This is a genomic window from Novosphingobium sp. ES2-1, assembly GCF_015169775.1.
GTDB lineage: Bacteria > Pseudomonadota > Alphaproteobacteria > Sphingomonadales > Sphingomonadaceae > Novosphingobium > Novosphingobium subterraneum.
Map to the genome: position 1 here is coordinate 171,810 of NZ_CP063446.1, position 230,686 is coordinate 402,495.

191 protein-coding genes and 2 pseudogenes (2 of these 193 only partly in view) are annotated in these 230,686 nt (G+C 63.8%); 79 read left to right on the forward strand and 114 right to left on the reverse strand.

Annotation, left to right across the window (positions count from 1 at the left end):
- From IM701_RS16185 to IM701_RS16250, 14 genes and pseudogenes are all read right to left on the reverse strand, one after another.
- Positions 1–1,004 carry the 5' portion of an AI-2E family transporter gene (locus IM701_RS16185; protein ID WP_193828846.1) on the reverse strand. 82 nt of this gene lie to the left of the window's left edge, so only the first 1,004 of its 1,086 coding nucleotides appear in the window; it begins with the start codon at positions 1,002–1,004; the stop codon falls past the left edge of the window.
- A 71-nt stretch (positions 1,005–1,075) separates the two neighbouring features.
- Complete coding sequence (locus tag IM701_RS16190) at positions 1,076–3,385, reverse strand: glycoside hydrolase N-terminal domain-containing protein (protein WP_193828762.1); 2,310 nt, start codon at positions 3,383–3,385, stop codon at positions 1,076–1,078.
- Between the two features lie 152 nt (positions 3,386–3,537).
- On the reverse strand, positions 3,538–4,278 hold the full coding sequence (locus IM701_RS16195; RefSeq protein ID WP_052242544.1) for a FadR/GntR family transcriptional regulator: 741 nt from the start codon (positions 4,276–4,278) through the stop codon (positions 3,538–3,540).
- A 104-nt stretch (positions 4,279–4,382) separates the two neighbouring features.
- On the reverse strand, positions 4,383–5,831 hold the full coding sequence (locus IM701_RS16200) for a family 43 glycosylhydrolase (protein WP_193828763.1): 1,449 nt from the start codon (positions 5,829–5,831) through the stop codon (positions 4,383–4,385).
- 10 nt (positions 5,832–5,841) lie between these two features.
- Positions 5,842–6,531, reverse strand: a complete 690-nt coding sequence (locus IM701_RS16205; RefSeq protein ID WP_193828764.1) for an acetylxylan esterase — start codon at positions 6,529–6,531, stop codon at positions 5,842–5,844.
- Positions 6,532–6,670: 139 nt separating this feature from the next.
- Positions 6,671–7,978 (reverse strand): xylose isomerase, encoded by a 1,308-nt coding sequence (xylA, locus tag IM701_RS16210; RefSeq protein WP_193828765.1) that lies wholly within the window; start codon positions 7,976–7,978, stop codon positions 6,671–6,673.
- Positions 7,979–7,983: 5 nt separating this feature from the next.
- Positions 7,984–9,432 (reverse strand): xylulokinase, encoded by a 1,449-nt coding sequence (gene xylB / locus IM701_RS16215; RefSeq protein WP_193828766.1) that lies wholly within the window; start codon positions 9,430–9,432, stop codon positions 7,984–7,986.
- Positions 9,433–9,438: 6 nt separating this feature from the next.
- On the reverse strand, positions 9,439–10,551 hold the full coding sequence (locus tag IM701_RS16220) for a glycoside hydrolase family 43 protein (protein WP_193828847.1): 1,113 nt from the start codon (positions 10,549–10,551) through the stop codon (positions 9,439–9,441).
- A gap of 147 nt (positions 10,552–10,698) precedes the next feature.
- Positions 10,699–11,328, reverse strand: a complete 630-nt coding sequence (locus IM701_RS16225) for a 2-dehydro-3-deoxy-6-phosphogalactonate aldolase (RefSeq protein ID WP_193828767.1) — start codon at positions 11,326–11,328, stop codon at positions 10,699–10,701.
- The gene (locus IM701_RS16230) at positions 11,325–12,233 is read right to left on the reverse strand and encodes a 2-dehydro-3-deoxygalactonokinase (protein ID WP_193828768.1); all 909 of its coding nucleotides are present in this window, start codon (positions 12,231–12,233) and stop codon (positions 11,325–11,327) included. The genes IM701_RS16225 and IM701_RS16230 overlap by 4 nt, the downstream gene beginning before the upstream one ends.
- A 2-nt stretch (positions 12,234–12,235) precedes the next feature.
- Positions 12,236–13,162, reverse strand: a complete 927-nt coding sequence (locus IM701_RS16235; protein ID WP_193828769.1) for a Gfo/Idh/MocA family protein — start codon at positions 13,160–13,162, stop codon at positions 12,236–12,238.
- Positions 13,163–13,166: 4 nt separating this feature from the next.
- A complete protein-coding gene (gene araD1 / locus IM701_RS16240) occupies positions 13,167–14,168 on the reverse strand; it encodes an AraD1 family protein (RefSeq protein ID WP_193828770.1) in 1,002 nt (333 codons plus the stop codon).
- Between the two features lie 22 nt (positions 14,169–14,190).
- Positions 14,191–15,716: pseudogene (locus IM701_RS16245) on the reverse strand (aldehyde dehydrogenase (NADP(+))).
- Between the two features lie 90 nt (positions 15,717–15,806).
- Complete coding sequence (locus IM701_RS16250; RefSeq protein WP_193828771.1) at positions 15,807–17,096, reverse strand: sugar MFS transporter; 1,290 nt, start codon at positions 17,094–17,096, stop codon at positions 15,807–15,809.
- Between the two features lie 181 nt (positions 17,097–17,277).
- On the opposite strand from IM701_RS16250, the gene IM701_RS16255 reads away from it, so the two are divergent.
- Both IM701_RS16255 and IM701_RS16260 read left to right on the forward strand, forming a co-directional pair.
- Positions 17,278–18,408, forward strand: a complete 1,131-nt coding sequence (locus IM701_RS16255; RefSeq protein ID WP_039336024.1) for an aldose epimerase family protein — start codon at positions 17,278–17,280, stop codon at positions 18,406–18,408.
- A 27-nt stretch (positions 18,409–18,435) separates the two neighbouring features.
- Positions 18,436–20,238, forward strand: a complete 1,803-nt coding sequence (locus IM701_RS16260; protein ID WP_193828772.1) for an IlvD/Edd family dehydratase — start codon at positions 18,436–18,438, stop codon at positions 20,236–20,238.
- A gap of 39 nt (positions 20,239–20,277) precedes the next feature.
- On the opposite strand, the gene IM701_RS16265 is transcribed toward IM701_RS16260, so the two are convergent.
- From IM701_RS16265 to IM701_RS16275, 3 genes are all read right to left on the reverse strand, one after another.
- Positions 20,278–21,393 carry an endo-1,4-beta-xylanase gene (locus IM701_RS16265; protein WP_193828773.1) on the reverse strand — a complete coding sequence of 372 codons (1,116 nt, stop codon included), beginning with the start codon at positions 21,391–21,393 and terminating at the stop codon, positions 20,278–20,280.
- Between the two features lie 157 nt (positions 21,394–21,550).
- On the reverse strand, positions 21,551–22,303 hold the full coding sequence (locus tag IM701_RS16270; RefSeq protein WP_039335915.1) for an SDR family oxidoreductase: 753 nt from the start codon (positions 22,301–22,303) through the stop codon (positions 21,551–21,553).
- A gap of 81 nt (positions 22,304–22,384) precedes the next feature.
- Entirely contained in the window at positions 22,385–24,721 is a 2,337-nt protein-coding gene (locus IM701_RS16275; RefSeq protein ID WP_230487924.1) for a TonB-dependent receptor, read from the reverse strand.
- Between the two features lie 197 nt (positions 24,722–24,918).
- Here IM701_RS16275 and IM701_RS16280 point away from each other — a divergent pair, with 197 nt between their 5' ends.
- From IM701_RS16280 to IM701_RS16295, 4 genes are read left to right on the forward strand one after another with little or no spacing between them, the layout of a single operon-like run.
- Positions 24,919–25,593, forward strand: coding sequence for a TetR/AcrR family transcriptional regulator (locus tag IM701_RS16280; protein WP_039336028.1), 675 nt, complete (start codon positions 24,919–24,921; stop codon positions 25,591–25,593).
- A gap of 13 nt (positions 25,594–25,606) precedes the next feature.
- Positions 25,607–26,341 (forward strand): SDR family oxidoreductase, encoded by a 735-nt coding sequence (locus IM701_RS16285; RefSeq protein ID WP_230487925.1) that lies wholly within the window; start codon positions 25,607–25,609, stop codon positions 26,339–26,341.
- 11 nt (positions 26,342–26,352) lie between these two features.
- Positions 26,353–26,787 carry a nuclear transport factor 2 family protein gene (locus IM701_RS16290; protein ID WP_193828775.1) on the forward strand — a complete coding sequence of 145 codons (435 nt, stop codon included), beginning with the start codon at positions 26,353–26,355 and terminating at the stop codon, positions 26,785–26,787.
- A gap of 45 nt (positions 26,788–26,832) precedes the next feature.
- A complete protein-coding gene (locus IM701_RS16295) occupies positions 26,833–27,750 on the forward strand; it encodes an NAD(P)/FAD-dependent oxidoreductase (RefSeq protein WP_193828776.1) in 918 nt (305 codons plus the stop codon).
- Here IM701_RS16295 and IM701_RS16300 read toward each other — a convergent pair whose 3' ends face one another.
- Genes IM701_RS16300 through IM701_RS16310 form a run of 3 tightly spaced genes read right to left on the reverse strand, consistent with a single transcriptional unit; the run spans position 27,751 to position 30,079 of the window.
- Complete coding sequence (locus tag IM701_RS16300) at positions 27,751–28,098, reverse strand: EthD domain-containing protein (RefSeq protein ID WP_062345179.1); 348 nt, start codon at positions 28,096–28,098, stop codon at positions 27,751–27,753.
- Positions 28,095–28,886, reverse strand: a complete 792-nt coding sequence (locus IM701_RS16305; RefSeq protein WP_193828777.1) for a sugar phosphate isomerase/epimerase — start codon at positions 28,884–28,886, stop codon at positions 28,095–28,097. The genes IM701_RS16300 and IM701_RS16305 overlap by 4 nt, the downstream gene beginning before the upstream one ends.
- A gap of 14 nt (positions 28,887–28,900) precedes the next feature.
- Positions 28,901–30,079, reverse strand: a complete 1,179-nt coding sequence (locus tag IM701_RS16310; RefSeq protein WP_193828778.1) for an aromatic ring-hydroxylating dioxygenase subunit alpha — start codon at positions 30,077–30,079, stop codon at positions 28,901–28,903.
- A gap of 146 nt (positions 30,080–30,225) precedes the next feature.
- Here IM701_RS16310 and IM701_RS16315 point away from each other — a divergent pair, with 146 nt between their 5' ends.
- Positions 30,226–31,851, forward strand: coding sequence for an AMP-binding protein (locus IM701_RS16315; RefSeq protein ID WP_193828779.1), 1,626 nt, complete (start codon positions 30,226–30,228; stop codon positions 31,849–31,851).
- 98 nt (positions 31,852–31,949) lie between these two features.
- Here the strand turns inward: IM701_RS16315 and IM701_RS16320 are convergent, their stop codons facing one another.
- The 6 genes from IM701_RS16320 to IM701_RS16345 all read right to left on the reverse strand — a co-directional run bounded on the left by IM701_RS16320 (position 31,950) and on the right by IM701_RS16345 (position 39,052).
- The gene (locus tag IM701_RS16320) at positions 31,950–32,438 is read right to left on the reverse strand and encodes an Lrp/AsnC family transcriptional regulator (protein WP_039335926.1); all 489 of its coding nucleotides are present in this window, start codon (positions 32,436–32,438) and stop codon (positions 31,950–31,952) included.
- Complete coding sequence (locus IM701_RS16325; protein WP_052242549.1) at positions 32,438–32,941, reverse strand: Lrp/AsnC family transcriptional regulator; 504 nt, start codon at positions 32,939–32,941, stop codon at positions 32,438–32,440. Before IM701_RS16325 ends, IM701_RS16320 begins: the two co-directional genes overlap by 1 nt.
- A gap of 185 nt (positions 32,942–33,126) precedes the next feature.
- Positions 33,127–34,389: a TolC family protein gene (locus IM701_RS16330; RefSeq protein WP_230487926.1), complete on the reverse strand. Its 1,263-nt coding sequence runs from the start codon at positions 34,387–34,389 to the stop codon at positions 33,127–33,129.
- The gene (locus tag IM701_RS16335) at positions 34,386–37,493 is read right to left on the reverse strand and encodes an efflux RND transporter permease subunit (RefSeq protein ID WP_193828780.1); all 3,108 of its coding nucleotides are present in this window, start codon (positions 37,491–37,493) and stop codon (positions 34,386–34,388) included. Before IM701_RS16335 ends, IM701_RS16330 begins: the two co-directional genes overlap by 4 nt.
- The gene (locus tag IM701_RS16340; RefSeq protein ID WP_193828781.1) at positions 37,493–38,602 is read right to left on the reverse strand and encodes an efflux RND transporter periplasmic adaptor subunit; all 1,110 of its coding nucleotides are present in this window, start codon (positions 38,600–38,602) and stop codon (positions 37,493–37,495) included. The genes IM701_RS16335 and IM701_RS16340 overlap by 1 nt, the downstream gene beginning before the upstream one ends.
- 63 nt (positions 38,603–38,665) lie before the next feature.
- Complete coding sequence (locus tag IM701_RS16345; protein WP_193828782.1) at positions 38,666–39,052, reverse strand: hypothetical protein; 387 nt, start codon at positions 39,050–39,052, stop codon at positions 38,666–38,668.
- A 396-nt stretch (positions 39,053–39,448) separates the two neighbouring features.
- On the opposite strand from IM701_RS16345, the gene IM701_RS16350 reads away from it, so the two are divergent.
- The 26 genes from IM701_RS16350 to IM701_RS16475 all read left to right on the forward strand — a co-directional run bounded on the left by IM701_RS16350 (position 39,449) and on the right by IM701_RS16475 (position 68,347).
- Complete coding sequence (locus IM701_RS16350; RefSeq protein ID WP_193828783.1) at positions 39,449–41,626, forward strand: TonB-dependent siderophore receptor; 2,178 nt, start codon at positions 39,449–39,451, stop codon at positions 41,624–41,626.
- 57 nt (positions 41,627–41,683) lie between these two features.
- Positions 41,684–42,691, forward strand: a complete 1,008-nt coding sequence (locus IM701_RS16355) for a PepSY domain-containing protein (protein WP_255527847.1) — start codon at positions 41,684–41,686, stop codon at positions 42,689–42,691.
- Positions 42,688–43,617, forward strand: coding sequence for a glyoxylate/hydroxypyruvate reductase A (locus IM701_RS16360; RefSeq protein WP_230487927.1), 930 nt, complete (start codon positions 42,688–42,690; stop codon positions 43,615–43,617). The genes IM701_RS16355 and IM701_RS16360 overlap by 4 nt, the downstream gene beginning before the upstream one ends.
- A 168-nt stretch (positions 43,618–43,785) precedes the next feature.
- Positions 43,786–44,460 (forward strand): haloacid dehalogenase type II, encoded by a 675-nt coding sequence (locus tag IM701_RS16365; RefSeq protein WP_039335937.1) that lies wholly within the window; start codon positions 43,786–43,788, stop codon positions 44,458–44,460.
- Positions 44,460–45,977 carry an ABC transporter substrate-binding protein gene (locus IM701_RS16370; protein ID WP_193828785.1) on the forward strand — a complete coding sequence of 506 codons (1,518 nt, stop codon included), beginning with the start codon at positions 44,460–44,462 and terminating at the stop codon, positions 45,975–45,977. Before IM701_RS16365 ends, IM701_RS16370 begins: the two co-directional genes overlap by 1 nt.
- Positions 45,974–46,954: an ABC transporter permease gene (locus tag IM701_RS16375; RefSeq protein WP_052242552.1), complete on the forward strand. Its 981-nt coding sequence runs from the start codon at positions 45,974–45,976 to the stop codon at positions 46,952–46,954. Before IM701_RS16370 ends, IM701_RS16375 begins: the two co-directional genes overlap by 4 nt.
- 2 nt (positions 46,955–46,956) lie before the next feature.
- A complete protein-coding gene (locus IM701_RS16380; protein WP_193828786.1) occupies positions 46,957–47,778 on the forward strand; it encodes an ABC transporter permease in 822 nt (273 codons plus the stop codon).
- Positions 47,775–49,601, forward strand: a complete 1,827-nt coding sequence (locus IM701_RS16385) for an ABC transporter ATP-binding protein (RefSeq protein WP_193828787.1) — start codon at positions 47,775–47,777, stop codon at positions 49,599–49,601. Before IM701_RS16380 ends, IM701_RS16385 begins: the two co-directional genes overlap by 4 nt.
- Positions 49,598–50,524, forward strand: coding sequence for an ornithine cyclodeaminase family protein (locus IM701_RS16390; RefSeq protein ID WP_193828788.1), 927 nt, complete (start codon positions 49,598–49,600; stop codon positions 50,522–50,524). The genes IM701_RS16385 and IM701_RS16390 overlap by 4 nt, the downstream gene beginning before the upstream one ends.
- A complete protein-coding gene (locus IM701_RS16395; protein ID WP_156135823.1) occupies positions 50,521–51,237 on the forward strand; it encodes a cupin domain-containing protein in 717 nt (238 codons plus the stop codon). The genes IM701_RS16390 and IM701_RS16395 overlap by 4 nt, the downstream gene beginning before the upstream one ends.
- Before the next feature lie 175 nt (positions 51,238–51,412).
- Positions 51,413–52,270, forward strand: coding sequence for a GNAT family N-acetyltransferase (locus IM701_RS16400; protein ID WP_039335945.1), 858 nt, complete (start codon positions 51,413–51,415; stop codon positions 52,268–52,270).
- A 19-nt stretch (positions 52,271–52,289) separates the two neighbouring features.
- Positions 52,290–53,471 carry an alanine racemase gene (locus tag IM701_RS16405; RefSeq protein WP_370584378.1) on the forward strand — a complete coding sequence of 394 codons (1,182 nt, stop codon included), beginning with the start codon at positions 52,290–52,292 and terminating at the stop codon, positions 53,469–53,471.
- Positions 53,472–53,512: 41 nt separating this feature from the next.
- Complete coding sequence (locus tag IM701_RS16410) at positions 53,513–54,793, forward strand: FAD-binding oxidoreductase (RefSeq protein ID WP_193828790.1); 1,281 nt, start codon at positions 53,513–53,515, stop codon at positions 54,791–54,793.
- Positions 54,790–56,250 (forward strand): aldehyde dehydrogenase family protein, encoded by a 1,461-nt coding sequence (locus tag IM701_RS16415; protein ID WP_230487928.1) that lies wholly within the window; start codon positions 54,790–54,792, stop codon positions 56,248–56,250. The genes IM701_RS16410 and IM701_RS16415 overlap by 4 nt, the downstream gene beginning before the upstream one ends.
- A 27-nt stretch (positions 56,251–56,277) precedes the next feature.
- Positions 56,278–57,603, forward strand: a complete 1,326-nt coding sequence (locus tag IM701_RS16420) for an FAD-binding oxidoreductase (protein WP_193828792.1) — start codon at positions 56,278–56,280, stop codon at positions 57,601–57,603.
- Positions 57,604–57,745: 142 nt separating this feature from the next.
- On the forward strand, positions 57,746–58,603 hold the full coding sequence (locus tag IM701_RS16425) for a GNAT family N-acetyltransferase (protein WP_193828793.1): 858 nt from the start codon (positions 57,746–57,748) through the stop codon (positions 58,601–58,603).
- Positions 58,604–58,605: 2 nt separating this feature from the next.
- Positions 58,606–60,060 (forward strand): NAD-dependent succinate-semialdehyde dehydrogenase, encoded by a 1,455-nt coding sequence (locus IM701_RS16430; protein ID WP_062345212.1) that lies wholly within the window; start codon positions 58,606–58,608, stop codon positions 60,058–60,060.
- Between the two features lie 26 nt (positions 60,061–60,086).
- The gene (locus IM701_RS16435; RefSeq protein ID WP_193828794.1) at positions 60,087–61,166 is read left to right on the forward strand and encodes a tartrate dehydrogenase; all 1,080 of its coding nucleotides are present in this window, start codon (positions 60,087–60,089) and stop codon (positions 61,164–61,166) included.
- A 168-nt stretch (positions 61,167–61,334) separates the two neighbouring features.
- A complete protein-coding gene (locus IM701_RS16440; RefSeq protein ID WP_193828795.1) occupies positions 61,335–62,087 on the forward strand; it encodes a DUF4198 domain-containing protein in 753 nt (250 codons plus the stop codon).
- A gap of 23 nt (positions 62,088–62,110) precedes the next feature.
- The gene (locus IM701_RS16445) at positions 62,111–62,494 is read left to right on the forward strand and encodes a hypothetical protein (protein WP_062345216.1); all 384 of its coding nucleotides are present in this window, start codon (positions 62,111–62,113) and stop codon (positions 62,492–62,494) included.
- A 7-nt stretch (positions 62,495–62,501) separates the two neighbouring features.
- Positions 62,502–63,242: a HupE/UreJ family protein gene (locus tag IM701_RS16450; protein WP_193828796.1), complete on the forward strand. Its 741-nt coding sequence runs from the start codon at positions 62,502–62,504 to the stop codon at positions 63,240–63,242.
- Entirely contained in the window at positions 63,242–63,856 is a 615-nt protein-coding gene (locus IM701_RS16455) for a hypothetical protein (protein WP_193828797.1), read from the forward strand. The genes IM701_RS16450 and IM701_RS16455 overlap by 1 nt, the downstream gene beginning before the upstream one ends.
- 50 nt (positions 63,857–63,906) lie before the next feature.
- The gene (locus IM701_RS16460; RefSeq protein WP_193828798.1) at positions 63,907–65,109 is read left to right on the forward strand and encodes a DUF1624 domain-containing protein; all 1,203 of its coding nucleotides are present in this window, start codon (positions 63,907–63,909) and stop codon (positions 65,107–65,109) included.
- A 172-nt stretch (positions 65,110–65,281) separates the two neighbouring features.
- Positions 65,282–66,682, forward strand: coding sequence for an aspartate aminotransferase family protein (locus tag IM701_RS16465; protein WP_193828799.1), 1,401 nt, complete (start codon positions 65,282–65,284; stop codon positions 66,680–66,682).
- Positions 66,683–66,696: 14 nt separating this feature from the next.
- Positions 66,697–67,194, forward strand: a complete 498-nt coding sequence (locus tag IM701_RS16470; RefSeq protein WP_039335969.1) for an Lrp/AsnC family transcriptional regulator — start codon at positions 66,697–66,699, stop codon at positions 67,192–67,194.
- Positions 67,187–68,347: a M20 aminoacylase family protein gene (locus IM701_RS16475; protein ID WP_193828800.1), complete on the forward strand. Its 1,161-nt coding sequence runs from the start codon at positions 67,187–67,189 to the stop codon at positions 68,345–68,347. The genes IM701_RS16470 and IM701_RS16475 overlap by 8 nt, the downstream gene beginning before the upstream one ends.
- A 215-nt stretch (positions 68,348–68,562) precedes the next feature.
- Here IM701_RS16475 and IM701_RS16480 read toward each other — a convergent pair whose 3' ends face one another.
- The gene (locus tag IM701_RS16480) at positions 68,563–69,168 is read right to left on the reverse strand and encodes a TetR/AcrR family transcriptional regulator (RefSeq protein WP_193828801.1); all 606 of its coding nucleotides are present in this window, start codon (positions 69,166–69,168) and stop codon (positions 68,563–68,565) included.
- 180 nt (positions 69,169–69,348) lie between these two features.
- On the opposite strand from IM701_RS16480, the gene IM701_RS16485 reads away from it, so the two are divergent.
- The 7 genes from IM701_RS16485 to IM701_RS16515 all read left to right on the forward strand — a co-directional run bounded on the left by IM701_RS16485 (position 69,349) and on the right by IM701_RS16515 (position 80,892).
- Positions 69,349–72,813: an acyl-[ACP]--phospholipid O-acyltransferase gene (locus IM701_RS16485; protein WP_230487929.1), complete on the forward strand. Its 3,465-nt coding sequence runs from the start codon at positions 69,349–69,351 to the stop codon at positions 72,811–72,813.
- Between the two features lie 324 nt (positions 72,814–73,137).
- Positions 73,138–74,301, forward strand: a complete 1,164-nt coding sequence (locus IM701_RS16490) for an LLM class flavin-dependent oxidoreductase (protein WP_193828802.1) — start codon at positions 73,138–73,140, stop codon at positions 74,299–74,301.
- A 39-nt stretch (positions 74,302–74,340) separates the two neighbouring features.
- A complete protein-coding gene (locus tag IM701_RS16495) occupies positions 74,341–75,507 on the forward strand; it encodes a helix-turn-helix transcriptional regulator (RefSeq protein WP_193828803.1) in 1,167 nt (388 codons plus the stop codon).
- Positions 75,508–75,652: 145 nt separating this feature from the next.
- Complete coding sequence (locus IM701_RS16500; protein WP_193828804.1) at positions 75,653–77,356, forward strand: class I adenylate-forming enzyme family protein; 1,704 nt, start codon at positions 75,653–75,655, stop codon at positions 77,354–77,356.
- A 4-nt stretch (positions 77,357–77,360) separates the two neighbouring features.
- Positions 77,361–78,227, forward strand: coding sequence for an amidohydrolase family protein (locus IM701_RS16505; protein WP_062345230.1), 867 nt, complete (start codon positions 77,361–77,363; stop codon positions 78,225–78,227).
- A gap of 89 nt (positions 78,228–78,316) precedes the next feature.
- Positions 78,317–79,390, forward strand: a complete 1,074-nt coding sequence (locus tag IM701_RS16510) for a Rieske 2Fe-2S domain-containing protein (protein WP_230487930.1) — start codon at positions 78,317–78,319, stop codon at positions 79,388–79,390.
- Positions 79,387–80,892, forward strand: coding sequence for an amidase (locus tag IM701_RS16515; protein ID WP_193828805.1), 1,506 nt, complete (start codon positions 79,387–79,389; stop codon positions 80,890–80,892). The genes IM701_RS16510 and IM701_RS16515 overlap by 4 nt, the downstream gene beginning before the upstream one ends.
- Before the next feature lie 51 nt (positions 80,893–80,943).
- Here the strand turns inward: IM701_RS16515 and IM701_RS16520 are convergent, their stop codons facing one another.
- The 4 genes from IM701_RS16520 to IM701_RS16535 all read right to left on the reverse strand — a co-directional run bounded on the left by IM701_RS16520 (position 80,944) and on the right by IM701_RS16535 (position 84,007).
- Positions 80,944–81,471, reverse strand: coding sequence for an Lrp/AsnC family transcriptional regulator (locus IM701_RS16520; RefSeq protein ID WP_193828806.1), 528 nt, complete (start codon positions 81,469–81,471; stop codon positions 80,944–80,946).
- Entirely contained in the window at positions 81,468–81,959 is a 492-nt protein-coding gene (locus IM701_RS16525; protein ID WP_052242557.1) for an Lrp/AsnC family transcriptional regulator, read from the reverse strand. Before IM701_RS16525 ends, IM701_RS16520 begins: the two co-directional genes overlap by 4 nt.
- Before the next feature lie 78 nt (positions 81,960–82,037).
- The gene (locus IM701_RS16530) at positions 82,038–83,210 is read right to left on the reverse strand and encodes an acyl-CoA dehydrogenase family protein (RefSeq protein ID WP_193828807.1); all 1,173 of its coding nucleotides are present in this window, start codon (positions 83,208–83,210) and stop codon (positions 82,038–82,040) included.
- A gap of 11 nt (positions 83,211–83,221) precedes the next feature.
- Positions 83,222–84,007: an SDR family NAD(P)-dependent oxidoreductase gene (locus IM701_RS16535; protein WP_193828808.1), complete on the reverse strand. Its 786-nt coding sequence runs from the start codon at positions 84,005–84,007 to the stop codon at positions 83,222–83,224.
- Positions 84,008–84,279: 272 nt separating this feature from the next.
- On the opposite strand from IM701_RS16535, the gene IM701_RS16540 reads away from it, so the two are divergent.
- Positions 84,280–84,471 (forward strand): hypothetical protein, encoded by a 192-nt coding sequence (locus IM701_RS16540; protein ID WP_062345238.1) that lies wholly within the window; start codon positions 84,280–84,282, stop codon positions 84,469–84,471.
- A 58-nt stretch (positions 84,472–84,529) separates the two neighbouring features.
- On the opposite strand, the gene IM701_RS16545 is transcribed toward IM701_RS16540, so the two are convergent.
- From IM701_RS16545 to IM701_RS16570, 6 genes are read right to left on the reverse strand one after another with little or no spacing between them, the layout of a single operon-like run.
- Entirely contained in the window at positions 84,530–85,330 is an 801-nt protein-coding gene (locus IM701_RS16545; protein WP_039335989.1) for an SDR family NAD(P)-dependent oxidoreductase, read from the reverse strand.
- An 11-nt stretch (positions 85,331–85,341) separates the two neighbouring features.
- Positions 85,342–86,412 carry an alkene reductase gene (locus IM701_RS16550; RefSeq protein WP_039335991.1) on the reverse strand — a complete coding sequence of 357 codons (1,071 nt, stop codon included), beginning with the start codon at positions 86,410–86,412 and terminating at the stop codon, positions 85,342–85,344.
- Between the two features lie 5 nt (positions 86,413–86,417).
- Positions 86,418–87,047 (reverse strand): nuclear transport factor 2 family protein, encoded by a 630-nt coding sequence (locus IM701_RS16555; RefSeq protein ID WP_039336058.1) that lies wholly within the window; start codon positions 87,045–87,047, stop codon positions 86,418–86,420.
- Between the two features lie 13 nt (positions 87,048–87,060).
- The gene (locus IM701_RS16560; protein WP_193828809.1) at positions 87,061–87,579 is read right to left on the reverse strand and encodes a flavin reductase family protein; all 519 of its coding nucleotides are present in this window, start codon (positions 87,577–87,579) and stop codon (positions 87,061–87,063) included.
- Positions 87,579–88,109, reverse strand: a complete 531-nt coding sequence (locus tag IM701_RS16565; protein ID WP_062344497.1) for an Lrp/AsnC family transcriptional regulator — start codon at positions 88,107–88,109, stop codon at positions 87,579–87,581. Before IM701_RS16565 ends, IM701_RS16560 begins: the two co-directional genes overlap by 1 nt.
- Positions 88,109–90,244: an FAD-dependent oxidoreductase gene (locus IM701_RS16570; RefSeq protein ID WP_193828810.1), complete on the reverse strand. Its 2,136-nt coding sequence runs from the start codon at positions 90,242–90,244 to the stop codon at positions 88,109–88,111. Before IM701_RS16570 ends, IM701_RS16565 begins: the two co-directional genes overlap by 1 nt.
- Positions 90,245–90,560: 316 nt before the next feature.
- Here IM701_RS16570 and IM701_RS16575 point away from each other — a divergent pair, with 316 nt between their 5' ends.
- The 3 genes from IM701_RS16575 to IM701_RS16585 are packed head-to-tail and all read left to right on the forward strand — an operon-like array spanning position 90,561 to position 94,868.
- Positions 90,561–92,246, forward strand: coding sequence for an FAD-dependent oxidoreductase (locus IM701_RS16575; protein ID WP_062344517.1), 1,686 nt, complete (start codon positions 90,561–90,563; stop codon positions 92,244–92,246).
- Positions 92,239–94,035 (forward strand): acyclic terpene utilization AtuA family protein, encoded by a 1,797-nt coding sequence (locus tag IM701_RS16580; RefSeq protein ID WP_193828811.1) that lies wholly within the window; start codon positions 92,239–92,241, stop codon positions 94,033–94,035. The genes IM701_RS16575 and IM701_RS16580 overlap by 8 nt, the downstream gene beginning before the upstream one ends.
- A gap of 14 nt (positions 94,036–94,049) precedes the next feature.
- Positions 94,050–94,868, forward strand: a complete 819-nt coding sequence (locus tag IM701_RS16585; RefSeq protein WP_193828812.1) for a Coq4 family protein — start codon at positions 94,050–94,052, stop codon at positions 94,866–94,868.
- A 77-nt stretch (positions 94,869–94,945) separates the two neighbouring features.
- Here the strand turns inward: IM701_RS16585 and IM701_RS16590 are convergent, their stop codons facing one another.
- From IM701_RS16590 to IM701_RS16600, 3 genes are all read right to left on the reverse strand, one after another.
- Positions 94,946–97,375, reverse strand: a complete 2,430-nt coding sequence (locus IM701_RS16590) for a TonB-dependent receptor (RefSeq protein ID WP_193828813.1) — start codon at positions 97,373–97,375, stop codon at positions 94,946–94,948.
- Positions 97,376–97,507: 132 nt separating this feature from the next.
- Positions 97,508–98,386: a Coq4 family protein gene (locus IM701_RS16595; protein ID WP_193828814.1), complete on the reverse strand. Its 879-nt coding sequence runs from the start codon at positions 98,384–98,386 to the stop codon at positions 97,508–97,510.
- 108 nt (positions 98,387–98,494) lie between these two features.
- Complete coding sequence (locus tag IM701_RS16600; RefSeq protein WP_062344507.1) at positions 98,495–100,237, reverse strand: D-aminoacylase; 1,743 nt, start codon at positions 100,235–100,237, stop codon at positions 98,495–98,497.
- Positions 100,238–100,415: 178 nt separating this feature from the next.
- Here IM701_RS16600 and IM701_RS16605 point away from each other — a divergent pair, with 178 nt between their 5' ends.
- Positions 100,416–101,183 (forward strand): helix-turn-helix domain-containing protein, encoded by a 768-nt coding sequence (locus tag IM701_RS16605; protein ID WP_370584376.1) that lies wholly within the window; start codon positions 100,416–100,418, stop codon positions 101,181–101,183.
- A gap of 290 nt (positions 101,184–101,473) precedes the next feature.
- Here IM701_RS16605 and IM701_RS16610 read toward each other — a convergent pair whose 3' ends face one another.
- From IM701_RS16610 to IM701_RS16640, 7 genes are all read right to left on the reverse strand, one after another.
- Positions 101,474–102,802: an aspartate aminotransferase family protein gene (locus IM701_RS16610; protein ID WP_193828816.1), complete on the reverse strand. Its 1,329-nt coding sequence runs from the start codon at positions 102,800–102,802 to the stop codon at positions 101,474–101,476.
- A 56-nt stretch (positions 102,803–102,858) separates the two neighbouring features.
- A complete protein-coding gene (locus IM701_RS16615) occupies positions 102,859–103,890 on the reverse strand; it encodes a phosphotransferase enzyme family protein (RefSeq protein ID WP_193828817.1) in 1,032 nt (343 codons plus the stop codon).
- Positions 103,891–103,915: 25 nt separating this feature from the next.
- Positions 103,916–104,584: a haloacid dehalogenase type II gene (locus IM701_RS16620; protein ID WP_193828818.1), complete on the reverse strand. Its 669-nt coding sequence runs from the start codon at positions 104,582–104,584 to the stop codon at positions 103,916–103,918.
- A 349-nt stretch (positions 104,585–104,933) separates the two neighbouring features.
- Positions 104,934–105,413 carry a hypothetical protein gene (locus IM701_RS16625; protein ID WP_011445585.1) on the reverse strand — a complete coding sequence of 160 codons (480 nt, stop codon included), beginning with the start codon at positions 105,411–105,413 and terminating at the stop codon, positions 104,934–104,936.
- Positions 105,410–107,542 carry a tyrosine-type recombinase/integrase gene (locus IM701_RS16630; protein ID WP_010890943.1) on the reverse strand — a complete coding sequence of 711 codons (2,133 nt, stop codon included), beginning with the start codon at positions 107,540–107,542 and terminating at the stop codon, positions 105,410–105,412. Before IM701_RS16630 ends, IM701_RS16625 begins: the two co-directional genes overlap by 4 nt.
- Positions 107,533–108,747 (reverse strand): tyrosine-type recombinase/integrase, encoded by a 1,215-nt coding sequence (locus IM701_RS16635; RefSeq protein ID WP_010890944.1) that lies wholly within the window; start codon positions 108,745–108,747, stop codon positions 107,533–107,535. Before IM701_RS16635 ends, IM701_RS16630 begins: the two co-directional genes overlap by 10 nt.
- A gap of 280 nt (positions 108,748–109,027) precedes the next feature.
- Positions 109,028–110,203 (reverse strand): aminotransferase, encoded by a 1,176-nt coding sequence (locus IM701_RS16640; protein WP_193828852.1) that lies wholly within the window; start codon positions 110,201–110,203, stop codon positions 109,028–109,030.
- A 147-nt stretch (positions 110,204–110,350) separates the two neighbouring features.
- On the opposite strand from IM701_RS16640, the gene IM701_RS16645 reads away from it, so the two are divergent.
- Entirely contained in the window at positions 110,351–111,535 is a 1,185-nt protein-coding gene (locus IM701_RS16645; RefSeq protein ID WP_193828819.1) for an acyl-CoA dehydrogenase, read from the forward strand.
- Here the strand turns inward: IM701_RS16645 and cobA are convergent, their stop codons facing one another.
- From cobA to IM701_RS16695, 10 genes are all read right to left on the reverse strand, one after another.
- Positions 111,536–112,312: a uroporphyrinogen-III C-methyltransferase gene (cobA, locus tag IM701_RS16650; RefSeq protein ID WP_193828820.1), complete on the reverse strand. Its 777-nt coding sequence runs from the start codon at positions 112,310–112,312 to the stop codon at positions 111,536–111,538.
- Positions 112,309–114,819 carry a molybdopterin-dependent oxidoreductase gene (locus IM701_RS16655; RefSeq protein WP_193828821.1) on the reverse strand — a complete coding sequence of 837 codons (2,511 nt, stop codon included), beginning with the start codon at positions 114,817–114,819 and terminating at the stop codon, positions 112,309–112,311. The genes cobA and IM701_RS16655 overlap by 4 nt, the downstream gene beginning before the upstream one ends.
- Entirely contained in the window at positions 114,816–115,157 is a 342-nt protein-coding gene (gene nirD / locus IM701_RS16660; protein WP_039338533.1) for a nitrite reductase small subunit NirD, read from the reverse strand. The genes IM701_RS16655 and nirD overlap by 4 nt, the downstream gene beginning before the upstream one ends.
- Positions 115,157–117,631 (reverse strand): nitrite reductase large subunit NirB, encoded by a 2,475-nt coding sequence (gene nirB, locus IM701_RS16665; protein ID WP_193828853.1) that lies wholly within the window; start codon positions 117,629–117,631, stop codon positions 115,157–115,159. Before nirB ends, nirD begins: the two co-directional genes overlap by 1 nt.
- 234 nt (positions 117,632–117,865) lie before the next feature.
- Positions 117,866–119,125 (reverse strand): alginate export family protein, encoded by a 1,260-nt coding sequence (locus IM701_RS16670; RefSeq protein WP_193828822.1) that lies wholly within the window; start codon positions 119,123–119,125, stop codon positions 117,866–117,868.
- Positions 119,126–119,187: 62 nt separating this feature from the next.
- Positions 119,188–120,867: an ABC transporter ATP-binding protein gene (locus tag IM701_RS16675; protein ID WP_193828823.1), complete on the reverse strand. Its 1,680-nt coding sequence runs from the start codon at positions 120,865–120,867 to the stop codon at positions 119,188–119,190.
- A gap of 12 nt (positions 120,868–120,879) precedes the next feature.
- Positions 120,880–121,902, reverse strand: a complete 1,023-nt coding sequence (locus IM701_RS16680) for an ABC transporter permease (RefSeq protein ID WP_230487931.1) — start codon at positions 121,900–121,902, stop codon at positions 120,880–120,882.
- A gap of 16 nt (positions 121,903–121,918) precedes the next feature.
- Positions 121,919–123,325, reverse strand: a complete 1,407-nt coding sequence (locus IM701_RS16685) for a CmpA/NrtA family ABC transporter substrate-binding protein (RefSeq protein WP_193828824.1) — start codon at positions 123,323–123,325, stop codon at positions 121,919–121,921.
- Between the two features lie 217 nt (positions 123,326–123,542).
- Positions 123,543–124,778 (reverse strand): ABC transporter substrate-binding protein, encoded by a 1,236-nt coding sequence (locus IM701_RS16690; protein WP_193828825.1) that lies wholly within the window; start codon positions 124,776–124,778, stop codon positions 123,543–123,545.
- The gene (locus tag IM701_RS16695; protein WP_039338523.1) at positions 124,778–125,356 is read right to left on the reverse strand and encodes an ANTAR domain-containing response regulator; all 579 of its coding nucleotides are present in this window, start codon (positions 125,354–125,356) and stop codon (positions 124,778–124,780) included. Before IM701_RS16695 ends, IM701_RS16690 begins: the two co-directional genes overlap by 1 nt.
- Positions 125,357–125,786: 430 nt before the next feature.
- Between IM701_RS16695 and IM701_RS16700 the strand changes: the two genes are divergently transcribed.
- Positions 125,787–126,038, forward strand: a complete 252-nt coding sequence (locus tag IM701_RS16700; RefSeq protein ID WP_082013549.1) for a hypothetical protein — start codon at positions 125,787–125,789, stop codon at positions 126,036–126,038.
- Between the two features lie 59 nt (positions 126,039–126,097).
- Here IM701_RS16700 and IM701_RS16705 read toward each other — a convergent pair whose 3' ends face one another.
- The 4 genes from IM701_RS16705 to IM701_RS16720 all read right to left on the reverse strand — a co-directional run bounded on the left by IM701_RS16705 (position 126,098) and on the right by IM701_RS16720 (position 130,080).
- Entirely contained in the window at positions 126,098–127,867 is a 1,770-nt protein-coding gene (locus IM701_RS16705; protein WP_193828826.1) for an SLC13 family permease, read from the reverse strand.
- A gap of 44 nt (positions 127,868–127,911) precedes the next feature.
- The gene (locus IM701_RS16710; RefSeq protein ID WP_039338518.1) at positions 127,912–128,487 is read right to left on the reverse strand and encodes a hypothetical protein; all 576 of its coding nucleotides are present in this window, start codon (positions 128,485–128,487) and stop codon (positions 127,912–127,914) included.
- Between the two features lie 124 nt (positions 128,488–128,611).
- Positions 128,612–129,139: a cupin domain-containing protein gene (locus IM701_RS16715; protein WP_039338517.1), complete on the reverse strand. Its 528-nt coding sequence runs from the start codon at positions 129,137–129,139 to the stop codon at positions 128,612–128,614.
- Complete coding sequence (locus IM701_RS16720) at positions 129,136–130,080, reverse strand: fumarylacetoacetate hydrolase family protein (RefSeq protein ID WP_039338516.1); 945 nt, start codon at positions 130,078–130,080, stop codon at positions 129,136–129,138. The genes IM701_RS16715 and IM701_RS16720 overlap by 4 nt, the downstream gene beginning before the upstream one ends.
- A gap of 163 nt (positions 130,081–130,243) precedes the next feature.
- Between IM701_RS16720 and hisD the strand changes: the two are divergent.
- The 4 genes and pseudogenes from hisD (at position 130,244) to IM701_RS16740 (ending at position 133,916) form a co-directional block, all read left to right on the forward strand.
- Positions 130,244–131,576: pseudogene (gene hisD, locus IM701_RS16725) on the forward strand (histidinol dehydrogenase).
- Positions 131,577–131,586: 10 nt separating this feature from the next.
- A complete protein-coding gene (locus tag IM701_RS16730) occupies positions 131,587–132,345 on the forward strand; it encodes an SDR family NAD(P)-dependent oxidoreductase (protein ID WP_193828729.1) in 759 nt (252 codons plus the stop codon).
- Positions 132,346–132,354: 9 nt separating this feature from the next.
- Positions 132,355–133,506 (forward strand): S9 family peptidase, encoded by a 1,152-nt coding sequence (locus tag IM701_RS16735; RefSeq protein ID WP_039336701.1) that lies wholly within the window; start codon positions 132,355–132,357, stop codon positions 133,504–133,506.
- A 5-nt stretch (positions 133,507–133,511) separates the two neighbouring features.
- A complete protein-coding gene (locus IM701_RS16740; protein WP_193828827.1) occupies positions 133,512–133,916 on the forward strand; it encodes a VOC family protein in 405 nt (134 codons plus the stop codon).
- A 158-nt stretch (positions 133,917–134,074) separates the two neighbouring features.
- On the opposite strand, the gene IM701_RS16745 is transcribed toward IM701_RS16740, so the two are convergent.
- The 10 genes from IM701_RS16745 to IM701_RS16790 all read right to left on the reverse strand — a co-directional run bounded on the left by IM701_RS16745 (position 134,075) and on the right by IM701_RS16790 (position 145,049).
- The gene (locus tag IM701_RS16745; protein WP_193828828.1) at positions 134,075–135,163 is read right to left on the reverse strand and encodes a VOC family protein; all 1,089 of its coding nucleotides are present in this window, start codon (positions 135,161–135,163) and stop codon (positions 134,075–134,077) included.
- A gap of 100 nt (positions 135,164–135,263) precedes the next feature.
- A complete protein-coding gene (locus IM701_RS16750; RefSeq protein ID WP_193828829.1) occupies positions 135,264–136,382 on the reverse strand; it encodes an FAD-dependent monooxygenase in 1,119 nt (372 codons plus the stop codon).
- Between the two features lie 13 nt (positions 136,383–136,395).
- Entirely contained in the window at positions 136,396–137,418 is a 1,023-nt protein-coding gene (locus IM701_RS16755; RefSeq protein WP_193828830.1) for a VOC family protein, read from the reverse strand.
- A gap of 117 nt (positions 137,419–137,535) precedes the next feature.
- Entirely contained in the window at positions 137,536–137,772 is a 237-nt protein-coding gene (locus IM701_RS16760; RefSeq protein ID WP_193828831.1) for a hypothetical protein, read from the reverse strand.
- Positions 137,772–139,358, reverse strand: coding sequence for an NAD(P)/FAD-dependent oxidoreductase (locus IM701_RS16765; protein ID WP_193828832.1), 1,587 nt, complete (start codon positions 139,356–139,358; stop codon positions 137,772–137,774). Before IM701_RS16765 ends, IM701_RS16760 begins: the two co-directional genes overlap by 1 nt.
- 1 nt (position 139,359) lies before the next feature.
- Complete coding sequence (locus IM701_RS16770; protein ID WP_193828489.1) at positions 139,360–140,169, reverse strand: SDR family NAD(P)-dependent oxidoreductase; 810 nt, start codon at positions 140,167–140,169, stop codon at positions 139,360–139,362.
- A gap of 478 nt (positions 140,170–140,647) precedes the next feature.
- The gene (locus IM701_RS16775; protein WP_230487879.1) at positions 140,648–141,655 is read right to left on the reverse strand and encodes a LysR family transcriptional regulator; all 1,008 of its coding nucleotides are present in this window, start codon (positions 141,653–141,655) and stop codon (positions 140,648–140,650) included.
- 14 nt (positions 141,656–141,669) lie between these two features.
- Complete coding sequence (locus IM701_RS16780; protein WP_193828490.1) at positions 141,670–142,587, reverse strand: NAD-dependent epimerase/dehydratase family protein; 918 nt, start codon at positions 142,585–142,587, stop codon at positions 141,670–141,672.
- Between the two features lie 10 nt (positions 142,588–142,597).
- Complete coding sequence (locus IM701_RS16785; RefSeq protein WP_193828491.1) at positions 142,598–144,622, reverse strand: TonB-dependent receptor; 2,025 nt, start codon at positions 144,620–144,622, stop codon at positions 142,598–142,600.
- A gap of 1 nt (position 144,623) precedes the next feature.
- Positions 144,624–145,049, reverse strand: coding sequence for a TonB-dependent receptor plug domain-containing protein (locus IM701_RS16790; protein WP_193828492.1), 426 nt, complete (start codon positions 145,047–145,049; stop codon positions 144,624–144,626).
- Positions 145,050–145,125: 76 nt separating this feature from the next.
- On the opposite strand from IM701_RS16790, the gene IM701_RS16795 reads away from it, so the two are divergent.
- Both IM701_RS16795 and IM701_RS16800 read left to right on the forward strand, forming a co-directional pair.
- A complete protein-coding gene (locus tag IM701_RS16795; RefSeq protein WP_193828493.1) occupies positions 145,126–145,791 on the forward strand; it encodes an FAD-dependent monooxygenase in 666 nt (221 codons plus the stop codon).
- A gap of 46 nt (positions 145,792–145,837) precedes the next feature.
- Positions 145,838–146,335, forward strand: a complete 498-nt coding sequence (locus IM701_RS16800; RefSeq protein WP_370584371.1) for an FAD-dependent monooxygenase — start codon at positions 145,838–145,840, stop codon at positions 146,333–146,335.
- Positions 146,336–146,337: 2 nt separating this feature from the next.
- Here the strand turns inward: IM701_RS16800 and IM701_RS16805 are convergent, their stop codons facing one another.
- From IM701_RS16805 to IM701_RS16830, 6 genes are all read right to left on the reverse strand, one after another.
- Positions 146,338–148,218: a hypothetical protein gene (locus IM701_RS16805; RefSeq protein WP_193828495.1), complete on the reverse strand. Its 1,881-nt coding sequence runs from the start codon at positions 148,216–148,218 to the stop codon at positions 146,338–146,340.
- Between the two features lie 944 nt (positions 148,219–149,162).
- The gene (locus tag IM701_RS16810; protein WP_193828496.1) at positions 149,163–149,540 is read right to left on the reverse strand and encodes a hypothetical protein; all 378 of its coding nucleotides are present in this window, start codon (positions 149,538–149,540) and stop codon (positions 149,163–149,165) included.
- A 20-nt stretch (positions 149,541–149,560) separates the two neighbouring features.
- Positions 149,561–150,838 (reverse strand): hypothetical protein, encoded by a 1,278-nt coding sequence (locus IM701_RS16815; RefSeq protein WP_193828497.1) that lies wholly within the window; start codon positions 150,836–150,838, stop codon positions 149,561–149,563.
- A 269-nt stretch (positions 150,839–151,107) separates the two neighbouring features.
- Positions 151,108–153,255: a TonB-dependent receptor gene (locus IM701_RS16820; protein WP_193828498.1), complete on the reverse strand. Its 2,148-nt coding sequence runs from the start codon at positions 153,253–153,255 to the stop codon at positions 151,108–151,110.
- A 181-nt stretch (positions 153,256–153,436) separates the two neighbouring features.
- Positions 153,437–154,450 carry a LacI family DNA-binding transcriptional regulator gene (locus IM701_RS16825; protein WP_193828499.1) on the reverse strand — a complete coding sequence of 338 codons (1,014 nt, stop codon included), beginning with the start codon at positions 154,448–154,450 and terminating at the stop codon, positions 153,437–153,439.
- 126 nt (positions 154,451–154,576) lie between these two features.
- On the reverse strand, positions 154,577–157,150 hold the full coding sequence (locus IM701_RS16830) for a TonB-dependent receptor (RefSeq protein WP_230487880.1): 2,574 nt from the start codon (positions 157,148–157,150) through the stop codon (positions 154,577–154,579).
- Between the two features lie 212 nt (positions 157,151–157,362).
- Here IM701_RS16830 and IM701_RS16835 point away from each other — a divergent pair, with 212 nt between their 5' ends.
- Entirely contained in the window at positions 157,363–157,770 is a 408-nt protein-coding gene (locus tag IM701_RS16835) for a MarR family winged helix-turn-helix transcriptional regulator (RefSeq protein ID WP_052242602.1), read from the forward strand.
- Here the strand turns inward: IM701_RS16835 and IM701_RS16840 are convergent.
- Together IM701_RS16840 and IM701_RS16845 are read right to left on the reverse strand one after the other, a co-directional pair.
- Positions 157,767–159,200: a methyl-accepting chemotaxis protein gene (locus tag IM701_RS16840; RefSeq protein WP_193828501.1), complete on the reverse strand. Its 1,434-nt coding sequence runs from the start codon at positions 159,198–159,200 to the stop codon at positions 157,767–157,769. The genes IM701_RS16835 and IM701_RS16840 overlap by 4 nt on opposite strands.
- A 113-nt stretch (positions 159,201–159,313) precedes the next feature.
- Positions 159,314–159,733, reverse strand: a complete 420-nt coding sequence (locus IM701_RS16845; RefSeq protein WP_082013445.1) for a nuclear transport factor 2 family protein — start codon at positions 159,731–159,733, stop codon at positions 159,314–159,316.
- A 110-nt stretch (positions 159,734–159,843) separates the two neighbouring features.
- Here IM701_RS16845 and IM701_RS16850 point away from each other — a divergent pair, with 110 nt between their 5' ends.
- From IM701_RS16850 to IM701_RS16870, 5 genes are all read left to right on the forward strand, one after another.
- Positions 159,844–160,851, forward strand: coding sequence for an NADP-dependent oxidoreductase (locus IM701_RS16850; RefSeq protein ID WP_193828502.1), 1,008 nt, complete (start codon positions 159,844–159,846; stop codon positions 160,849–160,851).
- Positions 160,851–161,588, forward strand: coding sequence for a glucose 1-dehydrogenase (locus IM701_RS16855; RefSeq protein WP_039336726.1), 738 nt, complete (start codon positions 160,851–160,853; stop codon positions 161,586–161,588). Before IM701_RS16850 ends, IM701_RS16855 begins: the two co-directional genes overlap by 1 nt.
- A complete protein-coding gene (locus IM701_RS16860; protein ID WP_062344664.1) occupies positions 161,588–162,118 on the forward strand; it encodes a VOC family protein in 531 nt (176 codons plus the stop codon). Before IM701_RS16855 ends, IM701_RS16860 begins: the two co-directional genes overlap by 1 nt.
- 11 nt (positions 162,119–162,129) lie before the next feature.
- A complete protein-coding gene (locus IM701_RS16865; protein WP_062344663.1) occupies positions 162,130–162,480 on the forward strand; it encodes a Rieske (2Fe-2S) protein in 351 nt (116 codons plus the stop codon).
- Positions 162,481–162,559: 79 nt separating this feature from the next.
- Entirely contained in the window at positions 162,560–162,988 is a 429-nt protein-coding gene (locus IM701_RS16870) for a nuclear transport factor 2 family protein (protein ID WP_062344660.1), read from the forward strand.
- Positions 162,989–163,001: 13 nt separating this feature from the next.
- Here IM701_RS16870 and arsB read toward each other — a convergent pair whose 3' ends face one another.
- From arsB to IM701_RS16895, 5 genes are all read right to left on the reverse strand, one after another.
- A complete protein-coding gene (arsB, locus tag IM701_RS16875) occupies positions 163,002–164,066 on the reverse strand; it encodes an ACR3 family arsenite efflux transporter (protein WP_193828503.1) in 1,065 nt (354 codons plus the stop codon).
- On the reverse strand, positions 164,066–164,572 hold the full coding sequence (locus tag IM701_RS16880; RefSeq protein ID WP_193828504.1) for an arsenate reductase ArsC: 507 nt from the start codon (positions 164,570–164,572) through the stop codon (positions 164,066–164,068). Before IM701_RS16880 ends, arsB begins: the two co-directional genes overlap by 1 nt.
- The gene (locus IM701_RS16885; RefSeq protein WP_193828505.1) at positions 164,572–165,048 is read right to left on the reverse strand and encodes an ArsI/CadI family heavy metal resistance metalloenzyme; all 477 of its coding nucleotides are present in this window, start codon (positions 165,046–165,048) and stop codon (positions 164,572–164,574) included. Before IM701_RS16885 ends, IM701_RS16880 begins: the two co-directional genes overlap by 1 nt.
- A complete protein-coding gene (locus IM701_RS16890; protein ID WP_039336738.1) occupies positions 165,045–165,389 on the reverse strand; it encodes a helix-turn-helix transcriptional regulator in 345 nt (114 codons plus the stop codon). Before IM701_RS16890 ends, IM701_RS16885 begins: the two co-directional genes overlap by 4 nt.
- A gap of 131 nt (positions 165,390–165,520) precedes the next feature.
- A complete protein-coding gene (locus IM701_RS16895; protein WP_193828506.1) occupies positions 165,521–167,974 on the reverse strand; it encodes a TonB-dependent receptor in 2,454 nt (817 codons plus the stop codon).
- A 144-nt stretch (positions 167,975–168,118) separates the two neighbouring features.
- Here IM701_RS16895 and IM701_RS16900 point away from each other — a divergent pair, with 144 nt between their 5' ends.
- Both IM701_RS16900 and IM701_RS16905 read left to right on the forward strand, forming a co-directional pair.
- Complete coding sequence (locus IM701_RS16900) at positions 168,119–169,126, forward strand: NADP-dependent oxidoreductase (RefSeq protein ID WP_039336742.1); 1,008 nt, start codon at positions 168,119–168,121, stop codon at positions 169,124–169,126.
- The gene (locus IM701_RS16905) at positions 169,126–169,923 is read left to right on the forward strand and encodes a ThuA domain-containing protein (protein WP_193828507.1); all 798 of its coding nucleotides are present in this window, start codon (positions 169,126–169,128) and stop codon (positions 169,921–169,923) included. Before IM701_RS16900 ends, IM701_RS16905 begins: the two co-directional genes overlap by 1 nt.
- A gap of 104 nt (positions 169,924–170,027) precedes the next feature.
- Here IM701_RS16905 and IM701_RS16910 read toward each other — a convergent pair whose 3' ends face one another.
- Both IM701_RS16910 and IM701_RS16915 read right to left on the reverse strand, forming a co-directional pair.
- Entirely contained in the window at positions 170,028–170,792 is a 765-nt protein-coding gene (locus IM701_RS16910; protein WP_193828508.1) for an SDR family NAD(P)-dependent oxidoreductase, read from the reverse strand.
- A 102-nt stretch (positions 170,793–170,894) separates the two neighbouring features.
- Positions 170,895–173,261, reverse strand: coding sequence for a TonB-dependent receptor (locus tag IM701_RS16915; RefSeq protein WP_193828509.1), 2,367 nt, complete (start codon positions 173,259–173,261; stop codon positions 170,895–170,897).
- A 166-nt stretch (positions 173,262–173,427) separates the two neighbouring features.
- Between IM701_RS16915 and IM701_RS16920 the strand changes: the two genes are divergently transcribed.
- The 3 genes from IM701_RS16920 (at position 173,428) to IM701_RS16930 (ending at position 176,136) form a co-directional block, all read left to right on the forward strand.
- On the forward strand, positions 173,428–174,450 hold the full coding sequence (locus IM701_RS16920; RefSeq protein WP_193828510.1) for an NADP-dependent oxidoreductase: 1,023 nt from the start codon (positions 173,428–173,430) through the stop codon (positions 174,448–174,450).
- Positions 174,440–175,156: an SDR family NAD(P)-dependent oxidoreductase gene (locus IM701_RS16925; protein WP_193828511.1), complete on the forward strand. Its 717-nt coding sequence runs from the start codon at positions 174,440–174,442 to the stop codon at positions 175,154–175,156. Before IM701_RS16920 ends, IM701_RS16925 begins: the two co-directional genes overlap by 11 nt.
- A gap of 68 nt (positions 175,157–175,224) precedes the next feature.
- Positions 175,225–176,136 carry a helix-turn-helix domain-containing protein gene (locus IM701_RS16930; protein WP_193828512.1) on the forward strand — a complete coding sequence of 304 codons (912 nt, stop codon included), beginning with the start codon at positions 175,225–175,227 and terminating at the stop codon, positions 176,134–176,136.
- On the opposite strand, the gene IM701_RS16935 is transcribed toward IM701_RS16930, so the two are convergent.
- The 4 genes from IM701_RS16935 to IM701_RS16950 all read right to left on the reverse strand — a co-directional run bounded on the left by IM701_RS16935 (position 176,133) and on the right by IM701_RS16950 (position 182,962).
- The gene (locus IM701_RS16935) at positions 176,133–177,317 is read right to left on the reverse strand and encodes an SRPBCC family protein (RefSeq protein ID WP_193828513.1); all 1,185 of its coding nucleotides are present in this window, start codon (positions 177,315–177,317) and stop codon (positions 176,133–176,135) included. The genes IM701_RS16930 and IM701_RS16935 overlap by 4 nt on opposite strands.
- Before the next feature lie 168 nt (positions 177,318–177,485).
- Positions 177,486–178,895 (reverse strand): SRPBCC family protein, encoded by a 1,410-nt coding sequence (locus tag IM701_RS16940; protein ID WP_193828514.1) that lies wholly within the window; start codon positions 178,893–178,895, stop codon positions 177,486–177,488.
- A gap of 998 nt (positions 178,896–179,893) precedes the next feature.
- Positions 179,894–181,480 carry an alpha-N-arabinofuranosidase gene (locus IM701_RS16945; protein WP_193828515.1) on the reverse strand — a complete coding sequence of 529 codons (1,587 nt, stop codon included), beginning with the start codon at positions 181,478–181,480 and terminating at the stop codon, positions 179,894–179,896.
- A gap of 66 nt (positions 181,481–181,546) precedes the next feature.
- Positions 181,547–182,962: a sugar porter family MFS transporter gene (locus tag IM701_RS16950; protein WP_193828516.1), complete on the reverse strand. Its 1,416-nt coding sequence runs from the start codon at positions 182,960–182,962 to the stop codon at positions 181,547–181,549.
- A 257-nt stretch (positions 182,963–183,219) separates the two neighbouring features.
- Between IM701_RS16950 and IM701_RS16955 the strand changes: the two genes are divergently transcribed.
- Positions 183,220–184,272 carry a LacI family DNA-binding transcriptional regulator gene (locus IM701_RS16955; RefSeq protein ID WP_193828517.1) on the forward strand — a complete coding sequence of 351 codons (1,053 nt, stop codon included), beginning with the start codon at positions 183,220–183,222 and terminating at the stop codon, positions 184,270–184,272.
- Here the strand turns inward: IM701_RS16955 and IM701_RS16960 are convergent, their stop codons facing one another.
- Genes IM701_RS16960 through IM701_RS16975 form a run of 4 tightly spaced genes read right to left on the reverse strand, consistent with a single transcriptional unit; the run spans position 184,273 to position 188,989 of the window.
- On the reverse strand, positions 184,273–186,171 hold the full coding sequence (locus tag IM701_RS16960; protein ID WP_193828856.1) for a sialate O-acetylesterase: 1,899 nt from the start codon (positions 186,169–186,171) through the stop codon (positions 184,273–184,275).
- On the reverse strand, positions 186,171–187,061 hold the full coding sequence (locus IM701_RS16965) for an SMP-30/gluconolactonase/LRE family protein (RefSeq protein WP_370584372.1): 891 nt from the start codon (positions 187,059–187,061) through the stop codon (positions 186,171–186,173). The genes IM701_RS16960 and IM701_RS16965 overlap by 1 nt, the downstream gene beginning before the upstream one ends.
- Complete coding sequence (locus IM701_RS16970) at positions 187,052–187,810, reverse strand: SDR family NAD(P)-dependent oxidoreductase (protein WP_156135848.1); 759 nt, start codon at positions 187,808–187,810, stop codon at positions 187,052–187,054. The genes IM701_RS16965 and IM701_RS16970 overlap by 10 nt, the downstream gene beginning before the upstream one ends.
- A 54-nt stretch (positions 187,811–187,864) precedes the next feature.
- Positions 187,865–188,989, reverse strand: a complete 1,125-nt coding sequence (locus IM701_RS16975) for a fumarylacetoacetate hydrolase family protein (protein WP_230487881.1) — start codon at positions 188,987–188,989, stop codon at positions 187,865–187,867.
- 201 nt (positions 188,990–189,190) lie between these two features.
- Here IM701_RS16975 and IM701_RS16980 point away from each other — a divergent pair, with 201 nt between their 5' ends.
- The 11 genes from IM701_RS16980 (at position 189,191) to IM701_RS17030 (ending at position 201,586) form a co-directional block, all read left to right on the forward strand.
- Positions 189,191–191,260, forward strand: a complete 2,070-nt coding sequence (locus IM701_RS16980) for an alpha-glucuronidase family glycosyl hydrolase (RefSeq protein WP_193828520.1) — start codon at positions 189,191–189,193, stop codon at positions 191,258–191,260.
- An 85-nt stretch (positions 191,261–191,345) separates the two neighbouring features.
- Positions 191,346–192,545 carry a cytochrome P450 gene (locus IM701_RS16985; protein WP_193828521.1) on the forward strand — a complete coding sequence of 400 codons (1,200 nt, stop codon included), beginning with the start codon at positions 191,346–191,348 and terminating at the stop codon, positions 192,543–192,545.
- Between the two features lie 170 nt (positions 192,546–192,715).
- Positions 192,716–194,152 (forward strand): SRPBCC family protein, encoded by a 1,437-nt coding sequence (locus IM701_RS16990; RefSeq protein WP_193828522.1) that lies wholly within the window; start codon positions 192,716–192,718, stop codon positions 194,150–194,152.
- Positions 194,152–194,670: a nuclear transport factor 2 family protein gene (locus tag IM701_RS16995; protein ID WP_193828523.1), complete on the forward strand. Its 519-nt coding sequence runs from the start codon at positions 194,152–194,154 to the stop codon at positions 194,668–194,670. The genes IM701_RS16990 and IM701_RS16995 overlap by 1 nt, the downstream gene beginning before the upstream one ends.
- A gap of 22 nt (positions 194,671–194,692) precedes the next feature.
- Positions 194,693–196,027, forward strand: a complete 1,335-nt coding sequence (locus tag IM701_RS17000; protein ID WP_039336767.1) for an SRPBCC family protein — start codon at positions 194,693–194,695, stop codon at positions 196,025–196,027.
- A 128-nt stretch (positions 196,028–196,155) separates the two neighbouring features.
- On the forward strand, positions 196,156–196,707 hold the full coding sequence (locus IM701_RS17005) for a VOC family protein (protein ID WP_193828524.1): 552 nt from the start codon (positions 196,156–196,158) through the stop codon (positions 196,705–196,707).
- 80 nt (positions 196,708–196,787) lie between these two features.
- Positions 196,788–197,222: a nuclear transport factor 2 family protein gene (locus tag IM701_RS17010; protein WP_193828525.1), complete on the forward strand. Its 435-nt coding sequence runs from the start codon at positions 196,788–196,790 to the stop codon at positions 197,220–197,222.
- Between the two features lie 70 nt (positions 197,223–197,292).
- Positions 197,293–198,639 (forward strand): SRPBCC family protein, encoded by a 1,347-nt coding sequence (locus IM701_RS17015; RefSeq protein WP_193828526.1) that lies wholly within the window; start codon positions 197,293–197,295, stop codon positions 198,637–198,639.
- Between the two features lie 42 nt (positions 198,640–198,681).
- Entirely contained in the window at positions 198,682–200,421 is a 1,740-nt protein-coding gene (locus IM701_RS17020; protein WP_193828527.1) for an FAD-dependent oxidoreductase, read from the forward strand.
- Positions 200,418–200,813, forward strand: a complete 396-nt coding sequence (locus IM701_RS17025) for a hypothetical protein (RefSeq protein WP_193828528.1) — start codon at positions 200,418–200,420, stop codon at positions 200,811–200,813. Before IM701_RS17020 ends, IM701_RS17025 begins: the two co-directional genes overlap by 4 nt.
- Positions 200,786–201,586: an SDR family NAD(P)-dependent oxidoreductase gene (locus IM701_RS17030; RefSeq protein WP_255527829.1), complete on the forward strand. Its 801-nt coding sequence runs from the start codon at positions 200,786–200,788 to the stop codon at positions 201,584–201,586. The genes IM701_RS17025 and IM701_RS17030 overlap by 28 nt, the downstream gene beginning before the upstream one ends.
- Here the strand turns inward: IM701_RS17030 and IM701_RS17035 are convergent.
- Both IM701_RS17035 and IM701_RS17040 read right to left on the reverse strand, forming a co-directional pair.
- A complete protein-coding gene (locus IM701_RS17035) occupies positions 201,583–202,584 on the reverse strand; it encodes a LacI family DNA-binding transcriptional regulator (RefSeq protein ID WP_039336779.1) in 1,002 nt (333 codons plus the stop codon). The genes IM701_RS17030 and IM701_RS17035 overlap by 4 nt on opposite strands.
- 55 nt (positions 202,585–202,639) lie before the next feature.
- Positions 202,640–203,818 carry a cytochrome P450 gene (locus IM701_RS17040; RefSeq protein ID WP_156135847.1) on the reverse strand — a complete coding sequence of 393 codons (1,179 nt, stop codon included), beginning with the start codon at positions 203,816–203,818 and terminating at the stop codon, positions 202,640–202,642.
- Between the two features lie 93 nt (positions 203,819–203,911).
- On the opposite strand from IM701_RS17040, the gene IM701_RS17045 reads away from it, so the two are divergent.
- On the forward strand, positions 203,912–205,093 hold the full coding sequence (locus IM701_RS17045) for an MFS transporter (protein WP_230487882.1): 1,182 nt from the start codon (positions 203,912–203,914) through the stop codon (positions 205,091–205,093).
- Here IM701_RS17045 and ybaK read toward each other — a convergent pair.
- Positions 205,090–205,566 carry a Cys-tRNA(Pro) deacylase gene (gene ybaK, locus IM701_RS17050; protein WP_039336783.1) on the reverse strand — a complete coding sequence of 159 codons (477 nt, stop codon included), beginning with the start codon at positions 205,564–205,566 and terminating at the stop codon, positions 205,090–205,092. The two genes, IM701_RS17045 and ybaK, sit on opposite strands and share 4 nt — an antisense overlap.
- 56 nt (positions 205,567–205,622) lie before the next feature.
- On the opposite strand from ybaK, the gene IM701_RS17055 reads away from it, so the two are divergent.
- Positions 205,623–206,129: a GreA/GreB family elongation factor gene (locus IM701_RS17055; RefSeq protein WP_193828529.1), complete on the forward strand. Its 507-nt coding sequence runs from the start codon at positions 205,623–205,625 to the stop codon at positions 206,127–206,129.
- Here IM701_RS17055 and IM701_RS17060 read toward each other — a convergent pair.
- From IM701_RS17060 to IM701_RS17080, 5 genes are read right to left on the reverse strand one after another with little or no spacing between them, the layout of a single operon-like run.
- Positions 206,114–207,496, reverse strand: a complete 1,383-nt coding sequence (locus IM701_RS17060; protein ID WP_193828530.1) for an MmgE/PrpD family protein — start codon at positions 207,494–207,496, stop codon at positions 206,114–206,116. The genes IM701_RS17055 and IM701_RS17060 overlap by 16 nt on opposite strands.
- Positions 207,493–209,010, reverse strand: a complete 1,518-nt coding sequence (locus tag IM701_RS17065) for a tannase/feruloyl esterase family alpha/beta hydrolase (protein ID WP_193828531.1) — start codon at positions 209,008–209,010, stop codon at positions 207,493–207,495. The genes IM701_RS17060 and IM701_RS17065 overlap by 4 nt, the downstream gene beginning before the upstream one ends.
- Positions 209,010–211,619, reverse strand: a complete 2,610-nt coding sequence (locus tag IM701_RS17070) for a TonB-dependent receptor (RefSeq protein ID WP_193828532.1) — start codon at positions 211,617–211,619, stop codon at positions 209,010–209,012. Before IM701_RS17070 ends, IM701_RS17065 begins: the two co-directional genes overlap by 1 nt.
- Positions 211,620–211,679: 60 nt before the next feature.
- Positions 211,680–212,708 carry a hypothetical protein gene (locus IM701_RS17075; protein WP_039336788.1) on the reverse strand — a complete coding sequence of 343 codons (1,029 nt, stop codon included), beginning with the start codon at positions 212,706–212,708 and terminating at the stop codon, positions 211,680–211,682.
- Entirely contained in the window at positions 212,705–213,826 is a 1,122-nt protein-coding gene (locus tag IM701_RS17080; protein ID WP_193828533.1) for a CapA family protein, read from the reverse strand. The genes IM701_RS17075 and IM701_RS17080 overlap by 4 nt, the downstream gene beginning before the upstream one ends.
- Positions 213,827–213,939: 113 nt before the next feature.
- On the opposite strand from IM701_RS17080, the gene IM701_RS17085 reads away from it, so the two are divergent.
- Entirely contained in the window at positions 213,940–214,872 is a 933-nt protein-coding gene (locus IM701_RS17085; RefSeq protein ID WP_230487883.1) for a hypothetical protein, read from the forward strand.
- Between the two features lie 18 nt (positions 214,873–214,890).
- On the opposite strand, the gene IM701_RS17090 is transcribed toward IM701_RS17085, so the two are convergent.
- The 12 genes in view from IM701_RS17090 to IM701_RS17145 are tightly spaced (at most 54 nt apart) and all read right to left on the reverse strand, a layout consistent with a single transcriptional unit that may run on beyond the window.
- Positions 214,891–216,177 (reverse strand): alpha/beta hydrolase, encoded by a 1,287-nt coding sequence (locus IM701_RS17090; RefSeq protein ID WP_193828534.1) that lies wholly within the window; start codon positions 216,175–216,177, stop codon positions 214,891–214,893.
- Positions 216,174–217,349: a CaiB/BaiF CoA-transferase family protein gene (locus tag IM701_RS17095; RefSeq protein ID WP_193828535.1), complete on the reverse strand. Its 1,176-nt coding sequence runs from the start codon at positions 217,347–217,349 to the stop codon at positions 216,174–216,176. The genes IM701_RS17090 and IM701_RS17095 overlap by 4 nt, the downstream gene beginning before the upstream one ends.
- A complete protein-coding gene (locus IM701_RS17100; protein ID WP_193828536.1) occupies positions 217,346–218,269 on the reverse strand; it encodes a hypothetical protein in 924 nt (307 codons plus the stop codon). Before IM701_RS17100 ends, IM701_RS17095 begins: the two co-directional genes overlap by 4 nt.
- A complete protein-coding gene (gene dctP, locus IM701_RS17105; protein ID WP_193828537.1) occupies positions 218,266–219,297 on the reverse strand; it encodes a TRAP transporter substrate-binding protein DctP in 1,032 nt (343 codons plus the stop codon). The genes IM701_RS17100 and dctP overlap by 4 nt, the downstream gene beginning before the upstream one ends.
- Positions 219,294–220,595, reverse strand: coding sequence for a 2-hydroxyacyl-CoA dehydratase subunit D (locus tag IM701_RS17110; protein ID WP_052242614.1), 1,302 nt, complete (start codon positions 220,593–220,595; stop codon positions 219,294–219,296). Before IM701_RS17110 ends, dctP begins: the two co-directional genes overlap by 4 nt.
- On the reverse strand, positions 220,592–222,679 hold the full coding sequence (locus tag IM701_RS17115; RefSeq protein WP_230487884.1) for a CoA transferase: 2,088 nt from the start codon (positions 222,677–222,679) through the stop codon (positions 220,592–220,594). The genes IM701_RS17110 and IM701_RS17115 overlap by 4 nt, the downstream gene beginning before the upstream one ends.
- Positions 222,676–223,554, reverse strand: a complete 879-nt coding sequence (locus IM701_RS17120) for a hypothetical protein (RefSeq protein ID WP_230487885.1) — start codon at positions 223,552–223,554, stop codon at positions 222,676–222,678. Before IM701_RS17120 ends, IM701_RS17115 begins: the two co-directional genes overlap by 4 nt.
- Before the next feature lie 2 nt (positions 223,555–223,556).
- Positions 223,557–224,864 (reverse strand): TRAP transporter large permease, encoded by a 1,308-nt coding sequence (locus IM701_RS17125; protein ID WP_039336799.1) that lies wholly within the window; start codon positions 224,862–224,864, stop codon positions 223,557–223,559.
- Positions 224,864–225,313, reverse strand: a complete 450-nt coding sequence (locus IM701_RS17130; RefSeq protein ID WP_052242615.1) for a TRAP transporter small permease — start codon at positions 225,311–225,313, stop codon at positions 224,864–224,866. The genes IM701_RS17125 and IM701_RS17130 overlap by 1 nt, the downstream gene beginning before the upstream one ends.
- On the reverse strand, positions 225,310–226,413 hold the full coding sequence (locus IM701_RS17135) for a CapA family protein (protein WP_230487886.1): 1,104 nt from the start codon (positions 226,411–226,413) through the stop codon (positions 225,310–225,312). The genes IM701_RS17130 and IM701_RS17135 overlap by 4 nt, the downstream gene beginning before the upstream one ends.
- Positions 226,414–226,430: 17 nt before the next feature.
- Positions 226,431–229,133, reverse strand: coding sequence for a TonB-dependent receptor domain-containing protein (locus tag IM701_RS17140; protein WP_193828538.1), 2,703 nt, complete (start codon positions 229,131–229,133; stop codon positions 226,431–226,433).
- A gap of 54 nt (positions 229,134–229,187) precedes the next feature.
- On the reverse strand, positions 229,188–230,686 hold the 3' portion of the coding sequence (locus IM701_RS17145; protein ID WP_230487887.1) for a CocE/NonD family hydrolase. Its footprint extends 250 nt past the window's final position; 1,499 of the gene's 1,749 nt are visible here — the last part of the coding sequence; its start codon lies beyond the right edge, outside the window — the gene reads right to left on this strand; its stop codon occupies positions 229,188–229,190.

Below are 230,686 nucleotides of genomic sequence, written 5' to 3' on the forward strand. Positions count from 1 at the left end.
GCCCCGACCACCGGGCCGACAACGATGCCGGAAAGGCCTAGCAACTCGATCCCGCCCAGCGTTGTCACCAAAACCAGCCAGTCGGGGATGCCGGTATCGCGGCCGACCAGCATCGGACGCAGGACGTTGTCGGCAAGGCCGATGACCATGACGCCCGATCCGATCACGACTGCGCCCTGCCAGATCGCACCCGTGGCGAAGAGGTAGATCGCGACCGGGCCCCAGACGATGGCAGGGCCGATCGCGGGTAGCAGTGCGGCAATGGCCATGAGCGCACCCCAGAGCAGTGAGGCGGGCAGACCGACTATTGCGAAAGTGATCGCGCCAAGTGCGCCCTGTGCCAGGGCAACAAGCACCGACCCCTTGATCGTGGCACGTACCACGGCGACGAACCGCTCGACGATCTGGGCGGCGATCGAATCCGCAAGAGGCAGGGCGCGGACAATCTGCGGACCCAGCACATATCCATCACGCAGCATGAAGAACGTGACGTAAAGGCCTACAGCAAAAGCAAGAAGGAAGGATGCCGCATTTGCGCCAAAGGCCAGTGCGCGCTGCGTGATTGCGCTGGCGCTGTTGCCGAGGGCTTCGGAAATGCGGCTCTGCGCGGTCTCGAACGTACCAAAACCGGCATTGCCGAGCAGGTCCTGAAGCCGAACCGGAAGAGCGTCGTGTACTTGTTTGAAATAGGCGGAGAAATTCAGCTCACCGGTGCGCAGTTGCGCGAATACGCCGGAAGCTTGTTCCACCACCATCGTTCCGATCAGCATGGCAGGGATAATCACCGCGAAGGTGATGATCAGCAGCGTCATGGCAGCGGCGCGGCTGCGCCTTTCCGGCCACCGTTCGAGCAGGCGCTCGTTCAGCGAATGAAACATGATCGCGGCCAGCGCGGCCCACAGCATCGCGCCAAGAAAATGCGATACGACAAGCGTCAACCCGACGGTGACAAGTACCAGAAACAGGACGAATCCGCCCTTTTCGATCTTGCTACGCTCCAGCATCATTCCCCCATCCTGCGGCCGAGCCCGCATGCACCCAAGTGCCAGCGCAACGCATGGGTTCGCAAGCGGTTTCAGCTTATCGCCAGTGTGGAGCCTTTCAGCGTCACAAGACGCCCGGCAGAGAGAGTGAAGGTGCGGCGGATTTCGCCCAGGCGCACCTCGACCGTGCCACTTTCCATCGGTTGCAGCACGGCCTGAACGAGTTGTCCTTCCGTCCACTTAAGATCGACTGCCACCCCGCCTCGCGCAATCAGCCCTCGGGCACTGCCAGAAGGCCAGGCCCGGGGAAGCGCCGGAAGGAGATGAAGCGAACTGCCCCGGCTTTGCATCAGCATTTCGATGATTGCGGTGCTGCCACCGAAGTTGCCGTCGATCTGGAAGGGCGGATGCGCGTCGAACATGTTGGGATAAGTGCGCGCGGGCGACAGCAGGCTGCGCAGGATCTTGTGCGCCCGCTCGCCATCCCGCAGCCGCGCCCACAGGGCGATCCGCCAGGCGGTGGCCCATCCGGTTGATTCATCACCGCGTCGGTCGAGGGAGACGCGCGCTGCCCTCGCCAGTTCTGGCGTGCCGTCCGGGTTGATCTGGTGGCCGGGATAGAGCGCATAGAGGTGCGAGACGTGGCGATGGTCCTGTTCGGGCGCAGCTTCGTCCCAGTCTTCGAGCCATTCCTGCAGCTGCCCGGCTTTGCCGATGCGGTCAGGCGCGAGGGCGGAGCGGGCGTGACGCAGCTGCTCGGCGAAATCGGCGTCGTGGTCCAGAACGGTGGCGGCAGCTGCGGTGCGATCGAACAGGTCTCGCAGGATCTGGCGGTCCATCGCTGGGCCGGCGCAGACCGAAGCGCCAAACGGGTGGCGATTCTCGGGCGAGATCGAGGGGGAGGTGATCAGGCCCTGGGACGAGGGCTGCAGGGTCTCGAGAAAGAACTCTGCCGCGCCGCGCATGAGGGGGTAGATTGCGGCCAGCCATGCCCGGTCACGGCCATAGTCCCAGCGGTCCCACAGCGCGTTGCAGAGCCATGCGCCGCCCATCGGCCACATGCCCCATGCGGCACCATCGATCGGGCTGGAGGCGCGCCACAGATCGGTGTTGTGGTGGGCAACCCAGCCCCTTGCCCCATAAATGGCGCGGGCGGTCTTCGCCCCGCTGACCGCAAGTTCGCGGACCATGCGCAGCAGCGGCTCGGCGCATTCGCCGAGGTTTGCAGGGTCCGCCAGCCAGTAGTTCATCTGGGTGTTGATGTTGATCGTGTACTTCGATCCCCAAGGTGGCTTGGTGCTCTCGTTCCAGATGCCCTGCAGGTTCGCGGGCTGTGTGCCGGGGCGCGAGGAGCAGATCATCAGGTAACGGGCATAAGCGAAATAGAGCGCGGCGAGGGCGGGTTCGTCGCTTTCGACATTGGCTTTGATGCGCTCGTCGGTAGGCAGGGTGCTGGCCGGGCCGAGGTGAAGCGCTGCGCGGCGATAGAGGCGGCGATGCTCGGCGATGTGAGCATCGCGCAAGGCCACCCATGGCCGGGCGCTGGCATTGGCGATCTGGCGGGCGACGGTGGCGACAGGATCGCCTGCGTGGCTGGTCGCGAGCGCGACGAGGATGGTCGCGTGCGAGGCCCCACTGACGACCAACGTGGCGCCTTCCGTCCGGACGCTTCCGCCTTGTGCGCTGGCGGTGATCCTTGCGGCGAGGCCCAGGCCGGCGGGGATGCCGTGATCTGCCCGATTGCGGCCCTCTGCGTGGATTGCATTGCCGGCGGCGCGGACCGTCGCGTCTTGCGGCGTGTCAAAACGAACGGCCAAATTCAGCGTGACGCCGTGACTGGCCGAGAGGTGGATGGCGATGACCTGATCGACGGGGCTTGCCAGTGCCGCGCGCGTTATGGTGCCGGTGGAGGTGGCGAAGTGGGTTGTGGCGATGGCTTTGTCGAGATCAAGTTCGCGGCGATAGGTCCTTGGCGTGCCGGGAAGGTCCATGTCGATGAAGAGATCGCCGAAGGTCTGATAGGACATCTGCGAGACAGGCCGTGCGATTAGGCAGTCGTTGGCGAGGGCTTCCGCTTCGGCAAAGCGGCGCTGCGCGATCAGCTTGCGGATGTGCTCCACCGCTTGAGGACCAGCCTTCGGGTTCAACGGATCATAAGGGCCGCCGCTCCACAGCGTGTCTTCGTTCAGCTGGATCCGTTCTGACGTGGTGCCGCCGAAGACCATTGCTCCGAGCCTGCCGTTGCCAACCGGAAGGGCTTCGGTCCAGATCGAGGCAGGCTGGCGATACCACAGCACATCCTGCCGGGGCGCGGGGGGCGCAGCCTTGGCAGGAAGTCCGACAATTCCCTGTCCAGCAACAGCAGCACCCGCTGCGATTGCCTGCCTGCGTGTGATTGGCATCCCGCTTCCCGTAGTCCGATGACCATCGTACGATGGTGTTTTCTGGATCGCGGATCGGCGTGCAAGAGCCATATCCGGCATCGTAAGGCCGCCGGATAATAAGTATGACTAAATACTGGGCTGTCCAGCGAAAAGCTGCAGACGGCTATACCTCAGGCGCGCGCCGGCGGATCGATATCGGCAAGTGCCAGTTCGATCAGTTTCTGCATGGCAGCACGGGCGGCAGGGCCGTCGCCATCGGCCACGGCATCGAACAGCACGCGGTGATCTGGCAAGGGATCCCGCGGCAGCTTGCGCTTGCGCTGCTTGTAGATCGTGGTCCATCGCACCGCAGCCGAGATGGTGCTGGCCAATGAGATCAGCGCCATGTTGCCAGTCGCCTTCAGCAGCGTGGTGTGGAACGACTGGTCCGCGGCCTGACCGAGCGGCGAAGCCAGCGTGTGCTTGGCCATTTCCTCAAGCGCGTGGCCCATCTGCGCCAGTTGCGCACCGGTCCGGCGGGTGGCAGCAATTTCGGCGGCCGCCGGTTCGATGATCAGTCGCAGCTCGAACAGGTCGTCAATCGCGGCCTGGCTGGGTTCGCCCTCGAAGGTCCAGGCAAGAACGTCGGGATCGAGGATGTGCCAGCGCGACGGATCGGTGATCTTGGTGCCTGCCTTCGGGCGGCTTTCGACCAGGCCCTTGGCGGCGAGGATACGGATTGCCTCGCGATAGGCGGTGCGCGAAATGTGGTTGCGCTCGGCAAAATCGACCTCGCTCGTCAGCACGTGGCCGGGGGCGTATTTACCGGTGACAATGGCAATACCTAGATCGCGTGCGATGCTGCCGTGTAGGCGTAAAGATTTGTCAGACCTGTCGATCGCGTCCCCGCCCTGTTCCTTGCTTCGCGACACTTTCAGCTCCTTGCGCCCCTGTGCCCTATTTGGGCGCAATTTCGGCAAAGTCCAGCAGTTCGATGGTCGGGGGTCACCCTTATCGAACTGTCAGTCCTTTGCCGTCATGGCCTACGGAAGGTCCATTTGCCGGCCTCGGACGCCGTGTCGAAGCGGACGAGCCGCGGCGTGCTGGCCCCGACAGCGGCCAAGGCCAGGGGCTTCATGGGATCGGGCGTGGTCTTCGGGACGATTCGATAGGTGCCATCCGGCAGCATGTCGATCCGCCAGAGCTGTTCGGGTGCGCCGGTGTATTCCGGCACTGTCACGACATCGCCCGACGGCGTGGCGGCAAGAGCGCGGTTCGTTCCGGCGATGACGATCTTCATATACGGCGCGCCAAACCAGCCCCCGGCACCGGTCGCAGGTTCGACAGTCCAATGCTGGTTGGGACGGACCTGGTACGTACCCATGTCGACCGCGATCGTGCCCTTGGACCACACGGCCTGGTTCTGCTCCAGAGTCTGATCCGGCACGGGCTTGACCGGCTCCTTGGGCGGGCCGAAACCGGTCCACGACCAGGGCAAGCGCACTTCGTCCACCGCCAATTGCAGCGCGCCGCCGCGCTCGGACTGGATCTCGTAAGTGCCGGGGCGCAGGTTTTCCTGTCCCACTGGCCAACCGTTCTTCCAGGTCAGCGGCAGGATTGCGAGAACGCTGCGCGCGGAGCGGTCCATATCGGCTTCGTAGTGGAACGAGAACTTTTCCACGCCATCGCCGAGCTCAACCAGGCCGAAATGTCCGGCGCCGCGACCACGGCCGTTCGATCCCCAGACCAGCTTGCCGCCACCCTTGAGCAGGGGCACGCCGAAGTTGTCGACATAAGGGCCTAGCGGGCTCCTCGAACGGCCGACGCGGATATTGTAGGTCGAGTTGGGCCCGTCGCAGCAGGTGCCATGGGTGCCGAGCAGATAGTACCAGCCATCCCGATGGAGCAGTGCGGTTGCCTCCATGTCGATCGCGATATCGACGGGCTGGTTGCCGGGCAGGCGTTCGGCAGTTTTTGGATCAAGTTCGACCATCCGGATCGCGCCGAAGTAGGTGCCGTAGCTGAGCCAAAGGCGCCCTTCGGCGAGCAGGAAGGCCGGGTCGATTGCATCGTTGTTCTCGAAGCCATCGCTCGAAGCCACGGTGCCGACCTCGTGGAAACCGAAATCCCTGGACGCGGGATCGAGCGACTTCGTCCACATGATCTTCACGTCGCTCTTGTGGCCGCCATTCATGCCGCCGCCGCCGACCGCCCAGGCCACGTAGTAGCGATCCCCCAGCTTGATCACGTCGGGCGCTACGCCGCCGCCGGGGCGAACCGGTCCGCTTTTCCAGGTCCAGCCGTCAGACGACACCAGGCCGCCCTTGCCGGTGCCGAAGGTGTAGAAGCGACCATCTGAATGCGCAATTGTCGAGGGATCATGGATGTAAGGCTCGCCCTCCATCTGCGCGACGGGGTTGCTCTGCGCGAGAAGCGGGGCGGCAATGCCGGCGAGAGCTGCGGCGGCGAGGAGCTTGGTGTTCATCACAGGCCTTTCAGCGCAGGGTAACTTTGAGATCGCGGATCGGCTGTCCATTGTCGTCGACGAAGCGGACCGCGAAATCGGACAGGCCGGGGCCGTTGATGACCGCGCCGTGCAGCACGTTACGACCCTTTTTCAAACCGAGCGCGGGCGAGACGACATCGTCCATGACCATGCGACGGTCGCCGAACAAGGCCGCGGCTTCCTTCCCGTTCAGCCACCACATCGATGCGGAGTTGGAGCCGACTGCGAGACGAGCTTGGGGCATATCGCGTGGCGCGTCGATCACCGTCGTTGCCCAGAAGATTACGCCGTAAGTCGGCTTGCCGTAGGCGGCCGCGAAGTAGAACAGCTTGGCGTCCCATTGCGTGGCGTCGAGCGCATGCCAGGTGAGGGCAGCGCCCTTGTGCGAAACGGTCTGGCCTTCACTGGGCAGCTTGCGGTCGAGACCTGCGGGTCGGTCTTCAGCAAAGGCCTTGCGCACGTAGTCGCTGGTAAAGAGCTGGTTGGTGCGATTGGGCTTTGTGATCGGCTCAAGCAGCAGCCAGCGACGAATGAAGCCATCTTCGTCAACCGAGGTGCTGCCGGTTGTGGCTGGCACGAAGTATGGGGCGAGCGAAGGGGCCGGTTGTGAAATCGCGGGTGTGGCAGGCGCGCAAAGCGCTGCGCCCACCGCGGCAAGAAGGGCCGAGGTCCGAATCATGTCATCCTCTCATATTTTCTAATTGTATGAGTTAAAGAGGGTGAGGTTTCAACGATAATTATCAACGTCGAAGACGTAAAAAAGCCCGCGGCACTCGCATTCGTGCCGCGGGCTTCTGCTTTTACTCAGACCAGTTTGATCAGAACCGGTTGAGCATGTTCTCCAGCCATTCCTGACGGCCCGAGACCGGGGCCGGCTTGAGATCCTGCGCCACGGCGAGGTCCGCGATTTCGGCGAGGCTCGACTTGCGGATGGTTGCCCCCAGTTCTCCGTTCCAACCGGCGTAGCGTTCGGCGCGGAAGGCATCGATGCGACCATCGGCGATGATCGCCTCGGCACGCAGCAGGGCCTTTGCGATGACATCGACGCCGCCGATGTGGCCGTGGAAAAGGTCAGCTGCGTCAACCGATTGGCGGCGGACCTTGGCATCGAAGTTGAAGCCGCCGTCGGTGAAACCACCAGCGCGCTCGATCTCGATGCAGGCCAGAGTCAGTTCCTCGACCGAGTTGGGGAACTGGTCGGTATCCCATCCATTCTGCGGGTCCCCGCGGTTGGCGTCGATCGAACCGAACACCCCGAGCGCGCCGGCCATGGCGATTTCATGTTCGAAGGTATGGCCCGAAAGCGTTGCGTGGTTGGCCTCGATGTTGACCTTGACTTCGTTCTCCAGCCCGAAGCGCTTGAGGAAGCCGTACACGGTCTGGGTGTCGAAGTCGTACTGGTGCTTGGTTGGCTCGTGCGGCTTGGGTTCGATCAGGATCGTGCCCTTGAAGCCGATCTTGTGCTTGTGTTCGACCACGAGGCTGAGGAAGCGACCGAAGTTTTCCTGCTCGATCTTGAGATCGGTGTTGAGGATCGTGTCATAACCTTCACGCCCGCCCCACAAAACATAGTTCGAGCCGCCGAGACGATGGGTCGCTTCAAGAGCATCCCGCACCTGGCTGGCACCCCACGCATAGACTTCCGGGCGAGGGCTGGTGGCGGCGCCGGCAAGGTAGCGTGGGTGGCCGAACAGGTTGGCCGTTCCCCACAGCAGCTTGCGGCCGTGCCTGGCCTGCAGCTCTTCGAGGTGATCGACGGCGCGAGCGAAGCTGGCGCGGAATTCGCCGATGCTCTCGGCCGGTGCCATCACGTCGACATCGTGGAAGCAGTAAAACGGCAGGTCGAGCTTCTCGACAAAGGTGAGAGCGGCTTCACGCTTGGCGCGGGCGGCGCTTTCGTCCTGCGGACCGTTGAGCCAGGGGCGATCGAACGTGCCAGCGCCAAACACGTCGCTGCCGGGCCAGCAGAAGGTGTGCCACATGCAGACGGCAAAGCGCAGGTAGTCTTCCATGCGCTTGCCGAAGACCATGCGGTCCTTGTCGTAGAAGCGATAGGCAAGATCACTGGTGCTGTCAGGACCCTCGTAGCGGACGGTCGCGAATTCGTCGAAATAGGCTGCGGACATACAAGTTACTCCTTGATCGGGGCGAGCGCGGCATAGGCTGCGCGGAAACGGGCGCGCTTGGGCGCTAATGATGCGGCGAGGGCGAGATCAGGCTCGATCACGGCACGAACCGGCGGGCGGGTGCAGACTTCGGCGGCGGAAGCCTTGGTCACGGCGATCTGCGCGAGACGGGCGCCGCCCAGCGCCGGGCCGACTTCGCCACCGTGGAGATAGACGAGCCGCACGCCGAGGACGCTCGACAGGATGCGCCCCCAGTGCGCCGAGCGGGAGCCGCCGCCGATCACGCACAACTCGTCGATCTGCGTACCGGCGTTGCGCAGGGCATCGATCCCGTCGGCATGGGCAAAGGCCACGCCCTCAAGCACGGCGGCGGCCATGTGTCCGGTGGTGCTTTCGTTACCGAGGCCGAGGAACGCCGCGCGAATGTGCGGATCGTTGTGCGGAGTGCGCTCGCCGGAGAGGTATGGCAGGAATAGCTCAGGCCCGCAGGCGGCGCCGGACTGTTCGGCAAGGGCGAAGAACTCCGCAGGGCCCGGCACGTTGCAGGCCTTGGCTGCCCAGTCGATGCACGAGGCGGCGGACAGGTGCACGCTCATCTGGTGCCACACGCCCGGCAAGGCGTGGCAGAAGGCGTGGACGGCCTCGGCCGGGTTGGGCCGGAATGCCGCATTGGCCACGAAGATCACGCCCGATGTACCCAGCGAAAGCATGCCTTGCCCGTCTGACAGCACGCCGACGCCCAATGCGCCCGCGGCATTGTCTCCAGCGCCTGCGACCACCGGCACGCGGTCCATTCCCCAGGCCCTGGCAACATCTTCGCGCAGCACGCCCGTCACGTCAGGCCCTTCATGAAGGCGCGGCATGTGGCTTTCGTCAAGGCCAGTGGCGGCGAGCATTTCCGGAGACCAGGCGCGCTTGGCGACGTCGAGCCAGAGAGTGCCGGCGCTGTCGGACATGTCGCTTGCCTTTTCACCGGTCAAGGCGAGCCGGACGTAGTCCTTGGGCAGCAGGACCGTCCGCGTGGCGGCGAAAACGTCCGGTTCGTGATTGCGGACCCACGCCAGCTTGGGAGCCGTGAAACCAGGCATGGCGATGTTGCCGGTGATCTCGCGAGCGCGAGGTTCGGCGGCCTCGATCTCCGCACATTCGGCAAAGCTGCGGCCGTCGTTCCACAGGATGGCAGGGCGCAGCGGCTTGTCGTCCGAGCCCAGCAGGGTTGCGCCGTGCATCTGCCCCGCAAGGCCGATGCCGCGCACGCCCTTGCGCAAGGCGGCATCGAGGCCAAGCACCGCCTTGTGCGCTGCGTCCACCCAGTCAGCAGGGGCCTGTTCGGACCACAACGGGTGAGGCCGGGAAACGGTAAGGTCCGAGCTGCTCTGCGCCAGGACCTCCCCGGTTTCGGCGGTGACGACCGCCTTTACGCAACTGGTGCCGACATCGATGCCGAGGAACATTGGGGTTTACTTCGCTTTCATGGGATCGATCGTCTGGATCGAGCCATCGGGGTTGAAGGTCAGCTCGGTCACCTTGACGTTGCGCAGGTGGTTCTTGTTGGAGAGCTGCGTGTCGGCGTAGAACAGCCACCACTTGCCATCGTGCTGGATGATCGAGTGGTGCGTGGTCCAGCCCTGCACGGGCTTGAGGATGTGGCCGGCGTACTTGAACGGTCCATACGGACTGGTGCCGATGGCGTAGTTGAGGAAGTGCGTGTCGCCGGTCGAGTAGGTGTAGTAGTATTTGCCGTCCTTCTTGAAGACCCAGGAGGCTTCGAAGAAGCGGCGCTCGTGGTCGCCTCCCAGTACCGGCTTGCCATCTTCGCTCAGGATCACCGCGTCGCGAGGGCTCTCCGCGAAAGTCTTCATGTCGGGGTTCATCTTGACGACCTTGCCGGACAGCGCGGGCTGGTCATCCTTCATGAGATCGGTGTCGGAGCCGTTTGGATCATACTTGCCCGTGGCCCAACGCTGAAGCTGCCCACCCCAGATGCCGCCGAAGTACATGTAGGCAGTGCCGTCGTCGTCGGTGAACACCGCGGGGTCCATCGAGAACGATCCGGGAATGGGGTCCTTTTCGGCCACGAATGGGCCCATCGGGCTCTTCGACGTGGCGACGCCGATGCGGAACGCGCCGAGTCCGTTCTTGTCCTTCGATTTGTCGCGCGCCGGGAAGTACAGGTAGTAGGTGCCGTCCTTGTAGGCCGCATCGGGCGCCCACATCTGCTGTGAGGCCCAAGGCACGTCCTTTACGTCAAGCGCGACAGGACCGACGGTGACCTTGCCGCCAACCTTGTCCATGCTCAAGACGCGGTAGTCGCGCATGGCGTACTGGTTGCCCAGATCGTCGTCCGGCGTCGGCGTTTCGATGTCGTGCGAGGGGTAGATGTAGATCTTGCCGTCAAAGACGTGGGCGGAAGGGTCAGCGGTGTAGATCTCGTTGACCAGAGGTTGATCACGGAAGGCGCTTGCAGGTGCCCCACCATTTGCGGGCTCCGCTTCGTTCGCGGCCTTCGAGCAGGCGACGAGCGCAAGCGCGCTGGTCAGGCACAGGGCAGCAGTGGTGATTCTCGCCTTCATCATGACATCCCCTTGCAGGCCGGTTTTCCAGCCTTTCGCGTAATTGCTGCGGCGATGATAGCGCTACCTAAACCTGACGGCAATCTGAAATATGCATTCTAATTAGCGTCGGGGTGAACGCTTGGCAAGCACTGCTTCAAGCAGAAATCAGGAAGCTGCCTTCCAGCCCGCCACAAGGGACGCTGCGCGCGCAGCCACGGTCGCCGCATCGTCGCCGGGCCGGTAGAGGCTGCCCCCGACACCGATCCCGTACACCCCGGCCGCGCGGAACTCTGCGACATTGGCCACGCCGACGCCACCGACCGCCCATATGCGCGCTTCTGCCGGCAGGACCTCCCGAATGGCCTTGATATAGCTGCTGCCCAGGACGGAGCCGGGAAAGAGCTTGAGGTCCCGCGCGCCTGCGCCAAGTGCCGCGAAGGCTTCGGTGGGCGTCAGGAACCCTGGAAGGACGTCCATGCCGAGTTCGAGCGACCGGGCAATGACCGCGGCGTTCGTATTGGGCGAGACCATGAACGTGCCGCCGGCCGCCGCGAGCTGTTCGGCAAGATCCGTGCTGGTTACCGTGCCGCCGCCAAAGGACGCGCGGTCACCCAGCGCTTTCACCATGGCCCTGATCGACCCGCACGGATCGGGGGAGTTGAAGGGCACTTCGATCAGGCGCACACCCGCCTCGACCAGGGAAGCGGCGATGTCCACCGCTTCCTCGGTGCGTATGCCGCGCAGGATGGCGACGATGGGCGGAACGCCTTCGGCGAGGACTTCTTCGACCTTCACGGGCGCAGACTTTCAGCAAGTGTTATGGCTTGGGCAAGTCCGGCCACGACGGCGCGTTCGCCGTCGACCAGTTGCGATGAACCGCCGTGGTGTGCAAGCGCGGTCGCATAAAGCGCGGCAAGTGCGGGATCGCCGATCAATGTCACGTTCCGCGCGCCTCTGCCGAACTGCGCCACCTCTGCCCCAATCAGCACGCCCGAGAGATAGCCCTTGGCCCAATCGCGCGAGCGGCCATCGAGCAGGCGCGCCGCGCGAGCTTCGAACAGAGCACCCGGCAATGCTTCGGCCGAACGGGAAAGCCCGCGTCCGAAGCCATCCTCAAAGCTGCCCTCGCCGGGCGCGTCCGGGCCGGTCAGGGAGGTGTGGCCCGTAATCGCGGCAAAAACCTCGCCGGTGGGAGCCGTACGGAAGCCGGTGATGGTGCCGTCGCTGGTGCTGACCCATTTGCCGTGGGTGCCGGGAAGGGCGAAGAGATGATCGCCATCGCGCAGGACAGGATTCAGCGCCATTGCGCCGAAGACCTGCGTTTCCTCGCCGCGCATCACCTCGGGCACGCCATCGCCGGTCCGGCAGGAGAGACCGGGCAGGATCTCGACATCGTGGCCCAGCACGCGCAGCCGGGTGCGGGCATGGTGCCAGCCCTCCGCATCGACCGGGCAGGGCGCATAAGGAGCAACGGCGAGGCCTGCGGGAGACCCGACCATGCCGCACAGCGTGATCGCCTTGATCGGACCGTCTGCCAGCCAGACCGAGAGCAGGCGAGCCAGCGTTCGCTCCGCCGGTTCCACCAGCTGGGTCACGCCGGGGCCATCCAAGCGTGCGGTCGTCTCGCCGTCCTCCACGAGGAACAGGCGCAAGCGGGTGCTGCCCCAGTCGCCGATAACGCGTCGCACCGGGCCAGGCATGGTCAATCCTCGAACGGTTCGACGCTGACCCGCGTCGCGCGCAGGAAGGCGTCGGCAACGAGGCGCAGCGGGGTTACATCGACGTCGCTGCGGCCGGTGCGGATCAGCGTGGCGAAGCGGGCGTAGAGGCCGGGATACTCGTGATCCTCGTCATGGCTCGTGCCCGAAGGTAGCGTCAGTACCGCGCCGCCGCTTGACAGCTTGAGCGTGCCGGCATTGGTTTCCACCACGATGTCCCAGCTTTGCGGGCCGGTCTGCCGCCAGTCGAGGTCCATGTGGACTGACGCGCCGGTGCTATCGCGCAAGCTCAGGTCGGCAGCGATGGGGGCGGCGCGGTTGGAGGGGATTTCGAGTGTCCCGGACTGCAGGAAGATCGGCCGGGGCAGGATGCGGGTTGCGATCGACAATGCGTTGATTCCGGGGTCGAAGACACCCAGGCCGCCCGGCTCCCAGATCCACGCCTGTCCCGGATGCCACACCCGCACGTCCTCACGCCAAATGATCTCGACATTGTCGATGCGCCGTTCGGCCAGCCAGGCTCGGGCTGGAGCAACCCCGGCGGCAAAGCGCGAATGCCAGGCAGCGAACAGCGTGGCGCCGACCTTGTCTGCCTGCGTTTCCAGCGCGGCGACTTCAGCCAGCGTCGCGCCCGGTGGCTTTTCGAGAAAGACGTGGACGCCGCGCGCAAGCGCGGTGCTGGCCAGATCGTAGCGTACCTGTGGCGGGGTGCACAGCGCGACGGCGTCGACGGCCGGACCGCTCGCAAGCAACTCGTCCAGACTGGCGAAATGGGGCACGCCATCTACGCCGGGGTCATGCGGGCTGACCGTCGCGGCAAGTCCGAACGCGCCATTGCCAGCGATAGCGGGCAAGTGCTGGTCGCGGGCGATCTTGCCCACGCCGATAACGGCGATCCTGATCGGGTCCATGCCTTTAGAGTACCTGCACCTTGAGCGGCGCGGAAGCATCGCCTGCCGTCTGCGTCAGCGGATTGCGGCACGGCAGTGCAAACGGCGCCGCCTCGATCTCGAACACGTCGCCCACTTGCGTGCGTACTGCATCGCTGAATGAGAGTGTAGCGGTGCCAAAGAAGTGGACATGCACATCGCCGGGGCGCCGGAACAACTCGTACTTGAAGTGGTGGTGCTCCAGGTTGGCGAGGCTGTGGCTCATGTTGTCCTCGCCGGTGAGGAAGGGCTTTTCCCACTGCACCACGCCATCGCGCAGTATGCGGCTGGTGCCGCGAATGTCGGTGGGGGCCTCGCCGATCAGCAGTTCAGGGCCCAGTGCGGCCCGGCGCAGCTTGGAATGCGCCAGCCACAGGTAATTGTGGCGTTCGGTGACGTGGTCCGAAAACTCGTTGGCAAGCGCGAAGCCGAGCCTGAACGGTGTGCCGTCCGGGCCGATCAGGTAGATGCCAGCCAGTTCCGGTTCCTCGCCGCCGTCCTGCGCGAATGCCGGCATCTCCAGCGGTTCGCCGGGTCCGACCAGCTGGCTGCCATCACCCTTGTAGAACCATTCGGGCTGCTGGCCGACCCGGCCATCGCTCGGCTTGCCGCCCTCGAGCCCTTCGAGGAACATGCGCATGGAATCGGTCTGATGGGCAGCCGCTGCAGCCTCCCGATGCATCTTGTCGCGCCCTTCGGCCGAGCCGAGGTGGGTAAGGCCTGTGCCGGTCAGGGCCAGATGCGCCGGATCTTCGTGGTCGATCGGCGCGAGGAAGCGGCCTGCTTCGAACTCTGCCGCAAGATCTATTGACGGGCCAACCGGACAGGCTTTCGCCTCCTGCACCAGCGACGTTCCGGCGGCGATGGCGCGGCGGGCGAGGTCCGTGGTGCGGGCAACTCCTTCGAGGACATGCGCGGCCGCGCCATTGGCCAGGATGACACTGCGCGTTCCATTGCTGGCACGGTGCTGCAGGAGGCGGAGGGACATGATGCGGTCTCCTGTCAGGCGCTCAGAGCGTCAACGTGCCGTCAATCAGGCGCGGCGCACCATCGCCACGCGCATCATCGCGAAGTTCGGGCGGCAACAGATCGGCGGCCAGGTTCTGGTAGCTGACGGGGCGCAGGAAGCGGTCGATCGCGAGGCTTCCGACCGAGGTCGTGCGCGGGTCGGAGGTTGCCGGGAAGGGGCCGCCATGGACCATGGCATGGCATACTTCGACGCCGGTCGGCCAGCCATTGGCAAGGATGCGCCCGGCCTTCAGTTCAAGCACCGGCATCAACCGCGCGGCGAGCGCTTCATCAGCGGCGTCCATGTGCAGGGTGGCCGTCAGCTGGCCTTCGAGCCCGGCAAGGACTGTGGCCAGTTCTGCCTCGTCCTTGCACACGACGACAACCGAAGAGGCGCCGAACACCTCGTGGCCCAAGGCCTTGTCGGTGAGGAATGCCTGTGCAGTGGTGCGGAACAGCGCGGCGTGGCCCTGCATTGCGTCGCCGGCAACGCCCTCGGCCAGCTTTTCTACGCCGGGTGCGGCTTCAAGCGCGGCGACGCCCGACTGATACGCCTTGCAGATGCCGCCCGTCAGCATCGTCTGGGCAGTCGCGGCCCTGACGGCTTCGGTGGCAGCGGCAATAAACGCTTCGAGGCCTTCGCCTTCGATGGCCAGTACAAGGCCCGGGTTGGTGCAGAACTGGCCCGCACCCATGGTGAGCGAGCCGACGAACGCCGTGCCGAGCGCCCCCCCCGCGCCTTCAGCGCTTCGGGCAGGAGTAGCACCGGGTTGATGCTCGACATCTCGGCGTAGACCGGGATCGGCACGTCACGGCCTTGGGCAAGCCGGACGAGCGCAAGGCCGCCGCTTCGCGAGCCGGTGAAGCCGACTGCGGCAATGCGCGGATCCTGCACAAGCGCCGCGCCAAGTTCGTTCGACGGACCCACGAGATGGCCGAACACGCCGGCCGGCAGGTCACAGGCAGCAACTGCACGGGCTATCGCCCCCGCAACCAGTTCGCCAGTGCGGGGATGGGCAGGGTGTCCCTTGACCACGACCGGGCAGCCTGCCGCCAGCGCCGAGGCGGTGTCCCCTCCGGCCGTCGAAAAGGCGAGCGGGAAGTTTGATGCGCCGAACACGGCCACCGGCCCCACCGGGATCATGCGCAGGCGGATGTCCGGACGGGGCAGGGGCTGACGATCGGGCAGGGCCGGATCGATGCGCAACTGCTGCCAGGCGCCCTTGCGGACAACGTCTGCAAACAGGCGCAGCTGGCCCACGGTGCGGCCCCGTTCGCCTTCGAGGCGCGCACGGGGAAGGCCGGACTCGCTCATTGCTGCTTCGATCAGATCATCGCCGATGGCGAGGATCTCTGATGCAATGGATTCGAGGAAGGCAGCGCGCTCTTCGCGGCTGGTGGCGCGGTAGACGTCGAACGCGGCGGCAGCTGCGGCGCAGGCGGCATCGACTTCAGCGGGGCCATGCACCGCAAAGGCAGGACCGGTCGGCTCACCCGTGGCGGCGACCACGGAGCGGAATTCTGTCATCGAAAATCTCCTGATTTAGTCTGACATATTATCAGAATGGCCGGAGCGCAACCATGTGCGATCCGGCCGAAGGGCGTTCATAGCTATGCGTCAGGCAGGATCGGCAGTGGTCTTTGAACCCCACAGTGCATAGAACAGCACATACAATTCACACGCAGCCGTCAGCAGGAAAGAGGTCTGCAGACCATAGGCATCGGCTAGCCACCCCTGCACGACGACCAGTGCGCCACCGGCGATGGCCATGATCAGCAGGCCTGAACCCTCCTCGGTCAAGGGCCCCAGGCCCTTGATGCCGAGCGTGAAGATCGTCGGGAACATGATCGAGTGGAACAGGCCGACAAGGATCAGCGCCCACATCGCGGCAGGGCCAGTGGTGAAGACGGTGACGAGCATGACCACGAAGGCGCCAACCGAGAATGCGGCAAGCACCAGGCCTGCGTCCACCTTCTGCATGATGGCCGAGCCCAAGAAGCGCCCGACCATCATGCCGCCCCACAGGAAGGTGAGATACTGGCCGGCCTTCTCATGCGTCAGGTTGGCGATCTCCGGCTGGCTGACGAAGTTCACGAAGAGGTTCGCCACACCGATTTCGGCGATCAGGTAGATGAAGATTGCCGGAATGCCGAAGACGAGATTGCGGTGCTTCCACAGCGAAAGCTTTGCCCGTTCCTCGGGCGCAAGTCGCTGGGTTGCGCTGCCCATGGCTGGGAGCGGGAACCGGCCAATGATCGCGGCAAGAACGATGAGAACGACGGCAACGAGGCCATAAGGCAGGATCACCGATTGCGCATCGGCCAGCCGCTCGGCCTGTGTCAGTACGACATCGGACGTGGCCGTGCCGCCCTTTGAGCGACCGAGGATCAGGTATGCGCCGAACATCGGCGCAAGCATCGTTCCGGCAGAATTCATTGCCTGCACCAGGTTCAGGCGCGAGGACGCGGTCTCCGGCTTGCCGACCACGGCGACATAGGGATTGGCGGCAACCTGCAGCAGCGTAATGCCGCTGGCGATCACGAACAGCATCGCCAGGGTAACCCCATAGGACGGGATCGACGCCGCCAGCATCATGCCCAGCGCGCCTGCTGCCATCACCAGCAGCCCGATCACCAGCGACTTCTGGTAACCGATCTTCTCGATCAGCTTTGCCGAGGGAATCGAGGCAACGAAGTACGCGATGAACCACACCGATTCGATCAATGTTGTCTGCGTATAGTTCAGGTCGAACACGCTGCGCAGGTGTGGCAGCAGCGTGTTGTTGATGACCGTAATGAACCCCCACATGAAGAACAGGCTGGCCAGAAGGGTCAGCGCAGGGCCGTAGCGCACGTTGGAATCGCCTTCGATCGCGGTATTTCCCTGGGGTGAAGCCACTGGCGGCATGGACTTGCGCTTCCTCTCTCTTGCCCGGTGCGCGATGCGGTACGCTTACCGTCTTGCGCAAATTCTATTTGTCGGACTATATCCGCGAACGCTTGCCGTCAATGGCGCAAGGACAATGCACGTCTCCGAAAGGATCGAGAGGATGAGGATTGCGGGAAAGCCGAACAACGGCACCCTGCTGATGCTGGCACTGGCAGCACCGGTTGCCCTGCTGGCCCAGTCGGTCAGCGCGGCCGAAGCGAAGCAGGAAAGCGCAGGCAGGCTGGCCGACGGCACCGAGGCTTTCGCAATCACGTTGAAGGCTGCCAATGGCGTTTCCGCCCGCGTGCTGACCTATGGCGCCACGCTGCAGTCGCTGATGGCGCCCTCGCGCGATGGCAAGGTGGCCGACATCGTGCTGGGTTATGATGATGTGCAGACCTATGAGGCCAAGCCCAATTTCTTCGGCGTGACGGTGGGCCGCTATGCCAACCGCATCGCCAAGGGGCGTTTCACGCTTGATGGCAAGGCTTATCAGCTCGCCCAGAACAACCTCGGCAATTCGCTGCACGGCGGCGTGAAGGGCTTTGACAAGCGCAACTGGAAGGTGGTCTCGATCAAGTCGGGCCCGGTGGCGAGCGTGGTGCTCTCCTACGTCAGCGCCGATGGCGAGGAAGGCTATCCCGGCAAGCTCGATACCAAGGTGACCTATACGCTGGACGAGCGCGGGAATCTTGGCATCACCTTCGAAGCGGCGACCGACAAGCCGACGATCGTCAACATGACGAACCACGCGCTGTTCAACATGGCCGGGGAGGGGGCGCCGATGGGTGCCATGGGCAACCGGCTGATGATCCCGGCGTCAAGCTACACCCCTGTCGATGCCACCCTGATCCCCACCGGCGAGCTTCGCAAGGTGGCGGGCACGGTGTTCGACTTCAGTCGGCCCAAGCGCATTGCCAACGGCTTGCGCGATGGGCGGGACGACCAGATCGCCATCGGTCGCGGCTATGACCACAACTTCGCGCTCGACAAGGGCGTTACCGCGACGCCGCAGCTTGCCGCACGGCTGGAAGACCCTGCTTCTGGCCGCGTGCTCGAAGTGCTGACGACCGAACCCGGCGTGCAGTTCTACACCGGTAATTTCCTTGATGGGACGGTGCTCGGCAAGCAGGGCCATGTCTACCGCATGGGAGACGGGATCGCGCTTGAACCGCAGAAGTTTCCGGATGCCCCCAACCAGGCCAAGTTCGTGTCCACACGTGTCGATCCGGGCAAGCCCTATCGCCACGCCATGATCTACCGCGTCAGCGTCGCGCCGAAGCGGCGCTGAACTCCACTCGAATAGCTGAAAGCTGCAATGACCGAATCCTCTCCAAAGGCCCCGAAGCTCCGCTCGCGCGCGTGGTTCGACAATCCCGACAATATCGACATGACCTCGCTCTACCTTGAGCGCTATCTCAACTTCGGGTTGAGCCTTGAGGAGCTGCGTTCGGGCAAGCCGATCATCGGGATTGCGCAGACGGGCAGCGATCTTTCGCCATGCAACCGTCACCATATCGTGCTGGCAGAGCGTGTGCGCGAGGGCATTCGCGAGGCGGGCGGGATCGCGCTGGAAATCCCGGTGCATCCCATCCAGGAGACCGGCAAGCGCCCCACCGCAGGGCTTGACCGAAACCTTGCCTACATCGGCCTGGTCGAAGCGCTCTACGGCTATCCGATCGACGGCGTGGTACTGACCACTGGCTGCGACAAGACCACGCCCGCGCTGCTGATGGCGGCGGCCACAGTGAACATTCCGGCCATCGCGCTGTCGGTCGGCCCGATGCTCAACGGCTGGTTCAAGGGCGAGCGTACTGGATCGGGCACGATCGTTTGGAAGGGCCGTGAACTGATGGCCAAGGGCGAACTCGACGAGGAGGGCTTCATCAAGCTCGTCGCCAGTTCGGCACCGTCGACCGGCTATTGCAACACGATGGGCACGGCTACGACCATGAACAGCCTTGCCGAAGCGCTGGGCATGATGCTGCCGGGGTCGGCCGCCATTCCTGCGCCTTATCGTGACCGGCAGGAGTGCGCCTGGCGCACCGGCAAGCGCATCGTCGACATGGTGCACGAGGACCTCAAGCCTTCGGACATCATGACGCTCGATGCATTTCACAACGCCATCGTCGTCAATTCGGCGATCGGCGGGTCGACCAATGCACCGATCCATCTGGCCGCCATAGCGCGCCACGTCGGTGTGGACCTGCCGCTGACCGACTGGCAGCGCCTCGGCCATAAGGTGCCGTTGCTGGTCAACCTGCAGCCTGCCGGCGAGTACCTTGGCGAGGACTACTATCGCGCTGGTGGCGTGCCGGCGGTGGTGGGCCAGCTCATCGCACAGGGCCTCATCGCCGAAAATGCGATGACCGTGAACGGCAAGACCATGGGCGAGAATTGCCGTAATGCGGTGATCGAGGACGAGAAGGTGATCCGTCCGTACGACCAGCCTCTGGTCAAGGATGCCGGCTTCATCGTGCTCTCGGGGAACCTCTTCGATTCCGCGATCATGAAGACCAGCGTGATCAGCAACGAATTCCGGGAGCGCTACCTGTCGAACCCGGACGATCCCGATGCCTTCGAAGGCCCGGCGGTCGTGTTCGATGGCCCGGAAGACTATCACGCGCGCATCGATGATCCTGCGACGGGTATCACGTCTGAAACGCTGCTGTTCATGCGCGGGGCCGGGCCGATTGGCTATCCTGGCGCGGCCGAAGTGGTCAACATGCGGGCCCCTTCCTACCTCATAAGCGCAGGTGTTACCGCGCTGCCCTGCATCGGCGATGGCCGCCAGTCAGGCACCAGCGGCAGCCCTTCGATCCTCAACGCCAGCCCGGAAGCGGCGGCAATGGGTGGCCTTGCCATACTCAAGACCGGCGATCGCGTGCGGATCGACTTGCGCAAGGGCACCGCCAACATGCTAGTTTCCGATGAAGAACTGGCAGCGCGCCGAGCAGCCCTTGAGGCGGCAGGAGGCTATGCCTATCCGCCTTCGCAAACGCCGTGGCAGGAAATCCAGCGCGAACGCGTTGGTCAGCTTTCCTCAGGCGCCATTCTCGAAGGCGCAGAGAAGTACCAGCGCATTGCCCAGACGATGGGCTTGCCTCGGGATAACCATTGAGTGAATGGCCGGGGGCAATGTCCCCCGGCTGTGAACAGTTCAGGCCCGGGGTCTGGCCGCGCTGAAAGCTTGGGCCAAGGCAGCATGCACCGGTTTTGGCTTGAACGCGGAATCAAACAGGCACCCGCGCGCCTCGGCCTTGTCCGCACGCGGCTCGAAGCCCTGCAGCCATGAGTAGGCATCGACCAGGCCCCACGCGAGCACGTCCTTCAGCTGCGGATAATCGAGCATCATCTCGAAATAGGCTTTGGTCGTGTCGGCCACTGTGCGGTCCCGGCTGGGGATGTCGACAGGCAGGTCGCGATCGCGCACGTCGAACTCGGTTATGACGAGCTTGTAGTCCATCGCCACCACGTCATCCACGAAACGCTGCCATTCCCGGCGGTGGGCGGCATCCGGCAAGGGCGCGATGAGATGCGATTGCACCCCCAGCGCATCGACCGGGGTGCCGCGTCTGCGAAAGCCTTCCAGCAATCGTAGCACACCCTTGCGGTGGAGGGCGTTGCCAGGCTCCCAGCTCATGTAATCGTTATAGACCAGCTCGACGCCCGGAGCAGCCTTGCGCGCCGTGCGAAACGCAAGGTCGACCAGCGCCTCGGTCCCGCCCATGGCCTTCGAAAGCGCTGTCTCGGCCAGCGATCCATCCTCGGGCAGCACGGTTTCATTGACCACGTCGTAGGATACGATCCGGCCCTGATAGCGGGCGCAGACAGTCTCGACGTGATTGGTCATCATTGCCGCTGCGGCGGTTGCGGGCCGCGAACCGAAATCATGGCTTTCCAGCCAGCGCGGCATCCACTTCGGTCGATGCCAAAGCAGCGTGTGGCCGCGCAACTTCATCTGGTTCTGCGTAGCGAAGGCCGCAATCCCGTCAAAAGCCGCAAAGTCGAATGAAGTGGGTGAGGGTCTGATGGCCTGCCACTTCATCTCATTTTCGGCGACCACAATCGCGCATTCGCGCCTGAGCAAATCAGCAAGCGCGGGATTTCTCCAGGATCCGCCACCACCACCGGCGACGGCCGAGCCAAACCGCATGCCCTTTGCGGCGGCCAGAGCGGACAGGGGTAGCGGTGGCGTCGCCGCCAAGCCGACCACCGGCCGTGAGAGCATGGCAACGCCGCCAGCAATGATGCCAAGGCCTTGCCTTCGAGTCATGGTGCTCGATCTTTTCACGTATTTCCTTTCCCGGTTGCTCCAGACTCTTCCGCCTGATTACTCAGACGATAGCGCTACCACAAATGGTTGGAAAGGATTTGTGTATCAGCCGCCGGGGGCGGGGGAGACATGCCTCTGCCCCGCCCCCTCACAACGATCAGCCCATCGTCTCGCCATTGTCGATGACGATGTTGGTGCCGGTGATGTGGCGGCCATCGTCGCACGCCAGATACAGCACCATGTTGGCAATATCGATGGGCTGCCCCATGCCATGGTTGTTTGCCTGTTCCAGACCGGCGTTGTCGGCCGGGAGTTCGGCCAGTGCCTGTGCGGTCATCGGCGTGACGATGCCGCCCGGCGCGATCGAGTTGCAGCGGATGCGATAGCCCTGCTCGCGGCAGTGGACCGCGATCGAGCGGGTCATGCCGATGATCCCGGCCTTTGCTCCGGCGTAGGCGGGGATGGCGCTGATGCCCTTGATCCCGCCGATCGAGGCCATGTTGATGATGGAACCGGCACCGTCCTTGCTCATGTGCGGGATCGCCGCCTGGCATCCCAGGAATGTGCCTCCCAGCATGACCTCGGTCTGGAGACGGAAATCCGGGTAGGGCAGGTCCTCGATCGTACCGAACCGCACGAGCCCTGCATTGTTGACCAGCGTATCGAGCCTGCCGAACAGGCGCAGGGTTTCAGCGATGACCTCGTGCCATCGGCCTTCGTCGCGCACGTCATGCTGCATGAAGACACAACCCGGGATTTCCGCGGCGGTTGCCCGGCCCAGGTCTTCCTGCATGTCGGTGATGACAACCCTTGCGCCTTCGCGGGCGAGCAGGCGGGCATCTTCCGCGCCGAGCCCCGATGCGCCGCCCGTGATGATCGCTACGCGGCCTTCCATCTTGCCATTGGCCATTGTCTGTCCTTCGTGTCTGCAAACAAAAAGTGCCCCGGTCGTCTGTGTGGAACGACCGGGGCCAGGGAGGATTCCGTCAGGTCAGAAGTTGTAGCCGACCGTCACGCCAAATTGGCGGGGCGGGGCATAGCCAACGAGACCCATGTATCCGGGGCTGTCGTAGACCGTGGAGATATAGCGCTTGTCGAAAAGGTTCTTGCCCCACAGGCCGATCGAGTAGCGCTTGTCCGGGCCGTAATAGGTCAGCAGTGCGTCTACGTAATAGGTCGGCTGGATCGAGGAGCGGGGGGTGTTGACCACGGCGGTATAGAACTTCTGCCCGGTATACATCCAGCTGACGTCGGCCATGACGCTCGACCCGCCGGCAAACTCGTGGGTGAAATTGGCGCCCAGGGTCGAGGCCCACTTCGGCGCATTCTGCAGCGCAAAGCCCTTGAGGTCGATGAACTTCGCCGCCACCGGATCATAGTACAGGAAGCTCTTGTACTTGGTGTCAAGGTAGGCGAGCGAGCCGCGCAGGGTCAGGCCCTCGACCGGGATGGCCTGGACTTCGAGTTCGAAGCCCTTGATCTCGGACTTGGCCGCATTGAGGATGCGGTTGCCCTGCACGTTGGTCGCCGGATCGAAGTAGATCTGCGCCACCTGCATGTCGCGATAGTTGGTATAGAACGCCGCGAAGTTGGTGCGGAGGCGACGGTCGAGGAAGTCGGCCTTGAGGCCCACTTCAAAGGTGTCCACCTTCTCCGGGTTGTACGGCGTGTCACCGTCAGCGGCCACGCCGATGCGGCCGGTGAACCCGCCCGATTTGAAGCCGCGCGCCCAGCTCGCGTAGATCAGCTGGTTCTGGCCGACTTCATAATCCAGACCGATCTTCCAGCCGACGTTGCTCCAACCCTTCTTGCCGCCAACGTCGATGTCGTGCGGATCGTTGCGCAGGTCGCGGCCCTGCTGCACGGTCTGCCCGCCGACAACGATGGTGGGAATCACGGCAAAGTTGTCCGAGGTCAGCGCCGGAGCGCCGACGCCGTAATCGAGGGTGGAGCGCGCATCGACCTCGTCGTGGGTGTAGCGGATACCTGCCGAAAACTTCAGCTGATCGGTAATCTGGGTGTAGGTTTGCAGGAAGGCCGAGAAGGATTCGGTGCCTTGGAACTGCTGATTGAACTGAACGAGGCCGGGCAGGGCGAAGTCCAGATGATACATCTGGTAGTGGTTGTAGTGAGTCTTCAGGTAGAACAGACCCGCCACAGCGTTGAAGCTGTCACCAGCCGAGAACGCGCTGCGCAGTTCCTGGCTGAACTGCCAGCCACGGGTGCGGCGGCGCGTGGCGTTGTTGGTCTTCGCCGTGCCGTCCTGGTCGGTGTACTCGAACAGGGTGAAGTTCTTGTAGCCGGTGATCGCCGTGATATCGCCCAGCGGCGTATTGTCGTACTGGATCGTGCCGATGAAGAACTTCGTCGTCATGTCCGACTGATCGGGCACTTCGTTGTTGCCCGAGAAGTACTTGTCCGGCGCCTTGCAGGGCTGGTTGGGGACCGCGCAGGGGCTGCGGTACATGGGCAGCTTGGCGCCGTTCCAGAACGTGCCTTCGGGTACGTAGTTGCCTTCTCCCGGCAGACCGCCATTCACGACGATCGGCGCGCCGTTGCGGGCTTCCACATATTCCCCCTGCAGCGTGATCTTCAGGTCCGGGCTGGGCGTGATATAGAGCTGGCCGCGCACCGCATCGACATTCTTGCGGCCCATGTCCTCGCCGTTCCAGACGTTGGTGGTCCAGCCATCGCGCTGGGTGTGGATGCCCGAAACCTTGACGCTGACGAGATCCTTGGCGAGCGGTGCCTCGACCGAAGCGTTGATGTCGAAGCGGTTCCAGTTGCCATAAGTGCCGCGAACATAGCCGCCGAATTCACCGGTAGGCTGGTTGGTCACCACGTTGACGACGCCGCCGGTGGTGTTGGCGCCGAACAGCGTGCCCTGCGGCCCACACAGGATCTCGACGCGGTTGGTGTCGTAGGTATCGAGGAGCGCGCCCATGGAGAAGAACTGCGGCACGCCGTCGACCACGATGGACACAGTGTTGCCGGCATAGGGGTCGGGCTCGATCACGCCGATGCCGCGGATGGTGAACACCGCATTGTTGGGGGTATTGGCGAAGTTGTCGATCTGGACGTTGGGGACCGAGCCCTGAAGTGCCTGCAGCGTCGTGACATTGTAGGCCGCGAGCGTCTCGCTGCCGACAGCAGCAATGGAAATCGGCACGGACTGGATGCTCTCGGCCTTCTTCTGGGCAGTGACGACGATTTCGCCGAGGCCTCCTGCCGGGGCTTCATCGGCTTGCGCCTGAGGCGACTGTGCGTCCTGTGCCTGGACTGCGGCGGGCAGCGTGGCAATGGCGAGAGCCGCAAGGCTGCTCGTCATGAAAGGCCTGTTCCGTGTTGTCATGATCTCGATCCCTCCCAAAGGCGCCGGCATGGCCGTGTCGCCGCTCCTGTCAGCGCGATTCGGTATAACCGGCGCGTCTGCCGGTTTTATGCTCTCCGTCGCCCGTCGGATTAAACTGGCCGTTTTGTCAGGCGGTCTTGCGCGGCAAACCCGGGCATGACAGGACAATGACGATGGCTGGCTCCACGATGCAGAAGCGCATGCTTGCCGCGATGCGGCCGACCTCGCTGGGCGAGGGCGAGCCGGTGCGCTGGCAGCAACGCAAGTCGGCGCAGACGCGACTGAAGATGCTCGAGGCGGCCGTCGATTGCCTGGTCGAAGGTGGCTATCAGGGCCTGACCACCGCCCAGGTGGCGGAGCGCGCGCAGGTTTCGCGCGGGGCGATGCATCATCACTTCGCCACGCGCATGGATCTCGTCGCGGCGGTGGTCGAACACATCTTCTACCAGCGCATGCGCCTGTTCTTGGATGATTATATTGCCGCCATGGCCCAAAGCCGCGATGCGCTTCTGATCGATCTTGCCACCGAAGCACACTGGCGCAGCGTGCAGACGCGCGAATATGCAGCCTATCTCGAACTGGCCGTTGCCGCCCGCACGGATGCCGAGCTCAATGCCGCGTTCGCTCCTGCGGCGCAGCGTTACGATGAAGTATGGATCGCCGAGATGATCGAATCGTTCCCGCAGTGGCAGGACCAGTGGGAAGCGATGAAGCTGGGCAGCGATTTCGCCATCGCCGTCCATTCCGGCCTGCTGTTGCAGCGACCGGTCATGGGGCCTGAGCGGATCGAGAAGGTGCTGAAGCTGACCATCGCCAGCATCCGCAGCCTGTATGACCCGCTGAACTGATTCGAAATCCGGCATGACTGCCGGATTCGGCCGCAACAAGACTGTAGTGGGAGACGAAAGCATGACGACCGTGGCAATAACAGGTGCCGGGCGCGGAATCGGCCTGGAACTGACTCGCCAGCATGTTGCGGCGGGCGACCGGGTGATCGCGCTTGTGCGCAACCCTGAAAGCGCAGGCGCGCTCGCCGATCTCGTCGCAGGATCGGACGGACGCCTGACCGTCCACCGTTTCGACGTGGCTGATGATGCCTCGGTCAAGGCTGGCGCCGCCGAAACGGCAGGCGAGGCGATTGACGTGCTCTACAACGTTGCCGGCGTCAGCGGTTCGGGGCCTGCGGAACTGGAAAGCTCGGACTGGGCCGAATGGGACGAGGTCTTCCGCATCATGGTGCAGGGCCCGCTGCGCGTGTTGCAGGCGTTTCTCCCCCGTATGGGCGAGGGCGCGAAAGTCATCAACTTCTCCAGCCAGCTGGCCGCATCGACCTGGCCCTATGGCGGCTACTATTCCTATGTCGCGGCCAAGGCAGGGCTTAATCGTCTGATGCGATCAGTCGCCATCGACCTCAAGGATCGTGGCGTGATCGTCGGCATCATTCATCCGGGCTGGGTGCAGACGGACATGGGCGGGGAAGGCGCAGACATCACCCCGGTCGAGAGTGCCGAGGGCATCCGCAAGATCACCCGCGAATGGACGCTCGAGCGTTCGGGCGATTTCCTCAAGTGGAACGGTGAGACCCACCCCTGGTAAGGAGCAGGAAGATGCCTTTTTCAGGACCGCTTGAAGATCGCGTGGCGATCCGTGAATTGATGGACACCCATGCCCACGGGGTAATGACGCTCGACCCCGAATTGTGGGGCTCGATCTGGGCCGAGGACGCCTATTGGGAACTGCCCGAATATCCCGACCTCGGCGGTTTTTCGGGCAAGGCCGCCATCGTTGCCGGATGGACGGAATCGATGAAGCACTATGGTCTCGACAACTGCTCGAAGCCGATGGTCTACTTCATGCAGCCCGGTTCCATCGAGGTTGATGGCGATGCGGCGCGGGCAGTGGCCTACACCATCGAGATTTTCGACGATCCGGCCTCCGGCAAGCGCGTCCGCGCAACCGGGCGCTACGATGACGAGTTGAAGCGGATCGACGGGCTCTGGAAGTTTACGCGCCGATCTTATCGCACGGTCTTTGCCGATTGACTGCGCTTTTTCGGAACCGCCCGGCCCTGACGGGTTTGGGCGGGGATGAACACTCCAGCACTTGATTGCCTGATTGTCGGTGCAGGGCCTGCGGGCCTTACTGCCGCGATCTATCTCTCCCGGTTCCACTTGCGCGTGGCGTTGGTCGATGCCGGCCACAGCCGTGCCGCGCTGATCCCTCGCACGCACAATCACGCTGGATACCCCGGCGGGATCGAAGGCAAGGCGTTGCTCGGGCTGATGCGGGATCAGGCGGCCGAGTTCGGCGTCGCGGTCGAAACCGCGCTGGTCGAAAGACTGGCGCGCGCCGATGCGCTGTTCGTGGCGACGGCGGGCGAACGGGATCTGAAGGCGCGCACGGTTCTGCTGGCGACAGGCGTCGTGAACAATCAGCCGCCAATGGCACCGGAGGTTCATGACGAGGCACTGCAGCGCGGGCTTTTGCGCTATTGCCCCATATGCGACGGATACGAGGCGAGCGACAAGCGCATCGGCGTGATCGGCACGGGCGAACATGGCCACAACGAAGCGCTGTTCCTGCGGGGCTTTTCGCGGAACGTGACGCTGATCGCGCCCGAAGGTGAGCATGGCATCGAAGAGAGCCACCGTAGAGCGCTTGAAGGCGCCGGGGTGAAGCTGGTCAATGGACCATGCCACCCCTTGCGCATCACCGGCGAAACGATCGTCGTGCCAACGCCCGATGGAGAACTGGCGTTTGACACCGTCTATCCGGCGCTGGGTTCGCTGATCCGCTCAGACCTCGCCCTTGATCTTGGGGCAAAGGCAAACGCGGAAGGATGCATCGAAATCGATGCGCACCAGCGCACCAGCGTTGAGGGCCTCTATGCGGCCGGGGACGTGACGCGTGGCTTGGACCAGATCAGCCATGCGATGGGGCAGGCGGGCGTTGCCGCCACCACCATCCGCAACGACCTTGCCCGGTTGAAACCGATCCTGCGTTGATCAGAGCGAGGACGCGCGGACCTCGACGCGATAGGTCCGCATGCGGCTGCGGTCGAACAGACGTTCCTCGTCCGCGACGATTTCGCCCATGATCGCGGGATCGGCCATTGCGGCGAAGCAGGCGTCGCAAGTCTGCTGGTCCGGGAAGTCGATTTCCAGCACGACGTCGAAATCATGGGGTTGGTCCAAGCCGTCGAGCGGGTGAAGATGGTTGCGCTGGTAGCGCGTGGCCCACCCTTGCAGCACCTTTTCGCCGATCAGGCGGTGGCGGCTTTCGTAATAGGCGATGAAGTCGGCCTTGCTCATGCCTTCGCGGCGCTTGAGCAAGGTGAGCACAGTGACGGTCACGCTTGGGCCTCCAGCCAGCTCCGGGTAGCTTCGGCCACGGCTGCCGCACGCAGGGCAGGGTGCGGGAAGGCATCTCGCAAGGCTTCGGAGCGCAGTTCAACGGCAAGCGGAATGCCAGGTGGCAGCGCGTGATAGAGCGCAGCAAGTGGCAAGGCGCCTTCGCCGCACTGTTCGCGCAGGTCGATCGCATCGCGGATGACGGCGCCGAAGTCCGAGGGATCGGGGCGCTCGGCAGGCGCATCGCAGAACTGCGCATAGGGCAGCAGGACGGGATCAACCTTGGCGATTTCAGTGATCGAGGAGCCCGAGCGATCGACGTGGATCGGGTCGATCAGAAGTGCCTTGAGGGGATGGTCGATCCGGTCAAGAATGCCGAGCGCGTCCTGCAAATTCTTGACTTCGGTAAAAATCCCGAACTCCAATGCAACGCGAATGCCGGAGCCCTCGGCATGGCGGCACAGATCGAACAGGCGCGCGGCGGTACGGCCATGGTCCGGGTCGGACGAGACGCACAGGACGTTGCGCGCGCCCAGTTCCGCGCCGACGTCGATCACCTTGCGGTGATCGTCCATCGCTGAATCTGGCTTGAGCCAGATCACTTCCACATCGAGCAGCGGAAGGCCGGAAGCCGCGAGCGCGGCGCGTGCATCGCGGGTGTGTGCCGGTGTCCACTCTCCTGGGTCCACCCAGAGCCCGACCATATCGAAACCGCCGGCCCGGGCCGCTTCGATGGTGTCCACAGGGCCGAATTCGGGCACGACACCGGACGCCAGGGAGATCGGGTTCATGGGCCCGCACCCCCTCACATCTGCGGTTCGGGGAGGTCCGGATCGTCCTGCAGATACCAGTCCAGCCATTCGTGGAAGTACTGGTTGCCGCGCTCGTTGCGACCGAACACCAGCTCGTCATGCGCGCCGGTTTCGAGGCCCTTCTGGATCTCGAGGCCGATGAGGTAGTCTTCCGTATAGGTGACGTCGCGGAAGAAGTTCATCGCCGCTTCGACGTTTGCGCGGTCCTCCTCGTCGCGGATCGGTTCGCGGCGCAGGTAGTTGAGCACGGTGCGGTTCTCGCCCGGCGTCGGTCCGGGGAAGAGCTGGGCGACCTGGGTGATCTCTGGCGCGATGAAGGCCGAGACGTTGGGGAACATGATACGGACGAAATCGAAACCGTTGTTCTCCTGCGTGCCCCACTCCTCGCGCGGGATGTCCTTCAGGGCATCAGCGATCTTGTGGTGCGGGAAGCCGATGCGCTGGTGCGGGCCGAAGCCTTCGTAGTGCATGCAGTTCGATGGCGTGCGCGGGAAGATCGTTTCGGGGTGGAGCGAGGCAAAGTGATACCCTTCAAGATAGCCGTCATAGGCGATCTTCCAGTTGGCGCCCTCGATCACGCGGCTGCCCATGTAGGTCCACTTGTCGAACTCGAGCGCTTCGAAATCCTCGAGGAAACCACGATAGAACGCATCAACATCGATCGGTGCGTTGGGGGTGAGCACGACAAAGATCATGCCCGCCTTTTCCTGACACGGCAGCTCGCGCAGGCCCAGTTCCGACTTGCGGACCTCGCCGAACTTCGATGCTTCGGAAATGCCGATCAGCTTGCCGTCCTGGCCGAAGGTCCAGCCGTGGTACTTGCAGGTGAAGCGCGGACAATTGCCGTGGCCTTCGTTCGCCACCGGAGCGCCGCGATGCGAGCAGACATTCAGGAAGGCGCGGACCTTGCCGGTCTTGTCGCGATTGATCAGCACCGGCATGCCGACGGCATCCATCGCCTTGTAATCGCCGGGGTTGGGCATTTCGGCGGTGAAGGCAAGCATCAGCGGCACGCGCTTAAAGATCAGCTCCATTTCCGCCTTCCACTGGTCCGGATCAGTGTAGCTGCGCACCGGCACGCGCTTGGTGCTGTCGGTCAGGAAGGTCTTCTTGTTCTCGACATAGTCGCGCATGATTTCAGCGACTTGTCCGATGCGCTCGATACGGTCCATCTGGGTATTGCCTCTCCGTGGCCTTGTAGCCAATGTTGCTTGCGACCATGCCGTGCACCGGTGCGGTGCGAAAGCTGTGACAGGGGCTAGGTTACTCACCTTTTCGCCAATTGCTGAAGCGCTCGGGCGCTTGGAACAAGCAGGGCATGAACGAGAACACTGCAAAACCCTGGGACTGGTTGCCGATTCCTGCACCGCATCAGCGCGAATTTGCGCAAGGGCAGGCATGGCAGCGCAGGACGCTGGCAGACCTCGCCCGTGAGCGGGCCGCGGCGACGCCGGACTTCGTGTGCTTCATCGATGGGGAAGGGCAGTACACCTTCGCCCAGGTGCTGGCCGAGGCCGAGGCACTGTCTGCCTCGATGCAGGATCGCGGGCTGCGCAGCGGAGACGTGGTGGCATTTCAGGTGCCCAACTGGCGCGAGGCAGCCGTGATCAATCTGGCGGCGGCGCTTTCGGGCCTTGTCGTCAATCCGATCGTGCCGATCTACCGCGACGCCGAAGTGACGATGATGCTCGGCGATTGCCGTGCCCGCGCGATCTTCGTGCCGGAGGTGTGGCGCAAGGTCGACTATGCGGCGATGGCGCGACGCTGCCAGGAATCTCTCCCCGATCTTGCGCATGTCTTCACAGTACGCGGTGACGGGCCTGACGATTTTGCGGCGCTGGTGGCCGCCGGGCGCGGCGTGCCCTTCGATGCCCCTGAGGTTGACCCGCTGGGCGTGAAGATGGTGCTCTATACATCGGGCACCACCGGGCGCCCCAAGGGCGTGTTGCATAGCCACTGCACGCTGGCCCATATCGTCGCTGCCAGCGGGCGGCATTGGGGCCTGGCGGAAGGTGAGGCGACGCTGATGCCCTCGCCGGTCACGCATGTATCCGGTTACGCCAACGGCCTCGAAGCGCCATTCATCTGCGGAATTCGCTCCGTCCTGATGGAAGCCTGGAACGCCGACGAGGCGCTTGCCCTGATAGAGCAGCACGATCTTGTCGGCACAGTGGCGGCGACACCGTTTTTGGTGGAACTGGCGGCGGCCGCGCGGGCTGCGGGCACGGGCCTGCCGAGCTTTCGCTTTTTCGCATGCGGCGGCGCGGCCGTGCCGGCAGACCTCATCCCGGCGGCCAATGCGGCCTTCGAGAACTGCAGGGCATTCCGCGTTTTCGGTGCTTCCGAAGTGCCGCTGGTGACATTCGGTTGGCCCCGCGACGAAAGTCTCGCCGCCACGACCGACGGTGAAGTGGTGGACTACGAAGTCCGCATTGTCGATCACGAGGACCACGCCTTGCCGCGCGGAGTAGAAGGCGAGATCCTTGCACGTGGCCCTGGCATGATGATGGGATACGCCGACGCAGCACAGACCGCCGAGGCGATCACGCCGGACGGCTTCTTCCGCACCGGCGACCTTGGCGTGCTGGACGATTCCGGCGCAGTCACGATCACGGGTCGCAAGAAGGACCTCATCATTCGCGGTGGCGAGAACATCTCGGCCAAGGAAATCGAGGACGTGCTGCACACGCACCCTGCGGTGAAGGAAGCGGCGATCGTTGCCATGCCGCACGAGCGCCTTGGCGAAGGCGTTTGCGCCTATGTCATCCTTGCAGGCGAGGCCGGCAGCGGGGACCTGGTGGCACACGTTTCCGCATCGGGCCTTGCCCGTCAGAAGATCCCCGAGCGGTTCGAATTCGTCAGCGATTTCCCGCGTACGGCCAGCGGCAAGGTACGCAAGGACATGCTGCGGGCGATGGTGCGAGCAGCCTTATTGGAGGGCTGATCGACCAGCTTCTCACCTACATCGAAGAACCACTTCAGCGTGTTTCCCCGGGGAAACAATCGCCAAATCGGTTCTTGATGTCGTGAGCGCTGCGGCTCTCAATCGTCGTCGGGGACCACTTCCGGCTTGGTGATCTTGGCCATGCGGGCGTTGTACTTGACCGTCTTGACCGCAATCGAGGTTTCCACGTGGTGGACGCCGTCGATGGACAAGATCTTGTCGGAGGCCAGTTCGACCAGTTCGTCCAATTCGTCGATCAGGCTCATCGCAGTGATGTTGAACTGGCCCATGGTGATCAGCACGGCGTTGACGCCCGGCACCTCGGCGATGATCTGTGCCACTTCGCGGACACGGTCGACATCGGCCTGGACGTTGATGAAAGCGAGACGGGCGAGCTTGCCCATTTCGAACCCGGTGATCGCGGTAAAGGCGATCAGGCCGTCCTGCTGCAGCCGCTTGATGCGCCCGCGCACGGTGCCTTCGGTAACGCCGAGTTCTGCCGCGATCTTGCGGTTGGAGATGCGTGCGTCGAGCGCCAGCATGTCGACCAGCTGGCGGTCAAGTGCGTCAAGCTGAACCGCGGCCATCAGGCATTCCCTCCATTGCCGCGGCTCTCGCCGGGGCGGCCCTCGATCGGAGCGACGTCGAACTGGTACTTGATGATGTCGACCACGATGTGTGGCGTCAGCGTGCGGATGCCGCGCACGGTGGAAAGCTTGTCGAGCAGGAATTCCGAAAGGTCGTCGAAATCGTGCAGGGCGACGAGCATGTCGATGTCGTAGCGACCGGTCACCATGTGCGCAGCGACCACTTCGGGCAGGGCGCCCAGCTCCTGCGCGACCTCTGACGCCGGGCGGCCGTCAACCTCGACCGAGATGCGCAGCAGGACGTTGAAACCGTGGGCGGTGAAGTCCGACACAGCGACAACGCGCAATTGGTTGGCATCTTCCATGCGGCGGATGCGGGTTGACACCGTCGTCGCCGTAAGCCCCAGGACTTCGGCGATCTGCTGGTTGTTGGCCCGCCCGTTCGCCCGCAATTCGCGGATGATCGCCTGGTCGGTCGCGTCGAAACTGAAAATCTGGCTCATCGGTCCCCGTGCCATGGTGCCGTGACGGCAGACCTTGCGGTTTGCGCAGCAACACCACGACCGTCAACCTCAAACTGCTGGTCAAGCGCGCAGTTAACGCACTTTTCCGTAAGTTGTCAGCCTGACGTCCCGCTTTCGACAGACGCAAGTCAAAACGGTGAAACGAAAATCTGACTAATTCTGCTTCATTCCTGTTCGTTCCGTTCGTGGCTGCAATCGAGCCAGAGATGATGGGCATCGATGCGCAATTTTGTCTCGGCCCGCAGCGCTGCGGCCCGTGCCTGGGTTTCGGCCAGAGCTGCATCCTTTGCCTGACGCTCGGCGAGAAGCAGATCGGCGAGATCGACGTGACCGAGGCGATTGCCGGCCTCCAGCCGGTCGGCTGCACGCCTGCTGCTGGCCGCGGCGGCGGCTGTCGCCTTCCATGCCTGCACTGTCCCGAGCGCTGCCGAGTAGTCCGTCGTGGCCATCTCGATCACGTCGAAACGGGCGCTGGCGGCTTCGGCAACAGCGACTTGCGCCTCGGCTGCGGCTTGATCGGAGAGCGCCGCGCGGTAGCGGCCGCCGATCGGCATCGAAAACACGATCCCGGCGCCACGCTCCAGTCCGCCCCGCTCGCTGAAGAACTGCGCTCCGATAGTCGGATCGGCGATGCGGTTGCGACGGCTGCGCTCAGCCAGGGCGGCGAGCCGCTCGGATTCGGCCAATGCCGCGGGGAGTTCATGATTGCAGGTCATGACGGCTTCGCGCAGGCGGGCAAGTTCCTCAGGTGGCAGTCCCGGCTTGGACAACGGTGGCGCTTCGGCAGGCAAAGCCAGTTGCGGGAACTGGGCGACCAGCCTTTCGCGCGCAATTCCTGCCCCGGAAAGCGCCGCATCCAGCCCGGCGCGGTTCATGGCGGCTTCGGCCATGGCACGGTCGGCATCCACTTGCGCTGCATCCTGCACGCGAACCTGGCTGACCACTGCCCGATAGGCTCGCTCCAGCGTCTGTTGCGTCTGGGCCAGCGTGCTGGCCTCGGCAGCTGCCGCGACCCAATCCCACCACAGCTCGTTCAGTTGCAGCGCCAGCTGGTGGCGGGCGTCTTCGGCGCGCAGTTCGGCAACGCGGACACCCAGCACGCCGGCCTTGCGGTCAAGCGCGGACTTGCCCGGCAGGCGGATGGGACGCTCCAGCGAGACGGTGTATTCAGCGTAGCGCCCTTCGTCCTGGATAGTGCGCCGGCTGACATCGCCGGACACCGTGAACTCGTTCTGGGTGGCACGCAGCGCGTTCGCCTCCTGCCGTGCAGCTTCAACCCTGGCATCGGCCGCGCGAGAGCGGGGGTGGGCCTCGATCGCCTCCACGACGGCGGCATCGGAGAGGCCGGGGAGCGACTGGTCGCTGGTCTGGGCAAGGAGCGGGGCCGCCATCAGCAGCGGCCATGCAAGAACAAGATTGTACTTCATGCTGAAGCGCCTTCCATCCCGCCATCGAGCGCAGCGCGCTCGGCGGAATTTTCGCCGAACCGCTCATAGAGCATCGGCAGGAGGAACAGGGTGAGCAGCGTCGAGGTGACGAGGCCGCCGATCACGACAATCGCCAACGGCCGCTGGATCTCCGAGCCCGGACCACTGGCAAACAGCAGCGGCACGAGGCCGAAGGCGGTGATCGCGGCGGTCATCAGCACCGGGCGGAGACGACGCTCTGCACCCTGGCGGACGGCTCGCTCCAGGGTCAGTCCCTGATCGCGCAACTGGCGGAAATACGTGACCATGACGAGCCCGTTGAGCACGGCGATGCCGAGCAGGGCGATGAACCCGACCGAGGCGGGCACCGAGAGATACTCGCCCGAGACCGCCAGCGTCACGATCCCGCCGACGACTGCGAAGGGAATCATCGCGATGATCAGCAGCGAGGCCCTGATCGAGCGCAACGTCCAGAACAACACGCCGAAGATCAGCAGCAAGGCAATCGGCAGGACTACGCCGAGCCGGGCCGAGGCGCGCTGCTGGTTCTCGAACTGACCGCCCCATTCCAGGCGATATCCGGGCGGCAGCTGGATATTGGCGGCAATGTCGGCCTTGGCCTCGTCGACGAAACCGACGAGATCCCGCCCCGAAACGAAAGCCTGCACCACCGCAAAGCGCGATCCGTTCTCGTGGTCGAGCTTGACCGGGCCTTCGACCTGATGGACGCGGGCCACATCACCTACGCGCAGCAGCGTGCCGTCGGGACTGCGGATCAACTGGTTTGCGAAGACATCGAGGCTCCCGGCATTGGCCGGATCGCCCTTTATCACGATGGGCACGCGCCGATGGCTTTGCGCAACCACGCCAGCGTCGGTCCCTTCGAGCTGGGCGCGCAGCACGTCCTGCAGTTCGGCTACCGGCATTCCGGCACGGCCCGCAGCCAGGCGGTCAATATCGATCTGGAGGTAATCGACCTTGTCGTCCGCCAGGGTCTTGACCTCGGTAACGCCACCGATCCTGCGCAGCCGATCCTGTGCCTTGGCGGCAATCTGACCGAGGGTTTCAAGGTCGGGCCCGAAGATCTTGAGCGCCAGATCGCCCCGCACGCCGGTAAGCATTTCCGAAACGCGCATCTCGATGGGCTGGGTGAACGATGCTTCGACGCCGGGCATTTCCTCCATGGCGAGGCGAATCTGCTCGATCAGCCATTCCTTGTCCTGCTCGCGCCATTCCTCGCGCGGCTTCAGGCGCATGAAGGTATCGGTATCGTTGAGCGACATCGGGTCCAGGCCGAGTTCATCAGCACCGACACGGGCGATGATGTCCTGCACCTCGGGCACCTTCGACATGATCAGCTTCTGGGCCTTGAGGTCTCCCGCGATGGTGTGGTCCAGCCCGATGCTCGGCTGCTTTTCGAGCTGCATCAGCACAGCGCCTTCGTCCATCGTCGGCATGAAGGTCTTGCCGATGAAGCCATAGGCAACCGCCGCTGCCAGCAGCGACCCGCCGGCCATGCCGTAGACGCGCGTCCGGTTTTCGAACGCCCATTGCAGGGCTGAATGATAGCGGGGATTCAACTGGCGCATCAGCCATGGGTCGTCGTGGCCTCCATCCTGCTTCAGGCCGAAGTAGGACAGGACCGGGATCAGCGTGAGCGACAGGACCAGGGCGCCGGCCAGTGCCAGCACGATCGTCATCGCCACCGGGCCGAACAGCTTGCCCTCCAATCCTTGCAGCGTGAGCAGCGGCAGGAACACCAGCGCAATGATCGCCATGCCCGAGGCAACCGGGGTTGCCACTTCGCTGGTGGCGACAAGAACCTGATGGAGCTTGCTGGTCGAGCCGTGGTGCGGATGGGCAAAGCGATCGACCACGTTTTCGACCACGACCACCGCGCCATCGACCAGCATGCCGATGGCAATGGCAAGGCCGCCAAGGCTCATCAGGTTGGCCGACATGCCCAGCCAGCGCATCAGGATGAAGGTGATCAGCGTTGCCATGGGCAGGGCTGCCGCCACGATCAGCGAGGCGCGGACGTTGCCGAGAAACAGGAACAGCAGCAGGACGACAAGCACGCTCGCCTCGATCAGGGCCTTCTCCACGGTCGAGACAGCGTGGCCGACCAGTTCGGACCGATCGTAGAACACGTCGATCGTCATGCCCTGGGGCAGACCGCTTTCGATTTCGGTCATGCGCGTCTTGACGTTTTCGACGACCTTGCTGGCATCGGCGCCGCGCAGGGCGATGACGAGCCCTTGGACCGCCTCGCCCGTGCCGTTCTTGGTCACGGCGCCATAGCGGGTCAGGCTTCCGGTGGTTACCGTCGCCACGTCGCCAAGGCGCAGGACAGTACCGGCCTGGCTGCGGATGACGATGGCGCGAAGGTCATCGGCGGTCTGGATGGCGCCCACCGAGCGCACGATCAGCGTGCTTTCGCCATTGGCCAGCCTGCCGGCGCCATCGTTGCGATTGCCGCTTTCGATGGCGGTCTGGAGATCGTGATAGGTCAGGCCTGCCGCCGCGAGGGCGCCGGGATCGGGCCGAACCTCGAACGTCTCGGCATGGCCACCGAGCGAGTTCACGTCAGCCACGCCGGGCACCGTGCGCAGGGCAGGGCGGATGACCCAATCGAGCACGCGGCGCTTTTCCGCCAGCGATTGCGGACCTTCGATGGTGAACATGTAGACATCGGAGAGCGGCGTCGAGATCGGCGCGAGGCCGCCTTCCACCGACGAGGGCAGATCGGCCATGACGTTGTTGAGACGTTCGGCGACCTGGGTGCGCGCCCAGTAGATGTCGGTACTGTCGGAGAAGTCGATGGTGATGTCGGCAATGCCGTACTTGGCGGCCGAGCGCAGGATCTCCTGGTTGGGGATGCCCAGCATCTCCATCTCGATAGGGGTGATGACGCGGCTTTCGACCTCCTCCGGCGTCATCCCCGGAGCCTTCATGATGATCTTGACCTGCGTGGTCGAGATATCGGGGAATGCGTCAATCGGCAGGTTCTGGAACGACCAGCCTCCGAAAATCGCCAGCGCCAGCGCGAGGCCAAGCACGGCAAGCCGTGCCCCCAGCGACCATTCAACAAGGCGTCTCAGCATCACTCACCCCCGCCGCCCAGCAGCATCTTGAGTTCGGGGATTGCGCTGGTTGCCACCACCTCGCCGGGCTTCAGGCCCGCCAGGATCGCAGTCTCGCCATTGCCGCTGCCGCCAAGGCGAACCTCGCGCAGCGCGAAGCGATTGCCGGAGCGGACGAAGACCACGTCCTTTTCGGCAATGCGGGTCAATGCAGCGGAAGGGACGCTCACCACTTCGCCGCTGCTGCCCGCACCGATGGTGACCATTACCGACTTGCCGGCGATCAGCCCTTGCGCGCCGCCAATGGTTGCCTTGGCAACCACGCTTCGCGTTGCGGGATCGATGCTGGAGCCGACCGACAGAATGCGGCCTGTGGCGATGCCGGGCAGGGCTACGGTCATGCCGGGGCGGACATTCGCGGCCAGCCTCTCTGGCAACTGCAGATCGAGCCGGTAGGCATTTGCCGCGTCGATCACGAAAGGCGCGGTCATGCCGTCGACCGGCCCACCGGTCTGCACGCCGACCTTGGACACGCGGCCTGAAATCGGCGCGCGCAAGGTTACCATGCCGCTGCCGCTGGCGCCGGAGGCTGCCAGGATACGCGAGGCCTCACCCGCTTCCGACTGCGCCTGAGCAAGTTCGGCCCGCGCTTCCTGCACGCGCGCGCCGGCAATCACGCCTTCCTTGAAGAGCGCTTCGGTGCGGGCGAGGTTCGCCCTTGCCAGCGATACGCGCGACGATGCGCGGCTGCGCGACCCGCCCAGTTCCATCGCGTCGCGGCTGACCATTGTTGCCAGCGGCTGTCCGCGGCGCACTTCCTGTCCCTCGATCACGAAGACCTGCCGGATCGCGCCGGGCAGGGCGGCTGTCACGGCCACCCGGCTTCCGGGGGGAAGCGTGATGACGCCAGGAACTGCACCCAGGGGCACTTCTCCGCTCAGGCGCGCGGCAGCCGTCTTGATGCCGAGCCGGGCGAACTGGGCGTCGGTCAGTTCCATCGGCGCTACGGGCGCGGAAGCCTGCTCGGCTTGAGGCGCCGGTGCGGTGCCGTTTTTGACCAGCGCGTAACCGCCTGCAGCAGCCACGAGGACGGCCAAGGTGCCGCCCACAACCAAATTGCGGGTATTCATTGCAATGCCTTTCCTGAACGCAAGTTCGTGGCGGCTCGCGAACGAACCGCCCTGCACAAGGGATCAGGTCAATGGCGGCTCAAGCGGAGGGACTGTCTTGCGCGAAGTCAACGCTGTTGCCCTGGCCGGGAAGTGCAATGATGGCGTTGGAGCAAGGTCGTTTGCCCCGGCTTTCAGGTCCATGCCGATGACCATCGGGCTGTGATGATGGTGGGCCGCTTCCCCTGCCTGATCATCGGGCTGGGCGGAATGCTTGACAGCAGTGTCGCCTTCACCATGCTCAATGCAGGTATATGCCTCGACTTCGCCATCGATAGCATTCTGCGCGGCATGGGCAGGGAAGTGCATTCCGGCCAGAAGGACCGAGAAAACGATCGCAAGTCTAATCAGCAGTTCCCGCATTGCGCAGCCCATAGCAACGACCGAATGATTGGGCAATTCGCGGGTCACTAGCGGCTCCTCCCGTATGCACTGGAGACCTTATATTGGCCGTTGGCGAACGGATTGAGCGGAAAGCAAAGCGCTTTCAGCAGAAATCACCGATTGGGGGCGCCGGCGCAGCGGAGAATGCCCCGCACGACGAAAGGGCGCGCTGCGCGGGCCTTGCGTCGACTGGAAACGGGCACGACGGCACAAAGACTCCGGTGTCATCCCTTTTTCACAATAATCGTTCGTCGCCGCGCACCCTTTCGACGGAAGATTCGTCTGCGGACCCATAAGCTCGAGGAATAAGAACAAAGACGCAGGACGGTTCAAACCGACGGTTTCGCTTGAAGGTAATGTAACAATGTTACATGGTCGGGGCGGGATCGGAGACACGCATCACAGACGAGGGGTGAAGTTGCGATGAAGAAAATGTCCGCAGTAAAGGGCGCGCTGATTGCCGGCGTTGCCATGGGAGCGATGCCGATCACTGCCTGGGCGCAAAGCGCAGCCCCCGCAGAGGAAGAGGCGGCACCTGCCGAGGAAATGGTCGTCATCGGCCAGCGGCAGCAGTACCGCGGCGACGTACCGCTCGCCTCCATTCCGCAGAGCGTGCAGGTGATCGACGCCAAGACGCTGCAGAACCTCAACATCACCCGCTTCGATGCCGCGCTCGACCTGTCGAGCGGCGTTTCGCGCCAGAACAACTTCGGCGGTCTGTTCGACGGCTTTGCCATTCGCGGCTTTGCGGGTGACGAGAACTTCGCAGGCGGCGTGCTCGTCAACGGCTTCAATGGCGGCCGCGGTTATGGCGGCCCGCGCGATGCATCGAACATCGAGAAGATCGAAATCCTGAAGGGTCCCAACGGTGCCGTCTTCGGCCGCGGCGAACCCGGTGGCACGATCAGCATCACCACCAAGAAGGCCAAGGTCGGCGACACGTTCGGCACCTTTGCCGTTCAGGGTGGCAGCTGGAACACCTACCGTGTCGAGGCGGACTACAATCTTTCGCTCAGCGATACCGTGGCGATCCGCCTGAATGGCGCGGCGCAGGACGGCGACAGCTTCCGCGATACCATTCACCAGACGCTCTACACAGCCAATCCTTCGATCCTGTTCGCGCCGAGCAAGGACACCAGCATCTCCTACGAGCTGGAATTCATGCACAACCGGGTGCCGTTCGATCGCGGCACGATCGCGGTGAACAACAAGCTTGGCGTGGTTGACCGCTCGACCTTCTTCGGTGAGCCGGGCGATGGTGACATGCGGGTCGATGTGCTGGGGCATCAGGTGCAGTTCCAGCAGAAGCTGGGGGGCGACTGGTACTTCCTCGCCGGTTTCGGTTACCGCGAGACGGAGTTCAAGGGCTTCTCGAGCGAGGCAGAACTCGATCCGCTCGGCACCAACCGCCGCCAGACGCTGGGCAAGCCCGGCAATTTCCTCGCCCGCCAGCGCCGTTCGCGCGATTACAGCACCGACAATCTTGTCGTGCGCGGCGAAATCTCGGGCAAGTTCTACACCGGCGGGATCACACACCACGTATTGCTGGGCGCGGACTGGGATCGCTTCCGGATCGACCTGCTTCAGCTGCGCGGTCGCCCTGCAAACTATACCGCGGGTACACCGGTTACCGCCGCAAACTACGCGGTTGATATCTTCAACCCCGTCTATGGCCAGACGCTGGCTCTCGGCGCGACGCCGCTGACCAATACCTATGAGACGCAGAAGGCCTGGGGCGTCTATTTCCAGGACCAGATCGACCTTGGTGAAAGGCTGAAGGTGCGCGTTGGCGGTCGTTACGACAACTATCGCCAGACCGTGCTGAACCGGAACAACAACCGGACAACCAACGTCCACATCAAGCAGTTCAGCCCGACGGCCGGTGCGCTTTACGAGATCAACGACGATCTCTCGATCTTCGCGGGCTATGGCGAAGGCTTCCGTCCGAACAGCGGGGTCGACGCAGCCAGCCGACCGTTCCCGGCGGAAATGAGCAAGTCCTATGAAGTGGGCTTGCGACTGGGTGAACCCGGCGGTGCGCTGAGCGGCTCGATCGCCGCGTTCACGATGAAAAAGAACAACATCCTGACCGCCGATACGAACCCTGCAAATGCCGGCTTCTCCATTGCCGGCGGTGCGGCCCGCTCGCGCGGTGTCGAGGTGGACTTCAATGCCAATCTTCCGGGCGATATCTCGATCATCGCCACATATGCCTTCCTCGATGCCGAATGGACCACGGCGGCGGGAGACAAGGACTTCGGACTGGCCATCAATCCGGGCGACCGGCTGATCAACATTCCCAAGCATGCGGCGAACCTGATCGTGAACAAGGGTTTCACACTGGGTGAGCAGCGCTTCACGCTGGGGGCGGGCGTAAACTATGTCGGCAAGCGGCTGGGCGAGACCGGCACGACGTTTGAACTGCCCGGCTACATCATCGCACGCGCAATGGCGAGCTATGAACCGGCTGACAACATCAAGCTCACGGCAGACGTGACCAACCTGTTCGACAAGGAGTTCTATACCGCATCCTACTCGCGGTTCTGGATTGCGCCGGGTGCGCCGCGGGCGTTCAACGTGCGCGCTACCTTCACGTTCTGATGAACCGGGTTGCCGGAGCCCCCGCTCCGGCAACCCGACTTTTTCGGCAAAGCTCCCATGGCGCGTAGCGGCTTTCTGACTTGGCATCGCCGTATGGCCCTGCTGTTCGCGCCGCTGATTTTCCTGCAGGCGCTGACGGGCACAATCCTGCTGCTGCGGGAGCCGCTTGCCTACGTTCTGGAACCGCAAGGGTCCGATGGACCGGCTCTGGGGGTTCCGATGCTTGCAGCGGCGGCGACCCGTACCGGCATGCATCTTACGCGGCTATACCTGCCAGCATATCCTGGCGGGCCGGTAATGGCGCAATTGGCCAGAGCCGACGGTAGCATGCACTATGCGGCAATCGAGCCAGCATCGGGCGTTATCCTGCGCGAAGGTGGAATCTGGGCTTTTCCGCTGGAGGCTGCCCTGCAGTGGCATTACCGGTTGATGTCCGGCACGGTCGGCCTTGTCGTTGTCGCGCTGAATGGCATCGTACTGCTGCTGCTCTCCGGGACCGGGCTAGGGTTCTGGTGGCCTGCGGCCGGGCGCTGGAAGACATCGCTGAAGATCAATCCGAAGATGCCCGCGCGCGTGCGGTTGCGGCAATGGCATCGCAGCGGGGGCGTGTTGGCATCGCTGCTGGTGCTGTTCAGCGCGGTGACTGGCGTGCTGCTTGCCGCTCCCGATTTGGCACCCGCCGCGCCGATGGCAACCACGGCCTTTGTGGCAAGTCCGATGCAACTCGATGGGGCGATGGGATCGGCAACGCGAGCCTATCCTGCCGCGGCAATACGGGACGTGCGCTTTCCGGCCGCTGACCGGATCGACGTGAACTTCCTCGCGCCGGAAGAAGGGCCATTGGCAGTTCATGCCGTCTCGGTCAGGCTTTCGGACGCAAGGCTGCTGCACGTCGTTCCGGCCGCGCAAAGTCCGGCCCTGTGGATGAAGGTCCTGCCTTTGCATACTGGCGACAGCGGGGGAATTTTCGGAATGCTCATGCTTCTTCTGGAAGCACTGGCAATCATGGCTCTTTCGATCACCGGCCCCATGATGTGGTGGCGGCAAAGGAAAATGCGCAAGTGACACTGCTCTATCACGGTCTGGAACAACGCGGTCGGGTGTGGCGCGAGATCGTTGCCTCGCGCGTTCCGCAAATGCCCTTTCTGCACTGGGGCAAGGACAGCGTCGATCCGCAGGTCGTCCGGTATATTGCCACTTGGAATGCACCCCCGGACTTTATTGCGCAGTTTCCCAACCTCGAGATCCTGTTCAGCGTGGGTGCTGGTATCGACCAGTTGCCTATCGGCGCGCTGCCACCACAGGTGCGGGTGGTGCGAATGGTGGAGCAGGGCATCATTACCGGCATGGCAGAATACGTGGCGATGGCTTGCCTTGCCCTGCATCGCGACCTGCCGTTCTTCATTTCGGAACAGCGGGCCGGGCGCTGGACCTATCGGCACACGCGGCTGGCGTCGGAAAGCCGGATCGGCGTGATGGGCCTGGGTGAACTCGGGCGAGCGGCGTTGGACGTGCTCAAGCCGCTGGGCTTTCCGTTGTCGGGCTGGAGCAGGACCCGGCGGGAGATCGCGGGCGTGGAGTGCTTTGCCGGCACGGAGCAACTGGATGCATTTCTGATGCAGGCGGACATTCTCGTTTGCCTGCTACCACTGACGGACGAGACTCGCGGAATTCTGTGCCGTGAGACCTTTGCCAAGATGCCGGTCGGTAGTGCCGTCATCAATGCCGGGCGGGGCGGTCATCTGGTTGCCGAAGACCTGATCGAAGCCCTGGACCAAGGGCAGTTGCGCGCAGCCATGCTTGACGTGACCTGCCCGGAGCCACTGCCCGAGGGCCATGCATTCTATCGCCATCCCGCCATTTTCCTGACGCCGCACGTGGCAGCGGAGACGCGCCACGAGACGGCGGGTAACGTCCTGGCCGACAATCTTGAGCGGTTGCTGGCGGGTGATGCGCTGCTGGGCGAAGTCGACCGCAAGCGGGGCTATTGAAGTGCGGCATGACGTGCTGCGGAATCCCATCAGAACAGTGCAGTGCGCCTTGCCCGGCTTGAACGAACGGGTGCAAGTTCTGCCTGATCGGTGGTCATCTTTCCCGGTCACAAGGCCCTCGAGAATTCAAGAGTCAACGGGGCCAGAAACAGGAAACGAGTTTCGATCATGACCACAGCTGTTTTCACGCCCAAGTTCATCAGCTTCGATTGCTACGGCACGCTGACCCGCTTCCGCATGACGGAGATGGCGACGGCACTCTATGCTGACCGCATTGCCGCCGAGGCTCTGCCGGAATTCTGCAATGACTGGGCAGCCTATCGGCTCGATGAGGTGCTGGGTCCTTGGAAGCCCTATAGCGAAGTCCTAGCCAATTCGCTGGAGCGCTGTTCGAAGAAGTGGGGTGTGGAGTTCCGCCTGGCCGAGGCGACCGCGATTTATGAAGCGGTGCCGACCTGGGGGCCGCACGATGACGTGCCTGGTGGCCTTTCGAAGATCTGCGACAAGATCCCGCTGGTGATCCTTTCCAACGCGATGAACAGCCAGATCATGTCGAACGTCGAAAAGCTCGGCGCGACATTCTACAAGGTCTACACCGCCGAGAGCGCGCAGGCCTACAAGCCGCGCATGCAGGCATTCGAGTACATGTTCGACCAGCTCGGCATGGGACCGGAAGTGGGCATGCATGTCTCGTCGAGCTTCCGCTATGACCAGAATACCGCGACCGACCTCGGCTTTGGCTGCCGGGTGTTTATCGGCCGCGGACATGAGCCTTCGAACGCCAACTATCGCGATGTGGAAATTCCGCACATCGGCGCGCTTCCCGCGGTCGTCGGCCTCTGATGCTTTCGCGCCGTCTCTTGCTGGGAAGCCTTGCTGCGGGGGTCGCGCTGGCCCCTGCCGACAGGCTGATCGGGAAACCCCGCAGGGGCGGCCGGATTCGCGTCGCCGGAATCGTCGCATCGACTTCCGATACCCTGGACCCGGCGCGTGCGGGCAATTCCAGCGACTACATGCGCATGTTCCTGCTCTATAGCGGACTGACGCAATACGATCGCGGGCTGGCGGTGAAGCCGGGTCTGGCGGAAACGATCGAATCCACCGACAATGTGACATGGACCATCCGCCTGCGCCGCGGCGTGCAGTTCCACAACGGCAAGTCGCTCGATGCTGGCGATGTTGTCCATTCGCTGCTGCGTCACCGTGATCCGGCGGTGGGATCGAAGGTCAAGGCAGTGGCGGAGCAGTTCGCCAGTGCGCGCCGGGTGAATGCGCACGAAGTGGAATTGCGCCTGATCGGCCCAAATCCCGACCTTCCCATCATTCTGGCGCAGCCTCAGTTCGTGATCGTGGAGAACGGCCGGCGGGAATTCAGCAAGGCAAATGGTACCGGGCCGTTCGCGCTCAAGGCTTTCGCGCCGGGCATCCGCACGATCGTGCAGCGCAATCCCAACTACTGGAAGCCGGGGCAGCCCTATCTCGACGAGATCGAGCTGATCGCGATTCCGGACGAGCTTTCACGGGTAAACGCGCTGCTTTCGGGCGACGTGCAGATGTGCATCTCTGTCAGTCCGGGATCGGTGAAGCGGGTGCGGGCATCGTCATCGCATCTGGTGATGGAGACCAAGTCAGGGCTCTATACCGATCTGGTCATGCGGCAGGACAATCCAGTGACCGGCCATCCCGATTTCGTGCTGGCGATGAAGCACCTGATGGACCGGGACCTGATCAAGCGGGCGCTGTTCCGGGGTTTTGCGACGATTGCCAACGACCAGCCAATCTCGCCGCTGGATCCCTATTTCAACGCCGACATTCCGCAGCGCGCGTTCGACCCGCACAAGGCGAAGTTCCTGCTCAAGCGGTCTGGCCTCTTGGGCACTCGTCTGCCGGTCTATGTCTCGCCGGCGGCAACGCAATCCGTGGACATGGGGTCGATCCTTCAGGAGCACGCCGCGCAGATCGGGCTCAATCTGGCGATCAATCGCGTGCCAAGTGACGGGTATTGGTCAACCCACTGGATGAAACACCCTTTGACCTTCGGGAACATCAACCAGCGGCCAACGACCGACCTCCAGTTCAGCCTGTTCTTCCAGTCCAAGGCGACGGAGAACGAGGCGGGGTGGAAGAATGCGAAGTTCGACAAGTTGTTGATCGAGGCGCGGCAATCGCGCGACCCGGCACTGCGCAAGGCGATCTATGGCGAGATGCAATGGATGATCCATCGCACCGGGGGGCTGGGCATTCCGGTGTTCATAAGCCTGCTCGACGGCTATGACCGACGCATTCGCGGGCTTCAACCAATCCCGCTGGGTGGCCTGATGGGCTATTCTTTCGGCGAACACGTGTGGCTTGAAGCATGAGCGGCGCAGCTTCTGGTTCGCCTTGGCGCGGTCCGGCCCGCTTGGTGGCCAAGCGCATCGGCCTTGCATTCATCACCCTGCTGCTGGTTTCGGCGGTGGTCTTCACGATCAGCGGCCTGCTGCCGGGCGATGCGGCGCAGGAATTGCTGGGGCAAGGCGCAACGCCCGAACAGATTGCGGCCTTGCGGCATGAGATGGGCCTCGATCGGCCGGCCGTGGTCCGCTACTTCGAATGGCTGCGGGCCATCGCCGTGGGCGATCCGGGCAATAGCATCGTTGCCAACAAGCCAGTTGCCGAGATCATCTCCGAAAGGCTGCCCAACACGTTGACTTTGGCGGGCTTGACGACCGTGTTTTCGGTGCCGTTCGCCTTTCTGATCGGCATCTGGTCCGCCGTTACGCGGGGAAGGTCTACGGATCGCGCGCTCAACATCATGACGCTGGCAATGGTGGCCCTGCCGGAGTTCCTGGTGGCGACGATTGCCGTGCTGGTGTTTTCGGTAAAGCTGCTGTGGCTCCCGTCGATCACCATTGTGCCGCAGGACCCGACACTGGGCGAGTTCCTGCGTGCCTATGCCATGCCGGTGATGGTTCTGGGCGTGGGTGTGATTGCTCAGCTGGGGCGAATGATCCGGGCGGCAATCATTGCCGAACTGGACCGACCCTATGTGGAAATGGCGCGCTTGAAGGGCGTTTCGCAAGCGCGCCTGATCGTGCGTCATGTCCTGCCCAATGCAGTGGGGCCGATTGCCAATGCGATGGCGCTGAGCCTTTCCTACCTTTTCGGCGGGGCGATCATCGTGGAGACGATCTTCAGCTATCCGGGGCTGGCCAGCCTGATGGTCAATGCGGTGACATCGCGCGACATGCCGCTGCTGCAGGCCTGCGCCATGATCTTCTGCGCAGCATACCTGCTGCTGGTGCTGATCGCCGACACGGTTGCCATCCTCGCCAATCCACGTTTGCGACAGGGATGACCATGGCCAATCTCATTCGCCGTGCAGGGCGCCTGCCGCTATCGGGCAAGATCGGTCTTGCACTGGTGCTGTTCTGGATCGTGGTTGCTGTGATCGGGCCATGGATTGCGCCCTATCCGCCGGGCTCCTTCATAAATCAGGAAGTCTTTGCCGGGTCGAGCAGTGCCCACTGGCTGGGCAGCGATTTCCTCGGGCGCGACGTCCTGAGCCGCCTGCTTTCCGGCGCGCGCTTTACTGTCGGGCTTTCTGCGATCGCGGTTGCGATTGCCGCCAGTATCGGCACCGGCTTGGCCTTGACCGCAGCAGTGGGGCCACGCTGGCTGGACGAACTGCTTTCGCGCGCCATGGACACGCTGATCTCGATCCCCAGCAAGATCTTTGCGCTGGTGCTGGTGGCGGCGTTCGGATCCTCGCTGGTGCTGCTGACGACAATCATTGCCATCACTTACGTGCCCGGCAATTTCCGTATTGCCCGCTCACTGGCGGTGGGGCTGGCCAAACTGGACTATGTGGAAGTGGCGCGGGCGCGGGGCGAAGGGCGGCTGCACCTGGCGCTGGTGGAAGTCTTGCCGAACATGATCAAGCCGCTGTTTGCCGATATCGGCCTGCGCTTCGTGTTCATCGTGCTGCTGCTGTCTGGCCTCAGCTTCCTGGGCCTCGGGCTGCAGCCGCCTGATGCAGATCTGGGGTCTTTGGTGCGCGAGAACACTTCTGGCCTTGCCGAAGGAGCGCTGGCGATCATTGCGCCGGCCGTAGCGATTGCCAGTCTGACGGTTGGGGTAAACCTGCTGATCGATGCCGCCACGCAGGGGAAGGCCGAATGACGATGCAGCCCCATGTGAAGGTGGAAGGCCTGTGCGTGACTGTCCGTGCGGCAGACGGCTATCCTTTGCGCATCGTCGATGACGTCTCGTTTGCCATCCAACGCGGCGAGGTGCTGGCGCTGATCGGGGAATCGGGTTCGGGCAAGACAACGATTGCGCTTTCGCTGATGGGCTATGCCCGCGGCGGGGCGAGGATTTCCGGCCAGATCAAGGTTGGCGATGCCGCGCTCGATGGTGCAGGCGCCAGCAGTCTGGCCGCGCAGCGCGGGCATCGCATTACCTATGTTGCGCAAAGCGCGGCGGCTGCGTTCAATCCTTCGTGCCGGGTGATCGAGCAGGTGATCGAGCCTGCGCTGATCCATGGCACTGCATCGGACGCCGATGCGCGCAGGCACGCGGTCGAATTGTTCGAGGCGCTGGCGCTGCCCAATCCGCAGACCATCGGCAGCCGCTACCCTCATGAGCTTTCAGGCGGGCAGCTGCAGCGCCTGATGGCGGCGATGGCGCTGATCACGCGGCCCGATCTGGTGATCTTTGACGAGCCGACGACGGCGCTGGACGTTACCACGCAGGTGGAAGTGCTGCAGGCCTTCCGCAAGGTGGTGCGCGAACAGGGCGCGACCGGGGTGTATGTTTCGCATGACCTGGCGGTGGTGGCGCAGATGGCGGACCGCGTGCTGGTGCTCAATCGCGGGACGGTGCGTGAGCAGAACACCGTGGAAGCAGTGCTTGAGACGCCTGCCGACGATTATACTCGCACACTGCTGGCAGCGGCCAAACCCGTGGTCAAAGCCTCCGTAACCAGTGCGGTCGGGGCTGCCCCATTGCTATCGATCAACGGCATTCATGCAGGATACGGCCCGGTCGACCGACAGGGACGCCCCGCGCATCCTGTGCTCAGCGATGTCAGCCTGACCGTACCGCTCGGCGGCGCCGTGGGAGTGATTGGGGAATCAGGCTCGGGCAAATCGACGGTTGCGCGCGTAGTGGCGGGGCTTCTGGCTCCTACGGCGGGCGAGGTCGTGCTGGATGGTCAGCCGCTGGCGGCCTCGCTCGGCGCGCGAAGCCGCGAGGAATTGCGCCGCATCCAGATCGTGTTTCAGAATGCGGACGTTGCGCTGAACCCGGCGCATTCAGTTGGCGACATCCTCGGACGCGTGCTGCGTTTCTATCATGGCATGAGCGGCCTTGCTGCCAAGGCACGCGTGGCCGAACTGCTCGATCTGATCAAGCTTCCGGCCGGGGTGGCGGAGCGGCGTTGTGACGAGCTTTCGGGCGGTCAGAAGCAGCGTGTGAACCTGGCGCGCGCGCTGGCGGCCCATCCGGACGTGATTCTATGCGACGAGGTGACCTCGGCACTGGATACCGTGGTGCGCGAGGCGATCCTTGAACTTCTGGCAGAATTGCGCCGCGATCTTGGCGTGGCCTATCTGTTCATCAGCCACGATATTGCGACGGTGAAGGCACTGTGTGACGAGATCGTCGTGCTCTACAAGGGCACACGCGTGGAAAGCGGCCAGAGCGCAACCTACGATGCGCCGCCCTATCATCCCTATACCGACCTGCTGATTTCCTCGGTGCCCGAACTGCGGACGGATTGGCTTTCGGGCGTAGGGCAAAAGGGCAAGGCACAGTTGAGCCTGGCGGAAGGCGATGCCGGGCTTTGCCGGTTCCTGCCGCGCTGCCCGGTAGCGATTGCGGGGCGGTGCGATACCAGTCCGCCGCCCCTGCGGGTGATGGATGCAGGCAATGTGGTGCTGTGTCACCGGACAGAGCCCGATCTGGCAGGCCGCGAGCTGCAAATGGACGGGAACCAGTCTTGAAGTTCATCACAGAAGAAGAGTCTGCTGCGCTCGTAACGCACGAGATGGCCTATGCCGCGGCGAGAGAAGCGCTGTGTGCGGTCGTCGAAGACGCGGTTCTCTTTCCAGCGGTGTTTGCCCATGGCACTGCCCCAACCAACCGCTTTTCGATCAAGTCGGCCTCGACCGGGAGCTTTGCGGGGCTGAAGGTCGGCTCGTTCTGGCCTGGTAACCCCGAGATCGGATTGCCCCGGCATAACTCCGTGATCCTGCTGTTCGACCAGAGTATCGGGCGGGTCGAGTGGGTCATCGAGGCGGGCAAGGTCAATGCCTATCGCACGGCAGCGGCCGATGCAGTTGCCGCCGATGTGCTGGCACGGCCGGATGCTTCGGTGCTGGCCGTATTTGGCGCTGGCAATCAGGCGCTGTTCGAATGCCTGGCCATTTCCCGCATCCGTCCGATCACGCAAGTTCTGGTCGTGGCGAGAGATGAGGCCAAGGGGCGCGAATTCGTGGCGTCGCTCGAGGCTGAGGGCCTCAAGGCAACGCTTGCCGATGCCCAGGGCGCCTGCGAGCGGGCCGATATCATCGTGACGGCAACGCCCGCCCGTGCGCCACTGTTCGAGGCGGAATGGGTCCGACCAGGTACGCACATTGCCAGCATGGGATCGGATGCGGCGGGCAAGCAGGAGCTGCCACCCGCGCTCTTCGAACGCGCTGCGCTGTTCTGCGATTATCCAGCGCAGGCGGTGGTGATGGGCGACCTGCAGCACTTCACCGGCGATCGCAGCCGGATCACCGCGCTGGGCGATGTACTGCTGGGGCGCGCCGAGGGGCGAACGTCGCCTGATCAGATCACGGTGTTCGACAGTTCGGGCATTGCCCTGCAGGACCTGACCATTGCCCGCAGCCTGATTACCGCATGGGAAAGAGAAAACGCATGACGACAATGGAAGCCGGACAGACCGCAGTAGGTGCGGTGATGGATATTCGCGCCTATGCGCCCGTGGCCAAACCGTCGGCTGACTGGCTTGAAGGCCGTGCCGCTCCGGCCTTTGCCGATGACAAGGCGGTGGTTTCTGCCTTCGCACTGCGGGGCAAGGGGCAGGTTTCAACGCTGCCGGCCGATGAGTTCGTGCTGGTGCTGCAAGGCTCGCTTGAGGTTGCCGCTGAGGACGCGACGCTGTCACTAGGAGCAGACGACTGCTGCGCGCTGCCGTTCGGCTGCGGCTTTGGCTGGACCGCGTCGGACGATATGCTTGCGGTGGTCTATTCGGCGCCGACGGACCGTGCGGGCAACCGCACCACGCCGGTGATGATCGACAAGAACGCGCCGCTCAACCCCTCCAATCCGCCTGCAATCGAAAACCTGCTGGGCGAGGTGCCGACCTGCCGGGGCTTTTCGGACTACGTTTCGGCCAATGCCGAATTCTGCGCCGGGACTTGGGATTCCACGCCCTATCACCGCCGTCAGATCCCCTATCGTCAGGTGGAGCTGATGCTGCTGTTGGAAGGGGCGGTGACATTCACTGACGGGAATGGCAGCGTATCGTTCGGCAAGGACGACGTGTGCCTCTTCGTGCGCGGTGATGGCTGTGCATGGTTGAGCGAGGAATACGTGAAGAAGGTCTTTGCGACGCAACGCCCGCTTGGCTGACTTTGGAGCCGTCAGGGGCGGCATATTATACCGCGCCTGACGGCATCTTGCGCATGACCGCCGTGAAGATTTCCGGCTTTCGGAACATTTTGCCAGCGCGAATCCGCTTTAACCTTGGCCAGCGCGCCGTAGGTTGAATTTCTGCCGGCGGTTGGTGTGGAGGAGTATCTTGCAGATGTCGGGGGCCAGGGTCGGGAGCGACAGCAACGGCGTGACTGCGCTGCGATCGGACCATCTCGTACAGGCGCAGGGCCTCTCGCAGGCGCTCAAGTGGCCGTACCGGCTAGAAGACTGGCAATTTGCCTTCGAGCTGGGGCGTGGCTATGCGGTCGAAGCTGAGGGCAAGTTGCTGGGAACCGCGCTGTGGTGGCCCTATGGCGATGATTTCGCCACGATCGGCATGATCATCGTCTCACCCGATGCGCAGCGGCAGGGGATTGGCGGGAGGCTGATGGCGGCACTGCTGGCCGATGCGGCGGGACGGCGGATTACGCTGATCACCACCAAGGATGGCGAACCGCTCTACACCAAGCTGGGCTTTGCCCGTTGCGGCTTCATTACCCAGCACCAGGCTGTGCTGGACAAGGTTCCTGCGATCGACACCGCGGTACCGGTGCGGGCAGCAACGCCAAGTGACCGCGAGGCGCTTGGTGCGGTCGATGCAGCGGCATCGGGCATGGACCGACGCGTCCTGCTCGACGCCCTGCTTGAGGTGGCAGACGCGGTGGTCGTCGAGCGCGCGGGCGTGATCTCGGGCTATGGCTGCGTCAGGCGCTGGGGACGCGGGGTGGTGATTGGTCCGGTGGTTGCTGCCAGTGCCGAGGATGCCAAGGCCATGGTTGCCGTACTCGCTTCGGCTTATGAAGGCGTTTTCGTGCGGATCGACGTGACCGATGTGAGCGGCCTTGCACCGTGGCTGGTTAAGATCGGCCTGCCACAGGTGGACCGGGCGCCGATCATGGCGCTGGGCGCACCGCCGGTTTCTGCACCGGGGACAATGCTGGTGGCGCTTTCGAACCAGTCGCTTGGCTGAAGCCATTCTTACAGGCAGGATGTTGATGACCGAAGCTGCAGCCCTCGACGCCGAATTGGCAACTCCGGTTTCGCTGGAAACAGTGGCGACGCCGGCGTTGATCCTCGACGTAACCAAGGTTGATCGCAATATCGCGCGTCTGCGCGCGCATCTTGCAAAGCTTGGAACCGGGTTTCGACCGCACGTGAAAACGAGCAAGTCGATCGAGGTCGCGCGCAGGCTATTTCCGGAAGGAACAGGGCCGATCACCGTTTCGACGTTGGCCGAGGCGGAGTATTTTGCAGAAGGTGGGTTTGAGGACATCACTTATGCCGTCGGCCTGAGCCTTGACCGAATTGCGCGGGCTCGCAAGCTGGTCACGAAAGGCGTGCGGCTTTCGGTGCTGGTCGATACGCTGGAGCAGGCTCAAGCCCTGGTTGCTGCGGCGGGAGATGGCGGGCCGATGCCGGCCGTGCTGATCGAGATCGATTGCGACGGACATCGCGGGGGAGTTCTGCCGGACGACCCTGATCTTGTCGCTATTGCCGACGTACTGCGGAACGGCCGGGTGGAACTGGCAGGCGTGCTGACACACGCGGGAGAATCCTACAATGCGCGCGGCGGCGCCGGTTTGCCGGAAGCTGCCGAGGGCGAGCGGGCGGCAGCAGTGGCCGCGGCGGAAGCGCTGCGGGCTGCCGGGCATGCCTCGCCCGTGGTCAGCGTCGGCTCCACGCCGACGGCGCATTTTGCGCAGGATCTTACGGGCGTGACCGAGGTGCGCGCGGGCGTGTTCAGCTTCTTCGATCTGGTAATGCACGGGATCGGCGTCTGTTCGCTGGACGACATTGCGGCATCGGTGCTGCTGACGGTGATCGGCCATCGCCAGGAAAAGGGTTGGATCCTGACTGACGGGGGCTGGATGGCCCTTTCGCGCGACAGGGGGACGCAGCGCCATCCGGTGGACCAGGGTTATGGCCTGGTCTGCGATATCGACGGCAATCCGTTTTCTGACGTGATCGTGGAGGACGCCAGCCAGGAGCACGGCATCATCAAGGTGCGCCCGGGCAGCGGTGGCGTTCTGCCGAAACTGGCCATCGGTTCGCGCGTGCGGGTGCTGCCCAACCACGCCTGCGCCACTTGCGCGCAGCACGAGGCCTACAACGTGGTCGATGGCACGGGTCGCGCAATCATCGGCAATTGGCCACGCATGCGGGGTTGGTGACGCCGCCTTCCTTTCCGGAGCCCGCGAGGGTGGAGAACGACATGAAGATGACCTCCTACTGGCTCGATAGCGCGAAGCCCTTTGCCTCGGGCGCGTCGGGCGGGCCAAGTGGCACTGCCGATGTTGCCGTGATTGGCGCAGGTTTCACGGGTCTTTCCGCCGCGCTTGCGCTGGCCAGGAAGGGGGCGAAAGTCGTCGTCCTCGAGGCGGACCGCGTGGCGGGGGCAGCCTCCGGCCGGAACGGTGGCATGTGCAACAACGGTTTTGCGCAGGACTATGGCGGCATGGTCGAGAAGTTCGGGCTGGATCGCGCGAACATGCTTTACCGTGCCTTCGATGCCGGGGTGGATCTGGTGGAGCAGATCGTGGCCGAGGAAGGCATCGAGTGCCATTTCGGACGCGTCGGCAAGCTGAAGCTGGCGGCAAAGCCCGAGCATTTCGAGAAGATCAAGCGGTCGCAGGATCTGTTGGCGCGTAATGTCGATCCCGAGACGAGCCTGGTCATGCCGCAGGACCTGCCAACGGAAATCGGTTCGGACATCTTTTACGGAGGCATGCTCTACGGCAAGAGCGCCAACATGCACATGGGCGAGTACGGGCAGGGCCTGGCCGAAGCAGTCGTGCGGCGGGGCGGTACGATCTTCGAGCATAACCCCTTGCTCAAGATGCGCCGCGTTTCAGGCACAAGCCATGAACTCACCACGCCGCATGGCAGCCTGATTGCCAATCAGGTGTTGTTGGCTACTGGCACGTCACGTGTTGGGCCGCTGGGTTGGTTTCGCCGTCGCCTGGTGCCGGTCGGAGCCTATCTGATCGCGACAGAGCCTTTGCCGGTGGATCTGCTTGACCGACTGACGCCGCGTCGGCGCAACACGGTCGATACGCGCAACTTCGTCAGCTATTTCCGCACGACCCCGGACAACCGCATCCTCTTCGGCGGACGGGCGCGCTTTTCGAGCCGCAGCGATCCGGCGGCTGATGCCAAGAGCGGAATGATCCTGCGGCGGTCCATGGCGAACTTCTTCCCCGAGCTGGCCGATGCGCGCATCGATTACTGCTGGGGCGGGATGGTGGACATGACCAGCGACCGCCTGCCGCGTGCCGGGGAGCGGGACGGCCTGTTCTATTCAATGGGGTACAGCGGCCACGGCACGCACATGGCGACGTACATGGGCAAGATCATGGCCGAGGTGCTGGACGGCAAGGCCGATGCGAACCCGTGGCGCGATTTCGATTGGCCAGCGATCCCGGGATACTTCGGGACGCCATGGTTCCTGCCGTTCGTCGGCGCCTACTACCGCTACAAGGACATGGTAGGATGAGCGATCCAGCGCAGGACGCACTGCAGGCGGTGCTTCCGCTCACGGGCAAGGCCTATATCGACGGCGAGTGGATCGACCTGCCCGGCACAGAACGGCTGCCGGTAATCAATCCCGCCAATCGCAACTGTATCGCGCAAGTCGCGGCGGGCACGGCGGCGGATCTTGACCGGGCGGTGGCGGCGGCGCGGGGGGCCTTTGCCGCATTCTCGCAAAGCCCCGTGGCAGCACGAATCGCGCTACTGGAACGCGTCCACGCGCTGATGGCCGAACGGGCCGAAGAGCTGGCACAGGTGCTGGTGACGGAGATGGGCGCGGCGATCAGCTTTGCCCGCGCATCGCATGTACCGTTCGCGCTGGGCCATGTGCAGGCCGCGATCGAGGTGCTGAGGGACTACGAGTTCCTGACGATGCGCGGCACGACGGCCATCGTGCGCGAACCCATCGGCGTTGCCGCGCTGATCACGCCGTGGAACTGGCCGCTCTACCAGATCACCGCAAAGGTTGCCCCAGCGCTGGCTGCGGGATGCACGGTGGTGCTGAAACCCAGCGAGCTTTCGCCGTTGAGCGCGATCATGTTTGCGCAGATCGTGCATGATGCCGGCGCGCCTGCAGGTGTCTTCAACCTTCTTAACGGAACCGGCAGCGAAGTGGGCGCGGGCATGGCAGCGCACCCGGATGTCGACATGATCTCGATTACCGGATCGAACCGCGCTGGCGTATTGGTGGCACAAGGTGCGGCCCCCACGGTCAAGCGAGTGACGCAGGAGCTTGGCGGCAAATCTCCCAACGTGCTGATGCCCGATGCCGATTTCGAGCGCGTCGTGCCGTTGGGTGTGATGGCCGCATTCCGCAACGTCGGCCAATCGTGCAGCGCGCCAACGCGGATGATCGTGCCGCGCTCAGCCCTGGCACAAGTCGAAGCAATTGCGCGCAGAACGGTCGAAGGCATCATCGTGGGCGATCCGACCGAGGATGCAACGACGCTTGGTCCTATCGCTAATGCAGCGCAGCATCGTCGCGTTCAGACGATGATCGCGGTGGGCATCGAGGAGGGCGCGAGGCTGGTATGCGGAGGTCTTGGCAGTCCGGAAGGGCTCGATCACGGCCTCTTCGCCCAGCCGACAATCTTCTCCGACGTTTCCAGTGGGATGCGCATCGCGCAGGAGGAAATCTTCGGGCCGGTGCTGGTCATCATCCCTTACGACAACATCGACGAGGCGGTCGCGATCGCCAATGACACCGACTACGGCCTTGGCGGCCATGTCCACGGTGCCGACCTTGATCAGGCCCGCAGCGTGGCTCTGCGCATCCGCACGGGGCAAGTCCACATCAACTCGCCGGCGTGGGATCCTCACGCTCCATTCGGCGGCTACAAGCGGTCCGGCAACGGCCGCGAATACGGGCTCTTCGGCTTCGAGGAATATCTCGAGGTAAAGGCCATTCTTGGTTTCGCATGAAGTCCGCGATCATCGGAGAAGCATGACATGCCCGCGCCCTTGAGGTTCATCGAATCCACTCCGGAACTGCCCAGTCAGGCCGACGTCGTTGTCATTGGAGCTGGCGTGATCGGTAGCTTTACCGCCTATTACCTGGCCAAGCGTGGCCTCAAGGTCGCGCTTATCGAAAAGGGGGTCGTCGGCGGGGAACAATCGAGCCGCAACTGGGGCTGGTGTCGCCAACAGAACCGCGACGAGAGAGAGTTACCGCTGGCGACCAAGGCGCTTGACCTGTGGGAGCAGTTCGGGATCGAGAGCGGCGAGGAAACGGGTTTTCGGCGCTGCGGCCTGTTCTATGTCAGCAATGACGAGTCTGAAATTGCGACGTGGGCGAAGTGGGGCGATTATGCCCGGTCCATCGGCGTGAAGACGCGCATGTTGAACAGCCAGGAGGCGACCGAGAAGGGGAGCTTCACCAAGCAGGTCTGGAAGGGCGGCGTGCATTCGCAGATGGACGGCATTGCGGACCCCGGTCTTGCGGTCCCTGCTGTGGCGCGGGCCATCATGGCGCTTGGCGGCACGGTGCATCAGGCCTGCGCGGCGCGCGGGATCGAGACGACCGGCGGGGCCGTGAGCGGCGTGGTGACCGAGCGTGGCACGATCGCCACGAAGCTGGTCATCCATGCCGGCGGTGCGTGGGCATCATCGTTCATGCGCCAATTGGGCGTGCGCTTCCCGCAGGCGACGGTGCGCCAGTCGATCCTTGCCGTTGGCACAGGCCACATGAGCCTGCCGGATGCATTCTACGGGGACTCAATGTCGATCACACGGCGCGGTGATGGCGCTCATGCGCTGGCCTACAGCGGACGGGCAAAGGTCGATCCGACGATGCAATTCCTGCAGTTCCAGAAGCAGTTCATTCCGATGTTCAAGCAGCGCTGGAAAAAGGTTTCCCCGGGGGGGCTGCAAGGCCTGCGCGCCGGACACGAGACACTTTCACGGTGGGCGCTGGATCGGCCGACGCCGATGGAAGCGCGCCGTATCCTCGACCCCTCTCCGGATGCAAAGACGATCCGCCTGACAGTGGAGCGCGTGTCGCGCCTCATCCCGGAAGTCGCACGGGCGCCCATCGTTGGAACATGGGCGGGCTTTGTCGACAGCACCCCTGATGGCGTGCCGGTCATCGGTGAGATACCGGCGGTTCCAGGCTTCATCCTCGCCGCCGGCTTCAGTGGACATGGCTTTGGGATCGGGCCGGGGGCGGGGCATCTGGTGGCAGACATCGCGACGGGGCAAGAGCCTATCGTCGACCCGCGGCCTTATCGGCTTTCACGCTTCGATCCCGGTGCAGAGATTGACGTTTCGGAATTCTAGCCGCGGCCAGCTTTCCGGATTTCGCAATAAAATTCCAAATACCCGTCAAATGCGGCAGCTAGTTTTGATAACTGCCAGATAGAACGGGCGATGATCGGCGGCCCAGGTCGAACTGATGTGGTGATTTTCGCGGGAGTATCGGATGAAAGTTCAGGACGCGACGCAGATCGTGCTGCGAGACATGACCACAGACGATATTCACGATGTCGCCGATTTGTGCTTCGAGCAACAATGGCCGCACCGTGAAGAAGACCTCGAGAAACTGCTGGCTATTGGCAGCGGACTGGTTGCCGAGGTGGATGGGAAGCCGTGTGGCACGATAATGGCGTGGCGATTTGGGGAAAGCTTTGCGATGATCGGCGTGATCATCGTGGCGAGGGCGCAGCAGGGACGTGGGCTTGGCCGCGAACTGGCAAGTGCCATGCTGAAGCGGCTGGACGGCGTTACGGTGATCCTGAATGCCACTGACGAAGGCTTGCCGCTTTACTCGAAGCTCGGTTTCGTCGCGATGGGCAAGGTCCATCAGCATCAGGGCATCGCGCCGGTACAGCCTCTCGTCCAGCTCCGCCCCGGCGAACGGGTGAGACCGATGGGAGTTGCCGATGCACAGGTGCTTGACGCGCTCTACTCCTCGGCCACGGGCATGGACCGCAAGGCCGTGCTCGACGCCCTTCTTGCCGACGGCAGCGCGGTGGTGCTGTGCCGTGAACACGAGCAGACCGGTTTTGCCGTGATGCGAAGGTTTGGCCGCGGCTGGCTCATCGGTCCGGTGATTGCGCCGGATACCACCGGCGCAAAGGCCCTGATTGCCCACTGGCTCGGGACACAGACGGGCAGTTTCTGTCGAATCGACGTGCCGGAGGTGACTGGGCTTGGCCCCTGGCTTGAAGAAGTCGGTCTGCCAGAGGTGGGCCATGTTACGCGAATGGCACTCGGTCCCGCGCCGGTTCCCGGCGACAATGTCGCTATCTTTGGTCTTGCTGCACAGGCGCTTGGTTGAACATGCTGAACTTGAAGGATCCCACCCTGCTGCGGCAGGCTGCTCTCGTCGATGGTGCCTGGATCTCCGCTGGTCTTCCCGCGCTTGAGGTGACCAATCCGGCCACTGGCGAAGTAATCGGCACCGTGCCCGATTGTGGTGCTGCCGAGGCGAATGCGGCAATCGATGCAGCGCAGGCCTCCTGGGCCGACTGGCGGCGGCGCACGGCGGGCGAACGTGCCGCGCTGCTGGAGGCGTGGCACGGCCTGGTCCTTGCAAATCTGGATGACCTTGCCCGGATCATGACGGCCGAGCAGGGCAAGCCCTTGGCCGAGGCGCAGGGCGAAATCCGCTATGCCGCAACCTTCATCAAGTGGTTCGCCGAAGAAGGCCGTCGCGTGGGCGGGCGCAACATCGCCTCGCCCGAACGGGATCGCCGGATCATCGTGCTGAGCGAGCCGGTGGGTGTTTCAGCTGCCATCACGCCATGGAACTTCCCGGCAGCGATGATTACCCGCAAGTGCGCACCGGCGCTGGCCGCAGGGTGCCCGGTGGTGATCAAGCCATCGGAAATGACGCCGTTCACCGCGCTTGCCCTGATCGAACTGGCAATCCGGGCAGGCTTCCCCAAGGGTACGATCAACCTGCTGACCGGAATGCCGCGCGCGATCGGCGAGGCGATCACGGCAAGCCCGGTAGTGCGCAAGCTGTCCTTTACCGGATCGACGCGCGTCGGTTCGCTGTTGATGCGGCAGAGTGCGGACACGATCAAACGGCTGAGCCTTGAGCTGGGTGGCAATGCGCCGCTGATCGTGTTCGATGATGCCGACCTTGATCTGGCGGTCAAGGCCACGATGGCAAGCAAGTTCCGCAACGCCGGTCAGACCTGTGTCTGTGCCAACCGCATTCTCGTTCACGCACCGATCTATGATGAATTTGCCGCGCGCTTGGGCGCTGCCGTCGAGGCGCTCAATGTCGGCAACGGCATGGATGCCGATGCGACAACCGGCCCCCTGATCAATCGTGCGGCGACCGATAAGGTGTCGGCGCATGTCGAAGATGCGCTGGGCAAGGGCGGGAAGATCCTGTTCTCGGGCAAGGGCGCACAAGGCGGCAACTTTGCCCGCCCGGTGATCATCGGCGAGGCAAATACCGGAATGCGACTGGCACGCGAAGAGACCTTCGGCCCGGTGGCTCCATTGTTCCGCTTCGAAACCGAGGACGAGGCAATCCTGCTGGCCAACGACACCGAATACGGCCTTGCCAGCTATTTCTACACATCCGGTCTTGATCGCGCATTCCGAGTAGCTGAAGCGCTGGAGGCGGGTATGATCGCGCTGAACACCGGATCCATAGCAATGGAAATGGCTCCCTTTGGCGGTGTCAAGCAATCGGGTCTTGGGCGCGAGGGCGGAACACTGGGCATCGAGGAATATCTGGAAACCAAGGCCTTCCACATTGGTGGCCTGAAGATCTGAATCTGCGCGGCCTCAAGGGGGACTACATGAGCAGCAATACACGCAAGCACACCATCGCGTTGATCCCCGGTGACGGTATCGGCAACGAGGTAATGCCCGAAGGCATGCGCGTGCTGGAAAAGGCTGCGTCGCTATACGGCTTCGAGCTGGAGCAGAAGTGGCACGACTTTTCCTCGTGCGACTATTACGCGCGCCATGGCCGGATGATGCCGGAAAACTGGAAGGAAGAAATCGGCCGGCCCGACGCGATCTTCTTCGGCGCAGTCGGCTGGCCTGATACCGTGCCCGATCACATTTCGCTCTGGGGCTCGATCATCCAGTTTCGCCGCGAATACGACCAGTACATCAACCTTCGGCCGGTGCGGCTGATGCCGGGCGTGCCCTGCCCGCTGGCCGGGCGCGAACCGGGCGACATCGACTTCTGGGTTGTGCGCGAGAACACCGAGGGCGAGTATTCCTCTGTCGGAGGGATCATGTTCCCCGGCACCGAGCGCGAGTTAGTGATTCAGGACACCGTCATGACGCGCGTCGGCGTGGATCGCGTGCTTCGCTATGCCTTCGATCTGGCCCAAACGCGTGAGCGCAAGCACCTGACCAGCGCGACCAAGTCCAACGGCATTGCCATTACCATGCCCTATTGGGATCAGCGCGTGGAAGCGATCGCAACCGAGTATCCCGACGTTTCTCACGACAAGTACCATATCGACATCCTGACCGCGCAGTTCGTGATGAACCCGGACCGCTTCGACGTGGTGGTCGGCTCCAACCTGTTTGGCGACATCCTTTCCGATCTCGGCCCGGCCTGCACGGGCACGATCGGGGTGGCGCCTTCGGCCAACATCAATCCCGAGGGCAAGCACCCTTCGCTGTTCGAACCGGTACACGGCTCTGCGCCGGACATTGCCGGGCAGGGCATAGCCAACCCGGTTGGCCAGATCTGGTCCGCCGCGATGATGCTGGAGCATCTGGGTGAGACCGATGCCGCCACCGCGATAATGCGGGCGATCGAACAGGTTCTGGCAACGCCTGCGGCACGCACGCGAGACCTCAAGGGAGCGGCAGGCACGGAAGAATGCGGCAAGGCAATCGCCGAGGCACTTCAATAAGGGACAGGGTGTGGATGGTTTTGCGGCAGGCGACAAGTTCTGCCGCAGAGCTGCAAGATCACGGGCCATCATGTCGACAGCCATGGCCTTTCGGGCAAAAATGCCGACAGCGAGTCATAAGCTTGTCTTGCCGGAAACGCCCGGCCAGTCAGTCCGGAGGCCACCATCGTGCGCAGGATTTCTCCTTACATTTCAGCCGCCATCGCAGTAGCGACAGTGGGTGCGGCTTTCGCCTCGAGCACCGCAAGCGCCCACGCGATCTGGTTCGCTCAGCGGGCCAAGCAGCTCGCCATGGTCTACGGCGTCGGATCGGACGATCTTGATGCGGTAAAGCGCATGCCCCTGGTCACGTCGGTCACCGGCTATGATGCCGACGGCCTGCCGGTAACGGCATCGCTGCGCGCGGCGGGGGCGATCCCGGTGGTCGACAGTGATGAGCCGATGGCGGTGGTCGCAGCCGTGATGGACTACGGCGTGTGGTCCAAAGATGCCGCCGGCACCTGGCACAACAAGGGCCTCGACGAGGTCAAGGATGCCACGGTGAGCGAGCATAATTTCAAGTATGCCGTCCACATCAACCAGTTGCCATCGAAGCCCATGCCGCTGATCCCCGGCCACAAGCTGCAACTGATTCCGGCGGACAATTCCATTCCACAAGCGATGGGCCAGCCGATCCGCCTCCGGGCGATGTTCGAAGGCAAGCCTGCGGCAAACGTGGCGATCCTGCACGATTACGTGAATGACCCCGACCAGAAGCCGTCGATGACCGACGCGCAGGGCTATGTCACGTTGCCGGTGCGAAATCAGGGGTTGAACGTGGTCGTCGGTATCCTCGTCGCACCTTCGGACAATCCGGCCAAGTACAAGCAAATGGAGCACCGCGCCTCGCTCACGTTCGTGTTGCCACACCTGCCGGAATGACCGCTGCCTCGGGGAGAATTGCAATGAACATGAAAAGAATCACCGCCGCCCTTGCCGGGCTTTCGCTGATCGCTTTCGCGGTATCCGCCAAGGCCCACGGTTCCATGAAGCCGCTGCATGGCGGGGTTGTGACAATGGTCGGTGAGACCGTTGTCGAACTGGTCCGCGCACCCAAGGGCGTCGATATCTACATCACCGAAGAGGACGAGCCGCTGGCGGCCACGGGCTTTTCGGGCAAGTTGATTGTCACGGCAGCGGGGGCCAAGGCGGAAACGCCGCTTGCGGCGCAAGCCGGCAACCGCATGTCGGCACCGGGGCTCAAGATCCCGGCTGGTGCCAAGGTGGTGGTCGCACTCACGGCCAAGGGCAGCGGAGCCAAGACGCTCGCTTCCTTCACGGTAAAGTGAAGCAGTGATGGTCCGCCCGACTGCCCTTTCGCTTCCGCAAGGACTGCTGCGATGGGCCGGGTGGGCCATCGCCCTCTTCATCGTTCTTGCCCTGAAGTCGGCAGCGCATGCCCATGGCGTGGGCGAGGACGACCGTGCCTTCATAGAAGGCGCATCGGGGATGGCCATCGGCCCCTACATGTACCTCGGCGCCAAGCATATGGTGACGGGATACGATCACTTGCTGTTCCTGGTCGGCGTTATCTTCTTCCTCTACCGGCTGAAGGACGTGGGCACTTATGTGACGCTGTTTGCCATCGGCCACAGCAGCACGCTGCTGCTGGGCGTCCTGTTCGACATCCGCGCCAACCCCTACATCGTCGATGCGATCATCGGGCTTTCGGTGGTCTACAAGGCGCTGGACAACCTCGACGGGTTCCGGACACTGTTCGGGCGGGCGCCCAATCCCAAGGCGGCAGTGCTGATCTTCGGGTTTTTCCACGGCTTCGGCCTCGCCACGAAGCTGCAGGACCTGACCCTCTCCGCCGATGGGCTTGTGCCGAACCTGATCAGCTTCAACATCGGCGTTGAGCTGGGCCAGTTCACCGCACTCGGAGCAATCCTGATCGCGGTGAACCTGTGGCGGTCCACCAGCAGCTTTCGCCGCAGTGCCATTGCCGCCAATGCCGCGCTGATGTGCGCGGGCTTCGTGCTGGTGGGCTTCCAGCTCACCGGCTTTTTCACGCAAGGCTCGACTGGAGCGATGTGATGCAGACCGATATCGCAAATCCGGTGAATTCGATCCAGGTTCCGCCATCGACGCTTGCCAAGGCAACCGGCGGGGCATTGCTGGCTGCAGCTGCCATATTGGTTCTGTTCGTGATGCCGGCGGAATACGGCATCGACCCGACCGGCGTTGGTCGGCTGACCGGAATCGTCGGCATGGGGGCGGGCGGCGAGGAGGCGACACCCGCCCCGGCTGAGGCTCCGGTCGAGTCTCGTGTTTCTGGGCCGGCGACCCCAACCAAGGCCGCGATCGTCCGCGAGGGCGACATGCGCAGCGACGAAATGACGCTGACGCTTGCGCCGCACAGTGGACAGGAAGTGAAAGCCCACATGCAGGCTGGGCAAAGCTATGTCTTCGAATGGTCGGCCAAGGGCGGACCGGTGAAGGCCGATATGCATGGCGAAAAGATCAACGCCGCCGAGGGCGAGTTCACCAGCTATTGGGAAGAGAAGCAGATGACCGGCGGCAAGGGCAGCTTTACCGCGCCGTTCGACGGCACGCATGGCTGGTACTTCCGCAACAAGGGCGAAACGCCGGTCACGGTCACGGTAAGGACCACCGGCTTCTACAAGGATCTGTTCCTGCCAGAGGGCTGATGCAAGATGCGGCAGGGCAAGGTATTCAAGAAGGAAAGAGGGCAGGGATCATGGCCACCAGTATGACATTGCCTCCCGGGGGCATAAATCTTGCAGCAGGAGGGACAAAGGCCACGGCCCATGCCCGTCTGGCCAATATCGACGCGCTGCGCGGTTTCGTGATGGTGCTGATGCTGCTCGATCACCTGCGTGAGACGTGGTTCGTCAACTATCCGGTGACCGACCCGATCAATGCACTGACCATCATCCCTGCCGTCGGTTTTGCCCGGTTCGCGGTGAGCTTCTGTGCGCCGATCTTCGTCGCGCTGACCGGGCTTGGCGTCTACCTTTTCAGCGTCAATCACACGGTTGAGGAGACCACTGAATACCTTCTCAAGCGTGGCCTTCTGCTGATCGTGATCGAGCTGGTCTATCTCTCGCCGCTCTATTGGGGGATCGTGCCGCAGCCGACGTTCTGGCTTCAGGTGATCTGGGCAATCGGCATATGCATGATCCTGCTGGCGGCCTTCATGCGCCTGCCACGGCCGGCGATCATTGCGCTGGGCCTTGGCATCGTATGCTTCCACAACCTGCTTGATCCGATCGTGATGACCAAGGACGATGCCCTGTTCCCGGTCTGGGCCCTGCTGCACCAGCGTGACGCGTTCGACTTGCCGCTCGGCTTCGTGGCCAAGACAACCTATCCGATCCTCGCATGGCTCGGCGTGATCCTGCTCGGCTTCGGCATCGGGCCCTGGTTCACCGGAGAGGTCGCGCCCGCAGTCCGGCAAAAGCGCCTGCTCATGCTGGGCTTCGGCATGATCGCCGCGTTTGTGCTGCTGCGCCTGCTCAACGTCTATGGCGACAAGCCGTGGTTCGTGGTCGAAGGCGATCCGGTTCGCACGGTCATCAGCTTCATCTCGATGACGAAGTATCCGCCGTCGCTGCTGTTCCTGCTGCCGACGCTGGGGGGCGGGGCACTGCTGCTCGTGCTGTTCGAGAAGATCAATGACTCGCGCCTGGTCGCGGCATTGGCGATCTTCGGCGGCGCACCGATGTTCTTCTATCTGCTGCACCTCACGGTTCTTCGCATCCTCTACCACAGTGCTCTTGCCATCTGGGGTCCGAACAACGGCACGGCCTACATGTTCGACAACTACAACTGGGTGCTGCTGTGGTTCTTGGCGATGATCGTGCCGCTCTATCTGCCGACGGTCTGGTATGCGCGCCTGAAGCGCCGCCGCCGTGACATCACCTGGCTCAAGTACTTCTGAGCTTTGCGACATGCCGGGCCTGCAAGGCCGGGGCAAAGGAGGCGTGCGGCAGAATATGCCGCGCGCCTTCATGTCAAAAGGACGCCGATAATCATTTGCTTGCTCATTCGGCGAAACCCGCTTGGGGCGCTGACATAGCCTTCAGCGAATGCTACGGAATGGACGAAACGCGATGACCAACCCAACAAACCGTTCCCTCATCGATATCGACCGCGATCATCTGATCCACTCGGTCACGTCGTTCAGGGGGCACGAGCAGCATGGCGCCATCGTGCTGGAAACCGGCAAGGGCATGTGGTTGACCGATGCGGACGGCAACCAGTTGCTCGATGCCTTTGCCGGGTTGTGGTGCGTCAATGTCGGCTATGGTCAGGATTCGATCGTCGAGGTTGCGGCAGAGCAGATGCGCCGCCTGCCTTATGCCACGGGCTATTTCCATTTTGCCAGTGAACCGGCCATCCGCCTTGCGGGGGAATTGACTGCCGCCGCGCCCGATGGCTTGGACCATGTGTTCTTCACCCAGGGCGGCTCTGACGCGGTGGACAGCGCGATCCGCTACATCGTCCATTACTGGAATGCCGCCGGGAAGCCCGACAAGAAACATTTCATCGCGCTGGAATGGGGATATCATGGATCTAGTAGCCTTGGCGCCGGGCTAACCGCGCTGGGCAACTTCCACCGCAATTTCGATCTGCCACGGCCATGGCAGCACCATATCGCCTCGCCATATCAGTATCGTCATCCTCAAGGGGACGATGACGCGGCCGTGATCGCTTCCACAGTCGCAGCGCTTGAGGCCAAGGTGGCAGAACTCGGGGCGGACAACGTGGCGGCATTTTGCTGCGAACCGATCCAGGGTTCGGGCGGGGTGATCGTGCCCCCGAAGGGCTGGCTCAAGGCTCTTCGCGAAGCATGTACCCGACTTGGCATCCTGATGGTGGTGGACGAGGTCATCACCGGCTTTGGCCGCACCGGGCCGTTGTTTGCCTGTCTGGATGAAGATGTCTCTCCAGATTTCATGACCACGGCCAAGGGCTTGACGTCTGGATACATACCGATGGGCGCCATGTTCATGGCCGACCACGTCTACCAGACCATCGCCGACGCAGCGCCTGCCGCGCTGCCGATCGGCCATGGCCAGACGTATTCTGGCCACCCCGTGGCCGCTGCGGTGGGCCTGGAAGTGCTGCGCCTTTATCGTGAGGGCGGCCTGCTGGAAAATGGCCGCGTGACGGGTGAGCGGTTCGCGCAACACATGGAACGGATCAGGTCACATCCACTGGTTGGCGACGTACGCTATCGCGGGATGTTAGGTGCGATCGAACTGACCCCGAACAAGGCGACGAAGGCAATTTTCGATCCATCGCTCGACATTGGCGGAAGGCTGTCGAAACTGACCTATGGCAATGGGGTGATCGTGCGCTGTTTTGCCAATGCAGTCATTGGTTTTGCACCGGCGCTATGCTGCTCGCTCGACGAAATGGATATGATCTTCGAACGGGTAGAACGGTCGCTTGACCAACTGCTTGAGCAGCCCGACATTCGCGCGGTCGTCGCGCTGCAAGACGCCTGACGGGGGAACAAACCATGCTGCCCGGACCCAAGCTCGACAGGATAGACCTCAAGATCCTTGCCAAGCTCCAGCAGGAGGGCCGGATCACCAACGTGGAACTGGCCGATGCGGTCGGCCTTTCGCCGAGCCCCTGCCTGACGCGGGTCAAGCGCCTGGAAAAGGCCGGATATATCACGGGCTATGGCGCACACGTGAATTTCAGCAAGCTGGGTGAATACCTCACGGTATTTACCGAAGTCACGCTCAGCGAACATCGCCAGGGCGATTTCAGCCGTTTCGAAAGCCGCATTGCCAAGCTCGACGAGATCGTCGAATGCCACCTCGTTTCAGGCGGCTATGATTATCTGCTCAAGTTCGTGGCGCGCGGTGTTTCACACTATCAATCGATCATGGAAGGCATGCTCGAAAGTGATTACGGCATCGAGAAGTACTTCAGCTACATCGTGATCAAATCACCCTTCATCAAGCACAGACTCCCGATCCAGAACCTGTTTGGACAGACGCATGGCTGACCAGGTTCAGTTGCAAGCGGATCTTTTGAATGATCTCGTCGCACTGCGTCGGGATATCCATGCCAATCCGGAACTCGGGTTTTGCGAGCAGCGGACAGCAGGCCGCATTGCTGATGAGCTGCGCGCACTTGGCATCGAAGTGCATGAAGGCATCGGCACGACCGGAGTTGTCGGGGTCCTGAAGGGCAGGCGCGAAGGATCGCGCACACTTGGCCTGCGGGCAGACATGGACGCCCTGCCGATTCAGGAAATGACCAACTTGCCCTGGGCCAGCAAGACGCCCGGCTCCTTCCACGGCTGCGGGCATGACGGCCATGTCGCCATGCTGTTGGGCGCTGCCCGGGTTCTGGCTGCCGATCCCGATTTTGCCGGTACGCTCCACCTCATCTTCCAACCTGCCGAGGAAGGGCTTGGCGGCGCGCGAGTGATGATCGAGGAAGGGCTGTTTGACCGCTTTCCTTGCGATCGGGTCTATGCCTTGCACAACTGGCCCGGTCTTCCTGCCGGGACGATCAGCACGCGCCCCGGCGCAATCATGGGCGCGGCAGACAAGTTCCGGATCACGCTGACCGGCAAGGGCGGACACGCAGCGATACCGCAGGACAGTCCTGATGCGATCCTTGCTGCGGCCAGCCTTGTCCAGCAACTCAACACCATCGTCAGTCGCGCCGTGCCGCCTTATGCGTCAGCCGTCCTTTCAATTACGCAAATTCACGGCGGCCACGCGCACAACGTCACACCGGCAGAAGTCATGGTCGGCGGTACTGTCCGCACATTCGACCCGGTCGTTCAGGATCGGATCGAGGAGCGGATGCGCGCAATACTGAAAGGCATTGCGACGTCGTTCGAGGTTGAATGCATGCTGGATTACGACCGCTACTATCCAGCCACGATCAACGATCCCCAAGCTGCCGCCGATGTGCTCGAAGTGGCTGCTACCTTGGGAACGGCGGAGCTTGCTCCCGAACCTGCCCCGACCTCGGAAGACTTCTCCTTCATGCTGCAACAGCGCCCCGGAGCGTATATCTGGCTGGGGCAAGGCAGCCACACCCATGGTGCTCCGCTCCATAATCCGCAGTATGATTTCAACGATAACGTGCTTGAAACCGGCGTCCGGTTGCATGTGGCACTGGCGCGGCACTGGCTGAAGTAAGTCAACGCGCGCTTCGGAAGTGCCGCTGTGCCAGGATCTGTCGAAATGGCATTCGAGCCAAAAAAAAGGCCGACCCGAAGGCCAGCCTTGAAAAGTTTGGGAGAGGATGCCTGAAAGGCAGTTCGCATATGCGGTAGCTTTCATTCTTTGGCAAATGCGAACGGCTACTTCATGGTTGCAGTTTCTGCATCCGCCTCTCGGTCACGGGTATCGGTTCAAGGAGTGATCCCGACCGCGTCCTTCACACGTTGCAGGGCCGCATCGACCGGCGATGGCTCGGCAAGTATCGTGAAGGTTCCGTTCATGGCAAAGACGCAATGTCCATGGACAGTCGCCAGCAGCGAGCGCGTGAGGTGTTCCGCCAGATCCTTCCTGTCGGGAGTCAATGCGGCGCGCACTTCCTGAACGACGACGTCGAAAATAGCGCGCACTTCGGCTTGGTATTCTGGAGGAGGCGTGCAGTCTTCCGGCAGCCGGAAATCATAGATCGCCGCCCAAGCGTGTCGGTGGCCTGTTGCAAATTCGAAATAGGCCGTAATAGCTGCCGCGAGCCTTTCGTGAGGCGGGCTCGGTTCTCCCACGGCTGCCAGACGCCGCCGAAGGTGGTCGCGCCACAGCGCCAAGGTTCGCCCGTTGATGGCAAGGATCAGGGCGTCGTAGCTGCCGAAGACGTTGTAGATCGTGCCGATCGAATAGCCGATGCGTTTGGCTACTTCGCGCGCCGAGAAGTGTGCAAATCCCACTTCCTCCATGTGCCTATGGCCAGCGGCAACGATGATTTCGCGCAACTCGTCGCGGCTATGATCCGATCTGCGTCCCATGGCGTATGGCTAAGGCATAAATTGAACACTGTCCATTATTTTAATTGAACAATGTATAATTGTCGGCTAGTCCTGCGAGTCGTGAAGGGGAGAGGGTCTGGATTGGCCTGGCTTTCTGCCCTTAACCCGACCGGAACACTTGTTCCGGTAATGGCAGCTTTGAATTGCAAAGGGTTCCAGATGTCCGCCCCCGATTTCAGCCTGCTTGCCAAGCGCCGCTTCGGCCCGATCTTCTCGGTCCAGTTCCTCGGCGCCTTCAACGACAACCTCCTGAAGTTCGCGCTGCTGTTCCTCGCCAATTTCGGCATCCTTTCGACCGATCCCGAAAAGGCAAAGTTGCTGGCAGCAGTGGCTACGGGCCTGTTCATCCTGCCCTACTTCCTGTTCTCCTCGCTCGCCGGACAGCTTGCCGATGCGATCGACAAGGCACGCCTCATCCGTTGGATCAAGGCTGCCGAAGTGGCAATCATGGCCATAGCCCTGGCGGGCTTCTGGTACCTGTCCCTTCCACTGCTCCTTGTCAGCCTGTTCCTCATGGGAGTGCACTCGACGCTGTTCGGGCCGGTCAAGTATTCGATCCTGCCCCAGCACCTTCATGCTGGCGAAGTGATGGGCGGCACCGGATTGATCGAAGGAGGCACTTTCCTTGCAATTCTTGGCGGACAGTTGCTGGCGGGCGTCATCCCTCCTTGGGAAGCGGGGCTTGCCGCCTTTGGATTTGCGCTGCTTGGCTTTGTGATGAGCCTTGCCGTGCCCGCTGCCCCGCCAAGCGGCAACGGGCACGCGATCGATCGCAACCTGTGGCGTGGAACCCGGGCCATTCTCGCCACAGCCCGTGAAGGTCGCGGTGTGTGGCTTTCGATTCTCGGGATCAGTTGGTTCTTCGCTGCGGGCGCGGTCCTGGTGAGCGAGTTCGCGCCGCTCGTCTCGGGTACGCTGGCGGCACGGCAGGAAGTGGCGACGCTGTTTCTGGTGGTTTTCTCGGTTGCCATTGCGGTCGGCTCCCTGATCGTGAATCGTTTGCTGAAGGGTGAGGTCTCGGCCCGCTACGTGCCGATCTCGGCCCTTGTCCTTGCCGCGGGTCTGATCGATCTGTGGATCGCCACAAGCGGGTTTGAGGTGCGGACCGCCGGAGCATCGGTGCCGCAATTCCTCGGCACGCCGGGCGCCTGGCATATTCTTTTTGATCTTGCAGTGATCGCAGTCTCCGGCGGAATGTTCATCGTTCCGCTCTATGCCATCCTTCAGGTAGCCAGCCCCGAGGACAAGCGCTCGCAGATCATCGCTGCCAACAATGTCGTGAATGCCGGACTCACGGTACTCGCGGTGCTTGCCATCACGGGCTTGCTGGCCGCCGGTGTGGACATACCTGGTCTGATCGGCGCTCTCGGCTTTGCCACGTTGTTCGTCGCGCTTGCCTCTGTCTGGCTGCTGCCAGAGACGCTGTTCAAGGACGTGATCCGTCTCACCTTGCGCGTACTCTATCGCGTGGAGGTTTCTGGCATGGAACACATGCCCCGGGCGGGCGAACGTGCTGTAGTGGTCGTAAACCACGTGAGCTTCCTTGATGGGGTGTTGCTGGGGGCATTTCTGCCCGGAAAGCCCACTTTCGCGGTCAATACCCAGATAGCGCGATCGGTCTGGATCAAGCCTTTCCTGAAGCTGTTCCGGGCCTTTCCGGTCGATCCCACCAACCCGATGGCGGCCAAGGCCATGGTCAAGGCGGTGAAGGAGGGACGAACCCTGGTGATCTTTCCGGAGGGTCGGATCACCCGCACCGGCGCGCTGATGAAAGTGTTCGATGGCCCTGGCATGGTTGCCGACAAGGCCGAAGCGCCAATCATTCCGGTGCGCCTCGACGGACCACAATATACGCGGTTCTCGAGGATGCAGGGCAAGGTGCGCCTGCGTTGGTTTCCGAAGATCACGCTTACGGTCCTGCCGCCGCGCCACTTCGCCATCGAAGGAGAAATGACCGCGCGCCAGCGTCGCGCGATTGCTGGACGACGGCTTTACGACGAGATGAGCGCGATGATGTTCGCGACCTCGGACACCGATCGCACCTTGTTCAGCGCTCTGGCCGAGGCTCGCGCCATCCATGGCGGCAAGGCACTTGTCGTGGAGGACGTGAAGCGCGAACCGATGAGCTACGACAAGCTCTTCGCCGCAACTACCCTTCTCGGCAAACGACTGGCCCGCGATACGGCGCTGGGCGAGGCGGTTGGCCTGCTGATGCCCAATGTGAATGGCGCGATAGCAGCCTTCTTCGCATTGCAAGCTACTGGTCGCGTTCCGGCCATGCTCAATTTCACCGTCGGCGCGGCCAACATGCGTTCGGCATGTGCCACCGCGGCCATCCGTACTGTTGTCACCGCCCGTGCCTTTGTCGATCAGGCCAAATTGCATGACATGGTTGCAGCGCTCGAGGCTGACGGGCTGCGCATCGTGTGGCTCGAAGACATCGGCGCAACCATCAAGACATTCGAAAAGCTGCGCGCCCTGCTGGGTGCGAGCAGTGCCGAACACCGGCATCTCAAGTTGGGAATCTCGCCCGATGCACCTGCGGTCATTCTCTTCACAAGCGGCTCGGAGGGCGTACCGAAAGGCGTCGTGCTGACGCACCGCAACCTCCTGTCGAACTGCGGACAGCTTGCTGCCCGCATCGATTTCAACGCCTCGGACATCGTGCTGAATGCGCTGCCAGTGTTCCACTCCTTCGGCCTGACCGGGGGCACGTTGCTGCCTCTGTTGAGCGGGATCCGGGTGGTCCTCTATCCCAGCCCGCTGCACTATCGCATCGTGCCGGCGCTGGCTTATGACGCCAATGCCACCATCATGTTCGGCACCGATACCTTTCTGTCAGGCTATGCCCGCATGGCCCATAGCTACGATTTCTATTCACTGCGCTATATCTTTGCCGGGGCCGAGAAAGTGCGTGACGAGACGCGAAGGACCTATGCCGACAAGTTCGGCCTGCGCATCTTCGAGGGCTATGGCGCGACTGAGGCGGCGCCTGTCATCGCGGTCAACACGCCGATGCATTTCATGGCGGGCAGTGTCGGCCGCGCCTTGCCCGCAATCGAAACCCGCCTGGAAACCGTGCCCGGGATCGAGGAAGGCGGACGCCTTTACATTCGCGGCCCCAACGTCATGGCGGGATACTATCTCGCCTCCGATCCGGGCAAGCTCCAGCCGCCACTGGAAGGCTGGCACGATACCGGCGATATCGTCACCATTGACGAGGCAGGCTTCATAACCATTCGTGGCCGGGCCAAGCGTTTCGCCAAGATCGGCGGCGAGATGGTCTCGCTCCCTGCCGTCGAGGGCTACGCAGCCAGGTGCTGGCCCGGTTTCGACCATGCCGTTGTGACCCGGCCAGATCCGAAGAAGGGTGAACAACTCGTGCTCTTCACCACTGCAACTGCGGCAGAGCACAAGGCGCTGCAAGGCTGGGCCAAGGCCAATGGCGTGACCGAACTGATGGTGCCACGTGACATCCGTGTGGTGGAAGCACTGCCCGTGCTGGGGACCGGCAAGCTCGACTACGTTACCATGAGCGACATGGCCCTGCTTGTGCCTGGTAACCCTGTGGCGAACGAGCCGGACGATATGACAGAAGGATTCGCGACCGCGGACGACGCCTGATCGCAAGGCGTATGTCGGCCGAATTTCATGTGCTTGAGGCCGGTGCAGGGAGTGCTGCGCTGTTGCGGGGCACTCCGGCCAGCTCAGCGCAACTGTATCAGTGCTGCGACTGCACATCCGCGGGTTGCATCGCCGCCCTTTATTTTGGTGCGATCCGGCGGACGCCTAGGGCAGGGCCTATCCAGCAGGGAAACTTGGAAGCGCAAAACTGCCTAACCCTATTGGGTTATGCGCGATGGTGTCAGGTGCGATAGTTTTCGGTCCGGAACGTCAACACGCCCAGGAACAGGCCAAAGAGCCGCGGGCTGCCCGGAGAGATGCCCCATGAAATTCTCGATCATCTATGAAGCGCAGATGGTGGATGCCAGTCGCGAAAACGAGCGCGCGGTGTTCCTCCAGATCGTCGAGCAGGCCAAGTTCGCCGAGGAGATGGGCTTCGACTGCATCTGGTGCGTTGAGCATACCGCGCTGACGCAGTACGCGCACATGTCTGCTCCCGAGACGGTGCTGGCGTTCATCGCCGGGGCGACGAGCCGCATCCACATCGGGCACGGCGTTGTCTGCCTACCGCCGGCGATGAACCATCCGGTCAAGGTGGCCGAGCGCATCGCCACGCTCGACATTCTTTCGAAAGGGCGCCTGCACTTCGGCGTGGGCAAGGGCGGCACGCAGCAGGAGGCCGGGACCTTCGGTTATGACCTGAACGAACTGCAGCCGATGATCGATGAATCGATGTACCTGATCCCCAAGATCATGGTGCAGGACGAGATCGAGCACGACGGCACCTACATCAAGATCCCCAAGCGTCCGATCCACCCGAGCCCGTGGCAGGACCCTCATCCGCCGATGTACATGGCCTGCACGCGCGAGAACACGCTGGTGGCGGCCGGCAGCCGCGGCATCGGCGCGCTGGTGCTGGGCTTTTCCGGGCCGGACGAGATTGCCAAGAAGAACGCGATCTATCGCGAGGCTTTCCGCACCCGCAAGGCCGAGGATCAGGTGGGCTTCCGCCCGACCGAACACCTTGCCGCGCTCTGCGCCGCGACCGTGCTGGATGACCGCGAGAAGGCGCGCAAGATCGGCCTGCGCGGCCAGCGCTTCTTCGCCGAGTCCATCGCCTACTGGTATCAAGGCGGAGCCAAGCCCTCCGTCGACGAGGACCTCGACGCCGAGGATCACGCCAAGGTGCTGGAGCAGGGCAAGCAGGCGACCATCGCCTACCTGTCCGAAGAGGCGATCCCGGTGGGGGACGAGCACCTTTCCAACTACACCGTGGCGCAGGACGCCTATGGCACGCCCGACGATTGCATCCGCTATGTCCAGCGGCTGAAGGACGCCGGCGCCAATGAGATCCTCTTCATCTTCCAGATGGGCGGCATCCCGCACGAGGTGATCATGGAAACCATCCGCAACATCGGCGAAAAGGTGATCCCGCACTTCAGGGCGCTCGAAGTGGCCGAAGCGGGAGAGATGGAAGCGGCGGAATAAGCCCTGTCAGTCCGCGCGCGCGCCGCCTATGCTGTGTAGATGGGCGGCGCTGTCGATGAAGGGTTTTCGGATCTGCTGGCCCGGCTTTATGCCGGGGTTGGCCCGGTGGGGGACGGGGAGGCGGAGCCGTGGCGCGGGTTTCTGGAAGCGCTGGCGCGGTGGATGCAGGCGAGCTTTGCCACGCTGATCATCACCGCGCCCGGCAAGCGCCAGCCCGCGACGTTTCTCACGCCGGGATCGGATGCGGAGTTCGATGCCGCCTATACCGAGACGCTGTTTGCCGAGGACCCGTTCCAGGGACTGAGCGACGGGGTGGTGACATCCTATGCGGAGTTCATGGCGCAGCTTCCGGACAGCGCATTTGCTACCTATCGCCAGGCGATGGCGAGCAGCGGGTTCGACCAGGTGCTGGGGATCGACCTGCACTTTGGCGGCGGCCATTCGGCCGGAAGCAGGGGAGGGCGGCCGGACGAGGGCCGCTATGAAGCGCGCTTCCGCGTCAGCCGGCACAATTCGCTGCCCGATTTCACGCGGGAGGAGCGGGCGCGGCTGCAGGCGCTGGCGCAGCATTTGCGTATTGCCGTTTCGCTGTTCGAGAAGCTGCAGTTCGCCGGGGCCGAACACGGCATGTTCCACGCCACCGCGCAAGGACTGGGCCTTGCGCTGCTGGTGCTGGATCGCAACCGGCGCATCGTCAGCAGCAACGCCTTGGCCGAGGCGCTGTTGGCAGAGGACGAAGGCTTGCGCCGGAGGGGCGACGAGCTGGTCCTTGCCGATGCGGCGCAGCACAAGCTGGTGGGCGAGCTGCTGGCGCAAGGGGGCGAGCGCGGACTTACCCGCTTCCGCATCGAGCGGCCAGGGCGGGGCGATCTGGTGGTAACGGCGCGGCCGGTAGAGCTGAACGCGATCCACGGCGGGGCCGGGGCGCTGGCGCTGTTCCTTGCCCGCCCGCACCGGCAGGCGGGGCCGGAAAAGGGCCTGGAGAACGGCAATGATCCTCAGGTGCTGCGCGACCTGCTTGGCCTGACCATGGCCGAGGCGCGTCTCGCCGCAGTGCTGGGCGAGGGGCTGAGCCTGGTCGAGGCGGCGCGGCGACTGGGAATCGCCCACAACACGGCGAAAGTGCAGCTGCGATCGGTCTTTGCCAAGACCGGGGTGCATCGCCAGGCGCAGCTAGTCGCGCTGCTGGCCTCCATCGGCGGATAGGCGACTCGCGCAATTCCGCCAGTTTGCGCGGGGCGGCTCTTATGTGTGGGCTTGAAAGGCATATGCGCAAATAAAAGACGCTTGAAATACGCAAATTGCGCGATACATAGGAGACAGGCAAGGCGATACGAGGTTTGGGAGAGCGATGTCCGACATGTTGCGCGATAACACTCGCCCGCAGGTGGTCGCCTCTCCCGATGCCGTGCTGGCGCCCGTGACCGGGCCGGGATCGCCGTTCGAGATCGGCGAGCGTGACGGCTTGCGCCAGTTCGTTGCCGCGCCGCCCGATCTCAACCTTCTGATCGAATCCGCGCGTCGGTTTGGAGACCGCACTTGCGTGGTCGATTTCGACAGTGCGGGCGCCGAACGGCGCATGTCCTACGATCAGGTATTTTCCTGGCGCGACCAGCTGGTGCCGATCCTGCACATCGCCCGCGGGGACCGCGTGGCCATTGCCATGCGCAACCGCGCCGAATGGCTAGTGGCGTTCCTTGCCGTGATGAAGGCGGGCGGGGTGGCGGTACTGGTCAACAGCCGTGGCTCCGGTCCGGAAGTGCTGGCGATGCTCGAAGATGTCGACCCGGCAGTGGTGCTGGCCGACAGCGAGCGCACTGCCGCGATCCGCGAGGCCGGGTTCAAGGGCCGGGTGCTCGACCTGACCAAGCCATTCAACGCCGACGAGCTGGCGCGCCGCACTGCCGATACCAGTCCTGATGCCAGTGTGGCAAAGGCTACCGACCCCTGCGCGATCCTGTTCACCTCGGGCACCACGGGCCGGGTCAAGGGCGCGGTGCTTTCGCATCGTAATGTCATCACCGGGCTGATGTCGACGCAGATGTCGGGCATGATCGTGCTGGGAAACATGGCGGCGCAGATGGGCACCACGCCCGAGGCGCTGATTGCGCAGATGCCGCAGCAGGCCTCGCTGCTGGTCTATCCGCTGTTCCACGTTTCGGGGCTCGGCTCGGGCTTCCTTTCGCCGTTCCTGGGCGGGGGCAAGGTGGTGATCATGCGCCGCTGGGATGCCGAGGAAGCGGCGCGGCTGATTGCTGCTGAACAGATCAGCATGTTCAGCGCCGTGCCGACGATGCTGTGGGACATCCTCCACCGCGCGCGGATCGACGGGACCAGCCTTTCATCCTTGCGCAACATCGGCTGTGGCGGACAGGCGCTGCCGGTCAACCTCGTCGAGGAAGTCCACGCGCTGTGCCCGCATGCGCAGATCGGCACCGGCTATGGCATGACCGAGTGCTCGGGCGCGATCGCGCAGGCTGTGGGGCCGGAGTTCATGGCGCGACCGGCGGCGGCCGGGCGCAAGCTCGCCATGGTGGAAGTGCGCATCGAAGGGCCGGACGGGCAGGTGCTGGGCGAAGGTGAGACCGGCGAGATCGTGGTGCGCGGCGCGCAGGTCATGCAGGGCTACTGGAACCGCCCGGAGGAGACCGCTGCCGTGCTGACCGAGGACGGCTGGCTGCGCACCGGCGATGTCGGGATGGTCGATAGCGATGGCTATGTCTTCATCGTCGACCGCAAGAAGGACATGGTCATCTCGGGCGGCGAGAACATCTACTGCGCCGAGGTCGAGCGCGTGCTGGGCACGATCCCCGGCCTGACCGAGTGCGCTGCCTTCGGCCTGCCTGACGAGCGGCTGGGCGAGCGGCTGGTCGCCGTGGTCATCGCGCCGAACATAGACGAGGCAGGGGTGATCGCATGGGTCGCCAGCCGCCTTGCCCGCTACAAGGCGCCCACCCGGGTCGCCGTCACTACCACGCCACTGCCGCGCAATGCGCTGGGCAAGGTCGACAAGATCGCCTTGCGCAAGCTGTGGCCGGAACTCTCTGGAGAATAACGAAATGGCCATGCCCACCAACATCGGCATCATCGACTGCATGCTCGGCATTCCCGATGCCGAGGACCGCGCCGAGTGGTTCGCGCCGTTCCGCCCGCTGATCAAGGACAAGCAGACGCTGGGCCAGTTCGCCATGCCCGCGCAATACATGTTCAAGGACATTCCGCAGTCGGGCAAGCAGGACGATTACCTCGCCTGGACCGTGGCGCAGATGGACAAGCACAACGTCGAGAAGGCGCTCGTCGGCTGGAACGAGAACGAAACCTCGTACCGCGCCAAGGAGCTCTACCCCGACCGCTTCTTCTTCGACCTGCCGGTCAACCCGAACAACGGCACCGAGGAAGTCCGCCGGATCAAGCGCATCCACGCCGAAGTCGGCCTCTCCGCCGTCTCGGTGTTCCCCTCGGGCACGCTCCCGCAGGTGGCGATCAACCACAAGTATATGTGGCCGATCTATTCCGCGTGCGAGGAACTGGGCCTGCCGATCCTGTTGAACGTCGGCATTCCCGGCCCGCGCATCCCGATGGAGACGCAGAAGGTCGAGCACCTCGACGAGGTCTGCTGGTTCTTCCCCGAACTGAAGGTGGTCATGCGCCACGGGGCCGAGCCGTGGGAGGCGCTGGCGGTGAAGCTGATGCTGAAATGGCCGAACCTCTATTATTCGACCAGCGCCTTTGCGCCCAAGCACTACCCCAAGGCGATCATCGACTATGCCAACACGCGTGGCGCCGACAAGGTGATCTACGCCGGCTACTTCCCGATGGGCCTCAGCCTCGATCGCATCATGTCCGACATGCAGAACGTGCCATTCAAGGACGAGGTGTGGCCCAAGTTCCTGCGCGAAAACGCGATGAAGGTGTTCGGGCTCTAAGCAATCCCAGGGAGCCGGGAAGTCTGCTCCCCCCAGTGATCGCCGGCATGCGGAGACAACCCCCGCCCCGGCAATTCAGGAGTGAAACCATGGCGGATCCAGTGGCAACAGATGCCCGCACCGCTCCAGTGGCGGTGTGGCAGATCCTCGAGAAGCTGAAAGGCAAGGACCTGACCGACTGGCGCACCGCGCCGGTACCGGGCCGTGCTTCGGTGGCAGAACGCAATCTCGACATCGGCTTCCCGCTCGGCTGGTATCCCATCGACCTTTCGGCAAACCTTGCCGTGGGGGAGGTTAAGCCGCTGCGCTATTTTTCGCAGGACCTGGCGATGTGGCGTGGCGAGGACGGCAAGGTCCGCGTCCTCGATGCCTACTGCAAGCATCTCGGCGCGCACATGGGCCATGGCGGCAAGGTTCATGGCAACCTGCTCGAGTGCCCGTTCCATGCATGGCGCTATGACGGGGAAGAGGGGACCGTGAAGGAAATCCCCTATTCGAAGTCGATCCCGCCGCAGGTGAAGCGCAAGTGTACGCGGACCTGGCATGTCACCGAGGCGAACCGCTGGATCTGGGTGTGGTATCATCCCGAGGACGCCGCGCCGCTTTTCGACGTGGTCCACCTGCCCGAGGCAACCGATCCTGAGTGGACCGACTACGACATCTACGAATGGAACGTCTACGGTTCGATCCAGAACATGGCCGAGAACGGCGTGGACGTGGCCCACTTCAAGTACATCCACGGCACCGCCAACGTGCCGCTGGGCGATCTGCGCTGGGGCGAATGGGGCCGCGGGGCCGACGTCAAGGCCAAGATGGGCACGCCGTGGGGCGAGGTCGACGGCCAGATCAGCTATGACACAATGGGTCCGGGGCAAAGCTGGACGCGCTTTACCGGCATTTCCGAGACGCTGCTGGTGGCCTGCATCACCCCGGTCGAACTGGACCATGTCCACGTGCGCTTCTGCTTTACCCAGCCCCGGGCTCAAGCCGAGGGTGAGCGGGCCGGCGTTGCCCGCGCCATCATCCGCGACATCTGCAAGCAGTTCGATCAGGACAAGGTGATCTGGGATCGCCAGAAGTTTGAGCCCAATGCCCTGATCTGCGAAGGCGACGGCCCGATCGCGCAATTCCGCAAGTACTATTCGCGGTACTACGTGAAGTGAAGACGACCAGACGGGAAGCCCTTGCCGGCGGAATTGCGCTTGCCGCAACCGCCGGCCTGCCGGGGAATGCGCACGCGATGAACGACGTCCTCGATACCCACGATTCTCTCGGGCTTGCCGAGCTGGTGAGAATGCGCAAGGTTTCGGCCAGCGAGCTGCTCGAAGCGGCGATTGCGCGGGCCGAGGCCCTGAACCCGCAGCTGAACTTCATGGCGCAGAAGCACTACGACTACGCGCGCAAGGCGATTGCGGCAGGCCTGCCGCAAGGGCCGTTCAGCGGGGTGCCGTGGCTGCTGAAAGACCTCAACACTTATATTGCCGGCGAAGTCACCGAGAACGGCAGCCGCCTCTACAAGGGCCAGCGCGCCAGCGTGACCTCCGAACTGGTGCGCCGCATCGAGCGCGCCGGATTCGTGATTTTCGGCAAGACGACCACGCCCGAGTTCGGCCTGACCGGCACGACCGAAAGCGTGCTCACGGGGCCGACGCGCAATCCCTGGAATCGGGAGCGGATCGCGGGCGGATCGTCGGGCGGCGCGGCGGCAGCGGTGGCGGCGGGTGTGATTCCGGCGGCGCACGCCACCGACGGCGGCGGTTCTATCCGCATTCCGGCTTCGGCCTGCGGGCTGTTCGGCCTCAAGCCCTCGCGCGGCCGGGTGCCGATGGGGCCGCTCAGGACCGAAGGCTGGGGCGGCATGTCGGTCCACCACGCAGTCAGCCGCACGGTGCGCGATTCCGCCGCGATCCTTGATGCGACGCACGGGGTGGAGCCGGGCTCGCGCTATAGCGCACCGACGCCGGAACGGCCGTTCCTTCGGGAGGTCGGGCGCGATCCGGGCAAGTTACGCATCGCGCTGATGCTCAGCCCGTATTCTGGCGCGCCGGTCGATCCGCAAGTGGTGGAGGCCACGAAGGCGGCAGCCAGGCTGCTCGAAAGCCTTGGCCACCATGTCGAGGAGGCAGCGCCGAAGATCGACATGGCGGCGATCGGGGCGAGCAGCTTTGCGCTGATGGCGTCGTCGGTCGCTGCCGATTGCGTGGACCGGGCCAAGGCGCTGGGCATTGAACTGGGCCCCGACGTGCTGGAGCGCACGACGCTCGATTTCGTGGCGATGGGCAAGAGCTACACCGGCATGGACTTTGCGCGCGGGAACAACGCCTACCAGGCGGCTGCCGTGACGATCGCGCAGTTCATGGAACGCTGGGACGTGATTCTTTCGCCTACGCTATCGGCGCCGCCGCTGCCGCTGGGCCGGATCGGCCTGGATACCGGCCGTTCGATGATGGACTGGGGCCGCGAGGTCGGCACGTTCACCGCGTTTACCGGCATCTATAACGGCACCGGGCAGCCGAGCATGTCACTGCCACTGGCAATGTCGCAAGATGGGCTGCCTATCGGCATCATGGTAACTGGCCGCTTTGGCGAAGAAGGGTTGCTCTTCCAGCTGGCTGGGCAGGTGGAACGCGCCGCGCCGTGGGCAGGGCGGCGAGCGAAGGTCTGAAGATGTAAGCCATTTTTCTGACCCCCCAGGTCAAGGCCGGGGGACGAAGAATCAAGGCTGGTCTTCGGCACTCGCATCCATTCCGCGCAAGTCCTCCACTGTGGCGATGGGTCCGATGGCGGCATTGTATTTTACCGTCTGGAGAACCAGCTCGGTTTCGGCTTCGCGGATGCCTTCCAGCGCCAGCACCCGGTTGGTGACGGCAGCTGCGTCTTCAAGGCTGGGCAGGACGCAGATGGCGATCAGCCGCAGCGCGGCGTTGGCGTCGTAGAGCGCGCGGACCTCGGGCAGGGCGAGCAGGCCTTCGCGCACGGCATCGAGCTTGCCGCTGGCGCATTTCACCGTCACGAACATCATATGTTGGCCGGCGTTGGTAGCGTCCAGTCCGCGCGCGATATCGACGATGGGGACGAGCTTGAGCAGCCCCGCGGTCTGCAGCCGCTTGACCCGCCCGCGCACCGTCCCTTCGGTGACGCCGAGGTCTGCGGCAATCTTGCGGAAAGAAAGACGCGCATCGTCGGCCAAGGCTTCGGCGATCTGTCGGTCTAGCTCGTCGGTCTGCGGGAACTGGTCGATCATGCGGCGATGGGGCCAACGGCGGTGTTGTAGCGGTAGACGGTGTTAAGCAGTTCGACGTCGACGTCCTCAACGCCTGCGATCCCGGCCGAAACGTCGCGCGCGGCCTCGATCATCTCGCGCGCGGCGTGGAAGGCATAGAGGCAGCTGACCGGGTAACGGCCCGAGGTAAGGTGTACTGACAGCACATGTTCGCGCTGTGCCAGTTCATGCGCAACCTCGAGCGGGGCGCGGCCGCTCACCTGAAGGCGGATGCGGGCAAGCAGACGATAGCCGTGGACGCGAAAGTCCGCCAGGGCAACGACGCGCATCAGCCCGGCGGCATCCATCGCCCGGATGCGGTTCGCTACCAGATTACCGGTCAGCCCCAGTTCCTCGCCGATCACCGTGGATTGCGCGCGTCCATCTCGCTGCAGCACTTCGATGATGCGCAGGTCGATATCGTCAAGCGTTGCACCTTTGGCGCGGCGTGTCGGCTTTTCTTCAGACAAGGCGTTCCCCCCGTTTGCGTAAGGTAGCCTAGAGCGCGCTACGCAGCGGGGCAAGGGCAAGCGGGCGGGCCGTGGCGATCAGCCGCGCGGTTCGCGAGGAAGACCAAGGCCGCGTTCGGCAATCAGGTTGCGCTGGATCTGGTTGGTGCCGCCGTAGATCGTGTCGGCGCGGCTGAACAGGAACAGGTTGGGCAGGACGTCCCATTCGTAAGATCCGCCGGCGGCCACTTCGCCCGCCTGGCCCAGTACGTCCATCGCCAGTTCGCCAAGGCGGCGGCGCCATGATGCCCACTGGATCTTATAGGTGAGGGCAGCGCCGTCGATGCTGGAATGATCGCTGTTCGAAAGCATCCGCAGCGCGCCGTAGCGCATCAGCCGCAGGCCGATTTCGGCGCTGGCGATGCGCTGGCGGATTACCGGATCGCGGTCCTTGCCGGTGGCCTTGGCCGCGGCGATGATTTCGTCCAGTTCGTTGCGGAAGCCCATCTGCTGGCCAAGCGTGGACACGCCACGCTCGAACGCAAGCAGGCCCATGGCGATCTTCCAGCCATCTCCTGGTGCGCCGATCAGGCTGTCGGCAGGGCAGCGCGCTTCGGTGAAGAAGGTCTCGTTGAACTCGGCATCGCCATTGATCTGGCGGATTGGACGGACCTCGATGCCCGGCTGATCCAGCGGCATCATCAGGAAGGTCAGGCCCTTTGGCCCTTGCGATCCTTCTTGGGTGCGGGTGACGACGAAGATCCAGTCGGAGATATGGGCGAGGCTGGTCCATATCTTCTGGCCATCCACGATCCATTCGCCATCTTCCAGGCGCCCCTTGGTGCGCACGCTGCCAAGGTCCGACCCGGCATTTGGTTCGGAAAAGCCCTGGCAGAAGATGGTCTTGCCGGCGGCGATATCCGGAAGAAAGCGGCGCTTCTGCTCGTCGGTCCCGAATGTGAGGATGGTGGGGCCGGCAAGCTCCACTCCGATGTGGTTGATGCGTCCCGGAACCCCGGCCCGGGCATATTCCTCGGCGAAGATCACCTGCTGCGCCAGCGTAGCATCGCGCCCGCCCCATTGCGTCGGCCAGCCGATGCAGCCCCAGCGGTGTTCGCCGAGCTGCTGCTCCCATTCGCGCCGCCGTTCGGGCATGGCGGTAAGCTGGGTCACGCCCCTGATATCGCGGAATTCGCCTGCCATCTGGCCCTGCAGCCACTCGGCGCATTCGGCGCGGAAGTCTTCGTCGGCGGCGGAAAATCCAAGCTTCATGTCGCTGCGCCTCAACCCGGCATGTAGAGCTGTGCGGCTTTGCCGCCATCGACGGGCAGGGCAGTGCCGGTGATGTAGCTGGCTGCGCTGGAGAGCATGAACACGATCGCCTCGGCCAGTTCGTCGGGTTCGCCGCCGCGCTGCATCGGGATGGCGCGGGTGGTTGCGGCCGCAAAATCAGGCGCGCGGCTTTCATAGTCCTGCGTCGCGGCGGTCTGCACCTGCCCCGGCACGATGGCGTTGATCCGGATGCCGAGCGGGGCACCTTCCATCGCCGCAGCTGCGGTGAAGTGGACCAGTGCGGCCTTCGAGGCCGAATAGCTTGCCATGTTGGCCAACGCCTTGATCCCGCAGGTGGAGGCGATGTTGACGATAGAGCCGCGCTGGCGACCATCAATATCCTGCTTCGCCATCACCGCCATTGCCGCCTTGGTGCCGACGAACACGGCATCGGCATTGACTGCGAAATCCTTGCGCCAGTGTTCCAGCGTCAGCTTTGAAATCGGCGCATAGTGGACCGACATGGCGTTGTTCACCAGCATGTCGAGCCGTCCATGCCGCGCGGCGACGTCTTCGATCACCGCAGTAAAGGCGGCATCATCGGAAACGTCGAGACGGACTGCTTCGACCTTCCCGACTTGCGCGATCTCGGCCCGGGCCGCTTCAAGCTTGTCCTCGCGGCGGGCGCAGATCACGACCGTGGCCCCGCGCGCTGCCAGCAGCTTGGCGGTTGCAAGGCCAATGCCGTCACTACCGCCGGTGACCACGGCCACCTGGCCGGTCATGTCATGAGCCATTGCTTTGCTTCTCCCGATTCCTTGATCTCAACGCAAATGCACCTGTTGCCACGCCAATGTCAACCTAATGCGCAAAATAACAGCTTTGCAATTTCGTATATCGGCCTTTCTAGGCGCAACCCACCGCTTTTTGCGGCATTTTGGTCAATTTTGACCATGCAGAGGAGGCGACACAAGCCGAGACGCATCCCGTCAGTTAAAATCTTCCTTGGAAACCAATGGCTTCTTGCGTAGAATGGCGCTCCTGATGTCTCTAATCGTGTAGGTGGCTCATGGTCCTGAAGCGAAAGACGCGGAGCCCCGAGGCGGTCGGCCCGACTGGCTTTACCGCCGCGGATGAGCGGTTACTGATCGCATTCGAACTGGCCGTCGTGATCAACGTCCTGGCCTGCATCGTCATCCTGCCAACCGTTGTCATGGAAAATGTGGCGCATAGCGCCGAAAGATCCGCGTCTTATCGCTGAATTTCATCAATGGCGCGGCTGCACGTTGACCAGGTTCGAAGGCGTCGGCAGCCCTCGCTTAGCTGAACCAGGCGCCACCGTTGACATTTATCGTGCTGCCGGTGGCAAAGCTGGCATCCTCGCTGGCGAGATAAGCCACTGCGCCTGCGACTTCCTCTGGCCGCGCAAGGCGCTTCATTACGCTATCCGCGGCGACGGCGGCTTTCACCTCTTCGGGCAGGGGCGCGTAGATCGGAGTCTCGGTCGCACCGGGGTTGACCGCGTTGACGCGAACTCCGCGCGGGGCAAGCTCGCGCGCCATGGCGCGTGTCATGCCGAGGACGGCGGCCTTGGCGGTGACATAGGGCACCGGGCCATTGCCGGCGAGCGCAGCGGTTGAGCCGATGTTGATGATCGAACCGCCTGCGCCTTGTGAAGCCATCATCCGCACTGCGGCGCGGCTGCAGCGGAAGGCGCCGTCGAGCGTGATGGACAGGACCTTTGACCAGCCTTCGTCAGCACAGTGGATGGTCTGGTCGGCAAAGGCAGTTTCATCGCCTCCCGCGCGGGCAGCCTGGCCTGCATAGAATTCGGCCATGCCATCGCCCGGCGCGCTTCCGATCCCGGCGTTGTTGACGAGAATGTCGATCCCGCCAAGCTGGTCAGCCACTTGCGCAAAGGCGGCGTCCACCGAGGCGGTGTCCGACACGTCGCAGGCCACGCCGATATGGGGCGCGGGCAGGACTGCGCCAGCCTTCTGCGCCGAAAGGTCCAGAATGGCGACCGTCGCGCCTTCATCCGCCAGCCGCCGGGCGATGGCTGCGCCGATGCCCTGCGCTCCGCCGGTAACGACGGCGCGTTTGCCTTGAAGTCTGTTCATGGTGTCCTCGCTCAACCCGCGCGCGGGTAGTCAGTGTAGCCGCGCGCATCGTCGCCGTGGCCGGTGTAGAATGTGGCGCGGTCCCCCTTCGCGAGCGGGGCGCCGGAACGGAAGCGCTCCACCAGATCGGGGTTGGCGATATAGGCGTAGCCGAATGAAACGGCCTCGGCCTTGCCTTGCGCAATCACCGCGTTGGCCTTGTCGAGCGTGAGCCCGCAGTTCTCGATCACCGCGCCCCGCCAGTTGGCGCGGACGAGTTCGAGGCTGTCGAACCCGGCATTGGGAATGTGGATCAGGTGGCAATATGCGAGGCCCATGCCGTCCACAGCCTTCAGCAGGGTCGTATAGGTCTCGGCTGGATCGGCGTCGGCCATGCCGTTGAAGGTAACGCCTGGGCAGATGCGGAAGCCGACGCGGCCCGCGCCAATGGCGGCGGCAATTGCGGAGAGGGTTTCCACCACGAAGCGGACGCGGCTCTCTGCGTTGCCGCCATAGGCGTCGCTGCGCTGGTTTGAATTGGACGAGAGGAACTGCATCGGCAGGTAGCCGGAGGCACAGTGCAGTTCGACCGCGTCGATGCCGGCGGCGCGGGCGTTGCGCGCAGCTGCGACATATTCGGCGATCACGCCGGGAATCTCGTGCGCTGCCAATGCGCGAGGCATTTCGGTGGCGACGGGGATGCCATCGGGGCCGGGGATCGGATCGGGGCAGGGGATCGCGCTGGGGGCGACGGTTTTTGCCTCCGGGTCCTTGTTGGCGCGAACGGCGGCGCGGCCAACGTGCATCAGTTGCATCGCAATGAGGCCACCTTCGGCATGAACCGCATCGGCCACCTTGCGCCAGCCGGCGACCTGTTCCGGCGAATGAATGCCTGGCGTGCGCCAGTAGCCCTTGCCGGTTGGCGACGGCTGAGTGCCTTCGGTGACGATCAGCCCGGCCGAGGCGCGCTGGCGGTAATATTCGACCATGAGTTCGGTAGGTTCGTCGCACGGTCCGGCGCGGTCGCGGGTCATCGGTGCCATGACTACGCGGTTGCGCAAGGCAAGATCGCCGATTTTCACGGGCGAGAATACATCGGCCATGGCGCTTAGCTCCGCACGCGAGGCTTGGGCAGTGGCGCGCCACGCCGCATCGTCTCGATGAACTTCTCGAGCGGAGCGGGCGGCTCTACAGGTCCATCGTGCGGCTGTCCCTGTCGGGCCCAGTAGGTCTTCCAGCTCGGGAACAGATCATGAAAGCTGCCGTGATAGGGTGGCACTCCGGGCCAGCGCATCTTGCGATCACCCACCGGTGCCTTGTTGATGTCGCTGGCGTACCAATAGAGCGGCAGGCGGCGGCGGAAGTACCAGCGGCCGTCGATGCGTTCATACTGGTCGAAGTACATCATCTGCATCAGCACCCACTCGGCGCCGCATTCGTGCTCGTTCTTGGAATAGACCACGCCTTGCGCATGATCGGGATCGTCGAAGTCTATGATGTGACCGCCGATATGGTGGCTGGTACCGTCGAACTGCATAGAGTGCGTTTCGTCGAACCAATCGCGCAGGGCTTTGCGTCCGGTCTTGCCGCCGCCGACACGCACGTCTTCGGGGAATAGGTTTACCCAGGCATCGCCGTCGCGCATGTCCAGAGCGAGCGAATACTTGGCAGGCAACTGGCGGATCGCGTCGAGGGACTCCAGCCGATCGATGCGGGCGAGGAGGGATGCTTCTGTCATGATGGTCGTGCCTTCAGCAAATGGGAGTGGGCCGATAGAGCGAGCCGTTGGCCCAACCGACGATATCGTCACTGCCCGAAGTGATTAGATCGTCGACCTCGCCGACCAGCAGGTCGTGCGTGCCAAATCTGACATTCTCGCGGATTGTGCAGAAGATCGCGGCGGGAGCTTTGTCGATGTACCAGAGGCCCTCATGCGCATGGTGGACGTGTTGGCGCCAATCATCCTGGCGAAACCGCATTTCGCGCGCAGCGGGATCGGCGAAGGGGCGGACGTGGCCGTCCTGCCCAGCCTGCAGCAGGTTGATGCAGAACCGTCCGGCCCGCATCATTGCATCGTGCGCCGAACCCGAGCGGTTCACACAGATCGCCATTGCTGGAGGATCCAGGCATACCGGCATCAATGCCGACATGGCGAGGCCCACCGGCGCGCCATTTTCGGGATCGAAGCTCGTAACAATTCCCAGGGGCGCTGGCATGAAGCGCAGTACGCGCTTTAGGCGGGCATCGAGCGCAGTTTGTTCGTTCGGCATCAGGGCCTTGCCTCCTGACTCCGGCTTTCGATCGGGGCCTCGTCAAACTTGTACTTGATGATGTCGACCACGATGGCCGGTGTCAGGGTACGGATGCCGCGGACCGTGGAGAGCTTGTCCAGCAGGAAATCGGACAGGCTGTCGAAATCGCGCAGGGCGACGAGCATGTCGATGTCGTAGCGCCCGGTGACCATATGCGCGGCGAAGACTTCGGGCAGGGCGCCAAGCTCCGCCGCGACTTCCGAGGCTGGGCGGCCGTCCACCTCGACCGAGATGCGCAGCAGGACGTTGAAGCCGTGGGCGGAGAAATCGGACACCGCGACGACGCGCAACTGGTTCGCGTCTTCCATCCGGCGGATGCGGGTGGAGACTGTCGTCGCTGTAAGGCCGAGGCGTTCGGCGATCTGCTGGTTGTTGGCGCGGCCGTTGCTGCGCAACTCGCGGATGATCGCCTGATCGGTAGCGTCAAAGCTGAACACGCGGGCGGCGAGGCTGCTGGCGCTTCGCGTTCCGTTTGCCGGACGCGCCATCAGGCCACCTCGCAGATGGCGCGCACCGCTGCTCGCGCGCCGTGCATTGCGCCCTCGATATAGCTAACACCGTTGGCATCGCCGATGGCGTGGACATCGAAACCGGCGATACGGAGGGAATTCGCCAGCGTCAGGTCGCCTCGCGCGCCCTTGGCGACGATGACGTTGCCGGCGGGAACGGTCTGCGGCTGGCCCGCAGCGTCGGTGAAGGTCACGCTGTCCTTGCCGATGGCGATGGTGGTTGCGCCCGCGTGGAGGCCGACGCCATGTTCGGCGAGTTCGGCCATCAGGCGCATGCGGCGCACCAGAGTGAGGCCCTTGCCCATGCGCGGGGCTTCCTCGATCACGTTGACGATGCGGCCACGCTCGCTGAGGAATTCGGCAAGTTCGAGGCCGACGAGTTCGCCGCCGATGATGGTGACGGTATCCGCAAGCGGCATCCAGGCGTGGGTGGCCTTGCGCACCAGCGCGAGATTGGCAGTGGCACCCGTCGCCGCGCCGACCTTGGTGGCGAGACGGGTGAACAGGCCGGTCTTGCGCTTCAGATCGTCAGAGCTTTCGCCCAGCATCATGCGGCGCATATCATCGCCCGAGTAGACGTGGTCCTGATCGTTGCCGGGGATGGGCGGCATGTCGCGGATCGCGCCAGTGGCTACAATGACGGTCTGTACGCCGAGTTCGCGCAGCAGTTCGGGGGTTGCGACGGTCGAGAGGCGGACGTCAATGTCGGCCTCCTTCACCTCACGGCGCAGCCATTCGAGCAGGCGCTCGTTCGGTTCATAGGCGAGGCTGGCAAAGCGCAGGGTGCCGCCCAGGCGGTCCGACTTCTCGATCAGCGTGACCTTGTGGCCGAGGGCCGAAAGCCTGCGGGCCGATTCCATGCCGCCGGGTCCACCACCGATCACGGCGACGTGACTAGCATTGCCGTTTGCGGCAGGCGCATCGCCTTCGAACTCGTGAGCAAGGTTGGCGTTGACCGCGCAGCGCGTGGGCTGGCCCATGTAGATCGCCGAGACGCAAGTGTAGCAATAGACGCAGGGGCGGACCTTTTCGGTCTCGCCCGTTGTCAGCTTGCGCGGCAGGTGCGGGTCGGCCAGCAGCTTGCGGCCCATCGCGACGAAATCGGTCTCGCCCTTGGCGATGGCGCTTTCGGCGCTGTCCACCTCGATCCGGCCTGAGCCGATCACCGGGATCGACACGACTTTGCGGATTTCGGCCGTGGCGGGGAGGTTCCAGTTTTCCAGATGCGGAATGTTAGACTGCGAGTGCAGCTTTCCGACAGAGGTATCGTGGTACGAGGTGATGGTGATCGCATCGACGCCGGCGGCTTCGACAAGGCGGGCGTGCTCCTTGGCCATTTCCAGCGTGATGCCGCCGGGCTTGCCCACTTCCTGTGAATCGAGCTTGATCCACAGCGGATAATCGCGGCCGACTTCGGCGCGGATCGCGGCGATGACCTCAAGCGTCAGGCGCAGGCGGTTCTCCACGCTGCCGCCGTACTGGTCGGTGCGGGTGTTGGTATACGGCGAGGTGAACGAGGACAGGAGGTAGCCGTGGCCGCCGTGGATCTCGATCCCGTCGAATCCGGCTTCCTTGGCGCGGCGCGCGCCTTGTGCGAACTGCTGCACGGCAAGGTCGATGTCGGCCTGTTCGAGCACCTTGAGCTCGGGCATCTTCATGCCGGCCAGCGCCTGCAGTTCCTCCATGAGGAAGTAGTCGATGAAGCTGCCCTTGGGCGCGGGCGGAACGGCCGGTCCCCACAGTTTATGGCCCCAGCGGTTGAAGCTGTATCCGGCAACGAATCCGCCGTGGTGCAATTGCGTGGCGATCTTCGCACCGTGAGCATGGACACGGTCCGTCAGTGCCCTGAGGCCGGGGATGAAACGATCGTCCGAGATCGCGGTCTGCTGCATTGCCACTGCGCCGACCGGCCAAGCAACGCCGGCCACGCCACAGATGATCAGACCAGCCCCACCGCGCGCCTGCTCTTCATGGTAGGCGATCAGTTGTTCGCCTACCGTGCCGTCATCTTCCGACAAGCTTACACCCATCGCGGTGACGGCAATGCGGTTCTTGGTCTCCATAGTGCCGATGCGGCCCGGCGAGAGCAGGTGGGGGTAGAGGTTGGAAGACAACTTTGCGGTTCCTCGTCCGAGCGGCTACGACGTGCAGGATTCTGCCTTGCAGCGTCATATTGTCCATTATTGCGTAATCCATGGCTGATTGCCCTACGATAATCAAGGTGGAAAGCGGAGGCTTTTGGCATCTTGCGGAATATCTGGGCCAAATTTCCCCATGGAGACGCGCATTTCTCGCGTTTCTCTCGAATATTCGTAAAAACATGTCTTCACGGCTACGCATGGTGTTGACATTGGGAGATCTGTGGCGGCATCTGCGTTACCTGATAGCAAGGGCTTCCGCCAAGGAATCCGGGACAGGATCGAGATGGGCATGGAGTGGCAGAGCGAGGTCGACGTTGTCGTCGTCGGATCGGGCGCAGGCGGGATGCTCGCCGCGCTGGTGGCGGCAAAGAACCGTGCGGAAGTCGTGGTGGTTGAGAAGGACAAGCTGTGGGGTGGAACAAGCGCCACCTCTGGCGGCGGCATCTGGATTCCGGGCAGCGACCAGGCCAAGGCAATGGGCTTTGAGGACAATCTGGACGATGCTTTCAAATATGTCCGCGCGCTTTCGGCTGACAACGTGCCCGACGAGAACATCCGCGCTTATGTCGAGAACGCCGCGCCGATGCTGCGCTGGGTGACGGCAAACACCGGCGTCGTCTACACCTCGCAGCCCTATCCCGATTATCATGCCGAGAACCCCGGGGGATCGGTCACCGGATACCGCACCCACCTGCCCGAGATGTTCGACGGCACGCTGCTGGGCGAGGACCTCAAGACGCAGCGGTTGCCATCGCCTGCGGCGAGCCTCTTCGGCTATCTCAACTGGACCTTCGCCGAGACCTACCAGTTGCTCTATCGCGGTCCCGGCTGGCTGACGGGGCTGGCGAAGAACATGGCGAAGTACTGGTTCGACTGGCCGCTGCGCTTCACTTCGCGCAAAGATCGGCGGCTGACGCTGGGCAATGCGCTGACCGGCGCCTTGCGGGTCGCGCTGAACGAGGCAGGCGTGCCGGTGTGGCTCAAGACGCCGATGAAGGAGCTGGTGACCGAGAACGGGCGTGTCGCCGGGCTGGTGGTGGAAAAGGACGGCAAGCCTTTTGCCATCCGCGCGCGCAAGGGCGTTGTGCTGGCGGCGGGCGGGTTCGACAAGAACCAGCAGATGCGTGATGCGAACGCGCCGCTCTACAACAAGGCCTGGGCATCGGGCGGGGTGACCAGCAACACAGGCGATGCGATCCGGGCAGGGCAGGCCGTAGGCGCGGGCACGATGAACATGCATTCGGCCTGGGCCGCGCCGGTGTTTCATGTTCCCGGCGAGGACCGCGGGCGGCTGTGCACGATCGAACGCGCTCTGCCGGGGTGCATCATGGTCAACCAGAAGGGCCAGCGTTACCTCAACGAGGCCGCTTCGTACCACATCGTCGGCCAGCAGATGGCCCGGCGGCAGCGCGAATTCGCCGATGCCAGCCCCAGCTGGATGGTGTTCGACCACAAGTATCGCCACCAGTTCCCGATGGGGCCGCTGCTGCCACTGGTGCCGGACTGGCTGCAATCGGGTGCAGTCAAGTCGATCCTCAAGAAGGGGCGCACGATTGCTGAACTGGCGCGGGACATGGGCGTCGATCCGGCAGCGCTGGAGCTGCAGATCGCACGGTTCAATGCAGGCGCGACCAAGGGCGAGGATCCCGAATTTCATCGCGGCGAGGCGGCCTATGACAAGATGTATGGCGACTATCGCCACCAGCCCAATCCCTGCCTGAGACCGCTGACCGAGGGGCCGTTCTACGCCATGCCGATCTATCCCGGCGACATCGGCACCAACGGAGGCTTGCGCACCAATGCCAAGGCGCAGGTGGTGGACGATGCCGGACAGCCGATTGCCGGGCTCTATGCCGTTGGCAACAACGCGGCATCGGCGATGGGCGAAAGCTATCCGGGTGCGGGCGTGACCATCGGGCCGGCAATGACCTTCGGCTATGTCGCGGCGCGGGACCTGACCGGGGCCAATGACTGAAGCGGGCAAGGTCGTCCGCATCGGCGGGGCGAGCGGGGCGCTGAATGACAGCGCGATTGCCGTGCCGGGGCTGCTCAAGGTCGAGGGGCTGAACTACCTTGCCTTCGACTACCTGGGCGAAGGGGCGATGGGCATCTTCCGGCGGATGAAGCAGGCCGATCCGCGCTCAGGCTTCCTACCGGATTTCGTCGACATCCACATCGGGCCATATCTCACGGAACTGAAGGCGCGCGGCATCCGCGTTACCGCCAACGCCGGGGGCATGAACCCGGAAGGCCTGGCCGAGATGATCCGCCAACGTGGGCGCGAGCAGGGGCTGACCTTGCGCGTGGCGACAGTGACTGGCGACGACGTCGAACATCTAGTGCCGCAGCTGCGCGCCGAGGGTTTGCGCGATATGTACAGCGGCGCATCCCTGCCCGAGGGCGAGATCGGAATGCACGCCTATATCGGCGCGTTCGGGATCGCGCGTGCGTTGGATGCCGGGGCAGACGTGGTGATTACCGGGCGCGTGGTCGATTCCGCGCTGATCCTCGGGCCCTTGATCCATGAGTTTGGCTGGGGACCGGACGATCTGGATCTGCTCGCAGCGGGCACGGTGGCGGGGCACCTGCTGGAATGCGGCGCGCAGGCGACGGGCGGGACCTTCACCGACTGGCAGGATGTTCCGGACTGGGCGAACATCGGCTTTCCGGTTGGCGAATGCCATGCCGATGGCAGCGTTGTGATGACCAAGACCGATGGCACGGGCGGCCTCGTTTCAGTGGGCACGATTGCCGAGCAGCTGCTTTATGAAGTGGGCGATCCGCGCGCCTACATCGTGCCCGATGTGGTGTGCGACTTTACCGGGATCATGCTGGAGCAAGTGGGGCCGGACCGGGTGCTCGTGCGCGGTGCCAAGGGCTATCCAGCGCCCGAAACGCTCAAGCTGTGCGGGACTCATGAAGATGGCTGGCGCTCGGTTGCGCTCATTCCGGTCAGCGGGATTGATGCTGTGGCCAAGGCGCGGCGGACGGCAGAGGCCTTGCTCGAGAGGGTTTCCGCCATGCTGGAGGAGCGCGGCTGGGGGCCGTGGCGGCAGAGCCATGTCGAGGTGATCGGCACGGAGACGGCGTGGGGACCGAGGGCGCAGGCGCTGGAGCCCCGCGAGGTGCTGCTCAAGATCGTGGTCGATCATGCTAATCCGGCAGCCTGCATTCTGTTCGGGCGCGAACAGACCACAGCGATCATGAACATGGCGGTCGGCACCTCGATCGCGCCGATCATCGCCGCACCGCGCGCCTTTCCGCTGACGGGCATGTTCTTCGGCCTGATCGACCGGCGCCGCGTGACGCAAGCGGTGGCGCTTGATGGAGTGGCGCTGGACTTTGCCGACCCGGTGGTGCCGGGGTTCGATCCGGCGGCATTGCCGCAGATCGAGGGCGAAGCGGCAGTGATCGATGGCGAACTCGTCGAAGTGCCGCTGATCCGGCTGGCGTGGGCACGCAGTGGCGACAAGGGGCGGCTGTTCAACGTCGCGGTCATTGCCCGCGATCCGGCATTTCTGCCGTGGATCCGGGCGAGCCTGACCGTGGCAGCAGTGACGGACTGGTATCGCCACCTCTTCGACACTCCCGCGCATGCGCGGGTCGAGCGGTTCGAAGTGCCGGGCGTCCATGCGATCAACTTCCTGGCGCATGACGCACAAGGCGGCGGGATCAACCTATCGCCGCGCTTCGATGCCGCGGCCAAGAGCATGGCGCAGCACCTGCTGGAGATGCCGGTGCGCGTGCCGGCGTCGCTGATCTGAAAGAGGACAAGCTGATGGCCGACGACCTGCCCTACCTTGCGCGCGGTGCGAAGCCTGTGGCGACCGACAGCACCGTGCTGGTCAGCAATTCCGATTACCTCAACGAGCCGCGCCTGCGCGACTGGCTGGCCACGGCCTATTTGCGCAAGAGCGGCAAGGATTCGCCCACAACGCTTGATGCGCACAAGCTCTATGGCATCCTTGCTGACATTTTCGACGTGCCGCGCATCGAGGAACTGTTCACCGCCGAGCGCAAACGCTGGCCTGAGCTTGATGCGTGGTTCGCGGCGGGCTTTTCGTCGAACTTCACCGTGGAGGAGCTGCTGGCCAATCCGGATGGCTCGCTTGGCCACACCTTCGGGCGCTACTTGCGCGACAACGGTTTCGAGATCGACATCGTGCCGCGCTTCACTCCCCGCAACCAGTTCGAGTATTTCTCGCTCCGCAGCGGCCAGACGCATGACCTAGAGCATATCGTCTGCGGCGGCGGGTTCGATATCATCGGCGAGCTGGTGCCCTACTTCGCTCGGCTGTCGAACCTGCCGCGTTTCCTCGATCCTGAACTGGTCGGCCTTATCAATGCCGGGCAGTTGCTGGGCGCATTGAGGCTCGTTTCGCGCACCGGGCTGCATTACCAGGCCGCGTTCCCGACCGCGCTCAAGGCCATGCGCCGCGGCATGGACGTGGGCGAGCAGTCCGGCCCCTACTGGATGGCGAAGTACGAGGACGTATTCCACTTGCCGATCGAAGAGGCGCGAGCAGCGTTGGGCATTGTCGGCGCGGTCGATCTGGACAGCCGTGAGGCCTCGCTGCTGTGGCCTGAATACAGCTGAGCCCCGAGACAACCGAGGGGCTGGCGCTTTCGCGCCGGCCCCTCTCCCCTGTTGCAATGCGATCAGACTTTGGCAGATCAGAAGTTGACGCCCAGCTCCACGCCATACGTGCGTCCGCGTTCGTAGCTGCCGGTGAACAGCAGTACCGGGGCGCCGAAGCTGATGTAGCGCTTGTTGAAGATGTTGTCCCCGAACACCGAGAGCGAGACCTTGGCGCCGCCGAGGCCCACGTCGGCAACGCCCAAGCGACCGTTGACCAGCCAGTAGGCGGGTTGGCGGTTGCGGTCCTCCAGTACTGGCTGGTTGGTGAGAAGATCACGCAGCGGAGTGGAGGTGAGGTAGTATGTGCTGCGGTAACGGCCCTCGATCAGCGCAGTGACATGACCGCCGCTGCTGGAAAAATCGGGTGAGTTGTAGCTGGCGGCGGCGCGGCCGGTCCACTTCGAGAAGTATGTCGGGCGTGCGAAGGCAGCGACGTCCTGCCCGTTCAGGATGAACTGCTTGTAGTCGAAGTCGGTGTAGGACACGCTGCCTGAAAGGTTCAGGCCCGCGACCGGCACGACATCCAGTTCGGCTTCGAAGCCCTTGATCTTCGCCTTGCCTGCGTTGTCGAAGAACTGTCGCCCGTTGATGAAATTCTGGGTCTGCAGGTCCTTGTAGTCGTTGTAGTAGGCCGCCACGTTCAGCCGCACCTTGTTGTCGAGGAACTGGGTCTTGGCGCCCAGTTCATAGCTGGTCAGGTTTTCCGGACGATAGGGGATGCCCGAAAGGATGCCGCCGGAAACGTAGCCGGTGGCGACTTTCGCAAAGAGTGTGGTCTGTTCGGTCGGGCGCCAGGTCGCGATGCCGGTCCAGGTCAGCTTCTTGTAGGTTGCCTTGTAGTCACCAACGCCCAGCGAGCCACCTTGCGCGCCCGAGATCACGAAGATCTTTAGTTCGCGGTCGTCGATCGTGCCGCGGAGGCCGCCGGTCAGGTCGAAGGTATCGGAGAGGTGCCAGGTCAGCTGGGCATAGCCGGCCATGGAGTCGTTGATGCCTTCGGTGCGGGTGATGCCGCTGCCGAAGATGTTGTCGAGCGGGCTTGGCACGATGGTGGCAGACGGCGTGGGCGAAAGGATGCCGAGCACTTCGGTGCCGGGCGACTTTTCGTGGAAATAGAACAGGCCAGCGGTCAACTGGTAACTGTCGTTGGAAAGCTGGAACTGCAGCTCCTGGCTGAACTGCTCTTGACGAGTGGCTCGGGCCGAAAGCAGCGGGAAAAAGTAGTCGTTAGGTCCGGGTGCATTGGCCGGGTTGAACAGGATCGCCTGGATCTGCTGCGGGGTCAGCCCGGGGGTAAGGAATGCACCCAACTGCTGGAAAGTGAAGCGCATGCCGCCGGCCGAGCCGAGATCGAAGATCACCGGGTCCTGCCGGAACTTGCGGTAGGCGCTGATCGACTTGACGGTGAAGTTGTCGCTGGCCTCGAGCGTCAACGTCAGGCTGTGGCCCTGGGTGACGACATGCTCCTCGCTGGTGGCAGCTGCGACCGAGGACAAGGGACCATTCAGCCCCTCGTTGGTAGTGCCGCCAAAGAACGGCTGAAGCGCCACGATGGGGCCGAGCAACTGCCCCGAGGCGTCGGGGATCACGCCAAGGCTCTGCATCGCGCGGCCCGAGGCACGGGTGTCGGTATAGTCGAAGCGGTAATCGGCGATAAGCGCGCCGAACTCGCCGCGCACCGCGATTTGCCCGCCATCGACGTTGCGATAGCCGAGCTTGTTGACGAAGCGCTGCGTGCCGAATTCGGGCGCGCGCAGGGCGATATTGAGACCCTTGCCGCCCATCGTGTTGGTCACGTCCCCATCGATCTGGTCATGCAGGTAGGACAGGCGGATCGAAAACGGGCCAATCTGCGGCAGGTCGAGCGAGACCTTGCCGCGGAAGGCATCGTAGTTGCCATAGGAGCCGGTGGCGCGCACGCCCCACTCGCCCTTGGGGGCGGCGGTGACGATGCTGATTGCGCCGGATGTGGCATTCCGGCCGAACAGCGTGCCCTGCGGCCCGCGCAGCACCTCGACCCGCTGGATGTCGGAGAAGTCGAGCAGCGATCCCACGGCACGGCCGATGTACACGCCATCGATATACATGCCGACCTTGGGATCGACCGAGTTCGACGAGGTTCCGGAAGCGACGCCGCGAATGATGATGGTGGGGTTGGATTGCTGGCCCTGCGCGTTGAACTGCAGGCTGGGCGCGAGGCCGGCGAGGTTGCGCACGCTGGTGACGCGCAACGCTTCCAGTTGTTCGGTGCCAATCGCAGTAACTGCCACGGGAACCTTCTGCAGGCTTTCCTCGCGGCGCTGGGCAGTGACGATGATTTCCTGGACCGAGGCTGACTGGCCGGTGGTTTCGGCCTGCTCTTCAGCTGCGTTTTCCTCGGCGTGGGCCAGAGGTGCGAAGGCCAGCGCGCCAGCCGCAAGTATCGTGCCGCGCAGGAGCATGCTGTGGGTATGCCGTGCTTTCATGATGTCTCTCCCTCCGTTGTTTTCTGACGCCAGAGCTTGTTGCCGGGCGCGATGCAAAAGGAGCGGCAAAGCGCGCTGCGCTCGCCGCCCCTGTCATTCAGCAAGGTGGTCCGGTGATGATCGGACTGGCCTTCATTCGGCAGCTTCCATCATCGGGACGCCATAGTTGGGGTCGTCCTCGTTGCAGAGGCGGTTGGTATCGTCCCAGCGGCTGTCGATCACGGGCGTGATGTTCAGTTCGCGACGGATGTCCTCGATCTGGACGTCGGCATATTCGCGCCAGTCGACCAGCATCAGCGGGTACTTCCAGTTGCGGCCCTGCTGCGCGCCGATGAACTCCGCTTCGAGATTCACGACCATCGCTTCGGGATAGAACAGCGCGTCCTTCATCGTCGTCTTGGCCTTGAGGTAATAGGCGATGCGGCTGAAGAAGTTGCTGAGCTCGGGGTGGAAGTAGAGCGCCTTGGCGTGCATGTTGGCTGAAAGCAGCGCTATTTCGCCGCCATGGTTCGGGCCGAAGCCGGTGATCATGTGCTCGATATCGTGCGAAAGCGCGGTCTGGCGCAGGTAATAGGTGAAGTCGTTGACGACCTGAATTTCCTGGAAGAACAGATCGAGCTGGTAGCCCGAATTGACCATGAAATCGTGGATCTTCGCGCCCAGCGTGCCGGGGGCGCAGTCCTTGGTCTCGTCGATCGTGAAGTTGGACAGGCTCTTGCGCTCGAGCCAGCGCTTGAACAGCGGCAGGCGGGCCTTTTCCGTCTCGAACAGTTCAATGATGCGGGGCATGTCTTCCAGATCGTGGAGGATCTGCGCCACTTCCGGGATGTATGCCGTGTTGGGAAGGTCAGGCCCGTTGCGGCGCAGCATCTCCTGCGAGATCAGTGCGCGCAGGCCCGCATGGTTGAGGTACTTGGAAGAGCTTACGAGGACCGAGCTTTCAGTCTCGATCTTCTGGATCCGGCCGTTGAAGTAGGCCCGGTCGGCATCGCCGATCTTTGCTTCGCTCATGTCGGCATCCTTTCCTGATATTCTGCAAAGGGTTAGGGGGCGTCCGGGAGGGAGTGGACGCCCCCAGTGCGAGGGTTCATCTTGGGGATTTGGCCCTCGCTAAGACGGTCACTCCGCAGCCTCTGCCAGCGCAGCATCGTCGTTGGCGGGGGACAGGAACTCACCCGGCATCGCGCCGGTGAATGCGCCGTTCTCGAAAGTCGGAACGCCGTTCACAAGGGTGAGGCGGGTGGGCATCGCGGCGCGGGTGAAACGCCAGGTGGTGCCGCCCTTGCCGTCGGGCACGTCGTGCGCCTTGACCATTTCGCGGCGCTGGATCTCGTCCATGTTGAACACGGCAATGTCGGCGCGCTTGCCTACCGCGATCACCCCACGATCGTGCAGGTTGAAGTGGCCGGCGAGCTTGCCGGTCATGATGTGGATGGCCTGCTCCAGCGTCAGCTTCTTCTGTTCGCGGACATACTGGGTGAGCAGGAGCGCGTTCTCGCCCCCACCGCACAGCATCTGCAGGTGGGCGCCAGCGTCGGAGATGTTGCCGACGGTCTTGGGGTCCTTCATCAGCTCCAGCGTCAGGTCCTCGTCCTTGGGGAAGGGGGCCATGTGGACGGTGGAGCGGGTGCCGTTCTTGAGGATCCAGTCGGCCATAGCGTCGGAGCGGTGCAGGCCCAGGCTGTCGGCGTATTCCTTCAGCGTGATGTTCAAGGGCCCGGTACCGTTCTCGCTGTCGAGCAGGAACAGTTCCTGAGGGTTCTTGAGCGGCGAATGATCCCAGGCCTGCGTGTCCCAGCTTTCACGGGCACGGGCACGCCAAGCCGGATCGGCGAGAAGCTGCGCCTTCTTGTGGTGGTCGTCCTCAAGCACGACTTCATGCCAGACATAATCGTTCGACTGCGCGAAGATCAGCGACTTCACCAGGCTGAGGGTCGAGGTGGGCGAGACGTGGGCATAGCCCGGCCACACGTCGACACCGGCTTCGCGCATCTTGCGCACCGATTCCTGCATGGCGGGCAGGATGCCCTTCTGGAATTCGAGCGTCGGGATGGCCCCTGCAATCTGGCACTTGATGTTGCGGCCGCCGAGAAGCTTCGCGAGACGCTCCAGATTGGCCGGGCCGGTCATGCGCATGAAGGTGTCGACAATGACCTGGTAGCAGCAGCCGGGATAGCGCTCCATCACGTCGAACAGGGCTTCGAACTCGGCGTCGTTCGCCATCAGTGTCGGGACGGGGCGGTTCTGACCGTCATGGTCGTGCATGTTGTCTGACATGCCGAGCGCACCCGCGGCGAGCGCGTCGTCGAGGAGTTCGGCCATCTTCGCGATTTCTTCAGGGGTTGCCTCACGCTCCCAGGCCTCGACGCCCATTGCTGCCAGGCGGATGGCGATGTGGCCGACATAGGCGGCGTAGTTCAGCGGTGCCTTGACGTTGCGTTCGACCGATGCGCGGTACTCGCTCCACTTGTTCCAGTCCCACGGCAGGTTCTGCATGAACGGGCCTTCGGGAATGTCCTCGAAGAACGAGAAGATGCCGATCATCTCGCGCTGGGCGGGCATGTATTTATGCAGCGGTGCTGCGGAAAAGCCGCAGTTGCCAAGGATCATCGTCGTTGCGCCATAGCCCGGCAGGGGATCGAGATCGGGCTGCCACCACATCGTCCCGTCGTAGTGGGTATGGCTCTCGATGAAGCCGGGGGTGACGTGGCAACCGCTGGCGTCAAACACGCGTTCTCCAGCCGGTGCGAGGCCTTCACCGACCTCGGCAATCACGCCGTTCTTCACGCGCACGTCAGCCTTGAAGGCGGGTGCACCGGTGCCGTCCACGACGGTGCCGTTCTTGATGAGGATATCGGTCATTTCATTCTCCCGTTGGGTTCGCGAGATCGCTGCATGTTGCGCAGCATCGTCCGCAGAATCTTGTTCGTTGGGTGCAGCATATGCATGGGTGCGGTTGTGCGAAGACGGGCTCTTGCCAAACGGATCATCCTGTTATCTAATTCGGATCATGACGCGATACGAACCTACGGCATCAGCGATGATTTCTGCTCTGCGCCGTCATTTGCGCAAAGATGGATGGACAGTTCTACGACTTTCGCGGGAGCTGGGCGTCGGTGAGGCCACCGTGAAGCGGTGGCTGGCGGGCAAGGGACTTACGATCGACCGGCTTGAGCGCATGGCGCAGTTGTGCGGGCTGGTGCTGGGTGACCTGGCGAGGGAAGCAGAAGAGTGCCCGGGCGATCTCGCGCATGAGCTGACGCTGGCGCAGGAGAAAGCCTTGTCGACCAACATCTTCCTCTCGTTCCTGTTCATGGCCCTGCTGGGCGGAGTGCCGGCAGAGGAAGTGGCGGCTGACTTCAATGTGCCCGCTGCGGCAATGGATGCTGCGCTCGAACGGCTTGAACGTCTGGCGCTGATTGACCGGTTGCGCAGCGGGCGCGTGCGGCCGCTGGTAGACCGCGCTTTGGTCTTTCGGAAGCAACCCTTGCGCGCCCTGTTCGAGGTTCACATGAAGCGCACGTTGTTCGAACTTGATTATTCTCAGCCTGAGACCGTCTACAGTGCAGAGACCGTCAAGCTCTCACCTGCCGGTGCTGCGCAATTGGCCGAACTCATCGAGCGCCATCACGTGGAAGTGCAGGTGCTTGCCGAACGTGACCGCGAGTCTCATGCGGGTGTGGCAGGTAGCGGTTGGTACGGCATGCTGAGCGTGATGCGCCCCCTCGACATGGAACCAATGCGTGTGGACGGGATCACGGCATGGACGGATGCACTAGGTGCGGGTGGTGCAAAGGGGCCGGTGTGAACGTCTTTGCGCAACCAGCACCTGCTCTTGGCATCAGGCAGAAACCTGAAAAATGTAACGCTAGCGTCCAGACTTGCTCAGGGTCATAAGGCTATGGCTGCTTCGAGGCGAGCGGCTGGCAGGCGGTTTACGACTTGGCGGACGGGCGATGAGCCTCGACATCACAGACTTCGCATGGGGCTGCCGCGACTTCATCAGTCAGGAAGTGGTTGCAGGTGCCTTTACGCAGACACCGTGCGATCTTCCGCAGATCTCGCGGCCCCCTGCACGGCACGAAGAGAATGCGGCCGCTAGCTCGAGGCCTCCACCAGGGCCTTCCGAAGGGATCGCAGAAAGAGATCCACATGCTCCTCTTGGCAAACCAGAGGCGGCCTGATTTTCAGGGTATCCTCGTTTGCGGAGGTCGTGCTGATCAGAACGCCGTCATCCCGCATGAGATTGACCACGTCCAGCGCCCGACCACGCCGCTGGTGGGTCGAGTCCGAATCCAGACCGATATCGACGCCGAAGAAGAGCCCCGCATTGCGGATGGCACGGATTCCGGGGGTTTCGCTCGCAATCTGTTCGAGCCCGGCATGCAGTCGTGCGGAAGCGGCCAGTACGCTTTCCATTATGCAGTCCCGCTGCAAAATGGTTAGCACTGCATCGGCAGCAGCGATGCCGACCGTATTGCCGGCAAAGGTGTTCGAATAGCGTGCTGTGTTGCCAAACTTCTCCATCGGAGACCGTCGACCGACCACGCCGCCGATCGGAAAGCCGTTACCCATCGGCTTGCCCAAGGTGACCAGATCAGGAACGATGCCGTGGCGTTCGAAGCCCCACATATGGGCGCCGGTGCGGCCAAAGCCGGGTTGCACTTCGTCCGATATGACCAACCCGCCAACCTCGCGCACTGCCTCGACCGCGCCCGCAATGAAGCCCGGGGGATCGATCCAGACGCCGTCGCTGGAAAAAATGCTGTCGAACAGCAGCGCGGCGACGCCGATGCCACGACGCTGCAAGTCGGCGATCGCCGCACGAACTTCAGCTTCGAAGAAGCCGGAGGCGTCTGCATCGGACACACCCGCAGGGCCGGGAAGGCGCGCGATTCTTGCGTAGGGACTCAGGTTCACAGCAGCGCCCAGGTTCGGAGAGACCGCGGCTACAGCAGCACTGGTGCCGTGATAGGCGTAAGACGTAACGATGACCCCTTCGCCACCGCTCGCGAGACGCGCGATGCGCAGGGCAAGGTCGTTGGATTCGCTGCCGGTGCAGGTGAAGACCACGCGGTCCAGCTCGGGCGGAAATGTTGATGTGAGCCGCTCGGCATATTCCACCAGCCTCGGCTCGAGATATCGCGTGTTGGCATTGAGCCGCGCGGCCTGCTCGGCCATCGCCGCATTTACTTCCGGGTGGCAGTGGCCGAGCGAAGGCACATTGTTGTAGAAATCAAGGTAGGGCCGATCGTCCGGATCGTAGAGCCACATGCCTTCGCCCCGGACAAAGTGTACAGGCTTGCGGTATTGTAGCCGATAGGATGCGCCGAGCACAGCATCCCGCCGTGCGATCAACTCGGCCTCGCGCTCCGACAGTTCCGCATCGCCGGGGCGGTAACGATTGGGCATGAGATCTACAGACATCAATTCTCGCCTCATGTTCGGGTATCAGGTGTCGTCAGGAACGTGACTTTTGCGCCTCAGGCTGCTGCAGTTTCGCTTCGGCTCAGGAGCGCCAACCCTCTCTCGGCCCTGTGGACGTTCTTCATGATGTAGCCAGCTGCATCGGGGAAAAGATGCGCTCGCCAATGATTGATAAGGATGAGCGCACCTTGGCGCGCACGCATCAGGCCAGGCAGCAACTCGACCTCGAGCGCCGAGAGGGGCAGGATGGAGGCATAGCCTGCGATCAGATGCTCGGCTCCCCCCAATGGCAATGCAGGATCGCTAACGAAGTGTCCCGCAGCAATGGCGAGGTCCTGCAAGCGCGGGTTCCAGCCGCCGTCGCCGAAGTCGATGAAGGCCACGCCTTGCGGCGTTGCGATCATGTTGAAAGGGCTCGGATCGTTGTGAGTGGCCTGCCAGTCCAGTTCGCCAAGTCGGGGCGCGATGGCTTCGGAATAGTCCGCCATAGCCTGCCGCACATGGCAGGCGGTGGGTCCTTCGGGGACGTAACGCTGCAGGCGGGCCAAGCCATTCCAGCATTGGAGGTTCCACAGGACCGGCCGCCGGGCGCCGGGCAGTTCAAGGGTGGCCATGGCACGGTTTAGCCGCGCCAACCCCGCGCCTACATCGTGCAGCAAGGCGGGTGAATGCACGAGCGTGTGCAGGGCTGGCCCATCGACACACGTCTGGAGGTATCCGCCCGTATCCTCATGCTCGAATAGCAAGCCGCCTTGATCTGTGCGGATCACACGCGGGACAATGACGTCGGCGGCATTCTCGAGTTCGGCGAGAACGGCGCTTTGGAAGCGAAAGCTATCACACGCGGACAGCCGGTTTGAGGTCTTGAGGATCAGGCGTTGGCCATCGGCAAGCGTCGCCACACAAGTGCGCTCGACCTCGGACGACAGCGTTGTGAGGGCAGCCTTGATCCCGTAGTATGCATGCAGCAGGAACTCGCCGGTTTCTGGCTCGGCAATGTCCGGAAGCTGCGCGAGGCTTTCGGCGGCAGCGCGCAGGAACGCGGGGCCATCGCCAAAATGTGCTGCAATGGGTGCGGTGGGCGCCATGGCATTCACCTCGGCGAACCGAGACTCACAGCCCGAATACTGCGGGCAGGCGTGTGATGTCTGGAATTTCGCTATATTCGTAGAATGGATTGGCTGGCTCGTGGCCGCGGTTGACCCAGACCTTGCTTTTGATGCCGATGTCATAGGCCGACATCAGATCGTGTCGGAACGAGGAGGAGACGTGAGTGATGTCCTCCGGTCCGCATCCAAGTGTGTCGAACATGTACTCGAACGCCTGCAGATGCGGTTTGTAGGCTCCGGCATCCTCAGCGGTCAGAACGGCGTGGAAGGGTGCGCCCAGCTTCGCCACATTCTTCGGTATCTGTGCGTTCATCGAATTGGTCAGGATTACCAGGGGGATATGCCGTGCCAGTTTTGCGAGACCCTCTGGTACATCTGCATGGGGCCCCCAACTGGGCACCCGGTTGTAGATTTCCTCGGCCTGTTCCGGCCTGAACGAGACGTTGTTGCGCTTGCAGGTGCGTTCCAGGGCCTTGTACACCACTTCGCTATACGGCTTCCAATCGCGCAGCACTTCATCGAGACGATATGCCTGGAAGTTGCGGATGAACTCGACCATGCGCGGCTCGTCTAGCAAATGACCAAAATGATCGCGTGCGGCATCTGCCATCTGGAAATTGATCAGCGTACCGTGACAATCGAAAGTCACGTACTTGGGGCGAAAGTGGCTCATGGCGGCTTCCTCATCCTTGCGGTGCCGCCGTTAGTAATCGCCGCGATGAAATGGGTTTTGCCGAATGTGTGAGGCTTTCGGCAGAATTTGCCGAGATTTAGGTTCCCGGCCGCTCAAGACCAACGATTGCGCGCGTATATGAGTATTTCCTCAAATGAATAAGCTTGTAGATTTACATATATCAACACCAATTCGTGTCTTGTGTCCTAGTTTCAATGGTTTGCAGGCGATAAACCTGTCCATTGTGTTTCGCTCATAATTTGGACGATCAAGGGAGTTGGAAGTGCAAGACGCCGTAGGCGGCTCACTTCCTACTCGCTTGATCGTAACCCGATCGCAGCGTGACGGTTCAGTCTTCAGAGGAGGGCAGCGGCTCGGGCGACTGTCCCGGTGATACGCGAGCTAGGACAGCCGTGTAGAGCTGACGCCAGTGTTCCGCCTTACCGCGCTCACGCTCGGCCGTTCGGTCCGCCTTAGCCCTTTCGGCACGGGCATCCCGGAGCTCGGTCTCAAGGCGCTCGATCTTGTTGCGGAGTGCCGCTTCGATGTGCCGATATTCCTCGGGCGTTCGCAGCGGGACCTTCTTGCCGTCTATCACCTCGGTTTCCGCGCGGGTTTCGACGCGTTCCTCGCCGATCTCGTCGGCGAAGTTGTTGTAGAGGTACTGGCGGCTGACCTTTGCTTCACGTGCCACCGAGACGAACGTCACAGCCTGCCTGGTGTCGCGCAGCCGCATGATCGCATCCTCGACTGCAGCGCGCTTCTCTGCGCTACGACGGCTGCGGGCATCGTTGAGTGTTGCGATCCGCAGATCCGGTCCCATGGTCATGACGTCGCTTCCTCTCGAGCAGTGGCCGGCCTGTAGCGCTGCTTTTCACCCTTGTAGAGGCCGTGCTCCTCGATGGAGCGGATGATGGTGTCGGTGTTGTGGACCGCATCCTTATTGCGTTGCAGGCGCTTGCGCGTGATGTCGGCCATGCGGGTCTGTCCGCCTTCCTCGTAGTTCTGCGCTTCCTGCTCGAGCCCTTCGATCGCGGCGTAAAGTCCGGCCCGTTCACAGCGGAAGTGCTCCACGTCGCCGCCATCGGCGCGGAAGAACCGGCAGGTCAGGCAGGCGTGGGCGTGCTCGCACCATTCGCCGAGTTGCCCTGGCAGCGTGCAGGCGCCGCCGCAGACCCGCGTGGCCAGCATGGTTTCCTTGCGCAGCAGGAGATCGCCGACCGCTTCGTCGACCTTGCCCGCGATTGTGAAGAACTGGCCGCCACCCTTTCGCAGCAAGGCGTTCTTCTTGAGATCGAGACGCTTGTTGACGTACATCGACGCCATATCCGGCGAGGCATGGCCGAGCTCGAACATGATGCTCAGGATGTCGTGGCCTTCGGCCGCCATTTGTGTCCCTCGATGGTGGCGCAACGGATGCCATGAGAAGTCGAACGGCTTGCCTTCGCCATCGACGATCCCGTGCCTGAGGCACAGCATCCTGAGCTCCTGCAAGGTCCAGTTGTAGCCGAGGAACGATTCCCGCTTGCCGTAAAAGACGGGGAACAGGTATTTCGTGGCGCGCCCGTAACGCTGCCGGACGCGATCCTGCTGGGCTTCGATCAACTCGATCATGGCCCGGTGCGCGGGATCGGTCGCCAGCAAGGGCTTGGTGTTCCAGCGGCTGACCTTGTTCTGCCAGAACGTGAACAGCATGAACCGCTTGTCGTGCGGATCGGGCCGCAGGCAGTCGAAGAGCAAGGCATGCAGGTCTTCGGCTCGCGCACCGGTGGTGATCCCGATCATGAAGATTACCGGGATAGGGGCAGGCAGTTCATCGAGCCTGGCCATCATCGCGGCCAAGGCCTCAGGAGGCGCCGCCCGGTTGGCGCCCTCTCGCGAAGCGTAGAGCCGGTTGCGCGGGTCATCCGGTGCCTGCTTGTAACGGATGCGCCGCGCCGCGCGCTTGTCGAGCGCGATCCGCGGCCATTCCCCCGGCAGTAGCACCGGTGCTGCCCGCATCAGTTGGACGATGTCGGTGTACCAGTTCTTGCCGGCGGCATTGCGCGCGTTTCCCCATGCAAGATAGCGCTCCATCGTTAGTTCGTTGATCTTCGCAGGACCAGCGACGGATTCTTCGTGGAGGAACTGCGCAAACAGCCGTAACCGAGATCGCATCGCGATCACCGTTCTTGGCGCAAATTCCCCATGTGCGACCTTGTCGAGCAGGAAGCCGCGCATCAGCGGGCGCAGCCACGGCTCGAAGTTCAGGAAGTTGATATAGGTGTCGCTTCGCCGTTGCCGATCGCGGAAGCGTGTGTCCTCCTCGCTGTAGAGATCGTTGAGCAGGATGATGTCGCGGTCATGCATCGGTGCCATCTGCGCCCGGTTGATGATCGCGAAGCGATGGATATCACCGAACAGCTGCACTTCCGGTGAGCGGAACTCGCTGGTGACGATCTTGCCGCCCCGGATCCACTGGCGGGTCTGGCTTTGCCTGCGCCGTCCATAATTCGCGCCATACCAGGCGGCGTAGCACTCCAGCACTGCATCGTTGTGGTGGTTCCGTTTGCGCGCACCCTCGTCATCTGATGGCGCGAAGCCGGGGTGAGGGATGTCGGCAAGGCAGCCCGCCTCAAAGTGACCAAGCAGGTCCGCGCCTTCCTCTACCAGATAGCGGATCACCGGGATCCGGCGCTGGAACCAGTGGGCGTCCGCCTTGCGATCGTCGAGAACGGATACCGCCAGGTAAGCCTTGATCTCGTTGGTGAGTACCGGAACCGCAGCCTGAAGCGGCAAGCTTGCGTATGTCTGGCTCAGCCAGGGATGGCCGAACACCTCACCCATCATGGCGTCCGACCAAATGGGATTGGCGACGAGGAGGGGGGATATCTCCGCGAGGCGCCCCTCAAGCCAGTTGTTGTAGCGATCGGTATCGTGCGGCGTGCCGCCGACGAGCGCCAGCGGCGTCAGGCCCATCGCAGATCCTTTCCGAGCAGCTCAGCCTCGCGAAGTTTCTCAAGCCTTTCATGCACCTCGTCGGGTCCTGTGAGGTAAAGCCTGCGGATTTCCGAGGCGAACAGGTGCTGATAGAACGCCGCTGTCGTTTGCGGGCTGGCATGCCCGAGCCGGTCGGCCACTTCGAGCAGGCTGTATCCCGCCGCGATCGCCTCGGATGCATGGCTGTGGCGGAACATGTGCCAGCTGAAGGCGATATGGGTGCGCTGCTCCAGCAGGCCCGCGAGCTTCTGCGCGTAGGACAGGCTCATGGCGTGCCCGATGACGCCGGCTTTGACATTGGTGAAGACGTACTCGGCGCCGGACTCGAAGGCTGGCAGATATTCGTCGCTGGTGATGTAATCGACGTACATGTTGAGCACGTAGTCGTGCACCGGCACACCGCGCGTCCGGCCCGATTTCGCACGGGCCTCATTGGCATTGTCTTCGCGCGGAACGACCCAGATGACCTTTTCGGCGAGATCGATATCGACATGGCGCAGGCCCAGCGCTTCACCGATCCTAAGGCCGGTGTTGTAGAGCAGCACGACCAGGAAGGCGTCGCGCGCGAGCCCGCAGGCCTCGATCAGCCGCAGAACCTCGCTCGGCGTCAGCCGCTTCTTGAGCACCTGCTGCTGGACCCGGCCGGGATCGCCCGAGAGATAACGGTCTTTGCGCCGTGTCGTCCGTCGCTGGCTGATATGCTCAAGGAACGGCTTGTAGATCCGATGGCCGTCATAGGCCTTTGTGACCTCGGTCGTATCGACCGCGAAGTCGTCAGTGCCGTTGTAAAAGCGGTAGAACGATTTGACCGCGAGCTGGATCTGGTTGCGCGTCGATGGTGCCAGAATCCGCGTTTCCTGCTTGCGTAGCAGGATCAGCCGAGGACTTGGCAGCGCATCCTTTCGGCGGGCAAGCCGCCAGGCAAGGAAGCTGTCATACAGCGCAACCGTGGCTTCATGGATGCCGGCGCCGTTTGCGCCGAGGAAGCTAGCGAAGTCCACAACGTGGCGAACATAAGCGCGGATCGTGTTTGGTGACGCATGGGTCTGTTCGAGATGGACGATCCAGTGACGAAGGCACTCGACGACATCGCCGTCATCATCCAATACCGTCCACGACCGGCGACCGCCGGGCATTTCGATGCGCGCAGCCTGCCAGGGCGTCGTAGCGAACGGAGTGGACACGGTCGCTGATACTGTTGAAAGACCCCCGTGACTGCAAGCCTTTCGCCATCACACTGGACACAGTTTACATGGACAGTTATGGTATCGGTATTTACATAATGTAAATTATCAGTTTTGCGCATAAGGAGTTGCGCAAGTTATGATATGCTTCTTCTGCCGTGCAGAAGCGCTGGCAATGGGGCCTTGCTTCGGTTGCGTTCCCAAGCGACGGGCGACGTCGCGCTCGTGGCGCCAGAGTCTGGACATTGCTGGACTATCGGCCCGGACCGAGGAAATCGAATTAGCTCGATTTCAATTCCGTCCGCCACCGGCCGAGCCGGTCCACCGCTTCGTCGAGCATCGCGGCGTTCTTGCAATGGCACAGCCTGACGATGTGATCGGGACGTCCTTCCCCTTCCCACAGCGCCGAGATGGGGATCGAGGCAACGCCCGCTTCGCGCACGGCCCTCTCGCTGAACGTCCGGTCGTCCAGCGCAATGCCGGAAGCAGGCAGGTCGATGCAGGTGAACCACGTCGCCACGTTGTCCAACACGCAAAAGCCCTGCTGCTTCAGCCTGGCAATCAGCCGCTCGCGCGTGACAGACCATTGCGCATGGCAGCCTGGTGCAATCGCCGGATCGTCAAGCGCTTCGGCCACGGCCCATTGTAGCATCGGCGGGGTGGTGAAGGTGAGGAACTGATGCGCTCGGCCAACCACCGCGGCCACTTCTGGGGCGCCTACGATCCAGCCAACCTTCCACCCGGTTGCGCCAAAGATCTTGCCCGCAGAGCCGATCTTGACCGCCCGCTGCGCCATCCCCGGCTGCGCCAGCAGCGATGCATGCGCCCGGCCGTCGAAGCGCACGTTTTCCCAAACTTCATCACAGATCGCGAAAAGATCATGCGCAACGCACAGTCCCGCCAGCATGGCGAGGTCGGCTGGCGACGCTACCGTCCCTGTGGGATTGAGCGGATCGTTGAGGACAAGTGCCCGCGTCCGGGGCGTGATCGCCCCGGCGATGGTGGCGGCGTCGAACGCCCACACTGGCGGCTTGAGCGCGACGAACACCGGCTTGCCGCCTGCACGGCGGACCAGCGGCGCATAGGCATCATAGGCAGGCGCGAACAGCAGGACTTCGTCACCCGGCGCAACCACCGCCAGGATGGCCGAAGCCACCGCCTCGGTCGCGCCCGATGTCACCACGACGCTTTCCGGCGCAAGATCGAGACCTTGGATGCGAGCGTAGAAGCCTGCGACAGCCCTTCGCAGTTCGGGCAATCCGGCCATCGGCGGATACTGGTGCGATTGCTCCATCGCGGCGCGGGTCAATGCGCGCAGCAATTCGGTAGGAGGAGGACCATCTGGGAACCCCTGTCCCAGATTGATCGCGCCCAGATCGCGGGCAAGGCCGGACATGTGCTCGAAGATTGTCACCGGCATTTCGGCATAGATCGGGTGCAGGTGCGAGTGCGGCATGGTCATCACTTGCCAACCTAGCCAGCAGCGGGGCCTGCTTGCAATGTTTCCCCACAATCAGATGCGCGTGGCCATTTGGGTGGTTGAAGTGAACTGATTTCAGGTGCAATCACCCGCCGCACAGGGAGCGCATTCGGAGAGCACGCAATGGCAGGCATGGTACCGTTCGATTGGGAAGACGCACTGGGGCTGGACGGCCTGCTTACCGATGATGAACGGATGATCCGTGATGCCGCACGCAGCTTCGCGCAGGATCGCCTTGCCCCCCGCGTGATCGATGCTTTCGCCAACGAGCATACCGACCCTGAAATCTTCCGCGAGATGGGCAGCCAGGGCCTGCTTGGCGTGACGTTGCCCGAGGACTACGGCTGCGCCAACGCCGGTTACGTATCCTACGGCCTTGTCGCCCGCGAGGTGGAGCGGATCGATTCCGGTTACCGCTCGATGATGAGCGTGCAGTCCAGCCTCGTGATGTTCCCGATCTTCGAGTACGGATCGGAAGAGCAACGGCGCAAGTATCTGCCCAGGCTGGCCACCGGCGAATGGATCGGCTGCTTCGGCCTGACCGAGCCTGACGCGGGGTCGGACCCGGGCGGGATGCGCACGGTGGCCCGGAAGGTCGATAGCGGTTATGTGCTCAACGGCGCCAAGACCTGGATTTCCAACGCACCGATTGCCGATGTCTTCGTCGTCTGGGCCAAGAGCGAGGCGCATGGCGGCGGCATTCGCGGCTTCGTGCTGGAAAAGGGCATGAAAGGCCTGTCCGCGCCCAAGATCGAGAACAAGGTCAGCCTGCGCGCCTCGATCACGGGCATGATCGTGATGGACGATGTCTTCGTTCCGGACGATGCGTTGCTGCCGAACGTGCAGGGCCTGAAAGGTCCGTTCGGCTGCCTCAACCGCGCGCGCTACGGCATCTCATGGGGCGCACTGGGAGCGGCGGAGTTCTGCTACCACGCGGCGCGGCAATATGGTCTGGATCGTCATCAGTTCGGCCGCCCGCTGGCAAGCACGCAGCTTTACCAGAAGAAGCTCACCGACATGCTGACCGAAATCACGCTGGGCCTGCACGCCTCACTGCAAGTCGGCCGCCTGATGGACGCCGGCAGGTTCGCGCCCGAAATGATCTCCATCGTCAAGCGCAACAACGTCGGCAAGGCGCTCGACATTGCTCGCATGGCGCGTGACATGCACGGCGGCAACGGCATCTCCGGCGAATATCAGGTGATCCGCCACATGGTGAACCTCGAGACGGTCAATACCTACGAGGGCACGCACGATGTCCACGCGCTGATCCTCGGCCGCGCCATCACCGGCATCGCTGCGTTCTGATCAGGAGTTGACCATGAACGCGGCGCTGCTTGTGGCGGTCACGCCATCGCGCCGCGCCATGGCCTGACCGATCAGCAACAGCGCCGGGCCATCGCCCAGCGCCGTGCGCGCGACAAGCGGCAGCAGGTCGAGGCGCGTATGGAACTGGCGCTCTTCCGGAAGGCTCGCCGCCTCGACCAGGGCAACCGGCGTGTCGGCGGGCAGCCCGGCCTCGATCAGCCCGCGTGACACCGCGCCCGCCGACGACTTGCCCATGTAGACGGCCAGCGTCGCTTCGGGATCGGCCAGCGATGCCCAATCGAGCGAGAGCGTTTCGCCCGCACGGACATGCGCCGTCACGAAGGTCAGCTTGCGAGCGAGGCCGCGCAGGGTGAGCGAGGCGCCGAGGCTGGCTGCGGCGCCGCTGGCGGCTGTCACGCCGGGACAGATCCGCACCGCCACGCCTGCCCCGCGGCAGGCGTCCAGCTCTTCGGTGGCGCGGCCGAAGATCGCAGGGTCTCCACCCTTTAGACGCACCACGCGATGCCCCGCCAGCGCAGCTTCAACAATCAGGCTGTCGATCGTCTCCTGCGCCTTGGAATGCCGCCCGGAACGCTTGCCAACATGGACCAGCCTTGCACTCGGCACGGCCAGCGCCAGAACGCCGGGGGCAACCAGCGCATCGTGGAAGATCACACTGGCCGATGCAATCAGCCGCTCCGCCTTGCGGGTCAGCAATTCCGGATCACCCGGCCCCGCCCCGACCAGCCAGACCATGCCCTGCGGAAAGTCGTTCATTGCGCAGCCTCTTCGCATGTCTCGTTCCATTCGCGCAGCAGCCGGGCAATCGCCGGGCGGCACGAACCGCAATTGGTCCCCGCGCCACACGCCCTGCCCACTTCCGCCACGGTCCCCGCGCCCTGCTCGGCATGGGCAAGAATCTGGTTGGTGCCGATGCCGTGGCAGACGCAGACCACTGGCCCGCGATGCGGCGCAGGAGCGCTGGGCCGCGCGGCCAGCAATTCGGGAAGGTGCGCGCCACTCGCCCCCAGTTGCGCCGCGATCCACTCACGCGGTGGCAATTGCCCGATGCGGGTGATGAATAGCGCTCCGGCCATCGCGCCGCTGCCATCGCTCACGGCGAGACGGCGCATGCCACGCGCCAGATCGACCGCCTCGCTGCGATTGCCTGCGGGCAGCAAGGCATCGGCATCGACAGCGCCGTTGCCAGCGAGCTCATAAAGCCAACCGCCAGCTATCGCGGATCGGCTCCACCAGACAAGGCCCTGCGGGCTGATCGGTTCACGGCGGACAAGGAAGCCGCGCCATTCGCTGCCGACCGGCTCGATCCGGCAGGCGTTGTTCTTGAAGCCGGGCTGGCCGGACACGGGATCGACCGACTGATCGGGCAGAAGGTTGCCGCGCCCGCCACTCGCCATAACATCAGTCCAGTGCATCGGCACGAAGACCTGGCCGCGGCCTTGCGCATCGGTCACGCTCGCGCGGAACACCGAACTGCCCGCTGCCGAAACGACGCGGGCAAGCGCGCCATCGGCAATGCCTGCCTCAGCGGCATCGGCAGGATGCACCTCGAGCAGCGGTTCGCGCCGGTGCTGGGCAAGCGTGGGCGAAAGGCCGGTGCGCGTCATCGTGTGCCATTGATCGCGGTAACGGCCGGTGTTGAGGCGCAAGGGAAAATCCGGGTCGACCGGGCGGGTGCGGGGCTCGACGGGCACGATCTTCATCTCGCGGCCCTGCAGCGGATGGCGTCCTCCCCAAACGAACGGGTCAAGCGCTTCGTAATCCGCGTCGGAAATCCCGGCATGGGCGGTCAGGTCAAGAACCTTGCCGTGCTTTACCGAAAGCGCGGTCATTGCCGCATATTCGCGGAACACGGCGGCGGCGTTGGGCCAATCGAACCCTGCAAAGCCCATCGCCTTTGCAACGTCAGCGATGATTGCCCAATCCGCCCTTGCCTCTCCCGGCGCAGCAAACAGAGCGCGCTGGCGGCTCACGCGGCGTTCGGAGTTGGTGACGGTGCCGTCTTTCTCGCCCCAAGCCAGCGCGGGCAGGCGGATGTGGGCGAGCCGTGCGGTGTCTGTATCGGCGATCACGTCCGACACGACCAGCGTTTCGCACTTGGCCAGGGCCTCGCGCACGAAACCGGCATCGGGCATCGAAACGGCGGGGTTGGTGGCCATCACCCACAGGAACTTGACGCGGCCATCGTGCACGGCGCGGAACAGGTCCACCGCCTTGAGGCCGGGGGCGCTGCACATGCGCGGGGCCTGCCAGTACGCGGCGACATCGGACAGTTCGCTTTCGGAAAAGCCGAGATGGCAGGCCAGCATATTGGCAAGCCCGCCGACTTCGCGCCCGCCCATGGCGTTGGGCTGTCCGGTCATCGAAAACGGCCCCATGCCCGGCGCGTTGATGCGGCCCATGGCAAGGTGCAGGTTCATGATCGCGTTGCCCTTGTCCGTTCCCGCAATCGACTGGTTCGCGCCCATCGAGAACACGGTGACCATGCGCGGGTGCGTGGCGACGAGATCGGCCAGCGCGGCAAAGGTATCGGGCGAAAGGCCGTGTTCGCCCATCGCCGGGACCGTATCGGCAAGCCCCCGCCGGACCATCTCTGCCAGCAGCGTATTGAACAGCGCCACATCTCCATCTGGCTGGACGGGCACGTGAAGGTCAGCCTGTTCCGCCGTTTCGGTGCGGCGCGGATCGATCACCACGATCTTCGTACCCCGCGCCTCGCGCGCCGCCTCGATCCGCTGCCAGATCACCGGGTGGCACCAAGCCGTGTTCGAGCCGACAAGCAGGATCAGGTCCGCCTCGTCGAGATCATCGTAGGTGACCGGCACTACGTCCTCGCCGAACGCCCGATTGTGCGCGGCGACGGCGCTGGCCATGCACAGGCGCGAATTGGTGTCGATGTTGGCGCTGCCGACAAAGCCCTTCATCAGCTTGTTGGCGGCATAGTAGTCCTCGGTCAGAAGCTGGCCCGAGACATAGAGCGCAACACTGTCCGGACCGTGCCGTTCAACGCAGTCGCGCATCTTGCCAGCAACGAGGTGGAGCGCCTCGTCCCACCCGGCGCGGGCGTTGCCGATCATGGGGTGGAGCAGGCGGCCTTCCAGCCCCACCGTTTCGCCCAGATGCGTGCCCTTCGAGCACAGCTTGCCCAAGTTCGCCGGGTGCTGCGCATCGCCCCGGATGACGACCGCGCGCTCTCCCGTCACCTCGGCGCGAATGCCGCAACCGACGCCGCAATAGGCGCACGTGGTGCGAACCGCCCTCAAGCAGCACGCCTCCCGACAACGGCCGAGCGCAAAAGGTACATGCGGCCTGCGTCAACCTTCATCGGGACGGTAGGGACGCACCCATTGTCCTCCCCCAGCGCCTCGCCCGTCTTGAGCGAGATGTTCCAGTTGTGCAGCGGGCATGTGACGACATTGCCGTGAACGATGCCCTGCGAAAGCGGCCCCTGCTTGTGCGGGCACTTGTTCACAAGCGCATAGAACTCGTTCTTGAGCGTGCGGAACACCGCAATCTCGTCCGATCCCACGACCGGGAGCGTACGCGCAGTGCCGGGGGTGATCTGGTCTACGTGACCGATGTCGAGCCAGTCTCCGATCATTACAGGGCCTCCAGCTGAAGGGGACGCACCTCGGCAAGGTGCTGGTGCAGGTCCGCGTCCTTGCCGGCCACGCGCTCGGCCCAGGGATCGTCCTGACAGAAGGTCTGGGAATAGCGGAACCGCGCGGCGAGGCGGCGCACGCTGTCGGGATCGTCGAACAGGCCTGCCTTCACGTGATCGAGACCCACCCGTTCGATCCACGGCGCGGTGCGTTCGAGGTAGTGCGCCTGTTCGCGATAAAGCTGGATGAAGGCCGCGCAGACGTCCATCGCCTCTGCCTCGGTCGCAACCTTGCACAAGAGGTCAGTGGCGCGGACCTTGATCCCGCCATTGCCGCCGACGTGGAGTTCGTACCCGCTATCGACGCAGACCACGCCGAAGTCCTTGATCGTCGCCTCGGCACAGTTTCTCGGGCAGCCCGACACCGCGATCTTGAACTTGTGGGGCATCCACGAACCCCAGGTCATCCGCTCCAGCTTCACGCCGAGGCCGGTCGAATCCTGCGTGCCGAAGCGGCACCATTCGGACCCGACGCAGGTCTTCACGGTGCGCAGGCTCTTGCCATAGGCATGGCCCGAAACCATCCCTGCGGCATTGAGGTCGGCCCAGACAGCAGGCAGGTCCTCCTTCCTGATCCCGAAGATGTCCAGCCTCTGGCCGCCGGTCACCTTGACCATTGGCGCGTTGTACTTCTCGACCACATCGGCAATCGCGCGCAGCTCGCGCGGGTTGGTAAGCCCGCCCCACATGCGCGGCACCACCGAATAGGTGCCGTCCTTCTGGATATTGGCGTGGAGACGTTCGTTGACGAAGCGGCTCTTCTGATCGTCCTCGTACTCGCCCGGCCAGGCGCAGAGCAGATAGTAGTTCAGCGCCGGGCGGCATGACGAGCAACCATCAGGCGTGGTCCAGTGCAGTTCCTGCATCACCTGCGGGATGGCCTTGAGGCTCTTGTCGGCAATCAGGCGGCGAACATCGTCGTGGCTGAAGCTGGTGCACTTGCACAGCGTCTTCGGACCCGACTGCACCTCGCCGCCCAATGTGAGCGAAAGCAGGCTTTCGACCAGACCGGTGCACGATCCGCAGGAGGCCGAAGCCTTGCAGGTGCTGCGCACAGCATCGAGGCTGCAGGCACCGGCATTGATCGTCTCGATCACCTTGCCTTTGGAAACGCCGTTGCAGCCGCAGATTTCTGCGTCCTCTGAAAGAGCTGCAACGGCGGCATTAGGGTCCAGCAGGGCGCCTCCGCTGGCGAAGGCCTGGCCGAAAATCAGCGCCTCCCGGATGTCGGAGACATCCTCGCCCTTCTTCAGCAGGTCGAAGTACCAGTTGCCATCGGCGGTATCGCCATAGAGCACCGCGCCGACGAGCTTGTTGTCCCTTACGACAACGCGCTTGTAGAGCCCGCGCGCGGCATCGCGCATGACAATGTCCTCCGCGCCGTCGCCGCCCGAGAAATCGCCTGCCGAGAAAAGGTCGATGCCCGAGACCTTGAGCTTGGTCGAGGTGACTGAGCCTTGATAACCGCTGGGAGTCTCGCAGGCCGCATCGGCCAGCGCACGGCACATGTCCCACAAGGGGGCAACCAGACCGTAGCAGGCACCGCGGTGTTGCACGCATTCACCCACCGCCATGATCGCCGGGTCGCTGGTGACCATGTGGTCGTCAACGACAACACCGCGCTCGACTGCGAGGCCTGCCGCCTTGGCAAGGCCGGTGGCCGGGCGGATGCCGACGGCCATGACCACGATGTCGGCTGCAAATTCGCGCCCGTCCTTAAGCCTTACACCGGCCACGTGGCCATCCCGACCGATGATTTCGGCGGTGTCGGCACCGGTCACGATGGTCTGGCCGCGGCGTTCGAGTTCGGTCTTGAGCAGGTATCCCGCCGCCTCGTCGAGCTGGCGCTCCATCAGCGTCGGCATCAGATGAACGACGGTGACCTTCATGCCGCGAAGCGAAAGGCCATGCGCTGCCTCCAGCCCGAGCAGGCCACCGCCGACCACCACAGCGCAGCCGCCCTTTTCGGCGGCGCTCAGCATCTTGTCGACGTCATCCAGATCGCGGAAAGTGACCACGCCCGCCAGGTCCTTGCCGGGCACGGGGATGATGAACGGATCGGAGCCGGTGGCGATCAGCAGCCGGTCATACGGTTCGACCCGGCCCGACTTGGCCAGCACCGTCTGCGTTTCTCGGTCGATCGCCACCACCGGATCGCCGGAAACCAGCGTAATGTCGTTGTCGGCGTACCAGTCCTCGCCATTGATGACGATGTCCTCGAACGCCTTTTCGCCCGCGAGCACTGGCGAAAGCATGATGCGGTTGTAATTCACCCGCGGTTCCGCGCCGAAGATCGTCACGTCGAAACGCGCAGGATCGCGGGCAAGGATTTCCTCGACGGCGCGACACCCGGCCATGCCGTTGCCGATCACCACCAACCGCTCCTTCACGGGCGCGGTCCGGTCCTTTTCCATCAGGGTAGCAGGGGCGTTCACGCAAACGTTCCTTCGCAGACGCGTGAACACAAAAAGCCGCCCGAACGCATCCCGATTGGGAAGGTCTGGGCGGCGACGTTGCCACGCGATGTTGATCTTTCAGGCCTTGCGATTGATCCACCCGACTTTGGGCGGCGCTTGGCCTTCGTTCACTTGGCTAACCGATTCGGGGGCTGCACTGCAAGGGTTATTTTGCAGTGCAGCACGTCACTATCAGAACGCCACCTCGGCCTGCAACCACAGGATCTGGCGATCGACGCCAAACTTGTCGGCGTTGTAGTTGGCGTACTTGACCAGCCAGCCCACCTTCTTCGTCTTGAAGCCAAGGCTGGCATCCCATTCCGTGCCGAATTTCACGTTGCCCACATCGCTGCGGAATTCGTGATAGGTGACGTTCGCGTTGAGGCCCTGCACCGCCTTCACCTTCGGGAAGACCTTGGCCAGCGTGACGTAATAGTCCTCAATCCCATTGCCGGGCGTCGTCAGGAACAGGTCGGCCCAGCCGTTGAACTTGTGCAGCGTTGCCAGCGGCGTCTGGAACGACTTGCCCGCAGCCTTGTCCGCGCCCAGCTTTTCATAGCCGCCGGTCAGGGTGAAGCCCTGGTACGCCATGCCAAGCTCGCCCACCACGAAATCTGCCTCGTAGTTCACCGGGTTGCGGCCGATGTCCATCTGCCGCGCATAGCTGGCCAGCACATTGAGCTTCACCGCCTTCGACAGCGGGATGCTGCCCGACACGCGCCCGCCATAGGTCTGCGAGGAATTTGCGAACGCGAAGGCCTCGTCATAGTCGATGATGTAGGAAAAGCCCTTCACCTGCAGGGGACCAGCCTTTACCGCAGCCTGCACGAAGACGAAGTCCCCGTCCATCGCGCGGCGCGGCCCGGCTTCCGATCCGAAGATCGAATCCTGCTGGATCGCATAAGTGGCATCAATGCTGACAGGCCCGACCGTCGCTTCGGCGCGCACTGCATCGAAGGTCTGCTCGTTCTGACGCCAGCCGACCGAGCCAACGAAGCGCTGATCGTCAAGGTTGATCCGCTGCCGCCCGACGGTCAGGGCGAAGTCCTCCACCTTGTACATGATCTGCGCGCGGTTGAGGTCGATGCTCTCGCCATCGGCGACCACTGCGTACTGTGGGCGGCGCTGCGAGCTGCCGGGCAGCGCGAAGGGAAAGGCGTTGTAGTCGTTGACGAGGCCCAGTGTGCCTTCGGCCTCGACCAGCACCGAGAGGTGCGACAGCGCGTGCTTCAGTTCAACGCCTGTGCGCAGCCGCACGGTCAGCGCATCGGCATCGACCGTTGGCTGGTCCACGCCTTCATAGCGAATGCGCGCATCGATGATCGGATCGAGCGTCAGCCCCTCCTCAGCCGGTATGGGATCGCCAAACGCCGGCTTGCCAGCGGCAAACGCCGGATGTGCGAAGGCGATCGACGACGCGAGCAGCGTCGCCGTGATTGCAGTCTTTTTCATGTTTCCCTCCTGAACCCCTCAAAGAAGGCCGTTCAGGCATCCCCTCAATTTCAAGTCACCGCTCAGGCGGCGTGGGCCTTCGGCCCGTGATCGTATTCGGCCAGGAAGCGCAGGACTTCCTGACGGTAGGCGTAGAAATCCGGGTGCTTGAGCAGCGTCTTGCGATCGCGCGGGCGCGGCAGGTCGACCTTCAACACCTTGCCGATGGTGGCATTGGGGCCGTTGGTCATCATCACCACGCGGTCAGCCAGCAGGATCGCCTCGTCAACGTCATGCGTCACCATGATCGCGGTCACCTTGGTGCGGTTCCAAACCTCGACCAGCACGTCCTGCAAGTCCCAGCGCGTCAGGCTGTCGAGCATGCCGAAGGGCTCGTCCAACAGCAGCAGGCGCGGGGAGAGCGCGAAGGCGCGGGCGATGCCGACACGCTGGCGCATGCCGTTCGACATTTCCGCCGCCATCTTGTCCTTGGCATCGGCCAGGCCCACGCGGTCGAGGTAATAATCAATGATCTCGCGCCGTTCCGATCGGGTCGCGTGCGGATAGACCCGCTCAACCCCCAGTGCCACATTCTGCCGCGCGGTCAGCCACGGCATCAGGCTGGGCGCCTGGAACACCACCGCCTTGTCCGGTCCCGCCACGTCGATCTCGCGGTTGTCGAGGATGATGCCGCCCTTGCTGATCTCGTTGAGGCCTGCCGCCATCGTCAGCACGGTAGACTTGCCGCAACCGGAATGGCCGATCAGCGAGATGAACTCGCCCTTGTCCATCATCAGGTTGAAATCCTCGACCACGGTCAGCGGACCCGTAGGCGTGGGGTAGACTTTGTGGAGCTTCCAGAACTCCATGTAGCGCCGCGTCGCGCCCTTCCTCGCCGCGTCCTGATAAGCCTTGGGCGGAGGCGCGAGGTCGAGCGGGGTGACCTTGGGCAGATGCCCATAATCGCTGCCCTGCGCGGCTTTCTCGCCAGCCAGCTCGCCAAGGTAATTGACGATCTCGGTGCGCAGCTTCTGGAATTCGACGCTGTCGTTCACCGCCTCGCGATCGCGTGGTCGCGGCAGGGTCACCGGAAATATCCGGCCGATCCTTGCCGCCGGAGCTGGCGTCAGCACCGCTACCCGATCGGCGAGCAGCAGCGCCTCGTCCACGTCATTGGTGACCAGAATGATCGTCCGCTTCTCCTCTTCGCGAATACGGTCGATCTCGTCCTGCAGCTTGGCGCGGGTCAGGGCGTCGAGGGCCGAAAGCGGCTCGTCCAGCAGCAGGATCTCGGGCTCCATCGCCAGCGCGCGCGCCACCGAAACCCGCTGGCGCATCCCGCCGGAAAGCTGCGCGGGCTTGCGCTCCATCGCGTGGCCCAGGCCGACCAGTTCGACCTTCTGGCGGACCAGCGCGGCGCGCGCTTCCCTGGTGCGATCCTTGTGAACCGAGTCCACGGCGAGCGCCACGTTCTGTTCGACCGTCAGCCACGGGAACAGCGAGTAGGACTGGAACACCAGCCCGCGATCCTTGTCCGGCCCGTCAATCGCCTTGCCGCGAAGCAGGATCTCTCCGGCATCGGGTTCGACCAGACCGGCGATGGCCGAGATCAGCGTGGTCTTGCCCGCTCCGGAGAAGCCGAGGATCGCAGTGAACTCGCCTTCCTCGACATCGAGGTCGATGCCGCCAAGGACTTCGGTCACGCCACCGGACTTGCCCTCGTAGGACTTGCGGAGATCTTTCAGGGAAAGGATCGTAGCCATCGGACAATCTCCTCAGACGGTGCGGTTGCGGCTGACGAAGGACTGCAGCGCCATCATCACCCGGTCGAGGCCGAAGCCGATCAGGCCAATCACCACCACGGCAACCATGATGCGAGCGAGCGACTTTTCCGAACCATTCTGGAATTCGTCCCACACGAACTTGCCGAGGCCCGGATTCTGCGCGAGCATTTCCGCCGCGATCAGCACCATCCAGCCGGTGCCGAGCGAAAGGCGCATGCCCGTGAAGATATAGGGCAGCGAGGAAGGCAGGACGAGCCGGGTCAGCTTGGCGAACCAGCCAAGGCGCAGCACGCGGCCCACCGCGATTAAGTCCTTGTCGATGCTGGCCGTGCCGATCGCGGTGTTAATCAGCGTCGGCCAGAGCGAGCAGAGCATAACGACAACGGCAGAGATCACGAAGCTCTTGGGCAGGGTCGGATCATCGCTGCTGACCGAGGCGGAAACCACCATCGTCACGATCGGCAGCCAGGCCAGCGGGCTGACCGGGCGCATCACCTGCACCAGCGGATTGATCGCGGCATTGACGCGCTTCGACATGCCGGCAACCAGACCGAGCGGCACAGCGAACATTGTCGCCAGCACAAAGCCTGCCGCTACCGTCTCGAGGCTGGTGAAGATCTGGTCGATGAAGGTTGGCGGGCCGGTGTAGGCGTAGCCTGCGGCCACCGCTTCGGCCGCGGCAACGCGCGAGGCGGCGGCTTCGTCGAGCAGGCCCCCGAAAGCCGACCAGACATCGCCCGGCCCAGGGAGCGTACCGAGCGATGTCTGTACCAGCGGCGCCAGCAGCGCCCACAGCGCCAGGAACCCGCCGATCCCTGCCAGCGGTGGCCAGAGCGCGTCGGACGCGGCGCGGCCCGTGGGCAGCTTGATGCCGAACGGCAGCGCTCTTTCGGGTTTCGCAGCGTTCTCCGCGTTCGTCTCCGCCTCTGTTTCGGGGAGGAGGGACCCGCCCCCCTCCATGACGTCCGCTTCGGTGCCGACGAATTCGTCCTTGCGCAATGCAACCGCGTTCATCGTAATCGCTCCTGTCTTACTTCACGCCTGCCGGTGTCACCTTCTGGCCGGCCTTCAGACCGATCGAGAAGCTGGCGACATAGGCAGCGGGTTTCTTGGCATCGAAGGGCACGCCGTCGATCGCCTTGCGGGCATAGACGCGGAAGCCGTCGGTGGCGGGGAACTGGTCGGCACTGGCCTTGCCATCGGCGACGAGCGACTTGGCCGCTTCCTCATAGATGTCCGGACGATAGACCGACTTGACCGTGTCGAGATACCACTGATCACCCTTGTCCTCGGCGATCTGCCCCCAGCGACGCATCTGCGTGAGGTACCAGATGCCATCCGAATAGAACGGGTAGCTGGCCTGTTGATCGAAGAAGAGGTTGAATTCGGGCGTATCCCGTGTGTCGCCCGCGCCGAAGGTGAACTTGCCGGTCATCGACGCCATCAGCACCTTTTCATCGGCGCCGACGTACTTCGGGCTGGCGAGCATCTTGACCGCTTCGGGCCGGTTCTTGCCGCCTTCGGCATCAAGCCACATCGAAGCGCGGATCAGCGCGCGGGTCAGCGCCTTGACCGTGTTGGGATTCTTCTTCGCGAAGTCTGCCGTCAGGCCGAAAACCTTGTCGCCCGTGGTGCCCGCAATATCGGGATCGACAATGATCGGCACGCCGATCTTCTTAGCGACCGATGCCTGGTTCCACGGCTCGCCCACCGAATAGCCGTTGATCGTGCCGGCTTCCATCGTGGCGGGCATCTGTGGCGGCGGGGTGACCGAAAGCTGCACGTCGGCTCCTGTCACGCCAGCGGTATCGCCCGGCAGGTAGAAGCCGGGGTTCAGACCGCCTGCCGCCAGCCAGTAGCGCAGGATGTAGTTGTGGGTCGAGACCGGGAAGACCATGCCCATCTTGAAAGGCTTGCCCTCGGCCTTGAACTTGGCAACGACCGGGGCGAGCGCCGAGGCCGAGATCGGCATCTGCACCTTGCCATCCGGCCCCTTGGGCAGGCTGGGCGCGATCATGTCCCACACCTGGTTGGAAACCGTCACGCCCTTGCCATTGATGTCCAGCGAGAACGGCGTGACCAGCGGCACCTTGCTGCCGATCCCTGCGCCCGAGGCCAGCACCTGTCCAGCCAGCATGTGTGCGCCATCCAGCTGCCCGCCGGTCACCCCATCGAGCAGGACCTTCCAGTTCGCCTGGGGCTCGAGCGTCACGGTCAGCCCTTCCTCACGGAAGAAGCCTTTCTCTTGGGCCACGACCAGAGGGGCGATGTCGGTCAGCTTGATGAAGCCGAGCTTCAGCACCGGCTTCTCAATGCCATTGGCCGAAGCAGCAGGCTTTTCTGGCGCATCCCCGCCTTTGCCGCAGCTTGCCACGGCCACGCCCGCCAACAATGCCGCAATCATGCCCCGCCGATTGAAACCGCCCAGTCCGACCATACTCGACCACCCCTCGAATGCGGCGTGGCAAACACGAAAAAGCCGCCCGAACGCATCCCGATGAGGGAGGTCTGGGCGGCGACGTTGCCACGCGATGTAAACCTGAGACCTTCCGGATCACCGCCGCCCGTCCTTGGGTGGCACCGTGTCGGCCTGAATGCAAAGCTATGTGATTCGCCTGCTATTCGGCAAGCTTTTTTTGCACCGCAGCGAAACTTTAGCTCCGACGCTGACTTTCGATGTAGGATTCGAGCAGTTCGGGATCGAACGGCCGACAATCAAAGAAACTGTTGTTTTCCAATGTTATGACGCCCTGCTGCATGCTGACTGAAGTGGGCTTGTGCAGGCTGCCTTCGACCTTGGAACTGGCCCCCGGCAAGGGTTCGCCGGTGCCCAATAGTGCGCTGCGATAAACATCCGGGCGGAATACGCGCGCCGCCTTGGCCGCGTCAGCCGGATCGAAGGTCAGTCCATCCCACCGCACCATCTGGCTGTAGAGCCATTCGGCCTGGCTCACCCACGGGAAGTTCGCCGCCTCGCGATGCTGGAACATGAAGTCGGGGTAGTGCAGCACCTGCCCCCCTTGCGCAAGGAGCAGCCGATCGGAGATCGCGCGGCCGATCAGCGTGGCATCGCCATCGAGGTACTCTGGCCGTGCCAGAATCGCCGCATTGGCTCCAAGGTTCGCCGGATCCACGAAGTGCTCGCCCGCCTTGCGCAAGGCTCGTACCAGTGCCTCCGCCTGGCCACGGCGCTCCTCCATGACCCGCTCACGGAAAGCCAGAACCTTCTCCACACCGCGCCGCCAGATCTGCGCCGTGACCAGCACGATCTCGCCGGCGCCGCGTTCCACGGCGACGCTGTTCCATGGCTCGCCCACGCAGATCGCGTCGACCTCGCCATGCTCCAGCGCGTCCGCGCAGAACGGGGGGGCGACGGTGGTGATTTCAACATCCAAGTCGGGCTGTACACCGCAGGCCGCCAGCCAGTACCGTAGCATGTAATTGTGGCTGGAATAGCGGTGCACCACGCCAAAACGCAGCTTGCGCCCCGCCTCCTCGACATGCGCTTTCAATGCCGCGCCCACGGTTGCCGGGTCACCCAATCCTCCGCCGGGGTTCACTGCTTTGGCAAGATCGGGCCGCATCGTGATGGCGTTGCCGTTCAGCCCCAGCACGAAGGGCACCGACAGCGGCTGCGCCGGCCGGCCCCGTCCGAGCGTGGTGGCGATTGCCAGCGGGGCGACCATGTGCGCAGCATCGCTGTGGCCATAGAGCAGCCGATCGAGCACCGTGGCCCAGCTCATGTCCCGCACCAGGCGTAGCGACAGGCCTTCCTCCTCGGCAAAGCCATGCTCGCGCGCAAGGATCGGCAGGCACGCGTCCACCAGCGGCAGGAAGCCGATGGTCAGTTCGCCCGATGCGGCTTCCTCCGATGCGGCTTCGCCTGCCATCACTTCCCTCCCATCAGCTGGTGCGCCGTGACCACGGCTTCGGCAATGTCGGCAATGCGCTTGCCCTGGTTCATCGCCGTCTTGCGCAACTCGCTATAGGCCTGCGGTTCGGAAAAGCCGCGGCTGTCCATCAGGATGCGCTTGGCCTTGTCGACCAGTTCGCGTTCGGCCAGCTTGCCCTTGGCTTCGGCAAGGTCAGCCTCCAGCCGCGCGAAGGCGTTGAAGCGGCGCACGGCAAGATCGAGGATCGGCCTGATGCGGTGCGCCGAAAGGCCGTCAACGACATAGGACGAAACCCCGGCATCGACCGAGGCAGCGATCGATTCCTCGTCGCTTTCATCGACAAACATCGCGATTGGGCGGCCAAGCACCCGGCTGACGGCGAAGTATTCCTCCAGCACGTCGCGCGAGGGGTTTCCAAGGTCCATCAGCACGATGTCGGGCGCGATCTCGCCGATGCTGGCTACCAGCCCTCGCCTTTCGGTGACCACGAAGATCTCGCAGTCTTCCAGCGTCGCAAGCCCTTCGCGGATCACCGCGGCACGGCTGGCGCTTTCATCGACGATGGCAATCCGCATGGGCACGCCTAGTGCGCGGAGGACAGTCGAGTTTCAAGGCATTTCTGGAACGGCGTGAACCTCGTCCGCGCAAGGCCGATCTCCGAATCGAGCGCGGACACGCCGTGCATGATCGCTCTGAAGGTTCCTCAGATGCACCCTTGCGGGCTATATCTTTTGACACGATCCGTCGCCTATGTTGCACCGCACAACGCTGGAGGAATGCCGACGCGAACCCACGGCGCGACGAGGTGAAAGGTTCGTAAAAACAATTAATTAGGCATTAATCGCCAAGGCTCGACCGTTCCCTCGCCCCATGCAGAAACGCTGCCAGGGCGAGCGAGAGTCATCACTACAGGACACGCATCGTCCGGTTGCCGCAAGTGTCGCGGCCGCCGTCGGCTCTCGCTGTCCCAAGTCCACGCAAGGACGGAAGTCCAAGGAGGTCGACATGCGAAAGACCGGAACGATATCCACGATCCTGACCGCTGGCGCAGGAGCATTGCTGCTGGCGGCGCCGGCATTTGCCGGCACACGGCCAGACAACGGCAAGGCTTACGCCAGCACCGCCGCCAAGCCGCAATTGAGAACCGACGTCGGCCCGAAAAAGGGTTTCCCCGACACGCCCGGCCTCTCCCGCGCCCGTGACCGGGCAAGCGAGAATGCTGCCTTCAACCGCTACAAAAGCGGAGGCGCTGCCTGAACACCACCAACCGAAGCCGAAAAGAGGCCCCCGCCCCATCTGGCGGGGGCCTTATCGAGCTATAATGGCCAGAACCACAGGATCAGTGGCGTGCCGATCAGCACCACCAGCAGCGATAGCGGCGCGCCAAGCCGGGCATAATCGCCAAACCGGTATCCCCCCGGCCCCAGCACAAGCGTATTGCACTGGTGTCCGATAGGGGTGAGGAAATCACAGCCCGCGCCCACCGCAGTCGCGATCAGGAAGGCCTCGGGGCGGTAGTGGAGCTGCTGGGCGAATACCCCGGCAATCGGGGCCATGACCAGCACGGTCGCCGCGTTGTTGAGGAACGGGGTCACCGCCATGGCTGCGACAAGGATCAGCGCAACCGCCCCCCATGCAGGAAGCTTCACGGCGAAATCGGCAAGCAACGTGGCGATAACGTCGGAGGCCCCGGTCGTCTGCAATGACGCGCTGACGGGAATCAATGCGGCCAGCATGATGAGGATCGGCCATTCGATGGCCTTGTACGCCTCATCCGCAGGAAGCGCGCCGGTGATCACGGTCAGCCCCGCAGCGGCAAAGAACGCCAATGCAGCGGGCATGAAGCCGGTCCCCGCTGCCACCATCGCGGCGGCCAGGATCGCGAGTGACAACCACCGGGTCCGCTTCGAGCCCAGCCCGATCTTGCGTTCGGCCAGCGGCAGCGCCCCCATTTCGGCAAGCCGCGCCGGCAGGGTATCGAGCGGGCCTTGCAGAACGATCACATCGCCTGCCTGCAGCACCGTGTTGCCGGGCTTGTTGGCGATCGTCTCGCCCTCGCGCGAAATGGCAAGAAGGTTGATGCCAAGCCGCTCGCGCATCTGCAAACGCCCGGCAGTGCGCCCGATCAGCCCGGAATCGGCATGTACCACGGCTTCGATAACGCCGATACCGTCGGGCTTGTGGCCACTGCCATCTTCGTCGTCACCTGCCAGCGCCAGCCGGTCGGCGCCGATAACCTGTTCGAGCAGGTTGGGCTCGCCGCTCAGGATCAGGACATCGCCTTCGCCGATATGGGTTTCCGGCGTAACCTCGCCGCGCATGTCGCCGCGCAGCAGGCCTGCAACCTCCACCTCACCCTCATGCCGTTCGACAAACTCGGCAACGCTCAAGCCTGCGATGGGCGATCCCGTCGTCACGGTAGCCTCGATCACATAGGCAGAGATGTTGATCGCTTCGGACATGCCCTGTGCTGCATGCCGATCGGTGGGCAGCAGGCGCCAGCCCACCGAAAGGAACACCAGGCCGACCGCCAGCAACGCCAGGCCCGTTGGCAAGTAGTCGAACATGCGAAACGGCTCGCCCGTCATCTCCTCGCGCACGCGGCTGACGATGATGTTTGGCGAGGTGCCGATAAGAGTGGTCAGCCCGCCCAGAAGCGACGCAAACGCCATCGGCATGAGATAGAGCGACGGCGATGCCTTGTTGCGACGCGCCATCTGCACGGCTCCCGGCATCAACATGGCCAGCGCACCGACGTTTTTAATAAAGCCCGATGACAGTCCCACCGCCGCCGAAAGCACCAGCATTTGCCGCTGCGGCTTGCGGATGCGCTGGGCCAGGGATTGCAGCAACCGCTCGATCATGCCCGATCGTTGTACTGCGGCGGAAAGAACCAGCGCCGAGCCGACGATCACCACGATGTCATCGGAAAAACCGGTGAACGCGGCATCGGGCGAGACCACGCCGATCGCCACAGCGAACAACAGCGCGATGACGGTGGTCACGTCGTATCGGAAGCGCCCCCACAAAAACAGGGCCATCATCCCGCCAAGGGTGGCCAGTGAAAGCCATTGGGGCTGCGTCATTGCAGCACCTAACGCTTAACCGATATTCAGGTTCCGGCTCGGGCCTAGAACCGCAGTTCGCCCTGCACCGCCACGCCGCGCCGCGGGGCCTGCACAGGGCGGACTTGCGGCAGCAGGCAACGCGCTTTCCCCTGCAGGACATAGACCGCGTGGCGCTGTCCGCCGCGATTTTCGTGGTCGATGGCATAGCCCTTGTAATAGCGGCGCAGCAGGCCCGCCCCGACGAGTTCCGAAACCGCGCGGCTGAGGTTGCTCTTGCCCGAAGCCCGCACACGCGCGCGGACTTCATCCTCGATCACTTGCGCCGCTTCTCCCGGGTCTTCGGGCATGCGGCCTTCAAGGATCAGGTCAGAGCGTACCCGTTCGGTCAGGGCCACACGCCGAGGATCGCGCCCGCCCATCGGGGCAAGGCTGTCACACAGCCAGTCCCGCAAGGTGAAGGCCTGCCTCCCGCGCCGGACGAATGGCCCCGCCTCACCCTTCTCGTCGGCAACCTCGGCGATCAGGCTCAGCACCATGAACGCATAGCGCGGCCTGGAACTCGCCTGCGAAAGGCAGTTCAGCAAGGAGGACATCGCGCCATGGGAAGACGGGCCGGAAAGAATGGCAGTTTGGAACATTCAGGGATTCAACAAAGCACATAAGGTGACTCCTGTGAATCCCCGGCGAGTCGGGGCGACGTTGAAATCCAACTTTTGTCCCCTGTGACACTTTGCCCGAAGGCAAAGTGTCACAAGCTAACCTTTAATGACCGGCGGTGACGTCTTCTGGCTTGTTTTCGCTCAGCGCGGTTCCGTTATGCACATAGGCCGGTGCTTCGATCAGAATGAACGCGATCCGGCAGATCTCATCAGTGGTGTTCCGCCACAGATGGACAGTGCCACGCTGGACGATGACCCCGCCTTCTCGGATGGTCTTCTTCACGCCATTTTCCAGCTCCAGCTCCACTTCGCCCTTCATGACGATCCCATAGTCAATGGAATTGGTGCGGTGCATCGGACTTTCCTGGTGCGGCAGCATGTCGCAGATGCGGATGACCGACCCGCCGTTTAGCGTAAGGCCGGTCTCGCGATCCCGGCCATCGGTCTCGTCGTTGTTGTCTGCCGGAACCGTGGCTGTCGACCAGATGGTCAGCATGGCAGCATCGCCCGTGGGAATCAGCTCCAGTGGCGTGACGTCCTCGGACTTGAATATCGCGCGACCATCGCTGTCATGCCCCGTCACCACCCGCTGAACAGGCGGCAAGCCGAAATCGTAAACTCTGCTGGTCATGCTCTCGTCACCTTCTGCTCAAGCTCGCCAAACGGCGCGCGCCCATTTTCATCTGTCGCATACATGCGAACGCGGTCGCCAAACTTCATGAACTCCGTCTTCGGCTGCCCGAGGTCGATCACCTCGATCCCGCGACGTTCTGCAATGCACGACGAGCCGATATCGCGGAAGTTGGCATTAGACACCGTGCCCGATCCGATCACCGTGCCGGCGACAAGATCGCGGGTCCTCGCCGCGTGGGCAACCAGTTCGTGGAAGCCATAGCCCATGGGCTCTCCCTGCGCGGCCCCGAACTGCTTGCCGTTCCATTCCACGTTCAGGGTCAGGCAGACCCGGCCATGCCGCCAAGCATCACCGAGCTCGTCGGGAGTGACAGCGAACGGTGCCATACCGCACGGCGGCTTTGCCTGAATCCAACCGAAGCCGGTCTTCATTTCAGGTCCTGCGAGAGTGCGCAACGACCAGTCGTTGATCTGCACGATCAGCCGGATATGCTTAAAGGCATCGGCCGGAGTCGTGCCCATGGGCACGGCGTCAACAACCACCCCGAATTCGCCTTCAAAGTCGATGCCCAGCGATTCGTCGGAAAACGGCACGTTGTCATACGGCCCGTAGAACCTGTCTGAGACACCTTGGTACATCAGCGGCAGATCGGTCTTCGGTTTTGAAATGCCCAGCACGGCATCCATCAGGTCGCCGTGGCTTTGATAGGCAGATCCGTCGAGCCACTGCCAGGCACGAGGCAACGGGGCACAAAGATCGGTCTTGGCGAGCTCGTCCGGGAATTCCCCGACACCAGCGAGCAACTTCAGGGCAAGATCCCAGTTCTCGAGCGCATCCTGCAAGGTCGGAATGGGCGCGAATGCATATCGCAATCCGTCCGGAGATATGACGACGAGCCGCCCGTCCTTCGATCCATCTCGCAATGTTGCCAACCGCATTGGCATCCCTTCCCTTTATCTTCCCTACGCTCACGTCGTCTATTTCCTGGCAAATCCCGAAGCAAAGGCGTTGGATCGATATGATGGCATCGAAAGAATGCGATGGTGTGGGTCTGGCGGGTCCTGCAGTTGGTGCGCGTTGGAAGCACTTGAGGGGAGATTCATGGCCATATGGCTGAAGCGCGGCGCTGCTGCGGAGAGCAAGGCGGAGGCGGATCGCAAGGTTCGTGACGTTGTCGAGGCGGCGCTGGCGGACATCGAGAAGCGTGGTGATGCTGCGGTTCGCGAGATGAGCGTGAAGTTCGATGGCTGGGACCGTGACGACTATCGCCTGAGCCAGGCGGAGATCGATGCGGCGGTGGACAGCCTGTCGCCGCAGGAGCGCAAGGACATCGAGTTTGCGCAGGCCCAGGTGCGCAATTTCGCGCAGATCCAGCGCGAGAGCATGAAGGACGTCGAGGTCGAGACGATGCCTGGCGTCGTGCTTGGCCACAGAAACGTCCCGATCCAGGCGGCCGGCTGCTATGTGCCGGGCGGCAAGTATCCCGCTGCTGGCCTCGGCGCACATGTCGGTGATCACGGCCAAGGTGGCCGGCGTCCCGCGCGTCGTGACCTGCGCGCCTCCGTTCCAGGGCAAGCCCGCGCGCGCCATCGTTGCAGCGCAGGCCCTGGCCGGGGCGGACACCATCTATGCGCTGGGCGGCATCCAGGCGATCGGGGCCATGGCCATCGGCACCGAGACGATCGACCCGGTCGACATCCTTGTCGGGCCCGGCAACGCTTTCGTCGCCGAAGCCAAGCGCCAGCTGTTCGGCCGCGTCGGCATCGACCTCTTCGCCGGCCCGACCGAGACCCTGATCATTGCCGACGAGATCGGCTGCGATCCGGAGATGGCCGCGACCGACATTCTCGGCCAGATCGAGCACGGACCGGACAGCCCCGGCGTGCTGCTGACCAATTCGGAGAGCTTTGCGCGGGCGACGATGGCCGAGATCGACCGTCTGCTCGAGATCCTGCCGACCGCCGATCACGCGCGCAAGGCGTGGGAAGCGTTCGGTGAAGTCATCGTCGCCGACAGTTACGAGATGATGGTGCGCATTGCCGACGACATCGCCAGCGAGCACGTGCAGGTGATGACCGCCGACCCTGACTACTTCCTGCAGAACATGACCAACTACGGCGCGCTGTTCCTGGGCAATCGCACCAACGTCTCGTTCGGCGACAAGGTCATCGGCACCAACCACACCCTGCCCACGAAGAAGGCCGCGCGCTATACCGGTGGCCTGTGGGTGGGCAAGTTCCTCAAGACCTGCACCTACCAGAAGGTCCTGACCGACGAGGCTTCGGCGCTGGTGGGCGAATACTGCAGCCGCCTCTGCGCGCTGGAAGGCTTTGCCGGCCACGGCGAGCAGGCCAACATCCGCGTGCGCCGCTTCGGCGGGCGCGATGTGCCTTACGCCGGGCAGGCCGCGCCGAGTGAACTGACCAAAGCATGAGGGGCGTGGCATGACTCCCCTGCCCCGCACCCCCTCGCTGCGTCTTGATGGCAAGCGGGCGGTCGTGACAGGCGCAGGGCGAGGCATCGGTCTGGCCGCCGCCGCTGCCCTTGCCCAGGCGGGCGCGGCGGTCACTCTCGTCGCCCGCTCGTCCGGCGAGATCGCGCAAGCGGCAGCCGCGATCGGCAACGGCGCGCAAGGCGCCACGCTCGACGTCGCCGACCTCGACGCCGTGGCTGCGTTCTTTGCCGAGCGCGAGCCGTTTCACGTGCTGGTCAACAACGCCGGCACCAACCGGCCCATGCCGATGTGGGACGTCGGCCCGGCGGACTACGATGCCGTCCTGGGCCTCAACCTGCGCGCGGCCTTCTTTGTCGCGCAGGCCTGCGCCCGCCGGATGATCGAGACCGGCACGCCAGGCTCCCTCATCCACATGGGCTCGCAGATGGGCCATGTCGGCGGACCCAACCGCTCGCTCTATTGCGCAAGCAAATGGGCGATCGAAGGCATGAACAAGTCCTTTGCGCTCGACCTGGCGCAGCATGGCATCCGATCGAACACGATCGCGCCGACCTTCATCGAAACCCCGCTGACCGAGCCGATGTTCGCCGACCCGGCCTTCCGGGCCAGCGTGCTGGCCAGGATCAAGCTGGGACGGATCGGCAAGGTCGAGGACCTGATGGGCGCCGTGCTGTTCCTTGCAACCGACGCCTCCGCGCTGATGACCGGAACCAGCCTCGTCGTCGATGGCGGCTGGACCGCAGAATAGGATTGCACGATGTTCGAACCCTTTCCCGGTAACTATGTCTGGAACCTGGGCATCAACCTTGCCCTGATCGCAGGCGGCAACCACGGCGAACTGGACGAGGTCTGCCGGCCCGTCCGGGAGGCGGCAAAGGCCGGCGCCGATGCCGGGTCCGCACAACTGTTCGACAGCTGGATTGCCGTGGCCGATCAGGTGACCCGCAATGCCGAACGCGACGAGGCCGATGGCTATCTCCTCTCGGCCGGCGCCAAGTACCTGCGCGCTTCGGGATACTACCTCGGGGCCGAGCGCCTGCAGAGCCGCGACTACGCGCCGCGCTGGGCGGCCTATGACAAGGGCCTCGAACTCTACCACAAGGGCAGCGCGCTTAGCGGCCTCCATGTCGAGAAGGTGGAGATCCCCTACGAGGGAGCGAGCTATCCGGCGATCTTCGTCCACGATGGCAGCGGCACGCCGCGGCCCACGCTGGTCTCGGTCAATGGCCTCGATTCCATGAAGGAGCAGGTGTGCATGGCAGGCCATGGCGCGGTGAACCTGGCCCGCGGCATGAACACGCTCTTCCTCGACCAGCCCGGCACCGGCGAAGCGATCCGCAAGCGCAATCTCCCCGCCGTCCACGACGCCGAACGCTGGGGCAGCCCGGCCTTCGACTATCTCCTGACGCGCAGCGATGTGATTCACTCGAAGATCGGCATCTTCGGCCTGTCCTTCGGTGGCTACCACGCCCCGCGCATCGCCGCGAACGATCCCCGTTACGCACTGTGTGCCGTCATGGGCGCAAACCACGTCTGGGGCCAGCGCCAGCGCGAACGCGTCGCCAACGAGGGCGAGAACCCCGTCCCGCACTACTGGGACCACGTCATGTGGGTCTTCGGCATCGACGATCGCGAGGCCTTCCTCGCCTACGCCGACCAGATCACCCTCGACGGACAGGTCGACAAGATCCGCGTGCCATTCCTCGTCACCCACGGCGAAAACGACCGCCAGATCCCCGTCTACAACGCCCGCATGAGCTACGATCAGGCCACCAACAGCCCAAAACGCTCCCTGCGCATCTTCACAAAGGCCGACTTCGAAGTCGAACACTGCGGCGCCGACAACGGCACCGCCATGCGCGACTACATCGCAGACTGGTGCGCCCAAACATTCAACGAAATGGTGTAGACCTCATGGCTGACTTTACTTTCCATCACGGCGGCGTGTCGGTCCCCTCGCTCGAACAGGCGATCGAATGGTATGGCACGATCCTCGGCTTCACTGTGGAACACCGCTTCTACATCGAGGCCGCGAGGAGCCACACGGCCATGCTGCGCAAGGGGCCTCTCCGGTTCGAAATCTTTGAGGTCGAGGGGGCAGCCCCCCTGCCGGACGAACGCCGCTACCCACCGCGCGACGTTCAGACTCACGGGAACAAGCATGTCGCTTTTCAGGTCGCCGACCTGGATTCCTTTTTGGCGGAAATGGAACAGAAAGGTGCTGACATCGCGATGGTCGTGCGCGAAAGCTTCGGCAGGGGATGCTTTATACGTGACTGCGCGGGCAATCTGATCGAATTCGTGGAGGGCGTGGCCTGAACCCGCGACGATATCTACATCGTCAACGAAGCCCCGAATCCACCGACGCAGGTCAGATGGGGGATCCTCTGCGCAAAGCTGAACTCCGGCCCTCTTCTCATCCCATGCAATAAGACGAATAGGGGCGCCTCTCTGTCGGGGCGCCCCTTTCTGCAATCTCAGATGGCGTGCTCGTCCTCTTCGGTCAGATTTGCCAGATCGCCCTCGATCGGACGTTTCCCGGGCTTGGAGCGACGATAGGGATCAAAACTTTTACGGTCTTGGTCGAAGGTCATCTCCCAAGGGATGTCGTCGCCCCGGAAGATCTTGGGAGCGTTGTGCGACCAGAGCAGCGAGCCGAACTTGAAGTCCCACGCACGCGGCACCCACCCATCGTCGACATAATCCGTGTCGGCATGATATTCGGCCTCGCCGGCATGCCCGGGAATCTCGCAATAATAATAGATTGCACTCGAGATACGGTGCCGGGAGATACCGCCACTCGTGTTCATGGTGGTATTTTTCCAGCCCTTGTTGTCCATGATGTTGGCGCCGAGCATGACCTCGTCGATGTCATCGCAGCCGAATGCGATGTGCATGAACTTGAAGTGATCCGGAGCGATGGGAAGATCGCAGTTCACCCAGAAGATCGAATGATGCTCGAACGTACCCCCCGCCCGGGCGAAGATACCGGTCCCCTTCGAATGATCGACATAGCGGAAGCCGAGGTGCCGTTCGTAGAACTCGAAGCTGCCGACATAGTCGGTGCTGAAAAAGACGACGTGGTTGATCGTCTTCGGCCGTGCCCGCTTCCGCCAGATGCGGTGCTGGTTGAAGCGCGGCCAGCTTGACGGCGTGTTGACCGGACTGGCTTCCGAAACCACCGGCTTCTTCTGCCAGACACGCAGGGCAATGGGCTGACCATCCGGGCAAACGCAATGCACGGTTCCATCCGCGTCCCGGGCGACCGGCACTTCGCCGGCCAGGCTCGCGGCGAGCAACTCGAGATTTTCGGTCGTGTCTACCCCCCAGACAGTCTCCTTGATCCCGTCGCCGACATAGGGATCAGGTGAAGGCAGCCTGGCATCCCCATGCGGCAGAAGCACGAGGCGACTACCGGATGGCAGGAGAAAGGTTGCTTCCTCTTCGCTGGCGTGTTCGATCTGCAGGCCGAAATCGACCCAGAAGCGGGTATGCTCAGCGATGTCGGTCACGCCGAAAATGACACGTTCGATACCGATGACGGCTGTAGAATCCTTGGGTGGCATGATTACTCCGGAAGTCCCCTTAGCCGGACTGTCATGCCTAATAACCGCAAGGTCCGGAAACCAAAGTTTCCGGACCCGTGATATCGATACCGCAAATGGATCAGACGGGTTCGGCAAGTTTCTTCCGAATCTGATCGGTCAGCTGCATCGGATCGCCGGCGCTTTCCGGATGCATTTCCCACTCGCCAAGCCGGATCGAACTCAGGCCAACCAGCTTTGCGCGTTCGAACCGCCGTTCCATGAACGCCGCCAGAGCGCTGTCTACTTCGCGCTCCGCGACTTCCTCGGCCAGCACAACCGCATCCTCGACGGCCATGGCCGCGCCTTGGCCCAAGTGTGGTGTGGCGGAATGCGCAGCATCGCCAATGAGAACGATCCGCCCTTGATACCAAGGAGCCGGCATGATGCAGGCTTCCAACGGGCGATAGACCACGAGCGAAGGGTCGGTGACATGCCGCGCCGCCTCAGCCAGGATGCCGCCGTATCCCTCGAGGCGGCGACGCATCTCGGCCGCGAGCGTTTCGGCAGGGAACCGGGGATTGCCAGGTTCTTCGAAGACCGCAAAGATGTACATCTCTTCAGGCGTCAGAGGGCAATACCCGGCCTTGCCCTTGTCCTTGCCGATGTAGATGTCTGCCCACTCCAGCTCTTGCGGCCGGGGCACGTTGTAGCGCCATACGCCCTGCCCTGTGTATTGGGGCTTCGCTTCGGGCCAGAGCGCCTTGCGGACGGCGGAGTAGTTGCCATCCGCACCGATCACCAGATCATACCTGCCGCAGGTTCCGTCGGTGAACTTGACATCGACACCGTCGCCATCGTCATCGAGACTATCGAACGACACGCCAAGCCGGACCGGAATGCCAAGCGCACGGACCTTCTCGGTCAGCACCTTGTGCAGGGCCGGACGGGTAAGGCCGAGGTCCGAGGGCAGGCCGTCGACTGCCGTGTCACCGGGCAATTCCTTCAGGACGTTCCCGTCGATGTCGAGGAATCGCGCGCCGCGGTAGGCGTAGCCCGCCGCGACAGCGCGGTCCCCCAAGCCCAGCATGTTGAGCGCGCGGACGAAATTGGCCTGCACGATGATGCCGACGTGATAGACCTTCCAGTCCTTGTCGCGCTCGACGACTTCAACCGCTATGCCGCGCTGGTGCAGGCCGATTGCTGCCGCGAGGCCGCCCACGCCGCCGCCGATGATGAGAACTCGGTTTGCCTTTGACATCGTATCGCCTTCCTTATTCGGCTGCTTCGGCCAGCGGGGCCGGGTCTGCGGGGTGGTAATGGAGCTGATCCGGCCGGGCATAGGTCACGTCCCAGTCCGGTTCGCTCTTCATGAAATCGGGGAGGTTCGTCATGTAGATCGCCGTGCCGAAGGCGCCGTCCCAGATGCGCGGCTTCCAGCTGTCGTCGACGCAATCGCAATCAGCGCCATACTCGGCCTCGCCACCGGCGGGACAGGGAACGTAGAAGAACGCCGCAGATGTCAGGCGATGGCGGCCGAAGCCCCAGTTCCAGTCGCCATAGGTATACCCGCGCCGATCCAGGTAGTTCTTGGCGACCATCAGCTCGTCGATGTCCTCGACTTCCCAGTTGGCGTGATGGAACTTCAGCGTGCCATTGAAGCCCGGCATCGGTGCGTGGGCATCGGCGAGGAAGATGTTGTGGTGCTCGTACGCGCCATCGGCCCGCATATAGACCCCGAACCCCTTCTGCATGTCGGTGATGCGGAAGCCGAGCATGTCGCGGTAGAAGTCGACAGCTTCCTGCACGTCGGGAAAGGTCCAGACGCAATGGTGCGTGCGCTTGGGCACAGCGCGATCGATCCATTTGCGCGGCTGGTTGAGGCGGGCAATGCGGCCCACCGTGTTCTGCGGCGTTGGCGCGCCGAACACCTGTCGCGGCTGCCAGACCTGCAGACCGATCGCCTGGCCGAAAGCGGTGACGAAGTGCACCACTCCTTCGTCATCGGTCGAGATCGGCACGCTACGCTCAAGACGCGCGACGAGACGCGCTAGAGCCTGCTCGCTGTCAACCGCCCAGATGCACTCGTGCACGCCTCGCGCGGTCTGCGCCGTGCCCTTGGGCAAACGCTCGTGCCCGCGGGCGAGGAAGAGCGATTGCGAACCGTCCGCTGCTTCGAACATTGCCGAAGCGCCATCCTGTTCGACCAGCGTCAGTCCGAAGTCAGTGAAGAAACGAACGCAGGCGCCGACATCGTCCACCAACCATGTCAGCCGCCTGATTCCAATAATCGCCATCGCTGGTCTCCCGAAACTACGGGAAGAGTCATGACGGCGCGCAGACCTTGGATTGTTGATCTATCGCAATTCGACGAGATGCATTGTTTCGCTGCGATCCAATCCAGAAAACCGAAATCAGTTCTTGCGGAACAGGAACGTCAGCAGGAACAGCACGGTGCGCAGATCGAGCAGCTTCAGCGCCGCGCGCGCTTCGGCAGGCGTGAGCTTCGCCACCATCGGCATGGCCCCGAAGATCTTGCCGCGAATGACCAGAGTGTTGCCATCCGGCTCGATCTTGCGGATCGCCATCAGTTCCTTGTCGTTGGCATCGAGAATCGTCGCCACCGGCACCTTCTTGCGTGCGTTGCTCATTACACCGGCCCCCCGCATACCTTGTCGTAGTCAATCCCCATGTCGTCCATCATCTGGATCGCGGTGGCGCGCCCGGCGCCGAACACGCCGCCACCCGGGTGCATGAACGGGCCGACCAGATACAGCCCCTCGATCCCCGGCACGCGCAGGTTGCCGAGGTCAGGCGTCGGGCGGTGCCCTGCCGACTGGTAGAAGAACGGCGCGCAGCCATGGATGTCGCCGCGCACGAAGCTGGCCGGGCTGTCGCGTTCGTGGTCCACCGGCGAACGCACGAGGCGGCCGGTGATGTTGTCGTCGGTGAGGTTCGAATAGAACTTGCGGTACTGGGCCAGTGCCTTGTCCGCCACTTCCATCTTGCGCTCCTCCCACGATGCGGGGCCACCGGGGTACAGGTCATAGGGCGCGAAGTTCACGCCATAGAACACGCCTGCCCCTTCGGGCGCGCGGCTGGGATCGAAGATGGTGTTGTCGCCGCCTGCGATCAGCCGCTCGCTGACTTCGCCGCGCCGCAGCTTGTCATACTCCAGGCACATGTCGCGCACGGTGTAGAAGTCCATCAGCTCGGTCATCATGGCATTGCAATCGTTGCCGACCTTCAGCTTCAGGCGCTCCTTCAACGTCATGTGGGTGAGGTTGATGGAGAACGTGGACTGCGTCACGCGCTCGGCGCGGGCCAGCACCGGCTCGGGCGTTTCGGCCACGAACTTGCGCAGCACGTGCGGGTGGATCGCGCCGATCACACCGTCGCGAGCCATGAAGGTTTCGCCGTCGACCAGCTCCAGCCCCGTCGCCTTGCCGCCCGAAACGATCACGCGCTTCACTTCGGCATTGCAGCGCACTTCGCCGCCGAAATGCTCGATGGCGCGGACCAGCGCGTGGGAAAGCTGGCCCGATCCGCCCTTGGGCATGGAACAGCCATAGGTGTGGACGATGCCGGGCATCACGAACGCGCCCATGCCGGTGCCCAGTTCATCGGGCATCTGCAGGTTTTCGGTGACCATGCGCACGATGTGCAGCTTCAGCAGCTCGCTGTCGAAATAGGCGTCCACGATGTCGAGCGCGGTGCGCTGCATCAGGTCGAGCAGGAAGCGCCCTTCGTCCGACTGATCCATCATCGCCACGAACGCGCCCATCGGAAACGGCGGGCTGTACAGACCGCTGACCAGCATCGGCAGCGCCGTCTGGCTCATCTCCACGAACCGGCGATAGGCGTCGGCATCCTTGGGGCTGCAGACGCGGGCCAGTTCCTCGCAGGTCTTGTCCAGGTCCTTGTAGCTGCGGATGACGGTGCCGTCGTCCCAGATCGAGACGTGGATCAGGTCGGGGTAGATGTACTCCAGTCCGAATTTGGAAAGCAGGCCCAGCTCGTCCTCGCGCAGCATGGGGTTGCCCTGGATCATGATGTGCACGTTGGAGTGCTCGTCATGCCAGAAGCCGGGGTGCAGCAATTCACGCGTGGAAACGCCGCCGCCATAGTGAGGCTTGCGTTCCAAGACGAGCACCTTCTTGCCCGCCTTGGCCATGTAGGCCGCCGCGACCAGCCCGTTGTGGCCGGCGCCCATCACGACAATGTCGTACTGGCTCATCTCAATGTTCTCCCGAAAAGAAGCTGCGGAAGCCGGCAAGGCCGGGCACGTGGCTGGCGCCGCCGCCGTCGCAGACAAGCACCTGGCCGGTCACGTTGCGGGCCGCGTCGCTGGCAAGGAAAGCCGCCGCCTCGGCGATGTCTTCCGGATCGCCCAGCTGTTCGCGCAGGGTTTCATCCTCCACCACCTTGCGCAGCGCGGGCGGAAAGGCTTCGCGCAGCGCCGGCGTCATGGTCATGCCCGGCGCCACCGCGTTGCAGCGCACGCCCAGCTTGCCGTGGCTGGCGGCAATGGCCCGCGTCATCTGGATGATGGCGGCCTTGCTGCTGGAATAGGCGGCCTGAATCAGGTGGCCCTGCAGCGCAAGGTTGCTCACCGTGTTGACGATGTTGCCGCGCACCTCGCGCAAGTGGGGCAGGGCGGCCCGGCACGCGATCATCGTGCCGCGCACGTTGACGGCATAGGTCCGGTCCCACAGCGCGGTGGCCATGTGTTCCACGTCGCCATCCTGCTGCGCAATATCGGGGCCCAGCAGCGCCGCGTTGTTGTGCAGCACGTCCAGCCGGCCGAAATGCTGCACCGTGGTGGCGATCATCGCCTCGGTCGATGCTTCGCTTTCCAGGTCCAGGTGGATGGCAATGGCGCCGGGCAGTTCGGCAGCCAGTTCCTCGGCCCGGTCGATCATGATATCGGCCACGGCCACCTTGCCGCCCCGCGCGGTAATCAGTCGTGCGGTGGCTGCGCCAATACCCCCGGCGCCGCCGGTGATGATGGCCACCTTGCCGTCAAAGCGGGTTGCGTCTGCGCTCATGCAAGTTTCTTCCTTTCAGTTCCAAGTCTGGCGTCCAGCTTGATGGGCCATGACCGCACCGTAGCCCGGCAGGCGCATGGCGTGCCGCTGCGCCCGAAGATCGTTACCAACCGCTGATCGAGATCTGCGCCGCCGGCAGTCTGCGTAGGTCTTAAGACAGCTTCCAGCTGCTCTGTCGCTGCGACCTGCTCTCCCATGCAATTGGCCCGATGCTCCGCGAAGGGTCGGCGATTGTCATTGCTCTTGGAAAGTTGGCTTAAACGGTTCGCGCGAGAGCGGAAGAAGGCACTTTTTTGTGCCTTGGGGAATGCCAGTGAAAGGCGCACGCGCGTCTTCCGAGAAGATCAGATCGCATGCAAAATCGTCCGCCAGCGCAGCACGACCGTGATTTTCAAGAGATCAGGTGCCTTGTCGGACGGGGAGGGACCAAACCGTTTCAGCAGTATGAGGGGGCGTGACCACATCTGCGCCGAAGGGGTCAACGCTGGGGATGGTTCATCCGGTACTCGACCTCGATCTGGTTGCGGTCGATCGAGCCACCTGAAAGGGCCAGAACATTGGCATCCGGTTTCGGAGTATCCTTGCTCGCCGCAAACATCAGCCGTTCGACCACCCAGCGCAGTGCACGGTCATTGTTGTTCGCGATGTTCCACTGCACCGCTTCCCGGATCGGGGGGATGTCGAATGGAATTTCGCGCATGACAAGCGGCATCGATCGCACCACGATCTCTGCCATGCGTCGATGCATGGTTGCAATGCGCTTCGTGCCAAGGATCAGACCGGGCAGCGACAGGAAGGAGGGAGCCACGACTTCGACCCGGCGCTGCTGCTTTTGCCGCCTGACAAACCAGTCCTCGAAGGCTGGCACGCGCGCCTTGCCGAAACGCGGACTGACGTGTCCCAGTGCGAAGTACAATTCCTTGGTCATCGGGCCTGCCAATGCCGGATTATTCTGATCGCCAACCACGACGTAGTCATCCTCAAACAGCAGCTGGCTCGGGTGGTCGGCGGAGATGGCGTAGTCGATGGTCAGAAGCAGATCGATATTGCCGCGCTCGATCGCTTCGATCGGGGTGTCGTTCATCGGCTGAATTTCGAACCGCATGCCGGGCGCGTCCCGCTCCATTCCAGCCAGAACCCCAGCCAACAGGACTTCGGTTGAATAGTCGGAAGCCATAAGCCGGATCGCGCGATCCGCAGTTGCCGGATCGAATGGCGGCGCGACGGCAACCGTGGTGCGGATCTGCTCGAGCACCGCGCGTACGGGCTCGATGAGCTCTTCAGCCCGAGCGGTCAGGATCATGGTTCTTCCCTTGACCACGAGCAACTCGTCGCCAAAGTACTCGCGCAAGCGACCAAGCGCGCTAGACGTGGCAGATTGCGAAAGGCACAACCTGTCGGATGCAAGGCTTACGCTCCGCTCTGTCAGGAGCGCGTCGAGAGCCACCAGCAGATTTAGATCGAGACGCCCGAACCGCATTGCCATCTCCCGTGCTCCCGTCAGATCGCAGCGAGAGCGTTGGAGACCAGTCTAGCAAGATCTCCGTCATGCGCAAAACCTGCCCGCATGGCTGCCGCAGTCTGGAGAGGCGGCTGCGCAGCAAAGGCAGCTTCAAGTGCCTCGTCATTGCCATAACTCACCAGCGCTTCAGACACGCCGCATTGTCGCGCGATCTCCGCCGCGAGGTCGCCCATGGAGACGCGCAGTGCTGGAAGGGTCACGGCCCGAGTGGTGGGCAAGCTGGATGTATTCAACCCGACTGCATGGCGGAAGTTCTCGGCGCACTGCCGGACGGACTGTGCCCAGATCGTTCCCCCGGCGGAAACCGGGCAGAAGAACTGCTCGCCAGCCTTCAGCGCGTGGAACAGATCGGACATGAACGCCGACTTCATGCCGGACGGTCCCTTCGGCCGGGCGAGAATACCTGGCAGTCTGACAGTCACCCCGTCAATCAGGCCGCGGTTGGAGAACATGGCCACGGCATGCTCCATCATCGCCTTGTGCCCGCCATAGATCATTTTCGGGCTCAGCGGCGTCGCGTCATCCACGACAGGTGGCAGAGGATCGCCGAACACGGCAATGGAACTGGCATAGACCACCTTCACACCATTGTTTGCAGCCGAAGCCTCGAGCAATAGATCATACATGGCATCGACATTGATGCGTCGTGACGCTGCCGGGTCCGTCTCAGCGGCTCCCCCCGGAACGGTGGCAAGGTGGACAAGGGCATCACATCCTGATCCGATCGCGCGTCTCCGGACCTCCGCATCTCCGAGATCGCCGGCAATTGCCTTGGCACCTTCAGGGATGGCATCGGCAGAAAAGTCCATGCCCGTCACCTGATGGCCGGCATGGAGAAGCAGGCGGACAAGCTCGCGTCCAACGAAGCCACCAGCGCCGGTCACCAGGATATTCATCTTCAAGTCCTCAGAAGTTGGCCGAGAAGCGCAGCCCATAAGTACGCGGTGCGCTGTAATGCGCGACGGCAACGCCCATCGGCGAGGACTGCGGCGTAAGATTGCGACGCTCGTTCTCGATGTTCTGGACATATGCCGTCAGGCCCCAGGCGCCCTCGGGCGCACGCAGGCTGACAGAGGCACCAGTCGTCCAGTAGGCAGGGACGCGCTCGAAATCGAGAAACTCGAACGCTGCCCACTGGCTGTCGCGCCACGCGGTATCGACGTTGGCAACCAGTTCGAGATCATTGCCAAGCGGTACAACCTGTTCGGCCGAAAGGTTCACCGTCCACTTCGGGCTGAACAGGAGTTGCTTGCCAGAGCAGTCGTAGCTGATGATCGGCGAACCGTTGCTTGTCGTTCCGGCCGAACCTGAAACCGGGCAATTGAAATTGTCGAACGGTATGGCCGAGGTCAGGGTCAATTCCTCGTACTTGCTGTCAAGATACTGCACCTTGGCACCAAGCGTCGTGCCGCTCGCCGGCTTCACGATCACGTCCACATCGAAGCCCTTGATGGTCGATCGACCCGCATTCTCGTTCGAACTGATCAGGGTGCCGTTTGAATCCACTGTGAAATACGTGATCTGCTGATCGCGGTACTTCCAGATGAAGCCTTCAAGGTTCACCTGCAGCTTGTTGTTCAGGAAACGGTTCTTCGAGCCGATGGTGTATGCGGTGATGAACTCGGGCTTGTACTTTTCCTTCAAAGGGGAATCGACCATCTGGATGCCGCCTGCGCGATAGCCGGATTCCACCGTGGCATAGACAAGGCTGGTTGGCGTCACATCGAATTCGGCAGAGGCCTTCCACGTCACTCTCGAGAAGGTGTCGGTGTCGTTGATGTTGTTGTACGTCTTCAGGATGATCCCGTTGGCACCGTTCACCATGGGATAGATGATCTGGCCCGACTTTGTCGTATTGCTGGGCGGGCTGATCGCGACATTGGTGTTGATGAAGCCTTTGCTGCCCAGCCAGCCAATGGCATCGTCGGCGTTGAAGAAGTTGGGCAGGTGGGGCATCTGGCCAATGCAGAACGGCGGCGCACTCTCGTTGCAGACGGCAATGATGTTGTTGATCAGGCCGTTCACCGTCTTCTTGTCATGCGTATAGCGCGCGCCGCCGACAAGGCGAACGCGGTCCGAAACATGAGCAGTCAGTTGGCCGAACGCGGCAAGGCTCTCGGTCTTTGCCGTGTAGGTCTGGATCGGGAGCACGAACTCCTGATTGTAGATGTTGTTGGCGTCGATCGTCTCGTTGAAATAGAAACCGCCGACGACGTAGTCGAACATCCCTGCCTTGCCCGCCAGGCGCGCTTCGAGGCTGCTCTGCTTGGTATCTTCGCGCACGTCGCCGGTATTGAAGGCCGGCCCGTAGAATTCCGAACGCTCGCGGGTCTTGCGATAGGCTGGTATCACGGTGAGCTTGCCAATGCCGGTCTGCAGGTTGAATTCGGCGTTCACGCCCCAGTAAGTGATGTCCTGGCTGGGGTCGCTCTGCATCGGGCGGCGGAAATCCAGGCCGGGCCCGCCCAGCTGCGTCGAAATCCATGCGCGCGAGGCTTCGCTGTTGAAGCCCTCCGACTGCGCGAGGCCCGACGAGACGAAGGTATAGCCGCTCCCTGTAGGAACGAAGGCACCAAGATAATTGCCGCCCACGCCCTTGCCGCCGACGTGGCTGTAGTCCGCACCGAGACGCACCGACAGGTCCGTCGAAGGCTCATAGAGGAACTGCGCACGCAGCGAACCGCGCTTGGCGTCGTCCGTGCCGTCCTTGTTGTAGCCATCGTGCGTCATGTAGGCGCCGGCAATGCGCAACGCGGTGTTCTCGCCGGTGGCGATGTTCGCGCGGGCGTCCACGTCGATCTGGTCGTAATTTCCGTAGGCGAGGTTGAAGCCCATGGAGTTTACGCCCAGTTCCGGGCGCGCCGGCAGCACGTTGATGGCGCCACCGGTGGCATTGCGCCCATACAGGATGCCTTGAGGGCCCTTGAGCACTTCAAACGCGCTGCAGATCGTAGAATGCCGCGCCGAAGACGCCGCCGCTGCGGCCGAGCACGACACCGTCATAGCTGGGCGTAACGGCCGGGTCGTTGTAGCTGCTCGTCGTGATGTTACCCACGCCGCGGATGAATACCGAGGCGACACCAGCGCCAGGCGCGGGAATGCTGAGCGAGGGCACCGCACGGGTCAGGTCTGCAGCGTTTCCGATGCCGCGCTGCAGCAGATCGTCGCCCTTCACCGCGTCGATTGGAATGGCAGCTTTCTGGATGCTTTCGGTCCGGCGCTGCGCGGTCACGACGATCTCGCCGATGCCGCTGTCGTCCAATACCTCGGCGGATTGCGGCGCAGCGTCCTGCGCGATGGCTGGCGTCGCGATCGCGAACGTCGAGATTGCAGTCGAGACTAGAAGCAGATTGCGCATTGTTCCCTCCCCAGGGCTGTTGTCGCGTGAATTTCTGCCGGGTCGATAGCCCGCATCCGCGCCAATATCCCACCGATTGTATCAATGGCTTTCCATCCATCGTTCGGATTTGAACACATCGCGGCGTTCGCTAGGTCATGGCATCATGACTGGGAAAGCTATCAGCAGCATCGCCACGGCGCTCGTCGTCGGCGGGGGAATTGGCGGTATGGCGTGCGCGATCAGCCTCGCCGAAAGGGGGGTGGCGGTCGAGTTGATCGACCTTGATCCGGATTGGCGCGTATACGGCGCCGGGATCACCATTACGGGCCCCACTCTCAGGGCCTATCGCGAACTGGGCTTGCTCGACGAGATCAAACAGTTCGGCGCGGTAACGAACAGGACCCGCTTGTTCAAATGCGATGGCAGCCACATGCTGGACTTGGATGAACCTGCTCTGGAAGAGGGGATTCCGGCGAACGGCGGCATCATGCGCCCCGTGCTGCACCGGCTCATGCAGAGCAAGGTCAGGGCGCTGAACATTCCGGTACGGCTCGGGATCACCGTTTCAGCGCTTGATGACAACGGAACCGGCGTAGACGTTCGCTTCTCGGACGATTCAACAGGCAGGTTCGATCTGGTTGTCGGTGCTGACAGTGTTTTCTCGGGGGTAAGGGACCTGGCTTTTCCGCACATGAAGCCCGCTGAACCGACCGGCCAGGGGTGCTGGCGAATCTCTATCCGCAAGCCTCCCGAAACTTGATTCCGCGGAGTTCTTTCTCGGCCATGCCCATCCTTGCGGCATAACCGTGTGCGCACCGGACATGATCTACATGTGGATGCTGACCCCGCACGTGGAGCGCGAGAGCTTCATGTCGGATGAGGAAATGTTCGAGACGCTCAAGGAGCTTCTGGCCGATTTCGGGGGCAGCGCCGGATGGATACGCGACAACATGTCCAAAGACGACTGGATCAACTATCGGCCGCTTTCGGCGGCCCTGCAGCCACGCGACTGGTTCAACGGACGGGTTGTCCTGCTTGGCGATGCCGTACATGCCACGACGCCGCACCTTGCATCCGGGGCTGGCATGGCGGTGGAAAGCGCGATCGTCCTCGCGCAGGAGCTGGCCAGCACCGATGACGTACGGGCCGCACTTCTGGCCTACCAGGAGCGCCGTTTCGACCGCTGCCGCGACGTGATCGAGACAAGCGTTGCGGTGGGAGCGCTGCAGTTGCAGAACGGGGACCCGAGCATTCACGCAACGATGCTGGGAGACGCCCTGCACCGCCTGAGCAATCCATTCTAGGATTACCTGGCACGCAAAAAGATACAGCGCGAGACTCCGCTCTCGCGCTGTTTTTTATGGACAATCTTCGTCCGGCAAAAAGAAAGGGCACCGCAGCCATGCCGCGGTGCCCCTGAATGTCGTTTGCTTTTGGCTATCTCGTGGTCACCACGATCGCGCCCTTGATCTTTCCGGGCTTGAGCGCGACGGGACGGCCGTTTAGCGTTATGCCAAGCGTGCCGGTGGCAGCCTCGATCTGCGCGCCGGGGTTCGGTCTCGAGCGCATTGAGATAGCTCGTGCCGGTGACAACCCAGCGGGATGACTTGTCCAGCGAGACCGTCAGGCCACCCTTTTCGCCCTTTACGGGAATCGCCGTGTTCGTGACGTGGCCAATCTCCTGAAAGGTTTCCTTCACCGGATCCTTGCCGCTCGCCGGGGCAACCGAAGACGTCGAGATGGTTCCAATGACCTCGGCATTCTCAAAGCGCAGCGCCATGGCGCCCTGCTTCGGCCGACCGTTCCAGAAGTTGCCAACCAGCTTCGTGTTGCGGAACGTGCCGATGATGTTCGGGTCCTTCGGCTTCTCGTCCGGACGCCCTCCCGTCGGGCCCATGCCGGGCGGTGGCGCCGAAGCCCCTGCCGGCGCATTCCCGCTCATCATTGCCTTGAGGAACGGATCGTCGTTCTCCATGCCCTGCAGGATGGTGCCTCCTGCCGCAGTGACCTTGGCCGAGTCCACGACGATCGTCGTGCCGATCCCCTTCACTTCGATGGCGACAAGCCCGGCGTGGAGTTCGCTGCCCTTGTCGATGGTTAGAACGCCGCCGCCGACGCCGGAATGCATCATCACGCCATAGCGCCCCGCCTCGACGAGGGTGCGGTCGGTCAGGGTGACCGACCCTTCCGCCGCCATGATCGCTCCGACATCTGCAGCACGGATCACGCTGCGGCGGAAGATGTTGTGCGAATCCCCGATGGAGTACGTGCCGTAGCCAGACTTCACCGCTTCGACGAGGCTGTCGGTGACCGTCATGCGCACGCGCTGGTTGTCATCGGTCGACAGGACGCCCCATCCCTCCGAGCGAATGTGCGAGTTGTTGATGAACATCGTGGCGCGGTCGACCAGGTTGCTTGACCGGACATTGCCCGAAAGGCCCAGCATCCATGGCACTTCCATCATCTTGCCGACGTCGACCGTGAACTGGTAGTCAGCCGGCAGCGTACCGTTGTAGGTCTCGATCTCGGCATTGTTGATGTGCATGACGCTGTCACCGCCCGCGAACAGCGCAGTGCGGATGGCGCCGCGGGTCCGGATGATCGGGCGATTGAGCGTTACTTCGGCCTTGCCCGTCGACATGACGGCTGCCCCGAACCCGGCAAAGTCATTGCCGCCGTTGCCGATGAAGTCGATCACCGGATGATCGATCGTGTACTTGCCTTCTCCGGTAACGATGATGCCGTTGAAGCGATCGCCTTCCGAGGCGATCCGGGCATCGGAAACGGTGCCCGCGCCGAACGATGCGGCACGAACCGCTGCACTTACCGATTTCGCCGCGACCGGCGCACCGTTCTCGACATAGAGCGCCGTGCGGAAGTGATGCAGCGGAAGCTCATGATACTTGACGGGAATGTCGTCCGTCACCGTGAGCACGACGTCGCCCGAATAGCGTCCCGGCGCAATTGCGCGTTCAACACCGTTGACAGTCAAGGTGAGAAGCTTGCCATCCGGTGCCGTCGGCAGGTTGCCCGCCACCAGAGTCAGTTCGGGCAAGGCCACGGTCTGGCCAACAACACCGCCAACTTCCTTGGCCGATGCCGCCGGTGCGCAAACTGAAACCGCAAGAATGATCGGAGCAAACACTGCCCCAATCATTCCGCTCGATGCCATATAACGTCTTTTCATCAGCAAAGCCTCTCCACTGGTTCAGACACCCGGATTAACCTTGTGCAATCGCTCCCACAATCGCCTACGAATGATCCTGACCATCCTGTTCCGGCGATACGTTTCAATCTGTATCAGAGTGGCGCGCGAACTCGAATTCCCGATACAATTGATACCTCCCACTCTGTATTCTACGATATATTCTCGCCATCTCATCAGCACCCCGCCCGGCCCGGCAAGATCTCCTGCCAAGGCAATCCGCCCGAAATGACGGAACGCTCCCCCATAGGAAGTCGATATCTGTGACCGGTTTCAGAACTTGGTTGCCCGAGAATGATCTGCATTCTCGGATCTGTGGCGCAGGATTTTGTTGGCCGAGAATGGCCCGGCCGAACAGCAGTGTTTCATCGACACCAACAGCGGCCAGATTTTTTCCCGCGCACCGTCTGGGAAGGAACGGTCCCCTTCCTGCGCTAGGGCCGTATCAGGATCGAAGACGCGAAGATCTCCGAGCGGGAACTTTCCCACTCCGGCGCGTGGCGATGCCGGCTGCCTGCACCCAGACCATTGACAAGAGCCGGTTGCCCAGCCGCGAGGAACTGCTGCGCGTTGGCCAGGCCATGTTCGACAGCGCGATCGCGCTCTCGGATCAATGCCCCTGATGGAGACGGCTGTCTCCCCGTCGAAGGAGCCGAATGAAGGAAGTACAACGGCCAGCCCGCCGACAGGGGCGCGCAATCGGCCCGGCGCCCTGCTTGTTCAAGTCAGTGTCATCACCGGATATTCCCGATGTCATCCTCGCCCCGCCGCTATTTCCAGAAAAATTCCCTGTTCTTTCGGCGCTTGCGCAGGTCCCACCAGATCTGAAATCCAGTCACGCTGAGGACCAGCAGCGCAATCCCGCATAACAGGCTGACGATCCGCCCCCCAGCCAAACGTGTAACCCGCGTGAAGGTCCTGCAGCACTATATGGAAATCAGCCGGGCGCGGCGGTTCGATAATGCGCTTGCCGGTTGTCGCGTCGATCTTGATCTGCTGCTGCCGGGGGCAAGTCCATCTGCCGCGACCAGCGTCACGTGCGTGGCATCCAGATTGATCTGGAGGGACCTCACCGGAAAGTCGGTCTCGGAACGTGCCGTTGCCGCCAGCGTGCCGACCATGGCCTCAAGCTCGGCATCGGATGGCAAATTTCGTGGCGGCGCCTGGATGCTATGATCCGAACCCGGCGGCTTTTGCCCGAGACGGATCATGTCGACATGCAGCAGCGTTCCGGTCAGCGCGACGAAGCCCAGCAGAAGGGCAGAGGGCAAGCCGAACCATCTGTGCCAGCGGCGCATCTTCATGACTGCATCCCGCCCCACCCTCAGCCGGAGAAGACCAGGCTTCCGCCCGAGGGCAGCTTGCGCGTCGCGGAGACGCCAGCCCCGCGAACCTGAACCGTCACGCCTGCCGTCGCGTCGATCGCGCCCAGCGTGGCGCTGTCAGCAGCAGTGACAACGGAGTTTTCGTTCGCAGTCCATTTGCCGCCGCCCTTGATGGCCAAAGTGACGTCCTTGAGCGCGCCCGTAAGGGAAGCATGGTCGAGCACGACCATCGTCGTGCGATCCGGGTCGGTATCGATGATGCCGCCCTCCAGTTCCGAGTTGGTGACGGTCAGGAGAACGCCGGGCACCGGCTTGCCATTGGTCTTCGTCGCGTTGGCGTCATCGTTCTTGCGGACTTCGAGCAGGACGTTCTTGGCGCTTGCGACCTTGCTCGAGGCGATGGCGATATTGGCGTTGGCGCTCTTTACCAGCAGCGCGCTGCCCCGGGCCACGACGTTCGAATTTGCGATCTCGAAGGTTGCTTGCTCGGTGATGTCGAAGGCCATGACCGAATGGATCATCATCACGTTATCGGCCGCCGTGCCGGTCACGCCGTCGTAGCGCGTCCGTGCCTTGCCAGCGATGATTCCCATCATCCCTCCGCTATCGATGCTCGAGCGGTTGACGACCACGTTCGCCCCAAAATCGGCGTAGGTGCCATAGCCGGCGCGACGCACCCTGATCACGCAATCGTTGGCTTCAAGATACAGGGCATCGCCCGCAGCATCGGTCGAAAGCGCGCCCCAACCGTCGGCTTCGATCGTCGAATTGTAAACGTAGGTCCGCGAGTTGCTCATCGCCAGCAGGGTGCGCGCGGTGCCGACGAGGCCGAGCGGCGCAGGCGGCTCCATCATGCCGGGACCGATGCGCGGCTTGTAGTCGGCCGGCAGCGGGCCGCCGTTGGCAACGAGCTTGCTGCCATAGATCTTCACGGTCGCATTCTCGGCCGCGACCAGCGCAGACGAGATCGGCCCGTTGGTCTCGATGGTGGAATCGGTCAGGACGAGCGCCGCGCCGTCGCGCGCCAGAATCCCGGCGCCAGTACCAAGAAAGTCGTTGGTACCGGTGCCCGAAAGACGGATTTTCGTGCGCTTGATTGTGATAGCCGTCTTCCCGCCTTCAGCCAGGATCGGGTTGAAGGCGTTCTGTGCTGATGTGATTGTGGCACTTTCGACCAGCGTCGCGGTCGCGGTTGCCAAGGCAGCGTCCTTCGGCGACGCGGCATTGAAGGCACCGTCGGTAATACGCAGGCCGGTGGTGTACTTGGTTGCGGCCATGGTAGGCATTGCCGGCATGCCGCCCGGAGGGGGGGCGCCAGCGCCAGGGCCATTTCCCGGGGGCGGAGCTGGTTGGGCGTGGGAGGTAACTGAAAATAGTGCTGCTGTAGTAGCCAGCATGACCGCAAGACGCATGCGTAACCTCTTCCCGATTTCGACAGGTGGCAAGCCGACCTGCGCTTTGAACTTTGGTTTTTCCCGAGATCTGAAGGCAGTGCCGTTCACGCGAACATGAACGGCACTGCCGCGGCGCCCCCCAGCGTCGCAGATCAGAACTTGTAGTTGGCGGTAAGGCCGTAGGTCCTCGGAGCGGCAAGCTGCGCGTATCCGAAGAAGTGCGACTGCTTGATTGCCTGATCGTTCACGTTCTTGATGTAGCCTGTGAATGTCAGGCTGTCCGAGAATGCAACCTGGACCGAAACGTCACCTGTGGCATAGTCGTTCTGCACCGAAGGATGCGTATCGGCCACCACGGTGGTTTCCGGATATACGTTCGATGCGGACGAGAACCGGAGGTCGGCGCGCGGGGTGATCCTCAGGTTCCCGAACTCGAAGGCATGCTCGTAACCGGCCTTGACCGACCACTTCGGGCTGTTGGGGAACGGCACGCCCACGTAGAAGCCGTCGAGACCGTCCAGACGCGAGTCAAGATAGGTGACCGAAGCATTGAAGCGCCCGCGTCCACCCACGGCGATCACCGTCTCGGCTTCAACACCGTACTCGCGGCCCGGCATCGTCGGTACGAACAATTGCGGCGGGAACACCGTGAAGTTCGCGATCACCAGCTGGAAGGCCGAGTAGTCGTAGTAGAAGCCGGTAAGGTTGAAGAGCATATCGCCGCCGGCGAGCTTGTTCTTCAATCCGATCTCATAGGACGTCATCGTTTCCGGTTCGAACGTGCCGAGCCCGAAGCTGTACCCGCCCTGGCGATAGCCCGAGGCGATGGTGCCATAGAGCTTGGACTTGCCCCCGAACAGGTCGGCTTCCAGGCCGGCACGATAGTCGAAATGCTCGTCATTGAGTGGCGTCAGCGCTCCGGTCAGGTCGAGGCTGTCGACGTTCTCGCCGCTCACCTTTTCCCAAGTGTAGCGAACCCCGCCGATGGCGCGGACCGTATCGGTGATCGGAACGGTGATCTGACCGAAGATGCCATCGGTCTGCGACCGGCGTATTTCGGGCTCGTACGATTCAGCGCGCGCCTGATCTGCCGAGAGGCAGGTGCCCGAGGCAACCGGGCCCGGAGGTGAGCCGACCGGAAGCGCACTGAAGCCCGCCGCCGGGATGACGTAGTTGCCATCGACGTCCTGGCACGGCGTCGACACGGCCTGGGTGATGTTGCGGCTCTTATAGTGGTAGAAACCCACACCCCAGTCGAACGGCGAGCCCGGCTGCGAAGCGTAGCGGACCTCGATCTGCTCCTGACGCGTGAGCTTGGGATCCAGCGAGTCCGCAAGTGAACCACCGAAGGCACCGATGGTGCGTCCCTTGGTGATCTGCAGCGACGGCAGGATGCTCAGGGTGCCCGGCCCGATGTCCGCGCGCAGTTCACCCCAGTACTTGTAGGAATTGACGCGCTGGAAGCCGACCGACACGTCGGTCGTCTCACGCGTACCGGCAAGGATGCTGGCGATCGGCACGGCACCCGGACCCTGGCCACGCAGCGCCGAATGCTCGACGCCGAGCAGCAGGCTGACATCGTCCGAAGGCTTGAACAGCAGCTTCGCACGGCCGGCATACGACTTGTTGTCGTCATGGCCATTGCTCATGTAGCCATCGCGCGAGATCCCGGCACCCGAGACACGGATCGCAACCTTGTCGCCAAGGGGCACGTTCAGCGCACCCTCGCCGTGGATCAGCGAATAGTTGCCGCCCTCGAGGCCAACATAGCCCTCGACCTTGTCGAGAACCGGGTTCTTCGAAACGACGTTTACGATGCCGCCTACCGAGTTGCGGCCATAGAGTGTGCCTTGCGGACCACGCAGGACCTCGACCCGATCAAGGTCGTAGAAGCCGACCGAGGCGTTTTCGGCACGGCTTGAGTAGGCACCGTCGAAGTTTGTGCCTACCGCGCCCTGCCCCATCTGCGGCGGCAGCGACAGACCGAGGCCGCGGATAGAGACCAGGAAGCCGCGTGCGGCACCCTGCACGACGACCGCCGGCTCGTTCTTGAGCACGTCATCGATCTTCGTGGCGCCAGACTTGGCGATCGCATCACCCGTCACGACGGTCAGCGCGATTGGCGTGTCCTGAATCGAACGCGAGAACTTGTCGGCAGTAACGACAATCTCGGGAAGGCGGCCGTTGTCGTCTCCAGCCGCAGACTGGTCAGCCGACGACTGGGCGAGCGCCGGAATGGACAGCGCGGCAAGGCCCGCGGCTGCGCAAGACGCCAAAAGGCGCGGTGTGATCTGTGACAAAATCCCCTCCTCTTAGACACAATTCTTATGTGCAGCTTCTGGTTGAACGTATGGGACCGGTTGCACAAACTGAAGGATTCGGACGATACCTATCCATCCGACCGATAGGTCGTCGGGTCGCCCGTCAAACTCCGACGAAGCGGATTATCTGGCTATCTGGTCTGCTGATCCCCGATTGCGATCAGTCGCGCGCAGCGCGCCCGACAGTGCTGCTGCGGATCACCAGTTCGCCCTGAACCCGCAGAACTTCCTTCGGCACTTCCGAACCGCGTATTGCGGAGATGAGGCGTTGCCAGGCAGTGTCGACGATTTCTGGGACAGGCACGGCATAAGTCGTGAGGTCGAAGGCAGGCCACGCGGCAATCGGAACATTGTCGAAGCCGGCGATCGCGACATCCTCACCGGGCACAAGCCCGCAACCGACAACCGCCTGCAGACAGGACAGGGCCATGAGATCGGTTACGCAGAAGATGCCGGTGGGACGGTCGGGCAACCGCAACAGTTCCGCTGTCACGCGGGCCGTGGTCTCGAAATCGTATTTTCCGCAAGCGACGATCGGCTCAGGCAACCCTGCTCTCAGCATGGCATCCCTGAAGAACGCCGTTCTCTCAACGCTGGCCGAACTTTCGGCAAGGCCATTGATGACAGCCGTCCGGGTAATTCCCAAAGACTGAAAATGCTGCGCAACCGCCTCCCCGCCATGCCTGTTGTCCGCAGAAACCCCGCCAACCTGTGCCGTCAGATCGACATTGTTCAGCATGATGACCGGGACGCCGGCATCCTCGCATTCGCTGGCTACCCGGGTGGCAAAGGAGGTTGAAGCCATGATCACGCCATCAAGCCTGAAGCCGAGAAGTTCATCGAGAACTGGCTCGAGCCCGGCCTCGCCGCGCGTTTCGAAGAGCACGCAGCGGTAGCCATCCAGACTGAGGCGGTCGTTCAACCTGTCGACCAGCTCGGGATAGAACTGGTTATCGAGTGCCGTGATGGCGAGGCCAATCAGGTTCGAACGATTGGTCGAGAGGGCGCGGGCGGCATTGCTGGGTCGGTAGCGGAGCTTGCGCGCAGCCTCGAAGATCCGCTCGCGCACCTCGGGCGCCACATACCCACCGTTGTAGGCACGCGAAACTGCCGACTTGGATACGCGAGCCAACCGGGCAACATCCGTCCCGGTGGGCACCTTGCTCTTGCTCATCACCACGAGTTTTGGCGCACTGCACAACCCGCTGCAACCGGAATAATGCAGATCGGGTACCGCGACCATGTCTTTCCGGAAAAGGGGGCGGGCGCGAACCGAACATGGTCCGCGCCCCCCCTCACCTCAGAACGAACGGCGGACCGAAACCGACCAGGTCCGCGGGCGGCCCGGCTGTCCCGATGCAGTGCCTGCACCGAACGCTTCCTGCAGCAGGGTCAGGAAGTAGTACTTGTTCGTCAGGTTCTGCACTTCGAGCGTGACGCCCCAGTCCTTGGCATCCGATTGCCAGCCGAGACGGGCATTGGCGAGGAAATAGCCGTCAATCCGGTTGGACAGGCGCAGCGTGGTGATCGGCCCGCCGCCACCGGCATTGCTGAACGGCGAAGGCGTTACCGGGCTGTTGGCCGGAACCGTGCTGCTTACCGCCAGGCTGTCGATATTGGCGGCCTCGGTGTAGATCTTCGATTGATAGGCACCATCGAGGCGGACCGTGACCATGCCCTTGAGCACGTCCGGAATGTCATACTGCACGCCGATCGCCGCCTTCCACTTCGGCGTATAGGGCGTCACGTCGTTCAGCGTCACCCCGGTCGAGAGCGTATCGACCTTCTGGTACTTGAAATCGAGGTAGCTGAGCGAACCGTCGATCGTGAAGTTGTCGACCGGACGGATCAGCGTCTCCACTTCGAAACCCTTCACGTGGGCCGATCCGACGTTCGACGGCCGCAGGCACGGGGTGGCCTGCGAAGACCCGCCCGGACCCGCCGTGGCAAGGTCAAGGCAGTTCACGCTCGACAGGATGATGTTCTTGTAATCGTTGAAGAACGCCGAGACGTTGAGGCGCAGCTTGCGATCGAACAGGTCAGACTTGAACCCGGCTTCGTAGGCAGTGATCGTCTCGGGCCGGAAGGCCGTGGCCTGGCTCGGGAAGAACGGGCGCGGATTGACGCCGCCGGCGCGATAGCCGGTCGATACCTGTGCGTAGAACAGGAACTCGGGGCTGAAGCGATAGTCCGCCGCCACGCGCCAGTCGACGCGGTTGTCGCGGAACTTCGCGGTCAGGCCGTCAAGCCCGAAAAGCAGGCAGTTGGGCTGGTTGCCGATGCCGGTCGGACCTGCAGTGGGCGCGCCGAGGAAGAAGTTGCACGGACCCTGGATGTTGGTTCCATCCGGATTCTTGCGGACGTAGCCATAGTCCTTCTCGTCCCATGACTGGCGGATGCCGCCGGTCAGGTTGGCCGCATCGCTCAATGCATAAGTGAAGTTGGCGAAGATCGCCTTGTTCTTGGCCGGCGTCGGATCGGGCCCGTGGCGGAAGTCGATCCCGGCATAGTTCAGGTTGATGCGGCCGGTGAAGGTGCCGCGCGTATCGAAGTAGAAGCCGCCCACGGTGAAATCGAGCTTGTCGTCGAGCACCTTGCCCGACAGACGCAGTTCCTGGCTCCACTGACGGTTCTTCTGGGTCTGGTTGAGGTTGTTGTTGGCGATCGGCGAACCGTCGGAATCGTAGGACCAGTCTGCCGTGTACTGGCGCCATGACGTGATCGACTTGAGCTTGAGCTGGTCCGAAACGTCAACGTCGATGGTCAGCGCCGCGCCGTAGTTGTCCAGATCCGAATGCGGATCGGTGAACGTCGGCTTGTAGGGCATCTGGCTGTCGGGCCGGGCCGGGTCCGCATAAGTCGCATAGGAGATATAGCGGCGATCGTATCCGGTGATCGTGTCGCAGCTGTTCACCCCGTTGGGCACGAACATGCAGTTGAGCGGAATGCCCGCGCCGTTGGTACCTTGCAGGAACGGACGGCCACCGGTGAAGGTCGCATTCGGGCCGTCGAACACTGCAGAGGTATTTGCATAGAGCAGCACGTTTGCGCCCGGCTCGTTGCGCTCGCGCGTGTAGTCGCCAGAAAGGTTGATATCCACCGTCTCGGTCGGCTGCCAGCGCAGCGAGACCTTGCCCGCCACCGACGACGTGCCGCCGACATTGCCCAGCACCGGGTTCGCGCCCTTGGCAAACGTCGGGACATTCGTGCCCGGATGGGTCAGGTTGTAATCGAGCCGCTTGACGTAGCCATCGATATTCTTGGTCACGCCCGCCACGCGCATGAACAGGTTTTCCGACAGCTTGAGGTCGAACAGCCCGCGCACGTCGATGCGGTTGTAGCGGCCATAGGTCGCCTCCATCGAACCGCTGTTGCTGCCTTCCGGTTTCTTGGAATAGAGCTTGATCGAACCGCCCAGCGAGTTGCGCCCAGCCAGCGTGCCCTGCGGCCCGCGCAGCACTTCCACGCGGTCAAGATCGGTCAGGTCCAGCAGCGAACCGGTCAGCGTCGGCAGGTATACGTCATCGATGTACATGCCCACGCCCGGCTCGAGCGCAAAGTTGGGGTCGGTCTGGCCGACGCCGCGGATGAAGGCGATGATGCCGGGGCCGAGTTCTTGGCCCTGCGGTTTGAGCGTTACGTTGGGCGCCTGCGCGGCGATTTCCGACACGTTGGTCTGCCCGCGCTGCTGCAACAGCTCGCCGCTCACAGCCGTGATCGCCAGCGGGGTATCCTGAAGGTTCTGGGCGCGGAACTGCGCGGTGACGACGATCTCGTCGGTCGTTGGCACCTTTTCCTCGGCAGCATCCTGCGCCAGGGCGGTTCCGGTCATCGACAGGGCAAGCAGGCTCGCGCCCGCGCGAAGCAGTTTCATCATCCTCTCCTCCCACGCCGTGCCCGGTTGCAACCTAGAGGCTTTTCACCTGTCGGCACGCTCCGATTTTTTCGGATCGCGGCCTTTCGGTCGAAGCATCGGCGATATCGGGAGTATGCCCGATTTCATGTTATGGTCAATAGCAACTTTTGGTAGAATTGGCGTGACTGGTTGGTGATGCAAAACCGCCCCGGCGATGATAGGCAGCAGGCATGAAACATCCGCTCGATCCCATGCTGGGCTTTCATCTGGTGCGGACCGCGAACCTTGCCCTGCGCGCCGTCAACGCCTCCTATGGCGATCTTGGCCTGCGCCATCCCGACGCTGCGGTCCTGCTGGTCATCGAGGCCAATCCGGGCATCACGCAAAGCGCCATCGGCAAGATGCTCAAGATCCAGCGCTCCAACATCGCGACTATGGTCTCGCGGCTGGTGGATCGCGGCCTGCTCGAACGCCGGCCGGGCAAGGGCAAGACCATCGGCATGTTCCTGTCCAGCCAGGGCCAATCGGTCATGCCTCGCATTCACGCCGCCTCGCACGAGGGTGAGGCCCTGCTCACCGATGCCATCGGCGAGGACGCCTACCGCGCCGTTCTCGAAACGCTCCGGAAGATTCGCTAGGCTACCCGCCGCAACTCGGGCACCTGGTGGCTGTGGTGTCCCGAGAAGACCGCCACCGCCGTGGCAAGCCTGCCCGATGTCGTGGCCATGCTGCGCGTTGCCGCCGCGCTCTGTTCCACCATGGCCGCGTTCTGCTGCGTTGCGAGGTCAATCTCGCTGATTGCCTGGTTGACCTTCAGGGCATAGGCCGCCTGTTCTTCGGTCAGTTGCGCGGCTTCGACCACGCCCGTGCTGATCTCGGTCACCTTGCCGATGATCGCATGGAGCATCACGCCCGTGCCTTTGACCAGTTCGGCGCCCCGATCCACCTGCTCCCGGCTTGCCGAAAGCAGCTTCTTGATATTGTCGGCCGCTTCCGACGATCGCTGCGCCAGCGCCCGCACCTCATTCGCCACAACGGCAAAGCCGCGCCCCATCTCGCCCACGCGCGCAGCCTCGACTCCCGCGTTCAGCGCCAGCAGGTTGGTCTGGAAGGCGATGCCGTCGATGATCTCGGCGATCTGGACCACCTCCTGAGCGCTCTGCTGGGCATCGTCCATTGCGCTGATCGCCTCGCGCACCGCCTCGCGGCCCTGCGTCGCCTCGCTCTCGGTATCGTGCGCCGATACCCTCAGGTCTGCCATCGACCGTGATGTCTTGTTGAGACCACTGCTCAGTTCATCGATGGCGCGCGCGCAATCCTGCACATTGTTGGCCTGCCGCTCGGTGCGCGAAGCCAGGTTCTCGGTTGCTGCACGAATTTCGTCGGTCGAGGTGGCAATGTGGCTGCTGCTGTCGGCCACGAGGCCGATCGTCGCGGAAGGCCGTTCCAGCGCCTTGTTGAAATCGTCCTCGACCTGTCGGAAGCTTTCCGGCAGGTCGCTCATCCGCGTCGAAAGATCGCCTTCGGCCAGCGCACGCAACGATACGCCCATCTTGCCCAGCACGATGTCGCGCGTGGTCTTCTCGGCCATTTCGAAGTAGGTCGAAAGGGCGATGTCCATGTCGATCATCGACACCTTGACCAAGGCCACCAGATCCTTGGCCATCCGCCGCCTTGCCGGCGAAAAGCGCCCTGCCCCGCGCAGCACCATCGCCTCGATCATGTGCTCGAGGATCAGCGCATAGCCGCCGATGTACCACTTGGGCTCGAGACCGATGCGGGCATGGGTATTCCCGATCGTCAGTGCGCGCTCGTGATAGGCCTGGTCGAGCCCGTCCTCGAACACCCTGATCCAGTGGTCGGCTTGCGCATTGCGGGCGTGGCGCACCCGGTCCGACGAGGAGAAGAACTTGCCCAGCGCAGGAGTGGCGCCGAGCTTGTCGTAGAACTTCTCCAGCCCGCCATCCACCGTCCGCGCCACGAAGCGCGCCAGCCGATTGAAGCTGCCCTCGTTCCTGCCCAGTTCGTAGAAGCCAATGCGTTCCTGCAGATCCCGTGCGACGACCATGTACAATCCTTTCCGGTACAGGCCGCAAGCTAGTTAACCGGACTGAATTGGTCGGAAATGGGGCGTTATGGGAATCCGTCTATGCACGAAGGGACAGGGTCAGGTTTGGCGAATCAGCTGACTGCGGCGCCCTTCGCCTTCACCTCCGCCGCAGCCCGAAAGACGGCATGGTCGAAATAGAAGGGTTTGATTTCGCAGCATTTCCCGTCGCGGAAGCGGAACATTTCGCACAGTTCTGCCGGCGCAAGCGAAGGGTCGGCGAACTGGAACGATAGTATCGTCACCGCGTGATCCTTGCCCGCCGTGGTCTCGACACGGTTAAGACCAGCAACATCCACCAGCCCCATGACCTTGATGTAGAGTTCCTTCAGCGCATTCTTGCCGCGATAGACACCTTCCATCGGCAGGCCCGGCGCTTCGCTGACGATGAAGTCGTCGGTCAGCATGGAGGCTGCCTTGTCCCAATCGCCCGTGCCGGTTGCGGCATAGAGGTCGTCAACAAACTGGATCATCTCTTGTGCGGTCATGGTCATGGCGTTGTCCTCTCTCGTTCTTGACCACAGGATCAACCATGCGCTGCTTCGCGGAAACCTAGCGATATGGCTAGCGATGCGTTTGCGCAGGGCGCCGCTAAGGTCCGCTCATGGAGAGGACACGCCAGATCACGCTCGCCCGCCGCCCCGTCGGCATCCCGGTCCCCGAGGACTTCTCGCTGGTCGAGGTTGACCGGCCTGTGCCCGGCCCGGGGGAAATCCTCGTGCGCATGCGGGTAGGCTCGTGCGATCCGGCCATTCGCGGTTTTCTTGACGACCGCCCGAGCTACTTGCCGCCCGTTGCGCTCGGCGCACCGATCAACGGCATGTCGCTTGGCGAAGTGGTGGAATCGAACAACCCGGACTGGCCCGTCGGCACGCTTGTGCGCACGTTCGCGGTCTGGTCGGAATACTACGTCGTCGGCGCAGATGCGCTCGGGATCGAGAAAGTGGAGCAGGCGCCGGGCGTGCCGCTCCAGCATTACATGGGCGCACTCGGGCCGGTCGGCCTCACTGCGTGGGTCGGCCTGTTCGAGATCGGCAAGGCAAAGGCTGGCGAAACCGTGGTCGTCAGTGCCGCGGCAGGCGCGACCGGCAGCACCGTGGTCCAGCTTGCCAAGGCGGCAGGGTGCCGCGTGATCGGCCTTGCCGGTGGCCCGGCGAAGGCACAGATCGTCAAGGAACTCGGCGCGGATGTTGCCATCGACTACCGCTCCGTGAGCAATCTGGCCGAAGCGATCAAGGCAGCAGCGCCAGACGGGGTCGATGTCTATTTCGACAACGTCGGCGGTGAAACGCTCGACGCCATCCTGCCGCTGATGCGCCTGCACGGCCGCATCGCCGTCTGCGGCATGATCGCGCAATACAACGATGCCGATAATCCCCACGGCAACCGCAACCTGTGGCAACTGGTGGTCAATCGCCTGACCATGCGCGGCTTCATCACTTATGACCACCCCGAGGTTCTGGGCGAAGCGCAGGCCATGCTCGATCGCCTCTTCGCCGAAGGGAAGCTCAAGCCGCTGGAGAACGTGCGTTCGGGCATCGAGAAGCTGCCCGAAGCCTTCATCGAACTGATGAGTGGCAAGACCACCGGCAAGACACTGGTGCTGATCTGATGGCGGTGCTGGCCGGAAAGATCGCGTTCGTAACCGGCGGTGCATCGGGCCTCGGCGAAGCCATCGCCCGCGCCTATGCCAGCGAAGGCGCGTCGGTCATCATCGCCGACATCGATACCGCCAATGGCGAAGTTCTCGCCACGGCACTCGGCGCGCGCTTCGTCCATCTCGACGTGACGCAGGAAGCCTCCTGGGCCAAGGCGCTCGCCCCGTTTGAGCGCATCGACGTGCTGGTCAACAATGCCGGGATCACCACCCTCGGCTCGATCGAGGAGATCACGCTCGACCAGTTCCGCCATGAACTCGATATCGACGTGCTCGGCGTGTTCATGGGCACGCAGGCCGTCCTGCCGAAGATGAAGGCCCATGGCGGGTCGATCATCAACATGTCCTCGCTGTCGGGAGTGAAAGCCTCGGCCAACCTCGTCGCCTACAACGCGGCCAAGGCGGCGGTGACGCTGATGACCAAGTCCTGCGCCCTGCACTTTGCCGAAAAGGGCTATGGCATCCGCTGCAACTCGATCCACCCCGGCGCCATCCACACGCCGATCATCGACAAGGTGCTGGCGCAGAGTGACGATCCGGACGCGCTTTACCAGAGCTTCGTCGATGTCCACCCGGTCAAGCGCCTCGGCAAGCCTGAGGAAATCGCGGCCATGGCCGTGTTCCTTGCCAGCGATGCCAGCGCCTTTGCCACCGGCGCCGAATTCCGCGTCGACGGCGGCGCCTCGATCTGATGAGCGGGCTTCCGATCCGGCAGGTGGCGTTCTTCGTCGAAGACGTGCGCGCGGCCGCCCGGGCACACCATGAAGCCTTCGGCTCCGGCCCGTTCTTCGTGGCCGACAACATTCCGCTGGCCCGCGCCGTCCATCGCGGGGTGGAGCGCGAGCTGGATCACAGCTCTGCCTATGGCCAGTGGGGCGATGTGATGGTGGAGTTCGTCGCCCAGAACAATCCCGGCCCCTCCCCCTTCCGCGATCTCTATCCCGAAGGCTCGGGCCGCTGGGGAATGCATCATGTCGCGGTCTTCGTGGACGATGTCGATACGGAGCTTGCCCGCTTTGCCGCACGTGGCGCACCTTGCGCCCTGCGCGCCGAGATGACCGACGGGTTCGTCTTCGCCTTTGCCGACACCACCGCCACGCTGGGCCTGTTCACCGAACTCTACGCCCCCACAAAAACGCTGGTTGATTTCTACGCCATGGTCGCGCAGGCGGCTAAGGATTATCGGGGATCCGACCCGATCCAGACCATCCGAATGACTTGAGGACCGAGACGTTGAGCGAGACCTGGCACAGCCTGATTGCCGAAACCGAATTCCCTGCCGAGGGCAAGGTCGCCACGAAGATCGCCGGCTGGCACGTTCTTGTCGCAAAGACCGAAGACGGCCTGTTTGCCGTCAACGATCGCTGCACCCATCAGGCCGCGCTCATCTCTACCGGCCGCATCCGGCGCGGCGCGGTGATGTGCCCGCTGCACGGCGCGCGGTTCGAAATGGCCTCTGGCCGCTGCATCGGCGGTGCCTACAAGGACCTGCGCACCTTCCCCGTCCGCGTCGAAGGCGGACAGATCGAGGTGTGCATTCCCGATGATGCCCCCGGCATGGACGAGTTGCCGGTCGTTCTCTGAACTCGCTGAAAGCGCAGGTTCACCCTGCCCGCAGGCGCGTTAGTCTCCCCACAGCCAAACCAACGGGAGAGACAGGACCATGCCCTTCACCGGCCCCGCCGAAGACCGCCTCGCCATCCGCGAGCTGCTCGAAACCTATGCCGACGCCGTCACCCGCGTCGATGCCGACGACTGGGCCGCGACCTGGGCCGAGGACGCCGAATGGTCCCTGCCCGATTACCCCGAACTCGGCACCACCCGTGGCCGCGCGGCGATCAAGGCGATGTGGATCGAGGCGATGAAGAACTACCCCGGCATCATGTTCGAAGCCTGGCCGGGGTCGATCGAAGTCAATGGCGATACCGCCACCATGCGCAGCTACACCAGCGAGGTCTACGACCAGAACGGCACGACCATGCGCGATCGCGGCGTCTATGAAGACACTTGCGTCAAGATCGATGGCAAATGGCTGTTCAAGAGCCGCTCATTCCGCAACATCCACCGCCAGCACGCCCCCAAGGGCTGCTGAGCGGCAGCACGGTTCAGGGTGCGCGGAACCACGCACCCTTGAACCACAGCGCCAGATTGACCAGCGCGATCAGCACCGGCACCTCCACCAGCGGCCCGATCACCGCGGCAAAGGCCACGGGCGAGGCAAGGCCGAACGCCGCAATCGCCACGGCAATCGCCAGCTCGAAGTTGTTCGATGCCGCCGTGAATGCCAACGAAGCCGTGCGCTCATAACCTGCGCCAATCGCCCTGCCCGCAGCGAACGCGGCGACGAACATCACCACGAAGAACACCACCAGCGGCAGACCCACCTTCAGCGCATCGAACGGCAGGGCAAGGATTTCGCCACCCTTGAGGCTGAACATCGCCACGATGGTGAACAGCAACGCCGCCAGCGTCAGCGGGCTGATCGCCGGCACGAACTGCGTTTCGTACCAGTCGCGCCCCCGCGCGCCGACCAGCGCCTTGCGCACCAGAAATCCGGCGAGGAACGGCACTCCAAGATATGTCAGCACCGCCTTGGCGATCATCGCGAAGTCGATGTCCACCACCTGCCCTTCCAGACCGAAAACCGGCGGCAGGAAGGTCAGGTAGAACCAGGCATAGGGCACATAGAACAGGATCTGGAACAACGAATTGAAGGCGACCAGCCCAGTCACGTACTCGGGGCTTCCCCCCGCCAGCTGGTTCCACACCAGCACCATGGCAATGCACGGCGCAATGCCGATCAGGATCAGCCCGGTCATGTATTCCGGATTGTTCGGCAGCAGCAGCGCGGCCAGTGCGAACATGAACGCGGGCGCAACGATCCAGCACAGCCCGAACGAAACCGCCAAGATCCTGCGATCGCGGAACACCTCTCCCAGTTCCTCGTAGCGCACCTTTGCAAGCGGCGGGAACATCATCAGGATCAGGCCGATGGCAATCGGGATGCTGGTCGAACCGACCGTCATCGCCCCCAGCGCCTGCGGCACCGCCGGCACGAAACTGCCGAGCGCAATGCCCAGCGCCATCGCGGCAAAGATCCACAGCGTAAGCCAGCGATCGAGGAACGAAAGGCGCGGACGTTCAGGCGCCAGTGCTGCAATCGTCGCCATCAGGCAGCTCCTTCCATCTGCGCGATCCGGGCAAGTTCGCGCGTCAGTTCGGCGCGCTCCATGGTTTCAAACGGCAGGGCGAGCAGCGCGGCCACGCGCATTTCCAGCCAGGCCCAGGTCTGCTCGAACGCGGCATCGACCGCGGCGTCATCACCTTCGACATCGGCAGGATCGGGCAGGCCCCAATGCGCCTTCAGCGGCGCCCCCATGAACACCGGGCAGGCCTCGCCCGCGGCATTCCCGCAGACCGTGATGGCCAGATCGATCGGCGGCGCGTCAGGCCCGGTAAACTCGTTCCAGCTCTTTGACCGGAACGGCGCCACGTCGATCCCCTTGCGCGCTATCAGCCGCAGCGCGCCGGGATGCGGCACACCCTTGGGCTTGCTGCCGGCACTGTACGAAACGATCCGCCCCGCCCCCATGGTGCCAAGCAGCGCTTCGCCAAGGATCGAGCGTGCCGAATTGCCGGTGCACAGCACCAGTATCGAGAACGGACGATCGCTCATCAGCAGCATCCCGCCTTCGCTGCCGGGGCGGCAACCTTGGGGGCGCAGCACGCCGTGTCCGAGGCATGGGCCGAAGCGAGCGGCGCAAAGTCCGGGCTCTCGCCATAGACCGTGCTTTCACCCTCGGTCAGGAAGGCCTCCCAGATCACGCCATCCGGATCGGCGATCCAGCTCTTCTCCGACTTGGCGTAGCAGCAGGTCGTCGCGCCTTCCGCGATGACCGGTCCCTTGGTATTGGCCAGCCGGCCATAGACTTCGGCCAGGTCTCCGGCACTTTCCACCTGCAGGCCGATGTGTTCGATCCCCTTTGCCGCCCCGTCCTTGCACGAGATGGCAAAGTTGATGCGCGGGTCCTCCAGCATCCACTTGGCGTAATCGGCCTTGGTCACGGTCGGCTCGGCACCGAACAGGCCGGAATAGAAAGCGATCGAGGCATCGAGGTCGGCGACGCCGACGTGAACATGGAAGCGCTTCATGCGACGTCCTTTTCGGTTGAGCTTGAAGGATGGCAATCGATGGCGGGCACGCAGGCCGCGCCGCCACAGCAGTTCTCGGTCAGAAAGCCCATGACGGCTGCCATCGCCCCGTAATCGGCGGAGTAAAGGATCGACCGGCCCTGCCGCCGTTGCCCGACCAGCCCGGCATTGGCGAGCTGGGCGATATGGAAGCTGAGCGACGACGGCGCGATGTCCAGCGCTTCGGCCAGCGCGCCTGCGGCAATGCCCTCGGGCCCGGCCTGCACCAGCAGCCGGAATGCGGCAAGCCGATGTTCCTGCGCCAGCGCTGCCAGCGCGCGTACGACGAGTGCAGAATCCACGGACGACCCTTTCGATTCGATAATTCAAGAATAATTGAATTGATCGCCGATGCAAGGCGCAATCGTGCCCCCAAACGCAAAAGGGCGGAGCCGAAGCCCCGCCCTTTCAGTGTCGCTTGCGCCTGATGCGATCAGAAGCGCTTGATCACCGAGACCTGCACCGTGCGCGGCAGGTTGCCGAAGCCGAGCTGGTCGGCGCGGACGCCCGCCGCCGTGCCCGTGCCGCCACCGGTCGAAGGCCCATCGACCACGCCGCTGACGTAGAAGCGGTTGGTCAGGTTTTTGCCGATCACCGCGATTTGCCAGTTGTCGTCCTCCGCCCCGAAGCGGATACCGGCATCAAGCACGGCATACTTGCCCTGGCGCGAGAACGGATTGCCGAAGCCCGAGGCGAGGTAGCTCGAGGAATAGCGGGTATCGACGTTGAAGCCCAGCTTCAGGCCTTCGCCCGCAGCGGTCTCGTAGCCCACGCCAAAGGCCCCGGTCCATTCCGGCGCCACCGAAAGAGGCGCCCCGTTCAGGTTCTGGCGCGCATCCAGCCCGCCCACCAGCGTGCAACCCTGCCACGGAGTCTGCCCGGCATAGCACGGTGCCGAGGGGAAATCGGTGTAGCGTGCCTTGGTGTAGTTGATCGAACCGTGGACGTTCAGCCCGTCAATGCTGCGCGGGGCGTATTCGAACTCCAGCTCCACGCCCTTGGTCCGCGCATCCGCCGTCAGCGTCTGGAAGGCGAAGATCGGGGAGTTGAAGAAGTCGACCTGCAGATCGTTGTAGGCATAAGTGAACGCCACCAGGTTCAGGCGCAGCTGGTTGTCGGCCAGCGTCGTCTTGATACCGGCTTCAAAGCCACGCGCCTTTTCCGGATTGAAGGTGAGATCCGCCAGCGGATCGGACGAGAACTTCGAGTTGATGCCACCGTTCGAGAATCCGCCAGACTTGTAGGCCGTCTTGTAGGCGCCATAGACAAGGATGCCGTCCTGCGGCTTCCAGGTCAGCGTCACTTCCGGCGACCAGTCGTCGAACACCTGCTTTGCGGTCACTTCGCCCAGGCCGTCGGGATCGTTCTGGTCACGGAAGATCCCCTGCACGCCCAGGTTGTTGTAGGGCTGCGTGAAGAAGCTGTCCTTGGTCTCGTGGGTATAGCGCACGCCGCCTGCCAGCTCGAGCGTGTCGATCAGCTTCCACGTCACCTGCCCGAACAGGGCCGCAGTCTCGCCATCGGTAAAGCTGGTCTTCGACGAGGCGACAAAGCGGTTGGCTGCAGAGGCGGTATCGTCACGCAGCCCGGCGAACATGACGTACTGCGCAAAGTCGCGCTTGGTCTTCTGGTACAGCCCGCCCACCATCAGGTTGATCGGACCGTCGAACGAGGTCTGCGCACGCAGTTCCTGGCTGAACGCCTTCCAGGTGCTGTTCTCGGTAGCCCAGGTGCCGTTGTTGCTGCTCTGGAAGTCGCAGGCACAGGTCCAGCGGTTGTTGTTGGTGTTGTAGTTGGTGACCGAGCTGATCGTCACGTTGTCCAGCTCGTAAGAAACAGCGCCGTTGATCGCCCACGAGCGATAGCGGTTGTAAAGCTCGCCATTGTCCTTCGCGAAGGGGAAGTCCTTGGCAATATCGGCGGGCATGTTGTTCTGGTGCGTCACGAAATCGGTGCCGCAGCGATACCCGGTCAGCTGGCTCACGCCCGTGGCGAGGCCGCAATTGTAGGCCACGTAGTTCCACGAGGAATTGTTGACCTGATTGTAGTTGTACGAACCCTTGAGCGTCATCGTCAGACGGTCGGTCGGGGTGTACTTGAGCGTCACGCGGCCCAGGAACTCGTCTTCACCCGGCGCGCGCGATGCGGCAGGCTTGGCCACCGAACCGATCGGATTGCCGCTGCCGCCCGCCAGCAAGTTGCGGATGTCGACGGTGGTATAGGTGCGGTCGACCGAGACGTTGCGATAATAGCCGCCATCCATGATCGAACCGCGCGCGGCAAAGCGCACGCCCAGCGTATCGCTCAGCGGGATCGAGGCAATCAGCTCGCCCTGATACTGGCGCGAACGGAACTCGTAACCGGCGCGCGCAATGAATTCGCGGTCCTGGCCGGGATCGTTGGTGGCCAGGCTGATGACGCCTGCGGTCGCGTTCTTGCCGAAGAACAGCGCCTGCGGACCCTTGAGCACTTCCACGCGCTTCAGGTCGAAGAAGCCTTCCTGAATGATGCGGCCCTGCCCGTAATAGGCTCCATCGACCACAACGGCGACCGACTGCTCGATACCGATCGAGGTCGAGGACGAGCCGATGCCGCGCATCGTCAGCTGCGCGCCCGAACCGTTCGAGGCACGTCCGACGTTGAGGTTGGGCGTGGCCGCAGCGATCTTTTCGATCGAGGTGATGTCGCGCTGCTGGATGGTCTTTTCGGAGATGGCGGTTACCGCCACCGGAACCGTCTGCACCGATTCCTCGCGCTTGCGCGCGGTTACGATGATTTCCTCGAGGCCGCCTGCAGATGCGCCTTCCTGTGCTGCATCCTGCGCCATGACCGGTGCGCTGACGCCAAGTGCGCAAGTGGCGAGAAGAATTCCCTTGATGGTGCGCATGACCGCATCCTCCCTTTGTGATTAGTCTCGCGCGTTTACGCCTCCTGTAACGAACGCTCGCCTCGCCAATGCGTTAGCCTCTTCCTTTGGCTAGGTGCTGCGCTGCCGTAGCGTCGGCACCTCTGTGCCTTGAGAGGAATTCCCATGACCGAAAACCGCTTCTGGCGCCTTGATCGTCACCCTGAAGGCTCAAACTTCGAAGCCGCGCTCAGCCTGCAGACCGAAGCCCTGCCGCCGCTGGCCGATGGCGAAGTGCGGGTAAGGGTCGGCTACCTGTCGATGGACGCGGGCACCCGCATGTGGATGAGCCCGCGCACCGATGGTTATCAGCCGCCCCTGCCGCTGGGCGCGAAGATGGCGGGCCTCGTTCTCGGCCACGTTAGCGAAAGCCGTGATCCCGCCTATCCCGTTGGCGCACTGGTGCGCGGCTTCGGCCAGTGGGCGGAATATGCCACGATGGTCCCTGCCCTCGCAGGCCTCGAAATCGTCGATGATACCGTGACCGACATCCGCCACCACTTCGGCGCGCTCGGCATGAACGCCTGGACGGCCTATGTGGGCGTCAAGGAAGTGGCCGCGATCAAGGCGGGCGAATGGCTGGTGGTCTCGGCGGCTGCCGGAGCCACGGGGTCGATGGCCTGTCAGGTCGGGCGCAATCTCGGCGCGAAGGTCATCGGCATCGCAGGCGGACCGGAGAAGTGCCGCTACCTGGCCGAACAATTGGGCGTCGATATCGCCATCGACTACAAGAGCGATGATGTTGCCGCGCGCCTTTCCGGGATCGAAGGCGGCGTTCACGCCTATTTCGACAATGTCGGCGGGCCGCTGCTCGACGCAGTCCTGCCCAACATGGCGCATTATGGCCGCGTCGCCGTCTGCGGCATGGTTGCGGCTTATGACAACGATGCCCCCCTGCCCGGCCCCGCCCGCTTCGATCAGGTGCTGATGCGCCGCTTGCGCATCGAAGGCTTCTTCATCCCCGATTTCCTCCATCGCGGTGCGGAATTTCTGCCCGTCTTGCGCGAATGGGTCGATGCCGGGACGCTGACCGTCAATCTTGACGAGACACAGGGGCTGGAGAACACGCTCGTCGCCTATCGCCGCATGCTCTCGGGCCAGGCGATCGGCAAAGTCATCGTGAAAGTCGCCTGATGCCGATCATCAAGCACCGCGCCCCGCTCCAGTGCCTCGTCGCCGTGCGCGGCCATCCGTTCGATCGCACCGCCTTCGACGCCATGTTTCAGGCCATGGACGGCATCTCGGCCACCATGGTCGATCAGCCCGCCGCCGCGCTGCTGATGAACCCCGATGCCATGCGCGGGTTCGATGCGCTGGTACTCTACGACATGCCCGGCCTCGATTTCGAAGCCCCGGAAAATGCCCCGCTCTACCGCGAGCCCTCGGCCGAACTGCAGGCCGGATTCCGCGCCCTGCTCGAACAGGGCAAGGGCGTGGTCGCGCTGCATCACGCGCTGGCAGGCTGGCCGACCTGGGGCGAATATCACGATTGGCTGGGCGGGCAGTTCTTCTACCATCCCGGCCAATGGCGCGGGACCGCCGTGGCGGACAGCGGCTATTGCCACGATGTCACTCACGAGATTTCGGTCGTCGCCGATCATCCTGTCACCGCCGGCCTGCCCGAAAGCTTCACGCTGACCGACGAACTCTATCTCGGCCAGATCCATGAAGCAGGCGTGACCCCGCTCCTGCGCTCAAGCGCCGCTTTCGATCGCGATCACTTCTGGTCGGCAGACCGTGCAGTGAAGGGCGAAATGTTCAGCCGCGAAGGCTGGGATCACCCGCCCGGCTCCAATCTCGTCGGCTGGACCCGGCAGGCCCTCAACAGCCGCCTCGTCTATCTCCAGCCGGGCGATGGCCCCTCGGCCCACGACAACCCGCACTACCGCCGCCTGGTCGAGAACGCGATCCGCTGGGTGGCCTCGTCCTGAAACAATGCGTCCCCGCGCAGGCGGGAACCTCGGTGATGTGACGGAACTTCAGCTTAAGCCGACTGAGGTCCCCGCCTGCGCGGGGACGCATCGGCCCGGCAGAATCAAAGCGCCGTCATGCCTCCATCGACCACCAGCTCGGTCCCCGTAACATAGCGGCTCTCATCCGAGGCGAGGAACAGGTTCATGTTGGCGATATCGAGCGGCGCGCCCATGTAGCCCATCGGCACCAGCGCGAGCGTGGCGTCATAGTTCGCCGCATTGTCTTCCTGCGCCACACCCTGGATGTTGGTCAGGATCATGCCCGGATGGACCGAATTGACGCGGATGCCGTCCTTGGCGGTTTCCACCGCGATCGTCTTTGAAAACAGGCGCACGCCGCCCTTCGCCGCGGCATAGGCGCCGCAGGCGGGCACGCCGATCAGCCCCGCCACCGACGAGATGTTGATGATCGAGCCCTTCACCCCGGTCTTGCGCATCAGGATCACCGCGCGCTTGGTGCCCTGGAACACGCTGTCGAGGTTGACCGAGTTCTGCAGGGCCCAGTCGGCGCTGGTCATTTCCTCGATCGGGCGCAGCACCGCGATACCGGCATTGTTGACGCACACGTCCAGCTTGCCGTCCTCGGCCTCGATCGCGGCGAAGACTTCGTCCCACTGCGCCTCGTTGGTCACGTCATGCAGCAGGGCCCGGGCCTCACCGCCCGCCGCCCGGATACCTTCGGCCACCTTTTCGGCCCCTGCCAGATCGTGGTCCGTCAACCACACCTTGGCGCCTTCCTCGGCAAAGCGCTGCGCGGTGGCGCTGCCCAGACCCGGCACCGAAGCGCCACCGGTGATCAATGCGACTTTTCCGGCAAGACGGCCCATTAGAAACTCTCCCTATAAAAAACCGGAGGGACGGAAAGGAACGTCGCCTAAGCGACCCTCCCCCGCCCCCCGGCAAGGTGGATCAGGTTATATGCGCTGGCCTCAGAACTTGAAGCCCGCGGTCACGCCGTAGGTCCGCGGTTCAAGCGCCATGCCGAACGACCACAGGCCAGCCACGGTGAACGCGTGGGTCGTGGTCTTCTCGTTCAGCAAGTTGCGGGTGAACACGCGCAGGTAGGCCTTGCTGTCCTTCAGGTCGAAGTTGAAGGTCATCGACGCATCGACCAGATCCTGCGTGGTGGTGCGCACGCGCGGATCGTTGCCCCCCACCGTGATCAGCGTCGCCTGGCCCGAACCGTTCAGCGTCGGCGTCAGCGAAGCTGCCGAAAGCTGTTCATCATAGGGCGAGATGTGGCGCCAGCCGACATTGGTGGTGATGTCGCCAAAGCCGGTCGGTGCGACGTATTCCGCGCCCAGCGACGCGGTGAAGTCCGGCGCATAGATCAGGCGGTTGGCCGAGTAGTTGAACGGCACCAGCCCCGCACCGCAGGCATTGGTCGCCACCGGCCCTGCCGCATAGGCGCCGCAAGTCACGAAGTTGCGGAAGTGCGAATCCATGATCGCGATAGAGCCGGTGATGCGGAGGTTGTCGGTCACACGCAGCGTGCCGTCCGCCTCGATGCCCTTGATCAGCGCACCGCCCGGCACGTTGCCGGTGATCGTCTGGTTGCCGGTGGGGCCGCCCGGAACGGTCAGGTTCTGCTGCATGTCCTTGTAGTCCGACACGAAGCCGGCAAGGTTCAGCTCGAGCTTGCGGTCGAACGCCGAAAGCTTCACGCCCACTTCATAGGCGTCGACCGTTTCAGGCTGGAACGGCGTGCTGGCGGTGGCAGCCGTTGCCGCGCGCGGGCTGAACCCGCCCGAACGGTAACCGCGCGACCACGAGGCATAGACCATCACGTCCTGGTTCGGGCGCCAGTCGATGCCGACCTTGGGCGTGAACTTGTTGAAGCTCGCCTTGCCCTTGCCGACCAGTGCGATCTTACTCAGGTCGATGTTGTCGGGGTCAAGCAGCGTGTTGGCGGCAAAGCCGTTGCTCAGCTCCTTCTTGTCGTGGCTGTAACGGCCACCGAATGAAAGGCGGAAGCCTTCGGCAAAGGCCCAGTTGAAATCGCCGAACACGGCGTAGCTCTCGGTCTTGCCTTCCACGCGCTGGGCGTTGCGGTCAAACAGGGTCGGCGGGGTGTTCGGGCTGAAACCGAACACGCGCGACCACTGCGTCAGGTCGTATTCCGACTTGAAGTAGAAACCGCCGACCACGTAGTCGAACCCGTCGAACATCTCGCCCGCGGCGCGCAGCTCTTGGCTCCACTGTTCGTAGTGCTGGCGGCGATCGACATAGTAGAGGTCGGTCGAAGAACCGTCGAAGTCCTGCGTCTGCGCTTCCGTGCTCTTGCGCCAGCCGGTGATCGAGGTCAGCTTCACGCCGCCCGCGTCATAGTTCATTTCCAGCGTCGCTTCGGGCGCCTTGTAGTTGCTCGAAGCGGCGTCGCCGAAAGTGGTGTAGAGATCGGTGGTGGTGTTGCGGTTGCATTCGCGCGCCGGGATGAACGCGCAGAACACTTCGCTGCTGTTGGTGATGTTGCTGACCACGGGGTCGAACACCTGCTCGACCTGGGCCACGGTCAGCTGCGCATCGAAGCCCGAACCGGTCGGTTTGAACAGCAGGCTGGCGCCGTAGTTCTCGCCATTGCTCCAGCCCGCGTCGACATTGCGCACGACATTCTTGTAGAAACCGTCAGTCTCGTTGTGGAAGTACCACGCCTTGACACCCCAGCTCTCCTCGTTGCCGTAGTTGGCCAGGATCTTGGTCGAGAACGTGCCAAACTTGGCAAAGGTCGCCTCGGCCTTGAGGCCGGGCTTCATCGTCGGCTTGGTGCGCTGGATGTTGATCACGCCGCCGATGGTGTTGGCGCCGAACAGCGTGCCCTGCGGTCCGCGCAGCACTTCGAGCTGGGCGATGTCGAACGCATCCTGCAGCTGGCCGGTGTTGGTGCCGATCACCACGCCATCGACCAGCACGCCCACGGTCGGCGTCTGCGACTTTTCGATGTCGGCATAGGTCAGGCCGCGGATCGAGATGTTGGCCGCCTGCGCGCCCGAATTCTGCTGGGTGATGAGCAGGCCCGGAGCCGCGCCCTGCAGGTCGCCGATGTTCACGGCGGCCTTGCTTTCAAGGAAGGCGGTGTTGACCGCGGTGATCGCCACCGGCGTGCTCTGCAGCGTTTCCGAACGGCGGCGTGCGGTCACGATGATCGCGCCGGTATCGCCTGCATCGGCTGCTGTGGTCTCGTCGGCCTGGACCGCCTGCGGCTCGTCTGCTTCGGTGGCAAATGCCGGCAGCGCAAGGCCAAGCGCGGTCGTGGTCATGGCAACGGCAAGCATGCGCCGTGCAGCAGTGGTTCTCATGTCTATCCTCCCTCCAAGGGTAACCTCGTCCGCTCAGGGACGATGGCTCGCCTCCTTCATCCACCGCTGCGGGCATCGAACCAACTGCGACTTGTTACAGGTGCATGTGCCAGTGCATCATCCATCCTTGCCGTAGCGTTCGGACAAGAATCCGGGAGAGATCACAATGACCGTCAATCGCCGCTTCCTGCTGGCTCGCCGCCCTGTCGGCACACCGGTGCCAGAGGACTTTTCCCTTGTCGAACAAGCCGTTCCCTCCGCGCCCGAAGGCGGCTTCGTGGTGCGCAACTGCTATGCCTCGCTCGACCCCGCACAGCGCGGGTGGATGGACGATGCGCCCAGCTACATGCCGCCGATCCCGCTGGGCGATCCGGTCAGGGCGACGACGGTTGGCGTCGTCGCCGCCTCGAACTCCCCCGACTTCGCCGTCGGAGACTGGGTTCTGGGCATGAATGGCCTGGAAGACTATTCGGTCAACGGCGCAGGCGGATTCACCATGAAGGTTGATGTCGCCCAGGTCGATTCGCCATCGCGGTTCCTGTCGGCAATGGGCGCAGTCGGCCTCACCGCCTATTTCGGCCTGATCGACGTCGCAAAGCCAAAGCCGGGCGAAACGCTGCTGGTTTCGGGCGCCGCAGGGGCGGTTGGCTCCGCGGTCGGTCAGATCGGCAAGATTCTCGGCTGCCGGGTGATCGGCATTGCCGGGGGTGCCGAAAAGTGCCGCCGCCTGATCGAGGACTACGGCTTCGACGTCGCCATCGACTACAAGAACAAGTCGGTCGAACAGCTCGCCGCCGAAATCGGCGCCGCCGCGCCGAACGGGGCTGACGTGGTGTTTGAGAACGTCGGCGGCGACGTGTTCGATGCCGAACTGCTCAACCTCGCCAAGCACGCCCGCATCGTGCTGTGCGGGTTGATCAGCGAATACAATTCGCCCGCCAAGGTCGGCGCGCGCAACCTCTGGTCGATTCTCACCAACCAGGCCACGCTCTATGGCTACCTCATCATGGACTACGCCCCGCGCTTTGCCGAAGGCGGCGCGGTCATGGCGCAGTGGATGGCCGAAGGGCGCCTGCGCATCGACGAGGACGTGCAGGTGGGCCTCGAAAACGCCTACGATGCCTTCATGCGCCTGTTCACGGGCGCCAATACCGGCAAGCTGGTGCTGAAGATCGCCGATGGCCTCTGATCGCCTTACGGGCCGCAGGGCCATCGTCACCGGCGCAGCCTCGGGCATTGGCGCGGCCACCGCTGCGCGCCTCCGCGCCGACGGGGCGCAAGTCTTCACCGCAGACGTGCAGGGCGATGTCGATTTCTCAGGCGATCTCACCGCCCCCGATGCCAATGCCCGGCTTGTTGAACAGGCCGTGGCGGTGATGGGCGGGCTCGATACGCTTGTCCCCTGCGCCGGGATCAGCGCGTTTCACCCCCTCGAAGGCCATGACGACGCCTATTTCCTGCGCGTGATGGAGGTGAACCTCGTCGCCGTCTTCCGCCTCGTGCGCGATGCCACGCCGCACCTCAAGGCCGCTGGCAACGGCCGCATCGTCACCATCGGCTCCACCACGTCGAGCCACGGCGACGAGGGCCTCAGCGCCTATTCCGCCTCGAAGCACGCGGTGCTCGGCTTCACCAAGTCGGTCGCGGCGGAACTCGGCCCGTTCGGGGTGACGGTGAGCTGCGTCCAGCCCGGCGCCATCGCCACGCCGATGACCGCGCCGGCCTTTACCCAGATGCCCGAATTCCGCACCTTCTGGGAGAACAAGGCCCCCTTGCGCCGCCTCGGACAGCCCGAAGACATCGCCGACGTCATCGCCTTCCTGTGCAGCGACGATGCCCGCTTCATGTCCGGCCATGGCGTGTGGGTCGATGGCGGGGCCATGGTGCGGCACTAAAACCCGTTCAGGCCGTTCCTTTTCCAAAGCCGGTCAAGGGCTTGGGCGAGGGGCAGGAACGCCAGTTGATGAAGGTCGCGGCATTCGATGAAGGCAGCGCGCGGGCCGATCCGCCGGCGGCCATGCGCATGGATTACTGGAAGCCCTCCCCCCGGCTCGAAGGGCTGGTCAGCGGCTACCATCTTTACGCCGTCGCGCCGCCGCAAGGGCAGGTCCACAGCGATGTGTTCCAGCCGGCCTGGTTCAACTTGCGCGTGCTGCTCGATCCGCAGACCCGCTGGCAGGTCCGCTGCGGCTCGCCCGAAGCCGTGCGCGTGCCCGATGTCGGGCTGTTCGGCCCCTCGTCCACGGCCTGCTGGTCGCAAAGCGATGCCGGCACCGTCATCGGCGCAGGGATCACCCCGCTGGGGTGGGCGCGCCTCGGCAGCTGCTCCGCTGCCAAGATCGCCGATCGCGTCGTCCCTGCGCGCGACGTGCTGGGCGAAGATGTCGAAGCTCTGGCCCGGCACCTGCGCAACGCGGCGCCCGGCGCGGTCCCTGCAATCTTCGATGCCTGGCTGATCGACCGGATGGGCACGCCTCACCGCGACGAGGACACCATTGCCCGGATCTTCTCGGCCCTGCTCGATCCCAATCTGCGCACGGTCGGCCAGCTCTCGCACAGTCTCGGCATTGCCTTGCGCCAGCTGGAGCGCCTTTGCCTGCGCTCGTTCGGTTTTGCGCCCAAGCTGCTGCTGCGCCGCGCCCGCTTCCTGCGCTCGCTCCATGCGCTGATCCGGGGCGGGCCGGGCCGACGCGCGCTCGCCATCGACGCCGGCTACACCGATTACTCGCACTTCATCCGCGAGGCGCACGAGTTCCTCGGCATGAAGCCCACGCAGTTCCTTGAAGCCTGCGGACCAATGTTCACCCGCTCGCTCCAGTTGCGCCAGGTCGTGCTCGGCGCGCCGGCCCAAGCGCTCACCCGCCCGGTCGATTAGGCCTTCATCACCGGCATCGGCGTGGTTCTGCTTTCGTCGAGGTAATAGGCGATCCACTTGTGGAAGAACTGGTTGCCCGGCTCGTTCCGGCCAAACGTCTGGTGCGTCATCGCCCCGGATTCCAGCCCGTTCTGCACTTTCAGGCCAAGGAAGTAGTCTTCCTCCTCCACCACATCGAAGAAGAAATCGCACATCTGGTCAAGCGCGGCGAGGCCTTCCTCGGTCTCGGGCTTCACCGGGAAGATGTAGTTCATCACGGTGGTGTTCTGGTTTGCCTTCGGCCCGGGGAACAGCTGCGCCAGCTGGCCCATCTCGGGGGCGAGGAAGAAGCTCATGTTCGGAAAGAGCATGCGGATGAAATCATAACCGTTGTTCTCCTGTCGCCCCCACTCCTCGCGCGGCAGGTCGGCCAGGCGGGTGATCGAGTTCTGCGGGAAGCCCAGCCGGATATGCGGCCCGAAGCCCTCGTAGTGGGCGCGGTTCGAAGGGCTGCGCGTGGCCACCGTGTTGGTGTGCGCGGCCTGGAAGTGATAGCCTTCGAGGTAGCCGTCATAGGCGACCTTCCAGTTGGCCCCCTTCATCGTGCGCGCCTTGTGGAAGTACCAGGTCTCGAGGCGCAGCGCGGCGAAGTCCTCATACATCCCGCCCATCCATTCGATGGCGTTGATCGGCAAGTCAGGTGTCAGGATCACGAAGATCAGACCCGCCGCCTCGTCACAGGGCAGCTCGGTCATGTTGAGGGTGGAGCGATCCACCTCGCCGAAGGTGCTCGCCTCGGCAATGCCGATCAGCTTGCCCTCGTTGGAATAGGTCCAGCCGTGGTACTGGCAGGCAAAGGCCTTGCAATTGCCCTTGCCCTCTTTGGCCAGATGCATCGCGCGATGCTTGCACACGTTGAGGAACGCGCGCGCCTTGCCATCCTTTCCGCGGGTGATCAGCACCGGCAGGCCCATCACTTCCATCGCCTTGTAGTCGTTCACCTGCGGCAGCTCGATGGTCAGCGCCAGCATCAGCGGCAACCGCTTGAATATCCGCGCGATCTCCGCCTCGAAGCGCTCCTCGCTGAGGTAGTCCGCCACGGGCACCCGCATCGTGCCGCTTGCCATGTCGGTCGTCCTGGTCTCGACGAAATGGAGCATCCGCTCGGCGGCGCGGGCATACTTGTCGTAAAGTTCGGTCATGTGGGTCAGCCTTTCAATTCAGATCCTTGTCGTAGCTTATGCCCACCCCCGCCCCCTCCCGCCTGCGGGAGGGGAGTTGCAGCGCCGCTCTTCGCCCTCCCGCAGGCGGGAGGGCCGCGAGACTTGGAGAGCGCAGCGAACCTAGTCGCAGCGGGTGGGCATCCAGCGTCAAGCGTTCAGATAGGAATCCAGCGTCTGGTGGATGTGGCGGATGCGCACTTCCTGATAGTCGGCAAGTTCGACGCGCCCGTTCTTCGAAACCTTCAGCCCCTCGTGGCACAGCGCCATGTTCTCGCTGTCCTGATCGAGCACCGCGCCCAGCACGCCAAGCTCGGGCGCGTCGGCCCAGATCTGGTCATCGCCGAGCAAGTGCATCGGCACGCCTGCAGGTCTAGGCTGTCCCTCCGGAACCCGGGCGATCACGCGCACTTCCATCAGGCACTTGTCCTGATCGGGCCAGGGCCGCCAGCGATAGACAATGTTGGGCATGAACCCGCCCCACGGCGCAAAGTTGGGGAACACGTTGTAGACCAGCGCATCAAGCAGTTCGCTTTCGGAAACGCCCGAATAGTCCCCGCCGAACTGCTTTTCCGAAACCTCGCGCATCTTCGCGCCCAGCGCGACGCGGGCGCTGCGCCCTTCCGGCACCGTGATCGCATAGTTGTCCTTGTCCGCATCGTAGTTGTCGGCGCTGCGGCCGTTGTACTTGCGGAATTCGTCGATGATGCGCTGCTGCGGCCAGTGTTCGGCCCTGGCCTGCGCCTCGATATGCGGGCTGACCACGCCGAACGGGGTGTAGTTCACGTTCACGTGCCGGCCCAGCACGTGATAGGCAGCATTGGCATCGCCGGTGAACGGCATCAGCTGCGGGTGGGTGACATAGGCGTGGTAGCTTTCCATGAAAGCCTCCATCGCGATCTTCCAGTTGGCCGGGATGACCTTGGCCACCCATGCCACCGTCACGCAATCCTCGTGCCGCCAGCGCTTGAAGAATTCGGGAAGCGGATCGAGATATTCCTCGATCGTCGGCCCTTCGGCATTTTCGCGGATGAAGATATAGCCGCCCCATTGCGCCACATGGCCTTCGGGCAGTTGCATCTTCCGGTCCGTCAGGTGGGCAAAGTCCCAGCGGCAGGGAATGTTGCGTAAGGACCCGTCCGGGTTCCACGAAAAGCCGTGGAACGGGCAGAGGAACTGTTCGGCGCTGCCGCTGTCGGTCTTGAGCTTGCGGCCGCGATGCAGGCAGACGTTGTGAAACGCCTTCACGCTGCCATCCTCCTGCCGCACGATCAGCCAGGACCGGCCCGCATTGTCATAGGTCACATAGTCGCCCGGCTCGGGCAGGTCCTCCTCGCGCGCGGCGAACTGCCACACCGCGGGCCACATCTTCTCGCACTCGGCGCGGAAGAATTCGGGGCTGTAATACCGCGCCGCATCGATCGGCTCGGAACCGAGATACTGCGAACGGTCTTCGCCCATGAAAGCGGGGGGCTGCACTTCGTCGGCAGCCAGAATGTCCTCCCAGCTGGTGCCGGGGCATCGGGCCTGTTCGAACGCGCCGGGATCGCGGTCTGCCATGTCTTTCCTCTCCATCCTGGTGATAGCGGGAAAATGTCATGCCAGAGGCGCCCGTCGTTTGACCAAGGTCAAGAATCCCCGCCAAGCCCCCCTGTGACTTAGGCTAGGCCGCCGGGAATATCCGCAGTGACGACCGCTATCATGACGCGCTGACGGGGCAGTGAAGGGCTGGAATGGGGTGGAAAAGGGTTGATTTCGGACTAGCATACGCGAATGGATCAAGCACTCGGGTCATGGCGGCAGGACGGGCGGGTTAGCCTTTGGCGTTACCGGAAAGCCCGCAGGATGTATGACGATTGGCACTTCACAGCAGATGCAATGGGCTGTGCCAGCCTGATCGAGTTGTGTTCTATTCTTTCCAGTGCGACAGAACCCGCTCATCGGACTATCAGGGTGACGGATCCCCGAGTGGTTGGGGCAGATAACATTTTCGGCGGTCACGACCTTCGCCTTGAAGTCCCCGCAAAACTCCGCCTTGGCAATGACCTAGAAGGAACCGGGTCGATCGGCCTTTCAGCCGAGATTTTTGCAATGCCCCTCAGACCGGAAGATATCTCCAATCTCTCGGAAGCTGTGAGAGATGTATCAGCCAATCGCGCTGACTTTGGAGTGAGCTTCGGCGCGAGCGACACTATCTTCAGGTTTTGGTGGTGGCCGAAAAACCGCTAGGGCTGAACGTCCGCAATGGCGTCGTGTCCTGACAGTCCGCTTTTGGTCGCAAATGCCCAAAAGCCGCCAGTCTGCACCAACGGCCAGTCCGCCAGCCTTCCCCTCCAATCAGCAGGAACGGGGCTCGGATGCAAAAATTGGCGCCATAACCGCTCAAGGCCCGTCACACCGGGCCTTACTATACAGCCTGCCCCGGGGCCCCGCTGCCCCTTCCCGCACCCCCAAGCAAACAAAAATCGGCCCGGAAAGCGCATTGCCTTCCGGGCCGTTCAGGTATTGCAGCAGCCTCAGGAGGGAGGATAGAGACCGCCGCAGGGCACTTCTTCAGATCACTTCGAAACCTTCACCACCGTTACCGAGCGCGGAGGCAGGGCGATCGTCACACCACCACCCGCTGCCTTGCCGCTGATCGCCTTTGGCGCGACGACCGATGGCGCGGCGAAGGTGTTGACGCTGTCCACCTTCGGCGCGGTCAGCACTTCGCCGCTGGCGCTGCGGAAGCCGGGGATCGTCACGCTCGTGCCCGCATCGGGATCGACGTTGACGAGCGAGACCCACACCTGCCCGCCCTTGTCCTTTGCCGCCATGGCATCGACGCGCGGCAGCTTGCGATCGCCCACCGTGTATTCGCCCGCTGCAAACTTCACCGGCGCGAACTGCGCGTCCTGGAACGGCACGTACATCTTGAACACGTGATAGGTCGGCGTCAGCACCATCTTGCTGCCGTCGGTCAGGATCATCGCCTGCAACACGTTGATCATCTGTGCGATGTTGGCGATCTTCACCCGGTCCGCATGGCGCGCAAAGATGTTGAGGTTGAGCGCCGCGATCACCCCATCACGCATCGAGTTCTGCTGCTGCAGGAAGCCAGGATTGCTGCCCGGGGTCGGTGCAAGCCACGCGCCCCACTCGTCCACCGCAATCAGCAGCTTCTTGGCTGGATCGTACTTGTCCATGATCGCCTTCTGCTTCTTGAGCAGGGTGTCCATGGTCAGCGTATCGGCAATCATCAGGGCGTATTCATCGTTGCCGAAGCCGGTTGCCGGACGCACCGGCGGCCAGCCACCGCCGACAGTGTACTTGTGCAGCGAGACGCCTTCGATATCCCAGGAATAGACGTGCGTGCTCCACGCCTTCATCACTTCCTCGGTATAGTCGAGCTTGTCGCTGTCCCAGCCCACGGCAATGCGCTTCATCCGTGCTGCGCCTTCACGCTGCGCCGGGTTGAAATTGCGCGTGAAGTTGGCGAAGCGCTTCATTTCCTCGACATAGTGGTCGGCCGACATCGCGCCGCCGCAACCCCAGTTCTCGTTGCCGAGACCAAGGATCGGCACCTTCCACGGCGCGGGATGCCCATTGGCGGCCCGCTCCTTGGCCAGCGTCGTGTCCTTCTCGGCGGTCATGTATTCGATCCAGGCCGAAGCTTCCGCCGCCGTGCCCGACCCGATGTTCACCGAGATATAGGCCTCCGACCCGATCTGCTCGGCAAAGTCCATGAACTCGTGGGTGCCGAAGGCATTGGATTCCGGCACGCCTCCCCAGTTGGTGTTGATCTGCACCCGGCGCTTGTCCGCCGGGCCGATGCCGTCGCGCCAATGATATTCATCGGCAAAGCACCCGCCCGGCCAGCGGACGTTGGGCACCTTGAGCGCCTTCAGGGCAGTGACCACATCAGTGCGGATGCCGCGCACGTTCGGGATGGGCGAATCCTTGCCGACCCAGACGCCGCCGTAGATCCCGGTGCCAAGGTGCTCTGCAAACTGGCCAAAGATATGCTTGTCGATCACCGGGCCGGTCGTGGCGGTATCAATCGCAACTTCGACCGAAGCATCCTTTGCCAAGGCAGGCACGCTTAACCCAGCTGCAAAGGTCGCCGCCAGCAGCACTGTCCGAAATTTCTTGGCAATCGGCTTCATCGAATTCGCTCTCCTTTGCGCCGGGGGCCGTTCATGCCCCCGGTCGTATTCTTCACCTGCGACGGATCAGTGCCCGCCCCAGCCTTCCATCTGCTCCAGTTCCTTGCCCTTGGTCTCGGGCAGGAAGGCCTTGACCAGCCAGAAGCTCACGGCCGCGCTCACGGTGTAGAGCACGTAAGTTTCGGCAAGGCCCAGACCGCTCGCCATCGCGGGGAAACTCTGCACCACCGCATAGTTCGCACCCCACTGCGCCAGACCGCAGACTGCCAGGGCCGATCCGCGCAGCTGGTTGGGGAACATCTCGCCCAGCATGACCCACATCACCGGGCCCCAGCTGACGTTGAAGAAGATCACGTAGATGTTGGCTGCAATCACCGCGATCATGCCCAGCGACGGGTCCATCTGCAGTGCCCCGGCCGCATCCAGCGTCCCTTGCGAGAACGCCCAGCTCATCGCGCCCAGCGCCAGCGTCATGCCGGCGGAACCGACCAGCAGGAGCGGCTTGCGCCCCACCTTGTCGACCAGCGCCATCGTGATGAAGCAAGCCGCGATCGAGACCACGCCCGAGATGATGTTGCGTTCGAGCGCGGCTTTTTCAGATACGCCCGCCAGCTTCCACAGCGTCTCGCCGTAATAGAAGATCACGTTGATGCCGACGAACTGCTGGAACACGGCAATGATCAGGCCAGCCCACACGATTGGGCGCAGCACCGTGCCGGGCGCAAGCACATCTGCAAGGCGCGGGCGGTGATCGGTCGCGAAGGAGGCGCGGATTTCCTCGACCTTGCGGCTCGCTTCGGTCTCGCCGAAAATGCGCGTCAGCACGGCCTTGGCGTCATCGGCGCGGCCACTGCTCACCAGATAGCGCGGGCTTTCCGGGATGAACTGCAAGGCCACAAGGAACACCACCGCCGGCACCGCCTGCGCCAGGTACATCCAGCGCCACGCCGGAACGCCCGCCAGCTTGCCGAGCGAATCCCCGGCCTGCTGCGCCAGCACATAGTTGACGACGAAGGCCGCGGTGAGGCCGGTGATTATCATCACCTGCTGCACACTCGTCAGTCGGCCGCGAATCGCAGCAGGGGCAACCTCGGAGATATAGGCCGGGGACAGCACGCTGGCCGCGCCCACCGCCATGCCGCCGAGGAAGCGGAACACCACGAACAGCGCGTGATTGCCCGTCAGCCCCTGCACCAGCGCACCGACCAGGAACAGGATCGCCGCCAGCACCATGATGCGCTTGCGCCCGAAGCGGTCGGCCAGACGGCCTGCCGTGAACGCGCCGGCAGCACAGCCGACGAGCAACGAGCCAACGGTAAAGCCAAGGCCATTGTCGTCGAGCGCGAAAGCCGCCTTGAGGCCGGCCTGCGTCCCGTTCACCGCGCCGCTGTCGTACCCGAACAGCAATCCGCCGATTGTCGCCACCGAGACGATTGCGCCGACAAGCGCCATGTTGACCCGGTCCTGCTGCACTGCAGCCATTTCCCTCTCCCAACTCGTTGAACTGGCCCGGACATTGCCATGCGCGATGCACAGCGTCGACGGCCCTGTTTACGTTCTCACCAGTTATCCCGGCCAGTCGCCTGGCGCGGCCACCGTTCATTTGATAGCGCTACCTTTGTATCCGAAGCCGAGCAGCATGCAAGCGCCAATTGCGTTTAAGTCTGCTTTATTCACAAACCCGCTTGCAAAGGGGATGTTGCAGCGTCAGGACTTCACGCAACGGGAGCCTGCAGAACATGAATGATACCAAGTCCCGCCGCAGCGCCGGACGTCCCACTGTCAACGATGTAGCGCGCCTCGCGCAATGCTCGCCGATGACGGTCAGCCGTGTCGTCAATGGCGGTTCCGGCGTGCGAGAGGAGACGCGTCTCGCGGTTGAAGCGGCAATAAAGCAGCTCAATTACGCTCCCAACCGCGCCGCGCGCAGTCTCGCCGGTGCCTCGCAATTGCGCATCGCCCTGCTCTACGCCAACCCTTCAGCCTCCTATCTGAGCGAGCTGCTGATCGGTTGCATGGACGCTGCAACCCGTCTCGATGCCCACCTCATGGTCGAACGCTGCGAGCCCGAGACCGATCAGTCGAAGATGATCGCGCGTCTTGTCGACAGTGCGGTCGATGGCTTCCTGCTGCCGCCGCCCTTGTGCGACGATACCGCCCTGCTGGCCCGTCTCCGCCGAGCGGGAACGCATGCGGTGCTGATCGGACCGGGGCAGGCCGAGGCGCACCACGGCGTCGTCATGATCGACGATTATCAGGCCGCCTACGACATGACGAAGCACATCCTCGGCCTCGGCCACAAGCGGATCGGCTTCATCATCGGCAACCCGCAGCAATCCGCCAGCGCCCTGCGCCTCGCCGGATTCCGCGATGCCATGGCCGAAAGCGGCGCCACTGTTGATCCGGCGCTCGTGCAGCAGGGTCACTTCACCTATCGTTCCGGCCTTGATGCGGCGATGAACATGCTCGCCCTGCCATCCCGCCCCACCGCAATCTTCGCCTCGAACGATGACATGGCCGCAGGCTGCGTCGCCGCTGCCCATCGCAACGATCTCGAAGTTCCGCACGACCTTACCGTCTGCGGATTCGACGATACCGCCTTTGCCTCGAACATCTGGCCGGAATTGACCACGATCCGCCAGCCGATCCGCCAGATGGCGGAAACTGCGCTTGATCTTCTGGCACAGGAAATCCGTGCCGAGCGGGCATCGGAAAAGATCAGGCCACGCCTGGCCACGCTCGACTACGAACTGGTCCGCCGCGAATCCGATGCGGCCCCGCCACAAGGCTGATCAGCGCACCACGTCCAGCGCAAACCCCGGCACGGCCTGCGCGCGCCCGTCGAACAGATTGACCACCGGGTTATCGGCCCAGCCGTAGCGAACTTTCGCCGCCGGCTTGCCATCGGTGGCCAGGACCACCGCATCGCCATCAACGCGGCCCGGTGCGAACCGGCAGGCGCCAGCGGCGTCGCACAGTTCGAACCCGATCGCGGTGTCGGAACTCCAGGCGTGAAGCCCGCCCTCGATGCCGCTGAAGGAAACCCGCACCGTGCTGCCTTCCGCCTTCGTCGCAAGTGGCATCGGCAAGGCCTTGCCTTGTGCGCCCATCGCCACCCGCTGCGCCACCAGCAGCTTGTTGGCCGGATGAATGTCGGTCCGCTCCCCAAGATCGATGGCCGTCACAAGGAACGCCTTCGGATCGTCGACAACGATCTGCCGCTGCACGTTGCGCGTTTGCGCCCAGCCGCTTTCGACCGGCTTGTCCGAAGCGGGACCATAATTGGCAAGCTGCACGATGCCGACCTTCAGCTCCGGTCCGAACTGCGCGCGCCATCCGGCAATCAGTCCCTTCATCCGGCGCGCGTAGTCCGCCGTGTCGACATCGCTCTCGCCCTGGTACCAGGCCGCGCCATCCATCGCGAAGTGTCCCAGCGGCGCGATCATGCGATTGTGCATCAGCCCGATGCCGGCATTGGCATCCCACGGTGCACGCGGCGGATAGGTCCTCGTCGGCGCGATGGCATAGCGCCAGCCCTCGCCCAGCGGCAGCTTCTCGCCCCCCGCCTGCGTCAGGAACAACCGGTCCGGGGCGCTGGCAAAGCCGCCGTTGCCATAAGTGTTGGTCACCGCGACCATGATCTCGTTCACGCCGGACTTCAGGAACCTAGGCGGCACCGCATAGGCGCGCTCCTCGTCCCAGCCGAAGGTATTGCCCACCGCATGGCCGTTGACGAAGGTCATGTCCATGTCATCGAGCACGCCCAGCGCCAGCGTAACGCCCGCCTTGGCTTGCGCTGCGGTCAGCGTCACTTGCCGCCGCATCCACACCGTGCCTGTCGGCTTGGCAGCAAGAGGCGTAGCGTCCCAGGCCAGCCAGCCCTTGATGGATGGAACCGGCTGCCACTGCAGGGCATCGGGCTTTGTCCACGGAGTGCTACCGCCGCTCTCGCCCCCGTACCATGCCGTCCAGCGCGGCGCGAACTGCGTGACGGCCGCCAGCTTGTCCTTGGCGAACAGACCAAGCAGCGCCATCTCCTGCGCGCCGCCGATCTCGGCCCCGGCTGCAGGGTCGAGCCATGGGGTCACCTTTGATCCACCCCAACTGGCGTGAATTGCGCCAATCGGCACGCCGCGCGCACGGTGCAATTCACGCGCCATGAACCAGCACACCGCAGAGAAGCCGCCGCTCGTCTCCGGCCCAGAAACCGCCCAGCGCGTCACCTTGCCGAATTCGCGCTCGGGCAGGTAGGACATCGCCTTTGGCACCTGCAGCAGGCGCAGTGCAGGATCGGCCGACATCGCCACTTCCATGCCACCGTTCAGCGCGCGAGAAAGCTGGAACTCCATGTTGGACTGGCCCGAACACAGCCACACATCCCCGACGAGCAGGTCGGCAACAGTCACGGACTCGGAACCTGAAGTTACCTTGAGGTCGATCGATTCCGCCGAAGCCTTGCGCGCCGGGAAGTTCAGTGCAAAGGCACCGTCAGCCCCGGCCTTGGCTTCGGCCTGCTCGGAACCCAGAGTTCCCGATACGACCGCGCCTGCTGCTGCACGCCCTTCGACCACCACCGGCCGATCGCGCTGGATCACCGCATGATCGCTCCACACCGCGCCCAACTCCAGCGCGGGTGCGGCCATCGCTGGTGCGGAGACGCCCGCGGCCAGCACCACCAGCAATGGCCGCATCACGCCCTGAACTCCGCGAGCGGGGCGGCAAAGCCCGGCACTGCCACATCAAACGCGAACAGGTCGCCCGCCATGGGCTGCGCGGCCAGTGCCTCGCTGTCCAGACCTTTGCGCGCGGTCGTCACGAAGGCGGTCTTCAAGTCCGCGCCGCCGAATGCCAGCTTCGTCACATTGGCGACGGGCAGGTCAACCTTCTGCAGCAGCTTGCCCTCGGGCGAATAGCGCGCCACGCCCCAGCCGTTCCACAACCCGGTCCAGACACACCCTTCCGCATCGCACACCGGCCCATCGGCATAAGCCTCGGGAAAATCGTCGGACACTTGCGCAAAGACCCGCGCTGCCCCGACGCTGCCGTCTTGGGCCAGGTCCGCCACATGAATTGTCCGGGCAAGCGTATCGGTGAAATAGAGCTTCGTCCCGTCGGGCGATACCGCCGGACCATTGGTGATGCACACCCCGTCCGGCCCTTGCGCCACCACTTCGCGGACATGGGCGCGGTAAAAGCGGCCGCTCGGCGCTTCCTCGCCGTCATCCATCGAACCGAACCAGACGCGGCCCTGCAAGTCGACGCAGGCATCGTTGAGGCGGTTGCCCTCAGGCTCCCCCGGAACATCCGCCACGTGCACGCTCGTGCCCAGCGCCGGATCGAACAGGTGCAACCCGTCCTTCATCCCCGCCAGCAGCCTGCCACCGGTGGCAGGCACCACCCAGCCGACCTGCTCATGCACGCCGAAGCTTTCGTGCCGCCCGGTAGCAGGATCGAAGCTGTGGATGCGCCTGTTCTTGATGTCCACGAACCACAGGCACTCTCGCGCCGCGTCCCACACCGGCCCTTCGCCCAGCGTGCAGCCAAGCTCCAGAACCCGCCGCACAGCTGCCATCACCGCCATCCCCCGTCGACCCAGTATTCGTGCCCGGTGCAGAACCGCGCATCGTCAGAGGCAAGGAACAGGGCCATGGCGGCGATGTCAACCGGCTGGAGCCGGCCCTTGAGGCACTGCGCCGAAACGATTTCCGCTTCGCCTTCCGGCGTGTACCAGCGCATCTGCCGCTCGGTCTGCACGTTGCCGGGAATGATGGTGTTCACGCGGATGTTATAGGGCCCAAGCTCACGCGCCAGGCTGCGGGTCAAGCCTTCCACACCGGCCTTGGCAATCTGGTAGAGCGCCAGTTCATCCAGCCCTAGGTGCCACGAGATCGACCCGAGGTTGAGGATCACCCCCCCGCCATTGGCCTTCATGTCCGGCCACACTGCCTGCGAGGCAAAGAACTTGTGCTTCAGGTTCACCGCCAGCCGCTCGTCCCAATAGGCCGGGGTGATATCGTCGAGCACGTGCCGGTCGTCACTGGCGGCGTTGTTTACCAGAACGTCGCAACCGCCGAGTTCGTCAACCAGCGCTGTCATCGCCGCGCCCAGTCCTTCGACATCCGATACGTCCTGCACCTTCAGCACCGGAACGTGGTGCGCCGAGCCCAGCCGCGCGATGAGTTCCCTTGCGGGATCTTCCTGTATGTCGATGAAGCCCACTTGCGCGCCCTGCAGGGCAAAGGCCTCCACGATCCCCTCGCCGATGCCGCTCGCACCGCCGGTCACGATCACGCGCTTGTCGCGCAAGCTGGGGTACTGCGCCGCCATCAGCCGCGGCTCTGCCTGCTGGCCCGCAGCGTGATTGGCAAGGGTATGCGCGGCCATTCAGATCTTCTCCACCAGGCCGCGCGCGGCCAGATTGCGTATGAATGCGCCAATGCCCATCGTCCACTTGGGCGCATCGCGCGATGTCGTGACGGTGTTGCTCAGCGCGCCGAGCCGATCGGAACGGATCGTCACCACATCGCCCACCTTGTGGGTAAAGCCGCCGCCCGGCTCGTCGCGGTCCTGCACCGGGGCAAACAGCGTGCCGCAGAACAGCACGAAGCCATCGGGATAGCTGTGCTCGCTCATCGTCTGGCGGACCAGTTCCAGCGGATCGCGGCTGATCTCGGTCATGCGGTTGGTGCCTTCCATGCGGAAGTTGTCGGTGCCTTCAACCACCAGTTCCACTTCAGCGGCGCGCACGTCCTCGATGCCGAAGCCCTCGTCGAACAGGCGGATGAACGGCCCGATCGCGCAGGACGCCGTGTTGTCCTTCGCCTTCGACAGCAACAGCGCAGATCGCCCTTCGAAGTCGCGCAGGTTCACATCGTTGCCCAGCGTCGCGCCGACAACTTCACCAGCGCCATCGCACACCAGCACCACTTCAGGCTCAGGATTGTTCCAGCTCGAATCCGACCGCACGCCGATCAGCGCTCCGTGCCCAACGGTCGACAGCACCGGCGATTTCGAGAAGACTTCGGCATCCGGCCCGATCGCGACTTCGAGATATTGCGACCACATGCCCTGCGCAATCAGCGCCGCCTTGAGCGCCATCGCCTCCTCGCTGCCGGGCACGACGGCGCGGATTCCGGCACCCACCGTATCTTCCAGACCTTGGCGGATACTGGCCGCAGCGGCGGCATCGCCACGCGCACGCTCCTCGATCACCCTTTCGATAGCGCTAACAGCAAAGGTCACGCCACAGGCCTTGACGCACTGCAAGTCTATCGGCGAATGCAGGGACCACCCCTCGGGCAAGCCATCCTCAATGGCACCGAGATCGCTTCCCCCCGCGAAAGTGCGGCGCGCAATCGCGCCCGACACGGAACTGGCCGTCTGCGTGATGTCGAGGATGCGGCCATTGCGCAAAACGATGACATGCGGCCCGTCAGGCGCTTCGGCCCGACCGATGAAAACGCCATCTGCATAGTCGCGTGGCAGGCAAGCCGTGAGGCCCAAACCCATCAAAACATCCCCCGGCATCCCATTGTCTGATAGCGCTACCTTAGATGGTCGGCGACGCAAGATCAAGAGCGCCTGACCTGATTTTCAGCATTGCAGGTTTGGCAAGGGCGGCCCGGAGCCCCCAGGCATTTGCATCAGCTCCGACACACTGATACCGCTATCATAAATCGGGCCGGAAACCCCTGCAGAGAGGATCGGGAAATGACACGCCTGCGTGCAGCAATCGCCCTCGTGATGGCAACCTTGGCGTGCCTTGCAACGTGCCCGGCGCGGGCCGACGACGGCTACGGCCTCTGGCTCGGTCCCGTCGCAGCCAGAACGGCCGGGGCAGAAATCGAAGTCCCCCGCCGCTCCTCCACCATTGACCGCGCCGCTGCCGAATTGCGCCACAGCCTGCCTCACCTGCCAGCCGCCGTGATGCTGGCCACCAGCAACGCCTCGCATCTCGCCTTGCTTGATCTCGATACGCGGGCGCTCGGCCATGAAGGCTATCTGATTCGCGAAGTCAGGATCGGCAACCGCGCTGTCATCCTCGTCACCGGCAACAGCGATGTCGCCGTGCTCTACGGCGCTTTTGCCCTGCTGCGCCATGTTCGCGCGGGCGAATCGACCGCAGCCATCAACATCGCGTCTGCCCCCGCAATTCCGCTGCGCCTGCTCAACCACTGGGACAACCTCGATGGTTCGGTCGAACGCGGCTATGCCGGGCAATCCTTGTGGGACTGGTGGACCCTGCCTGACTTCAAGGACCCGCGCTATGATGATTACGCCCGCGCCAATGCCTCGATCGGCATCAACGGCACCGTGCTCAACAACGTCAATGCCAAGGCCGAAAGCCTCACCGCGCCCTATCTCGCCAAGGCCGCCGCGCTAGCTGACGTGTTCCGCCCATGGGGCATCCGGGTCTATCTCACGGCGCGCTTTTCCGCGCCGATCGAACTTGGCGGCCTCAAGACTGCCGATCCGCGCGATCCGGCGGTCGCTGCGTGGTGGCAGGCCAAGGCCGAGGAGATCTACCGCGTGATCCCCGATTTCGGTGGCTTTCTGGTCAAGGCCAACAGCGAAGGCCAGCCCGGCCCGCGTGATTATGGCGCCAGCCACGCCGATGGTGCCAACATGCTCGCCGCCGCGCTGCGTCCCCACGGCGGAACTGTCCTGTGGCGCGCCTTCGTCTATGCCGATACTGACCGGACCGACCGCGCCAAGCAGGCTTACAGCGAATTCCGACCGCTCGACGGCAAATTCGCGGATAACGTGATCGTTCAGGTCAAGAACGGCCCGATCGATTTCCAGCCGCGCGAACCTGTACACCCGCTGTTCGGCGCCATGCCGCGTACAAGACTGGCTGCGGAATTCCAGATCACCAAGGAATACCTCGGCTTTGCCACGCACCTCGCCTACCTCGGCCCCCTGTTCGAGGAAGCGCTCGATACGCAGACGGGCCAGGCCCCGGGTCAGACCGTGGCGGCAACGCTCGGCGCGATCTCGGGCGTGTCCAATATCGGCCGCGATCGCGACTGGGCAGGCAGCACCTTCAATCAGGCCAACTGGTATGCCTTCGGTCGTCTCGCCTGGGATCCGAAGCTTTCATCGCAGGCAATTGCGCACGAATGGTCGCGGCAGACCTTCGGCAATGATGCGCAAGTCACCGATACGGTCACAGCGATGATGCTGCGCTCGCGCGAGGCGGTCGTCGATTACACCGGCCCGTTCGGGCTTGCCCACCTGTTCGGCCCCGATCATCACTATGGCCCCGGCCCGTGGATTGCCGATCTCAAGCGGCCCGAATGGAATCCGGTCTACTATCACCGCGCCGACTCAGATGGCATCGGCTTTGACCGCACGGCTTCCGGCAGCAACGCCATTGGGCAATATGCCCCGACCATCGCCGCACGCCTCGCCCGCCCCGAAACCACGCCGCCGCAGTTCCTGCTGTGGTTCCACCACCTCCCATGGACCTATCCGATGCCCGGTGGAGAGACGCTGTGGTCGGCCATGGTCCGCCGCTATGATCATGGCGTTGCCGAAGTTGAAGCCATGCGCAAACAGTGGGCCACGCTGAAATCGCGCGTGGATGCCGAGCGTTGGGCCAAGACCGATGCCTATCTCGGCATTCAGGCCCGCGAGGCGCGCTGGTGGCGCGATGCCAGCCTCACCTACTGGATGTCGCTCAACCACCTGCCCCTGCCCGCCGGTTCGCCACCGCCTGCGCACGACCTTGCGTGGTACAAGCAGCAACGCTTCCCATACGCCCCCGGAGCACCACACTAGGCATCTCACCTATCCAAAACGCCAAGCGCGCCAGGGCCTGCTGTCCCGCATGATCATCGCAAAAGGATCAGGAGAGGATCAGGTCATGCAGCGCCCGTCGCACGTCCCCGCAGATCGGGTGGCCGATATCGACATCTATCTGCCGCCCGGGCTTGAAGCCCAAGGCTTCCATCGGGCCTGGTCTGCGCTTTCTGCCGACAATCCTGCCGTCGTCTGGACGCCGCGCAACGAAGGCCACTGGATTGCGCTGGGCGGTGAGGCCCTGCAGGAAGTCCAGTCCGATCCCGAACGCTTCTCCTCACGTGTGATCGTCCTGCCAAAGTCGGTGGGCGAGATGCACGGCCTCATTCCCACCACCATCGATCCGCCCGAACATCGTCCCTATCGCCAGCTGCTCAACGCCCATCTCAATCCCGGCGCCATTCGCGGCTTGTCCGAAAGCATCCGCCAGACCGCCATCGACCTGATCGAGGGTTTCGCGCACAAGGGCCACTGCAACTTCACCGCAGACTATGCCGAACAGTTCCCGATCCGGGTATTCATGGCACTGGTCGGCATCGATGCGGCAGAAGCTCCGAAGATCCGCCACTGGGCCGAATGCATGACAAGGCCGGGCATGGACATGACCTTTGACGAGGCCAAGGCGGTGTTCTTCGACTATGTCGGCCCTCTGGTGGATGCCCGGCGCGAACGTCCTGGCGAGGACATGATCAGCGCCATGCTCCATGCCGATCTTGGCGAAGGCCGCACGCTGAGCCGCGACGAGGCCCTGTCCATCGTCACGCAGGTGCTGATCGCGGGGCTCGACACTGTCGTCAACGTGCTCGGGTTCATCATGCGCGAGCTGGCGGAAAACCCGGCCCTGCGCGCCGATCTGAAGCAGCGCGGCAGCGATATCGCGCCGGTCGTCCACGAACTGTTCCGCCGCTTCGGCCTCGTCTCGATCGCCCGCGAAGTGCGCCATGACATCGCCGATTTCCATGGTGTCGCCCTGAAGGCGGGCGACATGATCGCCATCCCCACGCAAGTCCACGGGCTTGACCCGCGCGTCAATCCGGATCCCCTGGCCATCGACCCCGCCCGCAAGCGCGCCCGCCACTCAACCTTCGGCTCCGGCCCGCACATGTGCCCGGGGCAGGAACTCGCCCGCAAGGAAGTGGCGATCACGCTTGAGGAATGGCTGAAGCGCATCCCCGATTTTGCTCTGGGCGAAGGCTCCGACCTGTCCCCCGTCCCCGGCATCGTCGGCGCGCTGCGGCGGGTAGAGCTGGTCTGGACTCCTTGAACCGCAAGACCGTCCTGCGTTGATCGTCACCCCGGGCAACGACCCGGGGTCCCGCTTTCTGTGCATCCACGCCCGAACCTAGCGCAACCGCTAGGTTGAGCCGACTCGCGCCTGCGTCCATAAAACAGGCAACACTGCCGGTTTTAATGAAGGCAGTCCCGGAGAGCCTGATGCTGGACGCGATCAAACCCCACGGACTGCCCGAGCCCGCCGTTGCGGATGACCTCGCCGCAATCCGCTGCCCGGACGCCCCGAGCGTCCAGCAGATCGTTGCGGCCGATGCGCTTCCCCCGCCCGCCGTGCTGACCATGGAAGAGCCTGTCTATCTCGGCAGCGCGCCGGTCAGCGTGAACCGCTACTTCGACCAGTCGATCTTCGAGTCCGAGATCGAGCGCATCTGGAAGCGCACCTGGCAGTGGGTCTGCCGCGAGGACCACATCCCCGAGCCGGGCGACTACTACACCTACGAAGTCGCCCACCTCTCCTGGGTCGTCGTCCGGCAGGACGACATGTCGGTCCGCGCCTTCGTCAACTCCTGCCTCCACCGCTCGACCAAGTTCAAGCGTGGCGAAGGCGTCGGCTCGGGCGACAACTTGCGCTGCCCCTACCACGGCTGGACGTGGAACAACGACGGTACGCTCGCTTCCGTGCCCTGCGCCTGGGACTTCAGGCATATCGATCCGAAGACGGCCAACCTCCCCGAAGCGCGCGTCGGCCATTGGGGCGGGTTCATCTTCATCAACCCGAGCGCCGAGGGTCCCCAATTAGGCGGTGAGAGCCTCGAGGAATACCTCGCCCCCCTGCCCGAGCACTTCAAGGACTGGGACATCGCCGGGCGCCACGTCGCGGTTCACGTGGCGAAGGAACTGCCCTGCAACTGGAAGACCGCGCAGGAAGCCTTCCTCGAATCCTACCACGTGCTCGAAACCCATCCCCAGCTGCTGAAGGGCGTGGGCGATGCCAACGTGCAGTACGATTGCCATTCGGACCACGTGACCCGGTTCTATGCCGCCAGCGGCGTCAACTCCCCGCACCTCGCCACCCCCCTCAGCGAGGAAGAGCTCCTCGCCACGATGATCCTTGGCGACAAGGATTCGCGCGGGCAGGGCCTCACCGTCGGCCCCGGGGAAACCGCCCGAACCGTGATGGCCCGCCATCTGCGCAAGGTCATGGGCGAGGCCTATGGCTGCGATCTGTCGAAGGTCTCGGACAGCGAGATGATCGACACCATCGAATACCATGTCTTCCCCAACATGGTGCTGTTCCCCGGCCTGTCACTGCCGATGGTCTATCGCTTCCGCCCGATCGGAACCGACCCTAACCGCACCCTGTTCGAAATCCTGTTCCTGCGCCCCAATCCCGAAGGTGGGCCGGCGCCGGAACCGGCCGAGCCCTTCCACGTCGCCGAGGACCAGAGCTACGCCACCGCTCCCGGCTTCGATCCCGCCATGGGCCACGTCTACGATCAGGACACCGACAACCTGCGCGCCCAGCAGCAGGGCTTCCGCGCCAGCGCGACAGGCGTTCAGCAGCTCGGCAACTATCAGGAATCGCGCATCCGCCACTTCCAGATGGTCGTCGACAAGTATCTGGCGGGCGAAGCCTGATGGCCTTCGACATCGAAGCCGAGTTGCGCGACCTCTGCGCCCGCCGCGACATCCATGATGCGCTGTGCCGCTACATGCGCGGGCAGGACCGTTTGGACCCCGAACTGCACCGCAGCGCCTTCCATGATGACGCCTGGGTCGATTGCGGGCTCATGCAGGGCAGCGCCGACGAGTTTGTCAGCTTCGCGCAAGGGTTCCTCGCCGATCTCGATGGCAGCCAGCACATCATCGGGCAGGCACAGATCAGCGTGCGGGGCGACGAGGCCAGCGGCGAAGTCTACTTCTACGCCTGGCACCGCATCCGCGAGGACGGCGAGCCCAAGGACCTGGTCGTCGCCGGACGCTATGTCGACGAGTATACCTGCAAGAATGGGGAGTGGCGTATCAGTCGCCGCCGCGAAATAGTGGACTGGGCGCATACCGACCCGGCAGCCGACGGATTCCTTGAAGGCAATCCGCTGGTCCGGCCGGGACGGCGCGGAACGGACTTCAGCCAGACCCGAGACTGGCCGGTCTGAGACAGTATCAGAGGACGCCGAAATGACCGCTCAGGACAAGATTTCCCGCTATTCCCCGGAGTTCGACGTTGCCGTGCGCGGCGACACGATCACCGCCGACCGCTACATCACGCGCGAGTGGATGGAGCTGGAGAACAAGCACCTCTGGCCGAAGGTCTGGCACCTTGGCGGCGTGCTGGCCGATCTTGAGGAAGAGGGCGATTTCATCCGCCACAACTTCGGCAAGGAATCGGTCGTCATGGTCAAACAGGCCGACGGTTCCGTAAAGGCGTTCTACAACACCTGCCCCCATCGCGGAAATCGCCTCGTGCTGGGCGATGTCGGTTCCGCCCCGCGCCTGACCTGCGGCTATCACGGCTGGCAGTTCGATCCCGATGGCACGCTGGTCCACGTGCAGGATCCCGACGACTTTGCCGGCGGCAACCCTTGCGGCAAGGTTACCCTGTCCGAACTGCGCTGCGACACCTGGGGCCCGTTCGTGTTCTGGTGCATGGACGATGACGTCGCCCCCCTGCACGAATGGCTGTGGCCCTATACCGAGCGGCTCGCTGGCTACAAGCTCGACAACTGGGTGCGCGTGCTCAATGTCTCGGCGGACTGCGACTTCAACTGGAAGATCATCCGCGACAACTTCAACGAGAGCTACCACCTCCCGACGATCCACCCCGAACTTGCCACCTTCATCAACGATGGCCTGCCGACCACCGTGTTCGAGATGTACGAGAACGGCCACAACGCGATGTGGATGATCGGCCACCAGGCCACCAGCCGCAAGGACTACGTGAGCGGCGACGTGCCGCCGGGCCTCTACGAAGCCGCGGAAGCCTGGGGCATCGATCCCAAGGAATACCGTGGCCGCACCGCCGACATCCGCGAGGCCGTGATCAAGGCCAAGCGCGAGCGCGGGGCCGACGCGGGCTACGACTACTCGTCGATGACCGACCAGCAGCTGGTGGACTACTTCCACTGCACGCTGTTCCCCAACCTGACGATCACGATGTCGCCCGAACAGTGCCAGATCCTGCGCACCGAACCGCACCCGACGGACCCCGAAAAGTGCGTGTTCCAGCACTGGTGCCTCTATCCGCCGAACGCGAAGATGGCCGAAGTCGTCACGCCCGTCGGCCCGGCGCCCCTCCGGCACGACGCGATCGCGCGCCATTCGGTCTATGGCGACGGCGTTTCATTGGGCTTTGTTGCGGATCAGGACCTGTCGATCGGCACCACGCAGCAGCAGGGCCTCAATTCGCGCGGCTTCAAGGGCTGCCTGCTGCCGGGCCAGGAAAAGCGCGTCCAGCGGTTCCATGAAAAGCTGAACGACATGGTGCTGGGGCATCCGACGGCAGCGCGGGAGTGATCTGATCACTGGCGCCCCCGCGCAGGCGGGGGCCTCGGTGTTGCTACGGAACGACAGCGTAAAACGACTGAGGCCCCCCGCCTGCGCGGGGGAGCAGGAAGGTTTTGCGCCTTGGAGAGGGACAAGGAATGAGCAACATCACCATCACCCCCGGCCAAACCGGCCCGCACGTCATGCAGGCAGCCTTCATCGTCGAGGACGTGGAAGAGGCGGCAAAGGCGTGGATCGCGGCAACCGGAATCGGGCCGTTCTTCATGGTCCCGCACATCGAACTGGCCGAGGCGACCTATCGGGGCGAACCTTCCGAAGGCATCGACTTCTCCGTTGCCCTCGCCCAGTCCGGCGGCGTGCAGATCGAACTGATCCAGCAGCACTGCGACCGCCCCAGCGCCTATCGCGATACCATCGCCAAGGGCCAGACCGGCTTCCACCATTTCTGCATCTACACCGCCGACTACGATGCCTGCCGCCAGCGCTATGTCGACCAGGGCTTTGCCGTGGCCATCGACGGCAAGTTCGGCGCGATGCGCTTCTGCTACGTCGACACGGCACCGGCGCTCGGCTGCATGATCGAGATTGTCGAAGAGGACGATAACCAGACCTCCGCCTTCACCCGCATCGCGCAGGGCGCCGCCGATTGGGACGGCGTGACCGACCCGATACGGCCCCTGTTCGATTAATATGTTCACGTAATGTTCCAAGCGATGTTTCCCCGGGGAAACATCCAACAAAGATAATAAGTATCTGAAAGGACACGATAATGAATTGCCCTATCGAGGATCGCCTGGCGATTCAGGACCTGATGATCGCCTATGCCCATGCGGTCGATACCGTCAGCGACATCGACGCGGTGCTCGACATCTTCACCGAGGACGCGGTGTTCGATCTCTCGGGCATTGGCCTGACCCCGCAGGTCGGCCACGCCGGCATCCGCGAGTTCTTCACCAACGTCTTCGCCAACATGGAGCACCACGCCCACTACCTGACCAACTTCGCGCTGACCGGCTACGAAGGCGATACCGCTTCGATGCGCGCCTATGTGATCGGCATGGGCGTGGGCAAGGACGGCCGCGCCGTGACCGTCAACGGTCGCTACTATTTCGAAGTCCGTCGCACCGGAGCAGGCTGGAAGGCCACGCGCTACACCATGGACTTCCTGATGCCGCTCTCGGGCACGCTCGATAACGCGAAGTAACTTAGAAAAAGCAAGAAAACCAACCCCATCCGGCGCTCGGGGAGATCGCCGGTTACAGGAGCGCTTTACCATGGCCACCTATATCCAGGTCCCCGAAGTCGATGCCCCCTACCCCACCCACGCCAGCGCGCAGTTCCCCGAACCGCGCGGCGATGCCATCACCGGTGACCGCTACTGGTCGAAGGACTTCGCCGCGCTGGAATGGGAGCACATGTGGAAGCGCGTGTGGCACGTCGGCGGGCGTGAGAGCCAGCTCGAGGAAGCGGGCGATTTCATCACCCACAACTTCATGCGCCAGTCGGTCGTCATGGTGCGCCAGAAGGACGGCGGCATCCGCGCCTTCCACAATGTCTGCCGCCACCGTGGCAACCGCCTCGTCACCGTGGAAGAGGGCGGCGTGGGCGAGCATTTCACTTGCCCCTACCACGGCTGGAAGTGGAACATAGACGGCGCGCTGGACTGGGTGCAGGACGAAGAGGATTTCCCGCAGGGCTCCCCCTGCGGCAAGTTGCGCATGAAGGAAGTGCCCTGCGAGACCTGGGGCGGCTTCATCTTCTACAGCTTCGATCCCAATGCCGTGCCGCTGATGGAATACCTCGATCCCATCCCCGCGCTGCTCGGAAATCGCGATCTCGCCAGCTGGAAGCGCGTGGTGTGGCGCACGCTGCGGGTCAACACAAACTGGAAGTTCGCTTCCGACAACTTCAACGAAGCCTACCACATCCCCGCGGTCCACCCGCAGTTCGAGGGCATGATCGACGATCACTACTCGACCACCGTGTTCGAAATGTACCCGACCGGGCACAATCGCATGATCGAGAAGCTGCAGCCTTCGAGCCGCTATCAGGACGCGCAGCAGATGAAACCGCTGTGGGCGCAAGTGCTCAAGGAGTGGGACCTCGATCCCTCAGACTTCGAAGGACGCGCACAGGAAGGCCGCCTCGCGCTGCAGCAGGCGCGGCGCAAGCTCGGGCCGGAGCGGGGCTACAAGCACTTCGAAAAGCTGGCCGATGACGAGCTGACCGACCAGTTCCACCACACTTGCTTCCCGAACCTGACGCTGACCGGCACGCCCGAAGGACTCCACGTATTCCGCACCGAACCGGACATGGAAGATCCCAACTGGTCAACCTTCGACTACTGGTATCTTGCGCCGGAAGTGGCCGGGGGCGCGGATGTGCCGACGCTTTATGGACTGCGCCCGTGGAAGGAAGCCGAGCATCAGAGCGGCGACTTTGACGCCTACAGCGCAGAGATCCCGCAGGGCGACTTCCTCATCCAGGATCTCGATGTGGCCGTGACGCAGCAGCAGGGCCTGCACTCACTCGGGCACGATGACGCCTATCTGGCACGGCAGGAAAACCGGGTGCGGCGGTTCCACGAGGTGATCAACGATTACATCGCGGGGCGGCGGTGAGCGCCCCGCAACCATGGCAAGAGACGACGGGAGAAACGTGACATGACCCAGCAAAAGGGGATCGACCGGCGCCAGCTGCTCGCCGGTGCAGGCGTTGCAGCGGCGGCGGCAGCAACCGGCGGCATCGCCACCGCCGCACAGGCCGCAGACGCGCCCGCTTCGGGCTGGGACCATGAATGCGACGTGCTGTGCGTCGGCTCTGGCGCGGCGGCGGGGACGGCGGCGGTTACCGCCCTTGCGGCAGGCGCGAAGGTGATGATGCTCGAGAAGATGCCGATCCTTGGCGGCACCACCGCCAAATCAGGCGGCGTCACCTGGATCTTCAATCACTTCATCTTTCGCGAACAGGGCATCGAGGACCCCAAGGCCGATGCGCTGCGCTACGTCGTGCGCTATGGCTATCCGCGCCAGTACAACCCTAACAGCCCGACGCTGGGCCTTGATGAAAACCGTTACCGCGTGGTCGAGGCGTTCTATGACCATGGCTCGGCCGCGGTCGATCATCTGCGTGAGCTGGGCGCGGTGCAGTTCAAGCAGTTCCGCCTGTTCCAGGTGGACAAGCCCGCCCCGGACTATGCCGACCATCTGCCCGAGAACAAGGTGCCGACCGGCCGCGCGCTGGAACCGGCGGTGGGTTCGGGCTCGACCCAGGGCGGCGGCAGCCTTGCCTCGCAGATGCATGCATATCTGAAGGCCAAGGGCGTGCCGATCCTCACGCGGACCCGCGTTACCCGGCTGGTCAAGGATGGATCGGGCCGGGTGATCGGGGCCGAGGCCAAGCAGGGTGACAAGACCATCCGTATCAAGGCGAACAAGGGCGTGGTCTTTGGCACCGGTGGTTACAGCCACAACGTGCAGTTGTGCGATGTCCACCAGCCCGCCGTCTACGGCTCATGCTCTCTGCCGGGTTCGACCGGAGACTTCATTCCGATCGCGCAGGAAGCGGGCGCGATGATGGGCAACATGGGGCTTGGCTGGCGGACGCAGGTCGTGCTGGGCGAGGCGCTCAAGACGCGAGGCATCGGCCTTGGCGCGTTCGTTCTGCCGGGGGATTCGATGATCCTCGTCAACAAATACGGCAAGCGCGTGGTCAACGAGAAGCGCGATTACAACGACCGCACGCAGGCGCACTTCTGGTATGACCCGGCGCACGAGGAATACCCCAACCATCTGATGTTCATGCTGTTCGACCAGCGCAGCATCGATGCCTTCGGTGGGGCCTTCCCCTTCCCGGTGAACAAAGCAGAGCAGCCACATCTGGTCGAAGGACAGACGTGGGACGAGGTCTTCGCCGGTATCGACGCACAGCTGGCAGCGTGGCAGGATCGGACTGGCGGCGCCCGCCTGGCGCCGAATTTCTCAAGCAATGCAAAGCAGTCGATCACGAACTTCAATGCTTACGCCAAGAAGGGCGTCGATCCCGAATTCGGGCGGGGGAAGTACCTGTACGACCGCGAATGGCACTTGTTGTTCTCGGCGCGTCGGCAAGGCACCAGCCAACCTGAAAACCCGTTCCCGAACAATACGATGCACCCGTTTTCTGCAAAAGGACCTTATTACGCGATCGTGCTCGCACCCGGCACGCTCGATACGGCTGGCGGGCCGCAGATCAATGCCGATGCGCAAGTGCTGGCTGCAAACGGGCAACCCATCCCGGGCCTCTATGCTGCCGGCAACTGCATCGCCGCGCCGACGGGCCAGGCCTATCTCGGCGCTGGCGGCACGATCGGTCCTGCGGTGACATTCGGCTACATCGCCGGACGGCACGCGGTGTCGGCATGAAACAGCTTGCCCTGGGCGCTGCCCTGCTCGCCCTCGCCTTCTCGGCACGTGCTGAACAACCTGCGCCAACCGTCTCGTATCAAACGGATATTGTGCCGATCCTGGAGCAGAACTGTGCAACCTGCCATCTGACCGGCGAAGAGGCAGGGGGCATGTCGCTGGTTGGCGATGCGGCGATCGGCTTCCTTGTCGGCAAGCCTTCGGAAGGGGCGCCTGCGATCATGCGGGTGGCACCGGGCGCCCCGGACAAGTCCTATCTGGTGATGAAGCTGGAAGGTACGCATAACGATCATGGCGGACAGGGCGCGCGCATGCCCTTCGGCGGAGCGCCCTTGAACGAAACCGACATGGCCAAGATCCGCACGTGGATCGCACAGGGAGCTACATCGTGAATCCGAACCTCGTATCGCTTGAAGGCAAGGTCGCCATCGTTACCGGCGCGGGCGTGGGGATGGGCGCGGCAACCGCGCGCCTCCTCGCCGCGCGTGGGGCAAAGGTCATCGTCTCGGACATCAACGCAGACACCGCTGCCGCCACTGTCGCCGCGATCCGCGAGGCTGGAGGCAGCGCCCATGCCGTGCGCACGGATGTGGCCGACGAAGCCCAGGTCGAGGCGCTGGTGGCGGAAACGGTCGCCACGTTCGGCAGGCTCGATTGCGCGGTGAACAACGCCGCGATCACACCAGATGTCCTGCCGATCCACGAAGCCGACATGGCAGTGTTCGACAAGGTCCTGAGCGTCGACCTGCGCTCGGTCATGCTCTGCATGAAATACGAGATTCGCCAGTTGCTTGCGCAGGGTTCTTCAGGCTCGATCGTCAATATCGGGTCGGTCAGCTCGTTTCGTCCGCAGCCCAACAACGCGGCCTATGTTGCGGCCAAGCATGGCGTGATCGGCCTGACCAAGACCGGCAGTCTTGAATATGCCGGCAAGGGCATCCGCGTGAACGCGGTCCTGCCCGGCGCGATCGACACGCCGATGCTGCGCGGTGCGCTGGAGACGACCGGCTTCACCGAGGAAGAGTTCGCCCCCGCGCTCAGCCTGTTCGGTCGCTTCGGCAAACCGGAAGAGGTGGCAGAGGCCAGCGCATGGCTGTGTTCGGACGCGGCGAGCTATGTCACCGGGCACAGCCTTGCAGTGGAAGGCGGCTACCTTACGCGCTAGGCGCTTTCGCGGGCGACGAGGCGGAAGCCGACATCGACCCAGCGCTCGGCCGGGGGCTGGTTCGGGCGGTGCTTGCGGATTGCGGCGATGGCCTCGCGCGCGATCCGGGCACCGTCCACCTCGACCGAGGTGATCGTGGGGCGCATCTCCCCGGCAATCGAGCTGTTGCCAAAGCCGACCACGGCAATGTCTTCAGGCACGCGAAGCCCGGCGGCCAGCGCCTCGACGATGACCCCTTGCGCGAGATAGTCCGAGCCGCAGACCACAACGTCGGGCATCTCGGGCAAACGGCGGACCTCGGCAAAGATGCGGCGGGCGTGCCCAAAGCTCGAGGGCACCTGCACGGAAGATTCACTGGGCGGTTCGTGCCCGGTTGCCTGCCATTCCTCGACGAAACCGGCGCGTCGCATATTGGCGCGTGCACCTTCGGCGGTGACGACATGCGGACGGCGATAGCCGCGCGACATCAGGAAGCGTGCGATGTCACGCCCGGCGGCATGGTGCGAAAAGCCGACTGCCATGCCGATCGGGTCTTCGGGCAGATCCCACATCTGGATGAACAACGCGGGGCTGCGCCGCACCATGGCATCGACCTGCGGTGTGACCGGCCCGGTGAAGATGATCGCGTCGACGCGCCGGCTCAGGGCTGCGCGGATCAGGTCCTCGGTGCGCTTCTCCGAAACGCCGGTCAGGCCGAGCATGACCGTTGTCCCTGCTGCCGAAAGTTCTTCGACCATGGCCTGGATCGTATCGTTGAAGATCGAGTCGGTGAGATACGGAATCAGCACCGCGACCATCTTCGACCGGCTCGAGGCCAGGCCGCCCGCCAGCAGATTGGGAATGTAACCGGTTGCAGCGATCGCGGCACGGATGCGCTCTGCCGTACCCTTTGCCACGACCTCGGGATTATTGACGAAACGGCTTACGGTGGCGGTGGACACCCCAGCCATCGCCGCCACGTCGTCCAGTGTTGGCGTCTTGTCGATCGATGCGCTCATCCTGTCGACGCTAGCGCGACCGAGGGCGATGATGCAATCGCTCTCTTTTGCCGGATCAGGCGAACCGCAACGGTACCGAGAGCGCGCCGATCTCTGGCCAGCGGCTGACCGTGACCGGCCCGGAAAGCTCGAACTCGCTGGTTGCAGCCAGGATTTCCTCGAGCGCGACGCGCAGCTGCATGCGGCCGAGGTGGATGCCCGGGCAGTTGTGCGGGCCGCGCCCGAAGGCAAGGTGCTGCGCGATGTTGGGCCGATCCAGAATGAACTCGTCAGGGTTGGGGAACACGGCCTCATCCCGATTGGCAGAGGCATAGATCAGCGCAATCGCCTCGCCCGGTTCGATGGTGCGACCGCCGAGGTCCACCGGGCAGACAGCGGTTCGCGCAAAGCCGCGATAAGGCGTGTAGAGCCGGAGAAACTCTTCTATTGCCGCGGGAATGAGCGAAGGGTCACACCGCAGTTTCTGCTGCAGCGCCTTGTCACGCGAGAGATGCACGCAGATGTTGCCGATCATCACCATGGGCGCGACCATGCCGACGACAAGGACCTGCCGGACAGTGCCGACCAGCAATTCGTCGGGCAATGGCTCGCCTTCGTGCCGCGCCTGCAGCAGCGCGCTGGTGGGATCGAGCGCCGGATCCTGCGGGTGTTCGTGGCGCAGCGCGATCAGGGCGCGGGCCATGTCATAGAGGCGGAGCGAAGTCTCCTTCATCACCTCGGGCTTGTTGGAATGCACGGCAAGGATGAAGGCGCGGCCATTGTCATGGAGCGTATCGAGCCAGTCCTCGGGAATGCGCATCCATTCGCCGAACACGTGGACCGGAAGATAGCTGGACAGTTCGACGCAGATATCTCCGCCTCCCCGGGACACCATCGGCGCCAGCAGGGCACGGGTCAGTTCGCGGGCACGCGGGGCGAAGGTTTCGGCCCGATCGAGCGAGAGCAGGGGATTGAGCGCCTTGCGATAAGGAGTGTGCTCGGGCGGATCGAGGTGCAACGGCGGCCGGCGCCCGGTATAGGCGACTTTCGGAATCACATTCTGGACCGAGGTGATGAAGGTGGCAGAATCCGACGCCACACGCTTTACGTCTTCGTACCGCGTCACTGCCCAGAAGCTGCCGAGGCCTTCTGTCCAGGCAACCGGGCACTGCTGGCGCAGGCGCGCATATTCGGCGTGGGGGCTGTCAAAGTCTTCCGGAAGTTCCGGATCGAAATCCTGCAGGCGATCGGTCATGATCGGTTGCATAAGCACGCATTCAAGCGCATGCAAGCGCTATCATTCGTTTTGGCGCGGCATATGGACCAAGGGACGTGAGAGCGTGAAGTGTTGAGCGCGAGACGAGACTACTGGGCAATTATCGTGACCCTGGCGGCGCTTGCGGCCACCGGATCGATCGCCATCCACATGCTGGTGCCGGCGCTGCCCCTGATCGCAGCCGATCTGGCAATCGGCGAAGCCAAGGCGCAGCAAGTGGTGAGCATCTACCTTGCCGGGCTGGGATCGGGCCAATTGCTGGCCGGCCCCATGATCGACCGCCTTGGACGACGACCGGTCATGCTGGCGGGCCTGATGCTGTTCATTGCCGGGGCACTGGCGGGGGCGCTGGCAACGACCACTGGCCTGCTGCTTGCCGCACGCGCCATGCAAGCGGCAGGCGGGGCCTTCGGCGTCGTGACTGCCCGGGTCATGGTCGGTGACTTGTTCGGCAAGGACCGCGCAGCCGGCGCGCAGGCGACCTTGATGACCATTGTGCTGATATCTCCCGCGGTTGCCCCCGTGATCGGCGGAAGCCTGGCCGATCTTGCCGGGTGGCGCGCCGTCTTCGCCCTGCTTGCGCTGAGCGGAGCGGCCACGCTGGCAGCGGCCTTCTGGCGCCTGCCGGAAACGGTTCAGGCCGGAGTGGCAAGCGCGCGCAGCGGACTGATCGCTTCCTACGCCAAGCTGGCAAGAAACCGGCAATTCGTGCTCACGGCGGCTACCTTGGGCGCCGCCAGTAGCGGATTGTTCATGTTCCTTGGTGCCGCCCCCTTCCTGCTGGTCCACCGTTTCGGCCTGTCCTCGGGCGAAGCCGGCACCGCGCTGCTGTGGGTGGCCGCCGCAAGCATCGTCGGAACGCGTCTGGTCGTGCCGGTGGAGCGGCGTTCGAGTGCTCTGATCATCGGCACGGGCAGTTCTGCTCTGGGCGCGGGGATTGCGCTGGTGCTGGCGCTGGTGGGGATCGAAGGTGTCTGGCCTCTGATCGCGCCGATCATGCTGCTGGGTCTTGGAGCGGGCCTTGCAGGACCTGTTGCCTTCAACGCAGTGGGCTTTGCCGAACCCGGCCTTGCCGCCACGGCAACCAGCCTCGCAGGCGCGCTGCAGATGCTGGCAAGCGGCTCGGCGATGAACGTGCTGGGGCTGTTTGCGCCCATAGATCCGCTGCGGTTGGCTGTGGCGCTGGTTATCACGACATCGACGGCATTGTGCTGCGCACTGGCGCGTTCACGGCTGGCGTCGGCGCGAGGCTAGGCCGCGCTGATATCGGCGACGACCGCGTCCAGCAAGCGCGCCGCGTCCGTTCCGGCCAGATGCACCTGCAGGCCGCGCTGGCCACCGTTGATGAAGATCGCGTCCCATAGAAGCGCGGTCTCGTCGATCACCACGGCCACGCGTTTCATCTGGCCGAACGGGCTGATCCCGCCGACCTTGTAGCCGGTGAGGCGTTCGGCATCGCCGGGACGCATCATCGTTGCGGACTTTGCCCCCAGCGCTGCCGCGACGCGCTTCATGGAAACCTCGCCGTCACTGGGCGCGATGGCACAGGCGGGCTTGCCGTCGATCAGCACCATCAGCGTCTTGAACACCTGCGCCGGTTCCACGCCCAGCGCGGACGCGGCGGCTTGCCCGATGGAGTCCGCATCGGGATCATATTCGTAGCTGCGCAGTTCGAACCGGATACCGGCCTGTTCGAGCGCTTTCGTTGCCCGGGTTGCCTGTGCCATAGGCGGTCCTTTGGCAGGACCGCCAATCGGAAGCCAGCCTGTTTGGAGTTTTGTGCATGAGCGTCGCGTTTCGCCGGGAAAGTGATGACGAACATCTTGAACCGGTGTTCGAACTGCCGATCCCGCCGGGGCCGAATCTGGTGACCGAGCGGGGACTGGCGTTGATCCGGACGCAGGTGGAGGCTTGCGAAGACAAGGTGCAGGCTCTGGTAGCCGAGGGCGCGGATGAGGCAGTGATCAAGAAGGCGCGGCGCGAACAGCGCTACTGGAGCACGCGCGCAGCAACGGCCGAGCTGTTGCCCGCTCCCGATGGCGACACCGTGGCATTCGGCTGCTCGGTCCAGTATCGTCTCAACGGCAAGGCGCGGTGGATCACCATCGTCGGCGATGACGAGGCCGATCCCGCCGCCGGGCTGATCGCATGGTCCGCGCCGCTGGCACGGGCGATGATGGAGGCCGAGGAAGGCGAGCTTGTCGACTTCGGTGGCAAGGCCGAGGCGATCGAGGTTCTGGCTATCCGACCGGCGTATCTCGCCGCCGAGGGCACTTACTCCGTCGGCTGAAACAGCGCGCCAACGTCAGCCAGAGTATCTAGCCCGAGGATCGCATCGGCAAGGCGGCTGGCGGCCTCGGGCATGACGGGGACGGCTGCACGCCCGACGCAATCGATGAACTTGGCGCGTTGAGCTGCCGGGGAGAGTGGCCGCGCAGGGCAGCCCAGCGCGTTCTCGAGCCAGGCGTGATGGCTTTCGCCATCGTCCGTCACGATCCGCATCGCGCCGCCCACGCCGGGTTGCCATTCTGGCCGATGCTCCACCGTGGCCTGGACGCGGGCGGCCATGGCCAGAACTTCGGGATCGGTGAGGCTGGCGGCGTCGAAATCGTCAAGCCGCACCGCGCCGCGCACCAGGGCCAGCGCGGTGGTGAAGGGAACCGAGAACTTGGCGTCAATCGCCGTCTCGGGCGCCTGCTTGCGGGCCAGCGGCTCTACGAGCATTGACTGGATGGCATCGACGCTGACTTCGACGCATTCGATGCTGGACTGCCTGATGCCGTGGCGCGCGGATAGGTCCAGCGCCATTTCGATGAACGGGTGCGTGCCGCGGCAGGACGGCCACGGCTTGAAGGTCAACTCGCTGCCCCAGTAATGGGTGCCGAGGCGGTCCGTCAGGTCAGCCGGATCGAACTGTCGGCCAGCGTAGAGTGCGAAAAAGGCGGACTTGCCCTCGAGCGGCTCTTCGAAGCCGGGGACGCCTTCGCGCGCCAGCAATGCGGCGGTCAGCGCGGCCTGGGCCGGAAAGGCTTCGCGCACCGCGCGCAAGGTGGTGCGGCGGCTGTGCTTGATCTCGCCCGGCATCGTCACCTGGCACAAGGTCAGCGAAAGGGCATCCTTGGTCTGCTGAGGGGACAGGCCCAGCAGATTGGCCGCCCCCGCCACCGCGCCGAATGCCGCAACGATCGGCGGGGGGTACCAGCCACCCTGCTCCATCGGCTGGCGTAGCGAAAGCGCAATCCGGCAGGCCACATCGCCACCGACGGCCAGCGCGGTGAGGAAGCGGCGGCCATCGACCAGGCCTTCTGATTGGGCGAGCGCGAGCAGGACGGGGACGAGCGAGGCGTTGGGGTGTGCCGGGGCGCGATCGAAGGCGTCCTCATAATCGACCGCGTGGGCCAGCGCGCCATTGGCAAGCGCTGCGCCAAGCGGCTGGACACGATGCGGCGTCCCGATGATCGAGCACGGCCCTGCCCCGTTGGCACGGGCCAGCGCGATGAACGGTGCGGCCTCGGGCGCCAAGCCACTGGCCGCGTGCATCACGCCGATGGCGTCGAGCGCGACGCTGCGTGCGCCGTCCCGGGCACGATCGGGCAGGCTTTCCCATCGGGCCGTGGCGATGTGGCGGCAGAGCAGGTCGCTGAGAGTTTCAGTCATCGTTTCAGCCGGGCAGAGGGCCATGCCAGCAGGGCGGGATCGTGGCGGCAGGTCCACTGGCCACGCTCAAGCCGGGCCGATGCGGGGAAAGCGCAGATCGGGCGCGTGAAGCTTGTGCCATCGGCAATCTTGCGCGCCTCGATGCGCGCGGGGGCGATGCCTTCCTCGACCCAGCGGATCAGCGCCCAAAGCATGTCGCTGGCCGGATCTTCGCTGAACGGCGCATGACCGGAAGCGCCAAATGTGTCCGCTCCCGGACCACCACGGCAATGGTACATGCCGGGGACCATGAAGAGGCGCACGGCTTCGGACAGCTTCGCCAGACCGCCGTTATCGCGGGCCAGCGCGCCGTAATATTCGAGCGTCGGCCCGGCGTTGGTCGATGGGTCCTGCCAGCCCTGATAAATGATCGCGCGGTGCCCGGCTGAGAGGAAAGGGCTGATCGCCGTGCTGTCAGCCCGCAACTGCGGCATCAGGCGGTTGATCGTGGCAAGATCACCGGTGCGGCTGAAGGTCAGCGCATCCCATTCGGGATCATCGTGCGCGGCGTCGGCCCACATCGCGCGCAACAGCGGCGACGGCGGGCCGGGGCGCGTGCGGACAGCGGGGAACAGGCCCCGGTCCATCGCCCTGCCCCGTTCGTCGCGCAATGGTGCAATGACGGCCTTGAGCATAGCAAGCTTGGGCGCGGTCAGGCAGCCTTCGGCCTGCCCCGGCTTGCACAGGAGCGTCGCCGTGCGGAAGCGGCATTGCAAGGGGTTAGTGATGATCCCGTCGACCTTGCCGTCCAGCGGATCGCAGGCGCGGGTCACCGCGTTCTCGTAGAGCGACCAATCAGCGTCACTGAGCGCGGCCGCCGGCTTGCGCTGTGCTTCGAGCGCGAACCACATCATCCGCACCGATTGCAGCGGCATGTTAGGCCCCGGCGCACCTGCAATCACGCCGTCATAATCGAGCGGGTGAACCTGCATTTCCTTGAGCGCCTGTCGGCCGCCGCCCGAGCAGCCGGTGAAGTAGCTGCGTTCGACTGGCCTTGCATAGAACCGGGCAGCGAGCGCCTTTGCGGCCTGTGCCGTCAGGTGAACCGCGCGATGTTCGTAATCGGTTCGGGCCTTGGGCGCACGCATCCAGTGGGCCTCGGTCACCTTGTGGCCACTGTCGGTTGTGACGGTGGCGAAGCCCTGGGCGACGCGCAGGCTCATGTCCAGGTAGTTGAACACCCCGGCATCACCGCCGACGCCCGCACCGAGCAACCGCCCGTTCCACGCCATCGGCAGCCAAAGTTCAAAGCCGATGGTGCCCTCGATCCGGCCCTCGACCCGGCAGAACGGCGTATCGACCGGAACGGACTTGTAGAAGGTGGTCTTGTCATCGGGCCTGAAGGCAATGCCTGCGGGGATCGCGGTGGCCTTTTCGACCACCACGTCCCCGCTGGCGCCCTCAAGCGCGCTGCAATCGCCGGGGCTGGCGCTGGCAGCCGTGGCCGCCGCCAGAAGCGATAGCAGCGCCGCCATCAGAACTTCACGCCTGCCGTCATCGAGAACATGCGCGGGATCGGGTTGGCGGACTGCGGATCGTAGCCGCGCGAGGTATCGACGAACGGCGGGTCTTCGTTCAGAAGGTTACGCACGTCAAAGCCGATGCGCAGATGCTCGTTCACCTCGACATTGAGGCCAAGGTCGAAGGTATCGTAGTTCGAGACCTTCTGGACCGGCGTGACCGTGGTGTTGGTGTAGGCAGCCAGGTGATTCCAGGTCAGGCGGCCGGAGAAGATGCCGAGCTTCGCGCCGATATCAGCCTGCGAGCGGAACTTCTGCGGGAAGTTGATCAGGCCGATCACGTTGGACACCGCAGCGCCGGGCAGCGGCTGGAACAGGTACTTGGTATAGTAGGTGCCCGAAACGCCCGCATCGAACTTCACCGCGCCCATTTCCCAGTTGGCGTAGGCCGCGAAATCGATGCCACGCACGCGCGAACGGCCAAGGTTCTGGCGGCGGCCATCGACGATGAACTGCACCGCATTGGCATTGATCGGCTGGTTGATCGGCAGGCCCGATGCGATCAGTGCGTTCACTTCGGTCTGCGACGGGTTCAGCTTCACGAACGAGGCATAGAGTGGGTTGGTGAGGATGCCCGGGGTGCCGCGCAGAGCCTGGATCTGGTCCTTGTAGTCGATATCGAAATAGGTCAGCGACAGGCGCAGCGCGCTGATCGGGCGGAACTCCGCGCCGACCGACCAGGTCGTTGCAGTTTCAGGCTTCAGCCCCGGATTGCCCCCGGCAATGCCGATGCCGGTGAGGTTGCCCGAGGCACCCGGCAGCGTATCGTAGTAAAGGCCCGCTCCGCCCGCGATGGTCGAGACTTCGGTAAATGTCGGCGCGCGGAAGGAGGTGCCATAGCTGCCACGCAGGGTGAGCGATTCCACCGGCTTCCACGTCAGGCCGATCTTGGGATTGGTGGTGCTGCCGAAATCGCTGTACTTTTCGTAGCGGCCCGCGATCGACAACGAGAGCTGCTCGATCCCCGGCATGGCATTGCCGCTGCCGACGATCGGCACGAACAGTTCCCCAAACACCGCCTTGACATTGCGCGTGCCGGAATCGGCGGTGGTACGCGGGGTTGCCGCCTGCCCGGTCTTGAGATCGGTGTAGGTATACTCTTCGCGATATTCGCCGCCCAGCGCGACGCGGACGGCGCCACCGGGAAGGTCGAACAGCGAGCCATCAAGCTGGACGTTGGCGACGTCGAGCTTCGTGCGGCCGGTGATGATGAACAGGTTGTCGCGGATCTTCGCCAGCGTTGCCGGGTTGTTTGGCCCACCGAACACGTTGAGCGCGGTGGCCGGGTTCGTATCGGCAAGCGCGGCGTTGAGTGCGGCGGTGTTCACGCCGAGGCGGCGATCGGCCACGTCCTCGGACTCGCCGTGGGCGTAATAAGCGGTCGCCTTGAAATCGCCGACCAGCTTGGCCTCGATCCCGCCGACGACGTTCCAGGATTCACCGTGGTAGGGGTTGAAGTCAGGCCCCAGCGTGGGGACCATCGACCACAGGACCGTCTGCTGCGTGGTCCCCGGAACAGGGGTAACGAAGAACGGGTTGGTGTTGCGCACCGTGGCGCTGATGTTGTTGATGCCGGCAATGGTACCATTGCGATAGGAATAGAACCCGTCGGCGAACAGGCGCACGCTCTCGCCCACGTCCTGCGACACGGCAGCCGTGACGTTGTAGCGCTTCTGTTCGGGAATTACGGTATCCAGCGCGTTGTAGAAGCAGCGGTTGGCAGTGCCAGCGACGAGCGAGCCGACATTGGCCGCTGTTACCCCGCCCTGCGGAATCGCGTAAGTCTTGCCGCCAAGGCTGATCGTGCCGGGATTGCAGTTCTGCACGCGCAGATCGCGTCCACCCCGGTTGCGGTTATCGTCCTGGTAGAAATCGAGATCGTAGCCGCGCAGGTGGGTGTTGTCGGTGTATTCGGCGGCGATCATGGCCGAACCGCCATCCCACTTCTTGCCGAAGATTCCAGCGAACTGCTTTTCGGTGTATCCGCCCTCGGCGATCCCGGCGCGGGCGCGCACCTCTACGCCATCGAAGTTGCGGCGCAGAATGAAGTTGACGACGCCGGCAATGGCATCGGAGCCATAGACCGCCGAGGCACCATCGGCGACAACCTCGACCCGCTCGAGCGCGATGGCCGGCAGGACCGAGGGATCGGTGTACTGGCCTTGCGTGCCCTGCGGCGGGAAGCGGCGGCCATCATACAGCAGCAGCGTGGCGTTGGTGGAGATGCCGCGCAGGTTGATACCGGCACCGCGCGTGGCGTTGGCCGCACCATTCTGGGCCGAGCCGCCGTTGCGGTTGGCGCCGAGCGACACGACTTGCGGCACGCGGCGGAGCAAGTCATTCGTCGAGGTGACCGGCTCCTGCGCGATGTCGTCCGCGCCGATGGCGATGACGTTCGAACCGACCGGGGCTATGCCGCGGATGCGGCTGCCGGTGACGATAATGGACTGGTCTTCGGGCGCGTCCGCAGCTGAATTCTGCGTCTCCTGCGCATTAGCAGATGCGATGCAAGCGATTGCAGATGTTGCGGCAAGCAACACCTTGAAAGAGTTCCGGTTCCCCATCTTCAGTCTCCCATTTGTATCTTCACGGCCCGACGCACTCCGCCGGGCAAATCGTTCAATTCAGGCAGTTTCGCTTCGCGCTTGCCGATGCGCGGAAAGGCGCGGGGCGAGCGAGAGCAGGACAATCGCGCCGACCAGCACGCCCGCGCCGATCAATTCGGCATCGCGCGGCATCTTCAGGCCCCAGAACCATGCGAGCAGGACCGAACCGCCGATCCCGGCGACAAGACTCGCCGCGCGCTCCAAAGGCACGCAGTAGGCGTTCTCGCGCGGGTCGAGCAGGATGATGATGGCCAGCACGGAAATCACGGTGAGCGTTGCGCCGATCCAGAAGAGGTCGAGCAGCACCGGATCGCTCCACACGCCGATGAAGCCCCAGGCAAGCTCGCCCGATTGGCCGCCGATGCCGCTGGCCGAGATGACACCCAGAATCACGACCGACATCGGCAGCGCGATCATCTTTTCCTCAACGAAATAGCGCCTTACCGAGGCCGGGTCACCGCTCTTGGAGATCTTCGTCATTACGAACAGGCGCAGGAAATATCCCAGCGTGTAGAGCACGACGGTGAGGATCGCGATTGGCGGGAGTTTGAGGCCACCCCGGTCGGACAGGGTTATGACCAGCGCGAACAGGACCATTGCCAGCGCAGTCCAGCTCCACCAGCGCACGCGACGACCGAACATCACGTCGACCAGCGGCGCGATGATCAGGATGTCGCCGCGCATGACCAGCTGGATGAACGGGATGCTGACATTGGGGATGGTGAAGCTGAGCGGCACGGTGAACAGCACCAGCGAAGTGCCGAGGCCGGAAAGGAAGGTGTAGAATGTCGGGAACGGCAGGCGGACCGGCCCCAACGAGACTTTGTTGGCATCACGGTGCCAGCCCGACAGCCAGATGAAGGCCCAGGTCAGCACCATGTTGATGATCAGCGACGCGGGCAGGGTTTCGAGGCCGGTGAGCGGACGGCCAAGCCCGGCGTGCGGCTGCGAGGTGACCAGCTTGGTCACGATCACGTTCGGCAGGTACGCCAGCAGGTAAAGCAGGACGTAGCCCTCGAGGGGAAACGCGGCGGCGCGCGGCTTCATGCTGCCTGCTCCAGCACGACCATGCCTGCCTCTTCGCGGTACGCGGCGTTGAGCCCGGCTTCCCGCGTGACAGCTGCCAGATAGTCAACCACCGCGGCATGGTCTTCGCTGCCCGGCTCGGCCAGGCGCGGCACGGCATCGCGGCCGATGACAAGCGGCAGCAGGCCCGCGCGCAGCACCTTGCCACCGGCGATTTCGAGCCGCGCGATCATGGACAGGCGCGCGGCCTTCGGGAAGTTGTAGAGACTTTCGAAATCCGGCTCCCACTCTTCGGCAAGGACGCGGATCTCGTTGAAACTCTTCGAATTGGCGTGGGCCTCGTCCATCGCAAGATCGGTGGCGAAATTGCAAAGCGAATAGAACACCGGCTTGCCGTCGATCAGCTCGCAGCCCTTGAGGATGTGGGCATGGCCGCCGAAGATCGCATCGGCCCCGGCGGCAATCGCGGCGCGGGCAACATCGCGCTGGTAATCGGCAATCACTGCACGGACGAAGTGGATGCCCCAGTGGTGCGAGACGAGGACGACGTCGGCCTGCTGTTTCGCGGCGCGGATGTCTGCCTCCATTGCGGCGAGGTCTTCGCGGTGGGGATAGGTGTGGACTCGCGCCGGGGTGCCTGGCTGGTCGTGCTCGATCTGCTCATAGACGGTGAAGGCGCGCATCGGGGCGCAACCGGGCCGACGTTCGTCAGCCCAGTAGGAATGCGGGAGAATGCTGGAATAGGCGAGGAAGGCCACGCGCGTTCCATCGCCCAGCGTGCGGATCACCGGGCGGCGAGCCTCGGCAATGTTGGCCCCGGCCCCGACCACGCTCATTCCCGCCTTTTCAAGATGCCCGCGCGTTTCGAAGAAGGCTTCGTGACCCCAGTCCATGACGTGGTTGCCGGCCATGGAGATCACATCGAACCCGGCGCGACCCAGAGCGGCTGCACCTTCGGGCCTGGCGAGCACGGCATGGCGCGCCTGGGGCAGACGGACACCCTTTTCGGCAAAGCTGGTCTCGAGCTGGCCGAACACTACGTCCGCAGCGCGCAGGACAGCCGCCGTCCCGGCAAAGCAGGCGTCGTAATCATCGCGGTCCATCGCGAGATCGCCAGTGGCCAGAACAGTGTGAATCACGTCTCTCCCTTCATTGTTATGGTCCATTGCTTAAAGGCGGCAAACGTTTTACGCAAGCGCTTGCATTGCAGAACCTGTCAGACAAATGTGCGGTGCAAGAGAAGGAGGATCGCTTGAGCAGACATCACATCGTGGGCGCAGCGCTCGGCATGGCCATGATGGCAGCGCCGCTGGCCGCGCAAGACCAGCCCAACAGCTTCGACACGATGCCGAATGGCCCCGGCACCGGGCCGTATCCGGCAGTGATGACGCAAGATCCGGCCCTGCCCGCGCATGTGATCTATCGACCGGCGGATCTTGCGAAAGCCAAGGCGCTGGGGGTGCTTGTCTGGGGCAATGGCGGATGCAGCGCCGATGGCGCCAGTGCGCGGCAGCACCTGATCGAAATTGCCAGCCATGGCTATGTAGTGATTGCGCCCGGCGACATCATGAGCGGCCCGGGCGCGACAAAAAAGCGCGAACCGCGGGCGCCGGATAAATCCGGCCAGTTGCCGCCAGTTGCAACAACCAGTGCCGACGTGAAGGCGGGCCTCGACTGGGCACTGGCCGAGAACGCCAAGGCTGGAAGCGCGCTCTACGGCAGGATCGACGATAAGGCGCTGGCCGTGGCCGGGCACAGCTGCGGCGGCCTGCAGGCGCTCGAAGTGGCGCCCGATCCGCGCATCCGCACCGTACTGGTCCACAACAGCGGCGTGTTTACCGACGGCACCAACCCGATCCGCGGCATCACCGTGAACAAGGCGATGCTCGAGAAACTGCACACGCCGGTGCTTTATGTCCTGGGCGGGCCGGACGACATCGCCTTTCCCAACGGCACCGATGATTTCAAGCGGATCGACAAGGTGCCGGCTGCCCTGGTTCAACTGCCCGTGGGCCACGGTGGCACCTTCCGCACCCTGAACGGCGGTGCGGTGGCGGCGCTTTCGGTGGATTGGCTGGAGTGGCAGCTGCGTGGCAACAAGACGGCGGCGCGCACCTTCACCGGCAGCAACTGCCGCTTGTGCGTCGTGCCCGGCTGGACGATCGAGAAGAAAGGGATCGACTGACACGGGCGCGCCTGGAGCCTAGCGGCAGCGCGGGCCGGATGGGCCCTCCTGCCGCAGGCACGGACGCAACATCGGTGGCGGCGTGTGATCGACGAACTGGGTCGGACGCGCTGGCCACTTGCCCGAAGCGACGCGCTGTTCAAGATGCGCAATCGCCGCAAGGACCTGTTCGGGCGGCAAGCGGCAGTGCCCCGCTCCCCTGTGCCAGAGCGGCTGCATCATCGCAGGCGGCGCAGCGTCGGCATAGGCGCGCTGCAGCGAAGGTGAGGTCAGCCCATCGCCCACAGCCTGCAGCGACACCAGTGGCACGCGCGGGCGGGCTGATGGCGTATAGTTATCAAGCATGTAGCGCACGGCTGATGGCTTGGCGCTGACCCTTGGGGCGCGGGCAAGCGTGGCGAGATCGCGGCTCAGGCTCAGCCCGGCCTTGCGATACATCGCCTCCACGAAGGGCCGACGTCCCGAACGATCCAATTGCCGGGCGTAGTTCACGCCGGTGTTCCACGAGAAGACGCCGCCCGCGCGGCTCTCCTGATCATTGCGCGGCATGAAGGTGCCCATGACCAGCGTCGCGGCGATCTCGTCAACCTGCGCTTCGCCATCGTCGTCGGCCGGCTCGGGACGCTCGGGCCGGGTCCAGCCGGGAATGCCGCCGAGCACACCCGCCAGTGCGATCCGCGCCCTGCCTTCGCGGGTCTGACGGGCAGCATCGATTGCCGCCATGGCCTTGCGGCCATTGGCCATGTCGTCAGCGACGTTGACCAGCGACAGCCCGGAATTGGGCGCGATCAGGGCGGCGGTGGCAAAAGCCCCGTCCAGCCCCATGTTCATCATACCGACCGCACCGCCGATTGACGGACACATCGCCAGTGCGCCGTCGATCACTGGCCTGTCCTGCTCGGCCAGCGCGGTGGAAATGAGGCCGCCCATTGACGACCCCCAGGCTAGCACGCGTGCCGGGCGCCCTTCGCGCGCGACAAAGGCCTCGACGGTGGCGCGCTGCGCGGGCACAGCCTGTTCGAGCGACCACCCGCCCGCGCCATAGTCTGACGCCACCAGCGCATAACCCTTGGCGAGCAGCAGATCACGGTACTGCGCAGGCGCGGGTTCGGCCGGGTCGATGCGAGGGGAGTAGCCGTGGCTCCACAACAGCAGGCTGCCGTTGAAGTTTGCCGGAACCAGTGCCTGCCATTTCGCCCCGCTGGCAAGTGTGCCATCGATCATGCGCGAAACGGGCGCTGCATCCTGCGCGACGAGCGGAGCGGCAAGCATCGCCAGAGGGGCGAGCAGCAGACGCAGCTTCACGCCACTGGCTCCTGCGCCAGCCACGCGAGAATATCGGCACGGTCTGCATCTAGACGGGGCGGTGCGGCAAGCGTCGGACCCGCCTGCCCCGCCACACGGTAGCCGGGGCCGGGAATTTGAACGCATTCCTGAGGGAGACCGGGAATCTGAAGATCCACCAGTGCGCCCTTGCCTGCAAGCGCCCCGGCCTCGTCCACGCGACGCACCATGCCGCAGGGAATGCCTGCATTGCTCAGGCGCTGCTCCCAATCCGCCGCATCGCCCGTGGCGAACACGGCCGAGAGAGCGGCGTGCATGGCATCGAAATTGGCGCGGCGGGCATCGGGCGTGGCAAAGCGTTCATCGCCCAACCAGTCCTCGTGTCCGAGTTCGCGCGCGAGTGCAGCGAACTGCGGCGGCTGGACTACGCCGAGCGAGATCTGCCGCCCATCGCGCGTGGTGAACAGCGACGCCGTCGGCAATCCGCTATAGCCGGTGTTGCCCATGCGGCTCATCGGCTTGCCGGTCACGAGGAACGGAGTCAGCGCCGAGGTCATGAAGGCGAGGCTGGCATCAAACATCGATACATCGAGCTTGCTGCCCCCACCGCCACGCTCGCGCTGCATGAGCGCGCCGAGGATCGCCATGGCGGCGGTCTGTCCGGTCAGCGTATCAACGATGGGGAAGCCCACGCGCACCGGCGGGTCACCCTCGTCGCCACTCAGCATCATCATGCCACTGGTGGCCTGCACGATATTGTCGATGGCCGGCCAATCGCGATGCGGGCCTTCCTGGCCATAGCCGGAAACCGAGCAGTATATCAGGTCGGGACGCAGATCGCACGCAGCCTCGTAGCCAAGACCGAGCCGCGCCATGACGCCGGGCCGGAAGTTTTCGAGCAACACGTCAGACCGGGCGATCACGCCCCGGGCAATGGCAAGATCGGCCTCGTCCTTGAGATCGAGCGCGATCGACTTCTTGCCGGCATTGGCAGCGATGAACGCGGGCGACATCCCGTCGTAGCGCCGGTCAGCGCCATAGTTGCGGAAGCCATCTCCGCCCTTGGGCTCGATCTTGATGACCTCGGCCCCCATCATCCGCAGCAGGTGCGAAGCGTAAGGCCCAGCCATGACGTGGCTGAAGTCGGCAATCCGGATGCCGGAGAGCGGGCCGGTGGCTGGAGGCGAAATCATGGCTTCTCCGGAAATTGCTTGCGGACCACGGTCCATTGCTTGTCCTTGCACAGCCCGCAGTCGGGGCCGGTAAACATCGCGCCCGCCTTGGCCTTGCGTTTCAATTGCCAATCGAGCCAGGCCGCGCCGATGCGGCCATAATCGCCACCATTGGCAAGGCCGAAGGTGCCGCCATGGCCGATGGCCGAGTTGGCGAAGAACACCGGCACATGGGCAATGCGCGACACATCGTCAGACCCGTTGGGGTAGGCAATGTCGTCAGGCCCGCCGAGGATGTAGGCAACGGGCGTGTGCAGCCTGGCGAGATCGTCCTTGGTAATGCCGACGCCGCTCAGGCCCGAGCCTGCGCGCACATAGACTCCGCTGTTGAAGGTGACGACCGCGCCGATGCGTGGATCGGCACCGGCTGCAAGGGCTTGCAGGCCGCCGCAGGAGTGCCCCATGACGGCAATGCGTGAAAGATCGGCATGGGGCGCGAGATCGCTGCCCCTGACCCAGTCGATCGCGCCGAGCAACTGGCTCACCTGCGTTTCGTCCGGCGTTGCGCGGGCCGGCGGAGCCCCTGTCGGGCGCGGGCCGTTTGCGGGAGGAAGTGCGGCAAGCACCGGCCGCTCCTCGCGCGGGGTGCCATTGGCAACGACCAGATAGCCGTGGCTGGCTATCTCACGCAGGAAATGGCTGGCCGACAGGCCGTTGTCGCGGCAGCCGCCATTGCCCCACAGCACCAGTGGCAAGCGCTTGCTCGGCCACTTTGCGGGGCGGTAGATGGTGTAACCCGGCGCATCGGCGCGGCCTTGCGCAATGGCAGGCATTCCGCCGGAACCAGCAGGACCCCCGATTGTCCGGGCACTCTGCGCCTCTGCTGTGAGCGGGGCGATGCCGAGCGCGAGGCCCAGCAGGAAGGATGTCATCTTCTTCATGTGCCACTCCCGCAGGTAATCCGGTCCCGTCCCTTCACCGCTGCGCGGGCGGAACGGAATGCAGCCTCGCCATCGATGCCATAGGCGGCAAGGCCGCGCGCATTGGCTTCTGAATCGCGCAGGTAGATTGCGTCGAAGCGCTGCTGGTCTGCCACGCTGGCAGGGTTGAAGGTGACCTTGGCCGCCACGGCTTCGGCCTTGCCCTTCTCGACCGCGGCGCGAACCTGGCGAGCCAGCGCCGCTTCCCACACCACGATGCCATCGGTCAGGACCTGACGATCAGCCTCGGACAAGGCGTTCCAGCGCTTCTCGCTCATCGCGCGCGCTGGATAGGCACCTCGGGGCACGGCGATCTGGTAGAAGTGCTTCGAGATTTCGGCAAAGTGCAGCGACTTGAAGGTGTCTTCCGGCGCGATCACGCCGTCGATCACGCCCTTGGCCATGGCAGAGTAGACTTCGCCCATCGGCATGTTGACGGGGTCCGCACCGAGGGAGTCCAGCACGCTTAGGAGTTCGGTCGGCGCACGGATGCGCAGGCCCTTGATGTCTTCCAGACTGCGCACCTGCCGGTTGGCCGTAACGAGACCGGGCAGCGTGCCGCCCTGCACCGCCAGCACCTTGAGCCCAGCCAGTTCATGCCCGACCTGCGGATTGGCGCTGGCGATGCACCCATAGAGCGCAACCTGCGATTCCACGCTGTCTGCGCCCTGATAGAAGCCCGACTGGATGCGGATGAGGTGCGTGCCGCCGCGCACGTAGATCGGCGTGATCAGGCCGATATCGGCCACGCCGTGGCGCAGTTCCTCCATCGACATGTCCGATGAAAGCAGCGCGCCCGACCATACCGGCCTGATCCGGATGCGCCCGTCCGAGCGCTTTTCGACAAAGGCCATCCATTCCTGGTCGGCCTTGGAAAACGGATGGTTGGGGCTGTAGGGCGAGGCATAAGTCAGTTCGGTCACGCCCGGATCGACCGGGCGCGCGCAGGCCGCCAGGAGCAGGATCAGCAGGGCGGCGAAGAGCCTCACGCGAGCCCTCGCTTCTGCAGGAACTCCGCCACCATGCCGACCATCCTGTCATGATCCCAATTGGCGGCATCGACCATGTCGGCGTCGATCATCAGCACCGGCACGCCTGCCTTTTCCAGCGCCTCGGCGGTGATCTTGGTGCCGGATTGCGACAGGCGGTTCTCCGGTGGCAGCAGGACAACGCAAGCATCGATGCCGCAGCGCTCTGCTTCGCTGGTCATCCAGCCGTTCATCCATGGCGGCAGGTGCAGCACCTCGTTCATCGAGCAGATGCGGCTGGCCAGCGCCTCCATCGGACGGCCCTGCACTTCGCGGATGTACTGCGGACCTGCAAAGGGCATGTACATCGACCAGACGAAGACCGCGCCCATGCGCTCTTCCAGCGCCTGATAGAAGCCGGGATCGTGCCACACGCCTGCGCCGATCCACATCAGGCGAATCTTCTCGTTCGCAGCGGTGCCCTCGCCCGCGGCGATGCGGTTCATCACCTCGTCGCGAAAGCGCCTGGCATGCCCCACCGCCCAGTCGGAGCCGCGATGCCACTGCGGAATCATCGTGTTGGGCATCTGCTCTGCGATCGAGACCGGGCACGGCCGTGCCTTGCCGATGGCCTGCGCCGCTTCCCAGATATAGCCTTCCTGCTCGTTGATGCGCTCCATCAGGTAGTGGAGCTTTTCCTCATCGAACTTGCGACCGGTGCGGTTCTCCAGCAGCGCGATCAGGTCGCGCATTTCCGAAACGGCCAGCGCGATGCGATCCGCGTCATAGACCTGTTCCCACTGGTCCTTCGAATGGGCGAACCAGCGGGGATCCTTGTGCTCCCACGCAGGCGCTTCCATCGGGAAGAATTCGCTGCCCAGCGCATCGGCCCACTGCCCGAACACGTGCTGGATGCAATCGCAGGTCATCCGCGCGACAAGCACCGTGGGCTTTGGCAAGCCGCCCCATGGCGCGGTCCTGGGGTCGTTGGCCAGCGTGCAGGCAAGGCCGAGCGAGCAGTACTTGCAGCTGTTCTTGGGGTAACCGGCCTGCGCCATCACCTCGAAATAATGGTTCGAGAGCTGCTTGGCCGAAATATAGGCCGACCACCACTGATTGGTGATGATCGGTATGTCCATCACGTGGAATATTTCGTGCGGCGTATCGGCCTGGACGATGGCAAAAGGCTCGCCCTCGTCGACGACGCGGCGCCTGAGGTCTGCTCCGAACTGCTTCTGGTAGGCGCTCGCAGCGGCGGTGCAGGCAAGGTCCTTGCGGCTGCGCTGGCCCGAGGGTTTTGTGATGGGTTCGGCGCTCACTGGAAGACTCCTGCCTGTTCGAGTTCGGCAATCCGGGCCTCTGACAGGCCGCACAGATCGCGCGCGATTTCATGGACATGCTCGCCCATGCCGGGCGCGCGGAAGGGCTGGAACCGATCGCGCGAGAAGCGCAGCGGCGTGGCGATGTGGCCGAAGGGGCCGAGCAGGGGATGGTCGAGCGTGACCAGCGCGCCGCGCCCGATCAACTGGGCGTCGCGCTCGATCATGTCCTCGCAATCCTGCACCACGCCGCAGGCGATGCCGTGGGCCTGAAGCTCGGCGGCGATGGCGTGGTCCCCGCGCAATGCCGTCCATGCGGCGGGATCGGCGCCAGTGATCGCCAGAAGCTTCGCATGGTCAGCCGCGGTCGGGCAGGAGACCGCCACCCAGCGGTCCTCGCCCGCCGCGGGGAGCACGTCCTGCCAGAACACCCGCGCATCGGCATTGCCCATGCGCTGCGGCCGCTCGCCCCGCTTGGCCTGCTCAAGATAATCGCGCATCTGCTGGACGCAGATCTCGTACATCGAAGCATCGATATGGCAGCCGCGCCCGGTCTCGCGCCGATATTGCAGCGCGCCGGCGACCCCTGCCGCCATGACATAGGGCACGATCACGTCGCCGAACGGGACCGCGCCGGGGATAACCGGATCGCGATCCGGCCAGCCGGTCAGGTAAGTGCGGCCCGAGAGCGCCCCGCCGGTGCCATCGACGCCCCATTCCTGCGCCATCGGCCCGGTCTGGCCGAACACGCTGCCCGAGACCATCACGATCCCGGGGTTGCGCGCCGCAAGGCTGTCGTAATCCAGACCCAGCTTGGCCATCGTGCCGGGCGAGAAGTTCTCGACCACCACGTCGGCCCAGTCGATCAGGGGATCGATCAGCTCGCGGGCCTCGGCCTTCTTCATGTTGAGCGAAAGGCTGCGCTTGGAGGTGTTGAGGTGCGAAAACCACGGCTTGTCGTCCCAGTTGCCGGGCTTCGAGGCCGAGACTTGCACGTCCAGACGGGCCAGATCGGGCCTGGTCCGCGTCTCGATCTTGACGATTTCCGCGCCAAGGTCGCCCAGTGTCTTGGTGGTGATCGAACCGACCAGCGCCCACGCGAAATCGAGCACCTTCACGCCCGAAAGCGGCCCCGGACGGGTGCCGGTGTGGATGGCGGGCGCGGCAACTTGCGCGCTGCCTTCACGGAACGCAGCGAAGCGTTCGGGCAGGCCATCCGCCGTGTCGAAGAAGCCCCGCGCGGCAAGATGCGGGTCCGCCAGCACGTCTGCCGGTTCGTTGGCAACGCAGGCGTTGATCCCGCGCCGCAAGCCTTCGGTCGCGATCTCGTGCTTGGTGCGCGAGAGGAAAAATGCGGCGATGGCCGCTTCCCACAGGCTGCGGGTTTCAGCAGGGAGAGTGGAGCGGTTGTAGGAAAGCCAGTCCGTCCCAGCCATGGGATTGGGCATGCCCGCTTCGTCGATCCAGTCTGACAGCGCCTGGTTGGCGGGCGCGCCGAGGCGCCCGGTCATCAGCGAATGGAAGCACCAGCCATCGGCGAGCCGCCAGATCGCCCGCACCGTCGCCTTGCCATAGGCGAGTGCGCCGCCAACGCGGACCAGCTTGCGCTCGTCAAACTGCCAGACCAGTACGCCGTTGAAATTGCGGCTGAAGGCGACTTGCTGGATCGAAACATCGACGTGCTGGCCCTTCCCGTGGCTTCCACGTGCATAGTGCGCCGCCAACGCGCCCGAGGCGGCCACCATGTCGGCGTGGAAGGTGCAGGCGTCGCCCGCCTCCTTGACCGGGGGCAGGCCGGGTTCGCCTGTGACCCGCAAGGCCCCGCCCATCGCCGAGGCGACCAGTTCGCCGCCCTTCCAGGCCGAGCGTGGCCCGCCCGAACCGAACGGCGTGACCGAAACATGCACCACCGTCTCCGGAATGCTGACGCCCTCAAGCCCTTCCAGTCCAAGGTCATCGATCACGAACGACGCGCCTTCGACCGGCCCGCCCAGTTCCGCACCAAGCGATGCCAGGAAGCGTGCGAGCGCGCGATCCGCCATGCCGCCGAGTACGGCAACGCGGTGTCCGCTGAGCAGCTTCATGCGGCCACTCCTGCGAGAAAGGCAGTGATTTCGGCATCGATCCCGTCACGGCACGACCAGTCGCGCCGGGTGGCGACCATGACTGGCAGGCCCTGCGCCGCCAGCGCTGCGCGCATCGCAGGCAGGTGCCACACGGTCGTGTCGTCCTCCTCGATCAGCCACAGCACAGCCGCTTTTGCGCCAACCGCCAGAGCCCTTTCGGTGAGCGCACCGGAGCGATCGAAAAAGCCGCGCGTGTCGAGGCGAAGGGCATGAAGCTGGCGGGCAACCGCGGCAAAGGGATTTCCGATCTCTTCCACCAGCAGCCCTGCGTCCTGCCACTCGTCGGCCAGCGTGCGACCGGTTGCGGTCCAGCCCTCGCGCTCGATCATGCGATGCATGCGCTCATCGGGTAGCGGACTCCCGGCAATCAGGCATACCTTGCCCTCGGCGGACGGAATGCCCGGCTTTGCGCGGGCTGCGTTGCCGGCAACGATGGCCGCAGACAGCGCCGCCTCGCCCACGCCCAGCCGCTCCGCCAGCTTGCGCAGCGCCACCTCGTCGCGGGCGATACTGCTAGGCCTCTGGCTCTTGGCAATATCCAGCACCAGCGGTTCCGGGCCCTTGATCGCGCCGGATCGTCGCAACTCGCACAGGTAGTAGTAAAGGCGCTGCGCACTATCGTCGGCGCGCGAGAACACGACCGCCTCGACATGGTCGAGCGCGCCGTCGGCCCAGTCCTGCAGCACCGAGCGGGTCCACGGCGCGAACTTGCTTTCCAGCCAGCGGTCCGCCGCGGGCATGGCGCGATCCACGTTCCACGTCAGCGGTCCGGCATTGCGCCCGGTCGCCTCCAACAGGTCATGCGGCAAGTTTGGTCCGGCATAAGCAAACATCGTCAGTTTCCAAGCAATTCGGGCAGCCCCAGCGCCAACGCGGGGAACAGGATCAGGATGAGCAGGTGCAAAAGGTCGCTCGCCAGGAACGGCAGCACGCCCTTGAAAATGCGGTTGATGGAAACGTCCTTGGCCACGCCCTGGATTACGAACAGGTTCATGCCCAGGGGCGGATGGACGAAGCCGATTTCCATTGCGCGGCACAGGAAGATGCCGAACCAGATGGCAGACATGCCCACGCCTTCGACCACCGGCAGCAGGATCGGCGTGGTCAGAAGCATCAGCGCAAGGCCATCAAGCACCGAACCCAGCAGCAGCAGGATCACCGCAACAAGGATCAGCGTGGGTATCGTGCCGAGGCCAAGGCCGGTGACCCAGGCGCCGATGGCGTCGGTCAACCCTGTAACCGAAACGAAGACCGAGAAGACCAGGGCGCCAATGATGACCATGAGGATCAGCCCGCTCGTGCGCAGCGTTTCCTCGAAGGCCTGCATCAGCATGGCGCGATTGAGGCGCTTGCGCCACGCCGCGATGGCGAGCGCGCCCGCTGCACCGATCGACGCGGCCTCGGACGGGCTGAACCAGCCAAGCGCAATGCCGCCGATGACCAGCGCGATCAGCAAGATCATGTCGGCGATCCTGCCGATGGCCTGCCACCGCTCTGCCCACGAGGCGCGGTCGCTGGCCGGGGCAATATGCGGGCGCAGGCGCACGGCGATCCAGATGACCGCGCAATAGAGCAGCGCCTGCGTCAGCCCCGGCACGATTGCTGCGGTAAACAGTTTGCCGATGGACTGTTCGGCAATGATCCCGAACACGATCAGCGCGCCCGAAGGCGGGATCATCTGGCCCAGCGTGCCGCCCGCCGCGACAGTCCCGGTCGCCAGTGCGTCCGAATAGCCGCGCTTGCGCATTTCCGGCAGGGCAACAAGGCCGATGGTCGCTGCCGTGGCCAGGCTCGATCCGTTGATCGCACCGAAGCCTGCGCACCCGCCGACCGAGGCATAGGCCAGCCCGCCGCGCCGATGGCCGACCAGCTTCGCCGCCGCATCGAACAGATCGCGGCTGGCGTTGGAAGAGAAGAACAGGTGCGCCATGAACATGAACAGCGGCAGCGTGCCCAGTTCATAACGGGTCAGCGTATCGACCAGCACTACCCCGCCCTTGATCAGTGCGGGTTCGAGGCCGAGCACAAGGCACAGCCCGCCAAGCCCGACGAGGCCCAGCGCCACGCCGATCGGCAGGCCCGACAACAGCAGCGCAAAGAGGATCACGACACCGATCACGCCGGTCGCGGGCGTCGCAAACATCACTTGCGCCCCCTGACGGCTTGCGCGAGCAGCACTGCGGTCGTCGCCAGCAGTGCCAGGTTGGCGAATAGCCGCATCCAGCGCCACGAGATGCCGAGCAGTTCGCTCTCCTCGTGCCCGCTCCACAGATCGGCCATGAGCCACAGCGACCCGGCGAGAAGCCCGGCAAAGAACACCGCGCCCAGCAGGCCCGAAAGCCGCGCCATGGCGGCCTTCCCGGCATCGCCCATGCGGTCCACCACCAGATGCACCTTGGCGTGCGCCCGCTCCGCAGTTGCCACCAGCAAGGCCAGCGATCCGGCAACGAGGACAAAGAGCTGCACCAGTTCGATGGAGCCCCGCAGCGGCAGGCCGACATGGCGGCCGATCACCGCAACAGTATCCGTTGCTGTTGCTCCCAGCAGCGCGACCCCGCCGAGCAGGGTGATGGCGTTGCGCACCCCGATCATGCGCGCACCGTGCCGTCAGCGGCGATGGTGATCGGCGGCAGTCCGGCCTTCCGCGTGATGTCTTCGATATAGCGGGCGATCTCGGATTTCCTCTCGCCTTCGGCCAGAACCGGCCTTCCGGGTGCCAGAACGTCCACCGGGATGATCCCGGCTTCGATCCGGCCATCTTCATGGACTGTCAGTCGCCCGAGCATGGCATTGACGGCTTCCGGATGAAACGGCGCGAGGGTAAAGGCCGGGTCCGGTTCGAACCCGAACAGTGCCTTGCGCCTCTCGGCCCACTCGCGCCGCGCCGGGTGGTCCTGCGCCGGGCTAAGCGCACTCGTCACGACGCAACCATTGCCGAGGCCATGGAAGATCGGCTTGCGCTGATGGAATTCGATCCCGCGAACGATATGCGCGTGATGCCCGATGACCACGTCCGCCCCGGCCTCGATGGCTGCGTGGCTGATCGCACGCTCGTAGGGGGCCAGGCAGGCGGGCGTGTGGACCACCCCCTTGTGTAGCGCGACCATGATCACGTCCGCGCTTTCGCGCACCGCCGCGATATCCTTGCGGAGCACTTCGAGCGCCTGATCCGTCACAACGACAAGATCGGCGGCAGGGGCGATCGGTCCACCATCTGCAGTTTCGATCCGCAGATAGGCACACCCGGCCTGCGCTTCGCCGGCCCAGCTCATTTCCGGTCCGACACAGTTGTAGCTGAGCAGGGCAATGCGCATGCCGCAGCGCTCGACCATCGCCGGCTTGCGCGCCTCGACCAGCGACAGTCCTGCGCCCGATCCGACGAGACCTGCCTCGGCCATGAGGGACAGCGTGTCAGCGATTCCTTCTGCCCCGCAATCGGCAATGTGGTTTCCGGCAAGGCTCAGCATGTGAAACCCCGCCGCAGCGATGGCGGCAACATTCGAAGGCGGCGCGCCCGGCGCGGGAACGTCGCCTTGCAGCTCCTGTCCCTGCCCGGTGTGCGGCACCTCGAGGTGGCCCACCGCAAGGTCGGCCTCCTTCAGCGCCGGGGCAATTCCCGCCAGCCAGTAGGGGGCATCGGGCTCGTCGAGCACGAGGTCCCCCGCCAGCACCATGGTAACCGCCTTGCGCACTTGCGACCCTTCAGTTCTCAGAACGACTTGCGCAGGCTTACCGCAAACAGCCGCCCGATGGGATCGCTGGCGGTGGCGTCATACCCACCGCTGCCGTTGCCGCTTGGCGCAAGGTTCACGTAAGGCGGATCGGTGTCGAACACGTTGCGCACTTCGAGGCCGAGCGTCATGCCCTTCTCGAAGAACCCGCTTGCCTGCTGGTCGCCGATGCGGAACGTGAGGTTGAGGTCAACCGGGGTGTAGCTCTTCACGTTCTGGCCGCCGACCGTCAGGTTGTTGAAGTAGCCACCGACATGGATCGCCTGCACACGCGCGCTGAACGGACCGTGATCCCAGGTCACGCTGCCCCGCGCCTTGAACTTCAGCGGGTTGAAGATGAAGTCCAGCCGATCGATCAGCGGCGCCTTGGGCGTCAGCGCCACGCGGTACTTGGTGAGGTAAGTGCCCGAAGCGTTGAAGGTCAGCGCATCCTCGCTGCCCAGTTCGGCGCGCCACGTGGCGGTGAAATCGATGCCACGGGTGATCGAGACGCCAAGGTTCTGGCTGCGCCCGTCAACGAACAGGGTCACGTTGGCCGGGTTGCCACCGGGGAACGACCCGCCCGCCAGCGTCACGCCCTGCGCCAGCAGCTGCTGCACGCGCGTCGCGGCATCGGTGCCGCGCAGGATGATGCCCGTTCCTGCATACTGCGCCTCGGTGCCAAGGATGGCGAGGTTGGAGAGGTTCGCCAGCACCTGGTTCTTGTAGTTCACGTCCCAGTAGGTGACCGAGAAGCGCAGGTTGCGGGTCGGTTCGAAGTCCGCGCCGACCGACCATGACGTCGCCGTCTCGGGCTTCAGATCGAGGTTCGGGCCCGAAAGGGCATAGCCCTGCAACGGCGCGCCGCCTGCCGGGTTCTGGTAGGACTGGCCGAACAGGTTGTTGGAATTGCCGTAGATCTCGGGGATCGTCGGCGCGCGGAACGATGTGCCATAGCTGCCGCGCAGCTTGATCCCGTCGACCGGCACCCAGTTCACGCCGAACTTGGGATTGGTCGTGCTGCCGACGTCGCTGTACTTGTCATGACGGACCGCGGCATTGATCTCGAGCCGCTGGAACCCGGGCATGGCATTGTCCGGCCCGAACACGGGAATGAACAGCTCGCCATAGAACGAATCAACCTTGCGGCCGAAGTTGCGGAAGGTGATCGGATTCGTCGGCGCGCCGCGTGCGGAGCCGAGCGCGACCTTGAAGTCCTGCCGCTCATACCCCGTCGCCAGCTTCAATTCGCCGCCCGGCAGCGCGAAGAGCCCGCCGTTGAGCCGCGCTTCGTAGGTGCGCAGGCGCCCGTTGGTGGGGGCAAGGAAGATCTGGTTGGCAATGCCATCGAGCACGGCCTGGCTGGTGCGACCGAGGCCATAGGGATCGAACGCCGTCGCCGGATTGCTGCTGGCGAGCGCGGCGTTGAGAGCCGCATTGTTCACGCCGAAGTAGGAGCCCGAGAAATCGTTGGTCTTGCCATAACCGAACAGGGCCTCGGCTTCCCAGCCTCCGGGCAGCTTTGCCTTGATCCCCGGCGTGATCTGCCAAGAACGGGCGTAGCCATAGGAATCGTTGGTCGGCAGGTCGTTCCGGAAGTTGTAGTCGAGCGTGTAGCTCGAGCCGGTAAAGCCATCGGGCCGCACGAAGAAGGCATTGGTCTGCGGCACCGTCAGGCGCGCATTCGAATAGGCCGAGATGCGATAGAACGAGCGCTTGGAATAGAACCCGTCGTAGAACACGTCGAGCCAGTCGGTCAGTTCGTAGCGGCCAGTGCTGTTGACCGAGTCATACTTCTGGCGCGGGATCAGGTCCTGATTGTCGAGCTCGTCGCACTTGTTGAGCGAACCGGCAGTGAGGCTTCCTGCGGTGGCCTGCGTCACCCCGCTGGAGGGAATCGCATAAGTCGTGCCGTTGGCGTTGATATTGCCCGGCGCGCAGCGGACGATGCGATAATCGCCGCCGCCAAAGCGACGCTGGTCGCTGGTGAAGAAATCACGGTCGTCGCCCGAAAGGTTTGAGCGTTCGACATGCTCGTAGGCGACCATGATCTGGCCACGTTCGAACACTTTGCCCAGCGCTGCGCCCAAGGTATATTCATGGAAGTCGCCCCGGCTGGAGATGCCGGTGCGGGCAAACACTTCGCCACCATCGAGCGAGCGGCGCGGGATCAGGTTGACCACGCCCGCCACCGCGTCGGACCCGTAGATCGCCGAAGCGCCATCGGCGACCACTTCCACGCGCTCGATGCCCAGCGAAGGAATGACCGAAGGATCGATCGAGCGGCTGTTGTTGGTCACGCGGTGGCCATCGACCAGCACCAGCGTGGCATAAGGTCCGATGCCGCGCAGGTTGACCGAGTTGCCATAGGTGATGTTGCCGCTGCCGCCCGATTGTCCGCGCGAGTTCTCGGACACGCCGAGGTCGAAGACCTGCGGGATCTCCTTGATCATGCGGTCGACGGTGACCTGGCTCGAAGCCTCGATCTCCTTGCGACCCAGCGTCGTGACGGTGGAGCCGACCGGCGCCTCGCCGCGCACGCGGCTGCCGGTGACGATGATCTCGGCGTAGCTGGCCGCGCCCTCTTCAGGTGTATCCTGCGCCGCCTCCTGCGCGAAGGCCGCACCCGAAAGCGTGATCGCCAGCGCGCAGCACCCCAGCTTCAGCATGGCCCGCGAGGCCCCGATCCTCTTGCCCTTCATAATCCCCTACTCCTTCCCTGAGCCGTCGATGCGGCTTTGCATTTCAAAAAGAACTCAGTCGTTTACCGGCAGATCGAGCCGGGATGCATTGGCGCCGCCGCGATGCACGGTGATGACCGGCGCCGGGTTCTGGCGAATGTCCTTGAGATTGCGCTGGCGCGGATCGGCCCCCGCCACGGTCAGCCGCAGCCGCGCGCCTGCTGGCACCACGCGCGACACCGGCGTCATGTCGATGTTGACGCGCACGACCTGACCGGGCCGAACCGGCACGACATCGGCCATCATTCCCGAATGCCACGGCAAGCCCATCGTGTCGTAGGGGGCCTTGCCCTCCTTGCGGTGCGAAAGCGCGAGCCGCCCGAACGCCACGACCTCGGCCTTGCCGCTCGCATCGACCTGATCGAGGTAGACGAAGACGTTTGCGTCAGTCTTGTCGGTCGAAACCGCCAGCCGCGCCACGGGGAAGCCCACCAGCTTCACCGGCGCAGTCAGCGCGGGCGTGGTATAGGACAGGCCATTGGCGTCCATCGGCTGGGCCCAGAACGCGAAGTACTCGGGGTCCGGAAGATCGTAGTTGACCGTGAAGCGATCCGCGCCGCGTCCGCCCGCAGAGGCGCGGAGGAGACCATCATTCACCGATCGCGCCGTGCCGCTCTTCCCCTCTTCAAGGAACCATGACACCGGCTTGGCCCCCTCGCCCGGCAGCAGGTTGGAGCGAACATAACCGCCCTTCCCATCCATGCCTTCGAGCCAGTAGGTCGCGCGCGGGGCAGACTCCATGCCATTGGCCGCGCCTTTCAGAGCGTGGTCGAAATAGCGCGTGACCTCACCGGTAAAGTCGAACCCCGGCGGCGGCACGCAATGGCTTCCGGGCCCGGCAAGGAACCTTGAGCCCGGCATGTTGGCGGCGCTGATCAGGGCCTGCGCTGTCGGCTCGTCCTGCCAGTTGCTCCAGAAGTAGGTGGCGATGCCTGCAGCACGGATGCGGTCCAGGTAGTTGAACGTGCCGACCTCGTTCCAGAACTCGTTTCCGGTGAAGGCCGAAACGCTGTCGCGATAAGGCATGCCGTACCACAGCGGGGCCATCGGCGTGTTGGCGGCATGCTCGGCCACGGCGGCCTTCAGCATCGCCCCATCCGTGTCGGCGTCAACCGGGACGCTGGCGAGGTCGACTTCGGCAGGCTCGTCAGGCCGTGTGTTGAACTGCGCAGGGATGCCGCCGCGCCGCACGAAGGCATACTTGTCGAGGTCGGAAGCGCCGATGAACACGGCCTTGAGCGACGGCGGCGTTGTCGTGGCAGTATGGAACGTCGATCCGCCGAGGTAGGAGCATCCGATCATGCCCACCTTGCCGGTGGAGAACGGCTGGCGCGCCAGCCACTCGACCAGATCGTAACCGTCATAGGCCTCGGTACGATCCTGAAATCCCCGACGGTGTCCGAAGGAAGCGCCCTTGCCGCGAATGTCGGCGGTGGCCACAACGTAACCCGCCCGGATCAGCGAGCGCATGGCGAGGCGATCATCAAGCGCAAGTTCGACGACCTTGCCATCCT

Bases quoted from the DNA above. Each gene is read 5' to 3' on its own strand.
- IM701_RS16190 (WP_193828762.1), bottom strand. From the start codon at position 3,385: ATGCCAATCACACGCAGGCAGGCAATCGCAGCGGGTGCTGCTGTTGCT.
- IM701_RS16200 (WP_193828763.1), bottom strand. From the start codon at position 5,831: ATGAACACCAAGCTCCTCGCCGCCGCAGCTCTCGCCGGCATTGCCGCC.
- IM701_RS16205 (WP_193828764.1), bottom strand. From the start codon at position 6,531: ATGATTCGGACCTCGGCCCTTCTTGCCGCGGTGGGCGCAGCGCTTTGC.
- xylA (WP_193828765.1), bottom strand. From the start codon at position 7,978: ATGTCCGCAGCCTATTTCGACGAATTCGCGACCGTCCGCTACGAGGGT.
- xylB (WP_193828766.1), bottom strand. From the start codon at position 9,432: ATGTTCCTCGGCATCGATGTCGGCACCAGTTGCGTAAAGGCGGTCGTC.
- IM701_RS16220 (WP_193828847.1), bottom strand. From the start codon at position 10,551: ATGAAGGCGAGAATCACCACTGCTGCCCTGTGCCTGACCAGCGCGCTT.
- IM701_RS16230 (WP_193828768.1), bottom strand. From the start codon at position 12,233: ATGCCTGGCCCGGTGCGACGCGTTATCGGCGACTGGGGCAGCACCCGC.
- IM701_RS16235 (WP_193828769.1), bottom strand. From the start codon at position 13,162: ATGGACCCGATCAGGATCGCCGTTATCGGCGTGGGCAAGATCGCCCGC.
- araD1 (WP_193828770.1), bottom strand. From the start codon at position 14,168: ATGTCCCTCCGCCTCCTGCAGCACCGTGCCAGCAATGGAACGCGCAGT.
- IM701_RS16250 (WP_193828771.1), bottom strand. From the start codon at position 17,096: ATGCCGCCAGTGGCTTCACCCCAGGGAAATACCGCGATCGAAGGCGAT.
- IM701_RS16255 (WP_039336024.1), top strand. From the start codon at position 17,278: ATGCTGGCACTGGCAGCACCGGTTGCCCTGCTGGCCCAGTCGGTCAGC.
- IM701_RS16260 (WP_193828772.1), top strand. From the start codon at position 18,436: ATGACCGAATCCTCTCCAAAGGCCCCGAAGCTCCGCTCGCGCGCGTGG.
- IM701_RS16265 (WP_193828773.1), bottom strand. From the start codon at position 21,393: ATGACTCGAAGGCAAGGCCTTGGCATCATTGCTGGCGGCGTTGCCATG.
- IM701_RS16270 (WP_039335915.1), bottom strand. From the start codon at position 22,303: ATGGCCAATGGCAAGATGGAAGGCCGCGTAGCGATCATCACGGGCGGC.
- IM701_RS16275 (WP_230487924.1), bottom strand. From the start codon at position 24,721: ATGACGAGCAGCCTTGCGGCTCTCGCCATTGCCACGCTGCCCGCCGCA.
- IM701_RS16280 (WP_039336028.1), top strand. From the start codon at position 24,919: ATGGCTGGCTCCACGATGCAGAAGCGCATGCTTGCCGCGATGCGGCCG.
- IM701_RS16285 (WP_230487925.1), top strand. From the start codon at position 25,607: ATGACTGCCGGATTCGGCCGCAACAAGACTGTAGTGGGAGACGAAAGC.
- IM701_RS16290 (WP_193828775.1), top strand. From the start codon at position 26,353: ATGCCTTTTTCAGGACCGCTTGAAGATCGCGTGGCGATCCGTGAATTG.
- IM701_RS16295 (WP_193828776.1), top strand. From the start codon at position 26,833: ATGAACACTCCAGCACTTGATTGCCTGATTGTCGGTGCAGGGCCTGCG.
- IM701_RS16305 (WP_193828777.1), bottom strand. From the start codon at position 28,886: ATGAACCCGATCTCCCTGGCGTCCGGTGTCGTGCCCGAATTCGGCCCT.
- IM701_RS16310 (WP_193828778.1), bottom strand. From the start codon at position 30,079: ATGGACCGTATCGAGCGCATCGGACAAGTCGCTGAAATCATGCGCGAC.
- IM701_RS16315 (WP_193828779.1), top strand. From the start codon at position 30,226: ATGAACGAGAACACTGCAAAACCCTGGGACTGGTTGCCGATTCCTGCA.
- IM701_RS16320 (WP_039335926.1), bottom strand. From the start codon at position 32,438: ATGGCCGCGGTTCAGCTTGACGCACTTGACCGCCAGCTGGTCGACATG.
- IM701_RS16325 (WP_052242549.1), bottom strand. From the start codon at position 32,941: ATGAGCCAGATTTTCAGTTTCGACGCGACCGACCAGGCGATCATCCGC.
- IM701_RS16330 (WP_230487926.1), bottom strand. From the start codon at position 34,389: ATGAAGTACAATCTTGTTCTTGCATGGCCGCTGCTGATGGCGGCCCCG.
- IM701_RS16335 (WP_193828780.1), bottom strand. From the start codon at position 37,493: ATGCTGAGACGCCTTGTTGAATGGTCGCTGGGGGCACGGCTTGCCGTG.
- IM701_RS16340 (WP_193828781.1), bottom strand. From the start codon at position 38,602: ATGAATACCCGCAATTTGGTTGTGGGCGGCACCTTGGCCGTCCTCGTG.
- IM701_RS16350 (WP_193828783.1), top strand. From the start codon at position 39,449: ATGAAGAAAATGTCCGCAGTAAAGGGCGCGCTGATTGCCGGCGTTGCC.
- IM701_RS16355 (WP_255527847.1), top strand. From the start codon at position 41,684: ATGGCGCGTAGCGGCTTTCTGACTTGGCATCGCCGTATGGCCCTGCTG.
- IM701_RS16365 (WP_039335937.1), top strand. From the start codon at position 43,786: ATGACCACAGCTGTTTTCACGCCCAAGTTCATCAGCTTCGATTGCTAC.
- IM701_RS16370 (WP_193828785.1), top strand. From the start codon at position 44,460: ATGCTTTCGCGCCGTCTCTTGCTGGGAAGCCTTGCTGCGGGGGTCGCG.
- IM701_RS16375 (WP_052242552.1), top strand. From the start codon at position 45,974: ATGAGCGGCGCAGCTTCTGGTTCGCCTTGGCGCGGTCCGGCCCGCTTG.
- IM701_RS16380 (WP_193828786.1), top strand. From the start codon at position 46,957: ATGGCCAATCTCATTCGCCGTGCAGGGCGCCTGCCGCTATCGGGCAAG.
- IM701_RS16385 (WP_193828787.1), top strand. From the start codon at position 47,775: ATGACGATGCAGCCCCATGTGAAGGTGGAAGGCCTGTGCGTGACTGTC.
- IM701_RS16395 (WP_156135823.1), top strand. From the start codon at position 50,521: ATGACGACAATGGAAGCCGGACAGACCGCAGTAGGTGCGGTGATGGAT.
- IM701_RS16400 (WP_039335945.1), top strand. From the start codon at position 51,413: ATGTCGGGGGCCAGGGTCGGGAGCGACAGCAACGGCGTGACTGCGCTG.
- IM701_RS16405 (WP_370584378.1), top strand. From the start codon at position 52,290: ATGTTGATGACCGAAGCTGCAGCCCTCGACGCCGAATTGGCAACTCCG.
- IM701_RS16410 (WP_193828790.1), top strand. From the start codon at position 53,513: ATGAAGATGACCTCCTACTGGCTCGATAGCGCGAAGCCCTTTGCCTCG.
- IM701_RS16415 (WP_230487928.1), top strand. From the start codon at position 54,790: ATGAGCGATCCAGCGCAGGACGCACTGCAGGCGGTGCTTCCGCTCACG.
- IM701_RS16420 (WP_193828792.1), top strand. From the start codon at position 56,278: ATGCCCGCGCCCTTGAGGTTCATCGAATCCACTCCGGAACTGCCCAGT.
- IM701_RS16425 (WP_193828793.1), top strand. From the start codon at position 57,746: ATGAAAGTTCAGGACGCGACGCAGATCGTGCTGCGAGACATGACCACA.
- IM701_RS16430 (WP_062345212.1), top strand. From the start codon at position 58,606: ATGCTGAACTTGAAGGATCCCACCCTGCTGCGGCAGGCTGCTCTCGTC.
- IM701_RS16435 (WP_193828794.1), top strand. From the start codon at position 60,087: ATGAGCAGCAATACACGCAAGCACACCATCGCGTTGATCCCCGGTGAC.
- IM701_RS16445 (WP_062345216.1), top strand. From the start codon at position 62,111: ATGAACATGAAAAGAATCACCGCCGCCCTTGCCGGGCTTTCGCTGATC.
- IM701_RS16450 (WP_193828796.1), top strand. From the start codon at position 62,502: ATGGTCCGCCCGACTGCCCTTTCGCTTCCGCAAGGACTGCTGCGATGG.
- IM701_RS16455 (WP_193828797.1), top strand. From the start codon at position 63,242: ATGCAGACCGATATCGCAAATCCGGTGAATTCGATCCAGGTTCCGCCA.
- IM701_RS16460 (WP_193828798.1), top strand. From the start codon at position 63,907: ATGGCCACCAGTATGACATTGCCTCCCGGGGGCATAAATCTTGCAGCA.
- IM701_RS16465 (WP_193828799.1), top strand. From the start codon at position 65,282: ATGACCAACCCAACAAACCGTTCCCTCATCGATATCGACCGCGATCAT.
- IM701_RS16470 (WP_039335969.1), top strand. From the start codon at position 66,697: ATGCTGCCCGGACCCAAGCTCGACAGGATAGACCTCAAGATCCTTGCC.
- IM701_RS16475 (WP_193828800.1), top strand. From the start codon at position 67,187: ATGGCTGACCAGGTTCAGTTGCAAGCGGATCTTTTGAATGATCTCGTC.
- IM701_RS16480 (WP_193828801.1), bottom strand. From the start codon at position 69,168: ATGGGACGCAGATCGGATCATAGCCGCGACGAGTTGCGCGAAATCATC.
- IM701_RS16485 (WP_230487929.1), top strand. From the start codon at position 69,349: ATGTCCGCCCCCGATTTCAGCCTGCTTGCCAAGCGCCGCTTCGGCCCG.
- IM701_RS16490 (WP_193828802.1), top strand. From the start codon at position 73,138: ATGAAATTCTCGATCATCTATGAAGCGCAGATGGTGGATGCCAGTCGC.
- IM701_RS16495 (WP_193828803.1), top strand. From the start codon at position 74,341: ATGGGCGGCGCTGTCGATGAAGGGTTTTCGGATCTGCTGGCCCGGCTT.
- IM701_RS16500 (WP_193828804.1), top strand. From the start codon at position 75,653: ATGTCCGACATGTTGCGCGATAACACTCGCCCGCAGGTGGTCGCCTCT.
- IM701_RS16505 (WP_062345230.1), top strand. From the start codon at position 77,361: ATGGCCATGCCCACCAACATCGGCATCATCGACTGCATGCTCGGCATT.
- IM701_RS16510 (WP_230487930.1), top strand. From the start codon at position 78,317: ATGGCGGATCCAGTGGCAACAGATGCCCGCACCGCTCCAGTGGCGGTG.
- IM701_RS16520 (WP_193828806.1), bottom strand. From the start codon at position 81,471: ATGATCGACCAGTTCCCGCAGACCGACGAGCTAGACCGACAGATCGCC.
- IM701_RS16530 (WP_193828807.1), bottom strand. From the start codon at position 83,210: ATGAAGCTTGGATTTTCCGCCGCCGACGAAGACTTCCGCGCCGAATGC.
- IM701_RS16535 (WP_193828808.1), bottom strand. From the start codon at position 84,007: ATGGCTCATGACATGACCGGCCAGGTGGCCGTGGTCACCGGCGGTAGT.
- IM701_RS16540 (WP_062345238.1), top strand. From the start codon at position 84,280: ATGGTCCTGAAGCGAAAGACGCGGAGCCCCGAGGCGGTCGGCCCGACT.
- IM701_RS16545 (WP_039335989.1), bottom strand. From the start codon at position 85,330: ATGAACAGACTTCAAGGCAAACGCGCCGTCGTTACCGGCGGAGCGCAG.
- IM701_RS16550 (WP_039335991.1), bottom strand. From the start codon at position 86,412: ATGGCCGATGTATTCTCGCCCGTGAAAATCGGCGATCTTGCCTTGCGC.
- IM701_RS16555 (WP_039336058.1), bottom strand. From the start codon at position 87,047: ATGACAGAAGCATCCCTCCTCGCCCGCATCGATCGGCTGGAGTCCCTC.
- IM701_RS16560 (WP_193828809.1), bottom strand. From the start codon at position 87,579: ATGCCGAACGAACAAACTGCGCTCGATGCCCGCCTAAAGCGCGTACTG.
- IM701_RS16565 (WP_062344497.1), bottom strand. From the start codon at position 88,109: ATGGCGCGTCCGGCAAACGGAACGCGAAGCGCCAGCAGCCTCGCCGCC.
- IM701_RS16575 (WP_062344517.1), top strand. From the start codon at position 90,561: ATGGAGTGGCAGAGCGAGGTCGACGTTGTCGTCGTCGGATCGGGCGCA.
- IM701_RS16580 (WP_193828811.1), top strand. From the start codon at position 92,239: ATGACTGAAGCGGGCAAGGTCGTCCGCATCGGCGGGGCGAGCGGGGCG.
- IM701_RS16585 (WP_193828812.1), top strand. From the start codon at position 94,050: ATGGCCGACGACCTGCCCTACCTTGCGCGCGGTGCGAAGCCTGTGGCG.
- IM701_RS16590 (WP_193828813.1), bottom strand. From the start codon at position 97,375: ATGAAAGCACGGCATACCCACAGCATGCTCCTGCGCGGCACGATACTT.
- IM701_RS16595 (WP_193828814.1), bottom strand. From the start codon at position 98,386: ATGAGCGAAGCAAAGATCGGCGATGCCGACCGGGCCTACTTCAACGGC.
- IM701_RS16600 (WP_062344507.1), bottom strand. From the start codon at position 100,237: ATGACCGATATCCTCATCAAGAACGGCACCGTCGTGGACGGCACCGGT.
- IM701_RS16605 (WP_370584376.1), top strand. From the start codon at position 100,416: ATGATTTCTGCTCTGCGCCGTCATTTGCGCAAAGATGGATGGACAGTT.
- IM701_RS16610 (WP_193828816.1), bottom strand. From the start codon at position 102,802: ATGTCTGTAGATCTCATGCCCAATCGTTACCGCCCCGGCGATGCGGAA.
- IM701_RS16615 (WP_193828817.1), bottom strand. From the start codon at position 103,890: ATGGCGCCCACCGCACCCATTGCAGCACATTTTGGCGATGGCCCCGCG.
- IM701_RS16620 (WP_193828818.1), bottom strand. From the start codon at position 104,584: ATGAGCCACTTTCGCCCCAAGTACGTGACTTTCGATTGTCACGGTACG.
- IM701_RS16625 (WP_011445585.1), bottom strand. From the start codon at position 105,413: ATGACCATGGGACCGGATCTGCGGATCGCAACACTCAACGATGCCCGC.
- IM701_RS16630 (WP_010890943.1), bottom strand. From the start codon at position 107,542: ATGGGCCTGACGCCGCTGGCGCTCGTCGGCGGCACGCCGCACGATACC.
- IM701_RS16640 (WP_193828852.1), bottom strand. From the start codon at position 110,203: ATGCCGCACTCGCACCTGCACCCGATCTATGCCGAAATGCCGGTGACA.
- IM701_RS16645 (WP_193828819.1), top strand. From the start codon at position 110,351: ATGGCAGGCATGGTACCGTTCGATTGGGAAGACGCACTGGGGCTGGAC.
- cobA (WP_193828820.1), bottom strand. From the start codon at position 112,312: ATGAACGACTTTCCGCAGGGCATGGTCTGGCTGGTCGGGGCGGGGCCG.
- nirD (WP_039338533.1), bottom strand. From the start codon at position 115,157: ATGATCGGAGACTGGCTCGACATCGGTCACGTAGACCAGATCACCCCC.
- nirB (WP_193828853.1), bottom strand. From the start codon at position 117,631: ATGGAAAAGGACCGGACCGCGCCCGTGAAGGAGCGGTTGGTGGTGATC.
- IM701_RS16670 (WP_193828822.1), bottom strand. From the start codon at position 119,125: ATGAAAAAGACTGCAATCACGGCGACGCTGCTCGCGTCGTCGATCGCC.
- IM701_RS16675 (WP_193828823.1), bottom strand. From the start codon at position 120,867: ATGGCTACGATCCTTTCCCTGAAAGATCTCCGCAAGTCCTACGAGGGC.
- IM701_RS16680 (WP_230487931.1), bottom strand. From the start codon at position 121,902: ATGAACGCGGTTGCATTGCGCAAGGACGAATTCGTCGGCACCGAAGCG.
- IM701_RS16685 (WP_193828824.1), bottom strand. From the start codon at position 123,325: ATGGTCGGACTGGGCGGTTTCAATCGGCGGGGCATGATTGCGGCATTG.
- IM701_RS16690 (WP_193828825.1), bottom strand. From the start codon at position 124,778: ATGGCAGGCGAAGCCGCATCGGAGGAAGCCGCATCGGGCGAACTGACC.
- IM701_RS16695 (WP_039338523.1), bottom strand. From the start codon at position 125,356: ATGCGGATTGCCATCGTCGATGAAAGCGCCAGCCGTGCCGCGGTGATC.
- IM701_RS16700 (WP_082013549.1), top strand. From the start codon at position 125,787: ATGCGAAAGACCGGAACGATATCCACGATCCTGACCGCTGGCGCAGGA.
- IM701_RS16705 (WP_193828826.1), bottom strand. From the start codon at position 127,867: ATGACGCAGCCCCAATGGCTTTCACTGGCCACCCTTGGCGGGATGATG.
- IM701_RS16710 (WP_039338518.1), bottom strand. From the start codon at position 128,487: ATGTTCCAAACTGCCATTCTTTCCGGCCCGTCTTCCCATGGCGCGATG.
- IM701_RS16715 (WP_039338517.1), bottom strand. From the start codon at position 129,139: ATGACCAGCAGAGTTTACGATTTCGGCTTGCCGCCTGTTCAGCGGGTG.
- IM701_RS16720 (WP_039338516.1), bottom strand. From the start codon at position 130,080: ATGCGGTTGGCAACATTGCGAGATGGATCGAAGGACGGGCGGCTCGTC.
- IM701_RS16730 (WP_193828729.1), top strand. From the start codon at position 131,587: ATGACTCCCCTGCCCCGCACCCCCTCGCTGCGTCTTGATGGCAAGCGG.
- IM701_RS16735 (WP_039336701.1), top strand. From the start codon at position 132,355: ATGTTCGAACCCTTTCCCGGTAACTATGTCTGGAACCTGGGCATCAAC.
- IM701_RS16740 (WP_193828827.1), top strand. From the start codon at position 133,512: ATGGCTGACTTTACTTTCCATCACGGCGGCGTGTCGGTCCCCTCGCTC.
- IM701_RS16745 (WP_193828828.1), bottom strand. From the start codon at position 135,163: ATGCCACCCAAGGATTCTACAGCCGTCATCGGTATCGAACGTGTCATT.
- IM701_RS16750 (WP_193828829.1), bottom strand. From the start codon at position 136,382: ATGTCAAAGGCAAACCGAGTTCTCATCATCGGCGGCGGCGTGGGCGGC.
- IM701_RS16755 (WP_193828830.1), bottom strand. From the start codon at position 137,418: ATGGCGATTATTGGAATCAGGCGGCTGACATGGTTGGTGGACGATGTC.
- IM701_RS16760 (WP_193828831.1), bottom strand. From the start codon at position 137,772: ATGAGCAACGCACGCAAGAAGGTGCCGGTGGCGACGATTCTCGATGCC.
- IM701_RS16765 (WP_193828832.1), bottom strand. From the start codon at position 139,358: ATGAGCCAGTACGACATTGTCGTGATGGGCGCCGGCCACAACGGGCTG.
- IM701_RS16770 (WP_193828489.1), bottom strand. From the start codon at position 140,169: ATGAGCGCAGACGCAACCCGCTTTGACGGCAAGGTGGCCATCATCACC.
- IM701_RS16775 (WP_230487879.1), bottom strand. From the start codon at position 141,655: ATGGCAATGCGGTTCGGGCGTCTCGATCTAAATCTGCTGGTGGCTCTC.
- IM701_RS16780 (WP_193828490.1), bottom strand. From the start codon at position 142,587: ATGAATATCCTGGTGACCGGCGCTGGTGGCTTCGTTGGACGCGAGCTT.
- IM701_RS16790 (WP_193828492.1), bottom strand. From the start codon at position 145,049: ATGCGCAATCTGCTTCTAGTCTCGACTGCAATCTCGACGTTCGCGATC.
- IM701_RS16805 (WP_193828495.1), bottom strand. From the start codon at position 148,218: ATGAAAAGACGTTATATGGCATCGAGCGGAATGATTGGGGCAGTGTTT.
- IM701_RS16810 (WP_193828496.1), bottom strand. From the start codon at position 149,540: ATGAAGATGCGCCGCTGGCACAGATGGTTCGGCTTGCCCTCTGCCCTT.
- IM701_RS16815 (WP_193828497.1), bottom strand. From the start codon at position 150,838: ATGGCCGCAACCAAGTACACCACCGGCCTGCGTATTACCGACGGTGCC.
- IM701_RS16825 (WP_193828499.1), bottom strand. From the start codon at position 154,450: ATGAGCAAGAGCAAGGTGCCCACCGGGACGGATGTTGCCCGGTTGGCT.
- IM701_RS16830 (WP_230487880.1), bottom strand. From the start codon at position 157,150: ATGAAACTGCTTCGCGCGGGCGCGAGCCTGCTTGCCCTGTCGATGACC.
- IM701_RS16835 (WP_052242602.1), top strand. From the start codon at position 157,363: ATGAAACATCCGCTCGATCCCATGCTGGGCTTTCATCTGGTGCGGACC.
- IM701_RS16840 (WP_193828501.1), bottom strand. From the start codon at position 159,200: ATGGTCGTCGCACGGGATCTGCAGGAACGCATTGGCTTCTACGAACTG.
- IM701_RS16845 (WP_082013445.1), bottom strand. From the start codon at position 159,733: ATGACCATGACCGCACAAGAGATGATCCAGTTTGTTGACGACCTCTAT.
- IM701_RS16850 (WP_193828502.1), top strand. From the start codon at position 159,844: ATGGAGAGGACACGCCAGATCACGCTCGCCCGCCGCCCCGTCGGCATC.
- IM701_RS16855 (WP_039336726.1), top strand. From the start codon at position 160,851: ATGGCGGTGCTGGCCGGAAAGATCGCGTTCGTAACCGGCGGTGCATCG.
- IM701_RS16860 (WP_062344664.1), top strand. From the start codon at position 161,588: ATGAGCGGGCTTCCGATCCGGCAGGTGGCGTTCTTCGTCGAAGACGTG.
- IM701_RS16870 (WP_062344660.1), top strand. From the start codon at position 162,560: ATGCCCTTCACCGGCCCCGCCGAAGACCGCCTCGCCATCCGCGAGCTG.
- arsB (WP_193828503.1), bottom strand. From the start codon at position 164,066: ATGGCGACGATTGCAGCACTGGCGCCTGAACGTCCGCGCCTTTCGTTC.
- IM701_RS16880 (WP_193828504.1), bottom strand. From the start codon at position 164,572: ATGAGCGATCGTCCGTTCTCGATACTGGTGCTGTGCACCGGCAATTCG.
- IM701_RS16885 (WP_193828505.1), bottom strand. From the start codon at position 165,048: ATGAAGCGCTTCCATGTTCACGTCGGCGTCGCCGACCTCGATGCCTCG.
- IM701_RS16895 (WP_193828506.1), bottom strand. From the start codon at position 167,974: ATGCGCACCATCAAGGGAATTCTTCTCGCCACTTGCGCACTTGGCGTC.
- IM701_RS16900 (WP_039336742.1), top strand. From the start codon at position 168,119: ATGACCGAAAACCGCTTCTGGCGCCTTGATCGTCACCCTGAAGGCTCA.
- IM701_RS16905 (WP_193828507.1), top strand. From the start codon at position 169,126: ATGCCGATCATCAAGCACCGCGCCCCGCTCCAGTGCCTCGTCGCCGTG.
- IM701_RS16910 (WP_193828508.1), bottom strand. From the start codon at position 170,792: ATGGGCCGTCTTGCCGGAAAAGTCGCATTGATCACCGGTGGCGCTTCG.
- IM701_RS16915 (WP_193828509.1), bottom strand. From the start codon at position 173,261: ATGAGAACCACTGCTGCACGGCGCATGCTTGCCGTTGCCATGACCACG.
- IM701_RS16920 (WP_193828510.1), top strand. From the start codon at position 173,428: ATGACCGTCAATCGCCGCTTCCTGCTGGCTCGCCGCCCTGTCGGCACA.
- IM701_RS16925 (WP_193828511.1), top strand. From the start codon at position 174,440: ATGGCCTCTGATCGCCTTACGGGCCGCAGGGCCATCGTCACCGGCGCA.
- IM701_RS16930 (WP_193828512.1), top strand. From the start codon at position 175,225: ATGAAGGTCGCGGCATTCGATGAAGGCAGCGCGCGGGCCGATCCGCCG.
- IM701_RS16935 (WP_193828513.1), bottom strand. From the start codon at position 177,317: ATGACCGAACTTTACGACAAGTATGCCCGCGCCGCCGAGCGGATGCTC.
- IM701_RS16940 (WP_193828514.1), bottom strand. From the start codon at position 178,895: ATGGCAGACCGCGATCCCGGCGCGTTCGAACAGGCCCGATGCCCCGGC.
- IM701_RS16945 (WP_193828515.1), bottom strand. From the start codon at position 181,480: ATGAAGCCGATTGCCAAGAAATTTCGGACAGTGCTGCTGGCGGCGACC.
- IM701_RS16950 (WP_193828516.1), bottom strand. From the start codon at position 182,962: ATGGCTGCAGTGCAGCAGGACCGGGTCAACATGGCGCTTGTCGGCGCA.
- IM701_RS16955 (WP_193828517.1), top strand. From the start codon at position 183,220: ATGAATGATACCAAGTCCCGCCGCAGCGCCGGACGTCCCACTGTCAAC.
- IM701_RS16960 (WP_193828856.1), bottom strand. From the start codon at position 186,171: ATGCGGCCATTGCTGGTGGTGCTGGCCGCGGGCGTCTCCGCACCAGCG.
- IM701_RS16965 (WP_370584372.1), bottom strand. From the start codon at position 187,061: ATGGCGGTGATGGCAGCTGTGCGGCGGGTTCTGGAGCTTGGCTGCACG.
- IM701_RS16975 (WP_230487881.1), bottom strand. From the start codon at position 188,989: ATGGGTTTGGGCCTCACGGCTTGCCTGCCACGCGACTATGCAGATGGC.
- IM701_RS16980 (WP_193828520.1), top strand. From the start codon at position 189,191: ATGACACGCCTGCGTGCAGCAATCGCCCTCGTGATGGCAACCTTGGCG.
- IM701_RS16985 (WP_193828521.1), top strand. From the start codon at position 191,346: ATGCAGCGCCCGTCGCACGTCCCCGCAGATCGGGTGGCCGATATCGAC.
- IM701_RS16990 (WP_193828522.1), top strand. From the start codon at position 192,716: ATGCTGGACGCGATCAAACCCCACGGACTGCCCGAGCCCGCCGTTGCG.
- IM701_RS16995 (WP_193828523.1), top strand. From the start codon at position 194,152: ATGGCCTTCGACATCGAAGCCGAGTTGCGCGACCTCTGCGCCCGCCGC.
- IM701_RS17000 (WP_039336767.1), top strand. From the start codon at position 194,693: ATGACCGCTCAGGACAAGATTTCCCGCTATTCCCCGGAGTTCGACGTT.
- IM701_RS17005 (WP_193828524.1), top strand. From the start codon at position 196,156: ATGAGCAACATCACCATCACCCCCGGCCAAACCGGCCCGCACGTCATG.
- IM701_RS17010 (WP_193828525.1), top strand. From the start codon at position 196,788: ATGAATTGCCCTATCGAGGATCGCCTGGCGATTCAGGACCTGATGATC.
- IM701_RS17015 (WP_193828526.1), top strand. From the start codon at position 197,293: ATGGCCACCTATATCCAGGTCCCCGAAGTCGATGCCCCCTACCCCACC.
- IM701_RS17020 (WP_193828527.1), top strand. From the start codon at position 198,682: ATGACCCAGCAAAAGGGGATCGACCGGCGCCAGCTGCTCGCCGGTGCA.
- IM701_RS17025 (WP_193828528.1), top strand. From the start codon at position 200,418: ATGAAACAGCTTGCCCTGGGCGCTGCCCTGCTCGCCCTCGCCTTCTCG.
- IM701_RS17035 (WP_039336779.1), bottom strand. From the start codon at position 202,584: ATGAGCGCATCGATCGACAAGACGCCAACACTGGACGACGTGGCGGCG.
- IM701_RS17040 (WP_156135847.1), bottom strand. From the start codon at position 203,818: ATGACCGATCGCCTGCAGGATTTCGATCCGGAACTTCCGGAAGACTTT.
- ybaK (WP_039336783.1), bottom strand. From the start codon at position 205,566: ATGGCACAGGCAACCCGGGCAACGAAAGCGCTCGAACAGGCCGGTATC.
- IM701_RS17055 (WP_193828529.1), top strand. From the start codon at position 205,623: ATGAGCGTCGCGTTTCGCCGGGAAAGTGATGACGAACATCTTGAACCG.
- IM701_RS17060 (WP_193828530.1), bottom strand. From the start codon at position 207,496: ATGACTGAAACTCTCAGCGACCTGCTCTGCCGCCACATCGCCACGGCC.
- IM701_RS17065 (WP_193828531.1), bottom strand. From the start codon at position 209,010: ATGGCGGCGCTGCTATCGCTTCTGGCGGCGGCCACGGCTGCCAGCGCC.
- IM701_RS17070 (WP_193828532.1), bottom strand. From the start codon at position 211,619: ATGGGGAACCGGAACTCTTTCAAGGTGTTGCTTGCCGCAACATCTGCA.
- IM701_RS17075 (WP_039336788.1), bottom strand. From the start codon at position 212,708: ATGAAGCCGCGCGCCGCCGCGTTTCCCCTCGAGGGCTACGTCCTGCTT.
- IM701_RS17095 (WP_193828535.1), bottom strand. From the start codon at position 217,349: ATGATTTCGCCTCCAGCCACCGGCCCGCTCTCCGGCATCCGGATTGCC.
- IM701_RS17100 (WP_193828536.1), bottom strand. From the start codon at position 218,269: ATGAAGAAGATGACATCCTTCCTGCTGGGCCTCGCGCTCGGCATCGCC.
- IM701_RS17115 (WP_230487884.1), bottom strand. From the start codon at position 222,679: ATGAAGCTGCTCAGCGGACACCGCGTTGCCGTACTCGGCGGCATGGCG.
- IM701_RS17120 (WP_230487885.1), bottom strand. From the start codon at position 223,554: ATGTTTGCTTATGCCGGACCAAACTTGCCGCATGACCTGTTGGAGGCG.
- IM701_RS17125 (WP_039336799.1), bottom strand. From the start codon at position 224,864: ATGTTTGCGACGCCCGCGACCGGCGTGATCGGTGTCGTGATCCTCTTT.
- IM701_RS17130 (WP_052242615.1), bottom strand. From the start codon at position 225,313: ATGATCGGGGTGCGCAACGCCATCACCCTGCTCGGCGGGGTCGCGCTG.
- IM701_RS17140 (WP_193828538.1), bottom strand. From the start codon at position 229,133: ATGAAGGGCAAGAGGATCGGGGCCTCGCGGGCCATGCTGAAGCTGGGG.